The 218,535-nt window shown below is 54.1% G+C and carries 192 protein-coding genes, 1 tRNA gene, 3 rRNA genes, 1 other RNA gene, 3 pseudogenes and 1 riboswitch; of the genes and pseudogenes, 109 read left to right on the top strand and 91 right to left on the bottom strand.

Going from position 1 to position 218,535, the window contains the following annotated elements:
* The 8 genes from ACRDCA_RS02380 to aceK all read left to right on the top strand — a co-directional run.
* Positions 1–131: ribosomal RNA gene (locus tag ACRDCA_RS02380) — 23S ribosomal RNA — on the top strand; the annotation flags it as partial.
* A gap of 107 nt (positions 132–238) precedes the next feature.
* Positions 239–354, top strand: a 5S ribosomal RNA gene (gene rrf / locus ACRDCA_RS02385).
* Between the two features lie 13 nt (positions 355–367).
* A tRNA-Thr gene (locus ACRDCA_RS02390) sits at positions 368–443 on the top strand.
* A gap of 53 nt (positions 444–496) precedes the next feature.
* Positions 497–612 (top strand): 5S ribosomal RNA (gene rrf / locus ACRDCA_RS02395).
* A 381-nt stretch (positions 613–993) separates the two neighbouring features.
* Positions 994–1,923 carry a homoserine O-succinyltransferase MetA gene (metA, locus tag ACRDCA_RS02400; protein ID WP_438688146.1) on the top strand — a complete coding sequence of 310 codons (930 nt, stop codon included), beginning with the start codon at positions 994–996 and terminating at the stop codon, positions 1,921–1,923.
* A gap of 375 nt (positions 1,924–2,298) precedes the next feature.
* Entirely contained in the window at positions 2,299–3,897 is a 1,599-nt protein-coding gene (gene aceB / locus ACRDCA_RS02405) for a malate synthase A (RefSeq protein WP_438688147.1), read from the top strand.
* A gap of 46 nt (positions 3,898–3,943) precedes the next feature.
* On the top strand, positions 3,944–5,251 hold the full coding sequence (gene aceA, locus ACRDCA_RS02410; protein ID WP_025119560.1) for an isocitrate lyase: 1,308 nt from the start codon (positions 3,944–3,946) through the stop codon (positions 5,249–5,251).
* A gap of 62 nt (positions 5,252–5,313) precedes the next feature.
* The gene (gene aceK / locus ACRDCA_RS02415; RefSeq protein ID WP_438688296.1) at positions 5,314–7,062 is read left to right on the top strand and encodes a bifunctional isocitrate dehydrogenase kinase/phosphatase; all 1,749 of its coding nucleotides are present in this window, start codon (positions 5,314–5,316) and stop codon (positions 7,060–7,062) included.
* Positions 7,063–7,109: 47 nt separating this feature from the next.
* Here aceK and ACRDCA_RS02420 read toward each other — a convergent pair whose 3' ends face one another.
* From ACRDCA_RS02420 to iclR, 9 genes are all read right to left on the bottom strand, one after another.
* Positions 7,110–8,294 (bottom strand): acetyl-CoA C-acetyltransferase, encoded by a 1,185-nt coding sequence (locus ACRDCA_RS02420; RefSeq protein ID WP_438688148.1) that lies wholly within the window; start codon positions 8,292–8,294, stop codon positions 7,110–7,112.
* A 24-nt stretch (positions 8,295–8,318) separates the two neighbouring features.
* Positions 8,319–9,641: a TIGR00366 family protein gene (locus ACRDCA_RS02425; protein WP_438688149.1), complete on the bottom strand. Its 1,323-nt coding sequence runs from the start codon at positions 9,639–9,641 to the stop codon at positions 8,319–8,321.
* The gene (locus ACRDCA_RS02430; protein WP_438688150.1) at positions 9,638–10,303 is read right to left on the bottom strand and encodes a CoA transferase subunit B; all 666 of its coding nucleotides are present in this window, start codon (positions 10,301–10,303) and stop codon (positions 9,638–9,640) included. The genes ACRDCA_RS02425 and ACRDCA_RS02430 overlap by 4 nt, the downstream gene beginning before the upstream one ends.
* Positions 10,303–10,965, bottom strand: coding sequence for an acetate CoA-transferase subunit alpha (gene atoD, locus ACRDCA_RS02435; protein WP_438688151.1), 663 nt, complete (start codon positions 10,963–10,965; stop codon positions 10,303–10,305). The genes ACRDCA_RS02430 and atoD overlap by 1 nt, the downstream gene beginning before the upstream one ends.
* Before the next feature lie 299 nt (positions 10,966–11,264).
* On the bottom strand, positions 11,265–12,674 hold the full coding sequence (atoC, locus tag ACRDCA_RS02440; RefSeq protein WP_438688152.1) for an acetoacetate metabolism transcriptional regulator AtoC: 1,410 nt from the start codon (positions 12,672–12,674) through the stop codon (positions 11,265–11,267).
* On the bottom strand, positions 12,674–14,521 hold the full coding sequence (gene atoS / locus ACRDCA_RS02445; protein WP_438688153.1) for a two-component system sensor histidine kinase AtoS: 1,848 nt from the start codon (positions 14,519–14,521) through the stop codon (positions 12,674–12,676). The genes atoC and atoS overlap by 1 nt, the downstream gene beginning before the upstream one ends.
* A gap of 213 nt (positions 14,522–14,734) precedes the next feature.
* Positions 14,735–16,549: a phosphogluconate dehydratase gene (edd, locus tag ACRDCA_RS02450; RefSeq protein ID WP_438688154.1), complete on the bottom strand. Its 1,815-nt coding sequence runs from the start codon at positions 16,547–16,549 to the stop codon at positions 14,735–14,737.
* A gap of 12 nt (positions 16,550–16,561) precedes the next feature.
* Positions 16,562–17,101 carry a gluconokinase gene (gene gntK / locus ACRDCA_RS02455; protein ID WP_438688155.1) on the bottom strand — a complete coding sequence of 180 codons (540 nt, stop codon included), beginning with the start codon at positions 17,099–17,101 and terminating at the stop codon, positions 16,562–16,564.
* Positions 17,102–17,351: 250 nt separating this feature from the next.
* Positions 17,352–18,182: a glyoxylate bypass operon transcriptional repressor IclR gene (iclR, locus tag ACRDCA_RS02460; protein WP_179250609.1), complete on the bottom strand. Its 831-nt coding sequence runs from the start codon at positions 18,180–18,182 to the stop codon at positions 17,352–17,354.
* Positions 18,183–18,456: 274 nt separating this feature from the next.
* Here iclR and metH point away from each other — a divergent pair, with 274 nt between their 5' ends.
* Complete coding sequence (gene metH / locus ACRDCA_RS02465; RefSeq protein ID WP_438688156.1) at positions 18,457–22,137, top strand: methionine synthase; 3,681 nt, start codon at positions 18,457–18,459, stop codon at positions 22,135–22,137.
* A 37-nt stretch (positions 22,138–22,174) separates the two neighbouring features.
* Positions 22,175–22,741 (top strand): glycerol-3-phosphate responsive antiterminator, encoded by a 567-nt coding sequence (locus ACRDCA_RS02470; protein ID WP_438688157.1) that lies wholly within the window; start codon positions 22,175–22,177, stop codon positions 22,739–22,741.
* A gap of 37 nt (positions 22,742–22,778) precedes the next feature.
* Here the strand turns inward: ACRDCA_RS02470 and ACRDCA_RS02475 are convergent, their stop codons facing one another.
* Entirely contained in the window at positions 22,779–24,227 is a 1,449-nt protein-coding gene (locus ACRDCA_RS02475; RefSeq protein ID WP_438688158.1) for an FGGY-family carbohydrate kinase, read from the bottom strand.
* A gap of 20 nt (positions 24,228–24,247) precedes the next feature.
* Positions 24,248–25,528, bottom strand: coding sequence for an MFS transporter (locus ACRDCA_RS02480; RefSeq protein WP_438688159.1), 1,281 nt, complete (start codon positions 25,526–25,528; stop codon positions 24,248–24,250).
* A gap of 455 nt (positions 25,529–25,983) precedes the next feature.
* On the opposite strand from ACRDCA_RS02480, the gene ACRDCA_RS02485 reads away from it, so the two are divergent.
* The 5 genes from ACRDCA_RS02485 to ACRDCA_RS02505 all read left to right on the top strand — a co-directional run bounded on the left by ACRDCA_RS02485 (position 25,984) and on the right by ACRDCA_RS02505 (position 31,612).
* Positions 25,984–26,769 (top strand): SDR family oxidoreductase, encoded by a 786-nt coding sequence (locus tag ACRDCA_RS02485; RefSeq protein WP_438688160.1) that lies wholly within the window; start codon positions 25,984–25,986, stop codon positions 26,767–26,769.
* A 70-nt stretch (positions 26,770–26,839) separates the two neighbouring features.
* Complete coding sequence (locus ACRDCA_RS02490) at positions 26,840–28,294, top strand: FAD-binding oxidoreductase (RefSeq protein ID WP_438688161.1); 1,455 nt, start codon at positions 26,840–26,842, stop codon at positions 28,292–28,294.
* 232 nt (positions 28,295–28,526) lie between these two features.
* Positions 28,527–29,861 (top strand): MFS transporter, encoded by a 1,335-nt coding sequence (locus tag ACRDCA_RS02495; RefSeq protein WP_438688162.1) that lies wholly within the window; start codon positions 28,527–28,529, stop codon positions 29,859–29,861.
* A gap of 12 nt (positions 29,862–29,873) precedes the next feature.
* The gene (locus ACRDCA_RS02500; RefSeq protein ID WP_438688163.1) at positions 29,874–30,677 is read left to right on the top strand and encodes an electron transfer flavoprotein subunit beta/FixA family protein; all 804 of its coding nucleotides are present in this window, start codon (positions 29,874–29,876) and stop codon (positions 30,675–30,677) included.
* Positions 30,674–31,612, top strand: a complete 939-nt coding sequence (locus ACRDCA_RS02505) for an electron transfer flavoprotein subunit alpha/FixB family protein (RefSeq protein ID WP_438688164.1) — start codon at positions 30,674–30,676, stop codon at positions 31,610–31,612. The genes ACRDCA_RS02500 and ACRDCA_RS02505 overlap by 4 nt, the downstream gene beginning before the upstream one ends.
* On the opposite strand, the gene ACRDCA_RS02510 is transcribed toward ACRDCA_RS02505, so the two are convergent.
* Together ACRDCA_RS02510 and ACRDCA_RS02515 are read right to left on the bottom strand one after the other, a co-directional pair.
* A complete protein-coding gene (locus tag ACRDCA_RS02510; protein WP_438688165.1) occupies positions 31,609–31,881 on the bottom strand; it encodes a ferredoxin family protein in 273 nt (90 codons plus the stop codon). The genes ACRDCA_RS02505 and ACRDCA_RS02510 overlap by 4 nt on opposite strands.
* Positions 31,878–33,131 (bottom strand): FAD-dependent oxidoreductase, encoded by a 1,254-nt coding sequence (locus ACRDCA_RS02515; RefSeq protein ID WP_438688166.1) that lies wholly within the window; start codon positions 33,129–33,131, stop codon positions 31,878–31,880. Before ACRDCA_RS02515 ends, ACRDCA_RS02510 begins: the two co-directional genes overlap by 4 nt.
* Before the next feature lie 311 nt (positions 33,132–33,442).
* Between ACRDCA_RS02515 and ACRDCA_RS02520 the strand changes: the two genes are divergently transcribed.
* Entirely contained in the window at positions 33,443–35,092 is a 1,650-nt protein-coding gene (locus ACRDCA_RS02520) for a Na/Pi cotransporter family protein (RefSeq protein WP_438688167.1), read from the top strand.
* Between the two features lie 52 nt (positions 35,093–35,144).
* On the opposite strand, the gene panS is transcribed toward ACRDCA_RS02520, so the two are convergent.
* Positions 35,145–36,065: a ketopantoate/pantoate/pantothenate transporter PanS gene (gene panS, locus ACRDCA_RS02525; RefSeq protein WP_438688168.1), complete on the bottom strand. Its 921-nt coding sequence runs from the start codon at positions 36,063–36,065 to the stop codon at positions 35,145–35,147.
* A 258-nt stretch (positions 36,066–36,323) separates the two neighbouring features.
* Positions 36,324–37,691 (bottom strand): lysine-sensitive aspartokinase 3, encoded by a 1,368-nt coding sequence (gene lysC / locus ACRDCA_RS02530; RefSeq protein ID WP_438688169.1) that lies wholly within the window; start codon positions 37,689–37,691, stop codon positions 36,324–36,326.
* 110 nt (positions 37,692–37,801) lie between these two features.
* Positions 37,802–37,993: riboswitch (Lysine riboswitch) on the bottom strand.
* A gap of 337 nt (positions 37,994–38,330) precedes the next feature.
* Between lysC and pgi the strand changes: the two genes are divergently transcribed.
* A complete protein-coding gene (gene pgi / locus ACRDCA_RS02535) occupies positions 38,331–39,977 on the top strand; it encodes a glucose-6-phosphate isomerase (RefSeq protein ID WP_438688170.1) in 1,647 nt (548 codons plus the stop codon).
* Positions 39,978–40,039: 62 nt separating this feature from the next.
* Here the strand turns inward: pgi and ACRDCA_RS02540 are convergent, their stop codons facing one another.
* A complete protein-coding gene (locus tag ACRDCA_RS02540) occupies positions 40,040–41,476 on the bottom strand; it encodes a capsule assembly Wzi family protein (protein ID WP_438688171.1) in 1,437 nt (478 codons plus the stop codon).
* 224 nt (positions 41,477–41,700) lie between these two features.
* On the opposite strand from ACRDCA_RS02540, the gene psiE reads away from it, so the two are divergent.
* Positions 41,701–42,108 (top strand): phosphate-starvation-inducible protein PsiE, encoded by a 408-nt coding sequence (psiE, locus tag ACRDCA_RS02545; RefSeq protein ID WP_438688172.1) that lies wholly within the window; start codon positions 41,701–41,703, stop codon positions 42,106–42,108.
* Positions 42,109–42,245: 137 nt separating this feature from the next.
* Here psiE and malG read toward each other — a convergent pair whose 3' ends face one another.
* The 3 genes from malG to malE all read right to left on the bottom strand — a co-directional run bounded on the left by malG (position 42,246) and on the right by malE (position 46,016).
* Positions 42,246–43,136, bottom strand: a complete 891-nt coding sequence (gene malG, locus ACRDCA_RS02550) for a maltose ABC transporter permease MalG (RefSeq protein WP_438688173.1) — start codon at positions 43,134–43,136, stop codon at positions 42,246–42,248.
* Between the two features lie 12 nt (positions 43,137–43,148).
* Positions 43,149–44,726 carry a maltose ABC transporter permease MalF gene (malF, locus tag ACRDCA_RS02555; protein ID WP_438688174.1) on the bottom strand — a complete coding sequence of 526 codons (1,578 nt, stop codon included), beginning with the start codon at positions 44,724–44,726 and terminating at the stop codon, positions 43,149–43,151.
* A 93-nt stretch (positions 44,727–44,819) separates the two neighbouring features.
* Positions 44,820–46,016, bottom strand: a complete 1,197-nt coding sequence (gene malE / locus ACRDCA_RS02560) for a maltose/maltodextrin ABC transporter substrate-binding protein MalE (RefSeq protein ID WP_438688175.1) — start codon at positions 46,014–46,016, stop codon at positions 44,820–44,822.
* Between the two features lie 354 nt (positions 46,017–46,370).
* Here malE and ACRDCA_RS02565 point away from each other — a divergent pair, with 354 nt between their 5' ends.
* From ACRDCA_RS02565 to ubiA, 6 genes are all read left to right on the top strand, one after another.
* Positions 46,371–47,345: an alpha-amylase family glycosyl hydrolase gene (locus ACRDCA_RS02565; RefSeq protein WP_438688176.1), complete on the top strand. Its 975-nt coding sequence runs from the start codon at positions 46,371–46,373 to the stop codon at positions 47,343–47,345.
* Positions 47,338–48,453, top strand: coding sequence for a maltose/maltodextrin ABC transporter ATP-binding protein MalK (malK, locus tag ACRDCA_RS02570; RefSeq protein ID WP_438688177.1), 1,116 nt, complete (start codon positions 47,338–47,340; stop codon positions 48,451–48,453). Before ACRDCA_RS02565 ends, malK begins: the two co-directional genes overlap by 8 nt.
* Positions 48,454–48,482: 29 nt before the next feature.
* Positions 48,483–49,778: a maltoporin gene (locus ACRDCA_RS02575; protein ID WP_438688178.1), complete on the top strand. Its 1,296-nt coding sequence runs from the start codon at positions 48,483–48,485 to the stop codon at positions 49,776–49,778.
* 112 nt (positions 49,779–49,890) lie between these two features.
* The gene (gene malM / locus ACRDCA_RS02580; protein WP_438688179.1) at positions 49,891–50,793 is read left to right on the top strand and encodes a maltose operon protein MalM; all 903 of its coding nucleotides are present in this window, start codon (positions 49,891–49,893) and stop codon (positions 50,791–50,793) included.
* A gap of 261 nt (positions 50,794–51,054) precedes the next feature.
* Positions 51,055–51,576: a chorismate lyase gene (ubiC, locus tag ACRDCA_RS02585; RefSeq protein WP_438688180.1), complete on the top strand. Its 522-nt coding sequence runs from the start codon at positions 51,055–51,057 to the stop codon at positions 51,574–51,576.
* A gap of 17 nt (positions 51,577–51,593) precedes the next feature.
* Positions 51,594–52,460: a 4-hydroxybenzoate octaprenyltransferase gene (gene ubiA, locus ACRDCA_RS02590; protein WP_438688181.1), complete on the top strand. Its 867-nt coding sequence runs from the start codon at positions 51,594–51,596 to the stop codon at positions 52,458–52,460.
* Positions 52,461–52,676: 216 nt separating this feature from the next.
* On the opposite strand, the gene plsB is transcribed toward ubiA, so the two are convergent.
* A complete protein-coding gene (plsB, locus tag ACRDCA_RS02595) occupies positions 52,677–55,142 on the bottom strand; it encodes a glycerol-3-phosphate 1-O-acyltransferase PlsB (protein ID WP_438688182.1) in 2,466 nt (821 codons plus the stop codon).
* Between the two features lie 279 nt (positions 55,143–55,421).
* Between plsB and ACRDCA_RS02600 the strand changes: the two genes are divergently transcribed.
* The 4 genes from ACRDCA_RS02600 to ACRDCA_RS02615 all read left to right on the top strand — a co-directional run bounded on the left by ACRDCA_RS02600 (position 55,422) and on the right by ACRDCA_RS02615 (position 58,502).
* Positions 55,422–55,790: a diacylglycerol kinase gene (locus ACRDCA_RS02600; RefSeq protein WP_438688183.1), complete on the top strand. Its 369-nt coding sequence runs from the start codon at positions 55,422–55,424 to the stop codon at positions 55,788–55,790.
* A 123-nt stretch (positions 55,791–55,913) separates the two neighbouring features.
* Entirely contained in the window at positions 55,914–56,522 is a 609-nt protein-coding gene (lexA, locus tag ACRDCA_RS02605) for a transcriptional repressor LexA (RefSeq protein ID WP_021180815.1), read from the top strand.
* 111 nt (positions 56,523–56,633) lie between these two features.
* Entirely contained in the window at positions 56,634–57,983 is a 1,350-nt protein-coding gene (gene dinF, locus ACRDCA_RS02610; RefSeq protein WP_438688184.1) for an MATE family efflux transporter DinF, read from the top strand.
* Between the two features lie 309 nt (positions 57,984–58,292).
* The gene (locus tag ACRDCA_RS02615) at positions 58,293–58,502 is read left to right on the top strand and encodes a CsbD family protein (protein ID WP_024483982.1); all 210 of its coding nucleotides are present in this window, start codon (positions 58,293–58,295) and stop codon (positions 58,500–58,502) included.
* Positions 58,503–58,617: 115 nt separating this feature from the next.
* Here ACRDCA_RS02615 and zur read toward each other — a convergent pair whose 3' ends face one another.
* Positions 58,618–59,127, bottom strand: a complete 510-nt coding sequence (gene zur, locus ACRDCA_RS02620; protein ID WP_438688185.1) for a zinc uptake transcriptional repressor Zur — start codon at positions 59,125–59,127, stop codon at positions 58,618–58,620.
* 237 nt (positions 59,128–59,364) lie between these two features.
* Positions 59,365–59,646, bottom strand: a complete 282-nt coding sequence (locus tag ACRDCA_RS02625) for a DUF5339 family protein (RefSeq protein WP_438688186.1) — start codon at positions 59,644–59,646, stop codon at positions 59,365–59,367.
* Between the two features lie 297 nt (positions 59,647–59,943).
* Between ACRDCA_RS02625 and dusA the strand changes: the two genes are divergently transcribed.
* Positions 59,944–60,984: a tRNA dihydrouridine(20/20a) synthase DusA gene (gene dusA / locus ACRDCA_RS02630; RefSeq protein ID WP_438688187.1), complete on the top strand. Its 1,041-nt coding sequence runs from the start codon at positions 59,944–59,946 to the stop codon at positions 60,982–60,984.
* 156 nt (positions 60,985–61,140) lie between these two features.
* Entirely contained in the window at positions 61,141–61,359 is a 219-nt protein-coding gene (pspG, locus tag ACRDCA_RS02635) for an envelope stress response protein PspG (protein ID WP_021180810.1), read from the top strand.
* A gap of 296 nt (positions 61,360–61,655) precedes the next feature.
* Here the strand turns inward: pspG and ACRDCA_RS02640 are convergent, their stop codons facing one another.
* A complete protein-coding gene (locus tag ACRDCA_RS02640; RefSeq protein ID WP_438688188.1) occupies positions 61,656–62,645 on the bottom strand; it encodes a quinone oxidoreductase in 990 nt (329 codons plus the stop codon).
* 163 nt (positions 62,646–62,808) lie between these two features.
* Between ACRDCA_RS02640 and dnaB the strand changes: the two genes are divergently transcribed.
* The gene (gene dnaB / locus ACRDCA_RS02645) at positions 62,809–64,221 is read left to right on the top strand and encodes a replicative DNA helicase (protein WP_024483977.1); all 1,413 of its coding nucleotides are present in this window, start codon (positions 62,809–62,811) and stop codon (positions 64,219–64,221) included.
* 17 nt (positions 64,222–64,238) lie between these two features.
* The gene (gene alr / locus ACRDCA_RS02650; RefSeq protein ID WP_438688189.1) at positions 64,239–65,318 is read left to right on the top strand and encodes an alanine racemase; all 1,080 of its coding nucleotides are present in this window, start codon (positions 64,239–64,241) and stop codon (positions 65,316–65,318) included.
* Positions 65,319–65,503: 185 nt separating this feature from the next.
* Here alr and ACRDCA_RS02655 read toward each other — a convergent pair whose 3' ends face one another.
* Positions 65,504–66,271 carry a transporter substrate-binding domain-containing protein gene (locus tag ACRDCA_RS02655; protein ID WP_438688190.1) on the bottom strand — a complete coding sequence of 256 codons (768 nt, stop codon included), beginning with the start codon at positions 66,269–66,271 and terminating at the stop codon, positions 65,504–65,506.
* A 224-nt stretch (positions 66,272–66,495) separates the two neighbouring features.
* On the opposite strand from ACRDCA_RS02655, the gene ACRDCA_RS02660 reads away from it, so the two are divergent.
* The 4 genes from ACRDCA_RS02660 to maa all read left to right on the top strand — a co-directional run bounded on the left by ACRDCA_RS02660 (position 66,496) and on the right by maa (position 69,518).
* A complete protein-coding gene (locus ACRDCA_RS02660; protein WP_438688191.1) occupies positions 66,496–66,963 on the top strand; it encodes an Lrp/AsnC family transcriptional regulator in 468 nt (155 codons plus the stop codon).
* Positions 66,964–67,037: 74 nt separating this feature from the next.
* Entirely contained in the window at positions 67,038–68,231 is a 1,194-nt protein-coding gene (locus ACRDCA_RS02665) for an amino acid aminotransferase (RefSeq protein ID WP_438688192.1), read from the top strand.
* A gap of 244 nt (positions 68,232–68,475) precedes the next feature.
* Entirely contained in the window at positions 68,476–68,829 is a 354-nt protein-coding gene (locus ACRDCA_RS02670; RefSeq protein ID WP_438688193.1) for an MmcQ/YjbR family DNA-binding protein, read from the top strand.
* A 131-nt stretch (positions 68,830–68,960) separates the two neighbouring features.
* Complete coding sequence (gene maa, locus ACRDCA_RS02675; protein ID WP_438688194.1) at positions 68,961–69,518, top strand: maltose O-acetyltransferase; 558 nt, start codon at positions 68,961–68,963, stop codon at positions 69,516–69,518.
* Positions 69,519–69,551: 33 nt separating this feature from the next.
* Here the strand turns inward: maa and uvrA are convergent, their stop codons facing one another.
* On the bottom strand, positions 69,552–72,380 hold the full coding sequence (gene uvrA, locus ACRDCA_RS02680; protein ID WP_438688195.1) for an excinuclease ABC subunit UvrA: 2,829 nt from the start codon (positions 72,378–72,380) through the stop codon (positions 69,552–69,554).
* Between the two features lie 287 nt (positions 72,381–72,667).
* Here uvrA and ssb1 point away from each other — a divergent pair, with 287 nt between their 5' ends.
* The 3 genes from ssb1 to ACRDCA_RS02695 all read left to right on the top strand — a co-directional run bounded on the left by ssb1 (position 72,668) and on the right by ACRDCA_RS02695 (position 75,318).
* Positions 72,668–73,210 (top strand): single-stranded DNA-binding protein SSB1, encoded by a 543-nt coding sequence (gene ssb1, locus ACRDCA_RS02685; protein ID WP_025119606.1) that lies wholly within the window; start codon positions 72,668–72,670, stop codon positions 73,208–73,210.
* Positions 73,211–73,345: 135 nt separating this feature from the next.
* Positions 73,346–74,578 carry an AAA family ATPase gene (locus ACRDCA_RS02690; protein WP_438688196.1) on the top strand — a complete coding sequence of 411 codons (1,233 nt, stop codon included), beginning with the start codon at positions 73,346–73,348 and terminating at the stop codon, positions 74,576–74,578.
* On the top strand, positions 74,578–75,318 hold the full coding sequence (locus ACRDCA_RS02695; protein ID WP_438688197.1) for a hypothetical protein: 741 nt from the start codon (positions 74,578–74,580) through the stop codon (positions 75,316–75,318). The genes ACRDCA_RS02690 and ACRDCA_RS02695 overlap by 1 nt, the downstream gene beginning before the upstream one ends.
* Positions 75,319–75,387: 69 nt before the next feature.
* Here ACRDCA_RS02695 and ACRDCA_RS02700 read toward each other — a convergent pair whose 3' ends face one another.
* Both ACRDCA_RS02700 and bhsA read right to left on the bottom strand, forming a co-directional pair.
* On the bottom strand, positions 75,388–76,137 hold the full coding sequence (locus ACRDCA_RS02700; protein WP_438688198.1) for a 3-oxoacyl-ACP reductase family protein: 750 nt from the start codon (positions 76,135–76,137) through the stop codon (positions 75,388–75,390).
* 184 nt (positions 76,138–76,321) lie between these two features.
* Positions 76,322–76,582 (bottom strand): multiple stress resistance protein BhsA, encoded by a 261-nt coding sequence (gene bhsA, locus ACRDCA_RS02705; RefSeq protein ID WP_438688199.1) that lies wholly within the window; start codon positions 76,580–76,582, stop codon positions 76,322–76,324.
* A gap of 192 nt (positions 76,583–76,774) precedes the next feature.
* Between bhsA and ACRDCA_RS02710 the strand changes: the two genes are divergently transcribed.
* The 5 genes from ACRDCA_RS02710 (at position 76,775) to ACRDCA_RS02730 (ending at position 81,927) form a co-directional block, all read left to right on the top strand.
* Positions 76,775–77,230, top strand: coding sequence for a lipocalin-like domain-containing protein (locus tag ACRDCA_RS02710; protein ID WP_438688200.1), 456 nt, complete (start codon positions 76,775–76,777; stop codon positions 77,228–77,230).
* On the top strand, positions 77,227–77,895 hold the full coding sequence (locus tag ACRDCA_RS02715) for a glutathione S-transferase family protein (protein WP_438688201.1): 669 nt from the start codon (positions 77,227–77,229) through the stop codon (positions 77,893–77,895). Before ACRDCA_RS02710 ends, ACRDCA_RS02715 begins: the two co-directional genes overlap by 4 nt.
* Before the next feature lie 45 nt (positions 77,896–77,940).
* On the top strand, positions 77,941–78,345 hold the full coding sequence (locus ACRDCA_RS02720) for a VOC family protein (RefSeq protein ID WP_438688202.1): 405 nt from the start codon (positions 77,941–77,943) through the stop codon (positions 78,343–78,345).
* Positions 78,346–78,732: 387 nt separating this feature from the next.
* Positions 78,733–80,094: an NCS2 family permease gene (locus ACRDCA_RS02725; RefSeq protein ID WP_024527991.1), complete on the top strand. Its 1,362-nt coding sequence runs from the start codon at positions 78,733–78,735 to the stop codon at positions 80,092–80,094.
* A 183-nt stretch (positions 80,095–80,277) separates the two neighbouring features.
* Positions 80,278–81,927, top strand: a complete 1,650-nt coding sequence (locus ACRDCA_RS02730) for a Na+/H+ antiporter (protein WP_438688203.1) — start codon at positions 80,278–80,280, stop codon at positions 81,925–81,927.
* Between the two features lie 40 nt (positions 81,928–81,967).
* On the opposite strand, the gene ACRDCA_RS02735 is transcribed toward ACRDCA_RS02730, so the two are convergent.
* A complete protein-coding gene (locus tag ACRDCA_RS02735) occupies positions 81,968–83,671 on the bottom strand; it encodes a SulP family inorganic anion transporter (RefSeq protein ID WP_438688204.1) in 1,704 nt (567 codons plus the stop codon).
* 275 nt (positions 83,672–83,946) lie between these two features.
* Positions 83,947–84,825 carry a LysR family transcriptional regulator gene (locus ACRDCA_RS02740; protein WP_438688205.1) on the bottom strand — a complete coding sequence of 293 codons (879 nt, stop codon included), beginning with the start codon at positions 84,823–84,825 and terminating at the stop codon, positions 83,947–83,949.
* 134 nt (positions 84,826–84,959) lie between these two features.
* Here ACRDCA_RS02740 and ACRDCA_RS02745 point away from each other — a divergent pair, with 134 nt between their 5' ends.
* Together ACRDCA_RS02745 and ACRDCA_RS02750 are read left to right on the top strand one after the other, a co-directional pair.
* Positions 84,960–85,382: a CidA/LrgA family protein gene (locus ACRDCA_RS02745; RefSeq protein ID WP_438688206.1), complete on the top strand. Its 423-nt coding sequence runs from the start codon at positions 84,960–84,962 to the stop codon at positions 85,380–85,382.
* Positions 85,375–86,064 (top strand): LrgB family protein, encoded by a 690-nt coding sequence (locus tag ACRDCA_RS02750; RefSeq protein ID WP_438688207.1) that lies wholly within the window; start codon positions 85,375–85,377, stop codon positions 86,062–86,064. The genes ACRDCA_RS02745 and ACRDCA_RS02750 overlap by 8 nt, the downstream gene beginning before the upstream one ends.
* A gap of 30 nt (positions 86,065–86,094) precedes the next feature.
* On the opposite strand, the gene ACRDCA_RS02755 is transcribed toward ACRDCA_RS02750, so the two are convergent.
* Together ACRDCA_RS02755 and lpxP are read right to left on the bottom strand one after the other, a co-directional pair.
* Entirely contained in the window at positions 86,095–86,787 is a 693-nt protein-coding gene (locus ACRDCA_RS02755; protein WP_438688208.1) for a CTP synthase C-terminal region-related (seleno)protein, read from the bottom strand.
* Between the two features lie 123 nt (positions 86,788–86,910).
* A complete protein-coding gene (gene lpxP / locus ACRDCA_RS02760; RefSeq protein WP_438688209.1) occupies positions 86,911–87,831 on the bottom strand; it encodes a kdo(2)-lipid IV(A) palmitoleoyltransferase in 921 nt (306 codons plus the stop codon).
* A gap of 560 nt (positions 87,832–88,391) precedes the next feature.
* Here lpxP and ACRDCA_RS02765 point away from each other — a divergent pair.
* On the top strand, positions 88,392–91,691 hold the full coding sequence (locus ACRDCA_RS02765) for an autotransporter outer membrane beta-barrel domain-containing protein (RefSeq protein WP_438688210.1): 3,300 nt from the start codon (positions 88,392–88,394) through the stop codon (positions 91,689–91,691).
* Between the two features lie 69 nt (positions 91,692–91,760).
* On the opposite strand, the gene fis is transcribed toward ACRDCA_RS02765, so the two are convergent.
* The 8 genes from fis to ACRDCA_RS02805 all read right to left on the bottom strand — a co-directional run bounded on the left by fis (position 91,761) and on the right by ACRDCA_RS02805 (position 99,052).
* Positions 91,761–92,057, bottom strand: a complete 297-nt coding sequence (gene fis, locus ACRDCA_RS02770) for a DNA-binding transcriptional regulator Fis (RefSeq protein WP_000462905.1) — start codon at positions 92,055–92,057, stop codon at positions 91,761–91,763.
* Positions 92,039–93,043 carry a tRNA dihydrouridine synthase DusB gene (dusB, locus tag ACRDCA_RS02775; RefSeq protein WP_438688297.1) on the bottom strand — a complete coding sequence of 335 codons (1,005 nt, stop codon included), beginning with the start codon at positions 93,041–93,043 and terminating at the stop codon, positions 92,039–92,041. The genes fis and dusB overlap by 19 nt, the downstream gene beginning before the upstream one ends.
* Positions 93,044–93,383: 340 nt before the next feature.
* Positions 93,384–94,118, bottom strand: coding sequence for a carbonic anhydrase (locus ACRDCA_RS02780; protein WP_438688211.1), 735 nt, complete (start codon positions 94,116–94,118; stop codon positions 93,384–93,386).
* A 190-nt stretch (positions 94,119–94,308) separates the two neighbouring features.
* On the bottom strand, positions 94,309–95,190 hold the full coding sequence (gene prmA / locus ACRDCA_RS02785; RefSeq protein WP_438688212.1) for a 50S ribosomal protein L11 methyltransferase: 882 nt from the start codon (positions 95,188–95,190) through the stop codon (positions 94,309–94,311).
* Between the two features lie 10 nt (positions 95,191–95,200).
* Positions 95,201–96,646, bottom strand: coding sequence for a sodium/pantothenate symporter (panF, locus tag ACRDCA_RS02790; RefSeq protein ID WP_438688213.1), 1,446 nt, complete (start codon positions 96,644–96,646; stop codon positions 95,201–95,203).
* Positions 96,636–96,878, bottom strand: a complete 243-nt coding sequence (locus ACRDCA_RS02795) for a YhdT family protein (protein WP_025119626.1) — start codon at positions 96,876–96,878, stop codon at positions 96,636–96,638. Before ACRDCA_RS02795 ends, panF begins: the two co-directional genes overlap by 11 nt.
* A gap of 373 nt (positions 96,879–97,251) precedes the next feature.
* Entirely contained in the window at positions 97,252–98,211 is a 960-nt protein-coding gene (locus tag ACRDCA_RS02800; RefSeq protein ID WP_438688214.1) for a sugar kinase, read from the bottom strand.
* 10 nt (positions 98,212–98,221) lie between these two features.
* Complete coding sequence (locus ACRDCA_RS02805; protein ID WP_438688215.1) at positions 98,222–99,052, bottom strand: DeoR/GlpR family DNA-binding transcription regulator; 831 nt, start codon at positions 99,050–99,052, stop codon at positions 98,222–98,224.
* A 390-nt stretch (positions 99,053–99,442) separates the two neighbouring features.
* Between ACRDCA_RS02805 and ACRDCA_RS02810 the strand changes: the two genes are divergently transcribed.
* The 6 genes from ACRDCA_RS02810 to gatZ all read left to right on the top strand — a co-directional run bounded on the left by ACRDCA_RS02810 (position 99,443) and on the right by gatZ (position 106,226).
* Complete coding sequence (locus ACRDCA_RS02810; RefSeq protein WP_438688216.1) at positions 99,443–100,297, top strand: tagatose bisphosphate family class II aldolase; 855 nt, start codon at positions 99,443–99,445, stop codon at positions 100,295–100,297.
* 63 nt (positions 100,298–100,360) lie between these two features.
* Positions 100,361–101,251 (top strand): substrate-binding domain-containing protein, encoded by an 891-nt coding sequence (locus ACRDCA_RS02815; RefSeq protein ID WP_438688217.1) that lies wholly within the window; start codon positions 100,361–100,363, stop codon positions 101,249–101,251.
* Positions 101,252–101,435: 184 nt separating this feature from the next.
* The gene (locus ACRDCA_RS02820; protein ID WP_438688218.1) at positions 101,436–102,929 is read left to right on the top strand and encodes a sugar ABC transporter ATP-binding protein; all 1,494 of its coding nucleotides are present in this window, start codon (positions 101,436–101,438) and stop codon (positions 102,927–102,929) included.
* A complete protein-coding gene (locus ACRDCA_RS02825; RefSeq protein ID WP_438688219.1) occupies positions 102,929–103,918 on the top strand; it encodes an ABC transporter permease in 990 nt (329 codons plus the stop codon). Before ACRDCA_RS02820 ends, ACRDCA_RS02825 begins: the two co-directional genes overlap by 1 nt.
* A gap of 22 nt (positions 103,919–103,940) precedes the next feature.
* Positions 103,941–104,897: a tagatose kinase gene (locus ACRDCA_RS02830; RefSeq protein WP_438688298.1), complete on the top strand. Its 957-nt coding sequence runs from the start codon at positions 103,941–103,943 to the stop codon at positions 104,895–104,897.
* Between the two features lie 33 nt (positions 104,898–104,930).
* Positions 104,931–106,226, top strand: a complete 1,296-nt coding sequence (gene gatZ / locus ACRDCA_RS02835; RefSeq protein WP_438688220.1) for a tagatose-bisphosphate aldolase subunit GatZ — start codon at positions 104,931–104,933, stop codon at positions 106,224–106,226.
* 227 nt (positions 106,227–106,453) lie between these two features.
* Here the strand turns inward: gatZ and accC are convergent, their stop codons facing one another.
* From accC to acuI, 6 genes are all read right to left on the bottom strand, one after another.
* The gene (accC, locus tag ACRDCA_RS02840; RefSeq protein ID WP_021180772.1) at positions 106,454–107,803 is read right to left on the bottom strand and encodes an acetyl-CoA carboxylase biotin carboxylase subunit; all 1,350 of its coding nucleotides are present in this window, start codon (positions 107,801–107,803) and stop codon (positions 106,454–106,456) included.
* 11 nt (positions 107,804–107,814) lie between these two features.
* Positions 107,815–108,276: an acetyl-CoA carboxylase biotin carboxyl carrier protein gene (gene accB / locus ACRDCA_RS02845; protein ID WP_025122733.1), complete on the bottom strand. Its 462-nt coding sequence runs from the start codon at positions 108,274–108,276 to the stop codon at positions 107,815–107,817.
* A 32-nt stretch (positions 108,277–108,308) separates the two neighbouring features.
* Positions 108,309–108,761, bottom strand: a complete 453-nt coding sequence (gene aroQ / locus ACRDCA_RS02850; protein ID WP_438688221.1) for a type II 3-dehydroquinate dehydratase — start codon at positions 108,759–108,761, stop codon at positions 108,309–108,311.
* Between the two features lie 276 nt (positions 108,762–109,037).
* Entirely contained in the window at positions 109,038–109,646 is a 609-nt protein-coding gene (gene msrQ, locus ACRDCA_RS02855; protein ID WP_438688222.1) for a protein-methionine-sulfoxide reductase heme-binding subunit MsrQ, read from the bottom strand.
* Positions 109,647–110,648 (bottom strand): protein-methionine-sulfoxide reductase catalytic subunit MsrP, encoded by a 1,002-nt coding sequence (msrP, locus tag ACRDCA_RS02860; RefSeq protein WP_438688223.1) that lies wholly within the window; start codon positions 110,646–110,648, stop codon positions 109,647–109,649.
* Between the two features lie 130 nt (positions 110,649–110,778).
* The gene (acuI, locus tag ACRDCA_RS02865) at positions 110,779–111,756 is read right to left on the bottom strand and encodes an acrylyl-CoA reductase (NADPH) (protein WP_438688224.1); all 978 of its coding nucleotides are present in this window, start codon (positions 111,754–111,756) and stop codon (positions 110,779–110,781) included.
* A 295-nt stretch (positions 111,757–112,051) separates the two neighbouring features.
* Here acuI and csrD point away from each other — a divergent pair, with 295 nt between their 5' ends.
* From csrD to tldD, 9 genes are all read left to right on the top strand, one after another.
* Complete coding sequence (gene csrD, locus ACRDCA_RS02870) at positions 112,052–113,983, top strand: RNase E specificity factor CsrD (RefSeq protein WP_438688225.1); 1,932 nt, start codon at positions 112,052–112,054, stop codon at positions 113,981–113,983.
* 321 nt (positions 113,984–114,304) lie between these two features.
* Positions 114,305–115,348 carry a rod shape-determining protein MreB gene (gene mreB / locus ACRDCA_RS02875; RefSeq protein ID WP_021180765.1) on the top strand — a complete coding sequence of 348 codons (1,044 nt, stop codon included), beginning with the start codon at positions 114,305–114,307 and terminating at the stop codon, positions 115,346–115,348.
* A 96-nt stretch (positions 115,349–115,444) separates the two neighbouring features.
* Entirely contained in the window at positions 115,445–116,434 is a 990-nt protein-coding gene (mreC, locus tag ACRDCA_RS02880; protein ID WP_025122727.1) for a rod shape-determining protein MreC, read from the top strand.
* Positions 116,431–116,919, top strand: a complete 489-nt coding sequence (gene mreD, locus ACRDCA_RS02885; RefSeq protein ID WP_025122726.1) for a rod shape-determining protein MreD — start codon at positions 116,431–116,433, stop codon at positions 116,917–116,919. The genes mreC and mreD overlap by 4 nt, the downstream gene beginning before the upstream one ends.
* Positions 116,920–116,929: 10 nt before the next feature.
* Positions 116,930–117,514, top strand: a complete 585-nt coding sequence (locus ACRDCA_RS02890; protein WP_438688226.1) for a Maf family protein — start codon at positions 116,930–116,932, stop codon at positions 117,512–117,514.
* Between the two features lie 75 nt (positions 117,515–117,589).
* Positions 117,590–119,059, top strand: a complete 1,470-nt coding sequence (gene rng / locus ACRDCA_RS02895; RefSeq protein ID WP_438688227.1) for a ribonuclease G — start codon at positions 117,590–117,592, stop codon at positions 119,057–119,059.
* A 52-nt stretch (positions 119,060–119,111) separates the two neighbouring features.
* Positions 119,112–122,924, top strand: a complete 3,813-nt coding sequence (gene yhdP / locus ACRDCA_RS02900; protein WP_438688228.1) for an AsmA2 domain-containing protein YhdP — start codon at positions 119,112–119,114, stop codon at positions 122,922–122,924.
* A complete protein-coding gene (nit1, locus tag ACRDCA_RS02905; RefSeq protein ID WP_438688229.1) occupies positions 122,921–123,778 on the top strand; it encodes a deaminated glutathione amidase in 858 nt (285 codons plus the stop codon). Before yhdP ends, nit1 begins: the two co-directional genes overlap by 4 nt.
* A gap of 7 nt (positions 123,779–123,785) precedes the next feature.
* Entirely contained in the window at positions 123,786–125,231 is a 1,446-nt protein-coding gene (tldD, locus tag ACRDCA_RS02910; RefSeq protein WP_438688230.1) for a metalloprotease TldD, read from the top strand.
* 79 nt (positions 125,232–125,310) lie between these two features.
* On the opposite strand, the gene ACRDCA_RS02915 is transcribed toward tldD, so the two are convergent.
* From ACRDCA_RS02915 to ACRDCA_RS02940, 6 genes are all read right to left on the bottom strand, one after another.
* Entirely contained in the window at positions 125,311–126,468 is a 1,158-nt protein-coding gene (locus ACRDCA_RS02915; protein WP_438688231.1) for a CdaR family transcriptional regulator, read from the bottom strand.
* Positions 126,469–126,659: 191 nt separating this feature from the next.
* Positions 126,660–127,844, bottom strand: coding sequence for a thiolase family protein (locus ACRDCA_RS02920; protein WP_438688232.1), 1,185 nt, complete (start codon positions 127,842–127,844; stop codon positions 126,660–126,662).
* Positions 127,845–127,854: 10 nt separating this feature from the next.
* Positions 127,855–128,592 (bottom strand): 3-oxoacyl-ACP reductase FabG, encoded by a 738-nt coding sequence (gene fabG, locus ACRDCA_RS02925; RefSeq protein ID WP_438688233.1) that lies wholly within the window; start codon positions 128,590–128,592, stop codon positions 127,855–127,857.
* 77 nt (positions 128,593–128,669) lie between these two features.
* Positions 128,670–130,247: an acyl CoA:acetate/3-ketoacid CoA transferase gene (locus ACRDCA_RS02930; RefSeq protein ID WP_438688234.1), complete on the bottom strand. Its 1,578-nt coding sequence runs from the start codon at positions 130,245–130,247 to the stop codon at positions 128,670–128,672.
* Positions 130,248–130,299: 52 nt separating this feature from the next.
* Positions 130,300–131,655, bottom strand: a complete 1,356-nt coding sequence (locus ACRDCA_RS02935) for an MFS transporter (RefSeq protein ID WP_438688235.1) — start codon at positions 131,653–131,655, stop codon at positions 130,300–130,302.
* 138 nt (positions 131,656–131,793) lie between these two features.
* Positions 131,794–133,335, bottom strand: coding sequence for a class I adenylate-forming enzyme family protein (locus ACRDCA_RS02940; RefSeq protein WP_438688236.1), 1,542 nt, complete (start codon positions 133,333–133,335; stop codon positions 131,794–131,796).
* A 358-nt stretch (positions 133,336–133,693) separates the two neighbouring features.
* Between ACRDCA_RS02940 and ACRDCA_RS02945 the strand changes: the two genes are divergently transcribed.
* Entirely contained in the window at positions 133,694–134,392 is a 699-nt protein-coding gene (locus ACRDCA_RS02945; protein WP_438688237.1) for an RluA family pseudouridine synthase, read from the top strand.
* 644 nt (positions 134,393–135,036) lie between these two features.
* Here ACRDCA_RS02945 and ACRDCA_RS02950 read toward each other — a convergent pair.
* From ACRDCA_RS02950 to ACRDCA_RS02965, 4 genes are all read right to left on the bottom strand, one after another.
* Positions 135,037–135,546 (bottom strand): GrpB family protein, encoded by a 510-nt coding sequence (locus tag ACRDCA_RS02950; protein WP_438688238.1) that lies wholly within the window; start codon positions 135,544–135,546, stop codon positions 135,037–135,039.
* A 116-nt stretch (positions 135,547–135,662) separates the two neighbouring features.
* The gene (gene uriH / locus ACRDCA_RS02955) at positions 135,663–136,607 is read right to left on the bottom strand and encodes a uridine-preferring nucleoside hydrolase UriH (protein WP_438688239.1); all 945 of its coding nucleotides are present in this window, start codon (positions 136,605–136,607) and stop codon (positions 135,663–135,665) included.
* A 327-nt stretch (positions 136,608–136,934) separates the two neighbouring features.
* Positions 136,935–138,278 carry an APC family permease gene (locus tag ACRDCA_RS02960; protein ID WP_438688240.1) on the bottom strand — a complete coding sequence of 448 codons (1,344 nt, stop codon included), beginning with the start codon at positions 138,276–138,278 and terminating at the stop codon, positions 136,935–136,937.
* A 10-nt stretch (positions 138,279–138,288) separates the two neighbouring features.
* Positions 138,289–139,191, bottom strand: a complete 903-nt coding sequence (locus ACRDCA_RS02965; protein WP_438688241.1) for an acetamidase/formamidase family protein — start codon at positions 139,189–139,191, stop codon at positions 138,289–138,291.
* A gap of 501 nt (positions 139,192–139,692) precedes the next feature.
* Here ACRDCA_RS02965 and ACRDCA_RS02970 point away from each other — a divergent pair.
* Positions 139,693–139,827 (top strand): hypothetical protein, encoded by a 135-nt coding sequence (locus tag ACRDCA_RS02970; RefSeq protein ID WP_438688301.1) that lies wholly within the window; start codon positions 139,693–139,695, stop codon positions 139,825–139,827.
* Positions 139,828–139,829: 2 nt separating this feature from the next.
* A complete protein-coding gene (locus tag ACRDCA_RS02975; protein ID WP_438688299.1) occupies positions 139,830–139,964 on the top strand; it encodes a double zinc ribbon domain-containing protein in 135 nt (44 codons plus the stop codon).
* 3 nt (positions 139,965–139,967) lie between these two features.
* Here the strand turns inward: ACRDCA_RS02975 and aaeR are convergent, their stop codons facing one another.
* On the bottom strand, positions 139,968–140,879 hold the full coding sequence (gene aaeR, locus ACRDCA_RS02980) for an HTH-type transcriptional activator AaeR (RefSeq protein WP_438688242.1): 912 nt from the start codon (positions 140,877–140,879) through the stop codon (positions 139,968–139,970).
* Positions 140,880–141,206: 327 nt separating this feature from the next.
* On the opposite strand from aaeR, the gene aaeX reads away from it, so the two are divergent.
* From aaeX to ACRDCA_RS03005, 5 genes are all read left to right on the top strand, one after another.
* Positions 141,207–141,410, top strand: a complete 204-nt coding sequence (gene aaeX / locus ACRDCA_RS02985; protein ID WP_438688243.1) for a p-hydroxybenzoic acid efflux pump operon protein AaeX — start codon at positions 141,207–141,209, stop codon at positions 141,408–141,410.
* Between the two features lie 7 nt (positions 141,411–141,417).
* Complete coding sequence (gene aaeA, locus ACRDCA_RS02990; RefSeq protein ID WP_438688244.1) at positions 141,418–142,353, top strand: p-hydroxybenzoic acid efflux pump subunit AaeA; 936 nt, start codon at positions 141,418–141,420, stop codon at positions 142,351–142,353.
* Positions 142,353–144,320 carry a p-hydroxybenzoic acid efflux pump subunit AaeB gene (gene aaeB / locus ACRDCA_RS02995; RefSeq protein ID WP_438688245.1) on the top strand — a complete coding sequence of 656 codons (1,968 nt, stop codon included), beginning with the start codon at positions 142,353–142,355 and terminating at the stop codon, positions 144,318–144,320. Before aaeA ends, aaeB begins: the two co-directional genes overlap by 1 nt.
* Before the next feature lie 163 nt (positions 144,321–144,483).
* Positions 144,484–144,939, top strand: a complete 456-nt coding sequence (locus tag ACRDCA_RS03000) for a ribonuclease (protein ID WP_438688246.1) — start codon at positions 144,484–144,486, stop codon at positions 144,937–144,939.
* A 4-nt stretch (positions 144,940–144,943) separates the two neighbouring features.
* Complete coding sequence (locus ACRDCA_RS03005) at positions 144,944–145,243, top strand: barstar family protein (RefSeq protein ID WP_438688247.1); 300 nt, start codon at positions 144,944–144,946, stop codon at positions 145,241–145,243.
* A 12-nt stretch (positions 145,244–145,255) separates the two neighbouring features.
* Here the strand turns inward: ACRDCA_RS03005 and yjgA are convergent, their stop codons facing one another.
* Positions 145,256–145,804, bottom strand: coding sequence for a ribosome biogenesis factor YjgA (gene yjgA / locus ACRDCA_RS03010; protein WP_248945495.1), 549 nt, complete (start codon positions 145,802–145,804; stop codon positions 145,256–145,258).
* A 200-nt stretch (positions 145,805–146,004) separates the two neighbouring features.
* On the opposite strand from yjgA, the gene pmbA reads away from it, so the two are divergent.
* Complete coding sequence (gene pmbA, locus ACRDCA_RS03015) at positions 146,005–147,345, top strand: metalloprotease PmbA (RefSeq protein ID WP_438688248.1); 1,341 nt, start codon at positions 146,005–146,007, stop codon at positions 147,343–147,345.
* Positions 147,346–147,608: 263 nt separating this feature from the next.
* Positions 147,609–147,995, top strand: a complete 387-nt coding sequence (cybC, locus tag ACRDCA_RS03020; RefSeq protein ID WP_438688249.1) for a cytochrome b562 — start codon at positions 147,609–147,611, stop codon at positions 147,993–147,995.
* Positions 147,996–148,062: 67 nt separating this feature from the next.
* On the opposite strand, the gene rnk is transcribed toward cybC, so the two are convergent.
* On the bottom strand, positions 148,063–148,473 hold the full coding sequence (gene rnk / locus ACRDCA_RS03025) for a nucleoside diphosphate kinase regulator (protein ID WP_025122699.1): 411 nt from the start codon (positions 148,471–148,473) through the stop codon (positions 148,063–148,065).
* A 406-nt stretch (positions 148,474–148,879) separates the two neighbouring features.
* Here rnk and ACRDCA_RS03030 point away from each other — a divergent pair, with 406 nt between their 5' ends.
* From ACRDCA_RS03030 to ACRDCA_RS03075, 10 genes are all read left to right on the top strand, one after another.
* Entirely contained in the window at positions 148,880–149,227 is a 348-nt protein-coding gene (locus tag ACRDCA_RS03030) for a glycine dehydrogenase (RefSeq protein ID WP_438688250.1), read from the top strand.
* Positions 149,228–149,264: 37 nt separating this feature from the next.
* Complete coding sequence (locus tag ACRDCA_RS03035) at positions 149,265–149,630, top strand: glycine-rich SFCGS family protein (RefSeq protein WP_025122697.1); 366 nt, start codon at positions 149,265–149,267, stop codon at positions 149,628–149,630.
* Complete coding sequence (locus ACRDCA_RS03040) at positions 149,630–149,926, top strand: DUF4312 family protein (RefSeq protein ID WP_025122696.1); 297 nt, start codon at positions 149,630–149,632, stop codon at positions 149,924–149,926. The genes ACRDCA_RS03035 and ACRDCA_RS03040 overlap by 1 nt, the downstream gene beginning before the upstream one ends.
* 85 nt (positions 149,927–150,011) lie before the next feature.
* Positions 150,012–150,788 (top strand): DUF4311 domain-containing protein, encoded by a 777-nt coding sequence (locus ACRDCA_RS03045; RefSeq protein WP_438688251.1) that lies wholly within the window; start codon positions 150,012–150,014, stop codon positions 150,786–150,788.
* An 11-nt stretch (positions 150,789–150,799) separates the two neighbouring features.
* Positions 150,800–151,450, top strand: a complete 651-nt coding sequence (locus tag ACRDCA_RS03050) for a DUF4310 family protein (RefSeq protein WP_025122695.1) — start codon at positions 150,800–150,802, stop codon at positions 151,448–151,450.
* A 55-nt stretch (positions 151,451–151,505) separates the two neighbouring features.
* The gene (locus ACRDCA_RS03055) at positions 151,506–152,645 is read left to right on the top strand and encodes an amidohydrolase/deacetylase family metallohydrolase (protein WP_438688252.1); all 1,140 of its coding nucleotides are present in this window, start codon (positions 151,506–151,508) and stop codon (positions 152,643–152,645) included.
* Complete coding sequence (locus ACRDCA_RS03060; protein ID WP_438688253.1) at positions 152,629–153,747, top strand: DgaE family pyridoxal phosphate-dependent ammonia lyase; 1,119 nt, start codon at positions 152,629–152,631, stop codon at positions 153,745–153,747. The genes ACRDCA_RS03055 and ACRDCA_RS03060 overlap by 17 nt, the downstream gene beginning before the upstream one ends.
* Positions 153,744–154,484 (top strand): 2-dehydro-3-deoxy-phosphogluconate aldolase, encoded by a 741-nt coding sequence (gene dagF / locus ACRDCA_RS03065; RefSeq protein ID WP_438688254.1) that lies wholly within the window; start codon positions 153,744–153,746, stop codon positions 154,482–154,484. The genes ACRDCA_RS03060 and dagF overlap by 4 nt, the downstream gene beginning before the upstream one ends.
* Positions 154,485–154,806: 322 nt before the next feature.
* Positions 154,807–156,036 (top strand): lactonase family protein, encoded by a 1,230-nt coding sequence (locus ACRDCA_RS03070; RefSeq protein ID WP_438688255.1) that lies wholly within the window; start codon positions 154,807–154,809, stop codon positions 156,034–156,036.
* Between the two features lie 51 nt (positions 156,037–156,087).
* The gene (locus ACRDCA_RS03075; RefSeq protein ID WP_438688256.1) at positions 156,088–158,004 is read left to right on the top strand and encodes a BglG family transcription antiterminator; all 1,917 of its coding nucleotides are present in this window, start codon (positions 156,088–156,090) and stop codon (positions 158,002–158,004) included.
* A 168-nt stretch (positions 158,005–158,172) separates the two neighbouring features.
* Here the strand turns inward: ACRDCA_RS03075 and ACRDCA_RS03080 are convergent, their stop codons facing one another.
* Positions 158,173–159,300, bottom strand: coding sequence for an iron-containing alcohol dehydrogenase (locus ACRDCA_RS03080; RefSeq protein WP_438688257.1), 1,128 nt, complete (start codon positions 159,298–159,300; stop codon positions 158,173–158,175).
* A gap of 286 nt (positions 159,301–159,586) precedes the next feature.
* Between ACRDCA_RS03080 and ACRDCA_RS03085 the strand changes: the two genes are divergently transcribed.
* The 4 genes from ACRDCA_RS03085 to ACRDCA_RS03100 all read left to right on the top strand — a co-directional run bounded on the left by ACRDCA_RS03085 (position 159,587) and on the right by ACRDCA_RS03100 (position 163,889).
* A complete protein-coding gene (locus tag ACRDCA_RS03085) occupies positions 159,587–160,354 on the top strand; it encodes a helix-turn-helix transcriptional regulator (protein WP_438688258.1) in 768 nt (255 codons plus the stop codon).
* A 97-nt stretch (positions 160,355–160,451) separates the two neighbouring features.
* The gene (locus tag ACRDCA_RS03090; protein ID WP_438688259.1) at positions 160,452–161,753 is read left to right on the top strand and encodes an NAD(P)/FAD-dependent oxidoreductase; all 1,302 of its coding nucleotides are present in this window, start codon (positions 160,452–160,454) and stop codon (positions 161,751–161,753) included.
* Positions 161,754–162,009: 256 nt separating this feature from the next.
* Positions 162,010–162,375, top strand: a complete 366-nt coding sequence (locus ACRDCA_RS03095) for a cupin domain-containing protein (RefSeq protein WP_025122686.1) — start codon at positions 162,010–162,012, stop codon at positions 162,373–162,375.
* A gap of 20 nt (positions 162,376–162,395) precedes the next feature.
* The gene (locus tag ACRDCA_RS03100) at positions 162,396–163,889 is read left to right on the top strand and encodes an aldehyde dehydrogenase family protein (protein ID WP_438688260.1); all 1,494 of its coding nucleotides are present in this window, start codon (positions 162,396–162,398) and stop codon (positions 163,887–163,889) included.
* 33 nt (positions 163,890–163,922) lie between these two features.
* Here ACRDCA_RS03100 and npr read toward each other — a convergent pair whose 3' ends face one another.
* From npr to ACRDCA_RS03155, 11 genes are all read right to left on the bottom strand, one after another.
* Complete coding sequence (npr, locus tag ACRDCA_RS03105) at positions 163,923–164,195, bottom strand: PTS phosphocarrier protein NPr (protein WP_142016712.1); 273 nt, start codon at positions 164,193–164,195, stop codon at positions 163,923–163,925.
* Positions 164,192–165,049 (bottom strand): RNase adapter RapZ, encoded by an 858-nt coding sequence (gene rapZ / locus ACRDCA_RS03110; RefSeq protein WP_021180704.1) that lies wholly within the window; start codon positions 165,047–165,049, stop codon positions 164,192–164,194. The genes npr and rapZ overlap by 4 nt, the downstream gene beginning before the upstream one ends.
* A 129-nt stretch (positions 165,050–165,178) precedes the next feature.
* Entirely contained in the window at positions 165,179–165,640 is a 462-nt protein-coding gene (ptsN, locus tag ACRDCA_RS03115; protein ID WP_025122682.1) for a PTS IIA-like nitrogen regulatory protein PtsN, read from the bottom strand.
* A gap of 194 nt (positions 165,641–165,834) precedes the next feature.
* Positions 165,835–166,122, bottom strand: coding sequence for a ribosome hibernation promoting factor (gene hpf / locus ACRDCA_RS03120; RefSeq protein ID WP_025122681.1), 288 nt, complete (start codon positions 166,120–166,122; stop codon positions 165,835–165,837).
* A gap of 23 nt (positions 166,123–166,145) precedes the next feature.
* The gene (rpoN, locus tag ACRDCA_RS03125) at positions 166,146–167,582 is read right to left on the bottom strand and encodes an RNA polymerase factor sigma-54 (RefSeq protein WP_438688261.1); all 1,437 of its coding nucleotides are present in this window, start codon (positions 167,580–167,582) and stop codon (positions 166,146–166,148) included.
* 50 nt (positions 167,583–167,632) lie between these two features.
* Complete coding sequence (lptB, locus tag ACRDCA_RS03130; RefSeq protein WP_248945512.1) at positions 167,633–168,358, bottom strand: LPS export ABC transporter ATP-binding protein; 726 nt, start codon at positions 168,356–168,358, stop codon at positions 167,633–167,635.
* A 6-nt stretch (positions 168,359–168,364) separates the two neighbouring features.
* Positions 168,365–168,904: a lipopolysaccharide ABC transporter substrate-binding protein LptA gene (gene lptA, locus ACRDCA_RS03135; RefSeq protein WP_438688262.1), complete on the bottom strand. Its 540-nt coding sequence runs from the start codon at positions 168,902–168,904 to the stop codon at positions 168,365–168,367.
* Positions 168,873–169,451, bottom strand: coding sequence for an LPS export ABC transporter periplasmic protein LptC (lptC, locus tag ACRDCA_RS03140; RefSeq protein WP_438688263.1), 579 nt, complete (start codon positions 169,449–169,451; stop codon positions 168,873–168,875). The genes lptA and lptC overlap by 32 nt, the downstream gene beginning before the upstream one ends.
* Positions 169,448–170,002: a 3-deoxy-manno-octulosonate-8-phosphatase KdsC gene (gene kdsC / locus ACRDCA_RS03145; RefSeq protein ID WP_438688264.1), complete on the bottom strand. Its 555-nt coding sequence runs from the start codon at positions 170,000–170,002 to the stop codon at positions 169,448–169,450. The genes lptC and kdsC overlap by 4 nt, the downstream gene beginning before the upstream one ends.
* A gap of 18 nt (positions 170,003–170,020) precedes the next feature.
* A complete protein-coding gene (kdsD, locus tag ACRDCA_RS03150) occupies positions 170,021–170,992 on the bottom strand; it encodes an arabinose-5-phosphate isomerase KdsD (protein ID WP_438688265.1) in 972 nt (323 codons plus the stop codon).
* Positions 170,993–171,007: 15 nt separating this feature from the next.
* Complete coding sequence (locus tag ACRDCA_RS03155; RefSeq protein WP_438688266.1) at positions 171,008–171,985, bottom strand: calcium/sodium antiporter; 978 nt, start codon at positions 171,983–171,985, stop codon at positions 171,008–171,010.
* 301 nt (positions 171,986–172,286) lie between these two features.
* Here ACRDCA_RS03155 and mlaF point away from each other — a divergent pair, with 301 nt between their 5' ends.
* From mlaF to murA, 7 genes are all read left to right on the top strand, one after another.
* Positions 172,287–173,102: a phospholipid ABC transporter ATP-binding protein MlaF gene (gene mlaF, locus ACRDCA_RS03160; RefSeq protein ID WP_025122672.1), complete on the top strand. Its 816-nt coding sequence runs from the start codon at positions 172,287–172,289 to the stop codon at positions 173,100–173,102.
* 4 nt (positions 173,103–173,106) lie between these two features.
* Positions 173,107–173,889 (top strand): lipid asymmetry maintenance ABC transporter permease subunit MlaE, encoded by a 783-nt coding sequence (gene mlaE, locus ACRDCA_RS03165; RefSeq protein WP_021180693.1) that lies wholly within the window; start codon positions 173,107–173,109, stop codon positions 173,887–173,889.
* A gap of 4 nt (positions 173,890–173,893) precedes the next feature.
* Complete coding sequence (gene mlaD, locus ACRDCA_RS03170; RefSeq protein ID WP_438688267.1) at positions 173,894–174,439, top strand: outer membrane lipid asymmetry maintenance protein MlaD; 546 nt, start codon at positions 173,894–173,896, stop codon at positions 174,437–174,439.
* Between the two features lie 14 nt (positions 174,440–174,453).
* The gene (gene mlaC / locus ACRDCA_RS03175) at positions 174,454–175,083 is read left to right on the top strand and encodes a phospholipid-binding protein MlaC (RefSeq protein ID WP_438688268.1); all 630 of its coding nucleotides are present in this window, start codon (positions 174,454–174,456) and stop codon (positions 175,081–175,083) included.
* Positions 175,083–175,385: a lipid asymmetry maintenance protein MlaB gene (mlaB, locus tag ACRDCA_RS03180; RefSeq protein ID WP_438688269.1), complete on the top strand. Its 303-nt coding sequence runs from the start codon at positions 175,083–175,085 to the stop codon at positions 175,383–175,385. Before mlaC ends, mlaB begins: the two co-directional genes overlap by 1 nt.
* Before the next feature lie 155 nt (positions 175,386–175,540).
* Positions 175,541–175,795 (top strand): BolA family iron metabolism protein IbaG, encoded by a 255-nt coding sequence (gene ibaG, locus ACRDCA_RS03185; protein ID WP_021180689.1) that lies wholly within the window; start codon positions 175,541–175,543, stop codon positions 175,793–175,795.
* A gap of 53 nt (positions 175,796–175,848) precedes the next feature.
* Positions 175,849–177,108 carry a UDP-N-acetylglucosamine 1-carboxyvinyltransferase gene (gene murA / locus ACRDCA_RS03190; RefSeq protein WP_438688270.1) on the top strand — a complete coding sequence of 420 codons (1,260 nt, stop codon included), beginning with the start codon at positions 175,849–175,851 and terminating at the stop codon, positions 177,106–177,108.
* 738 nt (positions 177,109–177,846) lie between these two features.
* On the opposite strand, the gene ACRDCA_RS03195 is transcribed toward murA, so the two are convergent.
* The 13 genes and pseudogenes from ACRDCA_RS03195 to zapG form a co-directional block, all read right to left on the bottom strand.
* Positions 177,847–178,062, bottom strand: a complete 216-nt coding sequence (locus tag ACRDCA_RS03195; RefSeq protein ID WP_438688271.1) for a hypothetical protein — start codon at positions 178,060–178,062, stop codon at positions 177,847–177,849.
* A gap of 785 nt (positions 178,063–178,847) precedes the next feature.
* Positions 178,848–179,321, bottom strand: coding sequence for a hypothetical protein (locus tag ACRDCA_RS03200; RefSeq protein WP_438688272.1), 474 nt, complete (start codon positions 179,319–179,321; stop codon positions 178,848–178,850).
* Positions 179,305–180,111, bottom strand: a complete 807-nt coding sequence (locus ACRDCA_RS03205; RefSeq protein ID WP_438688273.1) for a winged helix-turn-helix domain-containing protein — start codon at positions 180,109–180,111, stop codon at positions 179,305–179,307. Before ACRDCA_RS03205 ends, ACRDCA_RS03200 begins: the two co-directional genes overlap by 17 nt.
* Positions 180,112–180,533: 422 nt before the next feature.
* On the bottom strand, positions 180,534–181,550 hold the full coding sequence (locus ACRDCA_RS03210; protein ID WP_438688274.1) for a fimbrial protein: 1,017 nt from the start codon (positions 181,548–181,550) through the stop codon (positions 180,534–180,536).
* Positions 181,551–181,625: 75 nt separating this feature from the next.
* Positions 181,626–182,138 carry a fimbrial protein gene (locus ACRDCA_RS03215; RefSeq protein WP_438688275.1) on the bottom strand — a complete coding sequence of 171 codons (513 nt, stop codon included), beginning with the start codon at positions 182,136–182,138 and terminating at the stop codon, positions 181,626–181,628.
* Entirely contained in the window at positions 182,138–184,741 is a 2,604-nt protein-coding gene (locus tag ACRDCA_RS03220; protein ID WP_438688276.1) for a fimbria/pilus outer membrane usher protein, read from the bottom strand. The genes ACRDCA_RS03215 and ACRDCA_RS03220 overlap by 1 nt, the downstream gene beginning before the upstream one ends.
* A gap of 47 nt (positions 184,742–184,788) precedes the next feature.
* Positions 184,789–185,478, bottom strand: coding sequence for a fimbria/pilus periplasmic chaperone (locus ACRDCA_RS03225; protein ID WP_438688277.1), 690 nt, complete (start codon positions 185,476–185,478; stop codon positions 184,789–184,791).
* A gap of 139 nt (positions 185,479–185,617) precedes the next feature.
* Positions 185,618–186,154, bottom strand: coding sequence for a fimbrial protein (locus ACRDCA_RS03230; RefSeq protein ID WP_438688278.1), 537 nt, complete (start codon positions 186,152–186,154; stop codon positions 185,618–185,620).
* 705 nt (positions 186,155–186,859) lie between these two features.
* Positions 186,860–187,058, bottom strand: a pseudogene (locus ACRDCA_RS03235) (transposase); the annotation flags it as partial.
* Positions 187,059–187,076: 18 nt separating this feature from the next.
* Positions 187,077–187,211, bottom strand: a complete 135-nt coding sequence (locus ACRDCA_RS03240) for a hypothetical protein (RefSeq protein WP_438688279.1) — start codon at positions 187,209–187,211, stop codon at positions 187,077–187,079.
* 68 nt (positions 187,212–187,279) lie between these two features.
* Positions 187,280–188,338 (bottom strand): outer membrane-stress sensor serine endopeptidase DegS, encoded by a 1,059-nt coding sequence (degS, locus tag ACRDCA_RS03245; RefSeq protein ID WP_438688280.1) that lies wholly within the window; start codon positions 188,336–188,338, stop codon positions 187,280–187,282.
* Between the two features lie 89 nt (positions 188,339–188,427).
* The gene (gene degQ / locus ACRDCA_RS03250) at positions 188,428–189,801 is read right to left on the bottom strand and encodes a serine endoprotease DegQ (RefSeq protein WP_438688281.1); all 1,374 of its coding nucleotides are present in this window, start codon (positions 189,799–189,801) and stop codon (positions 188,428–188,430) included.
* A 198-nt stretch (positions 189,802–189,999) separates the two neighbouring features.
* Complete coding sequence (gene zapG, locus ACRDCA_RS03255) at positions 190,000–190,398, bottom strand: Z-ring associated protein ZapG (protein ID WP_025122663.1); 399 nt, start codon at positions 190,396–190,398, stop codon at positions 190,000–190,002.
* A 230-nt stretch (positions 190,399–190,628) separates the two neighbouring features.
* Between zapG and zapE the strand changes: the two genes are divergently transcribed.
* The 5 genes from zapE to sspB all read left to right on the top strand — a co-directional run bounded on the left by zapE (position 190,629) and on the right by sspB (position 194,430).
* The gene (gene zapE / locus ACRDCA_RS03260; RefSeq protein WP_438688282.1) at positions 190,629–191,759 is read left to right on the top strand and encodes a cell division protein ZapE; all 1,131 of its coding nucleotides are present in this window, start codon (positions 190,629–190,631) and stop codon (positions 191,757–191,759) included.
* Positions 191,760–192,055: 296 nt separating this feature from the next.
* Positions 192,056–192,484 (top strand): 50S ribosomal protein L13, encoded by a 429-nt coding sequence (gene rplM / locus ACRDCA_RS03265; protein ID WP_021180678.1) that lies wholly within the window; start codon positions 192,056–192,058, stop codon positions 192,482–192,484.
* 15 nt (positions 192,485–192,499) lie between these two features.
* Positions 192,500–192,892, top strand: a complete 393-nt coding sequence (rpsI, locus tag ACRDCA_RS03270; protein WP_025122661.1) for a 30S ribosomal protein S9 — start codon at positions 192,500–192,502, stop codon at positions 192,890–192,892.
* Between the two features lie 387 nt (positions 192,893–193,279).
* A complete protein-coding gene (gene sspA, locus ACRDCA_RS03275; RefSeq protein ID WP_024483694.1) occupies positions 193,280–193,921 on the top strand; it encodes a stringent starvation protein SspA in 642 nt (213 codons plus the stop codon).
* A gap of 5 nt (positions 193,922–193,926) precedes the next feature.
* A complete protein-coding gene (gene sspB, locus ACRDCA_RS03280) occupies positions 193,927–194,430 on the top strand; it encodes a ClpXP protease specificity-enhancing factor (RefSeq protein ID WP_438688283.1) in 504 nt (167 codons plus the stop codon).
* Positions 194,431–194,720: 290 nt separating this feature from the next.
* On the opposite strand, the gene ACRDCA_RS03285 is transcribed toward sspB, so the two are convergent.
* Positions 194,721–196,139, bottom strand: a complete 1,419-nt coding sequence (locus ACRDCA_RS03285) for a glutamate synthase small subunit (RefSeq protein WP_025120040.1) — start codon at positions 196,137–196,139, stop codon at positions 194,721–194,723.
* Positions 196,140–196,150: 11 nt separating this feature from the next.
* Positions 196,151–200,611, bottom strand: a complete 4,461-nt coding sequence (gene gltB / locus ACRDCA_RS03290; RefSeq protein ID WP_438688284.1) for a glutamate synthase large subunit — start codon at positions 200,609–200,611, stop codon at positions 196,151–196,153.
* Positions 200,612–201,430: 819 nt separating this feature from the next.
* Between gltB and ACRDCA_RS03295 the strand changes: the two genes are divergently transcribed.
* From ACRDCA_RS03295 to mtgA, 4 genes are all read left to right on the top strand, one after another.
* Positions 201,431–202,357 carry a TIGR01212 family radical SAM protein gene (locus ACRDCA_RS03295; RefSeq protein ID WP_438688285.1) on the top strand — a complete coding sequence of 309 codons (927 nt, stop codon included), beginning with the start codon at positions 201,431–201,433 and terminating at the stop codon, positions 202,355–202,357.
* A gap of 116 nt (positions 202,358–202,473) precedes the next feature.
* On the top strand, positions 202,474–204,813 hold the full coding sequence (gene arcB / locus ACRDCA_RS03300; RefSeq protein ID WP_438688286.1) for an aerobic respiration two-component sensor histidine kinase ArcB: 2,340 nt from the start codon (positions 202,474–202,476) through the stop codon (positions 204,811–204,813).
* Positions 204,814–205,050: 237 nt separating this feature from the next.
* Positions 205,051–205,704 carry an isoprenoid biosynthesis glyoxalase ElbB gene (gene elbB / locus ACRDCA_RS03305; protein WP_438688287.1) on the top strand — a complete coding sequence of 218 codons (654 nt, stop codon included), beginning with the start codon at positions 205,051–205,053 and terminating at the stop codon, positions 205,702–205,704.
* Complete coding sequence (gene mtgA, locus ACRDCA_RS03310; RefSeq protein ID WP_438688288.1) at positions 205,701–206,432, top strand: monofunctional biosynthetic peptidoglycan transglycosylase; 732 nt, start codon at positions 205,701–205,703, stop codon at positions 206,430–206,432. Before elbB ends, mtgA begins: the two co-directional genes overlap by 4 nt.
* A gap of 269 nt (positions 206,433–206,701) precedes the next feature.
* On the opposite strand, the gene dolP is transcribed toward mtgA, so the two are convergent.
* Genes dolP through ACRDCA_RS03330 form a run of 4 tightly spaced genes read right to left on the bottom strand, consistent with a single transcriptional unit; the run spans position 206,702 to position 210,286 of the window.
* The gene (dolP, locus tag ACRDCA_RS03315; RefSeq protein ID WP_025120034.1) at positions 206,702–207,277 is read right to left on the bottom strand and encodes a division/outer membrane stress-associated lipid-binding lipoprotein; all 576 of its coding nucleotides are present in this window, start codon (positions 207,275–207,277) and stop codon (positions 206,702–206,704) included.
* A gap of 10 nt (positions 207,278–207,287) precedes the next feature.
* Positions 207,288–207,878: a DnaA initiator-associating protein DiaA gene (diaA, locus tag ACRDCA_RS03320; RefSeq protein WP_025120033.1), complete on the bottom strand. Its 591-nt coding sequence runs from the start codon at positions 207,876–207,878 to the stop codon at positions 207,288–207,290.
* A gap of 51 nt (positions 207,879–207,929) precedes the next feature.
* Positions 207,930–208,283, bottom strand: coding sequence for a YraN family protein (locus ACRDCA_RS03325; protein WP_438688300.1), 354 nt, complete (start codon positions 208,281–208,283; stop codon positions 207,930–207,932).
* Positions 208,280–210,286, bottom strand: coding sequence for a penicillin-binding protein activator (locus ACRDCA_RS03330; RefSeq protein WP_438688289.1), 2,007 nt, complete (start codon positions 210,284–210,286; stop codon positions 208,280–208,282). The genes ACRDCA_RS03325 and ACRDCA_RS03330 overlap by 4 nt, the downstream gene beginning before the upstream one ends.
* 62 nt (positions 210,287–210,348) lie before the next feature.
* Between ACRDCA_RS03330 and rsmI the strand changes: the two genes are divergently transcribed.
* The gene (gene rsmI / locus ACRDCA_RS03335; protein ID WP_438688290.1) at positions 210,349–211,218 is read left to right on the top strand and encodes a 16S rRNA (cytidine(1402)-2'-O)-methyltransferase; all 870 of its coding nucleotides are present in this window, start codon (positions 210,349–210,351) and stop codon (positions 211,216–211,218) included.
* A gap of 16 nt (positions 211,219–211,234) precedes the next feature.
* Here the strand turns inward: rsmI and ACRDCA_RS03340 are convergent, their stop codons facing one another.
* Complete coding sequence (locus ACRDCA_RS03340) at positions 211,235–211,738, bottom strand: AAA family ATPase (RefSeq protein WP_438688291.1); 504 nt, start codon at positions 211,736–211,738, stop codon at positions 211,235–211,237.
* A 236-nt stretch (positions 211,739–211,974) separates the two neighbouring features.
* On the opposite strand from ACRDCA_RS03340, the gene rnpB reads away from it, so the two are divergent.
* An RNA gene (gene rnpB / locus ACRDCA_RS03345) (RNase P RNA component class A) lies at positions 211,975–212,353 on the top strand.
* Between the two features lie 49 nt (positions 212,354–212,402).
* Here the strand turns inward: rnpB and ACRDCA_RS03350 are convergent.
* Complete coding sequence (locus tag ACRDCA_RS03350; protein ID WP_438688292.1) at positions 212,403–213,104, bottom strand: pirin family protein; 702 nt, start codon at positions 213,102–213,104, stop codon at positions 212,403–212,405.
* 107 nt (positions 213,105–213,211) lie between these two features.
* Here ACRDCA_RS03350 and ACRDCA_RS03355 point away from each other — a divergent pair, with 107 nt between their 5' ends.
* From ACRDCA_RS03355 to ACRDCA_RS03375, 5 genes and pseudogenes are all read left to right on the top strand, one after another.
* On the top strand, positions 213,212–214,117 hold the full coding sequence (locus tag ACRDCA_RS03355) for a LysR family transcriptional regulator (protein ID WP_438688293.1): 906 nt from the start codon (positions 213,212–213,214) through the stop codon (positions 214,115–214,117).
* 267 nt (positions 214,118–214,384) lie between these two features.
* A pseudogene (locus ACRDCA_RS03360) lies at positions 214,385–214,429 on the top strand (hypothetical protein); the annotation flags it as partial.
* A 56-nt stretch (positions 214,430–214,485) separates the two neighbouring features.
* A pseudogene (gene tnpB / locus ACRDCA_RS03365) lies at positions 214,486–214,621 on the top strand (IS66 family insertion sequence element accessory protein TnpB); the annotation flags it as partial.
* Positions 214,622–215,205: 584 nt separating this feature from the next.
* Positions 215,206–216,156, top strand: coding sequence for an OmpA family protein (locus ACRDCA_RS03370; RefSeq protein ID WP_438688294.1), 951 nt, complete (start codon positions 215,206–215,208; stop codon positions 216,154–216,156).
* Between the two features lie 79 nt (positions 216,157–216,235).
* On the top strand, positions 216,236–218,535 hold a 2,300-nt coding region (locus tag ACRDCA_RS03375), incomplete at its 3' end, for an Ig-like domain-containing protein (RefSeq protein ID WP_438688295.1).

The raw sequence follows: 218,535 nt of genomic DNA on the forward strand, positions 1-218,535 counted from the left end.
CGAGATGAGTCTTCCCTGGGCCTTTAAGGCCCCTGAAGGAACGTTTAAGACTAAGACGTTGATAGGCTGGGTGTGTAAGTGCAGCGATGCATTGAGCTAACCAGTACTAATGATCCGTGAGGCTTAACCTTACAACACCGAAGGTGTTTTAGTAGAGATTGTAGAGATTTTCAGCGATGTTCCGAGATTGGTTCTGATGGCGACACGTAAGTGAAGCGGTTGGAATGAAACAGATTTGCCTGGCGGCAATAGCGCGGTGGTCCCACCTGACCCCATGCCGAACTCAGAAGTGAAACGCCGTAGCGCCGATGGTAGTGTGGGGTCTCCCCATGCGAGAGTAGGACACTGCCAGGCATCAAATTAGTGTGCTGATATGGCTCAGTTGGTAGAGCGCACCCTTGGTAAGGGTGAGGTCCCCAGTTCGACTCTGGGTATCAGCACCACTTTATTCGAAGTGGTTTAGAAGTTCGGCAGAAAAAGAATTAGAAAGAATTTGCTTGGCGGCAATAGCGCGGTGGTCCCACCTGACCCCATGCCGAACTCAGAAGTGAAACGCCGTAGCGCCGATGGTAGTGTGGGGTCTCCCCATGCGAGAGTAGGACACTGCCAAGCATCAATTAAGCCGAGAGGCCATCCGTAAGGATGGCCTTTTTGCTATGCGCCGAAAACAGAAATCCCCTCATCCCAACCCTCTCCCACCGGTGGATCGAGAGCACCATAAGCACCTGTTTGAGGGAGACGGTCCGGTGTCGTGGTTAAGCCTATGCTGCCTCGGAAAGTATGGGGAGTTTCAGCGGACTCAGTCGGTCCCCTCTCCCTGTGGGAGAGGGTTAGGGTGAGGGGCTATCCCAATTTAGAGTTTTAAACGACCTTCCCTGCCTGGCGATGAAACATTTTCACCTTCCCGCTGAATCCTCGACATGACACGAAAAAGACGCTATCGTCAGGCATCTAGAAGTCTAAACGTATAAACGGATGTGTGAGGGAAAAGCAATGCCGATTCGTGTGCCTGATGAGTTACCTGCGGTCAATTTCTTGCGTAATGAGAATGTGTTTGTCATGACATCCTCACGCGCAAAAACACAGGAAATCAGGCCGTTAAAGGTGCTTATCCTCAACCTGATGCCGAAAAAGATCGAAACGGAAAACCAGTTTCTGCGTTTGCTTTCCAACTCGCCACTACAGATCGATATCCAACTGCTGCGTATCGATAGCCGCGAATCGAAGAACACGCCGACAGAGCACCTGAATAATTTCTACTGCAACTTTGAGGATATCCAGGATGAGAATTTTGACGGGCTGATCGTCACCGGGGCTCCGTTGGGCCTGGTAGACTTCTGTGATGTCGCCTACTGGCCGCAGATCGAGCGGGTGATCGAATGGGCCAAGGATCATGTGACCTCAACCCTGTTCGTCTGCTGGGCTGTGCAGGCTGCGCTAAACATCCTGTATGACATTCCAAAGAAGACGCGGGAGGTGAAGCTCTCTGGGGTGTACCAGCATCGTACGCTGCATCAGCATGCCTTGCTGACCCGAGGTTTTGATGAAACCTTCCTGGCGCCGCATTCCCGCTATGCCGATTTCCCAACCGAGATCCTGCGGCAGTACACCGATCTGGATATTTTGGCGGAGTCGGAGCTGGCGGGTGCCTACTTGTTCGCTACCAAGGATAAGCGCATGGCCTTTGTCACTGGTCATCCGGAATACGACACCCTGACGTTAGCGGGCGAGTATTGTCGCGATAATGATGCAGGCCTCAACCCGACCGTACCACTAAATTATTTCCCCGATGATAACCCCGAACTGACCCCCGCAGCCTCATGGCGTAGCCATGGCCACCTGCTGTTTTCCAACTGGTTAAACTACTACGTCTACCAGATCACGCCATACGATCTGCGTCATATGAACCCAACCCTCGAGTAACATTTTTCTCTGCACGAGGTGGCTGAATCGAGGCCGCCTCCACTTACCCCACCGTTTTTCCTGTCAAATCTGCAACGTTTCAGCATCAATAATTCCTTTTAAAACAATAGATTGTTTGGTCTCCGTTATCTTAATGGAACCGGTTTCCTTGTTTGTTGCCAATGATAAATATTCTAATTAATTGATAATAAAAGGTTAATAAAATATTTATTAAAAAAATGGAAATCGTTTTTGATTTTTAAATTTTGTTGGTTATTCTAGGATCCTGACGGGATGACATCTGACCAGTTGGCGGCTGTTTTTTACCCGATTTCCGACAACAATGCTTCGCCTGGCCAGCAATGGCGGCGTGGAATGATGGCAAGGATCAAGACAATGACGCAACAGATGGTAGGTACGGAATTAGCATTCACACAGGCCTTTGGCGCAGCAGAGCGGCAGATACTGACTGATGATGCGGTCGAGTTCCTGGCGGAACTGGTGGGGAAATTCACGCCACAACGCAACAAGCTGTTGGCAGCCCGCGCCAGCTGGCAAGAGAAAATCGATGGTGGTGAGTTACCTGGGTTTATTTCGGAAACGAATTCCATTCGGCAAAGTGACTGGCAGATCCGTGGCGTTCCTGGTGATTTACGCGACCGTCGGGTAGAGATCACCGGTCCGGTTGAGCGCAAAATGGTGATCAATGCCCTGAACGCCAACGTCAAAGTGTTTATGGCAGACTTTGAGGACTCATTGGCCCCAAGCTGGGACAAGGTGATCGATGGGCAGATCAACCTGCATGATGCGGTTAATGGCACCATCTCTTACACCAACGAAGCCGGTAAGGTTTACCAACTCAATGCCAACCCGGCGGTATTGATTGCTCGCGTGCGCGGCCTGCATCTGCCGGAAAAGCACGTGCAGTGGCAGGGCGAAGCTATCCCCGGTGGGCTGTTCGATTTCGCCCTGTATTTCTTCCATAACTATCGTCAGTTGCTGGCAAAAGGCAGTGGCCCGTATTTCTACCTGCCGAAAACCCAATCCTGGCAAGAGGCGGCCTGGTGGAGCGAGGTGTTCAGCTTTACCGAGGATCGCTTTGAGCTGCCACGCGGCACCATCAAGGCCACCGTGCTGATTGAAACGCTGCCAGCGGTATTCCAGATGGACGAGATCCTGTATCACCTGCGCGATCATATCGTCGGGCTGAACTGTGGCCGCTGGGATTATATTTTCAGCTATATCAAAACGTTGAAGAATCATGGCGATCGCGTGTTGCCGGATCGTCAGTCCGTCACCATGACCCAGCCTTTCCTCAGTGCCTATTCACGCTTGCTGATCAAGACCTGTCACAAGCGCGGCGCTTTCGCGATGGGGGGTATGGCCGCATTTATCCCAAGCAAAGACGCTGAGCAAAATGCGGTGGTATTGGGCAAGGTGCGTGCGGATAAAGAACTGGAAGCGACCAACGGCCATGACGGTACCTGGGTGGCACACCCAGGGCTGGCAGATACGGTGATGGAAGTATTTAACCGCATCCTTGGTGAGCGACAGAACCAGCTGGAAGTGCTGCGTGAGAATGATGCTCCTATCACGGCGGCGCAGCTGTTGGAGCCGTGTGACGGTGAACGTACCGAAACCGGTATGCGTGCCAACATTCGCGTGGCGGTGCAATACATCGAAGCCTGGATTTCCGGCAATGGCTGCGTACCGATTTACGGCCTGATGGAAGATGCCGCCACCGCCGAGATTTCACGTACCTCCATCTGGCAATGGATCCACCATGAGAAGAGCCTCAGTAATGGCCAACAGGTGACCAAAGCGCTGTTCCGGCAGATGCTGCAGGAAGAAATGCTGGTTGTCCGTAAAGAATTGGGCGAGGCGCGTTATCACGCGGGCCGTTTTGATGAGGCGGCACAGCTGATGGAGCGCATTACCACGCAAGACCAATTAATCGATTTCCTGACCTTACCCGGCTACGAATTACTGGCCTGAAACCGTTCCTGACCTTTAACCCTACCGTATTGAAAAGGATAAAATTATGACGACCTCTCGTACCCAACAGATCCAACAGCTGGAACAGGAATGGAAATCGGCACGCTGGGAAGGCATCACCCGCCCCTACAGCGCTGAAGACGTGATTAACCTGCGTGGATCGGTCAACCCGGTTTGTACGCTGGCGCAGAACGGCGCGGCCAAGCTGTGGGAGCTGCTGCACGGTAAATCCCGCAAAGGGTACGTGAACAGCCTTGGGGCGTTGACCGGTGGCCAGGCGCTGCAACAGGCGAAGGCGGGTGTAGAAGCGATCTACCTGTCCGGCTGGCAGGTCGCGGCCGATGCCAACACTGCTTCCGCCATGTATCCCGATCAATCACTGTACCCGGTAGACTCCGTCCCGACGGTGGTTGAACGCATCAATAATACCTTCCGTCGTGCGGATCAGATCCAATGGGCGAACCAGGTTGAGCCGGGCAGCAAAGGCTATACCGATTACTTCCTGCCGATCGTGGCGGATGCGGAGGCCGGTTTTGGTGGCGTACTGAACGCTTTTGAACTGATGAAGGCGATGATCGAAGCGGGTGCGGCCGGGGTACACTTTGAAGACCAACTGGCGGCGGTCAAGAAGTGCGGTCATATGGGCGGCAAGGTCTTGGTGCCGACTCAGGAAGCGATTCAAAAACTGGTTGCGGCGCGTTTGGCGGCTGACGTACTCGGTGTACCAACCTTGCTGATCGCCCGTACCGATGCCGATGCGGCAGATCTGCTGACCTCTGATTGCGATCCGTATGACAGCGCCTTCGTGTCTGGCGAACGTACCGCCGAAGGTTTCTATCGCACCCATGCCGGCATTGAGCAGGCTATCAGCCGTGGTTTGGCCTATGCCCCTTATGCCGATCTGGTGTGGTGCGAAACTTCTACGCCGGACCTGGAAGCGGCCCAGCGCTTTGCTGACGCGATCCATGCCCAATTCCCTGGCAAGCTGTTGGCTTATAACTGCTCACCATCATTCAACTGGAAAAAGAATCTGGACGATCAGACTATCGCCCGCTTCCAGGACGCGCTGTCCGCCATGGGTTACAAGTACCAGTTCATCACGCTGGCCGGTATCCATAGCATGTGGTTCAACATGTTCGATCTGGCACACGCTTACGCACGCGGCGAAGGCATGAAGCACTATGTGGAAAAAGTGCAGCAGCCAGAGTTTGCAGCGGTTGAGCGTGGTTATACCTTTGCTTCGCATCAGCAGGAAGTGGGGACCGGCTACTTCGATAAGGTCACAACCATTATTCAAGGTGGTGCTTCCTCGGTAACGGCTCTGACGGGTTCTACCGAAGAACAGCAGTTCTGATCCCTCAAGGAGCCTGGCTCGGTGTCAGGCTCTGGTTTCATTCCTGAATGGCAGAGGCAAAGATGGCGGAAAAACTGGAGCTGTTGATTGCACAAACGATCCTGCAGGGCTTTGATGCGCAATATGGCCGCTTTCTTGAGGTGACGGCCGGGGCACAGCAGCGTTTTGAGCAGGCAGACTGGCCCGCCGTGCAGCAGGCAATGAAACGACGTATCCATCTTTACGACCACCACGTCGGTCTGGTGGTCGAGCAACTGAAATGTATCACCGGGCAGAAATATTACGACGCGGACTTCCCCAATCGGGTGAAAGCAGTTTATACCGAGCTGTTACCGGACTATCCGCGTTTTGAGATTGCCGAAAGCTTCTTCAACTCGGTGTACTGCCGGCTGTTTAAACACCGGGACTTAACCCCAGATAAACTGTTCGTCTTCAGTTCGCAGCCCGAAAGGCGCTTTCGTGATATCCCCAGACCATTAGCCCGTAATTTTACCCCCAACGGTGATTTGGCTGCCATGTTGCACAGCCTGCTGACCGACCTGCCTCTGCGCCTGCCGTGGGAAGATCTGCCGCGCGATATCCGCTATATCACCCAAGCTTTACTGCAAACGTTCAGCTCACAGCAACTGGCTGGGGCGACGTTCCAAATCGGTAACGAACTGTTCTACCGTAACAAAGCGGCCTGGTTGGTCGGGAAACTGCGGTTGGCCGACGGGGTCTACCCGTTTCTGCTGCCAATCCACCACAGCGAGTCTGGTGCATTATTTATTGATACCTGCCTGACCAGCAAGGCAGAGGCCAGCATCGTGTTTGGCTTCGCACGTTCCTATTTTATGGTGTATGCCCCATTGCCCGCGGCGATGGTCGAGTGGTTGCGGGAGATCCTGCCGGGCAAGACCACCGCCGAACTGTATATGGCGATTGGCTGCCAGAAGCATGGTAAAACCGAGTGCTACCGCGAATACCTGACCTTTATGGCCCAGTCGCAGGATCAATTCATCATTGCGCCGGGTGTCAAAGGCATGGTGATGTTGGTATTTACGCTGCCGTCTTTTGATCGGGTGTTCAAAGTGATCAAAGATGAATTTGCCCCACAGAAAGAGGTCACGCAGGCACAGGTGATGGCCTGCTACCAACTGGTTAAAGAGCACGATCGTGTCGGGCGGATGGCCGATACTCAGGAATATGAGAATTTCGTGGTGGATAAAGCGCGCATCAGCCCGGAATTGTTGGCGGAATTACAGCGCGAAGTGCCGGAAAAATTGGAAGATCTTGGTGACCGGGTGGTCATCAAGCACCTGTATATGGAACGGCGAATGACGCCACTGAACCTGTATCTGGAGCAGGCCGACGAGCGGCAGATGCACGATGCCATCGAAGAATATGGCAATGCGATCAAGCAACTGGCCGCCGCCAATATCTTCCCCGGCGATATGCTGTTCAAAAACTTCGGTGTGACACGGCATGGCCGCGTGGTGTTTTACGACTACGACGAGATTTGCTACATGACCGAGGTGAACTTTCGCAATATTCCGCCGCCGCGCTACCCGGAAGATGAGCTGGCCAGCGAACCCTGGTACAGCATTTCACCCAACGATGTTTTCCCCGAAGAGTTCCGCCATTTCCTATGTGGCGACCAGCGCATTCGCAAGGTGTTTGAGGAGATGCACAGCGATCTGTTCGAAGCGGACTATTGGCGAGGGTTGCAGCAGCGCATCAAGGAGGGGCATGTCGAAGATGTGTTTGCCTACCGTAAAAAGCGGCGCTTCAGCCAGCGGACTTTACCTCCCGCCATGCCTAAATCAGCTTGATAGCAAGGAGCGGCGTTGCCAAGCCCGCTCCTCAGGTGGGGCAATAGTTAGCTCAGGCGTTCAATAATCATCGCCGTGCCTTGGCCACCGCCGATGCACAGCGTTGCCAGCCCCAGGGTTTTATCTCTGGCTTGCAAGGCGTGTAGCAGGGTGACCAGAATACGTGCACCGCTGGCACCTATCGGGTGGCCCAGTGCGATAGCACCGCCGTTGACGTTAACCTTCTCCTCAGCGAATCCCAGCGTTTTACCCACCGCCAAAAATTGCGCGGCGAAAGCTTCATTGGCCTCAATCAAATCGATATCCGTCAGTGCCAAACCGGTTTTCTTCAGCGCATTAAGGGTTGCCGGTACCGGGCCCATTCCCATCAGCGCCGGAGCCACGCCACCGCTGGCATAGCCGCGGATACGCGCCAGAGGGGTCAAGCCCAGCTGGCGGGCATGGTTTTCCGCCATCACCACCAAGGCGGCGGCGCCATCATTAATCCCGGAAGCATTACCGGCGGTGACGCTGCCGTCTTTGCTAAAGGCCGGGCGTAACTTGGCCAAACCTTCCGCCGTGGTAGCCGCTTTAGGGAACTCGTCGGTATCAACGACAATATCGCCCTTCCTGTGCTTCACCGTGACGGGCACGATTTCTTTCGCAAAAGCGCCGCTGGAGATGGCGGCGACCGCCTTCTGCTGCGATGCCAGCGCCAGCGCGTCTTGTGCTTCGCGAGTAATGCCATATTCCTTGGCGACATTCTCTGCGGTGATGCCCATGTGGTAATCATGCATGGCACACATCAAGCCGTCTTTCAGGATCACGTCAAACAGTTGACCATCCCCGAGTCGATAGCCCCAACGCGCTTTGCTATCCATCAGGTAGGGCGCCTGGCTCATATTTTCCATACCGCCAGCGATAATGGTTTGTGCATCTCCGGCTAAAATGGCCTGCGCGGCCAAGGCCACGCTTTTCAAACCGGAACCACAGACTTTGTTGACGGTATAAGCGCTGACGGTGTCGGGTATGCCACTTTTCAACAGCGCCTGCCGTGCCGGGTTCTGGCCTAATCCAGCCTGGAGCACATTGCCTAGAATCACTTCATCAACCTGCTCGCCGCCGATACCGGCACGAGTCATGGCTTCACGCAGGACCAACGAACCTAAATCTGTTGCGCCAACGGGAGCCAACGCGCCATTGAAGCTACCAATTGCCGTGCGTACGGCGCTGACGATAACGATACTCTCCATACGGTAATTCCTTATGTGACAACGCTAGAATAGGGTGAGGCCGATCACGAAAATGACGCCGGAGAACAGCAGGGCGGTGACGCAGTAACCCATGATGTCGCGGACCCCCAGACCGGCAATAGCCAGGGCGGGGAGCGCCCAGAATGGTTGCGCCATGTTCATCCACTGCTCGCCATAGGCGATAGCCATCACCGACTTACCTAAATCGGCCCCTAAGGCCTGAGCGGCAGGAATAACGAACGGCCCCTGGATCACCCAGTGACCGCCGCCTGATGGCACGGCAAAGTTAATCAGCGCCGAGCTGAAGAAGGTCATGATGGGGAAGGTGTCTTTATTGGCCACGTTGATGAAGAACTCGGTGATCAGGCCGCCGAGGCCGGAGTGTTCCATCATCAGTTGGATCCCGGCATAGAACGGGAACTGCACCAAAATCCCTGCCGTACTCTTGGCGGCCGCAGAGATGGCGCGCATATAGGCCATTGGGGTTTTGTGCAGCAGGATCCCGGCAATCATAAACATCATGTTTACCGTATTAATCGTGATGTTGAAGCCCTTTTCCCAGAAGTTCATCCCTAAATAGGCGATACCCAGCGCGCCGATGATGAAGGCAATAATGCGGCTTTCTTCCATTTTTTCGGCAATCGGCGCATCAGCAGACAGCTTTTTCTGGAAGCTAGGTTCTTCTGCCAACAACGCGGGATCGACACTCACCACTTCGTGTGGTTTCGGCATCATCATGCGGGTGACAAAAGGCATCACCAGGATCAGACCTAAAGTAATAAACAGGTTATAGCCAGTGAACATGGTGTCGGAAACCGGGATCAAACCGGCGATATGCTCCACCGGGTTGCCTGGCGTGGCAGCTAACAGCGGCATCGAGCCAGAGAAACCGCCGCCCCAGGTCAGGAAACCGATGTAGGCACAGGCAATTAACAGCGGATAATCCGAGCCGGGAATGCGGCGTGCAACTTCGCGGGCAAACATCGCGCCGACCACCAGGCCAAACCCCCAGTTGATGACGCAGGCCACCGAACCGAGGAAGGTTACCAACATCACCCCTTGAGCTGGGGTTTTAGCGACCGAAGCGGTGAGCGTCAGGATGCGTTTGACCGGTGCAGAGGTTGCCAGAGCATGGCCGGTGACGATAATCAGCGCCATCTGCATGCCGAATGCCAGCAGATTCCAGAAGCCATTACCCCACATATTCACCATTTCGATCGGTGTATGCGGCGTGAGTGCCAGTGCGATACCAAAGGTCAGCATCGTCAGCAGCATGGCAAAAATCAGCGGATCGGGCAGATAGCGGCTCACGAAACCGGTTAAAAAGCGCGAGATGCGGCCAATCATACGGCACCTTCCTCTAGCGCAATCGGCATGACTGTGAAGCCCGGAGACACGGAGAATTTAGCCGCTGTTTTAGCCTGAATGGTGTCCAATGTGACACCCGGTGCATGTTCCTTCAGTACCAGTCGGCCTTGTTCGAAGCTGAAAACGGCCAGCTCGGTCACTACCATGCTGACCTTGTTTTTCGCGGTCAGCGGCAGTGTGCAATGCTCAAGGATTTTGGAGGAGCCATCTTTGGCGCAATGCTCCATCGCAATGATCACCCGCCGTGCCCCGGTAACCAGATCCATCGCTCCGCCCATGCCAGGGACCATTTTCCCCGGCACCATCCAGTTGGCGAGGTTGGCCTGCTGATCGACCTGTAGGCCGCCAAGCACGCTGACATCAACATGGCCGCCACGGATCAAGGCAAAGGAAAATGCGCTGTCGAAGGCCGCTCCGCCTGGCAAGATACCGCAGGGCTGCCCACCGGCATTGACCAGATTGGGATGTGCCTCGGTAACCGGTGCCAAACCAAGAAAGCCATTTTCAGATTGCAGGGTGATATGAATATCGGTGGGTAAAAAATTAACCACCTGAGTGGGCAACCCGATACCCAGATTGACGATGTCCCCATCGTGCAGTTCAAGGGCCACGCGGCGGGCGATAAGTTCTTTGGCGTTCATTATTGGTTCTCCTGCGGGCAGACAATGTGATCAATTAACGCGGCGGGGGTGATGACGCAGTCAGGGGTAATGCTGCCGATATCCACCACGGACTCCGGTTCGGCGATCACAATGTCTGCGGCCAATGCCATCAGTGGGTTGAAATTGCGGGCGCTGAGTTGGTAGGTCAGGTTGCCCTGATAGTCGCTAAGGTGAGCGCGTACCAAGGCCAGATCGGCGCGCAAAGGCAGTTCCAGCAGATAGTCGATATCGTTCAGCGTAATTTTTTGTTTGCCTTCTTCGACCACGGTGCCAACACCGGTGGGCGTCAGAAAACCGCCCAGACCGGCACCACCACAGCGGATACGTTCGGCCAGCGTGCCCTGCGGAACTAACTCAACCTCCATCTCGCCCGAGATCATGCGACGGCCGGTTTCGGGGTTGGTGCCGATATGGGAGGCGATCAGCTTTTTCACTCTGCCGCTGGCGACCAAGGGGCCGACGCCGGTATCGACGAAGGCGGTATCGGTCGTGATTAAGGTCAGATCTTTTACGTTCGCCGCCAGCAGGGCTGAAATAAGACGGGGTGGGGCACCCACGCCCATAAATCCCCCAATCATGATGGTCATGCCATCACGAAAATAGGCCGTTGCCTGCTCAATATCGATGAGTTTTCTTTTCATGGTTATCCCTTATATTTGACGCTAAAAAAGAGTTTCAATTAAGGAATTGCAACCTTCATGCCAATTGAGCTTGATTGCTAAAAAACCATTAACGGCCTGATATTCACAGGGATCGCTGGGTTGTTATTTAATTGTTTAATAAGATGTCGAGTTAATTAACAATGAGGTGTGCAATTTCTTGCACAGGGGGTGCACATTTTGTTACTCAGAATAAAAATAAGCGGTGACGCCTGACGATCAAAGTAATGTGATCTCAGGCGCTATTTCGGGGAGGGGTAAATCGCACAGTTAATATTTGTTTATATATTATCTGGTGGTGTGGAGGACTGAGAGTCGATGCGATATTCTTGTAATTTATACATCAATGCTCTGCGGCTAATACCTAACGCGCGTGCGGTTTTAACCCGATTGTCCTGATTATCTGCGAGCGCAGAGCAGATCAGCTCGCGTTCGTAAGCTTTAATATTTTCTTTTAAGTTTAAACCCGGTTCGGCAAACAGAGGGCGCTGACTATTGGATTGGACGGGGGGGGATTGTTGTAAATGTTCCGGTAAATCCTCCGGGAAGAGGATAAAGCCGGTACTCATAATCACGGCTCGCTCAATCGCATTGGAAAGTTCCCGGATGTTACCCGGCCACGAATAAGCATCAAGAATGGCCTGTGCGCTGGGGTCTATCTCAATGATCTCTTTGCCATTTTCGGCATTGAACTTCTGCAGGAAATGCCGGGCCAACAACGGCACGTCTTCCGGCCTTTCGCGCAGTGGCAGCGGGGAAAGATGGATCACGTTCAGGCGGTAAAACAGATCCTGGCGGAACTCGCCTTGCTCTACCATGGCCGCCAGATTGCGATTGGTCGCGGCAATTAGCCGAATATCGGTTTTAATGGTTTTGCTGCCGCCGAGTCGCTCGAACTCTTTCTCCTGTAGCACCCGTAGCAATTTAACCTGCAGATTGTGCGGCATTTCGCCGACCTCATCCAGCAGCAATGTCCCAAGATTGGCCCGTTCAAACAGGCCCTGACGCTGCATATGTGCGCCGGTAAAGGCTCCTTTCTCGTGGCCGAAGAGTTCACTCTCCAGCAAGGACTCCGGTAGTGCGCCGCAGTTGATCTTGATAAATGGCCCTTTGGCTCGCGGGCTGTTGTAGTGGATCGCTTTAGCGATCAACTCCTTGCCGGTGCCGCTTTCACCGGTTATCAGCACGCTGGCGTGGCTCATGGCGATTTTTGCCGTATCGCGGCAAAGCTCCATCATTTTGGCGCTGTTGGTGAGCAATCGGCCCCATTGATAACTGTCCGACAAGGCACGGTGCAGGCGATTGATCTCCAGCTTCATCTCCTGCAACTGCATGGCACGGCTGATAATGATTTTCAGCTCATCCAGATCGAAGGGTTTAATCACATAATCAAAGGCACCCAGGCGCAGTGCCTCAACCGCTGTCTCTACGGCGGCATAGGCGGTCATGAGGATCACCGGTGTTTCTTGTCGTGTCTGGCGCATGACTTGCAGGGCCTCAAGGCCGCTGATTTTTGGCATGCGGATATCCATCAACACAATATCCGGGGCCTGTTGCTTAAATTGTTCCAGCGCTTGCTCGCCGTCAGCGGCACAGATAGGCTGGTGGCCATCAAGGCTAAACACGGTGGTTAACATGCGGCGAACGTTTTCTTCATCATCCACGATCAGAATACGGTATGACTTTTTCATCAGAGATCCCCTGCGTCATGCTTGACTGGCAAGATAATAATAAATGTGGTTCCTTGATGCTGCTGGCTTTCTAGTTTTATTTCGCCATCGTGAGAGGTAATAATACGCTGACTGATAGACAAGCCTAATCCGGTGCCAGAAGGCTTGGTGGTGTAAAACGGATCAAATACTTTCGACTTAATCTCATCGGCAATGCCACAGCCGTTATCCTGAATGGTGACCTGCTGCCGGTTTTCATCCATCGCTTGGGTGGTAATGGTAATTTCCCCTCTGGCAGCAATCGACTGGACGGCATTAATCAGAATATTAAGCAGCACCTGTTTTAATAATTCACCGTCGGCCTCAATATCACTCAATCCTTCATCCCAATGAACATGAAAATCAACCCTGGCCTCTACGCCTTTGGTTTTCACCAGGATCAGGCTTTCCCGCAGGATTTGATTTAAATTGACCTGATGATAGCGGCCAATGCGCGGGCGAGAGAAATCGAGCAACTGCTGGATCACCCGATTAATCGACTGTACTTCTTTCAAAATGATGTGGGTATATTCGAGCCGCTGCGGATCTTGTTCACTGTCTTTGAGGATTTGCACAAAACCGCTGATGGCCGTTAATGGATTGCGAACTTCATGGGCGACCCCAGCCATCAGCTCACCAAGCGTTGCCAGGCGTTCGGCTTGCTCAATGCGGCGCTGGACTTCCTTTTTGGCGGTTAAATCGGTGAAGATGGCCAGCGCCCCCAGCGTTGCTCCTTGGGCATTACGCAGTTGGCTGGTACTGATGCTGAGTTGTATGGTGCGAGTTTTACCTGGGTAATCAATTTCTAACGCGACATGCTCGATGCCACGGAACAGGGTGTCCAATACCGGGCTATTAAAGTCGACCTTTTCAAACACGTCCGCATAAGGTTTCCCCATCAGTTCTTTACGGCTGTAGCCGGTGATGAGCTCTCCTGCGGGGTTGATCATGGTGACGCAGCCATTGATATCCACCGAAATAACTCCGTCGGCGGCGCTCTCGAGAATTAATTCATTGAGCGTTTTGGTTTCCCGCAATGCGCGGGATAAGGCATTAACGCTGGCAGATATTTCCCCCATTTCACCCTTCATCGCCGGAAGGTCGCTATTCAGGTTTAGCGATAAATTGGTCAGGCTGGATTTGATCACGTCAATATCCGAGGCGAAGCGGCGTGAAAAGGCCACGATCAATCCTAAGCTCAATAGCAGGCCGATGCCGATCACCAGCATAATTTTGATATCCATCGACAGCGCCTGACGATCGATATCGTTCGACAGTTCGTTGGCCCAGATATAGCCGAGGATCTGGTTATCGCGTTTGATGGGGATCATAGCGTTCATAATGTTGCCACGCACCTGCGAACCACTGCTTACCTGCGGTTTGCCGCTGGCCATCACTTCATGGCCGGGGTGATCGGGATTAATCGAAATACCGACCGCATTGCCATATTGCCGCTGTGGGGCGTAGGTAATAATAGCGTCCAGTTCCTGATTATAATAACCCGCCCCAACGCCGGAAAATGCACGGGTGATCTCATCGGTAACCGGGGCCAGATGCTGGTTCAGTGCCTTGATGCGCTGTTCTCTGGGCAGCTCACGATATAGCGTAAAGCTGTCGCCCAGCGCAGTATCCAGCAAGGTGGTGACGGCAAACAGCTTGGCCTTCTTCTCTTGCAACAGGGCTTCGCGCCCTTCGTTTTCAACCAGATAGCCGATGATTAAGGTGGGTAGCGAAACCATGATGATGGCCAGGACGATCATTTTGCTGCGCAGGGTGTGAGGGAGTCGTTGTTGGATGAAGGCGTGTAAACCTGGCAAAAATGAATTCATCAGACTATATCCTGGCGTTATCGTCTGTCGGTCAGGGCAAGGTCATCAGTAAACAGCGCCAGATGCACTTTCAGGCTGGCCGAACCGGAACGGGTGGGTTGAGTGTACGCATGTCCTCTTTTTAAGCAATAGTTGTACCAGTTGTTCGTGAGGCACGTAGTAAACCGGTGGGAAGATCGTGGGTAAGGCCCAGTTTACTGGGCCCTGGCAGGATTAAAACGTGATGCAGCAAGCCCCCTGCTCAGCACCGGAAAGCTGGCTGCGTAATGCCCCAAACAGCTCACGACCACAGCCGTGCCTTTCACTACTCAGGTCTGGTTGGCATGGGGAACGCTTGGCCAGCTCAGCCTCATCGACCAGCAACTGCAGCTCGCCGGTAAGGCCATTCACGCGGATCAGATCGCCGCTTTGTACTTTGGCCAACAGGCCGCCGGTGTAGGCCTCCGGGGTGACATGAATAGCCGACGGGACCTTACCGGAAGCACCCGACAGGCGGCCATCGGTCACCAACGCCACCTTGAAACCGCGATCCATTAATACGCCAAGCGGCGGCATCAGTTTATGCAGTTCAGGCATACCGTTGGCTTGCGGGCCCTGGAAACGCACCACTACCACACAGTCCCGATCCAGCTTACCCGCTTCGAAGGCGGGGACGATATCGTGCTGGCTTTCAAAGACGATCGCCGGAGCTTCGATAATCTGATTATCGACGGGCACCGCCGACGTCTTCATCACCGCGCGGCCCAGATTGCCAGCCAGCACTTTGGTGCCGCCATGATGTTCAAACGGCTTGGCGACGCTGGCTATCACGTTGGCGTCCAGCGAGCTTTCCGCCCCGTCGCGCCAGGCCAGTTGGCCATTGTCCAGCCAAGGTTCCTGGGTATAGCGTTCAAGGCCGAAACCGGCGACGGTATGCACATCCTGATGCAACAGCCCGTGGTTCAGCAGCTCGCGCACCACTAATTGTACGCCGCCTGCGGCCTGGAACTGGTTGATATCCGCCGGGCCGTTGGGGTAAATACGGCATAACAGCGGTACGGCGTCGGAAAGCTCGGAGAAGTCATCCCAGTTGATGATGATGCCCGCTGCCCGAGCCATGGCCACCATATGCATGGTCAGGTTGGTCGAGCCTCCGGTCGCCAGCAGCGATACGATGCCGTTGACGATCGCTTTTTCATCAACCAACTGACCAATTGGCAGGTAATTACCGGCGGTTTCTGTCAGGCGGGTTATCTGGCGAGCGGCGGCATCATTCAGTGCATCGCGCAGTGGCGTGTCTGGATGCACGAAAGAGGCTCCAGGCAGATGCAGGCCCATCACTTCCATCACCATCTGGTTGGTATTGGCGGTGCCGTAGAAGGTGCAGGTGCCAATGCCATGATAAGAGGCAGCCTCGGCCTCCAACAGTGCATGACGATCGGCTTTGCCTTCGGCATACAGTTGGCGCACTCGCACTTTCTCTTTATTCGGCAGGCCGCTGCTCATCGGCCCGGCCGGCACGAATATGGCGGGCAAATGGCCAAAGGAGAGGGCAGACATCACTAATCCCGGCACAATCTTGTCGCAGATCCCCAGGAACAGCGCGCCGTCGAACATATTGTGAGACAGGCCAATGGCGGCAGACATGGCAATCACGTCGCGGCTCATCAACGAAAGCTCCATGCCGTCCTGCCCTTGCGTCACGCCGTCGCACATGGCCGGCACGCCACCGGCAACCTGGCCTACGGCCCCCACGCTGTGCAGCGCCTGCTTGAGCCGTTGTGGGTAGTTTTCATAAGGCTGGTGGGCGGAGAGCATATCGTTGTAGGCGGTGATGATGGCGATATCGCTGCGCACCATGTTTTTCAGGGCGGCCTTATCGTCGGGCTGGCAGGCGGCAAAGCCATGGGCCAGATTGCCACAGGCTAGCTGAGAACGGTGTACCGTCTGCGTGCGGGCCTGACTAATGCGTGCCAGATAGGCGGCTCGGCTCTCTTTGGAGCGTTCAATGATGCGTTGTGTTACGCGGTCCAAGGTGTTGTTCATCATGGCGTCCTCTCTTTATGCGCAGGCAACCTGTGGCTGGAAGCTCTGGATATGCCGTACGGTGTCGGCAATGACCCCATCCAACGGCTGATCGATGTCGATATCTTTGACGTCGCTTTCATCTTTGCCCGGCTGTTCCAGCGTGGCGAACTGGGTGACCAGCATTTGGGGTTTGAAAAAATGCCCCTTGCGGGCGGCCAGCCGTGCCTCGATCACTGGGAAATCACCGTGCAGATAGATGAAAGACAGGTTGTCGTTACCGGCACGCAGCCGATCGCGATAATGCTTTTTCAGCGCAGAGCAGACGATAATCGAGACCGCATTGGTACGCTGCATGGCAAAGGCGGCATCATTCAGGGCAGCCAACCACGGCGCGCGATCGTCGTCATTGAGCGGTTCACCCGCGGCCATCTTCTGGATATTACGGCGCGGGTGGAGAAAATCACCGTCCAGGAAGTTGGCGGAAAGCTGTTGGGCAACGGCATTGGCTACGGCAGACTTGCCGCTGCCGGAAACGCCCATAATGACGTAAACACGATTCTGACTATTGGCCATGGTTTGGTTTCCCCTCTCTGCGAGCCATATGACTTTGTTACCGGTAACATGTTATCGGTAACAATATCGGGGGAAGTGCGAAAGGTTGCAATCGGCTTCGGTTGCCAAGATCGCTAACTGTGATCGATTTCATACTTTTCGCGGGTAGGTAAACAAACTCTCTACAGGGCGATACAGAAATATAACAGGGGAAGGTCGGACTCTCTTTTCAAGCTATGACGTAGGGGCGCCGCATGCCGCGCCCGCCAGGTTAACGTACGCCGCCATACTCCAGGCTGATCTCTTTTGCCGCGTGGATCACCAGCGCGCCTAACTCAGTCACGCGATCGTCGGTAATGCGCGACACCGGGCCGGAGATGGAGATAGCCGCAAAGGCTTCGCGGTGCTCGTCAAAGATGCAGGCGGCCAGGCAGCGCAGGCCGAGGGCATGTTCTTCATCGTCAAACGAGAACCCTTGTTTACGGATCACTGCCAGCCCTTCTTTCAGGTTATGCGGCGTCAGCGTGTGCGGGGTATAGGTATGCATGCCTTTTTTATGCAGCAACCGGGTCACCTCATCATCCTGCATACTGGCCAGAAAGGCTTTGCCCGCACCAGAGGCGTGCATCGGCAGTTTGCCGCCAATCGGGGCCGACATCCGCATCAGCGCGGTACATTGCACCTGATCGATAATCACCGCCTGATCTTCGGCTTTGTCCATCACCGCCAGGTTGACCGTTTCACCGGATTCTTCCATCAGGCGGCGTAGCGTTGGATGCACCATCGCCAGCAGGTTACGGCTTTGCAGGAAGCTGCTGCCCACCACAAACGCATGAGCCCCCATCGTCCACAGGCCCAAATCGCCCACCTGACGCACAAAACCCTGCTGTTGCATGGTTGTCAGTAGACGATGGGTGGTGGAGTTGGGCAACCCGGCCTGCTGAGCGAGATCGGTCAACGCAACATTGCCCTGGGCTTCGGCAATATATTCCAATAATTTCAGACCACGGGTCAGTGATTGGACCTGGCCGGTCGCCGTACTGGCGGCGGGCGCGGCAGCGCGAGGTTTTTTGCCGCGCTTGGCGGGAACGGGAGTGGCCATGATTCACCTTCTGCTTTCCGTATGATGGAATTCATTTTCGTTTTTTGCGGATGAATTGCAAGTTGCTTCTCCGCTCATCGGATCTGTTGGTTCACGAACCTGAAAAACTCTCAATACCCGCTCGCAACTTTGCCGCCATAACCTGTGCTAGGATGTCAGACCCTCCATCTTTCAAGTTGCAGGATGCATGACGGGCGCAGCGTGCCGCGCCGCAACAACATTGGGATGTGGGGTAATAGTCGTCGGGCGGATAATCGGGTGTGAAGGGGCTACAGTGATAAATCGAGAGGAACAACTGCGTCAGCAGTTAGCGCAGCGAATTTTAGTGTTGGATGGCGGTATGGGCACCATGATCCAGAGCTATCGGCTGGAAGAGGCAGACTACCGTGGTGAGCGTTTTGCCGATTGGCAAAGCGATCTCAAAGGCAATAACGACCTGCTGGTGCTGAGCAAGCCAGAGGTGATCGTCGCGATCCACAACGGTTACCTGGAAGCGGGGGCCGATATCCTCGAAACCAACACCTTCAACTCGACTACCATCGCGATGGCCGACTACCATATGGAGTCACTGTCCGCCGAGATTAACTATCAGGCCGCCTTGCTGGCTCGCGCCTGTGCTGATGAGTGGACCGCACGTACCCCGGAAAAACCACGTTACGTGGCTGGCGTGCTTGGCCCAACCAACCGCACCGCCTCCATTTCCCCAGACGTTAACGATCCGGCCTTCCGTAATGTTTCCTTTGACCAACTGGTTGAGGCATACCGCGAATCGACCCGTGCGCTGGTGGAGGGGGGCGTCGATCTGATCATGATCGAAACCATCTTCGATACCCTGAATGCCAAAGCGGCGGCCTTTGCGGTCGAAACCGAATTTGAAGCGCTGGGCGTAAACCTGCCGATCATGATTTCCGGCACCATCACCGACGCTTCTGGCCGTACCCTTTCCGGCCAGACTACGGAGGCGTTCTACAACTCGCTGCGTCATGTTAAACCGCTGACCTTTGGCCTGAACTGTGCGCTCGGGCCGGATGAGCTACGCCAATACGTGGCGGAGTTGTCCCGCATCTCTGAAAGCTATGTCACCGCCCACCCGAACGCCGGTTTGCCCAACGCTTTTGGTGAATACGACCTTGATGCCGAAGAGATGGCGAAACAGGTGGGTGAATGGGCGCATGCCGGCTTCCTGAATATTATCGGTGGTTGCTGTGGCACCACTCCGGCGCATATCGCTGCGATGGTCAAAGCGGTAGAGGGCGTGCCGCCACGGCAGTTGCCAGAGTTACCGGTAGCCTGCCGCTTGTCAGGCCTTGAGCCGTTGAATATCGATGCCAAATCGCTGTTCGTCAACGTGGGGGAGCGTACCAACGTCACCGGTTCGGCTCGGTTCAAGCGATTAATTAAAGAAGAAAAATACAATGAAGCGCTGGCCGTGGCCCGCCAACAGGTGGAAAGCGGTGCCCAGATCATCGACATCAACATGGATGAAGGGATGCTCGACGCCGAAGCGGCGATGGTGCGTTTCCTCAGCCTGATCGCCGGTGAGCCGGATATTGCCCGCGTGCCGATCATGATCGACTCCTCCAAGTGGAGCGTGATTGAACAGGGTCTGAAATGTATCCAGGGCAAAGGCATCGTCAACTCAATCTCGATGAAAGAGGGCGAAGAGGCCTTTATCCACCATGCCAAACTGGTACGCCGCTACGGGGCTGCCGTGGTCGTGATGGCCTTCGATGAAGTTGGCCAGGCGGATACCCGTCAGCGCAAATTCGAGATTTGCCGCCGGGCATACCAGATCCTGACCGAGCGTGTGGGTTTCCCGCCGGAAGATATCATTTTTGACCCGAACATTTTTGCCGTCGCGACCGGTATCGAAGAGCATAACAACTATGCCGTCGACTTTATCGAAGCCTGCGCCGACATCAAAACCCATCTGCCGCACGCGATGATTTCTGGTGGTGTGTCCAACGTCTCCTTCTCGTTCCGTGGCAACGATCCGGTGCGTGAAGCGATCCATGCGGTATTCCTGTATCACGCTATTCGCAACGGCATGGATATGGGGATCGTCAACGCCGGGCAGTTGGCGATCTATGACGATCTCAGCACTGAACTGCGCGAAGCCGTGGAGGATGTGGTGCTCAACCGCCGTCAGGACGGCACCGAGCGTCTGCTGGAGCTGGCGGAGAAATACCGGGGCAGCAAAGACAACGAAGTGGCGGTGCAGCAGGCCGAATGGCGCGGCTGGCCGGTAGTGAAGCGCCTGGAGTATTCGCTGGTCAAAGGCATTACCGAATTCATTGAGTTAGACACCGAAGAAGCGCGCCAGCAGGCAGATCGTCCGATCGAAGTGATCGAAGGGCCGCTGATGGCCGGGATGAACGTGGTGGGCGATCTGTTCGGCGAGGGCAAAATGTTCCTGCCGCAGGTAGTAAAATCGGCCCGCGTGATGAAGCAGGCGGTGGCCTACCTCGAACCATACATTGAGGCCAGCAAACAGAAAGGGACCACCGCCGGGAAAATTCTGCTGGCGACGGTGAAGGGCGACGTACACGACATCGGCAAAAACATCGTTGGCGTGGTGCTGCAATGTAACAACTACGAAATTATCGATCTGGGCGTGATGGTACCGACGGACAAGATCCTGAAAACCGCCCGCGAGCAGAAGGTGGACATTATCGGCCTGTCTGGCCTGATCACCCCGTCGCTGGACGAAATGGTCAACGTGGCTAAAGAGATGGAGCGCCAGGGCTTTACCCTGCCGCTGCTGATTGGCGGCGCGACGACCTCCAAAGCGCATACGGCGGTGAAGATTGAGCAGAACTACAGCGGCTCGACCACCTACGTGCAGAACGCCTCGCGTACCGTTGGCGTGGTTGCGGCACTGCTGTCCGACACCCAGCGCGACGAGTTTGTCGCCCGCACCCGCAAAGAGTACGAAACCGTACGTATCCAGCACGGGCGTAAAAAACCGCGCACGCCACCGGTTAGCCTGCAACAGGCGCGCGACAACGCCATGGTGCTGGATTGGGAAAACTATCAGCCACCAGTGCCGAACCAATTGGGGGTGTTCCCGGTTGAGGCCAGCATTGACACCTTGCGCCACTATATCGACTGGACACCGTTCTTTATGACCTGGTCGCTGGCGGGCAAGTATCCACGCATTCTGGAAGATGAAGTGGTGGGGGAAGAGGCCAAACGCCTGTTCCAGGACGCCAACGAGATGCTGGATATGCTGGCCGCTAACGGTAGCCTCAACCCGCGTGGCGTCTACGGCCTGTTCCCGGCCAACCGCGTCGGGGATGATGTAGAAGTCTACCGCGATGAAAGTCGAGATGAGGTGCTGGTGGTCAGCCGTCACCTGCGTCAGCAAACGGAAAAAACCGACTTTCCGAACTACTGTCTGGCCGACTTTGTGGCACCGAAAAGCAGCGGTAAAGCCGACTACTTTGGCGCGTTCGCGGTTACGGGCGGGCTGGAAGAAGATGAACTGGCGGCGGCTTATGATGCCAAGCATGATGATTACAACAAGATCATGGTCAAGGCGTTATCCGATCGTCTGGCAGAGGCCTTTGCCGAATACCTGCACGAGCAGGTGCGCAAGCTGCATTGGGGCTTCGCCACCGATGAAAATCTGAGTAACGAAGAGCTGATCCGTGAGAATTATCAAGGCATTCGCCCGGCACCCGGCTATCCTGCTTGCCCGGAGCATACCGAAAAAGCGGAGATCTGGCAGCTGCTGGACGTTAACCGCCATACCGGTATGGAGCTGACAGAATCCTTCGCCATGTGGCCTGGGGCAGCGGTATCCGGCTGGTATTTCAGCCATCCGCAGAGCAAGTACTTTGCCGTGGCGCAGATCCAGCGCGATCAGGTAGAAGACTACGCGCAGCGTAAAGGGATGAAGATCGGCGACGTAGAGCGCTGGCTAGCCCCGAATCTGGGATACGATGCAGATTGATTTGCAGCCGGCAGGCTGAAAGAGACAGGGGAACAACGTGTCTATCGACGAACTGTTAAAGCTGCATCCGGTGATCGCAGCGGTAAAAGATAATGAAAGCCTACAGGTTGCGGTGAAGTCGGACTGCCAGATCATCTCGGTGCTGTACGGCAACATCTGCAATATTGGCCGTATTGTGCAGCAGGTGAAAGAGGCGGGTAAGTATGCCTTTGTGCACGTTGATTTGCTGGAGGGCAGCTCCAACAAGGAGATCGTGATTAATTTTCTGAAGATTGTCACGGCGGCGGACGGCATTATCAGCACTAAGGCTTCAATGGTGAAGGCGGCGCGTCAGCAAGGCTTCTACACAATTCACCGGCTGTTTATCATGGATTCGATCTCTTTCCACAATATCGACAAGCAGGTCGCGCAATCGACGCCGGACTGCATCGAAATCCTGCCGGGTTGTATGCCTAAGGTGCTCGGTTGGGTGGCAGAAAAGATCGACCTGCCGATCATTGCCGGCGGTCTGGTGTGCGATGAGGATGATGCACAAACTGCGCTGAATGCCGGGGCCATCGCCGTCGCCACCACTAATCACCAAGTGTGGAAGCTGAAGCTGTAATCGTGAGAAGGGCACCGCGACGGGTGCCCTCACCTGCTTAATCGACCAATGGACTGAGCGCCTGTAACAGTGGATCCAGATGTTTATTCACCTGCTGATACACCTGTTGGTTGAGCTGACTGTAGAACCGATGGTTTTTCATATTCGGTTCGAAACTGTCCCCCATTCGTACCAGCTTCTGCGCGGCCTGCTCGTAATCAGTAAAGACGTTCACGGCCATCCCGGCATTGATGGCGCAGCCAACCGCCGCCGACCCTTTCATCACGTTACGGCTGGTAGGGATGCCAAACACATCGGCAAAGATCTGCATAAACAGATCGCTGTTGGCCCCGCCGCCAGAAATGATCAGGTGCTTGAACGGGGTTTTCAGCTCCAGCGCCATTTTGTCCATATGGTTCTTCATGGTGAAGGCAATGCCCTCCAGCACCGAGCGGTACATATGGGCGCGGGTGTGGCGGCCATCGAAGCCAATCATGGCTCCTTTACGGAACTCCGCTTCTGATGGTGGTGCCCAGTCGTGTACGGTGATGAGTCCTTCACAACCCGCAGGAACGCGTTCTGCCTCCTGATTCAGTAACTCCTCAATGCTGGTTCCGGCATCATGGGCATCCGACAGGGCAGCCGCGCCAAACTGATCGCGGAACCAACTGATGGTCCACATACCGCGCCGCACGCCCATGCATTCATACAGGTAACGGCCAGGGATCGAGGCCTGGAATGGCCAGAAGTTTTGGGCATCTTTCACGTTGGCATGGCCGTGAACCATGGCACCAATATAGGTTCCGAGGGAAATCAGCGCCACGCCTTCATCCAGTGAACCGGCGCCCAGTGCTTCCACCGCTTTGTCATGCGCGGTAGCAACCACAGGAATACCTGCGGGGATGCCAAGCTGCTGAGCGACTTGCTGAGTGATATGACCGAGGATGTCACCTGGCTTCACTACGTCCAGCACCATGTCGCGCGTCAGGTTGCAGCTTTGCCAGGCGGCGGGATCGGTACTCCAATCGAGGCTGTCGTTGTCCATCGGCCACCAACCGATGTAGTTGGCGCAGGTGTCTTTGAACTCGCCGGTCAGGCGATGGGTGATGTAACCCGACGTGGTCGTCACATAACGCACGCCTTGATAGGCATCGATATATTCGTAAGGTTTGTTCAGGCGCTTATCCATCCAGTTGATCACCGGATAGGCCAGTTCACCATTTTCCTGCAACAGTACCCGGCAGCAGCGCACGATACAGATGCCCATCGCCAGAATGTCCTGCGGTTTACCACCCCGTTCGTCGAAACGTTGCATAGCACGGCGGAAGGCGACCTTCAGTGAGTCCCACAGGTCATCATCTGGATGTTCTGCCAGCAGCGGTGCCGGGATATCCATCTTGCGTAGCTGCTGTTTCCCTTCGCAAATTGCGTTGCCGTCCAGATCAAAAATCACCACTTTGGCGCTTTGGGTGCCCACGTCCACGCCCATCAGATACTTGCTCTTCATATCGCAACTCCTTGAAATAATTATTCGGTGACCGGCTGTGTCGCTGTGTTCTTGGCGCCAGCGCGCTTGATGTTGTTAGACAGCAGGAAGGTGAACACGACTACCAGGCTGGTGGCACCCAATCCCATCAACCACATGTTGTGATAGGCCTCGGCGGCGGGCAGGGTGTCTTGCCAATGGCCGATAATCGGATAAACAAACACATCAGGCAGGAAGCCGATTACCGAGCAGATCCCCACGGTGGTGCCCATAATGTATTTTGGCGTTCTGGCTTCGCCGATGCAGGCGAAATACAGCCCGCGTGAGGCGTAGCAGGTGAAGGCCAGCAACAGGATCAGGCCAATACCCACGGCTACCGAAGTCGGGTTCTGATTGGTGATCAGCAATACCACCAGGGTGGCAATGCTCACTAATGCCAGCAACTGGATGGCCCGCGTCGGCGATTTCAGCCGGGTATAAGTCGTGATGATCCCACCGAGTGGCCCGCACATGGCCCGGAAGATCTTGTTGATCACGATCCCCATATAACTGGCGGCGACCAGGGTCATACCGTACATTTCGGTCAGGTAGTTGGTGGAGTAGCTGAGGATGGCGTAGATGGTATAGACGCCAAAGATGATCATGCTGCAATACCAGGTGGTGCTGATTTTGAGCACCGAGAGAATATCGCCCAGGCTGAATTTATGGGGTTTCTCGGTTTCGTCACTGCTGACAAAGCCGTCGGTGACAAAGAACCAGCAGAGAATGCCCAACAGGATATACACGCCGCTGTAGATCAGGATCACCGCTTTCAGGCTATTAGGGTTTTCCGGCGCGAACAGCGAGAAAATCCACATGGTGAATACCGCCAGCGCCATCACGCCAACGCCGCGTAGCCCTTCCATCCAGCCCATGATTTTGCCCTGTTCTTCATGGTTGCCGAGCAGCGAAGCGGCTTTGATCGAGACTGACCACAACAGAAGGATGGTGGTGATTGCGAAGGCGACCTGGATCAGGATCATTACCAAGAATGGCGGGTAGACCGCCATCAGCAGCCCCAACAGGCCGGTGGCGATCATCGCGAAGGTCATCATCTTGCGATGAGAGAACTTATCGGCAATGATCCCGCTAGGGGCGTAGAGAATAATCGCGGTGATACCAAAGGTGCTCATAATCAAGCCGATTTCGGTATTGGAGAATCCCATAAACTTGGCCATCGGGATTTGATAAATATAACGCAGATAGGCGAGATCGAAACTTACTCCGCCGCTGATACTTATTATTGCCAGCGTTAACCAACGGTGGGAATTATTTTTTTCCATGGTAAAGTTCCGCATAAATATACCCATTAATTGTTAATTTAACCGTTATTGGGTACATCGCGTTAAACAAAAAAAGAGAAAAGCAAGCTTCCCGCAGTGCAGGAAGTTACTTTTCTCTTCGTCTCTTTCAGTAACTGCGTTAATAAATAACACGGCAGGCTGTATTTCATCTGTGAGAGTTATCACAAAACCGAGGTGGGACCATTTGGTTAGATCCTAATCGTGCAGTAATTCACCGTATTAAACGGGGGTAAATAAGTGACGTCAGTAATTAATCTTAATCCTGCTCGCCAAGAAATGAATTTGTGATTGGCATCACGGAATAGTCGGGATCGAATGTGTTACTTTTTTTGCCAGTTACTAGAGACGATGAGAAAAGTAACTTCTCTGCCAAGCGCAGGGGAGGTTGCTTTTCTCTTTTTTTTTGCGTTTTTTCCGGACCAAGGGGCAAAATCATGTCAACAAACGCGTTAAATGAGTTCTCATTAGATTTCTTCTCGCTAAAAGGCAAAACCGCCATTGTCACCGGTGGTAACAGTGGTCTGGGGCAGGCATTTGCCATGGCGTTGGCCAAGGCCGGTGCTAATCTGTTCATTCCAAGCTTTATCATGGATAAGGGCCAAACCCGCGAAATGATTGAGCAGCAAGGGGTTAAGGTTGAGTTCATGCAGGTAGATATCACGGAAAAAGGTGCGCCTGCCAGAGTGATTGGCCAGTGCCTGGAGACCTTTGGTTCAGTGGATATTCTGGTGAACAACGCCGGTATCTGTAAGCTGAATAAGGTATTGGATTTCGGCCGTGAAGACTGGGATCCGATGATCGACATCAACCTGACCGCGGCCTTTGAATTGAGCTATGAAGCGGCAAAAATCATGATCCCGAAAAAACAGGGGAAAATAATCAATATCTGTTCCCTGTTCTCTTATCTGGGCGGCCAGTGGTCACCGGCTTATTCGGCCACTAAACATGCGTTGGCGGGTTTCACCAAAGCTTATTGCGACGAATTGGGGCAATATAATATTCAGGTGAATGGTATTGCTCCGGGCTATTATGCGACAGACATTACGCTAGAAACACGTAAAAATCCTGAAACCAATAAGCGCGTACTTGACCATATTCCAGCCAATCGCTGGGGTGAAACACAAGACTTGATGGGCGCAATGGTATTTTTAGCTAGTCGTGCCTCAGATTATGTTAATGGTCATTTGTTGGTAGTCGATGGGGGTTATTTGGTTCGCTAAATTAATGGGTGGTTCCTTTTAATTTTACTTAAGCTCATTTTATCTATTCTTAAATTAGGAAGGGTTGGTTATGTCTCTATCCCGTGAAGAAATTGTCGTTCAGTTAAAAGAAATGGTTGGCCCTGAGCGGATTATTACCGATGAAAAAGTGCTGCAAAAAAATAGCGTAGACCGTTTCCGCAAATATGCCGATATTCACGGCGTGTTTACTCAACCGCTGCCTGCGGCCGTGGTGAAGTTGGCCGATACCCAACAGGTTTCCGACGTGCTGGCGTTTATGAATCAGCACGGCATTACTGGCGTACCGCGCACCGGGGCTTCGGCCACTGAAGGCGGGTTGGAAACGGTGGTGAAGAATTCCGTAGTGCTGGATGGCTCCGGGATGAACAAGGTCATCAACATCGATATCCGTAATATGCAGGCGACGGCGCAGTGCGGCGTACCGTTAGAAGTGCTGGAAAATCAATTGCGCGCCCAGGGTTACACTACCGGCCACTCCCCGCAGTCCAAACCGCTGGCCCAGATGGGCGGCCTGGTCGCGACGCGCAGTATCGGCCAGTTCTCCACGCTGTACGGGGCGATCGAAGACATGGTGGTTGGGCTGGAAGCCGTGTTCCCGAATGGCAATATCACCCGCATTAAAAACGTGCCGCGCCGTGCCGCTGGCCCGGATATCCGCCACGTGATTATCGGTAACGAAGGCGCGCTGTGCTTTATCACCGAAGTGACGGTGAAAATCTTTAAATATATGCCGGAAAACAACCTGTTCTACGGTTATATCCTCGATAACATGCCAACCGGTTTCGACATCCTGCGTGAAGTGATGGTCGAAGGCTATCGTCCTTCCATTGCCCGTTTGTATGATGCAGAAGACGGCACCCAGCACTTTACCCACTTCGCCGAAGGTAAATGTGTGCTGATCTTTATGGCCGAAGGGGCCAAAGGGATTGCCCAGGCGACCGGCGCGGGGATTGATGAAATTGTCAAACGCTATCCGGAATGTAACAAGGTCGACAGCAAGCTGATTGAAGCCTGGTTCAACAATCTGAACTGGGGCCCGGAAAAAGTGGCGGCAGAACGCGTGCAGATTATGAAGACCAACAACATGGGCTTCACCACCGAAGTTTCTGGCGATTGGGGCTGCATCAATGCGATTTACGAGAATGTGATCCGCCGCATCCGCGATGAGTTCCCACATGCCAGTGATATCACTATGCTGGGCGGCCACTCGTCACACAGCTATATCAACGGCACCAATATGTACTTCGTGTACGACTACAACGTGGTGGACTGCAAGCCGGAAGAAGAGATCGACAAGTATCACAACCCACTGAATAAAATCATTGTGGAAGAGACCATCAAGCAGGGCGGTTCGATGGTGCATCACCATGGCATTGGTAAGCACCGCGTGCACTGGACCAAGGATGAACACGGCAGTGCCTACTACATCCTCAAGGCGCTGAAAGAGGTGTACGACCCGAATGGCATCATGAATACCGGCACCATTTATCCGATTGAAAAATAAAGGCACTCTCACCCCGTCCCTCTCCCAAAAGGAGAGGAATGGGGTGCGGAGTTGCTGTTGAGGCGGGGGAAGTCTCCGGCTTATCAGTCCAGAGTTGCGGATAAACGCAGAAGTTGAGTTGTGGCTCGTTCGGTCCCCTCTTCCTTTGGGAGAGGGTTAGAGTGAGGGGGAACATAGCCGTAACTAACCCCCCTTATGTCATGGTTTTTTAGCGCAGTAATTGGGGGTAACGATGACATCACGGCTGCCTCGGCAAGTGCGCATGGATGATATTCCGCTTAACGCTTTTCATTTTAAAATGGCGGGGCTGACCTTTGGCGCACACCTGACCGACGGCTATGTGCTGGGGGTGATTGGTTTTGCGCTGGCCCAGCTCAAGCCGCAAATGGGCCTGACGCCATTTTGGGAAGGGATGATCGGCAGTTCGGCGCTGATTGGCCTGTTCCTGGGTAGCCTGGTATTGGGTTGGGTCTCCGACCATATTGGCCGCCAGAAAATTTTCAGCTTCAGTTTTGTCATCATCACGTTGGCTTCCGTGATGCAGTTTTTCGCCACCACGCCGGAACAGCTGTTCTGGCTACGGGTACTGGTAGGGATCGGGCTAGGGGGCGATTATGCCGTCGGCCATACCATGCTGGCCGAGTTCGCTCCGCGTAAGCATCGTGGCATCCTGCTGGGATCTTTTAGCGTGATTTGGACGTTAGGCTACGTCGCGGCCGGGTTTTCCGGTCATTTTATGGCCGATCTGGGGCCAGAGTCCTGGCGTTGGCTGCTGGCTTCAAGCGCCGTGCCTGCGCTGTTGATTATGCTATTACGCATCGGCACGCCGGAGTCGCCACGTTGGCTGATGCGCAAGGGGCGGATCGCCGAGGCGCATCTGGTCGTGCTGCGCTGTTTTGGTCCGCAGGTGATCCTCAATGACGAAATCCCGGTAGAAACCGCACGCCATATGCACACCTTGTTTTCGCCGCGTTACTGGCGGCGCACCGCCTTCAACAGCCTGTTCTTTGTCTGTCTGGTGATCCCTTACTTCGCCATCTATACCTTCCTGCCCTCGATCCTGACCACATTAGGGCAAAGCCAAAGCTTTGCTACCGACCTGCTGCTCAATGGTTTGCTGATGGTGGGGGCGGTGATGGGGATTGCCTTGACCCAATGGTTACCGCGCCGTCGCTTCCTGATTGGCGCGTTCTGGGTTTTGGCCGCCAGCCTGGGGGCATTGGCCTTTGTACCGCCAGGGCAGGGGGCGATGTTGCTGCTGTTTGCCATCTTTACGCTGACGATTTCGGCGGTCAGCAATCTGGTCGGGGTGTTCCCGGCGGAAAGTTTCCCGACCGATATTCGTTCATTGGGCGTCGGTTTTGCCACTTCGATGAGTCGGCTCGGATCGGCTATTGGTACCGCCTTATTGCCGCTGTCGATGCTTTCGTTGGGTCTGCAAGGCACCATGCTGATCCTGACCGGCGTGTTGGTGCTGGGGGCGGTAGTCTCAATCTTGTGGGCACCGGAAACCAAGGATATGACGCTGGTGGGCGCCTCCTCGGTAAAGCCGTTAATCGCCCACTGACAGGAGAAACGGATGAACCTGCTGTTGGCGATTAAGGTCGCACCGGATCTGGGCATGTTGGCACAGAGCGATTGGCAGCCCGATGAAGGGTTACAGATTGACACCCGTTTTGCCCGGTGTCTGTTAAGCGGCTACGACGAAAGCGCGGCGGAGATGGTACTGATGCTGCGTGATGAGATGGACCTTAACCTGAGCGTCTTGACGGTGGCCGATGCGATGGCCGAACCGGCGCTGAAGCAATTGATGGCGCTGGAATATCAGCTGGCAGTACGCATTGAGCCGCCTGCGGATTGGGATTTACGCTTTAATCCCGCAACGGTTGCCGCGTTGGTCGCGGCTTATCAGCAACAGATTGCCCCGCAGCAGGTGATCGTCATGGGCGCACAAAGCCTCGAGGGGCAAAATAGCCAAACTCCTTTGATGTTGGCAGAACGCCTTGGCTGGCCCTGTATCACCGGCGTTTGCCAACTAGCAGCGGCCGAACAGGTGGGGGCGCTACGGGTTACCCGGCAAACCGCTTATGGTCAGGAGGTGTTGACTGTGATGCCTCCTTTGGTAGTGGTGGTGGGGAACTCGCCACAGGCGAGTGCGTTACGCGTTCCCACGTTGCGGCAGAAGCTGGCAGCGGGTAAACGGCAGATCCAACGTTTATCACCTACCGATCTGGCGATGACGGAACAGCCTGCCGGTGATGTGCATCTGCGCGGCTTAACGTATGTAGAACATCGACGTACCGGGGTCGTGATTGAGGGGGACAGCGTGGAGCAGAAAGTGCAGCAGCTGTGCCAGGCTTATCTTGGTGAACGGTGGTCATGATGGATATTGCGTTGATATTGGATGCGGATGCTCCCGGTTTTCATACCCAGGCAAGCCAGATCAATCAGTTCCTGCAACTGAGCCAGCTTACCGCAGAGCGCCTGGAACTGTGGCTTTTCAGCGATGAAGCGCCGCAAAACCTGCCACGCCTGGGCGGTGAAGTGGCGCATATACGTTGGGTCAGCACTCCCCGGTTGGCAGAAGTGCGGATAGCGGTATTGGAGCAGATGCGGCACGCCTTCGAACCACGGCTAATGCTGTTTGCAGGCGATGAAGGTGGCGAGTGGGCAACGCGTCTGGCCTATCGGAGTGGCGGTTCTGCCTGTTGTGCCGTGGAGCAGGCTCAGATTAATGGTGCGGAATGCCGGGTCACCAAAGCGGCCTACGGTAATCATCTCACCGCCGAACTGGCGATGACGCGGGAACCTTGGTGCCTGAGTGTGGCCCGCAGCGGTGCGGCAAGCGTGGAGGTAGTGCCCAGCCCTGTTGCAGCCCAACGCTTTGAACCTGCCAATATAGCCGATACAGCGTGGCTATTGGCCTCGATCAGTTCACCGCAACCCGCAGAATCGCCACTAAGTCGGGCACGCTATGTATTGGCTATCGGAGAAGGGGTTGGCAGTGCCGAACAGGTAGCCAATGTACAGTATTTGGCCGCCCGCATGGGGGCGGAGGTAGCAGCCAGCAGGCCGGTGGTGATGAACGCCTGGTGTGAGATGGATCGCTTGTTGGGCATGTCCGGCGCCATCATTGCTCCCGAAGTGTGTATCGCCGCCGGAGTCTCCGGCGCTCCGGCGTTCGCCATCGGTATCCGCCACAGCAAGTTTATTGTGGCGATCAACCAGGATCCGCAGTCAGCTATTTTTGCCCAGGCTGACGTGGGGATTGTGGGCGATATGCATGAGGTGCTGGCGGCATTGTCGAAAGCCCTTTAACCGAAGCGGAATTCAATCCCGTTACCCGCCTGTGGATAGCGCCAACGGGTGATGGTTTCTTCCCCACACAGCAGGCGACAGGTGCCGCATTCCAGACAGCCCTGCACGTCGAAACGCAGGCTGCCGTCCGGCTGGAATTGATATAATCCGGCCGGGCAGGCGAGCACCAAACGCATCAACATCATCCGATCCTGTGCATCGGCCAGAATGATGTGTGGGTTAGCGTGATCCACCTGATAATGGTTGTGGCTGAGATCGGGCTGGTTCATAAACTGCGCATTCCATTGACGGTATCTTTCAGTAATTGCTTCAGGCCGATGCGGCGCGCATGGCGCCACAGTAGCTTACGCAACGGTGTAGGGGAATTTCCATTAACCTCAAACATCTCTTGCAGCACGTCCGCTGCCAACTGTGGGTAGCGGTTAAACCAGTGCGGCGATTGCAGCATCATTTCCGGCAGGCGGCGATACTGCTGGATCAGCGCCCAGAGCGAGCCTTGTTGCAGCCGCAAAGGATAATGCCGCAGCTCCTGCCCGGCAATCAAGGTTTCCGCTGCGGCCTGTGCCGATAGCATTGCCAGATCCATGCCCCGCACGGTATGCCCGGTATTGATACACAACCGGGCGGCATCGCCAACCAACAGGTAGCCGGGGCCGTAAAGTGGTGGCATGCTTGCCATCCCCCCCTCGGGGATCAGGTGGGCGCTGTACTCGCGCAGCTCGGCGTTTTTCAGCAAAGGTCGCACGGCAGGGTGCTGTTTGAACTGTTGCAGCATCTGCGGCAGGGCCACCTGGCTATCGGTAAGGCTGGAGAGATTGCACACCACGCCGAGCGACAGGCTATCGCGGTTGGTATACAGGAAGCCACCGCCGACTTTGCCCTGCGTGGGCTGACCAGCGAAGAGCCAGGCGCAACCTTGATGATCTTCCAGTGCGAAACGCTCTTCCAACCGTTCGCGCGGCAGTGCCAGCACCTCCTTCACGCCAATCGCCATCGTTGAGGCTGGTGGCTTCGGTTGTAATCCAGTACGCTCGCTCAGCAACGTGTTGGCCCCTTCCGCCAGGATCACCGTGTTGGCGTATAACGCTTCTCCTGCCGCCATAACGCCAACAACCCGGCCTTGCTGCACGATCAGTTCATCGACCAGCGCGCCAGTCAGGCATTGCGCACCAGCGGCTTGCGCCTGCGCCAACAGCCAAGGATCGAAACGAGCGCGCAGCAGGCTGTAGGAACAGGGCAAGGTGTGGCGAAAATCCAGCGTCACCGCACTATCGCCGCTCAGCACCGAAAGCCTTTCCTGGGTGATATGGCGTTCCAGCGGGGCGGAGGCGGCAAAATCCGGCAACAGTCCTGCCAAGGCGTGAGTGTACAGCCTGCCACCACTGACGTTTTTACTGCCCGCCTGAGTACCCCGCTCCAATAACAAGGTATTGATGCCAGCGCGTGCCAAAAGCAGTGCCGCCGTGCAGCCCGCAACGCCACCGCCAACGATAATGGCCTCAAAACCTGGGTGTTCCATCAGCATTGTTTACCAAGGGTTGAAGTGTAACGGTTAGAATAACATTCGTGCTTTAGAGTTCATTGATTCTGCACAGTTTTTACACACCCGAGGCCGATTCCCACCCGAGGGCAGCCAAATTGGGCTACAATTACAAACTGTTAGTTTTCGGGTAGTTGCATGATTTCGCTGTCGCACCGTTTGATCATTGCATGGTGAGCTCTCCCTCTCTCTAGATAGAACGACATGATTTGCCGCTGTCCTGCTTAACTGGCGCCTGGCAGGCGGGATAGCCTGTGGTGCCTGCCGGGCGTCAATGGAGCGAGCCTTCCGTGTTGACCCTTCTTAATCTGCTTTCCGCTATTGCCATGCTGGTATGGGGGACCCACATCGTCCGCACCGGCATTATGCGAGTCTATGGTGCCAATCTGCGCCAGGTTCTGAGCAGCAGCATAGAGAAAAAACCCTTGGCGTTTGTGGCAGGTATCGGTGTCACCGCGTTGGTGCAAAGCAGTAATGCGACGGCGTTGCTGGTTTCTTCCTTTGTCGCACAAGGGCTGGTGGGGCTTGGGCCTGCGCTGGTGATTATGCTCGGGGCCGATGTTGGCACAGCGATCATGGCGCGCGTGCTGACCTTCAACCTCTCCTGGCTTTCGCCACTGCTGATTTTTGTCGGCGTGATTTTATTCCTCAGCCGCAAGCAAACCCGTGTCGGCCAGATGGGACGCGTCGCCATTGGCCTTGGCCTGATTGTGTTGGCGTTGGAACTGATTGTGGCAGCCGCGACGCCGATCACTCAGGGCTATGGCGTTAAAGTCATCTTCTCGTCGCTGACCGGCGATGTGATGCTCGATGCATTGATCGGTGCTCTGTTTGCCATTATCAGCTATTCGAGCCTGGCGGCGGTGCTGTTGACCGCGACGTTGACCGCCTCGGGCGTGATCTCTCTACAGGTAGCGCTGTGTCTGGTGATCGGGGCCAACCTGGGCAGCGGCCTGTTGGTGATGCTTAACACCAGCGGCCAGAATGCCGCAGGCCGGCGCGTGGCGTTGGGTAGCCTGCTGTTCAAATTGCTGGGTAGCGCGCTGGTATTGCCGTTTGTATCGCTGATTGCGCACGGTATGGAGCGGCTGCCTGGTAATACAGAAGAGTTGGTGATCTATTTCCACATGTTCTACAACCTGGTGCGTTGTCTGCTACAGGTACCGCTGTCCGGGCCGATGGCGCGTCTGTGCGAAACGTGGATCGTCGATGCGCCCTCGGAAGATCCCCGTTTGCGGCCACGCCATCTCGATGTCAGTGCACTGGATACGCCAAGCCTGGCACTGGCCAACGCGGCGCGGGAAACCCTGCGGATGGGGGATGTGGTTGAGCATATGATGATCCTGCACCATGAGGTGTTGCACGGTAAGCGCATCCAGGCCAAAGAAGTTCGCCGCCTGGACGATGATGTTCACGTGTTGTACACCGCCATCAAGCTTTATCTGGCACAGATCCAGAGAGAAGATCTGGGGGAGGAGGATTCGCGCCGCTGGGCGGAGATCATCGAAATGGCCCTCAACCTGGAACAGGCTGGCGATATCATCGAACGTATGGCCAGCGATGTCGCGGATCAATCGCATGGGGTGCGTAGTTCATTCTCGTCTGAAGGCTTGGCCGAACTCGATCAGTTACATGAAAAACTGACCGATAACTTACGCCTGAGCCTGTCGGTGTTTCTCTCCGGGGATATCACCAGCGCCAAGCGGTTACGCCGTGCCAAGCACCGTTTCCGTATCCTGGATCGTCGCTATGCCCATGCGCACGTCGATCGCCTGCATCAGCAAAACGTACAAAGTATCGAAACCAGTTCGCTGCATCTGGCGCTACTGGGGGATATGAAACGGCTCAACTCGCTGTTTTGTGCGGTGGCCTATAACGCGCTCGATCAGGATGAGAAAGATGACGACCGTGACTGGGAAGAAAACCCTAGAACGCCGTAAAGGATGCTGGAAAATCGGGGGCGCAGCATGGGCATGCTGCGCCCGCTGGTTATTAATCCAGTTTCTTGATTGGGCGACCTGACCAGTAGCCTGCCAGCAGTGAGCCAGACAGGTTGTGCCACACAGAGAACAGCGCACCCGGCAATGCGGCCAGCGGTGAGAAGTAAATCTTGCCCAGCGTTGCCGCCAGCCCGGAGTTTTGCATACCGACCTCAATGGCCAGCGTACGGCAGGTGGATTCGTCGAACCCGAGCATTTTTCCGCCCCAGTAGCCCCCTAGCAGACCGATGCCGTTATGCAGGATCACCGCGATAATCACCACAAAGCCGACCGAGGCAATATGGCTCTGGCTACCAGCCACCACCGCACTGATGATTGCCACAATACAGACCATCGACAGGGCTGGCAGATAAGGCTCAACCCGTTTGACGGTTTTGGTGAAGCTGTGATGGACGATCAGGCCCAGCCCAATCGGGATCACCACGATCTGCAGAATGCTTAATAACATTCCCATGATATCCACGCTGATCTCGGCATCGACATACAGGCGTGTCAGCAGCGGAGTGGCAAAAACGCCAACCAGCGTAGAAACGGCCGAAATGGTCACCGATAGCGCGACATCACCTTTCGCCAAATAGATCATCACGTTGGAGGCGGTGCCGCTGGCTACGCTGCCCACCAGCACCATACCGGCGGAGAGATCGGGTGGCATACGGAACAGCATTGCCAGCAGCCAGGCGGCCAACGGCATAATCAGGTAATGCAGGAAAATCCCCGCCGCTACCGGGCCGGGGCGCGACAGCACGCGTTTGAAGTCGTCCAGGCGCAGGGTGACGCCCATGGCAAACATGATCAACATCAGCAGTATGCTGACGTAGGGGCTGAGACCGGTAAAGGTTGACGGGCTGTAGTAGGCCGCAATGGAGAGCAGCACGGCCCATAAGGGGAATAAACGAGTGATTTTTGCCAGCATGAGAGAGGTTATCCTTTGCCAATATTGAACGGGAGGTAGTGGTGTGTGTTGTAGCGGGCTCAGTGCGCTGAGCCTCTGTAGATTCAGTTAAGGCCAATCAATCTCCCATCACCCCGGCCCTCTCCCGATATGGCGTCCAAGGATGCCCTGCGTACTGTGGTGGTGAGAGGGGGCGAGTCCGGAGCTACAGGTAAGTGCAGATATTAACCTGTGGCACGTTCTGTCCCCTCTCCCTGGGAGAGGGTTAGGGTGAGGGGCTTACTCAAACAGATTGTGATGCAGCGTTTGTACCACGCGTTCCGCATCATCGCCCGGCACCAGGAAGCACAGGTTATAGCTGCTGGCTCCGTAACAGATCATGCGGATATTGAACGGATCCAGTACGCCGAACACCTCTTTACCGACGCCGCAAGCCTGTGACAGCTTGTTGCCGATCAGGGCGACCAACGCCAGATTCTCTTCCACTTCTACCCGGCACAGTGATGACAATTCGGTGAGTAGGGAGGTCGTCAACAGGCTGCCGCCGGTGGTGGTGGATCCGGTGGTATCCATGGTCAATGCTACGCTGACTTCCGAGGTGGTGATCAGATCGACCGAGATATTGTGCCGGGCCAGGATGTTGAACACTTCGGCCAGGAAGCCGCGTGCGTGCAACATGTTCAGGCTGTGCAGCGTCAGCAGGGTTTGCTTACGGCGCAAGGCCAGCGCGCGGAACAGCGGCGGGTTTTCCGTGGTATTGCACACCAGCGTGCCGCCAGCGGCAGGATCTTTGCTCGAGCCGACGAAGACGGGGATGTCGCTGCGTACGGCGGGCAGCAGGGTAGCCGGGTGCAACACTTTGGCACCGAAGGTCGCCATTTCCGCCGCTTCTTCAAAGGCAATTTTATCGATACGCTTGGCGGCAGGCACCACGCGTGGGTCGGTGGTATAGATGCCTGGAACATCGGTCCAGATATCCACGCGGCTAACTCCCAGCGCTTCGCCCAACAGGGCCGCGGTGTAGTCACTGCCGCCACGGCCTAGCGTGGTGGTGCGGCCTTTCGGTTCGCAGCCGATAAAGCCCTGGGTGATCACCAATGCCTGTTGCAGGCGCGGTTTTAACAGGGTTTGAGCTAATTCGGTTAGCGCAGCTGCGTCTGGCACAGCACGGCCGAAATGGTCGTCGGTGCGCATCACTTTACGCACGTCGAACCATTCAGCCTGCACTTTACGGCCACGCAGAATTTCCACAAACAGCAGGGTAGACATCAGTTCGCCATGGCTGACCAGCTCGTCAGTCAGCGCGGCAGAGGTCGCCAGCGCAGCGGCTTCCGACAGCGTGGTGATATTTTCCAGCATACGGTCGATTTCTTCGCGCACCACCACCGGGTTATCGAGGCGTTCAAGGATGGCGTATTGAATGCGGCGGATCTCTGCTAGCTGCTCATGGCGCTTTTCAGCTTCGCAACCGTCGGCCAGAGCGACCAACAGGTTGGTGACACCGGCAGAGGCGGAAAGCACCACCAAACGGACATCGGGATTGGAGAGTACTACGTCGGCGCTGCGGTTCATCGCCTCGAAATCGGCCACGCTGGTGCCGCCGAATTTGGCTACTACGGTTGCGTTTTGGGGTGCTGCTTGAGTCATGTAAAACCTCGTGTCAGGGACGCCATTCAAATTGGCATTTTATTTCCATAAGCCTTGGCACAAGGGAAGAGCGGTAAACAGGGAGCAGGCGTAGAGGTTGAGGCTACGATACACCCAGAAGCGCCCCACCTTGCTGACTGCCGTTCGGGCAGCCCATGGTGACAACTCAGGGGATTCAGCCCCTGTAGCCGACGTGATGATTGCCGCAAGCATCTCGCCTCGGCGTCGCTCCCCCTCCTGTGTCGTCATCGGATACGGGCTCCTCTGACACTCTACCTGGGCGACGCGCCTCTTCTGGCTTGCACAACGGATGTGCAAGTAGGTGATTAGGAATAACGGGTTTGAGCGCTGCTGTCAACGGGCAGACGTTGAGGGATTTTCATCTGCGGGCTGGAGGGGGCAGGGCGACCGAATAACGCGGACCGAGCATGAAGAGAAAAGCGTGGCCAGAGGTCCGTTTCAGCGTAGTGATAACAGGCTGTTAGCTGAAATATCAGCAGATTGTTGTGGAAAGGTAAAAATGGCGCGTGGCGAACTGACAGTTAACGCCTATCGCAAGAAAAGAGATCATAATCACAGACGAACAGGCTACAATCGGTCAATCACCTCAAATTCATTCTCAAGCATAAGAGCGCCGCTATGAAAAATATCGATCCTAGTCAAACCGCTGCTTGGCAAGCCCTGCAGCAACATTTTGAACAAATGAAAGACGTCCAGATCCGTGACCTGTTTGCTCAGGATAGTGAGCGTTTCTCCAAGTTCTCTGCCACCTTTAACGATCAGATGCTGGTGGATTATTCCAAAAACCGCATCACCGCAGAAACCCTGGAGAAGCTGCAGGCACTGGCGAAAGAAACCGATCTGCAAAGCGCGATCAAATCGATGTTTGCCGGTGAGAAAATCAACCGCACGGAAGATCGTGCCGTGTTGCACGTTGCGCTGCGCAACCGCAGCAATACGCCAATCATCGTCGATGGCAAGGACGTGATGCCGGAAGTCAATGCGGTGCTGGCGAAGATGAAACAGTTCTGCGACCGGGTGATCGGCGGCGACTGGAAAGGTTACACCGGCAAACCGATTACCGATGTAGTCAACATCGGCATCGGTGGTTCAGACCTCGGCCCTTATATGGCGACCGAGGCGCTACGTCCGTATAAAAACCATCTGAACATGCACTTTGTTTCCAACGTAGACGGCACCCATATCGCCGAAACGTTAAAACCGCTGGACCCGGCGACTACGCTGTTCCTGGTGGCGTCTAAAACCTTCACGACTCAAGAAACCATGACCAACGCCCTCAGCGCGCGCGACTGGTTCCTGAGCACCGCAGGCAATCAACAGCACGTTGCCAAACACTTCGCCGCGCTGTCTACCAACGGTAAAGCGGTGGCCGAGTTCGGTATCGACACCGACAATATGTTCGAATTCTGGGACTGGGTGGGGGGGCGTTACTCTCTGTGGTCCGCCATCGGCCTGTCTATCGCGCTGTCTCTGGGCTTTGAAAACTTCGAGCAACTGCTGAGCGGTGCGCATGAGATGGACAAGCACTTTGCCCAAACGCCTGCCGAGCAAAACCTGCCGGTGCTGTTGGCACTGATCGGCATCTGGTACAACAATTTCTTCGGCGCAGAAACCGAAGCGATCTTGCCGTATGACCAGTATATGCACCGTTTTGCCGCATACTTCCAACAGGGCAACATGGAATCTAACGGCAAGTACGTTGATCGTAACGGCAATCCGGTAGATTACCAGACTGGCCCGATTATCTGGGGTGAGCCAGGCACCAACGGCCAGCATGCGTTCTATCAACTGATCCATCAGGGTACCAAGCTGGTTCCTTGTGACTTTATTGCGCCAGCCATCAGCCACAATCCATTGAGCGACCACCACGCCAAACTGCTGTCGAACTTCTTCGCACAGACAGAGGCGCTGGCGTTTGGTAAATCACTGGACGTGGTCGAGGAAGAGTTCGCCGCACAGGGTAAAAAGCCGCAAGAGGTTAAGCACGTTGCCCCATTCAAAGTGTTTGAAGGCAACCGCCCAACCAACTCCATCCTGCTGCGTGAAATCACTCCGTTCAGTCTGGGCAGCCTGATTGCCTTGTATGAACACAAGATCTTCACCCAAGGCGCAATCCTCAACATCTTCACCTTCGATCAGTGGGGCGTAGAGTTGGGCAAACAGCTGGCTAACCGTATTCTGCCGGAACTGGCAGGCAAAGAAGCGGTAACCAGCCACGATACCTCAACCAACGGCTTGATCAATCGCTTTAAAGCCTGGCGTTAAGTGGTTCTGAATTGCAGCCAATAAAAAACCCGCCTCGGCGGGTTTTTTGACGTCTGTAGGGATCACAGATTGATCGGTACTGCCATGCTGACACCGGCACCCACGTCATCGGCGGTGCTGTTGTTGTTATCGGTGTACCACAGGCTGGTATCAAACTTCACCTGGTGAGGGAAGGTATAGCCCCAACCCAACTGAATGCCTTTCAGCGTGTCGGATTTCGGGAATGCCTGGTTGATGCTCTGGTTCATCGGGTTCACCTTGGCGTACACCAGGCGGGTGCTCCAGCGTTGGCCATCTTCCAGTACCAGCTCTACCCGGCCGGACAGCATTTGACCGTCACCGCCCATGGCGTGGCCCAGCGGGTAACCTTGCTGGTAGTAACCGTCTTTATAGGTATGGTGCGTATAGACATAATTCTTACGGCTCATATCGGCGCGGGTATCCGCCCCTTCAATATGCCAGTTGATCACGGTAGGGCCCCACTCTGGGTGGCCTTCCAGACCAAGCAGGTAGGTGTTTTGTGATGGCAGGAAGCCAGCTTCATCTTCCCCTACCAACTGACCGTACAGGCTGACCGGCATACCGATCAACGGCTGCATTTTCAGCTTGAAGTCGAAACCGGCAAGCTGGTTGCCCGGATCGTTACCCTGGCCGGAGTCGTCGTTATCACGGCCGGTAAAACCATCCCAGAATGAGCTGAAGGATTGCGTACGACCTTCGCCGCCCCACTGCATAATACGTGAGGCACCCAGTTCCAGGAAGTCGGTTGGCATCATGGTCAGACGGCCACCGATCAGCTTGGTGTCAGGAACAGCGGTGTATTGTGACAGTTGGCCTGCGGTGATCTGGTACTGCCAACGACCGATCCAGGACAGCCAAGGTGTTTCAAACGGAGATTGATCGGCACGTTGCAGCATAAAGCCAGCGACCGGGCGAGCCGCGTCGGAACGGATCAGGCTGCCGTCATAGCCTGGGCCCCACCATTGAGAGACTTCGCCAAATGACAGCCATTGGTTCCATACTTTGATGGCACCGTAAGAACCGTTCATATTGAATTTGGAACCATCAGAGACGCGCTGATCGCCTTCAACTGCCCCTTGCAGGCGCACATCCCAGAACTCACCGTTGGCACCAGCGCCGATGGTCAGGCTGCTGTCGGCATAATGACTCTGACCGAAGCCCTGCGGCGTGCCCGGTTTGTCGGTGGAGGTGTAGCCGGTGACGGTAATGTTGGCTTTCAAGTCACCCACGCGGCGCTGTACGCGGTCGATGACGTTTTTCTCGGTGTTGGTCACCGGTTTGGCTTGCGCCAGCACCGAATTGATCTCTTCCTGGCTCAGTGGCCAGGTAGACAGGCTGACGTTAATCACACCGCGATCGGATAACCAGGCGAGGTCATTGCGCAGATCGTTATCAGGAGTCACCAGTCCACCAGCGTAGCTGGCAAACGAACAGGTGAAAAGGCCCGCCGCGACCAGTGCGTGAAGTTTAGCTCGCATGAAAGTTCCTTTCTTAATTACTGGAATTTATAGGCATAATGCCTAAGGCTATGCCCATGATAGAGGACATTTCAATTTGCTACAAATATATACAAGCGTAATGAATTCACGCAACTGATTGAAAATAGGTTAATTGGTTTGGAAGTAAACAATCAGCGCAACTTTAGGAAAAAGCCCATAAGGCATTTTCGACACTCATGAATGACAGAAGGACGGGAGAAGTCATGGCAAAAACATCGCGCTCATTGATGATAGCAAAAGGGTTACAGCGGGTTTTGAACGTGGGATTGCTACTATTGGCAGCGATTTTGGTGGTTTTTTTGGTCAAAGAAACCTTTCATTTGGCGAAAGTATTATTTGTTGATAATGAGAAATCCTCATCGTATCAATTGATCGAAGGCATCGTGATTTACTTCTTGTATTTTGAGTTTATCGCCTTGATTGTTAAATACTTTGAGTCGGGTTATCACTTCCCGCTACGTTACTTTATCTATATTGGCATTACCGCGATTATTCGCCTGATCATCGTTGATCATGAGAACCCTTTCGATACGCTGATTTATTCCGGAGCAATATTAGTATTGGTAGTGACCCTGTACTTGGCCAATACCGATCGGCTGAAGCGGGAGTAGCCGATAAAAATGGCGGCCCGCGCAGGCCGCCAAAGACACAGAGACTTTTCAGAGAGAAACCAAGTACATCAAACGTATTGCAGTGGCCTAAACGCAAAATCTCACCATGACTGGGCCCAACCGAGCCCGGCACATCATTAACCTTTCACCCCACCCGCCGTCAGGCCACCGACCAACCAGCGTTGTGCCAGCAGGAATACGGCGGTGATCGGAATGGCGGACAGCACCGCTGCGGCGGCAAAGTCACCCCACAGGTAGTTCTGCGGATTGAGGTATTGCTGCATGCCTACGGCCAGCGTGTAACTGTTCACATCACGTAACAGTAGTGAAGCCACCGGCACTTCGGTGATCGCCGCGATAAACGACAGAATAAATACCACCGCCAGGATCGGAACTGACAGGGGCAGCAGCACCAGGCGGAACGCTTGCCAAGGTGTGGCACCGTCCAGAGCGGCGGCCTCTTCCAACGAGTTATCGATGGTTTCGAAGTAGCCTTTGATGGTCCAGACGTGCAGCGCAATGCCGCCCATATAGGCAAATATCACGCCACCATGGGTGTTGAGGCCGATAAACGGAATGTACTGCCCCAGACGATCGAACAGGGCGTACAGTGCGACCAAAGACAGTACCGCCGGGAACATCTGGAAGATCAGCATGCTTTTCAGCAGGGTGCTTTTGCCACGAAAACGCATGCGGGCAAAGGCATAGGCACAGGTGGTAGAGAGTGTCACGATCCCCACCGCGGTGATTGCCGCGACCTTAACCGAGTTCCACAGCCACAGCAGCACCGGGAAAGGTGGAGGGGTCACGCTGCCATCCGCCTGGGTGACGCTCATCCCCAGCGCCAACCGCCAGTGATCCCAGGAGATTTGCTCCGGGATCAGGCTGCCGGTAGCAAAGTTACCGGAGCGTAGCGAAATCGCTACCACCATCAGCAACGGGAACATGATCAGGGCAATAAAGCTCAGCATCAGAATATGGGTGATCCACAGGCGTACGCGCTGGGATTTGGGTTGCACCATGGCCATTGTCGTTCTCCCTTAGTCAAAGTTCATCTTGCTGGCTTTCAGGTTCAGGATTGCCAGTGCGCCAACCAACAGGAAGATCAGCGTGGCAATGGCCGCCGCCAGCCCGAAGTCCTGACCCCCACCGCCTTCAAACGCGATGCGATAGGTATAGCTCACCAACAGATCGGTATAGCCGGCCGGTGTCGTGGTGCCGATCATGTCCGGCCCGCCACGGGTCAGCAGTTGGATCAGCACGAAGTTGTTAAAGTTGAAGGCAAAGCTGGCAATCATCAGCGGCGTCAGCGGCTTGATCAGCAGCGGCAGGGTGATGCGGAAGAAGTTTTGCATCGGGCTGGCGCCGTCCATTGCCGAGGCTTCATACAGATCGTCGGGAATGGCTTTCAGCAGGCCCATGCACAGGATCATCATGTACGGATAACCCAGCCAGGTGTTGACCACCAGGATCATGCTTTTGGCGGTGAGCGGATCGGTGAACCAGGCCGGCTTGATGCCGAACAGCGCGTTGAGCATCAGGTTGATTTCACCGAAGCTCTGGTTAAACAACCCTTTGAAAATCAAAATAGAGATAAACGAAGGCACCGCGTAGGGCAGGATCAGCAGTACCCGATATACCGCTTTGCCTTTCAGCGCTTCCCACTGCACCACGCAGGCCAGCACCATGCCAACGGCAACGGTGAAGATCACGGTCAACACCGAGAAGATAATGGTCCAGACAAAGATGGAGATAAACGGCTTCTGGATCCCTTCATCATTGAGCACCCGTAAGAAGTTTTTCCAGCCGATCGTGACGGTATAACCCGGGCTGAGCGTATCGGTAGCCCAATTGCCCTCGGCGTTGATAGCCTGATAAAAACCGATTTCCGGGTTAGGGCGATAGTGTACCTGGGTCTGATTATTGGTCAGCGTGCTGCCGTCTTTGGCTAGCGTATACAGCGGGCTGGTGCCAGAGAACTGACGCAGGGAACTCATGCGTAGTTCACCGCCCTCCGGCAGGATGGCGACAAGCTGGCTCAAGGTCTGGCGATTCTGAGTGATCACGCGCAACGTAGCGCGTTCACCGGCAGGCTCAGCGCTTTCTACCGCCAGTTTCAGCGTTTGCGGCTCAGTGCCGGTGAGGCTGAATGGCTCGGAAATCAGCAACTGGCCGTTATCTGGATGAGTTAACTGCAAACGCCACTGTTGGTTATCTGCCGGATACAGTCCAAAGGTGAAGGTCTTACCGGTCTGGAACTGGCGCTGCATCAGCACCGACTGGGCGCGTTCAAAGGTCAGCTGGTTGGTGCTGCTGTAGTTGGTAAAGGCGATGGCGATGGTACAGATCAGCGGGAACAGAACGAAAAGCCCCATCCCGGCGACGCCTGGATACACATAGCGCCAGGCGTAGGCGCGGCGGTTGGCGAACACGTAGAGCCCGGCACTGACCAACACCAGCGTCAGGATGGCGAACAGATATTCTCCCTGTGCATACATCACCACAATCAGATAGCAGGTCACCAGGCTGAACAGGCCGACAATCAGCCATTTCAGCAGGTCACTCTGCCACCACTTCGATTTTTTTCGCGCAGGTGTGCCGGCGTGAGTTAGTTGCATAGGGCTTTCCTTTCAGGTGTTACCGCGAGAGACCGACTGCCTCCCGCACAGCAGGGCAAAGGCGGGCATCACGGCCCGCCAATGGCCAGGGTATTACTTGGTGATACGGGTATGAGCATCTTCCAGTGCCGCTTTCACCGTCTGGCGGCCGGTGATGGCGTTGATCACGGCACTACGCATCGCGTACCAGAAGGTACTCATCTGCGGGATGTTTGGCATGATTTCACCGTTTTGCGAGTTCTGCATGGTGGCGGCAATCTTCGGATCCTTCGCCAACTGCTCCTGGAACGATTTCAGCGCCACGGCACCCAATGGTTTGTCTTTGTTAACGTCAGCCAGACCTTGATCGGTGATCAGGTAGTTCTCCAGGAACTCGGTCGCCAATTCCTTGTTCGGGCTGGCGGCGTTGATACCGGCGGTCAGCACGCCCACGAACGGCTTGGACGGCTTGCCCTGGAAGGTTGGCAGCAACGTCACACCATAGTTGATTTTGCTTTGTTCGATGTTGGTCCAGGCCCATGGCCCGTTGATGGTCATTGCCGTCTGGCCCTTGTTGAAGGCCGCTTCGGCAATGGAGTAGTCGGTATCGGCGTTGATATGTTTGTTCTTCACCAGATCGACGATAAATTGCAGGCCAGCCTGTGAACCGGCGTTGGCTACGCCCACGTCCTTGATATTGTATTTGCCGTCTTCAAACTTGAAGGCGTAACCGCCATCGGCGGCAATGATTGGCCAGGTGAAGTAGGGTTCTTGCAGGTTCCACATGATGGCGCTTTTGCCTTTGGCGCGCAGCTCTTTATCCAGCGCCGGGATCTCTTCCCAGGTTTTTGGCGCGTCTTTGATCAGGTCTTTGTTATAAATCAGCGACAGGGCTTCCACCGCGATCGGGTAGCCGATCAGCTTGCCGTCAAAGCGCACGGCATCCCAGGTGAACGGATAGATTTTTTCCTGGAAGGCTTTGGAAGGATGGATCTCTGCCAACAGGCCCGACTGCGCGTAACCCCCGAAACGGTCGTGAGCCCAGAAGATGATGTCCGGGCCGTCACCGGTAGCGGCAACCTGCGGGAACTTCTCTTCCAGTTTGTCCGGGTGTTCGATGGTCACTTTGATGCCGGTGTCTTTCTCAAACTTTTTACCCACCTCGGCCAGGCCGTTATAGCCTTTATCGCCGTTGATCCAGATAACCAGTTTGCCTTCTTCAATCTTGGCGAACGCGGAGGAGGAGAGCACCAGCGTCGTTAATGCCGAAAGCGCCAGCGTGCGTACGGTTGTTGTCATTGTGCGATTCATAAATCCAATCCTTCTGTGGGGACTGCGGTAAGGAGAGCGGTTACGCGTTAATAGTGGGTCACAACCCGCTGTGTTCTCATCCTCCCCCCGTCTACGCCCCATGGCTGAGTAGTGTGATCCAGCTAGCAAACCGCTCTATTCTGTGGTGTCGGACACTAAAAGGGAGGGCTATTTTTGCAGGGGCGATCACAGATTTGCCTTATGCCGGGAACTTTAGCCGTCCATCGTCGTTCTCTCATCCTCCCATCTCCTCCCCCATGAAAAATCCTGTTACGGATGATTACCCCCCCTTGCCATTCCCTCACTATTGGCAACATTGATTTTCACCGCCCAACGCCGCAGGAACCAGGACCTATGTCACCAATGCGTACCGTCACTCACCCCACGTTGTACCGGATCCATCCGGTCAGTTTCCGCGATGGAAACGGCGATGGTGTGGGCGATGTGCACGGCATGATGACGGCGTTGCCCTATCTGAAGGCGCTGGCGGTGGACGGGCTGTTATTACCGCAGGCGTTATCGCCAGAGGCGGGTGCACAGGTCGCTGGGCACGGGTTGGCACTGTGGCACAGCGAAGGCACTCAGCGGATCTGCCGTAGCGCCGCTCCCGAACAGCACTATGCACGCAGTGCGCTGGCGCTGGAGGTGGTGCCGTTCAGCTGCGAAAAGCTGGTGGAGGTATTGCATACCCAGCGCCATCGGCTGGGCGAGAAGGTCTGGAGCACCGGTGAAATCGATCAGCCGCGGGTGGTCAGCCATTGGGGGCAAGGCGATCTGCGTTCCGCGCAGGCATTCCTGACCCTGTTGGCCTTGCTGCCCGCTCCAATCTGTTTGTATCAGGGTGAAGAACTGGGCCTGCCACACGCGGCGGATCTGCAAGAACCGCAAGGGGCACAAACCCCAATGCCTTGGCATGAAGCTCCGGAACAGGTCACCGCAGGAGAGATCCACTGGTATCAACAGGTGGCGATAGAACACCGTGCGCTGGCCATCAGCCGCCAGCAACACGACAGTCAGTCAACCTTACGTTACTGCCAGGCTCTGTTGGCACTGCGTCAACATCCGGTGATCCAGTGCGGGGTGCTGAACCAGGTCAGCCAGGAGAATGGCGTCATTCGTTTACTTATTACCCATCAGGATCAATGTCTTGAAGCGCTGATCAACCTACAGCCTTATACTCAGCCGGCCGCACCGGCTGAGGCGACCAAGCCTATGGCATGGCAGTACGGTGCGCAGCAAGAGGGTCATCAATGGGTCTTGGCGGGCTTCGGTTCCGCCATCTTTACACAAAATATTAACTGCGAAAGCAGGGGAGTAACGCATGGCTAGCGTCACACTGCGCAGCGTTTATAAGGCCTTCGGTGAGGTCGTGATTTCCAAGGACGTCAATCTGACCATCGATGACGGCGAGTTTGTGGTGTTTGTCGGGCCATCTGGCTGTGGTAAGTCGACGTTGCTGCGCATGATCGCCGGGCTTGAGGATATTACCTCTGGCGATCTGTTCATCGGTGAAAAACGGATGAATGAGGTGCCGCCTTCCGAGCGTGGCATCGGCATGGTGTTCCAGTCTTACGCGCTGTACCCGCATTTGTCCGTGGCCGACAACATGTCATTTGGTCTGAAGCTGGCCGGGGCCAAAAAAGCGGAAATTGCCCAGCGGGTTAACCAGGTTTCAGAGGTGCTGCAACTGGCGCATTTGCTGGATCGCCGTCCAAAAGCCCTGTCTGGTGGGCAACGTCAGCGTGTCGCGATTGGCCGTACGCTGGTGGCTGAACCCGACGTATTCCTGCTGGACGAACCGCTTTCCAACCTGGATGCCGCACTGCGGGTACAGATGCGCATCGAAATCTCACGTCTGCACAAGCGCTTGCAGCGCACCATGATTTACGTCACCCACGATCAGGTCGAAGCGATGACGCTGGCCGACAAAATCGTAGTGCTGGATGCCGGGCGTGTGGCCCAGATCGGCAAGCCGCTGGAGCTTTATCACTATCCGGCCAACCGCTTTGTCGCCGGCTTTATCGGCTCGCCAAAAATGAATTTCCTGCCGGTGAAAGTGACCGGTGTGGAAGCGCAGCGGGTGCAGATCGAACTGCCGATGCCCAACCGCCAATTGGTGTGGCTGCCGGTTGAAGGGCAGGGCATTGAGGTTGGAGCCAACCTCTCGTTGGGCATCCGCCCTGAGCATCTGTTACCGAGTTCTGAGTCTGAAGTGACATTGATGGGTGAAGTACAGGTGGTAGAGCAGCTCGGCAACGAGACGCAAATCCATATCCAAATTCCGGCAATTCGTCAAAACCTGGTTTACCGCCAGAACGACGTGGTGCTGGTAGAAGAAGGTGCAACATTCGCTATCGGCCTGCCGCCGCACCGCTGTCACCTGTTCCGCGAGGACGGAACGGCGTGTAAACGGCTGCATCAGGAACCGGGTGTTTAAAGCATCAAGGTCTGTATAACAGGAGAATAATGATGACTACTCTGCGCAAACTTCCTCTGACGCTGGCTGTCGCCGCTGGTGTCTTGTCTTCACAAGCGATGGCGGTGGATTTTCACGGCTATGCGCGTTCCGGTATCGGTTGGACCGGGAGCGGCGGTGAGCAACAGTGTTTCCAGACAACCGGTGCCAGCAGCAAGTACCGTCTTGGTAACGAATGTGAAACCTATGCGGAACTGAAACTGGGCCAGGAAGTGTGGAAAGAGGGCGACAAGAGCTTCTACTTCGACACCAACGTTGCCTATTCCGTATCGCAACAGTCTGACTGGGAATCCACCAGCCCGGCCTTCCGTGAAGTGAACGTGCAGGGTAAAAACCTGATTGACGCGTTGCCAGGTGCCAACATGTGGGCCGGTAAGCGCTTCTATCAGCGTCATGACGTCCATATGATCGACTTCTACTACTGGGACATCTCCGGTCCTGGTGCCGGTCTGGAAAATATCGATCTGGGCTTCGGCAAGCTGTCTGCTGCCGTGACCCGTAACACCGAATCCGGTGGTTCTTTAGGTTATATCGACAATCAACGTGACGAGCGTCCAACCGTCAACGATACCTACGACCTGCGTTTGGCTGGCCTTGAGCTGAATCCGGGCGGTACGTTGGAACTGGGTGTGGATTATGGCCGTGCCAATACGCAAGACGGTTATCACCTGGCCGATGGGGCAAGTAAAGACGGTTGGCTGTTTACTGCGGAACATACCCAGAGCATCCAGGGTGGCTACAACAAGTTCACCGTGCAGTACGCCACCGACTCCATGACTGCGCAGAATAACGGCCGCAGCCAAGGGGCAGCGATTGATGACAATGGCAAGATGATCCGCGTGCTGGATCACGGTGCCATCGATTTCAACGATGATTGGGCAATGATGTACGTTGCCATGTATCAGGACATCAACCGCGACAACGATAACGGCACCACCTGGTACACCGTGGGCGTGCGCCCGATGTACAAATGGACGCCAATCATGAGCACCCTGATGGAAGTTGGCTACGACAACGTGAAGTCTCAACGTACTGGCGATCGTAACGGCCAATATAAAGTCACCCTGGCACAACAATGGCAAGCGGGTAACAGCATCTGGTCACGTCCGGCGATCCGTGTCTTCGCGACCTATGCCAACTGGGACGAGAAGTGGGGCTACGCCAACAACGATTCCGGCGCAGGTTATAACGCAGGTACCGCCTATAACGATACCAGCATGCACACCTTCAGCCGTGGTAAAGACAGCGAAGTCACCTTCGGTGCCCAGATGGAAATCTGGTGGTAATACTGGCTTGACGGGAGGGCGCCTGCACGCCCTCCTTCTTACTGTTTGACCGGCAGTTGTGCGCTTGCCTGCCCGCTGCCGGGATGCACGCTCAAAGCGAGAGGGTATAACAATGAAAAAAAATCTACTGTCACTCTGCCTGTCTCTGGCACTGACCGTCGGCGCACCGCTGGCGACCTATGCCGATACCCCGGCCAACGTTTCCGTTGCACCGGCCATCAGTGCCACCACGCTGCAAAGCTTGCCTTGGCAGCCGTTGGTACCGCCGGTAACCCAGGATGTCCAACTCAATAACGTCAGTCCACAGATCAATCAGGGCCAGATCCAGGGGGCCGTGGCCGCATTTACGTTGCCAGCCGATCGTGGATCGCTGGAAATCCAACTGAGTAGCCTGGCCGGCAAGGATTCGATCTATTCTCCTAGCGTATTGGTGCTCGATGAGCATATGCGCCCGGCGGCCTATTATCCGAGCAGCTATTTCGCTTACCAGCCACCGGGGGTGATGTCCACCGATCGGCTGGAAGGCACCTTGAAACTGACCCCGGCACTGGGGCAAAAACAGATTTATATGCTGGTGTACACCACGCAACAGGATCTGGCTAAAACCACCACGCTGACTGACCCGGCCAAAGCCTATGCCAAAGGGGTCGGTAATGCGGTGCCGGATATTCCGGATCCGATCGCCAGCCACAGCACCAGCGGTACGCTGAAGCTGAAGGTGAGCGCAGAGCAAGGGGCAAGCAACATCATGATTGGTATGTTGCAGTCGGCTCCGGCAACGCCACCGGTTGTGGTGGGTGCCACCGCTCCTGCCGCTGCTGCGCCAGCACCGGTTGCCGTAGCTCCGGCAGAGCCGATGCTTAATGACACTGAGGCCTACTTCAATAACGGTATCAAACAGGCGATCAAGGCTGGGGATATCGATAAAGCGTTGAAGCTGATGAATGAGGCTGAAAAACTGGGTTCCACCACCGCACGAGAAACGTTTATTAGTAGTGTGAAAGGCAAGGGGTAATCCCCCACGCTACCGATGCTGGCTTGATGATTGGTGCGCTTCGGCGCACCTTTTTTCATCTGTGGGCCAGCATCTTGCCAGTCAGATCCACGCTTGCCCCTTACCGCACCTCTAAAAGAGTTTTCCCCTGATAAACGGCGATGCGATACGCCACGAATCTGCCTGCCGCTTTTGCATTTCTGCGTTACAATGGCTTTCTGTTAACAGTTTGTATGGTTTGGCGCGGCACGCAGGGCGTAGCCTCCGGCCTGGAGTAGCAACATGTCTGGCACTAGGGAACCCATCCTGCCGCCGATTGAGTGGCTGTCTGAACATTCCTCAATACCTGCCGCCGTTAGCGATTGGCTGATGGAGCCAGGTTCCATGACCCGCCGTTTTGAGCGCCACTGTGGCCGCGTGCAGGTAGAACCACAGCGTGAATGCTTTATCACTCGCGACCAGCTTGCCGAAGAGGCGGTTCATCTGCCCTACAGCGAGCGCTATTGGCTGCGTGAGATCGTGTTACTGGGTGATGGCGAGCCTTGGCTGTTGGGACGTACGGTGATCCCGCAAGAAACCCTGACCGGGCCGGATTTGGCACTGGTCGATCTGGGAACGCTGCCGCTGGGCCGCTATCTGTTCAGCAGCGAAAGTTTAACGCGCGATTATATCCATGTTGGCCAGCAGAAGGATCTGTGGGCGCGGCGTTCTCGCCTCCGTCTGGCGGGAAAACCATTATTACTGACGGAACTGTTTCTACCGGCCTCTCCACTGTATGCGGTGGAACAGGACACTCCGGCATAATTAGGGGAGAAAGCACTTTGGAAGGGAGCGTGATTCAAAGCAAATGGCAGGCCTATAGCCATCTGATGCGTATCGATAAGCCGATTGGCACGCTGTTGTTGCTGTGGCCTACCTTGTGGGCATTGTGGTTGGCAGGTGGCGGTGTTCCTTCGCTGTCGGTATTGCTGGTGTTTGTGCTGGGCGTGTTCCTGATGCGCGCCGCTGGCTGCGTGGTGAATGACTATGCCGATCGTGCATTTGATGGCCATGTAAAACGCACCGCAGGCCGCCCGATGCCGAGTGGTCGCGTGAGCGAAAAAGAGGCCAAGATCCTGTTTGTCTCGCTGGTGCTGGTTTCCTTTGCGCTGGTACTGACGTTGAACGCCATGACCATCTGGCTGTCGCTGGCGGCTCTGGCGCTGGCTTGGGTGTATCCGTTTATGAAGCGGGTGACCAATTTGCCGCAGGTGGTGCTGGGGGCCGCGTTTGGTTGGTCGATCCCGATGGCCTATGCCGCCGTAAGCGAGTCGCTGCCACTGAGTTGCTGGCTACTGTTTCTGGCCAACATCTGCTGGACGGTGGCTTACGACACCCTGTACGCCATGGTCGATCGCGATGACGATCTGAAGATTGGCATCAAATCCACTGCGGTGCTGTTTGGCCGCCATGACAAACTGATCGTCGGGTTGTTGCAGTTTGCTACGCTGTTGCTGATGCTGTGGGTAGGTTATCTGATGCAGCTTGGGGGAGCGTTCTACTGGTCGCTGTTGCTGGCTGGTGCGTTGTTTATCCATCAGCAAAAGCAGGTGGCTGGCCGCGATCGCGATGCCTGTTTCCGTGCCTTCCTGAATAACAACTATGTTGGTCTGGTGCTGTTTATCGGTATTGCGCTTAGCTACGTTTGATTTTCCCCTCTCCCACAGGGAGAGGGAGCGGTTAGTCCCTGCTCTTTTGGCAGCAAAGCGCTAATTTCAGCAAACTCGAACACCCCCTCATCTGGGGTATATTACCCAATTCTCAGATCTACTCGATCGGTCCCTCATTCAAGGTGCGTCATTAAGTTTTCAGAGCTACTCGATCGGTCCCCTCTCCCAGTGGGAGAGGGTTAGGGTGAGGGGCTGTTACTCGGCTTCTTTTTCCACTTCTGCGGTCAACGCTGGGGTATTGGTTTCCTCCGGCATGCTGACGCTTTCGATGGTCAACTTGATTTCCGGGGTGATCAGATCGCTCAACATGGTGTAAACCTCCATGGTGTGCTCGCGGATCGCATCGCCAATATCGTTGATAAAGCCTTCTTCACGCAGCGTTGCCACCAGGGTGGAGAACACCGCTTTGTCGAAGAATTCCGGCGCGTTGATGCCGTGCAGCACCGACAGACGCTGGGCCATAATGCGGCTTTCTTTCTCCAGCGCCCCCCGGTTGATACTTGGGTTGGCGCTGAGGATCGACATAGTGATGGCATAACGTTGCAGGGTTTCACGCACCCCGGCGGCCAGCAATTGCAACGGACGGATGCGTGCAGGGTTCAGCACCAGCTCATCGCCTTTGCTACAAATCAACTGCTGGCGTATCAACTCCTCAATCAGCGGTTGCAGCACTTCTGCCAGCTGTTCTTTGTCGTAACGCAGGAACAGCTCGGCCTTCAGCATCGGGTAGATCAGGCTGACCTGACGCAACAGCTCAACGCGTGACACGCGGCGGTGATGCATCACGATAGAGGCGATCAGCGAAGGCAGTACCAGCATATGATGGATGTTGTTGCGATAATACGTCATCAGCACCGCTTGCTCGCGCGGCAGAATGATGATGTCGCCGATGTTGTCTTTCTCTACTTCAAACTTGTTCATGTTTAAAGCGTGATCCAGCAACTGGTCTGGCGTGTGCGTGGGTACGGTAGCGTCGGGCGCGTAAGGCACGTTACGCATCAGCTGTAGGTAACACTCCAACTGCTCAAGCAACTGCTCACGGGTTAGTGAACGTTGGCGCGAGGCCAGCAGCGCGGTTGAACACAGGTTCATGGCGTTGGCGGCAGCGGCGTTGTTGATGCGCACCATGATCTGAGCGGCCAGATCGTTGACCGAAGGCGTCAGCCAGCTTGGGCGCTGTGCTTCGATCGGATCGATTGACTCGCGCCATTGCGGCACATTCTGGTTCAGGTAGGTGGTCAACGGCAGTGGTTCGCCAAAGTTCACGTAACCCTGGCCGAGGTTGCGCAGCTTACGCAAGCCGCGCACCATTTGCAGCAGGCTCTCTTTCTCTTTGGTCGCACCACGCAGTTCTTTGGCGTAGGTGCCCACTTCCATCACGTGCTCGTAACCGATATAAATCGGCACCAGGGTGATCGGACGGGTACCACCGCGCAACATGGCCTGAATGGTCATCGACAGGGTGCCGGTTTTCGGTTCCAGCAGGCGGCCGGTACGGGAACGCCCACCTTCCACAAAGTATTCCACCGAATAACCACGGGTGAACAGTTCACCGAGGTATTCACGAAACACGGTTGAATAGAGTTTGTTGCCCTTGAAGGTACGGCGGATAAAGAACGCGCCCAGACGACGGAAAATCGGCCCGGCAGGCCAGAAGTTCAGGTTAATGCCCGCCGCGATGTGTGGTGGCACCAGCCCTTGATGGTAGAGCACGTAGGACAACAGCAGATAGTCCATGTGGCTGCGGTGACACGGCACATAGACGATCTCGTGGCCATCCTGCGCCAACTGACGCACGCGTTCGGCGTTGGTGACGTTGATGCCCTGATACAGGCGGTTCCAGGTCCAGCTCAGGACGCGGTCGGAAAGGCGCACCGTTTCATAGGAGAAATCGGCGGCAATCTCTTCCATCAGCGCGATTGCGTTCTGCTGGGCCTTTTCATGGGAAATCTTTTTGCTGCGCGCTTCGTCTTCGACCGCTTTCTCAATCGCCTTGGAAGCCAGCAACTTGTTGAACAGATCCTGACGGGCAGGCAGGCTTGGACCAACGGCAGCCAGGCGCTGGCGAGCAAAGTGCATGCGTGCGACACGGGCCAGTTTTTGCGCGATGGTCTTATCGGTGCCGTGCTCGGTTGCCATGCGGCGCAGTGACACGGTGTTGGAGAAACGGACAAAGCTGTCGCGTCCCAGCCACAGTACCGCGAAGAACTTCTGTACACCGTTCAGCAGACGCAGATGTGGCGTGCCGTGGCCTTCGCGCCCAGGGGAGCGGCCAAACATTACCGAAACCGGCAACATCTGAATATCGAGATCCGGGTTGCTGCGGTGCAGATCCAGATAATCGTGGAACAGTTTTACCGATTCTTCTTTGGGGGTGTAATAACGGAAAACGCGCGGGCCATCGTGGATAAACACGTAGCTTGGCAGCACGGTGCCATCGATTTCCAACGGGTTAAGGGGGTCGGGCAGATCTTGCGCCAGGCACTGGGTGCGCAAGGTGAGTAAATCCGCCTTGGAATTGTAAGGTAAAACATACAAAATCGGTCGTGAGGGATCCAACCCTAACTCCGTGACCGGATCTGTTGGGATAACCTTACTTCTTACCAGCATTTTTAGCGGTAAGTTCAATATCTTATAATAGATTTTACGCCAACCTGACATAACAACGTGAAGCCTCTTGTTAGCAATGCGCCGCAAGCATACCAGAAACCCGGTAGCAGATCTGTGGCGTTGGGAAATCCAGCGCCTTGACGGCAATGGAAGTACATAGCGTAATTATACCCGATGGCTTGCAAGATGTAGCTAGGCAGCAAAGGTATTCCTGGCTTGTTGTATACTGCGCTGCGATAAAATGTGACTGGGCTGGCAAATCTGTCTGGAACGTTGCGGCTGGCAACACCGCGAGTACATGACTCATTTTGGAGAAAGGCATTCTTAACTATGGCAAATCAAGCAACGGGCCTGACACGCATCTTCAAAGCGGCAGGCTATTCCTATAAAGGTCTCATCGCGGCCTGGCAAAACGAAGCCGCATTTCGTCAGGAACTGGTGGCGACCGTGGTGGCCATTATCGTGGCGGTTTGGCTGGATGTGGGGGTGATAGCGCGCATCTTGTTGATTGGCTCGGTGCTGCTGGTGATGATTGTCGAAATCCTCAACAGCGCGATTGAGGCCATCGTCGATCGGGTGGGAACGGAATATCATGAGCTTTCTGGACGGGCCAAGGATATGGGGTCGGCGGCCGTCTCGTTGGCCATCATTTTGGCGTTGTTCGTTTGGGCTTCGGTGCTTTGGCAACATCTGGCGTGAAAACCGGCAGGCAACGTTGCGATCCCGCTCGCTACCTGCTGATTTTTATTTATTCTTCGGTTCCCAATCCTCACTTAGCTGTATATACTCACAGCAAGACTGTATAAACAAACAGGGGGCGGAATGAAAGCACTAACAACCAGACAGCAAGAGGTCTATGACCTGATTCGCGATCATATTTCGCAAACGGGCATGCCACCGACGCGTGCCGAGATCGCAATGCGTCTGGGGTTCCGCTCACCTAATGCCGCAGAAGAGCACTTGAAGGCGCTAGCCCGCAAAGGTGTGATCGAGATTATATCCGGTGCATCACGTGGTATCCGCCTGTTGATGGAAGATGAAGAGGGGTTACCTCTGGTGGGCCGTGTGGCTGCCGGTGAACCTTTGTTGGCTCAGCAGCACATTGAAGGGCACTACAAGGTGGATCCTTCTCTGTTCAAGCCTAATGCCGATTTCCTGCTGCGCGTTAGCGGCATGTCGATGCGTGACATCGGCATTCTGGATGGCGATCTGCTGGCGGTGCACAAGACTCAGGACGTACGTAACGGCCAGGTTGTGGTTGCCCGCATTGAAGATGAAGTTACGGTCAAACGCTTGAAGAAACACGGTAACGTCGTTGAGCTGCTGCCGGAAAACAGCGAATTCCAACCGATAGTGGTCGATCTGCGCCAGCAGAACTTCACCATCGAAGGCCTGGCGGTGGGTGTGATCCGCAACGGCGACTGGATCTAACCGTTCAACCTCCTCGTATTGCTACCCTTTAAAACGGGTAACGTCGCCCCAATTCTGGGGCGATGTCGTTTCTGAGTAACTCTCAATTTTTTGCCACGGGAACATATCGCTATGCGCCTGCTTTCTGCCTTTACCAGTGACACCGACAAAGCTTTGTGGCGCCTGGCATTACCGATGATCTTTTCCAATATTACCGTCCCTTTACTTGGCCTGGTGGATACAGCCGTTATCGGCCACCTCGATAGCCCTAGCTACCTTGGCGGGGTCGCGGTTGGGTCAATGGCCACCAGCTTCCTGTTTATGCTGCTGTTGTTCCTGCGTATGAGCACTACCGGGCTGACGGCACAGGCGTTAGGTGCGCAAGATCCCTACCGGCTGGCTCGGGCCTTCATGCAGCCGTTATTGTTGGCACTGGTTGCTGGGTTGGCCATAGTGTTGTTACGAACCCCGCTCATCGACCTGGCGTTGAAAATTGTGGGGGGCGATCGGGAAGTGTTGGTGCAAGCCAGGCTGTTTTTGGAGATCCGTTGGCTAAGTGCCCCGGCGGCATTGGCCAACATGGTGCTGCTCGGCTGGCTGTTGGGAGTGCAGTACGTGCGTGCGCCGGTGATCCTGCTGATTGTCGGCAATCTGCTGAATATTGTGCTGGATATCTGGCTGGTGATGGGGCTGGGCTGGAACGTGCAGGGGGCCGCTACTGCCACGGTGATTGCAGAGTACGCCACGTTGCTGCTGGGGCTGTGGTTAGCCTGGCGGGTTCTGCACTTACGCGGTATTTCGTTGGCGATGCTGCGTACCGCCTGGCGCGGGGATCTGCGCCGCCTGCTGGCGCTTAACCGCGACATCATGCTGCGCTCATTATTGCTGCAATTGTGCTTTGCCTCGTTGACCATTCTGGGAGCCCGGATGGGCGGGGAAGTGGTCGCGGTGAATGCGGTACTGATGAACCTGCTGACCTTTACCGCCTATGCTCTGGACGGTTTTGCCTATGCGGTGGAGGCCCATTCCGGCCATGCTTATGGGGCAAGAGATGGGCGGCAATTGCGTAAAGTATGGCGTGCCGCCTGTCGGCAGGCGTGTCTGGTTGCCTGTGGCTTTGCGGTGATTTATCTGTTTGCCGGGCAACAGATTGTGGCGGCTTTAACCTCACTGCCGGAGCTGCGAGCGCTGGCTAATCATTATCTGCCCTGGCAGGTGGTGCTGCCTCTGGTGGGGGTTTGGTGCTACCTGTTGGACGGCATGTTTATCGGCGCCACCCGCGGTGCAGAAATGCGTAACAGCATGGCGATAGCCGCAGCGGGCTACGGACTGACGTTATTTACCCTACCGGTATTGGGCAACCACGGATTATGGTTGGCTCTGGCGGTCTTCCTGGCATTACGTGGGGCCGCACTGGGTTGGGTATGGCACCGTCATCGTGTACAAGGCACCTGGTTTTCATCAGCGGTGAGTGGTAGCTAATGTTCGGCAGATAGAGCGGATTTATTGATGCTTAAGGCTGATTATTTACAAATTGTAACATGTCTCACGCTGGTTATGGTTCGCTTGCTTACTGTTTTAACAGCGTTTTTTGCTATTAAGATTTTTCTCATCCAGATTTCATGCTGATTTGCAGGCGCTTTTCATGATGGCTGACTATAGTTATTCACGTGGCTGGCGAATTAAGCCGACGCTTAATTGGCAAAGGATGTATTAGATAGACTTAAATTTAACTCAGTTAAGTCCAGCCAGATTTATCTAAAACTGACAACCAAGAGTAACGGAGAGATTATGAACAAAGATCAAGCCGACGGTAACTGGAAGCAGTTTAAAGGTAAAGTGAAGGAAAAATGGGGCAAGCTAACCGATGACGATATCACCGTTATCGAAGGGAAACGCGAACAGCTGGTCGGTAAAATCCAGGAACGCTATGGCTACCAGAAAGAGGCAGCCGAAAAAGAAGTCAAAGCCTGGGAAGAGCACAGCAAGTATCGTTGGTAGCACGATGAGCCGCTGAGTATCGCGGCGCTACGGTACCATCCGGTCTGGCAGATTTTCCCCCTGCCATGGCCACGGGAACAAGGACGTACCCGCTCCCCTCTGCAATACAATCCGCTTATTTTTTTTTCACCACAATGCTGTGGTCATGATCGCAATCGTGTTTGTTCTCACAACTTTCTACTACCACACAGGCAGAACACAGGCCATGGGCTTCAACTACGCTGTGACGCAGGACAAATCCTGATTCCTGGGCCAGTTTCTGCAAGGTTTCTTCCACCCCTTCGGTGGTGCGTTCAGTGACCTGGCCACAACGATCGCAGATAAACAGGGCTGAGGTATGCATCGGTTGTTCGAAGTGATGGCACAGCACATAGCTGTTGGCCGATTCGACACGATGGATAAACCCCTGTTCGAGCAAGAAATCCAGTGCACGATAGACCGTGGGCGGTTTAGCCTGCGGTTCCGCGACACGCAGTAAATCCAGTAAATCGTATGCGCTGATGGCTCCGGGTTGCTCAGCCATCAGGCGTAACACTTCCAGCCGTTGCGGGGTCAGTCGCACGTTGCGTTGCTGACAGAGTTGTTCAGCCTGCGCGAGCAGCTTTTCCTGGTTGGTTGAGTTCATGGCAATCATCCGGCTACGCAAAGAAGCCGATTTTATCATGTTTCAGCGCAATCGCCGAGAGTTGCCCCAATTTCCCCGGATAACGTGGCACAACGGGCGATTTTCTGGAGCTATGCTGATAAGAATGAGAGGCTGGTCACGATTTGCCGTTTTGGGTAGGGCTGGCTAAACACTTTTCGAATACGGGCCTGGATGAGACCCGTAAGGACTACTGGCGTAGACTTATTTGACAGCTATTTATTTCAAACCCATCGAGGCTTTCATCTTGCCCATCATCTCAATCCCTTGCTGACAAGCGGGATCTTGCTGTTCAGCTGGCATGGCAGCCATCTGCTGTTTGGCTTGATCCATCTGGGCTTTTAACGCATCCATCTGAGGTTTGGCGGCTTCATTTTTAGAGGCTTCAACAATTAAATCGTCAACTTCGCCAACATATTTTTTACAGGTATCGGTTAATTCACCGGCAAAAGCGGAAGATGACATGGCTAACATACTGAAGATAAATACAAACTTTTTCATAAAGCATCCTGCTATTTATAGTCCATCCCAATGATGGTGATAGGATTATCTTTAAACCCAAGCGGTAAAACAAGCGACGGAATAAAAATAGGATAATGTTTAAGCTACCGTTTTTTTTCATGGTGTAGATAACCTAAAGCTCATTTTTAGTAGCGGTTTTATCCCCCCGGCCGGCCGTCGGACTTCGTCCATTGCTCTATGATATAGTATGCTATGCCTCTCCTACCCCCAACGATCTGGCTTTCTAACCAGTTGGCAGATGGACGGAGAACGAAAAAATACACAGAACGAGCGAACATGAACCAGGACCACGAAAAAGCCACTCCTGCTAAATCAGCACACCAGCCAGGCAAGTATGCCGCCAATCGCTTCTCCATTGCCCCTATGCTGGACTGGACCGATCGCCATTGCCGTTACTTCCACCGTCTGCTGAGCAAGGAGACGCTGCTGTACACCGAAATGGTCACCACCGGTGCGATTATCCACGGTAAAGGCGACTACCTGGCTTACAGCGAGGAAGAACATCCTGTGGCGTTGCAGTTAGGTGGCAGCGATCCCGCTGCATTGGCGCACTGCGCCAAACTGGCGGAGCAGCGTGGCTATGACGAGATCAACCTCAACGTAGGTTGCCCGTCCGATCGGGTGCAGAACGGTATGTTTGGGGCTTGCCTGATGGGGCAGGCGACGTTGGTGGCCGACTGTATCAAGGCAATGCGCGACGCGGTGTCGATCCCGGTGACGGTCAAAACCCGTATTGGCATCGATGACCAGGACAGCTATGAATTCCTGTGCGATTTTATTTCTACCGTCGCTGGGCGCGGGGAATGCGATATGTTCACCATTCACGCCCGTAAAGCCTGGCTTTCCGGCCTGAGTCCGAAAGAAAACCGTGAAGTCCCGCCGTTGGACTATCCGCGCGTTTATCAGCTGAAACGTGATTTTCCAGCGTTGACTATCGCGATCAACGGCGGAGTGAAAACGCTGGAAGAAGCCAAACAGCACCTGCAACATCTCGACGGCGTGATGATGGGGCGCGAGGCGTACCAAAACCCGGGTATTCTGGCGCGGGTGGACAGCGAGATTTTCGGCCGTCAGAGCGAGGTGATGGACAGCGTAGCGATTATCGAATCGCTGTATCCTTACATTGAGCGTGAATTGGCGAACGGCACCTATCTGGGCCACATCACCCGCCATATTCTTGGCCTGTTCCAGGGTATTCCTGGGGCGCGGCAGTGGCGTCGTCATCTGAGTGAAAATGCCCATAAGCCAGGAGCCGATGTGCGCACCGTCGAACAGGCGTTGGCTTTGGTACGTTCACCACGCACCGAAATGGCGTAATCTGTAAAAAATTGACTAAAAGTTGGTTTTTTTGACCAATGGCATCACCAGCTGTGATGCCATTTTTGCATTATTTCAATGAGTTAACACATCTTCTAAATTGGCACGTTTCTTGTAATAAACAATACAGACCTATTGTTTGCCAAGGAGCAACCCATGTTAGAACTCTTCTTCCTGATCGGCTTTGTCGCCATGCTGCTGGTAACCGGGATTTCACTGCTGGGCGTGATGGCTGCGTTATTCGTGGCTGCGGCCTTTATGCTGTTGGGTGGGCTGTTTGCCATGGTGTTCAAACTGCTGCCGTGGCTGATCCTGGCGGTGGTTGGCGTGTGGATCTACCGCTCGATGCAGAAACCACAGATACGCCGCTATTAAGATTTTTTGCCTAGATATCAGTCAGTCACGCTGAAATAGGCTATGCAGATTGCTTGCTAGTGTGGCAGGGATCACAGCTTGATGTTTTAAATGCGAATGCGGCACATTAAACATATTTTTTACTTATGGGGGCTGCTAGGATGGCATCCGCAGCAGTGATGCTAACCATTTTCATCACCGCAAGAGCTGACAAGAGTGTTGCATAAAGCAACCCCCATCTCTGGCGGACTCTGCTCTACCCCTACAAAATGCAGTAAACAAGAAAGGGCTCCTTACGGGGCCCTTTTCTTTTGTTGCTACAGGCCTGGGATTAACAGACTGGAACCACTGGTCTGGCGGCTTTCCAGTATTTGATGTGCCTTCTGGGCATCGGCCAGTGCAAACTTTTGCTCCTCTTTTACGTCAACTTTGATCGCACCGCTGCCAATCAGTGAAAACAGCTCATTGCTGGCAAACTGCAATTCCTGGCGGTTGGTGATGTAACCATTGAGCGAAGGGCGGGTAACGTACAGAGAGCCTTTCTGATTGAGCAACGACAGATCGACGCCGGTCACCGGACCGGAGGCATTGCCAAAGCTCACCATCAGCCCACGATGTTTCAGGCTGTTCAATGAGTCTTGCCAGGTACTTTGCCCCACGGAGTCGTAGACCACGTTGACCTTCTCGCCGTTGGTCAGTTCGGCGACGCGCTGGGCGATGTTTTCTTTGTGATAATTGATAGTGGCCCAGGCTCCGGCGCGCTGCGCCAGTTCGGCCTTCTCATCAGAGCCTACGCTGCCGATCAACCTGGCCCCCAACGCTTTGGCCCACTGGCAGGCGATCAATCCAACGCCCCCGGCTGCGGCATGGAACAGGAACACTTCACCCGGTTTGACCTCATAGGTCTGACGCAGCAGATAATGCACGGTCAAGCCTTTGAGGAACGAGGCGGCACCCTGTTCGAAACTGAGGTTATCCGGCAGGATCGCCAGCTTTTCCAACGGGACGTTGTGGATCTCGCTGTAGGCACCCAGAGCGGACTGGGCATACACCACGCGATCGCCCGGTTTGACCGCGCTGACGCCAGCCCCGACCTTGATGACCACGCCAGCGGCTTCGGTGCCCAACCCACTTGGGAAGTTTGCCGGTGGGTACAGGCCGCTACGGATATAGGTATCGATATAGTTGATACCGATCGCTTTGTTCTCGACCTGAACTTCGCCCGCTGCGGGATCGACAGGAATAAAATCAACATACTGCAGCACTTCCGGGCCGCCGATGGCGGAGAACTGGATGCGTTTTGACATGTTGCTACCTCGTTTAAATGGCTATTTTTACCCTACGCTTTTCAGCCTCGACTATCCAGCCTGTCGCGCAGCGATTAATATTTTTGCACAGGATTGTCGCGGGAAATCACGTATACTCTCGCGTCATGCTCCTCCATTCGCAACTGAATAAAGAATAGGCTTCATGGCAGGCAAAAAACCAACCAACAAGACAAACACGTACGAACCTAGAGACCGCCAGATGGAAGGGCTGAAGATGCCGCCACATTCGTTGGAGGCGGAGCAGTCCGTGTTGGGCGGTTTGATGCTGGATAACGAACGCTGGGATAACGTGGCGGAACGCGTGGTCGCCAACGACTTCTTCAGCCGCCCACACCGCCTGATCTTTACCGAGATGCAGCGTCTGCTGGAGATGAGCCGGCCAATTGACCTGATCACCCTGTCCGAATCGTTGGAGCAACGGGGCGATCTGGAAACGGTGGGCGGTTTTGCCTATCTGGCCGAATTATCGAAAAACACGCCAAGCGCGGCCAACATCGGTGCTTATGCCGATATCGTCCGTGAACGTGCGGTAGTCCGTGAAATGATCTCCGTTGCCAACGAAATCGCCGATGCGGGTTACGATCCACAAGGGCGCAGCAGCGAAGATCTGCTCGATCTGGCCGAATCCCGCGTATTCCAAATTGCGGAAAACCGTGCCAGTAAGGATGAAGGCCCTAAAGGCATCGAACGTATTCTGGAAGACACCGTCGCCCGTATTGAGCAGCTCTATCAGCAGCCGCACGATGGTGTCACTGGCGTAGACACTGGCTATCACGATCTCAATAAAAAAACCGCCGGTCTGCAAAAGTCTGACCTGATCATCGTCGCTGCCCGTCCAGCCATGGGTAAAACCACCTTCGCGATGAACCTGTGCGAACACGCCGCGATGACGCAGGACAAACCAGTGCTGATCTTCAGCCTGGAGATGCCCTGTAACCAGATCATGATGCGTATGCTGGCCTCGCTGTCGCGCGTGGATCAGACCCGTATCCGTACCGGCCAACTGGACGACGAAGATTGGGCGCGGATCTCAAGCACCATGGGGATCCTGCTGGAGAAGCGCAATATGTATATTGACGACTCCTCTGGCCTGACGCCAACCGAAGTGCGCTCCCGCGCGCGGCGTATTTTCCGTGAACATGACGGGATCAGCCTGATCATGATCGACTACCTGCAGTTGATGCGCGTGCCGTCGCTTTCCGACAACCGAACGTTGGAAATTGCTGAAATCTCCCGCTCGCTCAAAGCCCTGGCGAAAGAGCTGCAGGTGCCGGTGGTAGCGCTGTCGCAGTTGAACCGCAGCCTGGAGCAGCGCGCCGATAAACGCCCGGTTAACTCCGACCTGCGTGAATCCGGCTCGATTGAACAGGATGCCGACCTGATTATGTTCATCTACCGTGATGAGGTTTATCACGAGAACAGCGATCTGAAAGGGATTGCCGAAATTATTCTGGGTAAGCAGCGTAACGGCCCGATCGGTACCGTACGCCTGACCTTTAACGGCCAGTGGTCGCGCTTCGATAACTACGCGGGGCCACAGTATGATGATGAATAATCAGCTAAGGAATTGAAATGAAAGCGGCAACTGCTGTAATCGATCGCCGTGCCCTGCGCCATAACCTGCAACAGGTGCGCCGCCTGGCACCGCAAAGCCGCCTGATTGCCGTGGTGAAAGCCAACGCCTATGGACATGGCCTGTTGGAGACGGCTCACACCTTGCAAGATGCCGATTGTTACGGCGTGGCGCGTATCGGCGAAGCTCTCATGCTGCGTGCCGGTGGCATCGTCAAACCGATCCTGCTGCTGGAAGGTTTTTTCTGTGCCGAAGATCTGCCCGCGCTGGTGGCGAATAATATCGAAACCGCCGTGCACAGCATGGAACAGCTCGAGGCACTGGAGCAGATTGAACTGGCGCGCCCGATCTCGGTATGGATGAAGCTGGATAGCGGTATGCACCGTCTGGGCGTGCGCCCTGAACAGGCGGAGGCGTTTTACCAGCGTTTGAGCGCCTGTCGCAACGTGGTGCAACCGGTCAATATCATGAGCCACTTCAGCCGTGCCGACGAACCGCTGGTGGATGCGACCGAAAAGCAAATCAGCTGCTTTGAGCATTTCGCCAACGCCAAGCCGGGCTTGAAGTCGATCGCGGCTTCCGGTGGGATTTTGCTCTGGCCGCAGGCTCATCATGACTGGGTACGCCCGGGGATTATCCTGTATGGGGTTTCCCCGCTGGAAACGCCTTACGCCGATCACTTTGGGCTACAGCCTGCCATGACGCTTAAATCCAGCCTGATTGCGGTGCGTGAGCATCGAGCCGGGGAACCGGTAGGTTACGGTGGGCTGTGGGTGAGTGAGCGAGATACTCGTCTGGGCGTAGTGGCAATGGGCTATGGCGACGGCTATCCACGCAGTGCACCTTCTGGCACGCCGGTGTGGCTGAACGGCCGTGAGGTACCGATTGCTGGCCGCGTTTCCATGGATATGATTTCCGTCGATCTGGGGCCGGATGCTACGGATAAAGTGGGTGATGAAGTGGTGCTGTGGGGCAAAGCGCTGCCAGTTGAGCGTGTAGCGGCCTTCAGCGGTATCAGTGCCTATGAGTTGATCACCAAGCTGACCCAGCGGGTAGCGATGGAATATATCGGCGAGTAATTTCCCCCTCACCCCAACCCTCTGCCACAGGGAGAGGGAGCTGGAACGGTGTTGTAGTTAGGTACAATGATCGATCCGTTGCCCTACGTAAAATGAAGTTGATTTGATGCTATGGTTAGGTAAGTTTCTAGCTGAAAGCGAACTCGATCGGTCCCCTCTCCTGTGGGGTTAGGGTGAGGGCAGGCTTACTTCTTCACCGCCAGCCACTGGCCGATAATCTTCTGATACTCCCCGCTGGCCTTGCTCAAGTGCAGCCACTGATCGACATACAGCTTCCAACTCATATCATCGCGCGGCAGCATATAAGCCTTTTCGCCGTATTGCAGCGGCTTGTCCGGGTTCACGGCGCACAGCTTGGGATAACGCTTCTGCTGGTACAGCGCTTCGGAAGCGTCGGTGATCATCACGTCGGCCTTGCGGTCTACCAACTGTTGGAAAATGCCCATATTGTCGTGGGACAGCGTCAGATTGGTCTTGGGGAGATGAGCGCGGACAAAGGCTTCATTGGTGCCACCGGCAGGCTCGATCAGCCGCACCGCAGGTTTATTGATCTGCTCGACGGTGCGGTATTTTTTCACGTCGGTACAACGCACCAGCGGGATCTTGCCGTCGGTATCGAGCCGCTCGGCAAAAAATACCTGCCTTTGGCGCTCCAGCGTCACTGAAATCCCGCCCATGGCGATATCACATTTCCCGGCCACAAAGTCAGGCATCAGGGTTTTCCAGCTGGTTTTTACCCATTTAACCTTGGCCCCCAGACTGCTGGCCAGTGACTCGGCCATGGCGATATCGATGCCTTCATAGCTGCCATCCTCTTTCAGGAAGGTATAAGGCTTGTAATCACCGGTAGTGCAGACCGTCAGCGTTTTTTGCTGCAATACCTTGTCCAGATTAGATTGCGCGCTGGCGCTCCCGGCGGCAACCAGCAAGGCGAGAGGAAGTAGTTTTTTCATCAAATTTCCTTTTTATGTCGGCAAATACTTTTGTGGTTTTATGCGCGGCTTTGCCGCTAATTGTTGTTGGTTTGCATGATTTAGCCGTTTTTTATGCCATTTCTGAGTGGAGAAGCTGGCTTTGCTGCTGCGTCTCTCACAACCCGTAAGCCCGGATGGTTGCAAGGCTAAAAAAGCTGCTAGTCTGTAACGTCAACATTTATTAACACACTTTACAGGTGGCTATGTACAACATTGACGATTTTGATATGAAAATCCTGACGCTGTTACAGGCCAACGGTCGTCTGACCAATCAGGAACTGAGCGAACTGGTCGGGCTTTCGGCCTCGCAATGCTCGCGCCGTCGTATCAGCCTGGAGCAGGCCCATTTGATCAAAGGGTATCATGCCCGGCTGGCACCGGAGGCGGTAGGATTGGGGCTGGTGGGTTTGATCGAGGTGAGCCTGCTGACCCATACCCAAGAGCAGATCGACAGCTTCCATCAGATGCTGGCGGAGGTAGATGCCATTGTTGATGCCTACAAAACCACTGGCGATGCTGACTACCTGCTGAAAGTGGCGGTAGCAGACCTGCCCGCGTTAAGTGACTTCATCAGCCAGACGCTGTCGCGCCATAAAAGCGTGGGGCATATCAAAACGGCGGTGGTACTTGAACGGATCAAAGAAAACGGTTTGCTGCCGGTGACGCGATAAAGGTGAAACCCAACAGCGATTTGTGGCTATATTAGTGGCAGTGCCCGAACAACCCAAATCAGGAGAATCAACCCGTGTTCCAGAATGTTGAAGCCTATGCAGGTGACCCGATCCTGTCGCTGATGGAAAAATTCAAAAAAGATCCCCGTGCGCACAAGGTGAACCTGAGTATCGGCCTTTACTACAACGAGCAAGGCATCATCCCACAGATGAAGGCCGTTGCTGCTGCTGAAGCCCAGCTTAACAGCGTTGAGCAGGGGGCTTCGGTGTACCTGCCGATGGAAGGTCTACAACCTTACCGTAGCGCGATCCAGCAACTGTTGTTTGGTGCTGAACACCCTATGCTGCAACAGGGGCGCATCGCCACCATTCAAACCGTCGGCGGCTCCGGCGCGTTGAAAGTGGGTGCCGACTTTCTGAAAAGCTATTTCCCGGATTCGCAGGTTTGGGTCAGCGATCCTACCTGGGAAAACCACGTGGCTATCTTCGGCGGCGCGGGCTTCAAAGTGAATACCTATCCCTACTTCGACGGTGAAAAGCTGGGGGTGAAATTTGATGCCATGTTGAGCACGCTGCAACAGTTGCCGGCCAAGAGCATTGCGCTGCTGCATCCTTGTTGCCACAACCCGACCGGTTCCGATCTCACCAATGCCCAGTGGGACCAAGTGGTGAAAGTGATTGCTGAACGCGAACTGATCCCGTTCCTCGATATCGCCTATCAAGGCTTTGGCGGCGGAATGGAGCAGGATGCTTACGCCATTCGCGCCATCGCGGCTGCCGGTTTACCGTGCCTGGTGAGCAACTCATTCTCGAAAATCTTCTCGCTGTACGGCGAGCGCGTGGGTGGGCTCTCGGTGGTGTGTGAAAGCAGTGAAGCCGCCGAGCGTGTGTTAGGTCAGTTGAAAGCCACCGTACGCCGTAACTATTCCAGCCCACCGAACTTCGGTGCGCAGGTGGTGGCAAAAGTGCTGAACGATGCGCAGTTAAAGGCGCAATGGTTGGCCGAAGTGGAATCTATGCGCACCCGTATTCTGGAGATGCGTAAAGCGTTGGTCGAAACGCTCAAAGGCGCACTGCCGCAACGTAATTTCGATTATCTGCTGGAGCAGCGCGGCATGTTCAGCTACACCGGTTTCAGCGCGGCTCAGGTTGACCGGCTGCGTGAAGAGTTTGGTGTCTATCTGATCCACAGCGGTCGTATGTGTGTGGCTGGATTGAACCACAATAACGTCCATCAGGTCGCCGAGGCGTTCGCAGCGGTGCAGTAATTGCCTGAATGCAGCGATCAAGGGGCGATAGCAATATTGCCCCTTGTTGTTTCTGCGTGCTGGCGGTTGCTGCCAACGGGATAAAGAATATACTGACTGAGGGCGCTCAGACTTTTCGTATGCGCCATCAAGCCTTGCTTACAGATAGTGGGCGCGGTTTTCAAGCTAACCGGCGAGGCATCTGGCTGACGACAGCATATTCACAGTGGTTCGCGCCGCATTGTGCCTGATCGGGAAAAGACCAATGAATAACTCAGCACTGCTGGAATACTGCATGGCGAAACCTGGCGCACACCAAAGCGATCAAAACCAATGGCAGGCTAGCCAGATCAAGGTGGGTGATGTCATGTTCGCTATGGTGTGTGAAGTACAAGGACGCCCGGCATTGGCGATCAAAAGCAGCCCGGAGCTGGCGGAAAGCCTGCGTGAGCAGCACCCGGAAATCGTACCCTGCGAACATCTGAACAAAGCCCACTGGAACGCGGTATTCCTCGATGGCAACCTGCCCAATTCGCAGTTTTATCACCTGATCGACAGCTCGTACCAATTGGTGTTGGCTGGGCTACCTGAACAGGTGCGCCAGACGCTACAAGCATAAACCTCCCAGAGCTGTATTGAACCTTGTCTACAAATTTGTGATGTCTATCGCTGATTGGGAACGTTCCCGTTTTGTTTTAGCGCCACAGGCACTAGGCTGATAATACATAGAGTCACTAAAAGGGCGCGAGGATGGGCATAAGTGAAGAGAAACGCAAAATGATCGCGGGTGAGTTGTACGACGCAGGTGATGAGCTGTTGCGAAGCGAACGCCAACGAGCCCGCCAGCTGGTTCATCGTTACAACCATTCCTCCCCGGATGAAGGAGCCTTGCGTAAGCAGTGGTTAGGGGAACTGTTGGGGCAATATCAGGGCGGCACCATTGAACCTAACTTCCGCTGTGACTACGGTTATAACATCTACCTTGGCAAGAATTTTTACGCCAACTTTGATTGCGTGATCCTGGACGTTTGTGAAGTCCATATCGGTGACAACTGCCTGCTGGCACCGGGGGTTCATCTGTATACGGCAACACATCCGCTCGATGCGCAGACCCGTCTCGGTGGTGCCGAATTCGGCAAACCGATCAGGATAGGTGATAACGTCTGGATTGGTGGCCGAGCAGTGATCAACCCAGGCGTGACGCTAGGCGACAACGTGGTGGTAGCCTCAGGTGCGGTAGTGACAAAGGACGTACCGGCAAATTGCGTCGTGGGAGGCAACCCGGCACGGATCATTAAACAGCTATAAAACGGGCCGTGAACCGGCCCGCTGAATTGGGGATTATCTGGCCAGCATTGGCTTGAGGAACCGCGCGGTATGGGACTCTTTGCAGTTCGCCACGGTCTCTGGCGTGCCAGATACCAGGATCTCACCGCCGCCGCTGCCGCCTTCCGGCCCCAGATCGACGATCCAGTCCGCCGTCTTGATGACATCCAGGTTGTGTTCAATCACCACGATGGTGTTGCCCTGATCGCGTAACTGATGCAGCACTGCCAGCAACTGTTGGATATCGGCGAAGTGCAGGCCGGTGGTTGGCTCATCAAGGATATACAGCGTTTGGCCGGTACCGCGTTTCGAGAGCTCACGCGCCAGTTTCACACGTTGTGCTTCACCGCCGGAAAGGGTGGTTGCCGACTGCCCCAGACGGATATAGGAAAGCCCTACCTCCATCAGCGTTTGCAGCTTGCGTGCCAAGGCTGGTACGGCATCGAAGAAATCACGGGCTTCTTCAATGGTCATTTCCAGCACTTCGTGGATGCTTTTGCCCTTGTACTTCACTTCCAGCGTTTCGCGGTTATAGCGTTTGCCTCTGCACTGATCGCAAGGTACGTAGATATCCGGCAGGAAGTGCATCTCTACCTTGATCACGCCGTCGCCTTGGCAGGCCTCGCAGCGGCCACCCTTCACGTTAAAGCTGAAGCGGCCCGGCGTATAGCCACGGGTACGGGATTCAGGCACCCCGGCAAACAGTTCACGCACCGGGGTGAAGATCCCGGTATAGGTGGCCGGGTTTGAACGTGGTGTACGGCCAATCGGGCTTTGATCGATATCGATCACCTTGTCGAAATGCTCCATGCCGGTGACTTCACGGTAAGGGGCCGGTTCGGCAATGGTCGCACCGTTGAGCTGGCGTTGGGCGATCGGGAACAGCGTATCGTTGATTAGCGTTGATTTACCGGAGCCGGAAACCCCGGTCACGCAGGTAAACAGCCCAACGGGCAGCGTGAGCGTCACGTCTTTCAGGTTGTTGCCGCGCGCGCCGCTGAGTTTCAGCACCTTGGTGGGATCCGCAGGCACGCGTTCGGCCGGAAGGGCGATAGAACGCTTACCGCTAAGGAACTGGCCGGTCAGAGAATCTGGCTGTGCCATGATGTCTTCAACGGTTCCTTCCGCTACTACCTGACCGCCGTGGACACCAGCACCCGGGCCGATATCGATCACGTGGTCAGCCGCGCGGATCGCGTCTTCGTCGTGTTCTACCACGATCACCGTATTACCCAGGTTACGCAGATGGATCAGGGTTTCCAGCAGGCGTTCGTTATCGCGCTGGTGCAGGCCAATGGAAGGCTCATCCAGCACGTACATCACGCCGACCAGCCCGGCACCGATCTGGCTGGCCAGGCGGATACGCTGGGCTTCACCACCGGACAGCGTTTCCGCAGAGCGTGACAGGGAGAGATAGTTCAGCCCGACGTTAACCAGAAATTTCAGCCGATCGCCAATCTCTTTCAACACTTTCTCGGCGATTTGGGCACGTTGACCGCTCAGCTTCATATTCTGGAAGAAGGTCATGGCATGGCCGATGCTCAGCTCGGAGATTTCCGGCAGCGTCGTATCTTCCACGAATACGTTACGGGCTTCTTCACGCAGGCGGGTTCCTTTGCATGATGCGCAAGGGCGGTTGCTGATAAATTTGGCCAGCTCTTCGCGTACCGCACTGGATTCGGTTTCTTTGTAGCGGCGCTCCATATTATGCAGCACGCCTTCAAACGGATGGCGGCGCACGGTGGTGTCACCGCGGTCATTGATGTATTTGAATTCGATCGACTCTTTGCCCGAACCGCTCAGCACTGCCTTCTGCACGTTGGCGTCCAGGCTGCTGAATGGCGCTTCCACATCAAAGCCATAGTGTTCCGCCAGCGAGCGCAGCATCTGGAAATAATAGAAGTTGCGGCGATCCCAACCACGGATAGCGCCACCGGCCAGGGAAAGCTCCGGATTTTGCACGACACGCTCAGGGTCGAAGAACTGCTGCACGCCCAAGCCATCACAGGTTGGGCAAGCACCGGCCGGGTTGTTGAACGAGAACAGGCGAGGCTCCAGTTCGCGCATGCTGTAGCCACAGATCGGGCAGGCAAAGTTGGCGGAGAACAGCAGCTCATCGGCTTTTTCGTCGTCCATATCGGCGACGACGGCGGTACCGCCGGACAGTTCCAATGCGGTTTCAAACGACTCGGCCAGGCGTTGTGCCAGATCGTCACGCACTTTGAAACGATCCACCACCACTTCAATGGTGTGCTTCTTTTGTAGTTCCAGTTTTGGTGGATCGGACAGATCGCACACTTCACCGTCGATGCGTGCGCGGATATAGCCCTGGGTTGCCAGGTTTTCCAACGTCTTGGTGTGTTCACCTTTACGATCTTTGACCACCGGTGCCAGCAGCATCAGGCGCTTGCCTTCCGGCTGGTTGAGCACGTTATCCACCATCTGGCTGACGGTTTGTGCCGCCAATGGAACGTGGTGATCCGGGCAGCGCGGTTCGCCGACGCGGGCAAACAGCAGACGCAGGTAATCGTGGATCTCGGTGATGGTCCCGACCGTAGAGCGCGGGTTATGCGAAGTCGATTTCTGCTCGATGGAGATTGCCGGTGACAGACCTTCGATATGGTCGACGTCCGGTTTTTCCATCAGTGAAAGAAACTGGCGAGCGTAGGCAGAGAGCGACTCGACGTAGCGCCGCTGCCCTTCGGCATACAGTGTATCAAAAGCCAGTGAGGACTTGCCTGAACCCGACAGGCCGGTGACGACGATCAGCTTGTCGCGCGGGATAATCAGGTTGATGTTTTTCAGATTGTGGGTTCGAGCACCACGAACTTCGATATTGTCCATTTACACTTCCCGTCTTGATGATACACCGCGCCTGTCTGCGTTCTTTTGTGGGCGATTATGTGATCTATTGCGCAAAAAAACGGCTCGGCCAGTACGAAACGCATAATTATGGCACAAAAAAACCTGAATGAATATCCAGTATACGAATGCAACAAGGTCGATTGCCGAGACATTTTTGGAAGGCACTTCGCAGGTATAATCTAAGCAGGTGGCATGCTACAATTTGTGGTTTAGACTATCCAAAATGTGGTCTGAATCCACTTTAATGACTCATCGGGAGATCGAACATGGCCAGCAGAGGCGTAAACAAAGTAATTTTGGTCGGGAACCTGGGCCAAGACCCAGAGGTCCGTTACATGCCTAATGGCGGCGCAGTTGCCAACATTACCCTGGCGACCTCCGAAAGCTGGCGTGACAAGGCTACTGGCGAGCAGAAAGAAAAAACGGAATGGCACCGCGTGGTGCTGTTCGGCAAGCTGGCAGAAGTGGCGGGTGAATACCTGCGTAAAGGTTCCCAGGTTTACATTGAGGGCGCATTGCAGACCCGTAAATGGACCGATCAGGCTGGCGTAGAAAAATACACCACCGAAATCGTGGTCAACGTGGGTGGCACCATGCAGATGTTGGGTGGCCGCCAGGGCGGTGGTGCACCAGCAGGCGGCGGCGCTCCAGCGGGTGGCCAGCAGGGCGGTTGGGGTCAACCTCAGCAGCCACAGGGCGGCAACCAGTTCAGCGGTGGCCAGCAGCAGCAGGCTCGCCCAGCGCAAAACAGCGCACCAGCAACCAGCAATGAACCGCCAATGGACTTTGACGACGATATTCCGTTCTGATATCTGGCTGCTTAAAGCTGTTTGCTAAGATGAAACCCAGCCAATCCTTTGACTGGGTTTTGTTTTTTTGAGGCCAAGGGGCAGTGAGTCGGGTATTTTGTTGGTTATATGTTGTCAGGCACTACGGAGGTTGGGGTGATTGAAAAAATAACGATAAAAAATTTTAAGTCACTAGTTGATGTGAAGATTGAACTCGGCCAGTTCAACTGCTTTGTGGGTATGAATGGTGCGGGTAAAAGCACGTTACTACAAGCTTTGGATTTCATTTCCCAACAGATGCACGGTTTCTTGTATAGCTGGCTTGATTCCCGTGGCTGGACAAGCAAAGATCTCTACTCTCGAACTGGCGGTCTACGCGCAGCCCATCAAGGGATCTCTCTGGCGGTGCATTATCGTCTTCAAGATGGCAGTGGGTTAATTTGGGGAGGGAATTTTAATCGAACCTCGATGCGGTTGACTCGTGAGTTTATTTTGTTGGGAGATAAAGATAGTCAGGAAACGGTTCTGGAAGTTATAGACGGCAAATGTAAATTGCCAGACCAACAGTTTCCTATTCCTTTCGAGTACCAGGGTTCTGTGCTATCCCAACTCAAAGACAGTGTGTTACCTGCATCCGTGCGTGAGTTTCGGGATGCGATCAGAAATATTCGCTCTTTGGAACTACTGTCACCGCATTTGCTGCGCAAGCGTTCCCGCACCCAAGATAAAGATATTGGTGCGGGGGGTGAAAAGCTTTCCGGTTTTCTTGGCCAATTAAACGCGGCAGAAAAAGAACGGCTGTTAAGCCTGTTGCAAAAATTTTACCCGCGGCTGCAAAATTTTCGAGTAGCCACGGTAAAAGGAGGATGGAAGCGCCTTGCTGTATCCGAATCTTATAATATGACAGATGGACTATTTCCCGGAAAGGAAACAACTTTTGAAACGGAGGCCAGCCAGCTTAATGATGGTCTGCTGCGCATCCTGGCTATTTTGGCGCAAGCTGCATCACAAAGTTCCAGCCTATTGTTATTGGATGAAGTTGAGAACGGCATTAATCCCGAAATTATTGAGAAGCTGGTCGACACATTGGTGCAAAGCCCAATGCAGGTCATTGTCACAACGCATAGCCCAATGATTTTGAATTATCTTGAGGATGATATCGCTCGTAAGGCGGTTCAATTCGTTTATAAATCTCCTGAAGGGCACTCTCAGGTTCGTCGATTCTTTGATATCCCCCGTATTAACGACAAGCTCAGTTACATGGGGCCCGGGGAAGCTTTTGTCGATACTAATCTGCAAGAGCTAAGTGATGAGTGTGTTTCTTTGGATATACAGAAAGCAGTAGAAAAATCTAACAGTGGGAAAATAGCTAAATCTATGGGGGCCTGATGATAGTTGTTTTAAGTGGCGAGGGAGCGTCCGATTTGGGGCAATGCAGCAATATGCAAGGTATCTGTCAGATACCTGAATTTGTTTTCGGACCAATGGCTATGCTAATAGATAAGGAAATCGAGTCCGTTTATCATTACTCGGTGTTAGATTCTGCTCCTCAAAGTTATGTGTACATTAGTGAAGTCCGGCTAAAGGAGTTGGAGGTTCAGCGTAAAAATCAGCGCCGCCAAGTATCGTTAGTAGGCAAAAAAAAGGAGCAGGAGATGGGGTATTTTTCCATCAATGCCTGGATGCTAGGGGAAGAAGCATTAAGGATTGAGGAGCGATGCCAGGATCGTGCTATTGCCGTTATGTTTCGTGATTGTGATGGTTCTCGTTCTGCTGCGCGGGGCCTCTGGCAGTCTAAATGGGACTCGATGAAATCCGGTTTTGATCGTTCAGAGCTGGGTGTGCGTGGAGTCCCAATGATACCCAAACCGAAGTCTGAATCCTGGATGCTTTGCGCTATCAAAAACAACTATCAACATTGCGCAGCGTTAGAAAGCTTATCCGGTAATGATGATGCCCCAAATTCGGCGAAAGCACGGTTAACTGATGCAATGCATGGGCAATCGTCAACACAAGAGCAGCTTAATTGGTTGCAAGATAACGGTTTTGATTCGGTTGCTGTCGCAGCGCAAATGCCAAGTTATCAGAGTTTCAAAAGTGCCATGCAAAGTGCACTGGCTGCGATTTAGTTGATTGAGTCGTGGCGATTTAAAACATCGATACGCCGTGATCACGTATCGATGTTGTACAACGTTTGTTTACGCCGAGAAGCCGCCGTCAATCGTCAGGCTGGCACCGGTGATATATCCCGCTTCTGGCCCCGCCAGATAAGCCACAAAGCTGGCAATCTCTTCATCCTTGCCATAGCGGCCAATGGGCAGCATGGTCTTCATCAGTTCGGCAAAGTCGCCATCTGCCGGGTTCATATCGGTATCCACCGGGCCAGGCTGAACGTTATTGACAGTAATGCCACGTGAGCCCAGATCGCGAGCCATGCCTTTGGTTAAGCCGACCAGCGCCGACTTGCTCATGGCGTAGATCGCCCCGCCGGCAAACGGCATGCGTTCAGCGTTGGTGCTGCCGATGTTGATAATGCGGCCGTTGTCGTTCATGTGGCGTGCGGCCTCCTGGCTGGCAATGAATACGCTGCGCACGTTAATGGCCAGCGTGCGATCCAGATCCGCCAATGACAACTCCTCCAACTGACCCATTGCCAGCACGCCCGCGTTATTCACCAGAATGTCCAGCTTGCCAAAGCTGTTTACCGTCTGACGTACCGCCTGTTGCAAAGCCTCTGCGTCGGCGCTGTCTGCCTGAATGGCGATAGCTTGACCTCCCGCCGCGGTAATGGCCTCGACCACTTCATCGGCTCTATCGGGGGAGGAAACATAGGTAAAAGCGACGATGGCGCCTTCACGTGCCAGACGTTTAACGATGGCAGCACCGATACCGCGTGAACCACCTTGGACAAAAGCCACTCGACCTGACAGAAGCTGAGTTATCGACATGATATATCTCCAAAAGTCGTGAAGGTTATGAGTAGAAAAAGCAGTGTCGGGAAATAACGGACTAGGGATTGCCAGAGCATGGCTCTGTCTGGAAAGTGCCGGTTGGCTGGTAAATTATAGAGCAGTTTGGTTTTACTACCGGTCAAAACGCGAAAAGCCCCTTGCGGGGCTCGTAATCTGGCGATTAGTTGAAGATTTCTGCCGTGCCGTACAGTTTGTTCTGACCACCGGCTGAAACGATGCGATAAGAGTTGGCACCGGATGCGGCGGCTTTGCTGGCCAGTTCGGCTTCCAGGGCGCTCAGGTTGCTGGCACCGCTGACTGAAACCACACCGATTTTTTGTGAGTCGGCGCTTGCTTGGCTGGTGACCTGGTCAGCGGCAATGCTGGCGAAAGAAGCGGAAGTTAACAGTACAGCGGTAGCAAAAATTTTGATGCTTTTCATGGTTGATTCCTCAGAGATTTTGTTAGGTGAGAGGCCGTTGTCTCTCGATGTGTTAAATGATAGGCCACGGCTCCGGATTAGAAAATCGGAGAGTTTTGAGTATCTACTTCAAATAAACTGAAATAAGCGTAGGGTTGGCGATCGTTGAATTCACAACTACCTTTTAACCAGGGCTGTTAGGGAGTGGGTGTGATGACAACGAATCCGTTTATTGGCAGCTGGGCGCTGGTTTCTTCCGTATTTAAAGGGGAGGATGGTGCGATACATCATCCTTTGGGTGAGCAAGTGTTGGGGCGGATCAACTACGAAACCAACGGCACCATGGCGGCGCAGCTCTATAGCGCAACGCGGCCAAGGTTTGCCTCGGAGGATTTGGCGCAGGGCAGCGATCGGGAGATCCGCACCGCCTTTGTTAACATGCTTTGCTACTTTGGCCGCTACCGGATTGATGAAGATAAACACTGTGTCATTCATCAGGTCGAGGGGTGTTCGTTTCCCAACTGGCTGGGTAGCCAGCAGATCCGTTTCTACAGTTTCACCGACGATATGCTGACATTACGCACCGTACCGTTGCAGTTAGGCAACAGCGTGCAGATTGGCGAGTTGGTATGGCAACGGCTTCAGGCCGCCGAGGGAGAAAAAGCATGATTATCGTGCATCATCTGAATAACTCGCGTTCACAGCGCATCTTGTGGTTCCTGGAAGAATTGGGCGTTCCCTATCAGGTGGTGCGCTATCAACGCGACAAGACCACCATGCTGGCTCCGCCCGAATTGAAAAAAATCCATCCATTAGGGAAATCACCGATCGTGGTTGATGGCGATCTGACGCTGGCAGAATCGGGAGCCATTATCGAGTACCTGCAAGAAGCCTATGACGCACAAGGGTTATTTACACCTACTGATTTCCACGCTCGCCAGGAGTATCGCTATTGGCTGCACTATGCAGAAGGATCGTTGATGCCGTTAATGGTGATGAAACTGGTGTTCAGTCGTTTGGGGCATCCACCGATCCCGTGGGTCATGCGTCCGATTGCCGGGGCGATAGGTAAAGGCGTGCAGAGGGAATATCTGGATAAACAGATAGCGACGCATCGCGACTATCTTGAGCAGCACCTGAATAAAAGCACCTGGTTTGTAGGCAACGAATTCAGCGCGGCGGATATCCAGATGAGCTTCCCGGTGGAAGCACTGGCAGGCCGGGGTGGGCTGGAAGGTTGCCCGAAACTGCAAGACTATCTGCAACGTATTCATGCACGCCCTGCCTATCAACGTGCGCTGGAACAGGGTGGGCCGTTTAACATAGTGGGTTGAGGCATGAACTATACTCGATAGGGTCACTTTCATAGGAGGTAGCCCATGGCTACGCAAATTTTTATTAACCTGCCCGTTGGCAATTTGCCCGCTTCTATCGAGTTTTTTCGCCAACTGGGGTTTATCTTCAATCCGCAGTTTACCGATGACACCGCCGCCTGCATGGTCGTGAGTGACAGCATTTACGTGATGTTGCTGACCCACGAGAAATTCCAACTGTTTACCCCCAACCCCGTCAGCGATGCCAACAAAGCGACGGAGGTACTGATTTGCCTATCGCAACCCAGCCGTGCTGCCGTGGATGCATTGGTGCGTAAAGCCATTGCCGCCGGGGGGAACACTTATAATCAGCCACAGGATCACTGCAATATGTATGGCCATGGCTTCCAGGATTTGGATGGTCATATCTGGGAACTGATGTACATGGACGAGCATGCACTGCAGGCGTGATAATCTTTTCTGCCCCAGATCATCGGGGCATTCTTCTTCCCAAGCTGTAATGTGATAAACCTCACAGTTGCAACCCTGACGCTCCCCAATGCACTTTTGCATAAAATGTCGCGATCTTTAGTTGATCCGACGGCATAGAAGGCTAGATAATCGTTTGCCTTAAAAACCCTGCCTAGTAACGTTTGGGGTTTTCGAGGGCAAGACCACCATAAATCACCCGCTGCATGCGATGAGAGTTAAACGTTTGCCTGTTACACGGCGTCTTTTTGCCGCGTTCCTGAAGGGTAAGGAAGCGAACGTGACGGAAACGGTTTCGTAATGACCATGCATCAGTGGGATAACAAGCCTTTTCATCCAGGCTGGCAATGAAAAACAGGGGACAGCAACATGTCGAATTCTCAAGCAAATAACGCCGTAACACCCAAAGGCGGGCTTGATGCGTATTTTAAACTTACAGCACGGGGTACCAACGTGCGTCAGGAAGTGGTGGCAGGGTTAACCACCTTCCTGGCGATGGTCTACTCGGTGATCGTGGTTCCCAGCATGCTGGGTAAGGCCGGTTTCCCACCGACTGCAGTATTTGTTGCCACCTGCCTGGTTGCCGGTTTGGGTTCGTTGCTGATGGGGCTGTGGGCCAACCTGCCGATGGCGATTGGCTGCGCCATTTCACTGACCGCATTTACCGCCTTCAGTCTGGTACTGGGCCAGCACATCAGCATTCCCGTGGCGCTGGGTGCGGTATTCCTGATGGGGATCCTGTTTACCATCATCTCGATTACCGGCATTCGCTCCTGGATCTTGCGTAACCTGCCGATGGGGGTCGCGCATGGTACCGGTATTGGTATCGGTCTGTTCCTGCTGCTGATTGCGGCTAACGGTGTCGGCCTGGTGGTGAAAAACCCGCTGGATGGCTTGCCGGTGGCGCTGGGGGCATTTACTTCATTCCCGGTGGTGATGACGTTAATCGGGCTGGCGGTGATCTTCGGTCTGGAAAAACTGCGCGTGCCTGGTGGGATCTTGCTGGTCATTATTGCCATTTCGGTTATCGGCCTGATTTTCGACCCGGCGGTGAAATACCAAGGGCTGTTCGCCATGCCTAGCCTGGCGGGGCCAGACGGTAAATCGCTGATCTTCAGCCTGGATATCATGGGGGCTTTACAACCGGTCGTGCTGCCAAGCGTGTTGGCATTGGTGATGACGGCGGTGTTCGATGCCACGGGTACCATCCGTGCGGTTGCCGGGCAGGCTAACCTGTTGGATAAAGATGGTCAGATTATTAACGGTGGCAAAGCGCTGACCTCTGACTCACTGAGCAGCATCTTCTCCGGGCTGGTTGGGGCAGCACCAGCGGCGGTTTATATCGAATCTGCTGCGGGTACGGCGGCGGGCGGCAAAACCGGCCTGACGGCTACTGTAGTTGGGTTGTTGTTCCTGCTGATCCTGTTCCTGTCGCCATTGTCTTATCTGGTGCCAGTGTATGCTACCGCTCCGGCGCTGATGTATGTTGGCCTGCTGATGCTGAGCAACGTCACCAAGCTGGACTTCGACGACTTTGTTGATGCCATGGCCGGTTTGCTGTGTGCGGTGTTTATCGTGCTGACCTGTAATATCGTGACTGGCATCATGCTGGGCTTCAGCTCGCTGGTGATTGGCCGCGTGTTCTCTGGTGAATGGCGCAGGCTGAACATCGGTACCGTGTTGATCGCCGTGGCTCTGGTTGCGTTTTATGCGGGTGGCTGGGCAATTTAAGCTTCCTTTCAACGGGGCCGCCCTTCGGCTCCGTTGTTTAACTCCTTAGGACTATTCTCCTTATTTTCTGCGATGTGTTTTTAAAGGCACAACAAGCTTTATCCGTACTAAAAAAAGTGATCTACTATTCGGATACATTTACCCGCACGCTTGGTGATCTGAACTTAAGAGTCTAAGGAAAGCATGGAAATCTTTTTTACAATCCTCATTTTGATCCTGGTGGTCTCCCTGTCTGGGGTGGTAACGCGCATGTTGCCGTTCCAGATCCCGCTACCTTTAATGCAGATAGCCATTGGGGCCCTGCTGGCCTGGCCGAATTTCGGGCTGCACGTTGATTTTGACCCCGAGCTGTTTTTAGTGCTGTTTATTCCGCCGCTGCTGTTTGCTGACGGTTGGAAGACACCGACACGCGAATTCCTCCACCACGGGCGTGAAATCCTGGGGCTGGCATTGGTGCTGGTGTTGATCACCGTGGTCGGAGTGGGTTATCTCATTTACCTGATGGTGCCGGGTATTCCGTTGGTTGCTGCGTTTGCGCTGGCGGCGGTGCTGTCACCGACGGATGCGGTGGCACTGGGCGGCATTGTCGGCAAAGGGCGCATCCCCAGAAGTATCATGGGCGTGCTGGAAGGTGAGGCGTTGATGAATGACGCTTCCGGCCTGGTATCGTTGAAGTTTGCCATCGCGGTAGCGATGGGCACCATGGTATTTACCGTCGGTGGTGCCTCCATGGAGTTCCTGAAGGTGGCGATCGGTGGTCTGCTCGCCGGCGTAGCGGTGACCTGGACATACAGTAAATCACTGCGCGTAATGAGCCGTTGGAGCGGGGACGATCCGGCCACGCAGATTGTATTGTTGCTGCTGTTACCTTTTGCCTCTTACCTGATTGCCGAACATATCGGCGTGTCTGGCATCCTGGCTGCCGTTGCGGCGGGGATGACCATCAGCCAGTCCGGTGTGATCCGTAATGCCCCGCTGGCCATGCGTTTGCGTGCCAACAGCGTCTGGGCGATGCTGGAATTTGTGTTCAACGGTATGGTGTTCATCCTGTTGGGGCTGCAATTGCCGGGGATCCTGGAAACCTCGATTTTGCAGGCTGAACTGGATCCGACTATCGAGACCTGGTACCTGTTCACCGACGTGGCGATTATCTACGCCGCACTGCTGGTGCTGCGTTTCAGCTGGTTGTGGCTGATGAAAAAGGCCAGTAATCGCTTTATGAAAAAACGCCCACTGCAATTTGGCGAGTACAGCATGCGTGAGCTGTGGGTTGCTTCTTTCGCTGGCGTGCGTGGGGCGATTACCCTGGCTGGTGTGCTCTCCATCCCGCTGTTACTCAGCGACGGCACCGCCTTCCCGGCGCGTTACCAACTGGTGTTCATCGCCACCGGCGTGATCTTGCTGTCGTTGATTGTTGGCGTACTGGCCTTGCCGTTATTGCTACGCGGTGTGCATGTGGCGGACAAGAGCGTCAGCAAGACCGAAGAGCGCATGGCGATTGCCATGGCGGCCGAAGTGGCGATCGAAAGCATCAACAAGATGGAAGAACGGCTGGTGGCAGACACCGAGGAAAACTTCGATCCGCAGGTGCTGAAAGAGGTGAGCTCCCGGGTGATCGGTATGCTGCGACGGCGCATAGCCAGCAAAGATGATATCGAAAACGCCTTGGCGCTGGAAAACCTTGAGCGGCGTTTCCGGTTAACCGCGTTGCGGGCGGAGCGTGGTGAGCTTTATCACCTGCGTGCCACGCAGAAAATCAGCAACGAGACGCTGCAAAAACTGCTGCACGATCTCGACCTGCTGGAAGCCTTGCTGGTTGAGCGAGAAGGCTGACCCTCTCCTTAAGGGCCGCTCAGCGGCCCTTTTGTTATTCTTACGAGGCTTCCGCCTTGCTCTCTTTACTCTGAATCAGCTTCAATGCCAGATACAGGTCAGGCACCAGGATCAGGCTGCGATCTTTACCGCTGGCGCGATCGACGCGAAACCAGCGTGTCAGTTCAGTACGCCGGCCTGCCAGCACCAGGCTTATTCCCCGCTGTTGCAGATCCCGCTTCAATTCCTCGATAGCGGCCAGCACGCTGATATCCGCGTGGGTAAAGCTGGCCACCGCATCAATCACCACCCAACGTGGCTGGAGGGGCGAGCCATCCACCAGGCTGGCGATCCGCCGCTTGAAATAGGCCACGTTAAAGTAGGTCAACGGCGAATTGAAGCGGTACATAATCACGCCGTCGACCGGCTTTATCTCGTTGCTCTTACCTATCGAATGGATCATACCGTCGGCGTTGACGCCGAGTAGCTGTTCGGTAGGCCGGAAAACCGTTTGTAGAAACTGCAACAGGCCCAGCAGCACTGCCAGCCCGATACCGGGAATGATCCCTACCAGCAGCACGCTCAAGAAGGTAAACAGTGCCAGATAGAACGCGGAACGATTGCGCTTACGCAGCCGGAAAATGCTGCGCATATCCAGCAACGACCAAGAGGCGTAAATCAGCACCACGCCGAGAACTGCGATGGGAATAAACTGCAAAGGCTCGCTAAAAAACGCGACCACTACCGCGATCGCCAATGCGGCAATGATCGAAACCAGCTGGCTCTTGCCCCCGTTGGCATCATTAACGGCGGTACGGGAGTTGGCACCGCTGATGGCAAATCCCTGTGAAAGCCCGGAGACGATATTGACCAGCCCCAGTGCGCGAAACTCGCTGTCGGCGTCCACCTCATAACCATTTTTGGCCGCAAAGCTGCGGGTGGTCAGCATCATACTGACGAAGCTGACGACCGCCAGGTTGAGCGCCGGGATCACCAGATCGCGCAGCAGTCCCGGTTTAAAATCCGGCCATGTCACCATCGGCAAACTGCCGCCGGTATAGCCGCCGACCGTCTCAATGCCAAAGTGCGGTAAATTCGCTGCCCAGGTCAACGCCGTCGTCAACACCACGGCGAATAGCGGTGCGGGCCAGTTAGGCCGGGCGTAGTGGACGCCGAGCAGGATCAGCAACGTCATCAGCGAGATAGCCATCGTCGGCCAGTGGCTGTTGAGTAAATTGGTCGGCAGCGCGTAAATGCGTTCAATCAATTCGCTGGAGGGCGAGGGATAGCCAAACACCTTACTGATCTGGTTGACGATAATTGTCAGCGCCACGCCGTTAAGCAAGCCATTCAGGATGGGGCGTGACAGCAGGTCCGCAATCGCCCCGAGCTTGAAGCGGCTGGCAATCAGGCACCAGGTTCCCATCATCAGCGTCATCACGATGGTCAATTGCCAATGCAGTTCGGTATGGCCAGCCGCTAGCGGCGTGACCACGGCGGCGATCACCGCACAGGTTGCCGCATCGGGCCCGACGATCAACTGCCGCGATGAGCCAAAAATGGCGTAGGCGATCATCGGCAGAATGCAGGAATACAGCCCGACAATGGCGCTCACGCCCGCCAACTCGGCATAGGCAATCGCCACCGGTAATGCCACTGCCGCCACCGAGAGGCCAGCGCGGATATCAGGTTTCAGCCAACTGCGCTCGTAAGCGAGCAGATTCATCAGGCCAGGAGCGATACTCTGGAGGGATTTCCGCGGCATATTCTTCCATCCGGCTTAGTCATGGGCATGCTGTCTCTTTCGTTAGCCGGAAGAGTAATTCAGCGGTTGTGGTGAATTTTAGCGCGTATTAGCCGAAGTATAGCAGGCGATTGTGACCTGAATTTGGCAGCCGAAGAATGGGGAAAAGGGAGTGAAAGTGCTACAGATTAATTCCAGTACCTGACTGTGGCTCAGGACTAACCCCCTCTCCCTGCAACGAGTATTAAAAACGTCCTCGGTTTATATTTTGGGAGAGGGTTGGGGTGAGGGGCTGGCTACGGCCAATACTCGCGGCAGCAGGCAATCCAGGCCTGGGCGCTGTGGGAAAGATAGTTGCCCTGACGCCAGATCAGCCCTACCTGCCACTCCATCCGTGGTTCTAACGGTAGCCAAAGCAGGCTTTCTTTATCCAACCATTGGCAGACCGGCTCCGGTAAAGTAGCAATACCGACTCCGGCCTGCACCATCGCCGCCAAAAAGTCCCACTGGCCGCTGCGTACGGCAATCTTGGGTTCGAAACCTGCCTGCTGAAAGGCCGCCATCAGCATTTTGTATAGCGTGAAATCTTCGTTATATATCAGGATTGGCCATTCGGCTAACTCACTGATAGCAATGCTGGTTCGATTGAGCCAGTGCGGAGATTTTGGCACTACCACACACATCGGATGGCTTAACAAGGGTAAAAAGGTCAACGGCTGGTCAGAGACGGCGGGCAGTATCGTCATTGCCAGATCCAGCTCCCCGGTTAACACCGCCTGCTCAACCGACTGGCCACCCAGCTCGGAAATCCTCAGCTCGATCCCTGGATAGGTCTGACGGAACTGGCGGATCAAACCGGCGATCTGTCTGCCCACCATGGGGGGAATACCCAGCCGCAGCACACCCTTTTTCACCGAGCTGATATCTTCCAGTTCGGCTTCCAACTGGCGGAACTCGTCCAAAATGGCCAGACCGCGTTGATAGACCGCCTGCCCGCTGTCGGTGAGGTGTAGCTTGCGTCCTTCGCGCACCAGCAGCGTACACTCCAGCTCGTCTTCCAGATGGCGCAGCATCTTGCTGATGGTGGGTTGGGTGACAAACAGCTTCTCGGCCGCGCGGGTGAAGCTTTGCTGACGAACCACTTCCACAAAGTAACGCAGGGTGCGGACATCCACGTTGGACTCTCCTGATGGCGATACCGCCGGGAAAGTATTCCCATACGGCATGATATTGATGATTTTAATTCATTTCAGGCAGGGTTTCCCGGCTGCGTATACTGTGAGCCGTGATTATTTCCGAGGTTATTTCCATGTCTCTGGCGTTACGCCGTGCCGCGCCTGCTGTTCTGACCCGCCTACAGGTGCCGATCCAGGTGGTGCTGTATGCCTTGTTATTCCTGCTGGCCGATCGGCTGGTGCAACAATTTCATCTGCCGTTACCCGCGAACATCGTCGGTATGTTGCTGCTGTTGGCGCTGATCCTGTTGCGTATTTTACCGCTCAACTGGGTGAAGGCCGGGTCACGCTGGCTGCTGGCTGAAATGCTGCTGTTTTTTGTGCCAGCGGTGGTGGCGGTGGTGAACTATGCCCAGTTGCTGATGGTGGAAGGCTGGAAGATTTTTCTGGTGATTGCCATCAGTACCATGTTGACGCTGGGCGTGACCGGGCTGGTGGTAGATCGTGTTTACCGGTTTGAGATTTGGCTGCAACGGCGGAAAACGCATCATGAATGACCTTATCCTCAGCGTGACCTGCTTGGTGGTGACGCTGGTGCTTTATTTTGCCAATAAAAGGCTTTATCGCCGCCGCCGTAGCCTGTTGTTGATGCCGTTGGTGCTGACGCCGATGGTGTTGGTATTGCTGCTGGTGGTGACGCATATCTCGTATCAGAGCTATATCGGTGAAACGCACTGGCTGCTATGGCTGCTTGGCCCGGCAACTATCGCCTTCGCCGTGCCGGTATATGAAAACCTGCATATTATCCGCCGTCATTGGCTATCCCTTAGCGCCGGGGTGCTCACCGCAGTGGTGGTCGCCGTTTACAGTTCGGTGTGGCTGGCTCGTTGGCTGACGCTGCCGGATGAAGTGCAGCGCAGCTTGGCGGTGCGTTCCATCACGACGCCGTTCGCGTTGGAAGCGGCCAAGCAGATGGGCGGCCAGCCGGACTTGGTGGCACTGTTTGTGGTGATCACCGGCGTGTTTGGCATGGCGGTGGGCGATATTCTGTTCCTGCGCCTGTCGGTGCGTAGTGGTTTGGCGAAAGGGGCGGGATTTGGGGCTTCTTCGCACGGAGCCGGAACGGCCAGAGCCTACGAGATTGGCCAACAGGAAGGCGTGGTGTCCAGCCTGGTGATGATGCTGGCAGGGATTATCACGGTGATCGGTGCACCCTTGATTGGCCGTTTGATGTGGTAATTGGGGGCAGGAATTAGCCCCCAGAAATACTCAGCGAGCAGCTTGGATCAGGGCCACAATCAGCGGAGAAAGCTCACCACGTAACGCCGCACGTTCGGATTGGAACAGAGTGGCGGCGTAAAAACGGTGCCCCGGCAGCTCCACCGAACGGACATCCCCTTCAGTATCATGCCCGCTGATAATCAGCGGATGCTGTTCCAGATCGGCGACAAATTCAGGATTCACCCCAAAGTTGCAGTGGTAGCCCTCATGAGTTTCCAACTTGCCATAGGCACGGGCGATCATGGTGTTCGGCTGGAACAGGATGTTGCCGGTTTTCTCGACCAGTGAACAACTCAACGGAGCGATCACCAGGCGGCCACCGTTATCGGTCTCCGCGTGACCAGCATCGTGCCAACCCATCACATTACGAGCATATTCCACCACGGCATATTGAAACCCACCGCAGGATCCCAGGAAGGGGATGTTCTGCTCGCGGGCATGGCGGATGGTCATAAAGACGCCGTCATCATTGCGATAGGGGCTGCCAGGTACTACCCAGATAGCATCGTAGCTCTGTAGGGCAGAGATATCGGTCAAGGTTTCTGTGGGAAGCCACTGAGATTGGATATCAATATCCAGGTGTGAGGCGGTGAGTTGCAGAGCGACGGGGATGGCTTGGTGGGCAACGGCTTCGCTGCGGTAATCGCCGACCAGAGCAAGACGAACCTGCGTTTTCAACATTTCCATTTTCCTGTGCGGGTAAAAAAGGATGTTACAGCAGAGTTAAATTTTGATCTGTGAGTTTTTCTGGGCAGAGCACGAAATGCGTGGGGTCACCAGAGCTGGCACCCCAAGAAAGTGAGTTTAATACAGTGACGGCGAACCGGCCGGGCGCGTTTTGAAGCGGCGATGCAGCCACAGATACTGTTCTGGGGCGCGCATGATTTCTTTCTCTACCACTTTGTTCATGTAGGCGGCTGCGGCGACCTCATCGTCGAGTGGGTAGCCCTCCAGTGCCGGCTGGATCAGCAGATCGTAACCACAGCCTTTCGGGCGGCGGATCAACACAACAGGCACCAATGCCGGTTTGGCCATGCGGGCCAGCATAAAGGTACCGCTGGTGGTGGCAGCCTGATCGACGGCAAACAGTGGGGCAAACACGCTGCCACGTGGGCCGTAATCCTGATCCGGCGCAAACCAGACGGCTTCGCCGCGTTTTAAGGCTTGTACCATACCGCGCAGGTCTTTGCGATCCAGCATGGCTTTGTTGGAGCGCATACGGCCTTTAGTCTGCGCCCACTCCATAGCTTTGTTGTTGTGCGGGCGATACATCGCCATCATCGGCTGACACAGGCCCATCGCCCTGCCACCCAGTTCCAACGACATGAAGTGCACACCAATCACCAATACACCACGGCCATCCTGCTGGGCCTGTTTCAGGTGGTTGATACCGGTCACGTTGAACCAGCGTCTCACGCGCTTATCTGACCAGAACCAGGCCATGCCGGTTTCCAGCAGGCCCATGCCGAGGGATTCGAAGTTACCGATAATTTTGCGTTCACGCTGGGCTTCATCCATCTCCGGGAAGCACAGTTCAAGATTGCGGCGGGTGATTGACACGCGGCGTTTCAGGAAGCGCATTGAGGTGCGGCCCATCCACCCGCCGAGCTTGTGCAGCACGGGATAGGGTAGTTGAACCAGCAGGAACAGAACGCCCAGGCCAAACCAGGTCAGCCAGTAGCGTGGGTGCAGTAATGCACGTTTGAAAGTCTGTGGACGCTTCATATTAACTCTATATGCGAAATGGGGTAGAAACCTGTAGCGCATAAAGAAGCGACTCGATAGCGATACAATACTCAGACACCCGGTCATGGTGATCGTTTAGCCATTGACTAAACCTTTACATTCGAAGGGCGGTTCGCACTGCTATCAGGCTTCGGAACAACGGCTGCTTGCCAGCGAAGGAGGCTCTCGTAAGCGGTATGATACCACACAAAACGTGGGTGTGAGAGCGGGGGGGAATGCGAAGATTCTTATTTGACTGACTGCCTGGTTTGGCCGCGTGCCAGGTGGGAATTGCTGCAGTGCCGCTCAGATTTTTGCATAAGGCTGAGCAGAACAGGGAAAGACCGCCATTATTGGCCAGATCCCAACGGGCATGTTTTAAGGGTTGGCTAGCGGCACGACCCGCATCAAATAATTTAATTAATCATATGGCGGGTTAATGGTCTGGTAGCGATAGGATTTATATTGATATGTATTAAAATTGCAGGCAATTTATTCATGACTCTCTATACAATAATGGAAGAATCGCTCATTTCTCTTCTGGTTCAAGGATGGTTGGTATGAAAAGGCTCATTATAACGGCGGCATTAACCAGTTTATTACCTGGTTACAGTACCTACGCCGAAGAAAGTTATCTGGTCTATAACCCAAAGAATACTGCGGTATTTCAGGTGCGTTTCTTTGATGTCGGTGATGGTCCTTTTATGGGCGATGCCACGCAGCCGTATGAGTCGACCTGGGATTTGAATCGGCAGCAGAAAGCAAAAATACTGGATGCCATGCATTATTGGGCCGAAATTATTACCCCCAAACCAGGACAATTACCTGCGGTCGTCAATGTGGGCACGTTTGATATGGCTAACGCAGCAGGTTCCAGCGATTCCGTAACCGATGGAGTCACCAGCATTACGCAATTGCAGGGGGCGCTAAACGGTGTTGATACTGGTGAGTTAACCTTTGGCTCTCATGCCCAATTTGTCATGGGAAAATTGGATTTTGATAATATTCCCTATGTTCCGGCGCAATTACCCCGCTCTGGCAAGACAGATCTGGTCAGCGTTGCTGTCCATGAGTTAGCTCACGGGTTGGGTATTTCCAATATGGCCTCTGACCAGCAGGGAACTGAGACATTCACCCCGGCTTTTGACAATCAGCCTTTTGGTTCGTGGACCGAGCACCTGCGTGATGACAATGGAAACCCAGCCCGGCCCGGTCAGGTCATATTATGCGAGGGATGTAAGAACCCATGGGATCCGCATGGCTTTGATGTACGCCTCGATAAGGGGTATTTCGCAGGTAAAAACGTGGATCAAGTGCTGGCGGGGGCCATGCCCGGAGTTCCGGTGAGAATGTTGGCTGATGATGGCTCGGTTGATGATAACTATATGAGCCATATCGAGCTGAAAAACAGCATGATGAGCCACCAGAATTACCGCAACTATACTACGTTTATGGAAGCTGAGTTGGCGTTATTGCAGGATATGGATTATCAGATCGATCGGCGTAATTTTTTCGGTTTTTCGCTCTACGGTGATGGGCAGACGCTGGTTAATCGGCATGGCTACTTCTTACGTAATGAGCAGGGCAATAGCTACGTAGTGGGGCAATATAATACCGCAACATTGGGCGTTGGCTTGCATGTTTACGGCAGCAATAACCACATCTTTCAGCAAGCGGATCTGCTAACTGAGGGAACTGGTGGGGCTGGTGTTCGCATCGACGGGCAAAGCAACACTTTGAACGTGGAGCCTGGGACTCGCATTTATGCGGATGGGGTCAATGGTCGTGCGGTGATGTTTGCCTATGGCAAGGATCATAACCTTATTCATCGTGGTGATATTCAGGCGTCAGGCATCAATGGTCTGGCCCTTAGTTTTGATTTTGGTAATAACCTGCTGGGCAACGATGTAGATTACCGGGGGTCCTGGATACACTATGTTGGCGAATATTCTGCCAAATTATTACCTGAGCTGGAGGGAGGGTTGGTGGATCGCGCCGACATTAGCGGACGGGTTGCCGGTAAAGGCGCGGCTATTTATATCTCGCCAAACGCGCTGGTCAACAATATTAATATATTGAACGGTGCGCGGCTGGAGGGTGATATCTACGCTGCGTATAATCAGTTGGATAATGATGGGCATCAGCGCCTTACCCAGTTAACCTTTGGGCGCATGGCCAATTCGCAAGGGCAGGCAACCGATCAACCCGATCCCAATTTCAGGTTTGACTACCAGAGCAATATTTATGGTATCTACAACCTGGCGCTAAGCACTCGTGGTGGGATCACGTCGCTGAATGGTGAGCATTATATTTACAGCCTGTTTATCGCACCGGGTTCTACGCTGGCAGGCAACAGCGATTATACCCTGAACCCGGCGGGTAGCTTGGTGAATGACGGTATTCTCGCCCCGGGTAATTCGCTAGGGCAAATCGGGATTACCGGCCTTTATCAACAGGGAGAGAATGGGCAATTGTTGTTGGAGGTTGATGGGCGCGGTGGGCACGATACGCTGGTGGTTAACGGTCATGCTGAACTCAACGGTCAGTTGACGTTGGCACCGCAGCCAGACTGGTACGCGCCAGACTGGCGGCAAGACTCGGGCGAGATGCTGAAAGCAACCTCGTACAGCGGTGAATTCCGTAAGGTGAACGCTTTGCTCAGTTCGCCCACGTTGACCTTGCAGGCAACACCGCAAGGAGAGAATCATTGGCAGCTTGCGATGCTGCGTGCTGACAACGCCTACAGCCAATATGCTCAGGACGGCAACGCGCGGCAGGTCGGTCAGGCGCTGGATCGCATGGTTGCGCTCGTGGGTACCGATATCCAACCATTGTATCAAACGTTGGACTTTTCAGCCGCCGATGGCAGCAGCGTGAGCAGTGCCTTGCAGCAACTTTCCCCCGCAGCTTACAGTGCGATGTTCGCCAGCTCGCTCAATCGTGAACAACAGATTACGCGGATCGTTAGCGGCACCACGACGCCAGAACCGCAGGTTGCCGGAGAGTGGCACAGTTTTGCCATCCCGTTTGGCGGCGGTTTCTGGCAGCAACGGCAAAGCGATCGGGTTGGCTATGATGCCAGCAGCTATGGCGTCGTGTTTGGTGCCGAAAAGCAGAGCGAGCAGCAGCGTAATTGGGTGTATGGGTTCCACGGTGCGGTCAGTGGTCAATCGGTAACGGTAAAATCACCGGAAAACGCGACCGGTAAAACCACGGCTTTCGATCTGGGGATTCAGGCCCGTTACGCCGTCGATCGGCAGGCTGGAATGTATCTGTTCGGCAGTGGTCGCTTTGGTATTGAAGATAGCCGCGTGGATCGCAGCATCAGTGTAGAGGCTTATCAGGCGAAACAGCAGGCCAGTTGGACCGGCTTGGCTGGGTCTGTTGCCGCCGGTGGTGGCTATCGTTGGGCATTGAACGACCATCTGAGTGCTGGGCCGGTGGCCGCCTTGAATTACACCACCTTGCATCGCCCAGGCGTGAAGGAAACGGGCAGCGACGGCAGTCGCCTGGCGTTAAACTCGAGCACCTTTGATTCTCTCCGCTCCAGCATTGGGGTAAACGGCAGTTGGGATGTGCCACTCACTTCAGGCGCTGCGATAGCCGCCGATCTGCAACTCACCTGGGATCATGAGTTGCTGGATACCGATGTGTCGCAAGAGGCCTATTTCGCCAACTACCCTACGCAGAGCTTTAGCAACAACAGTCAGGTGGCCGGGCGTGACGCAATGGGAGTAAAGGCCGGGGCTCGTTATCAAATCAATAAGGATGTGGAGCTGGGAGTGGGGGTTGAGAGCGAACTGTTTCGTCCAGGCTTTGACTCCGTAGCGGGCAATCTGTCAGCCGTCTGGCGTTTCTGACAGGTAAAGAAAAAGGCGCTTATCAAATGAGATAAAAGCGCCTTTTTTCAACATGTTAACTGATTGTTATCAGTTCATGCCGTATTTTTTCAATTTCTTACGCAGTGTACCGCGGTTGATCCCCATCATCAGGGCAGCGCGGGTCTGGTTGCCACGGGTGTACTGCATCACCATGTCCAACAGTGGCTGTTCAACTTCAGCCAGTACCAGCTCATACAGATCGTTAACGTCTTGACCATTCAGTTGAGCAAAATAGTTCTTCAGTGCTTGCTTAACCGAGTCACGCAGAGGCTTTTGAGTCACTTGGTCCTGTGAGTTCACGGTTGAAACGGTCAGTACGTCAGAATTTACGCGTTGTTCGAACATAGTTCTGTCAGCTCTTTTTTTACGCTAAGATTTTCGAAATATGCCTCCAACGCCTCCAGCTGTTCGCTGGCATCCTCTATGGCGTTGAATGTGCGCCGAAACTGGTCATTAGGGGCATGCTCCTGTAAGTACCAAGAGACGTGCTTTCGAGCAATCCGGAATCCCTTGCCTTGGCCATAAAAGCCGTGCAATTCCCGAATATGCTCTATTAACAAGCGCTTCACTTCGCCAAGTGGCATCGGTGGCAGCAGCTCCCCAGTGTCCAGATAATGCTGGATTTCCCGGAAGATCCAGGGTCTCCCCTGAGCAGCACGGCCTATCATCAGGGCATCAGCCCCAGTGTAGTCGAGCACTGCTCTGGCTTTATGCGGGTCAGTAATGTCGCCATTCGCGATAATCGGAATGGAAACATTCTGCTTAACTGCCCGAATGCTGTCGTACTCCGCGTTGCCGTTGAACAGGCAGGCACGGGTTCGGCCATGAATCGTCAGGGCCTGTATACCACAATCTTCGGCCAGTTGGGCAATTTCTACACAGTTACGGTTCTCTGGATCCCAGCCGGTGCGGATCTTAAGTGTTACCGGCACATCCACCGCGTTAACTACCGCGAGGAGGATCTGCTTAACCAGATCCGGGTACTGCAGTAACGCAGACCCTGCAAGCTTCCGGTTCACTTTTTTGGCTGGGCACCCCATATTGATGTCGATGATCTGTGCACCGCTGGCCACATTAATGCGCGCCGCGGCAGCCATATCATCAGGATCACATCCGGCAATCTGCACGGAACGGATCCCGGGTTCATCACTATGTACCATACGCAGACGTGACTTATCCGTGCGCCACACCTCCGGATTGGAGGAGAGCATTTCGGATACAGCCATCCCAGCACCCATTGCATGACATAAGGTTCTGAATGGGCGATCTGTGATGCCGGCCATCGGGGCCGCAATCAGGCAATTTGTTAACTGGTGATGTCCAATGCGCATAGACAAAGACTGACCATACTGTGTCCGCAAGGGCGCGTATATTACGCATTTTTTCATTCAGATGAAAGGCCAAACTTTGACCAATTGATGATTATTGAGTAATAAAAGTCCGGTTCATTATGCAGCGTGAAAATATAATGGTTATTTAACAATGTGTTGGGTGGATATGCTTGATTTTAGTGCGCTAAAATATTCCACAATTGGCAGGATTTTATCTTTACGCCTTGGCAATAACAGATCGTAACATCAGGTAAATTGTAACATTGTCAGGTTAATACTTTGACAAATCGGCAAGAAGGGTGTTGGGAGTTACCGCACCCCTCTTGTGGTCACTGCGCAATTAATCGACGATGACGCGGCCGTTCAGCGGCTGTACCGGACGATTGTTGGCATGGTGGACTACCGAGTGGAATTGGCTGATTTGCTCGGCAGAAGCGCTTACAGGCTTATCCAGCACCAACCAACTGACCCCTTCAGAGCAGGGTGGTGTGGTCAGCGAACCGCTGAAGCGGTAGAAGTTAAACTGTTTCGGCAGCAGCGCCTTGATATCTAGCGGTTGGTTCAGCGTCGCGGTTTGATCAACCGCTGCGGGCATTTGCTGCCAGGCCTGTGCCAGTTGCGGATTGGCTTTACCTTCCTGGAACATCAGCGCCAGCACCGCCAGAGCCCCCTCTTTGTCCTTGTAGACAAAATGCGCCTCCAGTGGGAACTGCTTACCGTCGATCTCGTTTTCGCTTGGGGCGTGGAAGTGGAACTGCTGTAGCGTGAAGGTATCGTTATCCAACCGCAGGGTGTTGCCTTCGCTGACGTTAACCTGGATGGTGTGGCCGTTATTGACGATTTGCTGTTTGCCCGGCTTGAAAGCCAGTTCAAGCTTGCCGTGCTGAGTTTTCAGCGCGCCCTGGATATTCACCGGGGATTGGTTTTTACCGGTTTCACACAGCGAAAAATCGGGCGATAGCTTGCCCCAATGCGCCGGATCTTCCTGGCCTTCATAACCCCAATGAGCATGTTCTGCGGCACTGATTGAGAAGCTGGCGGCCAGCAGGGCAGCAAGCAACATTTTTCCTTTCATTTCCTGATCCTTGTCCAAAGAAAAACCCATTATCCTGAGTGGGCGGCTCATGTGTTGCGGGCCACCGTCACTGCGCGCAGGAGAATACGCCCGGCTGGCGTGGGGATAAATGGGGATATTCCTAGGAAAACAAAAAAACCACCGAAAACATTTGAATTTTCGATGGTTTTTTTGATGGTGGGAAATGTAACTAGTTGCGTTGACCGGTGATGCGGCACCACTCTTCGCGCTCGGCAACTGGGTCAAGCGTGAACTTGTCCTGATAAGCTTCGGCAACGCTGGAGGCCTGGGTTGCCAATACGCCCGAGAGGCCCAGATAGCCGCCGGGCTTCGGCAGGTCGCTGATCAACGGAGCCAGTTCACGCAGTGGGCCAGCGAGAATGTTCGCCACCACCACGTCGGCCAGCAGGTCAGCAGGCTGGTCTTTTGGCAGATACAGCTCCAGACGCTCTGAAACGCCGTTACGCTGCGCGTTATCACGGCTGGCCTGAATGGCCTGGGGATCGATGTCGATGCCAATGGCGCGGGCTGCACCGAGCTTTAATGCGGCGATCGCCAGGATGCCGGAGCCACAACCGAAGTCGATAATGGTTTTACCGGCCAGATCCAGACCATCCAGCCATTGCAGGCACAGCGCGGTCGTTGGGTGGGTACCGGTGCCAAACGCCAGACCTGGGTCGAGCATGACATTCACCGCATCTGGATCCGGCACGTCGCGCCAGCTTGGGCAAATCCACAGGCGCTCACCGAAACGCATCGGGTGGAAGTTATCCATCCACTCGCGCTCCCAGTCCTTATCTTCCAACTGCTCGATTTTATGGCGGAAACCGGCACCCAGCAGCGGATGTTGCTCCAGTATGGCGACCACCTCGGCCATATCGGTTTCAGCATCATACAGGCCGATCACATCGGTATCGCCCCACAGCAGGGTTTCGCCCGGCAGCGGTTCAAATACCGGGTTGTCGTGGGTGTCCTGAAAGGTGACCGACACCGCGCCGCTTTCAACCAGCGCGTCGCTCAGGTCTTCTGCCTGGCTGCCGGTGGTGTTCAGTTTTAGTTGGATCCAAGGCATAACAATTCTCTCAAGAAGGTAAGGACGACGCCAACTGGCGCTTTTCGCCGTAGACGTTACCGAAATAAAACGCCAACAGGCTGATTAACAGCGAGGGCACAATAGGGTGCAACCCGGCCAGATGCAGGTCGAAGCTGGCTAATAGCGTATAGCATACCGCACCGGTGACCATTGAGCTAAGGGCACCCTGCGCGTTGGCGCGTTCCCAGTACAAGCCCAGCACCAGCGGCCATAGGAATACCGCTTCCAGCCCGCCGAACGCCAGCAGGTTCAGCCAGATGATCATTTCCGGTGGACGCCAGGCGGCCAGCAGCACCAGCAACCCGAGGATCAGCGTGGTCAGGCTGGAGAAGCGTTTGATCATCTTCTCATTGTTCATCTGCTGCGGGCGTACGCCCAGATACAGGTCTTTGATGATGGTGGCGGAAGATTGCAATAGCTGCGCGTTGATGGTCGACATGATCGCCGCCATCGGCGCGGCCAGGAAGATCCCGGCGGCGAACGGCGGCAGCACGGTGATCATCAGCGTTGGGATCACCTGATCGGGGATCTTCAGATCTGGCAGCACCGCACGGCCCAGAGCACCAGCCAGATGCATACCAAACATCAGAATCGCCACCACGATGGTGCCGAGGATAATGCCACGGTGCACGGCCTTGCTGTCTTTATACGAGATACAGCGCACGGCAGTATGCGGCAGGCCAATCACGCCAAAGCACACCAGGATCCAGAACGAAGCCATAAACGGCAGGCTGAGGATCTGATCGCCGCCCTGCGGTGAAACCAATGCTGGATCAATCTGTTGCAGCTTATCTACCGCGCTGTGCAAGCCACCCGCCGCGTGGACTACCGCCACCAGCAGCAATATCGTGCCGATCAGCATCACCAGCCCTTGCATGGCATCGTTCAGCACGCTGGCACGGAAGCCGCCAAACGCGGTGTACAGCGCAATACTGATACCAAATATCAGCAGGCCGGTGTCGTAAGGGATCCCCGCCGCGGTCTCCAGCAGGCGGGCACCGCCGATAAACTGTACCGTCATCGCCCCAAGGAAGGCCACCAACAGGCTCAGGCTGGCCAGCCAGACCAGCAAGCGGCTCTGATAGCGGGCGAACAGCATGTCATTAAGCGTAATGGCGTTGTAGCGCCGCGCCAGAATGGCAAACTTTTTCCCCAGCACACCGAGTGAAAGCCACACGGCGGGTAGCTGGATCATCGCCAGCAGCACCCAGCCCAGGCCGTACTTATAGGCGGCCCCCGGCCCGCCAATAAACGAACTGGCGCTGATATAGGTCGCGGTCAACGTCATGGCCAGCACAAAGCCGCCCATCGAACGATTGCCGAGGAAGTATTCACTCAGGAAGTTACCACTCTGGCGACGGGTATAGGCATAGACCGACAGGCCAAACACCAGCAGCAGATAGGCGATCAGCGGCAGAATGACCTCAGTTTGCATCGCTATCCTCCAGGGAGATATCGCGGAAGATGCCGCGCACCATCAGCCAGCACAGGCCGATAAACAGCAGTGGTACCAGCAGGCAGGCCATTTCGAACCAGTGTGGCAGGCCAGTAATACCGGCGGTGCTGTCTGGCAGGTAAGCTGCCAATGACCAGGCCAGCAGGTAAAGCAGCGTCAGGCCAAATGCCCAGCGTGCTTCGCGGTTAGCTTGAACAAAGCGTTGTTCCATCCGTGCCTCCAGGGGGTTTACGGTTATGGATTGGCAAAGGAGGGGATTTTACGACAAGGGACGGTTTTGCCAAGCCGTTATGTGAGCTACGGGGATAAAAAAACCGGCCATGGGTAAATGCTGGTCAGTTAGTAACGCAATACGCTGGCTAGCGTGCCGTGGCCCCCTCACCCTAATCCTCTCCTACAGGGAGAGGGGATCGAATGTGCCACAGATTATCTCCTTTACCTGACTGCGGCTCCGAGTTAGCCCCCTCCCTCATGCAAGTGTTCATGACGCTCTCAGCCGGTACCCTGGGAGAGGGCTGGGGTGAGGGGAAACCGCTAATCTTAGCTGACCAGCATTAGACCAAGGGCTGGCCGGTTGATGAGGATTATGCCTGTTGCTCGATAAAATGCTCGATCTGCGCCAGGCTGGATAAGCCTTCCATCGGCCCCTTATGGGAAACCGCCAGTGCGCCGCTGGCATTGGCATACTGCAACGCCTTTTCTGCGCTGAAGCCGGACAGGAACAGGCTGACAAACGTAGCGCCAAAGCAGTCGCCTGCGCCGGTCGGATCGACCATTTTGCTGGTGTAGCCTGGGGTGTGTCGCTCCTGGGTCTGACCGTTTTGCTGTTGATAATGGCTGGCCCCTTTCTGGCCACGCTTGATCACGATATGGCTTACGCCGCTGGCCAGCAGTTCCTGCACGATATCCGCTTCCTGCTGATTTTTGCTGCTGGCAAAGTGGTGTACCTCGCCCTCACTTGGCAGGAAAATATCGGTATATTCGAGGATGTAATCGAAAGCCTGGCTCATCTCGGGGATATTGAGCATCTCTTTGCGAATATTGGGATCGAACGACACCGTCCCTTTGTTGGCTTTGACGATCTGGATCGCCCGGCGCATGGCGTCGATGATGCGGAATGAAAACAGCGACGATCCCATGATGTGGAAATGCTGGCACTGGTTCAGCAACGCCAGATCGATATGGTCGGCGGTAAAGAAGCCACAGGCGCTGTTGGGGATGTTGAAGATAAAATCGCGCTCAACGGGATTGCGATAGCTGACAAATGCCGTGCCGGTTGGGGCTTTGTCGATCACGCTGATGCCGTCGGTGATCACGCCTTCCAGACGCAGGCGTTCGATATTCAGCCGGCCAAAATCATCGTTGCCCACGCAGCCAAACAGCGTAGAACCAAAGCCAAGTCGTGCCACCTGAGCGGCGTAGATAGCCGGTGCCCCGCTGGGGAACGGCCCTAGAAACTCGCCTGGTTGAGTGAATCCCTGATTATAATTTTTTGAAAGGAATTCAACCAGTAACTCACCCATCGTGCAGATGTTAACTGACATAAGTGCCCCTTTATTCCCCGATCGTTTCCCGGTTGGCCCAGGTAAAACATTCGTTATTGGTGTAGCGGATGCTGAAGTCGGATTCGAATAATTGCTGCTGATAATGTTCATTCACGCCACGGTTGGTCACCAGATTATCCACCTGGCTGAGATGGCCGATAGTGCCGATAGCGCTGGCCTGGAGCGGCAAATGGGTAATGATGGCGGTTTTATTCTGTGCCTTGTCCAGACAACGTTGGTAGTGGGACGCCAGCAGTGGTTGATCGATATTCAGGATACCCGAGCTGTCTGTAATGCTGGCCTCCAGAATACAGTGGTTGATGGTGAACTGTTGGAATACGGTATCCAGCGCTTTACCGCTCAGAACGGTGTGTGAGCGGATCAACTCCCCGCCCGCGACGATAATCTCCCCATCCAGAAACTGATCGGCCAGGATCGCATGCTGCAGGTCATTGACGATCAGCCGCAGCTTTTTCAGGCCGCTGAGGAAAGGAATGATCCGGCGGCAAATGTCGCCGTGGCCGAGAAACAGCGTATCGCGATCGGCAATCATCCTGGCGCAATGGCGGGCGATTTCCAACTGATTCGCCAGCGTGAGCGGCGGCAAGGCTAGCCCTGGCTCGATCGGTACCGCCAACGGCTGCGTTGGGGTTGCAATGGCACCGCCAAAGGATCGTTTGAGGTAGCCTTGCTGTTCCAGGTAGCTGAGATCGCCACGGATCGTCACGCCGGAAACTCCCAGTTGGGCAGAAAGATCTTCGACCTTGATCTCCCCTTGCTGGCCGACGATTTCGGCAATTTTCAATCTGCGTTTCAGCAGGTTAGATGACTTTCTGGGCACATTCGCCCCCATCGTTAAACGGTGATGAGGGCTACTATATCCTTCATACTTTCTAATTGAAAGTAATACCCACGCAGGCTTTCATTATTTTGAAAGTCAGGATGAGATCGCCAATTTTACTGATATTTTTATTATTATTCATGGTGTTATTGATTATTTTGACTGTCGTTATGCCAGTGCCATCGCCAGACAAAGCGGGTTGTTGTCACTATATTGGCTTATGTTTGGTAATCTCTGCATGGTTAGTTTACGTTTTGAAAGTTATTTAATGTTCTTAGATCCCTGTCACGCTTTTTTGCCCACTTTATCTCTATATTCGGTTTCACTTGGAAAGTTTGAGTCATCAAGTTTTCATTTTGTAATCATCAGGTGTGGGATCAAGGAGAATCGATGTACATCATTTCAAGCAAAAACATGCTGCAGAAAGCGCAGCAGCAAGGGTACGCGGTGCCGGCATTCAACATTCACAATCTGGAAACCTTGCAGGTGGTGGTTGAGACCGCTGCGCAGTATCGCTCGCCGGTTATTCTGGCGGGAACCACCGGTACTTACCGTTACGGCGGGCTGGAAAATATCATCATGATCGTTAAAGCGCTGGCCCACGAGTATCAGATCCCGCTGGCACTGCATTTGGATCATCACGAAGAACCCGCCGATATCTTTCATAAGATCAACGCAGGGATCCGTTCGGTGATGATCGACGGCTCTCATTTTCCTTTTGAAGAGAACGTGGCGCTGGTCAAACAAATCGTTGAATACAGCCATCGTTACGACGCCAGCGTCGAGGCCGAGCTAGGTCGCCTGGGAGGCCAGGAAGATGACCTGATCGTGGAAGGGAAAGACGCAATCTACACCTCCCCTGAAGCGGCGGTGGAATTTGTTGCCCGCACCGGGATCGATTCGCTGGCGGTGGCGATTGGTACCGCCCACGGCCTGTATCAGTCCGAACCCAAGCTGGATTTTGCCCGTCTGGAACAGATCCGCGATCGCGTAGCAGTGCCGCTGGTGTTGCACGGCGCTTCCGGCCTGAGCGACAGCGATATCCGCCGCTGTATCAGTTTAGGCATCTGCAAGGTCAACGTCGCCACCGAGTTGAAAATCGCCTTCTCGGATGCCCTGAAAGCGTATTTCCAGCAGCATCCCGATGCCAATGACCCGCGCCATTATATGCAGCCAGCGAAAAGCGCCATGCAGCGCGTGGTGGAAAAGGTGATTGGCGTGTGTGGCTGTGAAGGCCAGTTATAAACAGTAATACCCTACAAAGCAGCAAACCAAACAAGCAGAAATAATAAAAACTGAGGATAGAACATGCATAAATTAAAGGTATTAGGTTCGGTGCTGGCCATCGGACTGGCAATTTTCTCGCAGGCAACGTTGGCCAAAGAGTATAAAATTGGCGCATCGCTGCTAACGCAACAACACCCATTCTATATTGAACTGGCCGACGCCATGAAAACGGAAGCCAAGAAAGACGATGTGGTGTTGAATATTTCGATCGCCAATCAGGATCTGAATAAGCAGTTGTCCGATGTGGAAGACTTTATTACCAAGAAGGTCGACGCGATTATTATTTCCCCGGTGGATTCCAAAGGGGTGCAGGCGGCGATTATCAAAGCGGAAAAAGCGGGTATTCCGGTTATTACCGTCGACGTGGCCGCCGAGGGTGTGCCAGTGGTCACTCACGTGGCTACCGACAACTACGCCGGTGGGGTCGAAGCGGGCAAGCTGATGGGCAAACTGCTCAATGGTAAAGGCAAGGTGGCGATCATCGATTACCCGGCGCTGCAATCGGTAGTGGCCCGTGTGGAAGGCTTCAAGAAAGGGCTGGCCGATACGCCAGACGTGAAGGTTGTGGCGATCCAAACCGGCATTACCCGGGCGGAAGCGTTGACCGTCGCTCAAAATATGATGCAGGCGCATCCGGATCTGAACGGCCTGTTTGGTTTTGGTGATGATGCCGCGCTGGCTGCGGTGATCGCCGCCAAATCGGCACGCAACGACAATATCAAAATCATTGGTTTCGACGGTATGAAAGAAGCTCGTGACGCCGTCGACAGCGGTAAAACCTTCGTGGCCGTTATCCGCCAATACCCTGATCAGATGGGAGCCAAGGCCATTGATGCTGCCGTTGACCATCTGAATGGTAAACCGGTGGCGAAAACCATCCCGGTCGCACCTGGCGTTTATACCGGCAAATAAGTCCCTCACCCCAACCCTCTCCCACAGGGAGAGGGCGCTGTCCGGAGTGCGCAGTTAGCCCGTGTAACTTCGGAAAGCGGGAGTCAGAGAGGCAGGGTATTACCCAGAGAAACCAACGAACTCGATCGGTCCCCGCCCTGTGGGAGAGTGTTAGAGTGAGGGGTAACCGTGAGCGGAGGAAATAATGACGGATACGGTGCTGGCGGTAACGGAAATAGCCAAAAGTTTCGGCCACGTTAACGCGCTAAAGAATGTCAGCCTGAAAATACGCAAAGGTAAAGTCCATACGTTGTTGGGCGAAAATGGTGCCGGTAAATCCACGTTGATGAAAATTCTGGCCGGTATTTATCCGCCGAGCAAAGGGGAGATCGTCCTTAAAGGACAGCACATTACCATCAATAATCCACAGCATTCCAGAAGCCTGGGTATCGCCATTATTTTTCAGGAACTCAGCCTGAGCAATAATATGAGCGTAGCGGAAAATATTTACGCCAATAATGAACCTACCCGCTTTGGTTTTATTAACGATAGTCAGATGGTGAATGATTGCCAACGCTTGCTGGCAGATTTGGCCATTCCGCTCGATCCACAGCAGATTGTCGGCACTATGTCGATGGCGCAGCGCCAACTGGTGGAGATTGCCAAAGCGCTGAGCTACCCGGCGGACGTGGTGATCATGGACGAGCCAACGTCTTCACTGAGTGATAATGAAGCCGACATCCTGTTTGGCATTATCGACAAGCTGAAACAGCGCGGCTGCGCGGTGATTTATATCTCGCACCGGATGGACGAAATCATGCGGGTATCTGACGATATCTCGGTGCTGCGCGACGGCGAGTTCATCGCTACCCATGACAAACACCAAACCGATATTCACCGGCTGATTGCCCAGATGGTTGGCCGTGAAATGACCAATATCTACCCACCACGCATCGGTGAACCTCCGTCGGCAGATCAGGTGCCGGTGTTGGAAGTCCGGCAATTGTCGCAGGACAAACTATTTCACGATATCCACTTCTCGCTGCGTGCTGGCGAAGTGTTGGGCTTTTTTGGGCTGGTGGGGTCGGGGCGTTCAGACGTGATGAAGGCCATTTTTGGCCTGACCGGCTATCAGGGGGAAGTCCGCATCGACGAGGCAGTCGTCACCATTCGCAACCCAAAACAGGCGATCGAGCATGGCATTGCCTTCGTGACGGAAAACCGCAAGGAAGAGGGATTGGTGCTGATGCATGACGTGAGCATGAACACCCATCACGTGGCCTTTCAGTATGCGGGTTCCAGCCTGATCAACCATAAGCAGGAAGAGGCGAAAACCCAGCAGGCGATCCGGCGGATGAACATCAAGGTCAGCTCGCCACATCAGCTGGTCAGCACCTTGAGCGGGGGCAATCAGCAAAAGATCGTGCTGTCGAAATGGTTGGAAAAGGTGCCGCGCATCTTAATCCTCGACGAGCCAACGCGCGGCGTGGATGTCGGTGCCAAGTTCGAGATCTACAACGTCATACGCCAACTGGCCGCCCAGGGAACCGCCATCATCCTGATTTCTTCCGAACTGCCGGAAGTGATGGCGCTCAGCGATCGGCTGGTGGTGATGCGCGCCAAGCAGATTGCCGAAATCTTTGCCACCGATGGACTTACGCAAACCCAGGTTATGACCGCAGCAACAGGAGTTAACTAATGAGCGACAAAGTGCTGGCCGCCGAGAATCATTCGGCGTTCAACGGGCCAGGGAAACTGGCAAAGGCCGCCAAGCAGTACGGCGGCATACTGGCGGGCCTGGTGGCCTTGGTGATCCTGTTCAGCGTGATCAACGACAGCTTCCTGAGCGTGAATAATATTACCAATATTATTTTGCAGGTCTCGATCATTGCCATTACCGCCTATGGCATGACCTATGTGCTGCTGCTGGGGGATATCGATCTTTCGGTGGGCTCCACCATTGCCTTGGTGGGAACCTTTGCGGCGCTCGGCCTGTCGTTTGGTATCCCATTTATTCTGGTGGTTCCGTTGTCGATTATGGCTGCGATGGTGCTGGGGTTGGTCAATGGTAGCCTGACCGCGCTGGCCGGTATTCCGTCGTTTATTGTTACCGTCGCGACGATGGGGATCTTCCGGGGTATTGCCTATATCGTCACCGACGGCACGCCGGTCATGATCCAAAGCGAGGCGTTTCTGGCGCTGGGCAACGGCGAGTTCCTCTATATCCCCATCCCAATCTGGATCCTGTTGGTATTGCTGATCGTCAACCACTTCATCCTGTCGAAAACTACCTTTGGCCGCAAAATTTATATCACCGGCGGCAACAAAGAAGCGGCTGTTTATTCAGGCATCAACGTTTCCGCATTGAAAATAAAGGTCTTTATGATCACCGCCGTGATGGCGGGCATCAGCGGCATGATCCTGGCCTCACGCCTGTATTCCGGCCAGCCTAACGCGGCGCTGAGCTATGAGCTGGATGCGATTGCCGCCGCGGTGCTGGGGGGCACCAGCCTCAATGGCGGCTATGGCACGGTGATTGGCACTATGATTGGTGCGCTGACCATCGGGGTAATCAATAACGGTATGAACTTAATGAACGTGCCTTACTTCTATCAGATGGTGGTAAAGGGATTGGTGATCCTGATCGCGGTGTATGTCGACGTCAGAAACAAGAAGAAACGTGGCTAACGATCACAAAAGGAACAAGATGATGAGAAAAATTTATACCATCGGCGAGATCCTGGTTGAGATCATGGCCGATCAGGTTGGCCAATCCTTTACCCATCCGGGCTTATGGAATGGTCCTTTCCCCAGCGGTGCTCCGGCGATCTTCATTGACCAGGTGACCAAACTGGGCGGGCAGTGCGGCATTATCAGCTGCGTGGGTAATGACGGTTTTGGGATGTTGAATATTGAGCGCTTAAAGGCCGATGGGGTGGATACGCGTGGTATTCGCGTACTGCCGCATGAGACGACCGGCAGTGCCTTTGTCACGTACCACTCTAACGGCGAACGTGATTTTATCTTCAATATCAAGAACGCGGCCTGCGGAAAATTATCGGCGGAGCATGTAAACGCCGAGCTGCTACAGGACTGCCAGCATTTCCACATTATGGGTTCGTCGCTGTTTTCCTTCCATATGGTGGATGCGGTGAAGAAGGCGGCGGGCATTGTCAAAGCCAACGGCGGCACCTTGTCTTTCGACCCGAATATCCGCAAGGAAATGCTCAATATCCCCGAGATGCGCGATGCGCTGCACTATGTGCTGGAACTGACCGATATCTTTATGCCGAGCGAAGGCGAAGTGATGCTGCTGTCTTCACAAACCACGTTGGATGAGGCGATTGCCCGTTACCTGAAAGACGGTATTAAAGAAGTGGTGGTGAAACGCGGCAGCCAAGGGGCGAGCTATTACTCGGCGGATGAAACCCTGCATATCGACAGCTATGCCGTAGACGAGGTCGATCCTACCGGTGCGGGCGACTGCTTTGGTGGTGCTTACATTGCCTGCCGGTTGCAGGGGCACAGCGTTGCCCAGGCGCTGCGCTATGCCAATGCCTGCGGCGCGCTGGCGGTGACCCGGCGTGGGCCGATGGAAGGCACCTCCACCTTTGCCGAGATCGACGCATTCTTGCAGCAACAAGCCACTTTGGTCAGTGCGCTGTAAATATCATTTTCGCCGTCTTGAGAGGCTATTTGCATGAAATCTATTATTAAGCAGCATAAAAGCGGCAAGCCTATTGGCATCTGTTCAGTTTGCTCGGCACATCCATTAGTGATCGAGGCCACGCTGCGTTTTGACCTGGCTAGCCAGCGTAAGGTATTGATTGAGGCCACCTCCAATCAGGTGAACCAGTTTGGCGGCTACACCGGGATGAAACCGGCAGATTTCCGCGAGTTTGTGTATGCCATTGCCGCCAAGGTTGGCTTCCCACAGTCACGGCTGATATTAGGGGGCGACCACCTTGGACCGAACTGCTGGCAGAATGAACCCGCAGAGCAGGCAATGGAGAAAGCTGAACGCCTGATTGCCGACTACGTTCAGGCCGGGTTCAGTAAAATTCATCTGGATGCGTCCATGTCCTGTGCAGATGATCCGGTTCCTTTGCCGCCAACGGTCGTGGCCGAGCGTGCGGCGCGGCTGTGTGCTGTGGCAGAGGCAGCAGCCACCCCAGAGCAACGGCAGGCATTGAGCTATGTGATAGGGACCGAGGTGCCTGTACCAGGCGGGGAAAGCCACGCTATCGCTCAGGTACACGTCACGCGGCCACAGGACGCTGCAGAAACTATCGAGACCCATCGGCAGGCATTTGCCCGGCTTGGCCTGGAACAGGCGATGGAGCGGGTGGTTGGGCTGGTGGTACAGCCGGGGGTAGAATTCGACCATTCTACGGTGTTCCATTATCAGCCGGAGCAGGCGCGCGAGCTTTCCAGCATGATTGAGTCGACGCCGTTGGTGTTTGAGGCTCATTCGACGGATTATCAAACCCCGAAAGCGTTCCGCCAACTGGTGCGCGATCACTTTGCGATCCTGAAAGTCGGGCCTGCACTGACCTTCGCCCTGCGTGAGGCGATCTTCAGCCTGGCGTTGATCGAGAAGGAACTGATCGCCGCAGAGCACCAGAGCCATGTACTGGCGGTGATCGACAGTGTGATGCAGGACGACCCCAAGTATTGGAAGAAGTATTACGATCCGCGTCATTCGAAGGCGATGATCGATCTGCACTACAGCCTGTCCGATCGGATCCGCTATTACTGGCCCGAACCACGTATCAGCGCGGCTATCGACAAACTGGTGGCAAACCTGGGCGGGGCCGTTATTCCCCTTGGTATGCTCAGCCAATATTTCCCACAGCAATTCCCACGCCTGATGGCTGGTGAATGTGGTGCCGATCCGCACAGCCTGATTATCGACAAGATCCAGGAAGTGCTACGGGCCTATGCCTATGGATGCGATACCCCTCACTCCAACTTAGGCACAAAAGTCACTACGTAGGGGCGCTGCATGCTGCGCCCGAGATGCAGAAGTCAGGTACGGAAATCAATCTGTAACAGGGTTTGATGTCGAGGTGGCATAGCGTAATTAAATGGTAGTACGGACGGTCCCCTCGCCCTTTGGGAGAGGGTTAGGGTGAGGGGAAACTTCCTCTCCAATACCCAAAAAAAACACCGCAGAAGCATTCATGCGGTGTTTTTTATTAACCCATCATCGTGAACCGATAATCAGGTTTCTTGCAGACCCAGCTTCTTCTCCAGATAGTGGATATTGGTGCCACCATGCTGGAAGTTTTCGTCGGTCATGATCTTCTGCTGCAGTTCAACGTTGGTTTTGATGCCATCGATGATCAGCTCAGCCAAGGCGTTCTTCATGCGTGCAATCGCCACGTCACGGTTTTCACCGTAGGTGATCAGTTTGCCGATCATGGAATCGTAGTACGGTGGCACGGTATAGCCAGCGTAGATATGCGATTCCCAACGCACGCCGAAACCACCAGGAGCGTGGAAGCGGGTGATCTTGCCTGGGCTTGGCAGGAAGGTGTTCGGGTCTTCGGCGTTGATACGGCATTCCACCGCATGGCCTTGTACCTTCACTTCGTCCTGTTTGATCGACAGTGGCTGACCGGCAGCGATACGCAGCTGCTCTTTGATCAGATCCACGCCGGTGATCATTTCGGTAACCGGGTGTTCTACCTGGATACGGGTGTTCATTTCAATGAAATAGAACTCGCCGTTCTCATACAGGAACTCAAAGGTACCCGCACCGCGGTAGCCGATTTCCACACAGGCTTTTGAACAGCGTTCGCCGATGTAGCGGCGCAGCTCAGGGGTGATCCCCGGTGCTGGTGCCTCTTCGACCACTTTCTGGTGGCGGCGCTGCATGGAGCAGTCACGTTCAGCCAGATAGATGGCGTTGCCCTGGCCGTCTGCCAACACCTGAATTTCGATGTGGCGTGGGTTTTCCAGGTACTTCTCCATGTAGACCATGTCGTTATTGAAAGCCGCTTTGGCTTCCGCTTTGGTCATGGAGATGGACTGTTCGAGATCTTTGTCGCCGCGCACAACGCGCATGCCGCGACCGCCGCCGCCGCCGGAGGCCTTGATGATCACCGGATAACCGATGCGCTTGGCGAAGGCACGGTTTTTGTCCATGTCATCGGTCAGCGGGCCGTCGGAGCCTGGTACGCAAGGTACGCCAGCTTTTTTCATCGCGCTGATGGCAGAAACCTTGTCGCCCATCAGGCGAATAGTTTCGGCACGTGGGCCGATGAAGATAAAGCCTGAACGCTCTACCTGCTCGGCGAAATCGGCGTTTTCTGACAGGAAGCCATAGCCCGGGTGGATCGCCACGGCGCCGGTAATTTCGGCGGCGGAGATAATCGCCGGGATGTTCAGATAGCTTTTAACCGAAGGTGCAGGACCGATACAAACGGTCTCGTCCGCCAGCAGAACGTGTTTCAGATCGCGGTCGGCGCTTGAGTGAACGGCAACGGTTTTGATGCCCAGTTCTTTACAAGCGCGCAGGATACGCAATGCGATCTCGCCACGGTTGGCGATAACAATTTTATCAAGCATGGTGCGCCTCGTTATTCGATGACGACCAATGGCTCGTCAAATTCAACCGGTTGGCCGTTTTCTACCAGGATTGCTTTAACCACACCGGATTTGTCCGCTTCGATCTGGTTCATCATTTTCATTGCTTCAACGATGCACAGAGTATCACCCGCGTTCACTTTCTGGCCCACTTCAACGAAGGATTTCGCGTCTGGGCTAGGCGTGCGGTAGAAGGTCCCTACCATTGGTGAACGAACGATATGGCCACTCATGGCCGCTGGTGCTGCTGGAGTTTCTGCGGCAGCAGGGGCAACGGCGGCGGCCAGAGCAGGCTGCTGCTGGGCTGGCATTGCGTACTGTTGCATCATTGGGTAAGCCTGCACCGGTGCGGCACGGCTGATGCGAACCGACTCTTCGCCTTCAGAGATTTCCAGTTCAGAAATGCCTGATTCTTCAACCAGTTCGATCAGTTTCTTGATTTTACGAATATCCATGAGTGTGATTCCGTACTCTTTTTGTGTAGCAATTAGTGGGTTTTTGACAAACGGCGAACCGCTGCCTGTAAAGCAAATGTGTAGCCATCCGCGCCGAGACCACAGATCACACCTACCGCGATATCAGCCAGGTAGGAGTGATGGCGGAAAGGCTCACGAGCATACACGTTGGACAGGTGGATCTCGATAAACGGGATCTGCACTGCCAACAGTGCATCGCGCAGCGCCACGCTGGTGTGCGTGAACGCGGCGGCGTTAATCAGGATAAAATCCGTCTTGCCGCGTGCCTGATGGATGCGATCGATTAGCGCATGCTCGGCGTTGGACTGCAGATGGCTCAGGGTGACATCTAGCGCGAGCGCCTGGTTTTCCAATCCGTTAACAATCTCTGCCAACGTGGCGCTGCCGTACTTTTCCGGCTCACGCGTCCCCAGCAGATTCAGATTGGGGCCGTTCAGAAGCAAAATGTGAAACTTATCCGCCATTGTGCTGGTATCTCCGGCAATAAAACCATCATCGTAGAAAATAACCCGATGTCACCGATTTGTCACCTGTTACGCGCAGATTTTGCCGCAGTGACAGGGACAAGGTCGGGCATTATAACGATATCGTGGCAATTCGCAGCTAAATACTGGTCTTATCAGCGAAGATATTCAACCCTAAATCAGCAAACACCAAGTGCCGCTATTGGATTATGAGGGGTAGAACACAGAAAAGTTCCGCGCCACCGTGGAGGTTTTTTACCGTCAATCATGCCGGTTTTAGCGCGGTTTACGCCACCACGAGCGGAATTTCTTGTAACGCAGTGCTAACAACAGCAACGCCAACGACGCGTAAATAAAAGGCTGTGGCGAATACGTTTTAACCGACCACAGATAGTGGATCGGTGCCAGGATCGCCACCAGATAGACGAAGTTATGCAACTTCTGCCAGTTGGCCCCCAATTTGCGCTGTGCCCACAGTGTTGAGGTAGCCGCCAAAGCCAGCAGGATCAGCCAACTGAGGATACCCAGGGTCAGATAAGGGCGGGTTATCAACTCACGCCCCAACAGGCCTATGTTGCTCAGCCCCAGTTCCAGCGTCGAGTAGCTTACCAGATGCAGGGTTCCCCAGGCAAAACACCACAAACCCAGCAGGCGACGGCAACGGATCAGTAACGGTTGGCGAGTGTAGCGGGCCAATGGCGTGACGAGCAGGGTGGCCAGCAGCAATTTTAGCGTCATCCTGCCGGTAAAATGCTGGATATCCTTGGCCGGATCGGCGCTGAACCAGCCTTGATCAACCGCCAGTACCAACCACAAAAAGGGCAGGAACGCCGCCAGGTAGATAGCTACTTTTAGCCAGGTGATCTGCTTGGGGGTTACGCGCACTCAGAAGTTCTCCCGCAAATCGAGGCCGTGATACAGCGAGGCCACCTGCTCGGCATAACCGTTGAACAATAGCGTCGGCTGGCGCTTCACATCCAGAATGCCGCCGGAACCGATAAAGCGTTCGCTCGCCTGCGACCAGCGCGGATGATCGACATGAGGATTCACGTTGGCATAAAAACCGTATTCGTTGGGAGCGGACAGGTTCCAGGTGGTGGGGGGCTGTTCACGGGTCAGGGTGATTTGCACGATGGACTTGATGCCCTTGAAACCGTACTTCCACGGGGTGATCAGGCGGATCGGAGCACCGTTTTGCGCAGGCAGCATTTTGCCATATACCCCAACGGTCAACAGGGCCAACGGATGCATGGCCTCATCCAGGCGCAAACCTTCAACATAGGGATATTGCAGGCCACCGCCGATAAAGCGATCTTTCTGGCCGGGCATCTGTTCGGGATCGTACAGCGTTTTAAACGCCACATAACGCGCGTTGCTGTTGGGTTCGGCCAGTTTCAGCAGCTTGCCCAGTTCAAAGCCGATCCACGGCACCGCCATCGACCAGGCTTCAACGCAGCGCATGCGATATATGCGTTGCTCCAGCGGGAATCGTTTGAGCAAGTCGTCGATATCCAGCGTCATCGGTTTGCCGACTTCGCCGTCGATTTTCACCTGCCAACCTTCGGTCTTCAGATCGCCCGCGTTGGCCGCCGGATCGGCTTTATCCAGGCCAAATTCGTAGAAATTATTGTACCCCATGACTTTTTCTGCGGGGGTCAGCTCCAGCTTGGCTTGCCAGATTTCGGGCTTGCTGAAATCCAGCGGTTTGCCTGCGGGGGCAGGGGGCCGATCGTTACCTTTGAACCAGGACAGTAAATCGGCCTGTGCCTGGGTGGGCAAAGCCAGCGAGGCGGCGGTGATCCCTAGCGCCTGGAGCACCTTACGCCGCTGGTAGAACACGCTTTCCGGCGTGACATCGGCTTCGGTCAGTTTTCGCTGTTGTTTCATTTTTTGGTTCTCCGCAAGTCATGTTCTAAGCATGGCGTGAAAGCCAACTTTCTGCGAGAGGATGGATGTAAAGAGAGGTAAACAAGAGGGTATTTGCTGTGGGGCGCAGCCAGCGCCCCACAGCAAATGATTAACGGACTTTCACCAAGGTACGGCCCGTGATTTGATTGTTCATCAGCGCGGTGGCCGCAGCAGGGACGTCTTCCAGTGGAATTTCCCGTGTGGCTTGCTCGTAGAAGCTTTCAGGCAGTATACCCACCAGACGCTCCCAGGCGGTCTGGCGACGGTGCAGCGGTGTCAGCACCGAATCAACGCCTTGCAGACGCACGTTACGCAAAATAAACGGCATTACGGTCGTCGGTAACTGGTAGCCTCCCGCCAGGCCGCAGGCGGCAACGGTGCCGTTGTAATTCATCTGCGCCAGTACCCGAGCCAGCAGCTTGTCGCCGACGGTGTCGATGGCACCAGCCCACTGCTGCTTCTCCAGTGGACGTGGGGTTTCAATGTAATCACTACGAGGCAGGACGGTTTTGGCACCCAGGGATTTCAGATAGTCGGTATTGCTGTCGCGCCCGCTGATTGCGGTGACGCTATAGCCCAGCGCGGATAATAGGGCGACCGCCGTGCTGCCCACGCCACCGCTGGCTCCGGTGACCAGAACGTCGCCGTCTTCCGGTTTTACACCGCCTTCTTCCAGCGCCATCACGCAGAGCATGGCGGTAAAACCGGCGGTGCCGAGGATCATCGCTTTGCGTTCACACAGCCCTTTTGGCAACGGCACCAGCCATTCGCCGCTGACGCGAGCCTGTTCGCCCAATCCGCCCCAGTGATTTTCACCGACGCCCCAGCCGGTGAGCACCACGCTCTGGCCTGGTTTAAAACGCGGATCTTTGCTGCTGTGGACCTGGCCGGCAAAATCGATACCAGGCACCATCGGGAAATGACGGATGATTTTCCCCGTGCCGGTGATCGCCAGGGCATCCTTATAGTTAAGGCTGGACCAGTTGACGTCGACCGTCACATCCCCTTCTGGCAGCTGGTCGCTATCAATATCCTTGACTTGTGCCAGGGTTTGATCGCCAACTTGTTCCAACAATAATACACGCATGTCATTGCTCCCCTGTTTTTCATATATTATATGAATGTATGGTTCGGTATTGCCTGACTATATGCATAATAAAAAAGCCTGTCCTGATAAAGGACAAAAAAATAGTGCTTAATGGTTTTCTTCGTCGACGAGGCTTGATAGCTTGTTAATGCTAACCTGATGCCGGGCAAAGAAATTGAAATCGTTTCATCATTTTTAATATCAGGGTATTGCGTTGTTTTCAATCGAGCAGGAACGGGGCCTTTGCACATCAAAAGGTGACTCTTCATTTTATCATCGCGCAGAAGGCACAGGGATGAGATTTACCACCAAACTCTCTGCTCTAATCACCCTGCTCGTCGCATTGGCTATGTTCTTGATGCTGATGGGGTGTTCATACAGTTTCTTTTACGTGACACAGGAGCGCCTGGAGCGCCGTTTTGAAGCGCTGGCCACCTCCATCGATCAGGCGATGTTGCTTGAACCGCTACAGGCTCAGGATAACTGGTTACCGCTGGTGATGCGGCCGCTAGGCATCGTTGCCATTCACGTAGATACCGAAACCAGCAACCTTTTCTCCTACAGCCTGCCGACTCTCAAGACCCCCTGGGCATCATTGACCGGCTACCGACAAACTTCGTTGACCATGATGCATCACCCCGGTACCCGGGTTAATGTCACCTACCTTGATCCCTTCGCCAGTGACGTGCGTTCATTACAGTCCACGGCGGCGGTAACGGTATCGATCGTCATCATGGTGGTGATCCTGCTGTTCAGCTTACGCTGGCTTCGCGAGCAGGCTGTAGGTGAAGATCGCCTGGAGCGCCGGGCAAGGCGCATTCTCAACGGTGAGCGCGAACAGGTGCTGAAGGGCGATGTCCGTGAATGGCCCGCCAGCGTCAGCGGTGCACTAGACCGCCTGTTGGCCGATCTGGCCGAAGCGCGTGAGGAGCGCAGCAGGGTGGATACCCTGATCCGTGCCTTTGCCGCTCAGGATGCCAAAACCGGCCTCAATAACCGCCTGTTCTTTGATAACCAGCTCACCACTCAGTTGGAGGATCAAGGCTCACACGGCATCGTCATGATGGTGCGCCTGCCGGACTTCGATACCTTGCGTGACGTTCATGGTAACGCGGCGGTGCAGGAGCTGATGTATTCGCTGGTCAACCTGCTGTCCACCTTTGTCATGCGTTACCCTGCCGCCTTACTGGCCCGCTATTTCCACAGCGATTTTACCGTTCTGCTACCGCACCGCACGCTGAAAGAGGCGGACGGCATTGCGGCACAGCTGGTCAACGCGATCGATTCATTACCCTCAACGGCGCTGATCGACCGTGAGGCGTTCCTGCATATCGGCATTGTTGCCTACCGCAGCGGCCAGACCACGGAAGAAATTATCGATTACGCCGAACAGGCAACCCGCCATGCCGTGCTGCAAGGCGAAAACGGCTGGTACGTCTATGATAGCGATGTGCCGGAGAAAGGGCGCGGCAGTGTCAAATGGCGTACGCTGCTTGAGCAGGTGCTGGCGCGGGGTGGCCCTCGCCTGTACCAAAAACCGGCGGTGACGGTAGAGGGAGATGTGCATCACCGCGAAATCATGAGCCGGATTTATGACGGCGCGCAGGAACTGCTGCCTGCCGAGTATATGCCACTGATCAATCAGCTTGGGTTGGCGGAAAGTTATGACCGCCAGCAGATGAATCGGATTATTCCTTTATTGGCGCTGTGGCCGGAAGAGACGCTGGCGTTTCCGCTATGCGTTGATTCATTATTGCAGCGCAGTTTCCAACGTTGGCTGCGCGATACCCTGTTACAGTGTGAAAAAAGTCACCGTCGGCGAATTCTGATTGAACTTGCAGAGGCAGATGTGTGTCAACATATCGACCGTTTGCGTCCGGTGCTGCGATTGCTGACCGGAGTAGGCTGTCGTCTGGCGGTTTCTCAGGCCGGATTGACCGTGGTCAGTACCTCTTATATCAAGTCGTTACCGGTGGAGATCGTCAAGCTTCACCCAGGCCTGGTGCGGAGTATTGACCGGCGGGATGAGAATCAGCTGTTCGTTCAGAGCCTGACCGGTGCCTGTGAAGGCACTCATGCGAAGGTTTTTGCCGCCAGCGTGCGTACGCGCAACGAATGGCAGACGCTGAAAGAGCGCGGGATCCTCGGTGGGCAGGGTGACTTTTTTGCCTCGCCAGAGCCGATCGACATGGGTCGCAAAAAATATTCGCGTCGATATCGTGTTTAACCTGATGACCGGGCAAAAATTAACGTAGAATGGCCCGTCTTTTCCTGTGGGCGTCAGTAGGTGCTTACCACCGGTGACAATCAGGAAAAATGTTAGATTTTATGAGCTGTGTTACGCCGTATGGTACGTTGATTTGGTGGCTAGCTGAGCCTTTGTTGAGGGATATCAGGCCCCATTCGCCTTCCGTGCATTCGGTCACAAACAACGCAGACTATTTTTCACCGAAGTAGGACGTTTTTGCGCCTTGTCGCTGCTTCGTGTGGTTGGTAAAGTAGGCGGATTTTATTTTTCGCCCCCAGCTTGCAGGATTATCCTTTCGTTATGTTTAAGAAATTTCGTGGCATGTTTTCTAATGACTTGTCCATCGACTTGGGTACCGCCAATACCCTGATTTATGTTAAAGGACAAGGCATTGTACTGAATGAACCGTCGGTGGTTGCCATTCGCCAGGATCGTGCCGGTTCACCTAAGAGCGTTGCGGCCGTGGGCCATGACGCCAAACAGATGCTGGGGCGTACGCCTGGCAATATCGCGGCTATTCGTCCAATGAAAGACGGCGTGATCGCCGACTTCTTTGTCACCGAAAAGATGCTGCAGCATTTCATCAAGCAGGTTCACAGCAACAGCTTTATGCGCCCAAGCCCGCGCGTACTGGTTTGCGTCCCTGTTGGTGCTACCCAGGTTGAACGCCGTGCGATCCGTGAGTCCGCTCAGGGTGCTGGTGCGCGTGAAGTCTTCCTGATTGAAGAGCCTATGGCGGCGGCGATCGGTGCGGGTCTGCCTGTATCGGAAGCGACCGGCTCCATGGTGGTTGATATCGGTGGTGGTACCACTGAAGTGGCGGTGATCTCGCTCAACGGCGTGGTGTACTCCTCTTCCGTGCGCATCGGCGGCGACCGTTTTGACGAAGCCATCATTAATTATGTGCGTCGTAACTACGGTTCACTGATCGGTGAAGCGACCGCAGAACGTATCAAGCACGGCATCGGCTCGGCTTACCCGGATGACGAAGTGCGTGAAATTGAAGTGCGTGGCCGTAACCTGGCTGAAGGCGTGCCGCGTGGTTTCACCATGAACTCCAATGAAATTCTCGAAGCTTTGCAAGAACCTCTGACCGGTATCGTCAGCGCGGTGATGGTTGCGCTGGAACAGTGCCCGCCGGAACTGGCTTCCGACATCTCCGAACGCGGCATGGTACTGACCGGTGGTGGCGCATTGCTGCGTAACCTCGATCGCCTGCTGATGGAAGAGACCGGTATCCCGGTCGTGGTGGCAGAAGATCCGCTTACCTGCGTGGCTCGCGGTGGTGGCAAGGCGTTGGAAATGATCGACATGCATGGCGGCGATTTGTTCAGCGAAGAATAGTGAGCAGCCCCAGAACGGTGGGATCGTAGCGGATGACGGCATTAGCCTGCCATCTGGTGCGTTCCCCTTTCTGTTGTCGAGGAACGTGCATAATTTATGAAGCCGATTTTTAGCAGGGGGCCTTCCCTGCAACTACGACTTTTCCTGGCAGTGATCGTGGCCATTGTGCTGATCGTTGCCGACAGCCGGCTCGGTACGTTCGTTAAAATACGAAACTACATGGATACCGCCGTCAGCCCTTTTTACTTTCTGGCTAACGGGCCGCGCAAAGTTTTGGACAGCGTTTCGGAAACGCTGGCTACCCGCCAACAGTTGGAGCTGGAAAATCGAGCTCTGCGGCAGGAACTGTTACTCAAAAACAGCGATATTCTTCTTCTTGGCCAATTCAAACAGGAAAATGCCCGTTTGCGTGAGCTGCTAGGCTCGCCGTTGCGCCAGGACGAACACAAGATGGTCACTCAGGTGATCTCGACCGGTTCAGATCCGTATAGCGATCAGGTAGTGATTGATAAAGGGTCGGACAACGGGGTATATGAAGGCCAGCCGGTGATCAGTGATAAAGGCGTGGTCGGGCAGGTGGTGGCGGTGGCTAAAATGACCAGCCGCGTACTGCTGATCTGTGATGCTTCTCATGCGCTGCCGATCCAGGTATTGCGCAATGATATTCGGGTGATTGCCGCAGGCAGTGGCTGCACGGACGACCTGCAATTGGAACATCTGCCGGGTAATACCGATATTCGCGTCGGGGATGTGCTGGTCACCTCCGGTTTGGGCGGGCGCTTCCCGGAAGGCTATCCGGTCGGTGTGGTGTCCTCGGTCAAAGTGGATAACCAACGTGCCTATACGGTGATCCAGGCTCGCCCTACGGCTGGCTTGCAACGCCTGCGTTACCTGCTGTTACTGTGGGGCGCCGATCGCAACGGCACTATGCCGCTGCCGCCGGAAGAAGTTCACCGTGTCGCCAATGAACGCCTGATGCAGATGATGCCGCAGGTATTGCCACCGGCCGATGCCATGGGGCCACCGGCTCCGCTGCCAGCGCCGGCTACCGGCACCGTTCAGCCAGCGGCGGGGACAGCGCGATGAACCGCTATCGCAGCAACGGGCGCTGGATCATCTGGCTATCATTCCTGGTAGCCTTGGTGCTGCAAATTATGCCGTGGCCGGAACAAATCTATATGTTCCGGCCATCCTGGCTGCTGCTGATCCTCACTTACTGGGTGATGGCGTTGCCCCATCGGGTTAACGTCGGCACCGGGTTTATCCTGGGGCTGATCATGGATCTGATCCTGGGTTCCACGCTTGGTGTGCGTGCGCTGGCCATGGGCATCATCGCCTATCTCGTCGCGTTTAAATTCCAATTATTCCGCAATATGGCCCTGTGGCAGCAGGCGCTGATCGTCGTGCTGCTATCATTGGCTATGGACGTGGTGGTGTTCTGGGCGGAGTTTTTAGTCATTAACGTTTCTTTCCGCCCTGAAGTGTTCTGGAGTAGTGTGATCAACGGCGTGCTCTGGCCGTGGTTATTCCTGCTGATGCGTAAGATCCGCCGCCAGTTTGCCGTACAATGAGGTCATAACGATGTTTTCGCTCTATCTTGCTTCCGGTTCTCCCCGTCGTCATGAACTGCTGACTCTGCTCGGCGTACCGTTTGAAGTCATTCTGACGCATACTGAAGAGCAGCGACAGGAAGGGGAAGCGGCGGAGAATTATGTTCGTCGGCTGGCGCAGGATAAAGCCAGAGCGGGCGTGCAACTGGCGCAAAAAGACTGGCCCGTGCTGGGCGCAGATACTATCGTAGTGCTGAACGGTCAGGTGTTGGAAAAACCACAGGATGAAGAGCATGCGGCGCAGATGCTGGCAGCCTTGTCCGGGAAACAGCATCAGGTGATGACCGCCGTGGCGATCGCCGATAAACAGGGCGTGTTATGCCAGTTGGTTGTCACCGACGTGACGTTCCGCAATCTGTCAGCGCAGGATATCTGCGACTATATCGCCACGGGCGAGCCGATGGATAAAGCGGGCGCCTACGGAATTCAAGGCAAGGGTGGTTGTTTCGTCAGAACGATAACCGGAAGTTATCACGCGGTGATGGGGTTGCCGCTGGTCGAAACACATGAGCTGCTCAGTCATTTTGTCGCATTACGAGAGGTTAGAACCGGTTGAGGTCGCCATTAGATTTCCTGTCGTGAGTACAGGAAGGATAAGGGGCAGGCGCTATACCGGCTCTGAGGAGAAAGTATGACAGCTGAGCTACTGGTAAATATCACGCCGTCTGAAACGCGGGTTGCCTATATTGACGGCGGCATTCTGCAAGAGATCCATATCGAACGCGAAGCCAAGCGTGGCATCGTGGGCAATATCTACAAAGGGCGTGTCAGCCGCGTGTTACCCGGCATGCAGGCGGCCTTTGTCGATATTGGCCTGGATAAAGCGGCCTTCCTGCACGCCTCCGATATCATGCCGCACACCGAATGTGTTGCCGGCGATGAACAAAAGAATTTTTCCGTGCGCGATATCGCCGAGCTGGTACGCCAGGGGCAGGACCTGATGGTTCAGGTGGTGAAAGATCCGCTTGGCACCAAGGGCGCACGCCTCACCACCGATATTACGTTGCCTTCGCGCTACCTGGTGTTTATGCCGGGCGCTTCGCACGTGGGGGTTTCCCAACGTATTGAAAGTGAAGCCGAACGCGAGCGTCTCAAACGCGCCGTGGCGGCCTATTGCGACGATCTGGGAGGCTTTATCATCCGTACCGCGGCGGAAGGGATCGGCGAAGAAGAGCTGGCACAGGATGCCGCCTTCCTCAAACGTTTGTGGACCAAGGTCATGGAGCGCAAAAAGCGTAACCAGACCAAGTACAAGCTGTATGGCGAGCTGGCGTTGGCGCACCGTATTCTGCGTGACTTTGCCGGTGCGGCGCTGGATCGTATCCGCGTCGACTCGCGCCTGACGCACGACCAGCTGGTGGAGTTTACCGGCGAATATATCCCGGATATCACCAATAAGCTGGAACTGTATACCGGCAGCCAGCCGATCTTCGATCTGTATGACGTCGAGAACGAGATCCAGCGTGCGCTGGAGCGCAAGGTGGAGCTGAAATCCGGCGGCTACCTGATCATCGATCAAACCGAAGCCATGACCACCGTGGATATCAACACCGGTGCCTTCGTCGGCCACCGCAATCTTGATGAAACCATCTTCAATACCAATATCGAAGCGACGCAGGCCATCGCCCGCCAGCTGCGGCTGCGCAACCTGGGCGGCATCATCATCATTGATTTCATCGATATGAACAATGACGAGCACCGTCGCCGGGTATTGCACTCGTTGGAGCTGGCGCTGAGTAAAGATCGGGTAAAAACCACAATCAACGGTTTCTCTCAACTAGGATTAGTGGAGATGACGCGTAAACGCACGCGTGAGAGCATTGAGCATGTGCTGTGTAACGACTGCCCAACCTGTCAGGGCCGCGGGACGGTGAAAACGGTGGAAACGGTCTGCTATGAGATTATGCGTGAGATCGTGCGCGTACATCATGCTTACGATTCTGACCGCTTCCTGGTCTATGCTTCTGCTGCCGTGGGTGAGGCGCTGAAGGGTGAAGAGTCACACGCGCTGGCAGAAGTGGAGATCTTCGTTGGCAAACAGGTCAAGGTGCAGATCGAACCTTTATACAGCCAGGAACAGTTTGACGTGGTGATGATGTAATCCTGAGGAGTACCAGCGTTAGGCTATATTTTTGGATATTAAGGAGAAATGCGTGAGGCGACTGCCCAGGATCCTGTTAGCCACAGGCGCCATTTTAATCGTTGTTGTGGCGTTGCTGATCAGCGGGTTGCGTCTGGTACTGCCTGAGCTTAACCACTATCGTCCACTGTTGCTGGAGAAGGTACAGGCGATCGCCGGGGTACCCGTCGAGGCCGATTTTATCCAGGGCAGTTGGGAAACCTTTGGCCCGACGCTGGAAGCCCGCAACATCCATGTGGCCCTGCCAAACAGTACTATCCAGATCGAGCGGGTCACGCTGGCGCTGGATGTGTGGCAATCCCTGCTGCATTGGCGCTGGCAGTTTCGCGATCTCACCTTCTATCAATTGCAGTTCGATCTTGACGCGACGCTCGGTGGTGAAGGTAGTAATGGCAATGGCCTTACCCCAAACAGCGTCAGCGATCTGTTCTTATATCAGTTGGATCACTTTGATCTGCGTAACAGCCGTCTCTCTTTCCTGACCCCTTCAGGCTCACGCGCTGAATTCCATATCCCGCAAATGACCTGGCTCAATAGCCATAACCGCCATCGTGCGGAAGGCCAGATCAGCCTGACCAGTCTGAACGGCCAGCATGGTGCGCTACAGTTACGCCTGGATCTGCGGGATGAGCAGGGGTTACTGAATACCGGCACCATCTATATGCAGGCCGATGAGATCGACATGAAGCCCTGGTTCAGCCGCTGGCTGCAAACCAACACCGGCCTGGAAAGCGCCGACTTCAGTCTGGCGGCCTGGCTCAATATCAAGAACGGCGCCATCTATAGCGGTAATGCCCTGATCAATAAAGGCACCGCCAGTTGGTCGGTGGGCAACGATCAGCATCGGTTGGACGTGGATAACCTGGCGATGGCGCTAAGCCGCGAGGGAAACGGCTGGCAGGTGCATGTACCTGCACTGAACCTGAAAACCGATGGCCAGGCTTGGGCTCCGGGGACACTGACCGGCCTATGGTTGCCGGAAAATAACCAATTTATCGGGCCAAACCACAGCGAAGAGCTACGTATTCGTGCCACCGGCATTCAGTTGGAACGGTTGGGAGCGTTGCTGCCCACCTTCTCGTTCCTCAGCCCCGAAGTGCTGGAGCATTGGAAAGACTTGCAGCCGCGCGGCGATCTCAGGGCGCTGGCGTTGGATATCCCACTGAAGCAGCCGGAAAAGACCCGTTTTCAGGCGTGGTGGCAGGATCTGAGTTGGCAACACTGGAAAATGTTGCCGGGCGTCGATCACTTTTCCGGCGCGTTAACCGGTGGGGTGGAAAATGGCCGCCTGACGCTGGGGCTGAACAACAGCACGCTGCCTTATGGCGATATGTTCCGGGCACCGTTGGAAATCAGCCGCGCCAGCGGGGCATTAACCTGGCAAAACAACGATCAAGGCTGGCAATTGGCAAGTAAGGGTCTGGATGTCCAGGCCAAATCCCTGTGGGTTAACGGTGATTTCCGCTATCAGCAACCGGCCAAGGGCGAACCTTGGCTGGATATTCTGGCCGGTATTCGTCTGTACGATGGCGCTGATGCCTGGCGTTACTTCCCAGAGCCGCTGATGGGTAAGCATTTGGTGGATTATCTCAGCGGGGCGATCCAGGGCGGGCAGGTTGATAATGCTTCCCTGATCTATGCCGGCGATCCGCAACACTTCCCGTACGAGAAGAACGAAGGGCAGTTTCAGGTGTTTGTCCCATTACGCCACGCTACCTTCCAGTTCCAGCCGGAATGGCCAGCGCTGAACGATCTGGCGATTGACCTCGATTTCGCCAATAGCGGCCTGTGGATGAATGCGCCACAAACCCGGTTGGGCAATGCGGTGGGCAGGAACATTACCGCCGTCATTCCAGACTATCGCAAAGAACGCCTGCTGATTGATTCACAGGTATCGGGCGACGGGCAAGCTATTCATGACTATTTCATGCAGACCCCACTCGATGATTCGGTTGGGGCGGCGCTGGATGAGTTGCAGGTCGGTGGCAATGTAAGTGGGCGCTTACACCTAAATATCCCGTTGGATGGCGAACTGGTTAACGCCAGCGGTGAGGTTACGCTGAACAACAACTCGCTGCTGATCAAACCGCTGGAAAGCCAGTTGGAGAGAGTCAGCGGCAAATTCCGTTTCAACAACGGCAACCTGCAAAGTGACACCCTGACGGCTAACTGGTTTGGACAGCCGCTGGCGGTCAACTTCGATACGCTGGAAGGCAAACAGGATTATAAGGTTAACGTTGGGCTGAAAGGTGATTGGCAACCGGCGAAGGTGGAAGGCTTGCCGCCAGAGTTTGCCAAAATGCTGGCAGGCAGCGCCGCCTGGCTGGGTAAGGTGGCGATCAACCTACCGCATAAAGGCGAGCCGAGTTATGAAATAGGTGTCAATGCGGACCTGAAAAAAGTGAGCAGTCACTTACCTTCTCCCCTCACTAAATCCGCGGGGGAAGCGCTGCCGGTCAGCGTAAAAGTGCACGGTGGCCTGCATGGATTTATGCTCAATGGCAGTGCGGGCAAGCAGAACCACTTCAACAGCGAATGGCTGCTGGCCAAACAGCAGGTGATACTGGCACGTGCCGCCTGGAAGACGGGTGGCTCCGCTACTCCGCCGTTACCCAAAGATAAATCCCTGCTGCTCAATCTGCCCGCGCTGGATGGTGAACAATGGCTGGGGCTATTGGCTCCGGCGATGAAGCAGAGCAGCGGCGCAGGCAAGGTGGGCAATTTCGTCTTCCCAACCAGCGTCACGCTAGAAACCCCACAGTTAACGCTGGGCGGACAGGCGTGGCATAACCTACAGCTTGCAGTAGAGCAGCAACTGGCTGGCACCAAGGTGATCGCCAAGGGCAAAGAGATCGATGGCAGCCTGACTATGCCGGATAACGGCATGTGGCGCGCCGATCTCGGCTATCTTTATTACAACCCGCAGTTTGCCAAAGGCGATGGCAGCGGTGAAAGCACTAACCCGCTGGATGCGGCTGAGCGTATTTCCTTCCGGGACTGGCCTTCACTGATGTTGCGCTGTAAATCCTGTTGGATGATGGGGCAGAACCTTGGCACGGTAGAGGCCGATATTAAGCACGACGGTGATTCGCTGGTGCTTAGCCACGGTCTGGTGGATACCGGCTATGGCCGTATGAGCGCGACTGGCCTGTGGAAACAGAACGCTCAGGAAGAGCGCAGTGCGTTAAAGGGCAAACTGCTGGGCAGCAAAATCGATCGCACTGCCAGCTTCTTTGGCGTGATCATCCCGTTAAAAGACTCACCTTTCGATATCGATTTTGATCTGCACTGGCATGGGCAACCGTGGACACCGCAGATCAACACGCTGAACGGCACCATGAAGGTCGATCTTGGCAAAGGCGAGATCGACAACGTTGGCGGTGGCCGGGCCGGGCAACTGTTACGGCTGGTCAGCTTTGATGCCTTGCTGCGTAAATTGCAGTTCGATTTCCGCGATACCTTCGGTAATGGATTTTACTTTGACTCCATACGCGGCACTATCTGGGCGAAAGATGGCATAATGCATACAGATAACTTATTGGTGGACGGGCTGGCGGCGGATATCGCCATGAGCGGCCAGATCGACCTGGTAAAACGCCAGATTGATATGCAGGCCGTGATCGCGCCAGAGATTTCGGCGACGGTAGGTGTGGCGACCGCGTTTGTGATTAACCCGATTGTGGGGGCCGCGGTGTTTGCAGCTTCCAAGGCACTGGCTCCGTTGTGGAACAAGATCTCGCTGATCCGCTACAACATTACCGGCAGCCTGGACCACCCGAGTATTAATGAGGTATTGCGTAAGCCAAAAGAGGATAAGTCACCATGAAAAATGCTAACGTTGCGTTATTACAGCTGTGTAGCGGTGAGCAGGTACGGGACAACCTGGCCCAGATTGAGCAGCAGATCAAGCAGCTCAATCCCGGGATAAAGCTGGTGATGACTCCGGAAAACGCCTTACTGTTTGCCAACTCGGCCGCCTACCGCGAACATGCGGAATCAGAAGGCAATGGCCCATTGCAGCAGGCGGTGCGTGAGATGGCTCGCCGTTATGGCGTATGGTTGCTGGTTGGCTCGATGCCCTTGATCAGCCGCGAAGATCCAACACGTATCACCACCAGCAGCCTGCTGTTTGACGATCAGGGCGAAATCCGTGGCCGTTACGACAAACTGCACATGTTCGACGTGGATATCAATGATATGCACGCCCATTACCGCGAGTCGGATACCTATCAGCATGGCCAGCAACTCACGGTGGTCGATACGCCGGTGGGCCGCCTGGGGATGACGATTTGTTACGACCTGCGCTTCCCTGGTCTGTTTCAGGCGTTGCGTGCGCAAGGTGCGGAACTGATCTCGGTACCCGCCGCCTTTACCCGCGTGACCGGTGAAGCCCACTGGGAGATTTTGCTGCGCGCCCGCGCGATAGAGAACCAGTGTGTGATCCTGGCTCCCGCGCAGGTTGGCCGCCACGGAGCCACCCGCCGTACCTGGGGGCATTCCATGGTGGTAGACAGTTGGGGCAATGTGCTGGCAGAAAACCCCGATGCGGTCTCCGCGCTGAAAGTGCGCGTGGATACCGGCAAGCTGCATACCGTACGCAAGCAGATGCCGGTGATGCAGCACAACCGATTCCAGCCGACGCTGATTGCGCCGGTTGAAAACTCCGCCAATAAAGAGTGAAAAAATTATGAGCCTGTCGTTTGTCAGTGAGCAGTTACTCGCTGTGAATAAGCTGAGTCATCAAGACCTGTTCTCCGTATTGGGTCAACTGGCCGAACGCCGCCTCGATTACGCCGACCTCTATTTTCAGTCCAGCTACCACGAAGCCTGGGTGCTTGAAGACGGCATCATCAAGGATGGCTCGTACAATATCGATCAGGGCGTTGGCGTGCGTGCGGTCAGCGGTGAAAAGACCGGCTTTGCCTATGCGGACCAAATCACCCTGAACGCCCTGAACCAAAGTGCCCAGGCCGCTCGCAACATTGTGCGTGACAGCGGCAATGGCAAAGTCCATACGCTGGGTGAGATCGGCTATCAGGCGCTGTATCCGCTGCTCGATCCGCTGCAAAGCCTGCCGCGGGAAGAGAAGATTGCGCTGTTGCACCGGGTAGACAAGATTGCACGTGCCGAAGACAAGCGCGTACAGGAAGTCACCGCCAGCATCACCGGCGTGTACGAGCAGATACTGGTCGCGGCAACGGATGGCACTCTGGCGGCAGACGTTCGCCCGCTGGTGCGTTTCTCCGTCAGCGTGCTGGTGGAAGAAGATGGCAAACGTGAGCGCGGAGCCAGCGGTGGCGGTGGCCGTTGCGGCTATGACTACTTCCTGGAAATCGTGGACGGCGAAGTGCGTGCCGATGCTTTTGCCAAGGAAGCGGTGCGTATGGCGCTGGTTAACCTCTCTGCCGTAGCAGCCCCAGCCGGAACCATGCCTGTGGTTCTTGGCGCGGGTTGGCCGGGTGTGTTGCTGCATGAAGCGGTCGGCCACGGTTTAGAAGGTGACTTCAACCGCCGTGGCACTTCGGTGTTCAGCGGCCAGATGGGCAAGCTGGTGGCTTCCGAGCTGTGCACCGTAGTGGATGACGGCACCATTCAAGGTCGCCGTGGTTCACTGGCTATCGATGACGAAGGCGTACCAGGCCAGTACAACGTGCTGATCGAGAACGGCATTCTGAAAGGTTACATGCAGGATAAACTCAACGCACGGCTGATGGGCGTTGCGCCTACCGGTAACGGCCGCCGCGAGTCTTATGCGCACCTGCCGATGCCGCGTATGACCAACACCTACATGCTGGCGGGCAAGTCGACGCCAGAAGATATTATCGCCAGCGTGGAGTATGGCCTGTATGCGCCGAACTTTGGCGGTGGTCAGGTTGATATCACCTCCGGGAAGTTTGTGTTCTCCACTTCCGAGGCCTATCTGATCGAAAATGGCCGCGTCACCAAACCGGTGAAGGGCGCTACGCTGATTGGTTCAGGTATTGAGGCGATGCAGCAGATCTCGATGGTCGGTAACGATCTGGTGCTGGATAAGGGCGTGGGCGTTTGCGGTAAGGAAGGGCAGAGTCTGCCGGTGGGCGTTGGCCAACCGACGTTGAAACTGGACTCGCTTACCGTGGGCGGCACGGCTTAAAGACTTAATCTATCCGACCCTGACGCTCATTGGTCAGGGTCAACATTGGGATCATCAAGCTGGCCTCGCGGCAAGCAGGTTAATATTCTTGGTTTTCGCCTGCCGCAGGGGGTTGCTGTATTCCCTGATGATAGTAAAGCGAAATCATCAATTGGCTGAGATCCTTAAAATTGAACGGATCTAACGAGGTCGCTTCCTTGATCTGGTTAAGCCGGTAGGTAAGTGTGTTGCGATGCACCCCAAGCTCCCGCGCAGCGTTAGCCAGCTCGGCATTGTGTGCGATATAGGTACTCAAGGTGTTGAGCAACATTTGGCCAGTGCTCAGCATCAGTAATTTATCGATCCTCTGTTTGAAATACAGGGTAAATGAGCTGCTTCTGGCTTCATGCAACAGCCCGCTGAATGCAAATTGCTGGCCGTTAATCACCCGTGGTTGCGTTAAAGACTCCCGGCCATGTTGTATCATCTCTTTGATCATAAATACCGATTGGCGGAAAATCGCGGCAGATCCAGACTCCACGCCTATGCCGATGGTGTAATGACTCAGCTGCGTTTCCATAAATTGATTAATATCTTTAACCGTTGTTTCGGTCCGTTCGATCTCGGTAATAATTAACAGAATCTCATCATTGCTGAGTAATATTACCCGTTGGGATTTTAAAATATGTGAGAGTTTATTCAGGATATGATCGATGGTTTGTCCTAATAAATGCCCCCCGGTTTCAATATTAATCAATACCGGCAACAGGGGGTGTGACAGGTCGATCTCTTGCTGTACCAATTGGTGAAGTATTTCTTTACCCTTCTCGGTATCGCCAACTTCCAGATACTGTTTTAGTAACAGATCTCGGATACGGTATTGCCAGTTCATTTCCCGGATAGCTAAAGACTGCTTAATCAATAACTCTGCTGCCAGAATGGCCAGCTCGGCGTAGCGTGCAATCGCGGCGGGATTACCACTGATGCCTATCACCATAACTACCTGATCGTCCACGATAATTGGATGATTAATGCCGGGTTGAACATTTTTATACTGGGCAGCCTGCTGAGCATTTTCTATTGTCATCCGCTGGCGGTTCTTTATCACCTCAAATGCCACCTCATGCCGTTCACCGACCCGATGAGGTTCGCCGGAAGCAATAATTACCCCCTGATGGTCAATAACATTAACGTTATAGTGGATAATACTCATCGCTCGTTTCACAATGGTATTCGCCAGCTCTAAGGTGATCAGCATACTCATACCTTTATGATATAAACCTCTATTATAGTGAGGGCGATTAAATATGATAGCGGATGTTGCTTGCCAATTTCACGTTAACCTGATGGGCCAATAAAGCAGAGCTGCTTATTAAAGCTAAAACAGTTGATATCACTCAATATATAAGCCTCTTGCCCCTCTCCCTGATAGAGGGGCAAGTAGTCAGGTTACCTTTCCCGTTCAAACAGCATAGAAATCCCTTGCCCACCACCGATACACATAGTGGCTAAACCGGTATTGACGCCACGGCGCTCCATCTCATACATCAGTTTTACCGCGATGATGGCCCCACTGGCGCCAACCGGATGCCCCAGCGCTATTGCCCCTCCATTGACGTTCACCTTGGCCGGATCAAGCTCCAGATCGTTAATCACCGCCAATGATTGGGCGGCAAAGGCCTCATTAAGCTCGATAAGATCGATGTCATGCACTGACATGTTCAGTTTTTGCATGAGCTTACGAGTCGCCGGAGCTGGGCCGAAGCCCATGATTTCTGCCTCGCAACCCGCCACCGCCCAGCCCCGGATCACCATCCTGATAGGTAAATCCAGCTTTTCAGCGTTGGTTCGCGTGGTGATGACCAGCGCGGCGGCCCCATCATTGATACCGGATGACGTCGCCGCCGTGACGGTGCCGTCCTTTTTAAACGCCGGTTTCAACTGCGCATATTTCTCTTTCGGTGTATCTCTTGGGTGTTCATCAATGGCAAACAGGCGGCTGTTCTTGCCTTCACGAACCTCCAGCGGCAGGATTTGCGAGGTAAAATGCCCCTCTTTGATGGCTGCCAAGGCCTTTTGCTGGCTGCCCCAGGCAAACTCGTCCATCGCCTCACGGCTGATGTTAAAACGCTCCGCAACGAACTCGGCAGTCATACCGTTGTGATAAGGGCCTTCCGGCCAGGTTAAAATGGAGACGATGCCGTCTTCCAGCTCTCCGTGGCCAAGGCGATAACCATAGCGAGCCTTGCGAATATAGTGGGGCAGTTGGGTCATATTCTCCGTCCCACAGGCGACGGTGATCTCGGCATTACCGGTTTGCAGTTCCAGCATGCAATCGACAATCGCTTGCAGACCCGAGCCGCATTGACGGTTCACCGAATAGGATGTCGTTTCGTTCGGTAACCCGGCGCGCAGTTGGCAAATGCGGGCGATAAAACCGCTCTCCGCGATTTGCCCTACGTTGCCTACCACCACCTCATCAATCTGTGCAGGTTGCAGCCCAGCACGGGCCACCGCTTCACGGATCACCGCAGCGCCCAAATCATGTTGATGTGTATCTTTAAAACTACCGCCCATGGTTCCAATCGCCGTGCGTACACCGCTGACGACCACAATGTCATTTGCATTTTTCATTCGGTTCTCCTTACAGCACCATGCCGCCGCCAACGTTGATCACTTCGCCATTGATATAGCGTGCCTCGTCGGAGGCCAGGAAGGCGACGCAGTGGCCGACATCAACCGGATCGCCAGCGAAGCCAGCGGGAATTTTGCCGATCATGATGTCCCATACTTTTTCCGGTACCCCGCGAGTCATATCGGTTTCGATAAATCCTGGGCAGATGGCGTTAACGGTCACTCCTTTTTTTGCCAGCTCGCGGCAGGCCGTTTTGGTCAGGCCGATCACCCCGGCTTTTGAAGCGGCATAGTTGGCTTGCCCTACATTGCCCAACCAACTGGCCGATGAGATATTGATGATCCGCCCGCTGGCACGCTCACGCATCCGCACGGCGGCTTCCTGCATGCAATGGAAAGTTCCTTTCAGGTTGATATCCATTACCAGATCCCAGTTCTCTTCGGTTAGTTTGTGCAACATGGCATCACGGTTAATTCCTGCATTATTGACCAGAATATCTACCGGCCCCAGTTGCTGCTCGGTCGCGATAAATAACCGGTTTACCTCTTCGCGGTTGGCGATATTACAGGGGATGAAAATGGCTTTATGGCCCGCGTTCACCAGTTCGGTGGCGGTTTTATTGCCACCTTCCTGATCGACATCGCAAATCACTATGGCGGCCCCTTTTTCAGCTAATACCTGGGCAATGCCTCGCCCAAGGCCACGGCTGGCCCCGGTGACGATAGCCACTTTATTCGTTAAAGACATAGGGTACTCCTTATCATGATAAATTCTGACCACGCCGAGTTAGCGCAGAGATAGCAAATACGTTGCCTCGCACATTTTTATGCTCTGGCCAGCATTTCCTTCAGGCCAAAAGGGGCATCACAAAATAGTGCCGCATCCATCTGTGTTAATGTGGGGGAAATAAGCGGCATGAATTCCATTTGCTGAAGGATGTCCCGATCAAGATCGATGCCAGGGGCGATTTCTATCAACATTGGACCCTGAGCCGTCAATTCAAATACCGCGCGCTCGGTCACCAAGTGCATTTTTTGTTTTTTCTGGCGGGCTATTTCACCGTTATAGGAAATCTGGTTGATCGACTTCACCAGTTTTTTAACCGTGCCTTCCTGCAGAATATTTAATTGCCCATGCTGGAATGCCACTTCCAGCCCTTTGGCGGTAAAGGTGGAGCAAAAGACGACATGGTGGGCGTTTTGGGTAATATCGATAAATCCGCCAGCCCCGGTACAACGGTCTCCCATACGGGTGGCATTGATATGTCCGTTGGCGTCCATCTCGCCCGCGCCCATATAGGTAATATCGACACCGGCCCCGTTGTAATACAGCATCTGCTCCTGATGGTTAATCATGGCGGTCAGATTCTTGCCAATGCCAAAATCAATCCCACCGGCCTGCACGCCGCCGTAGATCCCCGACTCAACCGTGATGGTGACTTCTTCACTCACTCCTTCTTCATGAATGATGGTGCCAATAACATCGTTGGGAATGCCGGTACCCAGATTGATCACACAGTCGGGGGAGAGGAATTGGCAAGCACGGCGGCCAATCACCTTGCGGATGTTGAGCGGCAGCGTTTCCACTTCACTGACGGGGGCAATCAGGTTGCCGCAATAGGCCGGATCATAGAACCAGGAGGAGGTCTGGCGATGGTCTTGCTCGGGGTTGTCACACACCACGATGGCATCAATAAAATTCCCCGGCACCACGATCTGCTTCGGATGCAGGCTGCCCCTCTCCGCCAGGTTTTTAACCTGGGCGATCACCTTGCCGCCAAAGCGTTTCGCCGCCAGCACCGCTTGCAGGATCTCCAGCTTCATGGCTTCTTCCTCACAGGTGAGGTTGCCAGCGGTATCCGCCGTGGTGCCACGAATGATCACCGTGTCCAGCGGCAGCGCCGGATAGAACAGATATTCCTCCCCGCGCAGGCTGACCACTTCCACCAGATCTGGCAGGGAGCGGGTCAACGTATTCATTTTGCCGCCTTCCAGGCGGGGGTCGATAAAGGTCCCCAAGCCGACTTTGGACACATATCCGGCCTGACCGGCTGCCATGGCCGTATACAGGTGGACAATTTGCCCTTGCGGTAAACAAAAGGCTTCGACCTCGTTAGCGGCAATCTTTTCCATCCACTTGGGGGCCAGCCCCCAGTGCGAGCCGATAATGCGTTTTACCATCCCTGAAGGAGTAAAATGCTGATTGCCTAGCTCACGATTTGACTGCCCCGCAGAGTGAATATAGGTCAGCCCATGCGGTGCTCCGGTTGCCAGAAAGCGCTGTTCCAGCGCCTTCAAGATCGACTCCGCAGCCCCGATCAGCGTCATGCCGATGGTGCACAGCGTCGAACCGCTATTGACTAACTCTGCGGCTTGCTGGGCCGAAATCACTTTATTTCTCATCGTTTCCTACCTTACTTCTGTGCGGCGGTGCACATGGCACCGCGTTTAGGCTCTATTTCTCAATCACGCTATTCATGGCTGCTGACGGGCCTGGATTGGCTGATTTATCTTTGCTGCCTGCCGGTTGTTTCACCAGCGCGGCCCCGATGATGGCAAGCGCTTGCAACGTGATGGCAAACCACAGCCCTGCGCTAGGTGACCCTGTTCTATCCTCCAGCAGACCGAACACGTAAGGCCCGAAGAACCCACCGGTAATGCCCAGGCAAGCCAATAATCCGAGCCCGCCAGCCAGCATGGGGCCGCTCATCAGCGTTGCCGGGTAGGTAAAGATGATGGACTGCACGACGAAGAACATCGAAGCACCGATACAAAAGCCGATCAGCCCCAATACCGGGCCACCCATGGCCCCAATCAGGAAGCCGATGGCCATCGACGCAAAGCCGGATACCAGCATGATGCGCGAGCGAGAGGCGGTATTGGCGTATTTGGGCAGGAAGAAGCCGCCCAGAGCGGCTGCAATCCACGGGATGGCGGTTAACAGGCCGAGCGTCAGGGTGCTCATTTTGCCGTAGCTGTTGATAATGCTTGGCAGGAAATAGGTCAGGCTGTAGACCGAAATCTGATGGGTGAAATAGATCGCCACGATCAGCATGAAGGTTTTGTTGGTAAATGCCGTTTTAAAGGAAAACTTCTGGTTCTTATCCACCCCGACCGGTTGCTCGGCGGCCAGCTTGTTTTCAATATACTCAATGTCGGTTTTGGTCAGCCATTTGGCGTCGCGTGGTTTATTGGGCAGCACGGCATACACATAAAACGCCAGCAACACCGCTGGTAGCCCCTCGACGATAAACATCCATTGCCAGCCGTGCAGTCCGCCTAACCCATCTAACATGAGCAATGCGCCGCCTACCGGTGCCCCGATAATGTTGGCGATACAGACACCGAGCAGAAACATGCCGACGGCTCTGGCGCGATCTTCACGACCAAACCAATAGGTAAGGTACAGGATGATACCCGGGTACAACCCCGCTTCTGCCGCGCCTAACAGCAGGCGCATGACATAGAAAGAGGTAGGGCCGGTGACGAAGGCCATACCGGCAGAAATCACCCCCCAGGTGAACATGATACGGGTGATCCAGAACCGGGCCCCGACTCGCGCCATAATCAGGTTGCTGGGGATCTCCATGGTGGAATAGGTCAGGAAGAACAGACCGGCTCCCAACCCGTAGGCGGTGGCGGAAAGCCCAAGATCGATAGACATCGAGGCGCGGGCAATGCCGATATTGGTTCTGTCGATAAAGCTGATGATATAAACAACGATCAGTAACGGCATCAGGTGTTTATATATTTTTGCATTCGTTATAGCCGCCTGGCTTTTCGATGCAATATCTAACGGCCGATTTGACATGATAAGGCTCCTCCTCGTAATGAGGCGATTAAACGGAGTAGAGCTTTCTGTATTATTATTAGAGGTACAGGTGCTCTATTGTTTTAATGGTTGCGCTTCACGTTTCCTGATGTTGGCGCACTTATTGGACACGGCTTGCTATATTGGCGGTGTCAATTTTTTTCGTAATGCCAACTTGTCGGTTTTACCATTGGCATTCTTGGGTAATTCTGCGGTAAAGACGATTTTTGACGGTATTTTAAATTTGGCGATCTTATTCGAGAGCCAGTGGATAATATTGTCGCTCACTAAAGGTTTGTTCCGATGTGCCACGATAAAAGCCACGGCTTCTTCACCGTAGATTTCACTGCTGCTGGGAACAATGGCAATTTCCTTGACGCCAGGGTAATTCGAAATCAGGTTTTCCACTTCTATGCAGTATATTTTTTCGCCGCCACGGTTAATCATGTCCTTGCTGCGATCTTTGATATACAGATAGTTATCCTGATCGAGGCAGGCAATATCGCCGGTGTAAAACCAGCCATCGTGGAAATACTGCTGATTTGCCTGCGGGTTCTTCCAATATTGGCTGACGACCACCGGGCCTTTCAGCCACAGATGGCCAATTTCACCGGCGGCAAGCACCCGTTGATGATCGTCACGGATTTGACAGCTCAGGCCTGGGATAGGCAAACCAGAACTGCCTATCTTGTCACTGCTGCGAACATCGGTTGGGAAGATGCTGGCCGGTGAGGACGTTTCCGTCAGTCCATAGATCGGCCTGATTTCCGTCGCCGGGAACAGTTGCGCCAACCTTTCGATAATCCCTACGTTCAAATGCCCGGCACCACAGGCGATCATCCGAAGGCTGCTGTAATCTCCCACCTGCGGATGCTTTTCCGCTTCTTGCAGCAGCAGAATAAACACCGTAGGCGAACCATGCAGGAAGGTAATGTGATGGCTGCTGACGGTTTTCAGGATCTCTTCCGCACTGAATCTTTGCTGCAAATGCAGCGTGCCGCCAAGATGAATAAACAGGCAGAGCAGGGCGGACAGGCCGGTAATATGGCAAATAGGGATAGGGAGAATGGCACTGTCCTGCTCGGTGAGCTGAAGAGCCTGTTGGTAGGCCGTGATAGCCGCAATAAAGTTGCCATGGGTGAGCGCCGCCCCTTTGGGGGAACCCGTGGTACCGGAGGTATAAATAATCGCGGCAATATCATTCGCTTCGATTGCCGCTGGCTTCACCGGTGGGATGGTCTTTTGGTCATCTGCATTACTGAGCATCAGCTGCCATTCGGCCAACGATACCAGATGGCTGTGCTGTCCGGTTTCCAGCTTAGGCATCCATGGCTGGCTATTGGGATCGTAGAACACCGCTTTGGCGTTCACGCTGGCCAGGATGATCTGGCTGTCTTGCGATTTTAACTTGGTGCTTAATGGCACCACGATAATCCCCAGCGCCATCGCGGCATAAAACAGCGAGCAGAATTCTGGTCGGTTACCCAGCGCCAGAACGATCACATCACCTTTAGCGAGATTAAAGCTTTCTTTCAGGCAGGCGGCGCTTAAATTAACATTGTGATCCAACTGGTTATAGCTGTATTTATGGCCTTCAAAGAACAGGGCGGTATGGTCAGCCCGGCGGTTAACGCTCAGCTGTAAACTCTGATAGAGGTGTGTGATTTTGACCTGCTGCATAGCTTGCCTCTGCACCGACATTTACTGATGTTGGTGAGTATAGGGAAAGGCAACGGGGCAAGAATGCGCAAAATTTCACATCTTGCTACGGCAAACGGGGCTGGCGCTTTGTGTAAAACGCCAACCCGGAGGCGGCAAAAAAATCGATGTTATGACGTGCTGGTTAGTAAATGTTATCAAAAATGATAAAAATTATGATGAGAAAGGTGATTTGTGGCTTTTGCTTTTATGCAGATGCCTAAAAGAAGGAGATTGGGGGTAGCGCTAAAGCTAACTGGTGCCCTCGGTCGAACAGCCAGATTCGTCAGTCGGCGGAAAATTCGTTATTATCCGCCCTCACTCCCCATTCGGCAGCCCGATGTCTACGATCCTTGATACCTTTATTGCCCCGCTGTGCCATGACGAGATAGAGCTCCTCTATCAGGACGATCATCTGGTGCTGATCAACAAACCTGCCGGACTGCTCAGCCTCTCGGGGAAGAATCCGCAAAATCTCGATTCGGTGCATCATCGGCTGGTGAAGCTATTCCCCGGCTGTACTCTGGTCCATCGCCTTGATTTTGGTACTTCCGGGCTGATGGTGGTTGCCCGCAATAAGGCGATCAATGCCGCTCTCTGCCAGCAGTTCAGCCAGCGCACGGTGAACAAGGTCTACAGCGCTCTGCTTTGCGGACATTTGGACGAGGACGAAGGGGTGATAGATGCGGCGATTGCCAAAGACCCGGCGCTATTCCCGCTGATGTCGATTTGCTCAATCCACGGCAAGCCCGCCCGTTCCCGCTATCAGGCCGTTGAGCGCTTTTATCGCGAGTTGGAAGACGGGACGTTACTGCCGTTAACGCGGGTACAGTTAACCCCGGAAACCGGGCGCACCCATCAACTACGCATTCACTGCCAGCAGTTGGGGCATCCTATTTTGGGTTGTGACCTGTATGGTGGTCTCCTACTGCCAGGGACCGAACGGACTCCGCGACTGATGCTGCATGCCAGTGAGTTGGATTTTGTTCATCCTGTTAGTGGTGAGTTGATCGAAGCTCGTAGTACGTGCTCGTTTTGAAAGTAGAAGCATCTAAAGATGCTGTGATCTGCTCATCGGTGATTAGTACATTGTGGAGTTAACAGTGCTCGTTTCATGTATATGAGTGCTCAGATAACTTCTAATTATTTATAAAGTGAAAAATGATAATTTTTTAACTTTCGCTTCAGGATTGGCCTGTTTTACTGCGGCCAAAAAACCGGCAAAGTCATAATTAAAAAAAGTTAAATTATGAAAGAACTATACTTGTCTCTTCTGGCCATTTTTACGATATGTCACAGACCAGTTTCGCCTGTTGTTTATTTTTGTATAGCTAGGTCTAATCTCAATTATTTCCGATAAGTGAATTTTGTTAGTGATATTATCTTTGATTTGATATAGGTGGCAGCCATCGTAATAATACTCTTGATAAGAGGACCTGCTAAGAATTGAGGGGTTACATGATATTTTTTTCATTCCACCCTTTTCTGAAATGGTGAGTTTAGGGTGGCGAAGCGTGTTGAAGAACAACTTCATCAGAATGAAAAACAGAATAATGGGTAAGGACCCTAATAAAGCATAATAGATTTCCCGCATATCCTGTCCTTGATTTTAGCTAGTTATTTTTAGATGAGAATTTAAAGCGATCAACCATAACATTCGGGCGAGAACCCGCTTTATCTCTATCATTTTAGCTCGATCAGTGCCAACCGAAGATGATGCTCAATGAAGCCCGCCTTAAAGGCTCTATAGCGATGAATATCGTTTTCACTTGCTAGCACCGCAGCACGTTTTATCTCGGCATACTGTTCTGCTGCTTTCTTATTCTTTATCAAATAATCACGGAATGCCAGATGTTTTACGATTTGCGCATCGCCTACGGTGAAAGCATGAACTTGGTGACTACGTTGGTCCCCGCCCTTGGTGAAATACCTGCGATTTGAAATACCATTCTCTCCACGCGCGGTATATCCGGCATGTTCCATTGCTACGTTTAAGTTGTCCAACTCATTCAAATCAACAACCTCTAACAATATGTCAATGACAGGTTTTGCTGCCAAACCTGGTACCGATGTGCTACCAACGTGGTGAATCTGTGAGATTACCTTGCCAAGTGTTAACTGCAACAGCCAGCTTTCAGCTTTAAATAGACTAGGCCACTGCTCGTCATAGGCAACAATAGTCACTTTTCGCATATTCGTTCTCACCATTTTCTCTGCGGACTTAACATAACATCAGTTGCACTTACCGTCTTTCCGACAGTCAGGTTTTGTGTCTGATATTGGCCACGAGTAGCCTGTCAGAACCCCCCTCACACCTCAACCTCCCCAATCCGTTCCAGCGCATCCACAATCAAATCCCAAAAAGCCTTTTCATCAAGCTTCACCGCCACCTGAGTATGGCAATCCGCCGTAGCAGGGAAGCGGAAGTCCGCGACCGTCATGCCAAGCGTCAGAGTACCTGTCAGCTCTATATCAATCGGCACCTTACGCACCGTCATCACGTTGGGATTGATCACATAGGCGACCGCACAAGGATCGTGCACCGGCGGTGAAGTGAACCCTTGTGCTTGCTTATACATATGGCCAAAGAACTCGAGCAACTCGACCACAAACTTGGCCGGTCCGGTACCGATGGCAGCGATGCGTGCGCTCACTTCTGGCGTAGCCAATGCCTGATGCGTCAGATCCAGTCCAACCATGGTTAACGGCCAAGGTTCGTTGAACACGATATGCGCGGCTTCGGGGTCGATTTTGATATTGAATTCAGCCACCGCGCTCCAGTTACCCACGTGGTAACCGCCGCCCATCAACACCACTTCTTTCACGCGTGCGGCGATGCGTGGCTCTTTGCGTACCGCCATGGCGATGTTGGTCAGGCCAGCGGTGGGCACCAGCGTTACGGTGCCTGGCGGGTGCGCCATGATGGTATCAATGATCAGATCGACGGCGTGGATATCGGCCAGTTGCAGAGTGGGCTCTGGTAAGACTGGGCCATCGAGTCCCGATTCGCCGTGAATGTCTGGGGCGACTTCAATCTGACGTACCAAAGGGCGCGAGCAGCCAGCGGCAAAAGGTACGCCAGTGATGTTGGCGATGCGCGCGACGGCTAGCGCATTGCGTGTGACCTTCTCCAGCGTTTGGTTGCCGACAACGGTGGTTACGGCCAGCAGCTCAATCTCCGGGTTGCCCCAGGCCAGCAGCAGCGCGATCGCATCGTCATGCCCCGGGTCGCAATCCAGTATGATTTTTTTCATTAGTTTTCCTGATGCGTGGGAGTTTTTTCGAGCATAACTTAGCGGCGGGGGGAGGGATATGATTGGTGGGTCGTTTTGTTAACATCATCAAAGTATTGGGGAAATCAGGCCCCTCACCCTGATCCTCTCCCACAGGTAGAGGGGACCAAATGTGCTACATATTGAGTAACGTATCTGACATTGGCACCGTCTAAATGTGCCACCAGTTGATTGCCGAACCCGACATCGGCTGCGGACTCGCTCCCTCTCCCCCAAACAAGTGTTTATGTTGCCCCCGCCCGTACATTGGGAGAGGGCAGGGGTGAGGGGCGTCAATAGCTTATGGGTCTAGTCTTCCAGCTTCAGCACCGGCTCTCTCTTCAGCACTACGCGCAGTACAAAGTAATACACGATGCCCACCGCCAGCCAGCTAAGGCCGAGGATCTTGGCTTCGATATCCATTTCGTACAGCACAAAAGCGATGATCGCCAGGCCGACCAGCGGGAACAGCAGATGTTGCACCCAGGCCTTGGATTTCTGGCGGATGATGTAGTGGTTAATCACCGACAGATGCAGGATCAAAAAGCCCATCAGCGCCCCGAAGTTGACCAACCGGCTCAGGTTGTCGATGCTGCCGTTGAAGTACAGCCCGGAACCGAGGGAGATCACCGCCACCAGCAGGGTGCTGACGTAAGGGGTTTTAAAGCGTGGATGCACTTTGGCCAGGATCTTCGGCAGCTGGCGGTCACGCCCCATCGCAAACAGAATACGCGAGATGGCGGCCTGTGCGACTAACGCATTGGCAATCCCCCAGGAGAGTGCCGTCGCCCAGATGGTGGCCTGTTTTAGCCAGGAGCCGCCCGCCAGATTGGCGGTGTCATAGAACGCGGTATCCAGGTTGGTGAAGTTATGGCCTGCAGCCAAATCAGCAGCGATCCAGGTTTGCAGAATAAACAGCGTTCCCACCAGCAACAGCGCATACAGCGAGGCTTTCCCCACGGCATCGGCGCCGCCTTTACTCTCTTCGGACAGCGTCGAAATACCGTCAAAACCCAGGAACGACAGCACCGCGATCGAGACTGCGCCCATCACCAGCGGCAGGCTGAATTTCTCGGCATTGTAGAGTGGATTCAGCGTCAGGCCACCGGCTCCTTCGCCGGAATAAAGCGCCGTCAGGCCCATCACAACGAAGATGGTCAGGATCACGATCTCCGCCACCAGAATGTAGCGGTTGGCCTTGGCGGTAAACTGGATCCCCACCAGGTTGATCGCACTGTTAATTACAATAAAGGTGACGATCCACAGCCAGGCCGGAACCTCGGGCAGGATCGGGCCGAGCGCCGCTGCGCTGACAATATACAGCAGCGAAGGCACCAGAATGTAATCGAGCAGGATCAGCCAGCCGGCAAAAAAGCCGACGGTTTCGTGGATACCACGCTGGGCGTAAGCGTAGACCGAACCGGAAACCGGGAAAGCGCGAGACATCGACCAGTAACTCATGGCGGTAAAGAACATCGCCACCATACCGATCAGATAGGCCAGCGCCACCATGCCCTGCGCGCCTTCCCAGACGTAGCCAAACACGCCAAAGGGCGCGATCGGCACCATAAAGATCATGCCGTAAATCACCAGATCTTTCAGGGTAAGGGTTCGGTGCAGCTCTTGTTTATAACCAAATTGTTCAACAGACATGGTGTGGCCCTTAATCCAGCTGGATGTTTAACTGCTTGGCAACGCTGCGTGGCAGCGCGAAGCGGCAGGTTTTCAGCGGATCGACCACCTGGCAGATTTGCAGATCGCCGGTGATGCTCAGCAGGTTGATGGCGTCGGCCAGCGAGACGGTGCTGTAATCGGCCACGAAGTGCGCCATGTTGCGTGTTGCCAGCTCGGCCGCTTCGTCCAGCGTCTTGGCCGAGGCCAGGGTGTACAGCGCATCGGCGGTGCTCATCATCGGGGTTGGCAGCGCGCGGTTTTTTACCACGGTCAGGTTGACCACCACTTCGCCAGGGATCTCCAGCCCGCAAACGGAGACTTCACCATCGCCCATGGCGGCGTGCAGATCGCCAAGCGCAAACAGCGCGCCGGGAACGTTAACCGGCAGCCACAGCGTACAGCCTTCGGTGATGATTTTGCAGTCCATGTTGCCGCCGTGGGCATCTGGAGTGCCACAGGAGATCGGATCTTCGGCCGGGGCGACGCCAATCACGCCAATCATCGGCTTTAACGGCCAACGTACGCCGCCCGGCAGCAGCGCGAAACCGTCTTCCAGCGGCACGGTACGGATCTGCGGCTGTTGTAGTTCATCGCCGATCACACCCAGGCCCGGTGCGGTGACCATGACGGCCTGATGGCTGGTTGGGGTAATGCGTTTAATCTCGACCCGTAATACGTCGCCGGGGATCGCGTCCTGCACGTAAACCGGCCCGGTAGCCGGGTTGATGCGGCTCCAATCCAGTTCGGTGAAGGCAGCCTGTTCGGAGGCGATTTGGTCTTCGAAGCAGTCGCAGGTTTCAAAACAAACGTCGCTGCCGCTGGCAACGGTGGCCACAGGGGCGTTATCGCGCGACATGGCATATACCACGTGCTTGCGTGAGATCTTTTCCATGGTGATTCCTATAATGAATTATGAAGCCGTGTTTTTATTATGTATGGCGGTTATTTCAATTTGGCGCTCCGGCGCCAATCATCAATAAATCACACCCGTCGGGGCGGAAGCAAGCATGCGAACGTGGTCGCAGAATGGGCATTTCTACCCTATTGGCAGGATATGCTTAAAATAATTATCGCGGCGGTTTAATCCCTTTATCTATGGCGGATATTTCCGCACAACCGATCGGAAAGTGAGAAAAAATACAGCAGAGTCACCAGCAGAGAATTATAATCATTCGAAAGTAAATGCTTTCGATAATTGGTGTAAAGTTGCTGAGCAATCGGTTTGATAGATTGAAATGCACTATTTGCATAGTGAGGAATAATCACGCTGAGTAATTAAATGTAAACTCTCTGGTTGGCGCTTTACCTTGGAGTTTACTCCAAGGTTTATAGTATCTCTCAGGCATTTAGCATGAGGATATAAAGATGGGTATATTTAACAAGTTATTGGGGAATGCCAACTTCGGTAGTTCCCATGGGGATCGGGGTGGCCATCGTGGCGGACATGACCGGGGGCAGCGTGGTGGTCATGATGATCGAGGGCCACAGAATGGGGGCGGTATTGTTTGCCCGCAATGTCGTGAAATAAACCTGCCCGGAACACGTTTTTGCCAGAGTTGTGGTCAGTCTTTAGTGATACAGATATCACAGTGTAGCCAATGCGCCACGCCGCTGTCGGCAGGTAGCCGATTCTGCTCACAATGTGGCAAGGCAGCGGCAGACTGAGTCTCAGCGGTAGCCCTGATACACTTGCGCCACGCGTTTAAAGTATTCCGTCAGATAATTGATACACACCTGCACCTTGAGGGGCAGCTTGTCCTTCTCGGTGTACAGTGCGTAAACCGGGCGGGGTTCCGAGTGGTAGCGCTTGAACAGGATCTCAATCTCACCGCGTTTAATCTCTTCGATTACCCACATCAGCGGCGCATAGGCAATCCCGGCACCCGCTTTTAGCCAGCGGATCATGGTTTGTGAATCGTTGGTCACGAAGCGCCCCTGCGGGGAAATGCGCGTACTGATGCCTTCGGGGGCCATCAGTTCAAACTCACTGTCGGGCCGCACGCTGTACTCCAGCCAGGAAAAATTCACCATGTCTGACGGTTTTTGCGGTGTACCGTGTTGCGCCAGGTAGCTTTTGGCAGCGCAGACCACCATCGGCATCGAGCCCAGGCGTTTGGAAAACAGGCTGGAATCCTGTAGTGCGCCGGTGCGGATCACCACGTCCAGGCCGTCGGCAATCAGGTCAGGGGCAGGTATGCCGGTCACCAGATTGACCGTTAAGCCTGGATACTCTTGCAGCATGTCGGCGGTCATGGTCGCCAGGACGTTTTGCGCCATGGTGGAAGAACTGCCGATACGCAGCGTGCCGATGGGCGTATTGTTCAGCGCATAAAGTTGCTCATGCACTTCGGCGGCCTCCTGCAGCATGCGGCGGCAGCCCTGATAGTAGATTTTACCGGCTTCGGTCAGGCCGATGCTGCGCGTGCTGCGGTTCAGCAGCTTCACCTGTAGATCATTTTCCAGTTTGGACACTGTCTGGCTGATGGATGAAACGCTCAGATCGAGCTGGCGTGCCGCGGCGGTAAATGACCCGCATTCAACAACTTTGGCAAACACGGACATCCGTTTTAGTCTTTCCATTGTTCACTCTGGCTTAAAAGTGATTTAGATCACAGATTGTAGATTAGTTGATAGTAAGCAGGCTAATATAACGCGTCGGGTGTAAAGATCTTCTGAACGCTTGAGCGTGGTCCGCTATGCCGCGGTATACTGCCGTGGCCGCACGATCCCTCCGGTCATCCCTACATTCCCTCTCGCGGAAGCCTGCTCTTAGCTTAACCCTTTTTTCAGGTTTGTGACCTGGCCAACTGCCAGATCATAACGTTTGGTGTCCGTGCGCTAGAATGTAAATGATATGTGAAATCAGGAGTGAAAGTCCCGGTGTAGTAAACAATTAAGGAAAAAGTGATGAGTTTGCTTCCGGTTATGGTTGTTTTTGGACTGTCGTTCCCACCGGTATTTTTTGAGCTGTTAGCGTCGTTGGCCCTGTTCTTCGTCATACGCCGCCTGTTGCAGCCGACCGGGATTTACGATTTTGTCTGGCATCCGGCGTTGTTCAATACCGCGCTGTATTGCTGTTTGTTTTATCTGATTTCGTGTCTTTTCGTTTGAGGCTGCTGTGAAAACTCTATCATTAAAAATACTTCGCATCGCGATCACCTTGCTGCTGGTCCTGTTGGCAGCCATCGCCGTGTTCAAGGCCTGGGCGTTTTACACCGAGTCACCGTGGACGCGTGATGCCAAATTCACCGCCGACGTGGTGGCAATAGCCCCGGACGTCAGCGGTTTGCTGACCGACGTACCGGTCACCGATAACCAACTGGTGAAGCAAGGCCAGATCCTGATGGTGATCGACCAGCCGCGCTACCAGCAGGCACTGGCGGAAGCCAACGCCGATGTGGCTTATTACCAGACCCTGGCGGCGGAGAAGAAGCGTGAAGCGGGCCGCCGTGTGCGCCTGGGGATCCAGGCGATGTCACAAGAAGAGATCGACCAATCCAATAACGTACTGCAAACCGTGCAACATCAGTTGGCCAAGGCTATCGCCGTGCGCGATCTGGCGCAGTTGGATCTGGAACGCACCACGGTACGTGCGCCCGCAGACGGCTGGGTCACCAACCTCAACGTCCATACGGGGGAATTTATCACCCGTGGCTCCACGGCGGTGGCGCTGGTGAAGAAAAACAGTTTCTACGTCATCGCCTATCTGGAAGAAACCAAGCTGGAAGGGCTGAACAAAGGCGACCGCGCCGAGATCACCCCGCTGGGCAGTAACCGCATCCTGCACGGCACCGTCGATAGTCTTGCTGCGGCGGTGAATAACAGCAGCAGTACCCCGAACAGCAAAGGGCTGGCGTCGATCGACAGCAATCTGGAGTGGGTGCGTCTGGCACAGCGCGTGCCGGTGAAAATCATACTGGATGAGAAAGACCAGCAACACTCTTACCCGGCAGGGACCACCGCGACTGTGGTTATTACCGGCAAGAACGATCGTAACGTCGACAGCGGCTCACCCTTTATCCGGTTGATGCATCGGTTACGTGAGTTCGGCTAATGAACAGCCCAACCTTTTTGCGGCTCCGGTTTGCCTGCAAGCTCAGCTTTGCGATTGTCTTCGCGCTGTTTGTCGGCTTTCACCTTAATCTGGAAACCCCGCGCTGGTCGGTGCTGACGGCGGCCATTGTGGCTGCTGGCCCGGCCTTTGCAGCCGGGGGCGAACCTTTCTCCGGCGCCATTCGCTACCGTGGCTGGCTGCGTATTATCGGCACCTTCATCGGCTGCTTTGTCGGTTTGTTGATTATCGTCACCTGCGCGCGCGCACCGGTGGTGATGCTGATGCTTTGCTGTGTCTGGCTCGGTGTTTGTACCTGGATCTCCTCGCTGGTGAAGGTCGAAAACTCCTACGCCTGGGGGTTGGCTGGCTACACGGCGCTGATTATCATCGTCACCTCGGCAACCACTACCACTTCGCTGTTGGCCGCGCCACAGTTCGCCGTAGAGCGCTGTAGCGAGATCGTGCTCGGTATTCTCAGTGCAATACTGGCCGATTTGCTGTTTTCCCCGCGTTCAATCAAGCAGGATATCGATCGCGCGGTGGATCAGTTGCTGGTGGGGCAGTACCGGCTGATGCAGATGTGTATCAGCGATGCGGGTAAAGAGGATATCGACCGCGCCTGGAGCGATCTGGTCAAAAGCACCACCGCCATCAACGGGATGCGCAGCAACCTGATGTTGGAGTCTTCACGTTGGCAGCGGGTCAATCGCCGGCTGAATGCGTTGCATACGCTTTCGCTGACGCTGATCACGCAAGCCTGTGAAACCTACCTGATATTGCTCAATCACCCGGATGCGGTGAAGGAAAACATCCGTGAACTGCTGATGGTGCCAGCGGAAACCGCGCAGGAAGTCCATAAACGCCTGAAGCTGGTGCGTCAGGTGCTGGCGACCAACCGTAGCGATGAGCATCTGCCAACGGTCACCGGCTGGGTGGGCGCGGCGACCCGCTATCTGTTAGTGGCAAAAGGCGTGCATACCAACAGCGGTATCAATACGATAGAAAACGAGATCCTGGCCGAAGAGGTGGTGGTGAAAAGGCCGTCGGCGGAGGGCCACCATGCGCTGATTAACGGGCTGCGAGCCTGGGCGGCAACCTCAATCGGCTGCCTGTTCTGGCTGTGGACCGGCTGGACCTCCGGCAGCGGCTGCATGGTGATGATCGCCGTAGTCACCGCACTGGCAATGCGTACACCAAATCCAAAAATGATGGCGCTCGATTTCCTGCTGGGGGTGCTGGTGGCGTTGCCGCTGGGGGCGCTGTTTTATATGTTTATCCTGCCGGAAACCCAGCAAAGCATGTTTTTGCTGTGCCTGAGCCTGGGCATCATGGCCTTTGTCATCGGCATCGAAGTGCAGAAGCGCCGTTTGGGATCGCTGGGTACCCTGGCGAGTACCATTAACATCATCGTGTTGAGTAACCCGATGACCTTCCATGTCTCGTCGTTTATTGATAGCGCCATCGGCCAGATTATCGGCTGTTTTGTGGCGATGATCGTGCTGTTCCTGATCCGTGATACTTCACGTGAACGCACTGGCCGGACGTTGATGAATCAACTGGTCAGCAGCGCCGTTTCAGCCTTGACCACCAAGGCGGCGCGCCGTAAGGAGAACCATCTGCCAGCGCTGTATCAGCGCCTGAACCAACTGCTGATGATGTTCCCGAACGACATTGCCAAATATCGCCTGGCGCTTAACCTGATTATTGCCCACCAGCGGATGCAGATGACCGAGATCCCGGAACGGGAAGAGCTTTCGGTGTTCCACAAGCAGATCCGCAGCACCGCCGACCACGTGGTCACCGCCAAGAACGATATTAAGCGGGCTTACTACTACGATCGGTTACTCAAAGAGATGAATGAATATCAACAAAAGCTGGTGGATAACCTCGCTCCGCTCAGCGTGACCGGGCCGGTAAAACGCCTGGCAGATATGCTGCATCGCTACCGTCACGCGCTGATTGATTGATATCTTCAGCGCCCCGCCAAGGTCTATACTGAGCATGGTTTACGCCCCCGGCCACGGGGGCTAAAATGCTCCTGGGGGCGTATCAGTGTCCCCTTTGCAAGAGAAATGGTTACATCTTGGTCATCTTTGATTCATTAATTTTTGCTATAGATGCAGGGACGGTATGAATAAACGTACGCTTATTGCGATGTTGATTGCTTTGGTGGTGGCAGGTTTCAGTGCGCTGCATGGGGAGGGCGATCGGGCGATCACCAACGTGCCTACTCCGGCGGCAGAGAGTACCAGCATTGAACAACTGACGGAGCAGAAGAGGGTGGTCAGCTACGTGCAGCAGCACCAGCGGCTCCCTGACTACTACATCACCAAAAAACAGGCACGTGAGCAGGGTTGGGATGCGAGCGACGGTAACCTGTGCAAGGTATTGCCGGGCAAGGCCATTGGCGGCGATCGTTTTTCCAACCGTGAAGGGCAATTACCAGCCGCCAACAACCGGGTATGGCGTGAAGCAGATATCAACTACCGATGTGGCCGACGCGGTGCCGATCGACTGTTGTATTCCAGTGACGGTCTGATTTACGTCACGCACGACCATTATAAGAACTTCATGCGGATGGAGTGAGCCGATGGGAAAAGTAGAGTTCGATTTTAACCAGATACCAGACATTCCCGCGTTCTATCGCCACTTTGCCGAACGGTTCGCACTGGGTGAAGAGTTTGGTGCCAACCTGGACGCGCTGTGGGACGTTGTGACCGGCGACATCAGCCTACCGGTCGAGATTGAATTTCTCAATCTCAACGTCCGCAGAAAACGCCGCTTTGGTGCCATAATTCTGCTGTTTGAAGAGGCGGAGGAAGAGCTGGAAGGCAACCTGCGGTTCAATATCCGTGAAACGAGCGGCATGGCAGCGGTTCACCCGCGCTGATGCCGCAGGCGTTTACTGTTGCGCCTCGGCCAGTTCGCGCAGGTACTGGAAGATTTGGCGGAATGATTTTGGCGGCTTGTTAGCGGCCTGCTCTTTCTGCGCGTTACGGATCAGGGCACGCAACTGTTGGCGATCGGCCTCTGGATACAGATCCAGCACGGACGGGATCGCGTCATCACCTTCTGCAACCAGACGATCGCGCAGCGCTTCCAGCTTGTGGAACAGCGAAACCTGTTGGTTATGGCGGTTCTTTAGCTTGTCGAGTGCGGTCTGGATCGGTTCGACATCACGAGCGCGCAGCATTTTGCCGATCAACTGGATCTGGCGGCGGCGGCCTTCTTTCTTGATCTTCTGCGCCAGTTCGATGGCGGCACGCAGATCTTCATCCAGCGGGATGCGTTCCAAGGCGTTTTTACCCAGTTCAACCAGTTCGGTTCCCAGGTCTTTCAGCGCTTCGGCATCACGTTTGATTTCACTTTTACTGACCCAGATAATCTCGTCATCGTCCTCGTTTTCGTTCTCCGGGACATCGTCGAGCCAGTCTTCAGGCTGTTTGTTCATGGTAGGCTCCGTTAAAAAGAGGCTAATCCTAACAGGTTGCCGGCTTTATGCGAAATTCCACGCGGTTCCTGTTAGACTCAAAAGTAGATCGGGCTGTGGCCAGCGGGTGCAGCCGAAATTATTTTGGCGCGTTATCACGCGCAAAACCATGCCGACACGGCACTTTTTTCAACGATTCTCTGATTAAGTATGGCAGATTGATGAAAGTAGTCACCCAAGTTGCAGAGCAGCGCAAAGCGCTGGAACAAGCCGTTTCACAGGCGCTGGAGCTGGCACGCGCCGGTTCCGATGCGGCAGAAGTTGCCGTGAGCAAAACCACCGGTATCAGCGTCAGCACCCGCTTCGGCGAAGTGGAGAACGTCGAGTTCAACAGCGACGGCGCGTTGGGCATTACCGTCTATTATCAAAACCGCAAAGGCAGTGCCTCTTCCACCGATCTGAATCCGGATGCCATTGCCCGCACCGTGCAGGCGGCGCTGGATATCGCTCGCTATACTTCGCCCGATCCCCACGCTGGCCCGGCAGAAAAAGATCTGCTGGCGTTTGATGCGCCGGATCTCGACCTGTTCCATCCTACCGAGCTGGATGCCGAACGCGGTATCGAATTGGCTGCCCGTGCCGAGCAGGCTTCGCTGGCGGCGGACAAGCGTATTACCAATACCGAAGGCGGCAGTTTCAACAGCCATTACGGTATCAAGGTGTTCGGCAACAGCCATGGCATGCTGCAAAGCTATTGCTCCAGCCGCCATTCGCTCTCCAGCTGTGTGATCGCCGAGCATGATGGCGATATGGAGCGGGATTACGCCTACACCATTGGCCGTGCGATGGGCGATATGGCCAGCCCTGAGTGGGTCGGCCAGGAATGTGCCCGCCGCACGCTGGCGCGTCTCTCCCCACGTAAGCTGTCGACCATGAAGGCTCCGGTGCTGTTCGCTTCGGAAGTGGCAACCGGTCTGTTTGGCCACCTGGTTGGCGCTATCAGCGGTAGCAGCGTTTATCGCAAGTCCACCTACCTGCTGGATTCGTTGGGTAAGCAGATCCTGCCGGAGTGGATGACCATTGAAGAACATCCGCACTTGCTGAAAGGGCTGGCGTCTACGCCGTTCGACAGCGAAGGCGTACGTACCCAGCGCCGCGACATCGTCAAAGACGGCGTGCTGGAAACCTGGCTGCTGACCAGCTATGCCGCGCGTAAGTTGGGGCTGCACAGTACCGGTCACGCTGGTGGCATCCACAACTGGCGCATTGCCGGCCAGGGCGATGACTTTGCCGGTATGCTCAAGCAGTTGGGCACCGGTTTGGTGGTTACCGAGCTGATGGGGCAGGGTGTCAGCGGCATTACCGGTGATTACTCACGCGGGGCTTCAGGTTTCTGGGTGGAAAACGGTGAGATCCAGTATCCGGTGAGCGAGATCACCATTGCCGGTAACCTGAAAGATATGCTGCGTAATATCGTCAGCATCGGCAGCGATATCGAACTGCGCAGCAATATCCAGTGCGGTTCCGTGCTGCTGCCGGAAATGAAGATCGCCGGGCAGTAATATCCCCCTTATCCCAACCCTCTCCCACAAGGAGAGGGAGCTGTCAGTCCGTGCTATTGTGGTCATCTCAGCAAACTTGAGCTCCTCCTCATCCAAAGTGAACCACTACACTTTCAATAAACTCGATCGGTCCCCTCACCCTTTGGGAGAGGGTCAGGGTGAGGGGCTCACTTCAACCTTCCTTACAAATATTAAGTATCGGTTTTGCCGTTCTATGCCTATGTTAATAACGAGTTAATTAAAACAATAATGGGAAGGTGAGCATGAAGAAGACATTGAAAGTGTTGGCAGCACTGACGCTGCTGGGAGCCAGTTCATGGGCGATGGCGGCCGATCTGGCCGATGACATGGATACCCTGGCCGCCAATTACAAAATCGTACTGAAAACCGACTCCACCGATACTTTCAAGCAGAGCCTGCAAAATATGCGCGCTGCAGCCACGGATGCCCAGAAAGGCACGCCGCCGAAGTTGGAAAGCAAAGCGCCAAACGGCCCGGAGATGACGGAATTTCGTCAAGGGCTGGCGACGCTGATTGGACAGATCGATCGGTCGCTGGCGTTAGCGAATCAGGGGAAATTGGAGGAAGCGCGTAAGGTCGCGCAGGACTTCAAGCAAACCCGCGATGCCAACCACAAAAAATTCCGCTAAACGTGGTTGTGGTACTTAACATAGCGTGAACAAAAAGGGCGGCTGAATGGCCGCCCGGAAACCTGGCTTAACGGTGATACTCGCCCGCTGCTTCAGGTTGATACAGCAATTCCAGCACTTCAATCCGCGCTTCTTCGCCATTGGGTAACTTCCAGCTAATCTGGTTACCCACGTGCATGCCCAGCAGTGCCGCACCCAGAGGTGCCATCACCGACAGCTGTTCAGCACTGTCTTTGAGCGAGGCAGGGTAAACCAGCGTGCGCACATGTTCTTCTGAAGTATGCAGATCGCGAAAGCGTACGCGGCTGTTCATGGTGACGACGTGTGCAGGGATCTGCGATGGCGGCACAATGTCAGCGCGATCCAGCTCGGCGTTCAGCGCGGCGGCGACGTCAGTATTGGCAAAGGCTGGCTGTGCCAGTAGCGCATCCAGGCGTTCCGCATCCAGCTCATTAATGGTAATGGTTGGTTTGGTCATTCCACTCTCCAGTCCAATCAAAGGGCGCCCTTTCTGCGCCATAAATTCGGAAAACAACACAAAAGCAACACCCCCGCACCGTTGGGAGCGGGGGTGTGAAAGAATGTCGGTTTGTCCTATTGATAGTAGGCTGTTAGGGCGGGAAAAGAAAGAGATCTCGATCACGAAGTTTTTGGCGTCGCGACGCCAACTGGCAACTTTGCGTTGCAAACTCTTTTTGTAATCTCATTGCCTTAGCGTAAAAAGCCGGGTTTTGCGAAATGGATCCCCCGGCGTCACTCAATTTCCAGTTCGAACTGGAAAAAAACGCGCTACACAAGCAATGCCCCTGGGGTTAGGGTAAAGGCATCAAAGAAAGCGGATTATACGGCGACAGATTAATGTCCGATCCAGAGGTGACTGCAAAGTGAATGACGGAACAGTTTCGGTAAGTAACATGGCACAGGCTGATATCGATGAGGCCGCAGCGATAACCACACAACTGCTGGCGGATATTACTACCATGTTGGGTGAAGAGAATATCTACACCAATGCGGTACAACAGCAAATGTTGGAGTCCCATATCCGCGCAATGGTGTTGCGCTCAATTACGGGTGAACCCTTGCCGGAAGTGGATAAATCACTGTTTGATGAAATTTCTGCCGGCTCGATGCAACTGGCAGAGCGAGTGGTAAATAAGTTTGCCACGTTACCGATTGAAGAGGCCTATCTGCTTTCGGTCCATTTTGAAGTAGCTAAAGATAACAACCAATAGCGTTAAACCCATTACAATTATTCAGGAGAAGAACCCCATGGGACAAATAACCGTAGTGATCGGCGATCGGCTGGGTAAAGGCCAGAAAGTAGGGCAAGGCATTGAGAATGCAGGTGCCAAGGCGATTGTCATCCCTGGCATGGCCGCGGATATGAAGCTGGGCGACGTGATGAAGGCAGAGAATGCACAACTGGGCATTTCCTTCTGTGGCAGCGGCGGTGCCGGTGCTATTACTGCGCAAACCAAATATGGTTATAAATCCAGATATGGTATGCGTTCTATCGAAGAAGGCGTAACGGCAATTAACGAAGGCTGCACGGTATTAGGCTTTGGCTTTATGGATAAAGAAGAATTAGGCCAGCGGCTAGTGGAAGCGTATGTCAAAAAATACGGCAATCCTTAATGAAAGAGACTTATACCACCTCGGTTAACGTGGAAGGCAAAGGCGATACTAAAGCTAAAGCCTTTGCCGGTGCATTAGCGAATGTGCAGGGCGTGATTTTAAAATCCACCAATAATGTTCTGCTGCGTATCGAACCGCAGGACGTCAAAATATTAAAGGCGGAAGAGAGAACCACCAAAGAAAAATTTCTTTTCTTCTTCCTGCCACGCGAAAGAAAAAGCTTTGCCGTTTCCTTGGAAATAACCGTGAACGTGACGATCATCAATACCGAAAAGGTGGTCTTCACCCAGAAATAAAAACGTTATATCCGTCGTGTTTCAAGCCACAGCGCTATGGCTGCGTCTTGGGATCCACTGGGCATGACATAAGAAGGATATTCTGATGTTTTTAATCATCTTATTTAAGTCGATTATTATCGGCGGGCTGGTTGGCGTCGGTGTAGGGGCTGGCGCCGCACGTATGTTCCACGCACCGACGACACAGGGCATGGGTGCGTTCCGTACCTTGGGCGAGCTGAACTCCTGCGAAGGCGATCCGGCTTCACATTTCTCATTTGGTCTGGGCTTCTTCTTCAACGCCTGGGCGTCTTCTGTGGCGGCGGGGGCCTTCACGCAGGACGTTGACCATCGCATCATCCCTAACTGGGGTGCGGCAGCCTTGATGATCAAAAACCGCAACGTCGCGGAAACGATGCACGATCCCAAAAAGATGGCCATCGCGTGCGGCATCATCGGCATTTTGGTCGTTGCCTTCCTTAACACCACCGCTTCGGCAGTGCCTGCGGCCTTGCAGGTTACGGCGATCAAAGTGCTGGTTCCAGCAGCCAACCTGTTGGTGAACACCGTGATGCCGGTGATCTTCTGGCTGGCAGCGATCGAAGCGGGTAAACGTTCTGGCTTCTGGGGCACCATCTTCGGTGGTCTGGCGCAACTGATCATGGGTAACGCCGTGCCGGGTCTGGTTCTGGGGATCCTGATTGGCAAGGGCGTTGAAGAGAGCGGCTGGAACAAAGTCACCAAGATCATGATGGTGGCGATTGTGCTGCTGTTCGTGTTGAGCGGCTTCTTCCGCGGCTTTGATATGAAAGTTCTCGAATCCTTCAGCCTGGGCGTGCCTGGCTGGCTGGATACCATTCATAACACCCTGAGCGGAAAATAAGGAGCTGAATGATGGAAGCACAAGCAGATAAAGGCTTCTGGTATGCCGACTGGTCGTTCCCGATTTTTGTTGGCCTGCTCTCATCCGGCGTGTTCGCCGGGACACACATGTATTACCTGTATGGCATTGGCGCATTTAACGAAGTCGCTTTCGTTTCCATGCTGCGTGCCGGGATGGACACCGGAGTTTACGGTGCAGTGGCGGCGTTCGGTGCCAGCTTCCTGTTCGCCCGTATTATCGAAGGTTCTCTGGTTGGGATCCTGGATATTGGCGGGGCGATCCAGACCGGGGTTGGCCTGGGTGTTCCGGCGTTGCTGCTGGGCGCGGGGATTGTTTTCCCGGTTGCCAACTTTGCCGCCTCGTTAGCCACTGGCCTGGTCATTGGTCTGGCGATTGGTTATCTGATTATTCTGGCGCGTAAATTCACCATCAACCAGAGCAACTCGACCTACGGGGCGGATGTGATGATGGGGGCGGGTAACTCCTCAGGGCGTTTCCTCGGGCCGTTGATCATCCTGTCCGCCATGGCCGCTTCGATTCCGATCGGTCTGGGTTCCCTGCTGGGTGCGCTGCTGTTCTATGTCTGGGGCAAGCCAATTACCGGTGGTGCGATCCTGGGGGCGATGATCTTGGGGGCATTCTTCCCGGTAGCCATTTCTTAATCAAGATGCCAGGCCCTGGGTTAATCATCCGGGGTTTGGCAAGGAGTAGCGAAGCATGTATGACCTAATCATCCGGCGCGCCAGACTGGTGGATGACACTCTGGCCGATGTGGCTATCGAGGCGGGCAAGATTGCCGTCGTCGGGCAGTTGGCGGCAGATGCCAGCGCCCACAAGCAACTGGATCTGGCGGGGAACTACCGCCTGAGCGCTGGCTGGATCGACTCCCACGTACACTGTTATCCCTCTTCACCGATTTATCACGACGACCCGGATCTGGTGGGTGTCAGCAGCGGCGTCACTTCGGTGGTGGATGCTGGCAGCACCGGTACCGACGATATCGATGAATTCTATGCCCTGACGCGCAGTGCCAAAACCAATGTCTTTGCCTTCCTCAATATCTCGCGCATCGGTCTGTTAAGGCAGAATGAGCTGGCCGATATGGCGGATATCAACAAGCAGCGGGTCAAGCAGGCCATCGACGGCAAACCGGGATTCATTATCGGCATCAAGGCGCGCATGAGCAGCAGCGTGGTCGGCCAGAACGGCACCAGGCCGCTGGTATTGGCTAAAGAGATCCAACAGGAAAACCAGCAGTTGCCGCTGATGGTGCACATCGGTAACAACCCGCCGGATCTGGACGAGATCGCCGATCTGCTGACCCAGGGTGACATCATTACCCACTGCTACAACGGCAAACCGAATCGTATTCTGACCCCAGCCGGTACGCTGCGCGAGTCCATCCAACGTGCGTTAAAACGCGGCGTGCTGCTCGACGTGGGCCACGGCTCGGCCAGCTTCAGCTTTGAAGTTGCCCGGCAGGCCATTGCGCTGGGGATCTTCCCGCACACCATCAGTTCCGATATCTACTGCCGCAACCGCCTGGCTGGCCCGGTGCATAGCCTGGCGACGGTGATGTCCAAATTCTTTACCGTCGGGTTGTCTCTGGCGCAGGTCATTGGCTGCGTAACGGAAAATGCCGCTGCGGCGCTGCGCCTGACCACCAAGGGGCAGTTGAAACCCGGCTTCGATGCCGACCTGACCATTTTTGATCTCCGCCAAGGGCCGCAGGTGTTTGCCGACTCCGAAGGGGAGTCCGTCAATGGCGAACAGCTGTTGGTGCCGCTGGCTGCCGTAGTAGCCGGGGAAATCCTATTAACCGATCAAGGAAAAGCCGCTCATGTCTTCGCTCTATGAAAAATATAACTTAAAGCAGGTGATCAACACTTCCGGCCGTATGACCGCCCTTGGCGTTTCTACACCGCGCCAGGAGGTGGTGGATGTGGTGAATTATGGTCTCAACCATTACTTTGAAATCAAGGATCTGGTCAACAAGACGGGAGCCTATATCGCCGATCTGCTGAATGTGGAAGACGCGGTGGTGGTTTCTTGTGCCTCCGCGGGTATTGCCCAGTCGGTGGCGGCGGTGATCGTCAAGGACAACGCCAACCTGCTGGTCAATCTGCATTCCGCTGCGGTGAATGAGCCCCGCGAGATCGTGTTGCCGCGTGGCCACAACGTCAACTTTGGCGCTCCGGTGGATACCATGGTCGCCCTCGGTGGCGGCAAAGTGGTGGAAGCAGGTTATGCCAACGAATGTTCCCCTGAGCAGCTCGAAGCCTGCATCACCCCGCAGACGGCCGCCATCCTGTACATCAAATCTCACCACTGCGTGCAGAAAAGCATTCTCTCCGTTGAGCAGGCGGTGGTGGTAGCGCGTAAGCATAACTTGCCGCTGATCGTCGATGCGGCCGCCGAAGAAGATCTGCTGTGTTACTACCAAATGGGGGCCGACGTGGTGATCTACAGCGGTGCCAAGGCCATCGAAGGGCCAACCAGCGGGCTGGTGATCGGCAAGAAGCAGTACGTGGAATGGGTGAAACTTCAGTCCTCCGGGATTGGACGGGCGATGAAGGTGGGCAAAGAGGGCATCCTCGGCCTGACGCAGGCGATTGAAAGCTACCTGACCTCAGAGAAAACCACCGGGGCGCAAATGGTAGAGCGCATGACGCCGTTTATCAGCCAACTGAATACCCTCAATGGCATCAGCGCCAAAACCGTCTGGGACAGCGCAGGGCGCGATATTGCCCGGGTTGAAATCACCTTTGATGAAGCGGTGCTGGGGATGTCGACCGTCGATATCGTGCAGCGGCTGAAAACCGGTGATATCGCCATTTACTTCCGCGGCTACAAGGCCAACGAAGGCAAGATTGAAGTGGATGTGCGCAGCGTGAATGAACAGCAACTGATGACCGTGTTTACCTGTATTAAAAATCTGTTTACGGAGACCCAAGCATGAAGCTGAAGCCTAATTACTACCAGGATCGTGTCTGCCTCAACGTGCTGGCTGGCTCAAAAGCCAACGCGCAGGAAATCTATGACGCGGCACAGGGGCACGTGCTGGTGGGGGTTCTTTCCAAAAATTACCCTGATGTGGAGAGTGCTATCACGGATATGGCGCGTTACGCGCGTCTGATCGAGAACGCGCTTTCCGTTGGTCTGGGAGCGGGCGATCCACGACAGTCGAATATGGTCAGCCTGATCTCTGAGCGCGTCCAACCGCAGCACGTGAACCAGGTGTTCACCGGCGTTGGGGCCAGCCGTGCACTGCTGAGACAAAACGAAACTGTGGTGAACGGTCTGGTATCACCCACAGGTCGCGTGGGTTGGGTGAAGATTTCCACCGGGCCGCTGAGTGCGCAGGCAGCAGACGGTATCGTGCCGGTAGAAACCGCCATTGCCTTGCTGAAAGACATGGGCGGCAGCTCGATTAAATATTTCCCGATGGGCGGCCTGAAGCATCAGGAAGAATACGAGTATGTGGCGCAAGCCTGTGCCGAGCATGACTTTATGCTGGAGCCGACCGGCGGCATCGATCTGGAGAACTTCGAGCCGATCCTGGAGATTGCCTTGAAAGCGGGTGTGAAGCAGGTGATCCCGCATATCTACAGCTCCATCATTGATTCCGCCAGCGGCAACACGCGTCCGCAAGACGTCAAAAAGCTGTTGGAGATCACCAAGCGGCTGGTGGGTTAAGTCTGGCATCCCCTCACCCCAACCCTCTCCCACAGGGAGAGGGAGCTGGTACGGAGACGTTGCCAGGTGCAGTAGACAATCTGTCTGGTATGGAGCTGTGGCTAGGTGCCAGAGTCGAGTTGTGGCACGCTCGGTCCCCTCTCCCACAGGGAAAGGCGGCTGGTACGGAGACGTTGTCAGGTGCAGTAGACAGTCTGTTTGGTATGGAGTTGTGGCTAGGTGCCAGAGTCGAGTTGTGGCACGTTCGGTCCCCTCTCCCTGTGGGAGAGGGCTAGGGTGAGGGGGATCATGTAACTCCTATCTATCGGTTAACAGGATAACTATGCGAAACTGGCAGACATCGAATTTACCCATCGTTCCGCTGTGGAGCGCGCTGTCCCTGGCGTTGTTGGCTATCGCCAGCCCGGCGTTATATGCTGAGGAAGCAATGAAACCCACGTCGTCTCATTTTGCCTATATTGGTACCTATAACCCGAACGGTGAAGGCGTTTACCGCCTGCAGGTGGATGCGAAAACGGGGGCGTTGAGCGGTAAAACGCTGGTCAGCAGCCTGCCGAATCCAGCCCAACTGGTCAGCGATGCCAAAGGGCAGACGCTCTATGTCGCCAGCGAGGTAGCCGATTTTAATGGCACCCAGCACGGCGGTATTGTCGCCTATCGCGTCAACCCGCATGACGGCAGTCTGACGGAACTTAATCGGGTGGATTCGCAAGGCGCTGGGCCGGTGTACCTGTCTCTGACGCCGGATGGTCGCCATCTGCTGGTGGCCAACTATGTCAGCGGCAGCGTTGCGGCATTCCCGGTCGACAGCGAAGGCAAGCTGGGGCCAGCCAGTTCCGTGCAGCAAGATACGGGCCCTGCGGGGGCGGCCAAACCCGCTGCAGCTGTAGAAGGCAGCTTTGCCATCAGCGATCACAATGGCCCGCATGCGCATATGATCGCCAGCGATCCGAGCGGCAAGTTTGTCTTCTCCACCGATCTGGGGTTGGATCGCATCTATCAGTGGCGGTTCGATGCCGCGAGCGGCAAGTTGACACCGAACGACCCGCCGTGGATCGCCGCCTCTTCAGCCGGTGCTGGTCCGCGCCACTTCATCTTCCATCCCAATGGAAAAATTGTCCTACTAATCAATGAAGAAGCGTCTACACTTACCAGTTACCGCTTTGATAGCCAACATGGGACACTGACACAGTTGCATGCCGTTTCAACCCTGCCTGCCGACTATAAGGGCACCAGCTTTGCCGCTGGCATGGCCCTGTCAGCGGAGGGTAACAACCTGTACGTGACCAACCGCCTGCACAACAGCATCGCGCAGTTCAGCGTTAGCGGCGAGGGCGAACTGAAACCGGTCGCGGAAACCTGGACGCGAGGCGATTACCCACGCACCATCACCCTGGATCCGAGTGGCCGCTATCTGTATGCCATGAACCAGCGCAGCGATAACGTAACGCGCTTTAGCGTAGACAAGCTCAGCGGCAAGCTCAGTTTTGTGGAAGGCTATACCCCGGTGGGCAGCCCTTCACAGATGGTGTTTTTGCCCGCAGTGAAGTAACCCGTTGCCCGCCCGGTACCTTCGGGCGAGCACGTTAATAATGGAAAGAGAATGGTGAGATTTCCCTACCCACGTTTGGCCTATCTGTTCGACGCTTTGCAGTCCGAAACGTTGCCGCAGGACGAACTGGCGAAGCGTTTTGCCGTGTCTACCCGCACGGTTCGCGCCGATATCACCGCGCTGAACGATATTCTGGAAAGCTATGGTGCGCAGTTTGTCCATAGCCGTGGGGCCGGATATCGTCTGCAGGTTGATGATGAGGCCCGCTTTAGTGCGCTGCAGCATCGGGAGCGTAAACAGCACGCTACGCCGCGCAGCGCGCAGGAGCGGGTGCATTATCTGTTGATTCGCTTTTTGACCTCAGCCTTCTCAATGAAGCTGGAAGATCTGGCCGATGAATGGTTTGTCAGCCGGGGTACGCTGCAAAACGACATGGCTGAGGTGAGGGAGCGCCTGGCGCATTACCAGTTAACCATTGAGACCAAGCCACGCTACGGGATGAAACTGTTTGGTGCGGAAATGGCGATCCGCTCCTGCCTGACCGATCTGCTGTTTCAACTGCATCTGGCGGATGCGGAAAACCCCTTGTTGAACAATGATATTCTCCATCAGCCGCAGGTGTTGACCTTTGCCGGGCTGCTGCATCCACTGCTATCGCAGTACGCCATTCGTCTGACCGATGAAGGGGAGCAATACCTGATCTTCTACTGCGCCGTGGCGCTGCGGCGTATCACCGACGGCTATCCGTTACAGGATTTTGACGTGGAAGACGGCGATGACGCAGTGCGCAAAGCCTCAACCTGGTTGGCCGGTGAACTGAGCAAGGCGACAGGTAAAGAGATTGCGGCAGCGGAAGAAGCCTATTTGCGGGTCAACATCGCTGCCAGAAGGGTGCAGGAGGTACAGCCGACCAAAATCAACGCCGATGACGAAGAGGCGCTGGTGGATTACATCCTGTCCTATATCAACTCGCACTATAACTACAATTTGCAGAACGACAAGCAGCTGCGGGCCGATCTGCTCACCCATATCAAGACCATGATCACCCGGGTGAAGTACCAGATCAATATTCCGAACCCGCTGTTGGCCAACATCAAACAGCATTATCCGATGGCCTATGATGTGACGCTGGCGGCGGTCTCAAGCTGGGGTAAACACACGCCTTATACCCTGAGTGAGAACGAAATCGGCTACCTGGTGCTGCACATCGGCGTGGGTCTGGAGCGGCACTACAACATTGGCTATGAGCGCCATCCGCAGGTGATGCTGGTGTGCGATACCGGTAATTCCACGGTGCGGATGATCCAGGCACAGATTGCGCGCAAGTATCCGCAACTGGTGGTGACGCGCATCGTTTCGCTGCGTGATTACGAAATTCTCCCCAGTATCGAAGAAGATTTTGTTATTTCCAACGCACGCATCAGCGAGAAGAACAAACCGATCGTGGTGATGTCGCCGTTCCCTACGGAGTATCAGTTGGAGCAATTGGGCAAGCTGGTGCTGGTGGACCGCACCAAGCCATACATGCTGGAAAAATTCTTCGATGCCAGCCACTTTATGATCGTCAATGAACCGCTGACGCAGGAGCAGCTGTTTCACAAAGTCTGTGTCCAACTGGAGCAGGAAGGCTATGTAGGCAGTGATTTCTACCCTTCGGTCGTTGAGCGTGAAGCTATCGTTTCTACCTTGCTGGGGGAGGGGATCGCTCTGCCGCATTCACTTGGGCTGCTGGCGAAAAAAACCGTGGTGGTGACGCTGCTGGCCCCGCAGGGTATTCCGTGGGGCGAAGGCGAGATGGCGCACGTCATTTTCCTGCTGGCGATCAGCAAAACGGATTACGAGGAAGCGATGGCGATCTACGATCTGTTCGTCACCTTTGTGCGCGAACGTTCGATGACCCGCCTGCTGGGCAGTGACAATTTCGACAGCTTTAAAGCGGTGGCACTGGACTGCCTGAGCCGCATTTAACGGTTTCCCCCTCTGCACCCAGAGGGGGATCACCGAATTATTGGTCTTTCTTCTTACCGAATATCTTCATCAATGCGCCGACGATCAGCCCCAGGGCGATGCCGCCTAAAATCCAGTCAACCAAGCTCATTGTTGTTCCCCCTCGAAGCTATAATCCTGATGATATTATCATTCAATCATGAACGCCCCATCGATCATTAATCTGCGTTGCTCGCTGGTGTAGTTGAGCCAGGCGTTCTTGCTGTTGGATTTCTCCAGCACCGTGGCCAGCTCTGCCTGGTTTAGGGAGAGTTCGTCCTGCCAGAACGGGGCGATGGCGTGGCGGGTGATAAAGTCGATCAAAAAGCGTGCTGGCGTGTCCTGCTCTTGAGGGAATAGCCGCAGGGCCAGCTCGGTCATCAGCGTACGCTGCTGCGGCTGCTCGCTTTCATCCAGCAGCTCCAGGAACGGCAGCAGCAGGCGGCCACAGACCTGGCCGTGGTGGTAATCACGTAATGCACCAACCTCACCTGCAATGCCGTGGATCACGCCCAGGCCCGCCATGCTCAACGTCAGTCCGCCCAGGTAGGAAGCCTGCATAATCGCTTCGCGGGCCTCATCGCTGTGCTTCAGTGACGGCCAGGCAGTGAGGAAGTGGTGAATGCCGGCCAACGACATTTCCCGCGACAGGCTGCTGGCGGTCTTGGAAAGATAGGCTTCAAACAGGTGAGTAAAGGCATCGATGGCGCAATAGGCCAGTACGCTATCTGGTGCTCCCTTCAGCAGCTCGGGGTCGAGGATTGCCACCTGCGGCACAAAGTTATTATGCCGCAAAGAGGCTTTCACCTTGGTGACCTGGGTATCGGTGATTACCGCATTTTGAGTTACTTCGCTGCCGGTGCCTGCGGTGGTGGGGATGGCAATCAGCGGCAGCGTTGCGCCACTGACTTTGCTGTCACCCACTTTTTCCATATAGCGCAGGGTCGGCAGCGGGTGTTCGATCAGGGCAGCAAACGCCTTGGCGGCATCCAACACGCTACCCCCGCCAATCGCCACCACTCTTTGCACCTGACCCCGCCAGTGTGCCACCCATTGGTCGATTTCCTGTGGGGAGGCTTCATGGGCGACTATTTCTCTGCCCATCAGCAACGGCGTCAGCGCCGGGGCTAGCTCAGCATAGAGGGGACCGTTAAGGAACGATCGGCAGGTGAACAGCAGCGTGGCCTGTGGCTCGGCCTGGAGCAGTGGGATCAACTGCTGGATGCTGCCCTTGCCAAACCAGGCTTGCCGGTTGGCGATCATCAGACTAGTGGTCATGCTCTCTCCTTGGCGTATCTGGTCATCGAAGCCCCAGCATAATTCAGCCTGGCTGGGCGAACCAACGCTTTTCCGTCGCTTAACCCGAAATTGTTAAGATATTAACCAGCTCAGATTGTACGGGTAATCGTTGTCAGGGCCGAAGTTGTGATTTGATTAACATGTAAACAGTTGCGCCCTTGCATTCTGGCCGATTGAGTGCTTTTTATAGCCTGTCAGCCCAAAGTGGGTCGCTGGAACGCTGGGAAAAATTAATTGTTAATTTGTTAATGATTGCGGGGGCGAAATGAATATTCAGGTCGAAAGATTATCGGCGGTGATTGACGCAGTGGCGACCCGCCAATTCTATGCCAGCCTGCTGGGCTATCTGGAGGGCTTCTTTGCCTTCGATAATGCCATCGTCTACGCCTTCGAATATGGTCAGGCACCACGCTGCCTGATGAAAACCGAGAAAGAAAACAGTGATGCGGTCAACCAGATCTACCAGCAAGGCGCGTACCTCGACGATCCCTTCTATCAGGCGCTGAACGGTGGCGGCCATGGCGATGTATTTACGCTGCGGCAACTGGCCCCCTGCGGTTTTTATCAGACGGATTACTACCGTAACTTTTACCGTAAAACCGGCTGGCACGACGAGGCTGGCGTACTTCTGCAACTGACGCCGGAGCGGGGGCTGGGCATCTTTTTTGGTTCGGCCCGGCAAACAGTGGGCGTGCGTTATCCCCAGTTGGCTGACCTGCGCGGCGCATTGACGCTGGTAAAAAGCGTGGCGCGGCTGCATGGGGAAGTGGTGGTCGCGGCTAATGTGCCAACCGCTTCGGCCCCGTTGGCCGATAGCGCCGCCCAGGCGCGCTATGCGTTAAGCCCGCGTGAACGTGAGATCGTCGATCTGATCCTGAGCGGCAACGGATCGCAGCAGATCGCCGAACGGCTGTTTATCAGCCTGGGCACGGTCAAAAATCATCGTAAGAACATTTACGGCAAGTTGAATATTGGCTCTCAGGCCGAGCTGTTCAGCCTGTTTTTAACTTCCCCCCTGCGTCGTACCGCATAATGTTAAAAAAGTGTTGCGAATATCCCTAAAGGGACATAGCCGCTCGCCCACGCTCTACTGATAATCCAGGCTAAGGCAATGGGTAAGGAGTGCGGCAATGAATAATGAAATCGAATCGTTAACCTACTACGCGGCGACCAAGAAATACGATCTGCGCTTCCCCACGCTGGAAGAGGATCTGGATGTTGATGTGGTGATCATCGGCGGTGGCTTCTCCGGCATTAACACGGCGCTGGAACTGGCGGAAAAAGGCATCACCAATATCGCTATTCTGGAAGGCCGCCATCTGGGCTACGGCGGAACGGGCCGCAACGGCGGGCAGGTGATGGCCGGGATCGGCCACGATCTGGAGAAGATCAAACGCCACGTTGGTCCGGCCGGGTTAGAAACCATCTTCAAGATCAGTAACCTTGGGGCCGGGATTATCCGCGAGCGCATTAAAAAGTACGCCATCGATGCCGATTTCTGCTTCGGCTATGGCTATCTGGGCAGCAACGCCAGGCAGGAAAAGACCCTGCGCAGCTGGCTCAAAGAATTCAAGGCGGTCTCGCCGAATGAGGAGATCGAACTCTATACCGGCTCTGAAGTGAAGCAGGTGGTGGGATCCGATGCTTATACCTGCGCACTGAAGCATATGGGCGGTGGCCACGTTCACTCGCTCAACCTGCTGTTGGGGGAGGCGCAGGCGCTGAGCGGTTACGGGGTGAAAATCTTCGAAAACAGTAACGTGCTGAATGTGGAATACGGCCAGCGCATTACCGTGCGCACCGCCATGGGATCGGTACGCGCTAATAAGATGCTGTGGGCGTGCAACGGTTTCCTCAACGGCATGGATCCCTTTATCTACAAAAAGACCATCAATACCTATGCCTTCCAACTGGCGACCGAGCCGCTGTCAGACGAACTGATCCGCCAGATCAGCCCGATCCGTGGGGCTTACAGCGATATCCGGCCGGTGATCGACTATTACCGCGTCACCAATGAAAACCGCCTGTTGTTCGGCAGTGCTACCCGGCTGATCGAATATATCCCGTCGGATCTGAAAGCCTGGAACCGCAATCTGATGCTGAAAATCTTCCCGTATCTGAAGGACGTGAAGATCGACCTGGCCTGGGGCGGGCCGCTGTGTTGCAGCGCCAACCTGTTCCCGCAGATCGGCACTTTGCCACAGCACGATAACGTGTTTTACGTGCAGGGTTATTCCGGCTTTGGCGTTACGCCGAGCCATATCGTTTGCAAGGTGCTGGCCGAGGGGATGAGTGAGGGATCCGATCGCTACGATCTGATGAGTTCGATCCCACACGTCGATATTTTCGGCAAAGACAAACTGCGCCGCGTGATGACCACGGTGGGCAAGGTCTGGCACCAGACTTCCGGCTACTGGAAGGGTCGCCGCTAGTTTACTAGAAATGTCGGTTATCTGGCCCCTCACCCCAGCCCTCTCCCAAAGGGAGAGGGAGCCAGCGCGGTGCCGTGGTCAGATGCCGGAGCTAATTTGTTGCACATTCGATCCCCTCTCCCACAAGGAGAGGGAGCCAGCGCGGTGCTGTGGTCAGATGCCGGAGCTAATTTGTTGCACATTCGGTACCCTCTCCCTTTGGGAGAGGGTTAGGGTGAGGGGAAAACCCTTATCACTACGCTAAAAGGAAAAAACCATGAAACCATTACTACTCAAGCAAGCATTACCAGAACTGCAAGACATTGGCAGCGTCAGCAACCTGGGGGCCACGGTGGTCGCCGGTGAACCCAACGTTGGCGTAGCGATGATTTTCGGCGCTCCGACGGACAACCTGAACTGCGGCGTCTTCAGCTGTACCCGTGGCACCTTTGTGATGGAATACCCGTTTGCGGAGCACGCCACGGTATGGGAAGGCACGGCGACGCTCACCAATGAGAACACCGGCGAATCGGCCCAGTATCAGGCCGGGGACTCCTGGTTTGTTGAGAAGGGCACTCCGGTGCGCTGGGAAATTACCTCCGATCGCTTCGTGAAGCACTATCTGGCGATTGTCGAAGGCTAACCCGCAAGGAGGGTGATGCGATGACGGATATTACACTGTTGCCACAGGTGACGGCCTTTCTGGAGCGCCAGCAGGGCCATTACATTAGCGGCCTGGCCGTAGCTGGGGCTGGTGAAGAACGCTTTGCAGTGGTTAACCCGGCAACCGGGCAGACCATCTCGCAGGTGAATGAAGGTGGGCAGGCAGAGGTCGATGCGGCGATGCAGGCGGCCTTTGGCGCTTTCCACGGTAGTTGGGCACAGGTTTCGCCGTTGGAGCGCGGCAACTGCCTGACGCGGCTGGCCGACTTGCTGCAAACCCATCGCGAGGAACTGGCGCAGCTCGAAAGCCTGTGTTCCGGCAAAACCATTCAACTGTCTCGCGGGCTGGAAATTGATATGGCCTCGCAGTTCCTGCGTTATTTTGCCGGTTGGTCGAGCAAAATCAGTGGGGAGACGCTGAACGTTTCATTGCCTTCCTTCCAGGGCGAGCAATACACCGCCTTCACTCGGCGCGAGCCGTTGGGCGTGGTGGTCGGCATCATTCCGTGGAACTTCTCGATCATGATCGCCATCTGGAAGCTGGCTGCGGCGCTGACCTGTGGCTGTACGGTGGTGCTCAAGCCGAGTGAATACACGCCGCTAACCATGTTGCGGGTGGCCGAACTGGCAACAGAAGCGGGCATCCCGGCTGGCGCACTTAACGTGATTAACGGTTCAGGTGCACGCCTTGGCCCGGCACTGATCGCCCATCCGCGTTGTGCCAAAGTGACCTTCACCGGCTCGGTTCCTACCGGGATCGCAGTGGGGAAAGCCGCAATGGAACAAGGGATTGTGCGCACCACGTTGGAACTGGGTGGCAAGAATGCTGCCGCGTTTCTGGCGGATGTCTCGGTCGACAAGATGGTCGACGGCATTATCGAGGCGGGCTACCTGAATCAGGGCCAGATCTGCGCCGCAGCGGAACGTTTCTACCTGCCCGCCAGTCATATCGATGAGGTACTGGTAAAGCTGACGCAGCGCCTGGCAGCCATGAAGATAGGCTCACCGCTGGATGAGAGCACGGAAGTGGGGCCATTGGCCAACGAGGCACATTACCGCAAGGTCATGGCCCTGTTCGACAAAGCGCGGGCCGAGGGTAGTCAGATTGTTTGTGGCGGTGAGGCGTTGGCCGGGCCGGGCTTCTTTGTGGTACCGACGGCGATCCGCGCCAACGGGCCGCATGATGCTTTAATGCGTGAGGAGACCTTTGGTCCGGTGGGCACTTTCCTGGCCTATGAGGATGAAGAGCAGATGATCGCCATGATCAACGATTCGCCTTACGGCCTGGCCGCCAGCCTGTGGACCAACGATCTCAGCAAAGCGATGCGCATGATCCCACGCATTGAAGTGGGAACGCTGTGGATCAATATGCACACCTTCCTCGATCCGGCGTTGCCGTTCGGTGGGGTGAAATCGTCGGGAATGGGCAGAGAGTTCGGCAGCGCGTTTATCGAGCACTATACCGAACTGAAATCGGTGATGGTCAGATACTGATTGCCATTTTTTAGGGGCGGGGATCCGCTCCCATTAATCTTCGTCGAAGCCGGAATTAAACAGTTCAATCACCGCTGCCAGCGCCTGCACTTCCTGCGGCCCGGTGGCTTCAATTTCGATCTGGCGGCCCTGGGCGGAATCCAGCATCAGCAGCGCGATCACGCTGCTGGCTTCCGCTTCGGTGCCGCTGTCATTACGCAGCAGCACTTCGGCGTCAAAACTCTGTACCAGCTCAAACAGCTTCATCGCCGGGCGTGCGTGCATGCCCAGCTTGTTCTTGATTTCAACCGTCTGCTTGACCGTCATTGTTGTTTACGCTTTTCCAGTGTGCGGTGACGTGATTGCACGTTCTTGCCGCGTGAACGGAAATAATCCGCCAACTGCTCAGCTACGTACACCGAACGGTGCTTACCGCCGGTACAGCCAATGGCAACGGTCAGATAGCTGCGGTTGTTGGTTTCCAGCATCGGCAGCCACTGTTCCAGATAGCTACGCGTCTGGTAGATGAAGTTGTGCACTTCGGTGTGACGATCGAGGAACGAGGCCACGGGCTTATCCAGACCCGTCATCGGACGCAGTTTGGGATCCCAATGCGGGTTGGGCAGGAAACGCACGTCGAACACGTAATCGGCATCGATAGGAATGCCGTGCTTGAAGCCGAAGGATTCAAACACCATCGTCAACTCGCGCTCGCGTTTACCCAGCAGGCGGGTACGCAGCATTTCTGCCAGCTCATGCACCGACATTTCCGAGGTGTCGATGATCAGATCGGCACGGGAACGCAGCGGCTCCAGCAGATCGCTTTCTTCATCGATGGCGCTTTCCAGCGACAGATTTTTAGCAGAGAGAGGATGCAGGCGACGGGTGTCGCTGTAACGACGGATCAGGGTGTTGCGATCGGCATCAAGGAACAACAGCTGCGGCGTAAAGCTCTCCGGCAACTGGGTCATTGCATATTCAAACACTTCCGGCGATTCCGGCATGTTACGGACGTCGATGCTTACCGCTGCGGAGCTATTGCGTTCGGCCAGCGTCTGGGCCAGCTGTGGCAACAACACCACCGGCAGGTTATCAACGCAGTAAAAACCCATGTCTTCCAGCGCCCGCAAGGCGACGGATTTCCCTGAACCGGAACGGCCGCTGACAATCATCAGCACCATGTGGTAACTCCCCTGGCATCTCAATGGCGCTCATCGCCACCGTTAGGATCTATTATCCGGGCCATGACCCGGATATATCATAAGTAAAACAGTAGCGTTTTCATGGCTGAAAGTCACGCCAGCCGATGTTTACTCGGTGATGATCTGGTAGAGCTCTTCGTCGCTAAGCGCTGAGCGCAGGCGGCGGCAGACGGTTTTGTCGGCCAGCCGTTTGGCGACCAGCGACAGCGTATGCAAATGAGTTTTACATTGATCGGCCGGTACCAGCAATGCGAAAAGCAGATCGACCGGTTGATTATCAATGGCATCAAAGGCGATAGGTTGCTCAAGGCGGATAAACACGCCAACGGCTCGCAAAGTGTCCTCCTCCAGTTTACCGTGTGGGATCGCGATACCGTTGCCGATACCGGTGCTGCCCATACGTTCCCGGGTGAGCACTGCGTCAAACACCACCTGCGAAGGCAGGTTAAGCTGTTTGGCCGCCAGCTCGCTGATAATTTCCAAAGCCCGTTTCTTGCTGGTGCAGTGTACCGAGCTTCTGGTGCACTCGATGTTTAACACCGAGCTTAATTGCATTATTTCGTTGTTCATCTCATCTTCACTTAAAACCGCGTCCTGTTGCTTCCCGGCCAGCTTGCGCTGAGAACCTGCAAAATACGGTTTTTCGCCTGTTTAACCCTGATGGCTGATCGGCGCATACCGATACAGGTGACGCGCCGAGGGTTGCCGTGTAGCCAAGTCGACTACGATGTGGGCCATTACATGTGGCATAACGGCCCAGAGTGTCAGTGTTGCTTTAGTTTGTCTTTATGTTTGTTCAACTGACGTGCCAGTTTGTCGATCAGGCAGTCAATTGCGGCATACATATCTTCTTTTTCCGAGGTGGCGTGCAACTCGCCGCCATTCACATGCACCGTTGCTTCCGCAATTTGCTGCACTTTTTCCACACTAAGTACGACATACACCTGGTTAATGCGGTCAAAATACTGTTCGAGCTTGGCAAACTTGGTGTTGACGAACTCACGCAATGGTTCGGTGATTTCGATGTGGTGTCCGGTAATGTTGAGCTGCATAATGTCTTCCTTCTCTATTGAGGTCAAACCAACTGTTTACGCTGGTTCGACGGCGGGATGGACAAAGACTCTCGGTACTTGGCGACGGTGCGCCGCGCCACCATGATCCCCTGATCGGAAAGCATCGTGGCCAGCTTGCTGTCGCTAAGCGGTTTGGCGGGGTTTTCCGCCGCGATCAATTTCTTCACCAAGGCCCGGATCGCCGTTGAGGAGGCTTCGCCACCGCTGTCGGTATTCACATGGCTGGAGAAGAAATACTTCAATTCGAAAATGCCACGCGGGCTGTGCAGGAACTTCTGCGTCGTCACGCGCGAGATAGTCGATTCATGCATTTCCACGGCCTGGGCGATATCCGCCAGCACCATGGGCTTCATAAATTCAGCACCCTGTTCAAAGAAGGCCTCCTGCTGTTCGACAATACAGCGGGTAACCTTGAGCAGCGTGTCGTTACGGCTTTCCAGACTCTTGATCAGCCACTTCGCTTCCTGCAAATTGCTGCGGATATACTGGCCGTCGGCATCGTTGCGCGCCGTGTTGCCGAGCGCCGCATATTGCTGGTTGATTTTCAGCCTTGGGATGCTGTCTGAGTTAAGCTCCACCACCCACTTGTCCTGCACCTTGCGCACCAGCACGTCCGGGATCACATACTCGGATTCACCGGTATTGATCGACTGTCCAGGACGCGGATCGAGCGAGTGGATCAACTGCATCGCTTCTTTCAGTGTATCTTCTTTTAAGCGAGTTGTTCGCATCAGGCTGCGAAAGTCGTGATTAGCCAGCAGATCCAGATGATCGCTGACGATCAGGCGGGCTTCAGCCAGATAGGGCGTGTCTTTGGCGTACTGGGAGAGCTGGATCAACAGGCAGTCACGCAGATCGCGCGCCGCGACGCCAACCGGATCAAAACGCTGTACGCGCTTTAATACCGCTTCGACCTCATCCATCGTCACGTTCTCGTTGCCCATACTCTCCAGAATATCTTCCAGCGGTACGGTGAGATAGCCGGTGTCATCGACGGCGTCGACGATCGAGGTGGCGATGGCGGCGTCGGTGTCAGAGAACGGCGTCAGATCCACTTGCCACATCAGGTAGTCTTGCAGCGTCTGGGTGGTTTCGCCCTGATAGACAGGCAGCTCGTCATCGCCATAGTCGGTACCGGTGCCGGAAGGTGTGCCAGCGGTGTAGATTTCATCCCAGGTGGCATCCAGAGGCAGCTCTTCGGGCATGTCCTTCTGTTCCAGCGCTTCGCGGGTATCCAGCCCTTCGGTCTCGACGCTTTCCTTGGCGTCGATCTCTTCGTGCTGGTCTTCGGTCTGTTCAAGCAGCGGGTTGCTCTCTAGCGCCAGTTGGATCTCCTGCTGGAGCTCAAGCGTGGACAGCTGCAACAGGCGGATCGCCTGCTGGAGTTGTGGGGTCATGGCCAGTTGCTGGCTGAGCCTGAGTTGCAAACCTTGCTTCATAATCTTCTGCTACTTCCGTTAACGGCGGCCAGTGGGCCTGCCGCTGGAACCTAAAGGCGGAACTCTTCGCCCAGATAAACGCGTTTCACCTGCTCATCGGCCAAGATAGCGTCCGGCGTGCCGTGGGCAATCAGCTTGCCCTGGCTGACGATATAGGCGCGCTCACATACGTCCAGTGTCTCGCGCACGTTATGATCGGTGATCAGCACGCCCAGGCCGCTGTCACGCAGGTGCTCGATGATTTTCTTGATATCGATAACGGAAATCGGGTCAACCCCGGCGAAAGGCTCATCCAGCAGGATAAATTTCGGGTTGGCGGCCAGCGCACGGGCAATTTCCACACGGCGGCGTTCACCACCGGACAGCGACTGGCCGAGGTTGTCGCGCAGGTGGCTGATATGAAACTCTTCCATCAGCTCGATGGCCCGATCGTTACGCTGCTCGCTGGTGAGATCGTTGCGGATCTCCAGCACGGCCATCAGGTTGTCGTACACGCTCAGCCGACGGAAGATCGACGCTTCCTGCGGCAGGTAGCCGATACCGCGGCGGGCACGGGCGTGCAGCGGCAGGATACTGATGTCCTCGTCATCGATCACGATGCGCCCGGCGTCGCGCTGTACGATGCCGACCACCATGTAGAACGTGGTGGTCTTGCCGGCACCGTTTGGCCCCAGCAGGCCGACGATCTCGCCAGATTTCACTTTCAGGCTCACGTCTTCAACGACTTTGCGGCCTTTATAGGCTTTCGCCAGGTTTTCTGCGATGAGTGTTGCCATAAGTAATTAGTTACTCTTCTTTTGACCGTTTTTGTCTTGCAACTGTGAAGGCACCAAAACCGTGGTCACGCGTTTGCCTTTATCGCTGAACGCCTGCATCTGCTGCTGTGGCACCAGATAGGTAATACGGTCGCCCTTCACGTTGCTGTCGAGCTGTTCCAGATAGGCATTGCCGGTAAGGGTGATCAGCTGCGTCGCTACATCGTAATGGACTTTCTGCGCGTGGCCTTTCACCGGCTTGCCGCTGTCCTGCATCTGGTAGAAGGTTACCGGATTGCCGAACGCTTCAATATAGGTTTTGTTCTGATCTCCACCCGGGCGCGTGACCACGACCTTGTCGGCCTTGATCTCGATGGTGCCCTGCTTGATCACCACGTTGTCGGTAAAGGTGCTGACGTTGCTCTGCATATCCAGCGACTGTTTCAGCGAGTCGATACTTACCGGTTGGTCAGAGTCGGATTTCAACGCCAATGCGGGAGAGCTGGCGGTCAAAACGAGGCTGACGATCAACAGATTACGGAGTTGGCTTTTGGTTCTGAATTTCATAGTTGGTCTTGACCTTATCAATCAGCTCAGCGGTTTTGTTCCGCAGATTGCCACGCATTTTCATGCCGTTAGAAGTGAAATTCGTCCCGAACAGGGTCACTTCATCATCGGAAGAGACGTCCTGGGTGACCAGATTAATCTGGGCATTATCGGTCTTGATTTTTTCCAGCTGTGAGGTGGTTGTCAAACTGTTCACCTCTACGTGGCCGTACAGATACAGCATGCGGTTCTTGGTCAGCTTGGCGCGATCGGCGCGTATCGTCCAGGTGGCCACGGCATTTTCATCAAACAGCGTCATCACCGGCTGGGTAAACCAGCTTAACTCATCGGCGGTGTAATATTTAACCTCTTCTGCCACCAGCTTGTAGCTTAGCTGCCCGGCCGGATTGTACACCACGGTCACGGTATGCTGGCTTTGATAGGTCGGGTCTTCGTTGTTGACCGGCACCGCACTGCCATCATCGCTGAAATCGGCCATGTTCCAGCCAATCAGCGCCAGCGCGAGCACGGTCAGCAAGATGGTGATCCAAAGTTTGGTTTTACTCATATTGACAGCCCTTTGGCGTCCTCCAGCTTGTTTTGCGCCAGCAGGATCAGGTCGCACAGCTCGCGTACCGCACCACGGCCACCGTTGATACGGGTGACATAGTGGGCGCGAGGTAACAATATCGGATGTGCATCGGCTACCGCTACGGCCAGACCCACTTCGGCCATGACCGGCCAGTCGATCAGATCGTCACCGATGTAGGCGATTTCATCTGGCATCAGTGACAGTTTATCCAACAGTTCACGGAAGGCCAAAAGCTTATCGGACTGACCCTGATACAGGTGGGTGATATCCAGGGTTTTTGCCCGGTCTTCCAACAGTTTGGCCGAACGTCCGGTAATGATCGCCACCTCGATACCCGAGGTTTTCAGGCAGCGGATGCCGTAGCCATCACGGACGTTGAAGGCTTTCAGCTCTTCGCCATTGTTGCCCATGTAGATCAGGCCGTCTGACAGCACGCCGTCGACATCACAAATCAGCAGGCGGATTTTCCCGGCTCGGGCGATTACGTCTTCAGCTACCGGCCCGTAACAGGTTTCAACCAGACTCATGCAGTGGGTTTCCTTTCATTAAACGACGCCAGCGCGCAGCATGTCATGCATATGTACCACACCCAGCAATTGGTCGCCATCGGCAACCAGCACGGCGGTGATATGCCGTTGCTGCATCAGATTGAGCGCATCGACCGCCAGCAGGTTCGGGCGCACCCGGATACCGCCCAGCGTCATGACGTCGGTGATTTTGGCATGATTGAGATCGATGCCCATATCGAACACCCGGCGTAAGTCACCGTCGGTAAAAATACCGGCGATTTTCATCAGATCGTCGCAGATCACCGTCATGCCCAGGTTCTTGCGGGTGATCTCCAGCAGCGCGTCGCGCAGCGAGGCATCGGCGCTGACGTGGGGAATTTCGTCGCCGCTGTGCATGATATCGCTAACGCGCAGCAACAGGCGACGGCCCAATGCCCCACCGGGGTGAGACAGGGCGAAATCTTCCGGGGTAAAGCCCCGGGCCTTCAGCAGCGCGACGGCTAACGCATCGCCCATCACCAGGGTGGCGGTGGTGCTGGTGGTCGGGGCCAGCCCCAGCGGGCAGGCTTCCTGCGGCACCTTGATGCAAAGATGCACCTCTGCCGCCTTGCCCATCGAGCTTTCCGGGTTGTTGGTCATGCAAATCAGCGGGATTTGCTGGCGCTTCAATACCGGGATCAGTGCCAGAATTTCGTTCGACTCGCCGGAGTTGGAGATTGCCAGCACGATATCTTGCTTAGACACCATGCCCAGATCGCCGTGGCTGGCCTCTGCCGGGTGTACGAAGAACGCCGGGGTGCCGGTACTGGCCAGCGTGGCGGCAATTTTGCAGCCGATATGACCGGATTTGCCCATGCCCATGACCACCACTTTACCGCAGCATTCTTTGATCGCTTCACAAGCTCGGACGAAATCGGCGTTGATGTACTGATCGAGCTGGGCCAGGCCATCACGCTCAATCTGTAGCACTTCTTTGCCTGCCTGCTGATAGTCAAAAATAGACGACATACACATTCCCAACGGTTAGCCGAACGTACTGAAAGGGTTAAAGAACAACACTGCAAGATACGCAATAAAGCCACATAATAACAGAGCTCCCGCCAGATGACCGATACGATGTTTGCGGCCAATGCACAGGGCGGCAAGCAGGATACTGGCCGCCAGCATCACCCAGTAATCGCGCTGGAAGGCGGCAGGATCGATACTGCCCGGTGAGAGCAGGGCGGGGATGCCCAGTACGATCACCGTGTTAAAAATCGTCGAGCCGATGATATTCCCTACCGCCATATCATCTTCGCCTTTTAGTGCTCCGGCGATCGAGGTGGCCAGTTCGGGCAGGCTGGTACCGATGGCGATAATCGTCAGGCCAACCACCAGTTCGCTCAGGCCAAAGTAGTGGGCAATCACCGACGCGTTATCGATGATCATCTTTGATGACAGCGGCAGAATAATGAAGGCCAGCACCAGCCACAGAATGGCCACGGTGTTGCTGCTGTCCTGCGGCAGCTCGGCGAGTTGCTCCACCGTCAGACTGTCGTTGCCTTCGCGTTGTGCCAGCCTGGCAATTTTCAGCATCAGCAGGATAAATCCGGTGGCGGCCAGCAGGAGCAGCATGCCGTCGAACCGGCTCAGGGTGTTGTCCATCAACACATAACCGCATAACAGAGTGACCCCCAACATCAGCGGTAGTTCACGCCGTAACACCTCGGAACGTACCGACAGCGGATGGATCAGCGCTGCCACCCCCAGGATCAGTAAAATATTGGTGATGTTGGAGCCAATCACGTTGCCCACCGCCAGGTTGGTCTGCCCATTGAGGGCGGCGGTGACCGACACGATCAACTCTGGCAACGACGTGCCGATCCCGACTATCGTCATGCCGATAATCAACGGGGGAACCCCCAGCGAACGGCTAATCACCGCCGCGCCATAAACCAGTCTGTCAGCCCCATACACCAGTAAAAATAAACCAACGATCAACAGCATTATTGCGAGAAACATTCAGGGTCCTATTTTTGGGTATAATCCCGGTTCGTTGGTCAAACGCCGTTATCGGCCAGCTTGCTTACCCCACGTTGCATCAGTGATGTCACTGCAACGAATTTTCCCGGTCAAAAGTGGAACATCTTTATTTTTTTGCGTTATTTCCTAATTTTGACCGTCTGGAGCCTAAAAGTAAAACCTATGGCATCATTGGTAACGAATTGACGGTAATCTTCGGTAAAAATAGGACGTATTGCCCCTATTGCTTTACCATCACGGATGATTTGGCACAAAAACAGCCTGTACAGGATCAATAAACATGCACCAGAAGGCAGATAATCTGGTCGAAGTGCGCGGCATGAACTTTTCTCGCGGCGATCGGCTGATATTCGAAGACATCAACCTGACGGTTCCCCGTGGCAAGGTAACGGCGATCATGGGGCCGTCCGGCATTGGTAAAACCACGCTGTTGCGCCTGATTGGTGGCCAGTTGAGCCCGGACTGCGGTGAGATTTGGTTTGATGGCGACAACATTCCGGCGTTGTCGCGTCATCAGCTGTATGAGTCACGTAAGAAGATGAGCATGCTGTTTCAGTCGGGGGCACTGTTCACCGATCTGACGGTATTTGAGAACGTGGCCTACCCGCTGCGAGAACACAGCCGCCTGCCGGAAGAGATCCTGCGCAGTACGGTGCTGATGAAGCTGGAAGCCGTAGGATTGCGGGGCGCGGCAGATCTGATGCCGAACGAACTGTCTGGCGGTATGGCCCGGCGTGCAGCTTTGGCGCGTGCCATTGCGCTGGATCCGACGCTGATCATGTTCGACGAACCCTTCGTCGGCCAGGATCCGATCACCATGGGCGTACTGGTCAAGCTGATCGATGAGCTGAACCACGCGCTCGGGATCACCTGCATCGTGGTTTCTCATGATGTGCCAGAGGTCTTGAGTATCGCGGATTACGCCTATATTGTGGCGGATCACCATGTCATTGCCGAAGGCTCGGCCATGCAGTTACAGAACAATCCTGATGCGCGAGTGCGTCAATTTCTGGATGGTATTGCCGATGGGCCGGTACCGTTCCGTTACCCTGCTGGTGATTATCAGACAGAGCTTTTAGGGGAAGGGAGTAAATAACCTCATGTTTTTAAAGGCGTTAGCGTCGTTAGGACGCCGTGGCATCAACACCAGCGCAGCCTTTGGACGCGCCGGGCTGATGCTGTTCCACGCGCTGATCGGGCGCCCGGAACCGCGCAAACAGTGGCCGCTGTTGTTAAAGCAGCTGCACAGCGTGGGCGTGCAGTCGCTGTTGATCATCATGGTGTCCGGCTTGTTTATCGGCATGGTGTTGGGGCTACAAGGTTACATCGTCCTTACCACCTACAGCGCCGAGGCCAGCCTGGGCATGATGGTGGCATTGTCATTACTGCGGGAGTTGGGGCCGGTAGTGACCGCTCTGCTGTTCGCTGGCCGTGCCGGTTCGGCGCTGACCGCTGAAATCGGTCTGATGAAGGCCACCGAGCAAATCTCCAGCCTGGAAATGATGGCGATCGATCCGCTGCGGCGTATCGTGGCCCCCCGTTTCTGGGCAGGCCTGATCAGCATGCCGTTGCTGACGATTATTTTCGTCGCTATCGGTATCTGGGGCGGTGCGATTGTTGGCGTGGACTGGAAAGGGATCGACAGCGGTTTCTTCTGGTCGGCGATGCAAGGGGCCGTAGAATGGCGTCAGGATTTACTGAACTGCCTGATCAAGAGCGTGGTTTTTGCCATTACCGTTAGCTGGATTGCGATCTTCAATGGTTACGATGCCGTACCAACCTCTGAAGGGATTAGTCAGGCAACGACAAGGACCGTGGTACATTCGTCACTGGCGGTGTTGGGATTGGATTTCGTGCTGACTGCACTGATGTTTGGGAATTGATTCGATGCAAACGAAGAAAAGTGAAATCTGGGTTGGGGCGTTTATGCTGATTGCGCTGTGCGCCATCATCTTCCTCTGCCTCCAGGTGGCCAATATTAAATCGATCGGTAACGAGCCGACTTACCGTATCTATGCCACCTTCGATAATATCGGTGGTTTGAAAGCGCGCTCACCGGTGAAAATCGGCGGGGTGATGATTGGCCGTGTTGCGGCTATCTCGCTCGATCCGAAGACCTACACGCCACGCGTAGCGCTGGATATTCAGCAACAGTACAACCAACTGCCAGACACCAGTTCGCTGGCAATTCGCACCTCCGGCCTGCTGGGGGAGCAATACCTGGCATTGAACGTCGGTTTTGAAGATCCCGAGATGGGCACTGCTATCCTTAAGGATGGCGGTACCATTCAGGACACCAAGTCTGCCATGGTGCTGGAAGATTTGATCGGCCAGTTCCTGTACAAGAGTGGGGGGCAGGATAGCTCTAACTCACCAGACGCTGCCGCAGCACCTGCACCGGATGCCGCTGCGCATTCCGCTACAAGTCATTAATCGAGGAAACCTGCATGTTGAAACGTTTTTTAATGGTTGCCCTGCTGGTGGTTGCGCCGCTAGCTAATGCGGTGGATCAGACTAACCCCTACAGCCTGATGCAAGACGCTGCGCAGAAAACCTTTACCCGCCTGAAAAGCGAGCAGCCGAAAATCAAGCAGGATCCCAACTACCTGCGCACCATCGTGCATGAAGAACTGATGCCGTTCGTGCAGGTGAAATATGCCGGGGCACTGGTGCTGGGCCGTTACTACAAAGATGCCACGCCAGCACAGCGTGAAGCCTACTTTGCTGCGTTCCAGTCCTATCTGGAGCAGGCGTATGGTCAGGCGTTGGCAATGTACCAGGGCCAGACCTATCAGATCGAACCGGAACAGCCGCTGGGTACTGCCGATATCGTGGCGATCCGTGTGACCATAGTGGATAAAGGTGGCCGCCCGCCGGTGCGTCTGGACTTCCAATGGCGCAAGAACAGCAAAACCGGCAACTGGCAGGCGTATGACATGATCGCCGAGGGCGTCAGCATGATCACCACCAAGCAGAACGAGTGGGCCTCCACCCTGCGTCTTAAAGGCGTTGAAGGTTTGACCCAGCAGCTGCAAGCGGCCGCCAAACAGCCGATCACTCTGGATCAGAAAAACTGATGGCCGCAGCGCTGAGCTGGGTATCACAACAGCAAACGCTGGTGCTGAGCGGCGAGCTGGACCGTGAGACGTTATTGCCGCTCTGGCAGCAACGTGAGATGTTGTTGGCGGATAAAACCGTGATCGATGTTGCTCAACTGCAGCGCGTGGACTCCGCCGGGTTGGCACTGCTGCTGCATTTACGTGAGCAACGGCGTCAGCAGGGAATTGAGATAAAAATTTCCGGCATCACCGAACGGTTGCAAACGCTGATCACGCTCTACAATTTGTCAGCAATAATGCCTGTCGAAACCGCAAGTTAGCCACATATTTGGCGGCTTGACCGGGAAAAATCAGCTAAAGGCCCCTGTTGCTCAGGGGCTTTTTCTTTGGTTTAAGAAAGCGGCGGATTCTACTAAGATAGGCGCCAAGCAGTCGCCCCGAGTGACTATGATCCTTCGATGCAGAACTGGATACTATGGAAAATAGCGAAATTAAAGACGTGCTGATGAAAGCGTTGGCACTGGAAGAAGCGCACGTGACCGGCGATGGCAGCCATTTTCAGGTGATCGCCGTGGGTGAACTGTTCGCCACTATGAGCCGTGTCAAGAAACAGCAAGCCGTCTATGCGCCGCTGATGGAATACATCGCGGACAACCGTATTCATGCTTTGTCGATCAAGGCATATACCCCAGAAGAGTGGCAGCGGGATCGCAAACTCAACGGATTTTAAGGCTGTTTGCCCGGCGGGCAGGCAGCTCAGAACAGATAACAGAGAGTAGTCAAATGGATAAATTTCGTGTGCAGGGCCGGACCCGTCTGAGCGGTGAAGTGACCATTTCCGGGGCGAAAAACGCCGCCCTGCCGATCCTGTTTGCCGCCTTGCTGGCGGAAGAGCCTGTCGAACTGCAAAACGTCCCTAAGCTGAAGGACATTGATACCACCATCAAGCTGCTCAACCAGTTGGGCACCAAGATCGAGCGTAATGGCTCGGTATTTGTTGATGCCAGCGGTGTGAACGAGTTTTGCGCTCCCTACGATCTGGTGAAAACCATGCGTGCCTCCATCTGGGCATTGGGGCCGTTGGTGGCTCGTTTTGGCCGTGGCCAGGTATCGCTGCCAGGCGGCTGTGCCATTGGTGCGCGTCCGGTTGATTTGCACATTACCGGCCTGGAACAACTGGGTGCAGAAATCAAACTGGAAGAGGGTTACGTCAAGGCTTCCGTGGAAGGGCGCTTGAAGGGCGCGCATATCGTGATGGACAAGGTTAGCGTGGGCGCGACCGTGACCATCATGAGTGCCGCAACGCTGGCTACGGGCACCACCATCATCGAGAACGCGGCGCGTGAGCCGGAAATCGTCGATACCGCCAACTTCCTCAATACGCTGGGTGCCAAAATCAGCGGCGCGGGCACGGACAAGATCACCATCGAAGGCGTTGAGCGTCTGGGTGGCGGGGTTTACCGTGTGCTGCCAGACCGTATCGAAACCGGTACCTTCCTGGTTGCCGCTGCCGTTTCCGGTGGCAAAGTGATGTGCCGCAATACCCGTCCGGATACGCTGGACGCGGTGTTGGCCAAACTGCGTGAAGCCGGTGCCGATGTTGAAGTCGGTGAAGACTGGATCAGCCTGGACATGCATGGCAAACGCCCGAAAGCGGTTAGCCTGCGCACGGCGCCACATCCTGGTTTCCCAACCGATATGCAGGCGCAGTTCAGCCTGTTGAACCTGGTAGCGGAAGGCACCGGCGTGATCACCGAAACAATCTTCGAAAACCGCTTCATGCACGTGCCTGAGTTGGTCCGTATGGGCGCACACGCGGAAATTGAGAGCAACACCTTGATTTGCCACGGCGTAGAGCAGCTTTCTGGTGCACAGGTGATGGCGACCGATTTGCGTGCCTCTGCCAGCCTGGTATTGGCGGGTTGTATTGCCGATGGCGTCACGGTGGTGGATCGTATTTATCACATCGACCGTGGCTACGAGCGCATTGAAGACAAACTGCGCGCGCTGGGTGCCAATATCGAACGTGTGAAAGGCGAGTAATCGCAACAGTTAATAACCTATGCCCCTGCTGCGGGGCGTAGGTACTTCAATATCGTGGTTCCTCTCCCCAATCCTTCCTTGATTACCCGACCCAAATTATTGGTTAGATTAATAATCATAAGATTATTGATCACCTTTACAGTGAGCAGGGACCGTCGCTGTGGCTTGACCGTTCACACCACAATAAATTTGCATTGCGGCGACAGCCACAACCCCATGAGGCGATATCCAAACCGTATTTGGGGCATAGATTTGTCTCTGGCGCGTTGTTTGACGGGCGTGGGTTACGCCAGCAGACAGTGACCGATCTCTATTTACGAATGCCTGGGGAGCTGCGTTCAACAGCAGTCACAGGGATGCTTACAGCGTAGCTTTATCACAATGAGTGAAATCGACAACGCCTCTGCATTTGCTGGTGAATGCTGATAATTGGATTTACGAACGGGTATCAGGATTGATTTTTCACGGCCAGAAACACCGGCGAACAATGCCATGATGGGGCCTTTTAACGGCAGGAGTACTTGAACAAGCACGCGTTCATGCCTCCGGAAGATGTCCGGTACAAAATCGAGGCTTAGCATATGCACTATAATCAGCGTTGTTCTCATTGTGCGCTGGGCTGGATGATCCCTTCGAACTCACCGATAAATCTGCTGGTTGCCAGTATATGTAACCAACCTGGCGCCGATTATTTCTGATTATGACCGGATTATATTAGGGGTAGGGCCAACAGTTCTCTCACATGGTCGCAAGTAAAAAGTCCATTGTGTTATCGAATCTTAATTTGCTAAAAATACGCTTTCTTTGTGTATAAAGCGTCTTTACTGAACGCATTTTCTTCAGGGCAAGGATTGGAAGCGGTGTTCCGCTTAACATATCAAAGAGTAATTCCTTTTCCTTTAATGATAATGATAGTCCATGATCATGACTTTTTCCCTCCCAAAGGATATCCATGATGGTTGACTCCTTAAGTTTAGATGCTGAAATTAACCGTATCTTATTTATGGAATTATGGAGGTGGCGCCCTAGAGGGGAAAGGTGGCGGTCAGCAACCAATAAGTACATATCGTAATCTCTAAAACCATCCTTTTTAAGGTAACTATTAAAGAGATAAAGGTGTGATATAGTGAAATTCACTATAAGGATCCTTTTACAAAACTGTTTGCTATTCTGCATCTTTCCTTCATTTAGTAATAATGGCTCATTACCAAGTAACGCCTCCATGCCTCTAAAAAAGAAATAGGATTTTGGTGACCAAACGTCGATTACATTATGCATTACGAATAAGTACCTCGCGAGGCTATAACATTGCTCTCGCATTAAGAAGTAATTGATGGGGCTAATGTAGCGCATTCGGTTTTTTTTTCAACATGGTTTCGATATTGGATGTTTTTAATAAATACAGCTAATTCTTATTAAAGATAGGATAGTTCCTATGCGTGATTGCCCATCAGGAAAACGAGCGAGACTAGAGAATATAAACTATCTTCATACTGTATTTAAGAAATTATCTCATACCCCAGATAGCCATAAGTAAATGAAAAATTGATGTAGATCAATTTTTCATTTGGCGACTGATACTGTAATATGCGTGTTAATTTTTGAAGATAAATCTCATAAGGGCCAAAGGTGACAGGAATGTATGTCAATAGCATAACTAATTGTAGTTTATTGTTTGTTTGTAATGCCTAAACAATCTAAGAAATTCTACATTAGGATTTTTTATGATTATGTTAATGCTACTGCCGAATCTTGCAAAGGAAAATAGGTAGTTGGTCGGTAACAAAAAGATAATCCCCTGAGGGTTGTTTGATTATTTCTAATTTATAACTACGATCACGGAAAAGGTAAAAGTCCGGAATAACAGGCCTTAAAACCTTGATAACTTCAGCATAATCAATGGATTGCTGTGAAATCAAAATGTATTGATTCTGATTTTTTATATAAGTAAAAGGAAATTCACGATTTATCTTTAACTTGAGATGACCATTTTCAAATAATTCCCCGTTTGCTTCGACGAACCCTTTGGTATCATTAAAAGTATAAGAAATATTTAAGGTAAGTTGACTGTTATCTTTATTGACAATCAAATCAGCCTCACAGCTGAAGTCATTGTTGTGGACGCGGTTAAATGTTATGTAAATCAATAGAATAGATGTACATAGCATAGCAATGATAACAACGTTCTTGATATGTTTATTCTTGATTATCATATTTAACTTCATAAGTTGAAACACAATGATGGTTGAGGTGATTGACTGAGGGATAGCAAGCTATGTCTGAAACCATAAAACCAGACCTGGATATGCTCAGGTAGTGTACCTGTTCCTCTTGGCATTTGGAGGTTGCTCTCGCAATGTAGGCATCGTATCTACTTTGGTAACCAATTGAATTATCTGCATAATATTTGCACTTATTTTTCTCGGAGATTAGGCTGTAATTGGCGAAATAATCCTTTGGTGGTAATTCAGATAGCCAAAGCAAGCCGCAAATTAATATGATTGGAAATGATGTATAGATGGCTATGCTGCGGATGGAACGTGGCTCTCGACACTTTGCGTTGGTAACGCTTGCTGAGCTTCCCTTAATACCATTATCAATGATGGATTCTTGTATTAAAGGGGGTTGAGTTTTGGTTTCCAATGGCTCATCGTTGTAACTATCTGATTTTAAAATTACATTTAATGCTCTCCCGAGCCTTATACCTTTTCCCGGTACCGTTTCCACCCAACCTGGCTCGAGTCCTACGGCTTTAAAACCCTTTCTAATCAATGAGATGTTTTGATAGAAGGTATTTGCCGTAACATAATTTCCTTTTTCGTGCCAAACGGTCTTATAAAACTCTTCCTTTCCAACGATTTCCCCCCTTCTTTGAAGGAGTAAGACTAGGCACGCTGCAGCCGGGGTATTCAGAACAAAATCTGTTTCCTGTTTGCCTTGGATGGAAAGCGTACAGGTTTCAGGGGTAAACCGTGCCGTGCGATTTATGAGATACCACTCCATGCAGAATGCTCCAACAATCGATGCTCTACATGATTATAAATGATTTTAAAACACTTACTCATCTTTCTTAATAAGGAGGGAATGTTGAAAAAGCATGATTTAAGAAGTTAAGATCCTAGCTATCAACACATTGATTTTTAAGGTAAATAAGGGTAACTTACAATAATTAAGATCCATATTCAGCAATAGAAATAGAAAGTGGGTTAACTTGCCTGCAAAACGCACCACAAGAGTCGTCCACAGAGGAACAATCAGCCGTGGTATCTGGTGATGCAGCTGATGAACAACAAGCTACCGTTTGATTTTAGGTGTTGGTAGGTGGCCCGCATTGCAGGATATCGCTCTTTTCATTCCTATATGCAAGATAATTACCGGGTAAAAAGTCATTACCTTGCAACTTGATTTGAAATTTGATGTGGCGATCATTGATATGAGAAAGTTAAGCTGGCTATTGCATTTGCACTACCTGGCGTAATCTCTCCTGTTTGGACATATTTGGCGGTCAGTGGGAGGGTGATGATAGAATTATTTTGTTGCGTTGTACTTAGTTGGATTTGACCAGTAGTTCCCTTTAACGAACTATCCGGTCCTAAAGACATCAACTGTTGACCGTGAGCAAAAAACTGAACGCCGACTCCACGGGCCTCCGAAGCAGGTGTTAGCCCAATAGTGCTACTGGTATTTGATGTATCTGACTGATCGGTGAGTACCACCGCAACGGTGACGTTAGCATCGCAGTGCAAACTAGCCGTAGCGGTCACGCCTTCAGACAGACTACCAACGCCATTAAATACTTTTTCACTAATTTCCCCCATCGGAAAGTTCAGTGCTGACTGGTCGACAGTGCAACCATTGACAAAGGTAGTGACCGTCATTGGGTTGATAATTATCTGAGATTGAGCCTGCGCCCCCCAAGTATCATAGCCTGTTAATATTGCTGCGGTTATTTGTGGTGTAGTAATGCTCCCCGTAACCAGGCGATTGCCTGTCTTGATGAAATGTACTTGCGTGTCAAACCCCATTTGAGGAGCTGAACCTCTCCATGTTTCGTTTTCTGCATCTGTCAATGGAATGTACGTTGAGGCATTGTGATCCTTGACGCCAATAATAAAACCTATGCCTGGCACACCGGTTTCATAAACACCATACGTGATCCCCGCTACAGTCGCAGTTATCCCTGAAGGAACTATGCTGCTATCAAGCCGGACTGTAGCTCTATTACAGTTAGAAAAAATCGTGCATCCAAACACAAGCGAAGTTCTGGTTGTGGTCGGCCCCGACATTGGCTCACCAAAGACGACAGAATCGGCATTTCCGGTAAATGAAATATTTGCAGGGGAAAGAATAAGCTTAGAAGTTGAGCTATTGATAGCCATTGCCGGTAAACTAATAATAAAACCTAACGCCATTGCTAAAGGAACAGTATGTATTTTGATCATTACAAAAACTCCATTATCTTCTCATGTATCGGACAGCTATCCTTCAGACACATGTCGCATACTAGTAAAAAAGCATTAAGGAAAAGAAACAGTATATGTTGCGATTGCATTTGCTTCACCAACTGTAATTGGCTCCCCTGTCGCAACATATTGTGCATAAAAATCCAACTCTATAGCATTAGCACCGTTGATGACGTAACTCTTGGAAGCTTCATTCATCGGTATGAGATTTTTATCTTCATCCAGTATTTTTATCGCTATGCCATTAGTTCCGCCAGAGTTCAGGGCCAATAGCTGTGTATTTTCCGAATCAACCGCACCCGAGAAACTGACCGTTGCCCCTGTCACTGAAGCTGCGCAATCCAACAGCTTTATTTTAAAAGGGATCTCAGGCAGTTGGCTGCCAACAACATTAAATTGCCTTCTATTAATCTCTTTCATATCAACGACAAGAGATTCAGACTCATTTTCCAAGGTGCAACCAGTGGCAATAATAGTCCCCGAAACATTGAGCAATATATCATAGCTCCAGGAATAGTTGCATTCACCAATGATAAGAAAAAATAACAATGCCTTTATGCTATTCATTATTTGCACCTAATCGATGTAGTATGGATCCCCGTAATTTCATTACGCTTTACGTTGCTTATGTCATAATTGGCTATACAGCTTTGATTGGCTAATTTCCCCCATTGAACCTTTAACTGACCAGAGAGGGAGAGACCACTCAAATAAACGATGCCATTATCACCAACGATACCGCTGCTAATGCTTTCTTCATCCGTATTGACTATTGAACCGAAAGGTAGCGGTTGACCGTCATACGTAATATTAAACATTGCTTTGTAACCTACGTGGGTATTGAATGTAGCCCTAACAAGCGCTCCTTCAGTCGGTATTACCGTTTTTATAGCCTCATCCAACTCAACATCTTGCCCTAAAGTTTCCACATCCAACTGTACTCTATTTTCACGATATGCGGTGGCGTAAGGGATGATAGCGTAACCGCGACTGTCAGTTTTAATACCTGTATTGTTTGCGATGGTGATATCAGGTGCTCCTTCCGCTTTCACTAATATGTTGGTATTGCTCAATTGCTGTCCTAATGTGATACCACCTTCATGTAACACTACGCCACCACTTATACCGTACTTAGCAAACTGACTATCACTGGTATAGCTATAACCTAAATCTGCAATGCCATAACGGCCTTTATAATTCAATGATGCATTACCACCGTTGGCCGCATTGTTACGATAATGCTGATAAACACTGTAATTTAGTTTGTTGTCTTGCAGCGCACTACCACTCAAACCCACACTTTGCATGCTGGTGCCATTGTTTTCATGCATCGTTGAAACATTTAGCCTGGCCGAGTTAGATGTATTTAGACGAGATCCTGGTAACAGGTCTGCTAACGGCAGAGACAATGCAAAATTGGCTATTTTATCTGTTTCACCTGTCCATGGCGTTCTGTTCTGTGAATATGATAAGGTGTAAGAGATACTACCGACATTCCCGGAATATCCTATTTGTGTGTTTGAAGAGGCTTTTTCTGTATTCCAGTAATTTTGGCGGTTAAATGAAAAATACATTGAACCATAATCTTTCAAACTTTGCGAAACTAAAATCTGCGACATAGCTTTTTTTGCATAGCGCAAATTATAGGTATTTATCGTGTTTTGAATTATCCTTCCATTTTCATCTGTTATGTCTTCCTTCTGTTCTCCACTCATACTCTGGTAGGTTGTATCACTTAAGGAGTAAAAGCTATCCGTTGAATAACGATAGGCTGCGAAGTTCAGGTTGGTACCGAAGTCAGTAATAGATTTGGCATAGCGAAGTAACAAAGAGTTTCCGTGGTATTGCTTTCCATCAGCCAATTCACTTTGGGCATGGGTAATGTCAGCAGATAATGCTCCCCAGCCTCCCATATTTCGAGCAACACCTATTGCTGCGGAACGATATTTCTGTGAAATTTGTGTGCCACCATACAAAGTCCAGCCATCACTGACCCCAAAAAATAGAGAGCCTTGAAAAAACAGAGGATTATTTTGCATTGCATTATAGCCAGAACGGTACTCGCCCACACTGGCGGCATACTTTACCCTACCTTCTCTGAGCAGATTTTGTACGCTGGAATAAGGCATTGAATAACGTGTGATTTGACCATTTTCCTCTTCAATCTCTACCTGCAGATTGCCACTGGTGGGAGTTGCATAAAGGTCATCAATCAAAAAGGCACCAGGCGCGACAAATGTTTGATAAATCACATTACCGTTTTGTCGGATAGAAACCCTAGCATTGCTTTTGGCAATCCCACGGACAACCGGGGCAAAACCTTGCAGACTATCAGGTAACATTGAATCCTTGGATTCAATCTGTATTCCACGGAGACCGATAGAATCAAAAATATTAAGTGATGTGTTGGTATCACCTAGCGTTAACTGACTTTTTAAGAAACGAATCTCTCGCTGCAGGTAACTTTTTATGTGGCTCCACTCGCCACCACTTGGGCTACTATAGTTCCAGTTCTGCTGACTTCTTAAGCGCCATTCCCCAATATTCATCCCTCCGTTCAAACTAAGGAAATAGCTTTGACGATCGGACGAATTTTCACCATGGTATCGATAGTCTGCACCTGAAAATGTATAGTTGATCATGGCCGTTGGTAAGCCACTATCCCACCTTTCGGAGGGAATATATCCTCTGGCATTTTTATCCAGTAAAGTCTGTGGGATGGAAAAATAAACTTTTAATGCTTGCTGATCAAACTCAACGTTAAAGTCTGGCAGGCTTTTTAGAAGATCGATACACTCATTGTTGATTGAGGGGTTTAACGAATCAAAAACTGACCTTTTAACTCCGAGAGTTAATAGTTCAGGGCCTGAAATACAGGGAGTTAAAATCGAATTAGTTTTGTTTTTTTTAATTTCAAATGTCAAATTATCTGTGCGAAGATATTCTTTGTTTACATAAATATCAACATTGTGAGTTCCTGGTTGTAACTCCAAGCCTTGCTCAAACGATGACAAGTCTGCAACGGTTAGGTTGCTATCATTAATAAATTCAGGGTTGAACTTGTAAGTTGAAGCCTCACTTTTATTGATGATAAAAATGATTAGCAACGTCATTTTAGTTAAACAAAAAATTGATTTGCATGATTTTCTAGAAAAACGCTCAACTTCCATATCGATTTATTCCCAATATTATTCCCCATCTAATAATTCCATGGGAATTAATAGCTTAATGTCATTTCCTTAGTTTTCGCACCATAATCGTTGATGGTCTTGAATTTAAGGACGCCATGGCCTGGTTTGTTTAATTTTAAAGTGGTGCTGTTTTTAGGTGGCACCATGACTGCGTCAAAATATTGGCCATTGGCATTTAAATTAACCATGGTGACATGATATTCTGATGCATTTGACAATACTATATTCTGCTCCTGGATTTTTGCCGTCAATAATTCCGGAGCATCCTGAGGGGGAGTTGTTAAGCTTGTTGGGCGGTAAAAGATCTTTATTCTATTCGCTGATGCTAATTGTAGTACATTCTTATTGTTAGCTGTCTCATGTTGTGGAGGAACAGCTTTAACTGTTAACCAAAAAAGTGTTTCTTTATCTTGCGCTAATGATGGGCCAGTATAAACTATACGCAATAGGTTCTCTTGCTTAGGTTTAAGTACCGACAATGGAGGCGTCACCAGGAAGTCATTGCTTTTTTCTCCATTTTTATCCTCAATCCAAGGTTGAATTAAAAATGCTTGGTTTTCATCTGTATTTCGTACAGAAATAGATATTTGCTTTGTATCCGAAGGATAGATTAAGCGAGTGGCACCTAGACCGACTCCGCCAGCGTTTGCTGTGCCGACCATAGTCATACCAAAAAATAAATAAGCAGCGGTGGTTTTAATCCATTGGTTAAACATTGGTTGCTTCCTGGAGTTAAAGCTATTAATACCTGAAGGGTTCATAACTGATATAATCATAAGGGCATGAATATGCCCTTGGTTATAGGTTTACATGGCTCGTTAAGTCGTATTAAAAAGCCCTATACTACAAATGTGATTATGGGTAAACCATGGTGAATGTGCTGGTTGCACTCGCATCACCTGCGGTTGCTGCTCCGAGAGCGTAATATTTGGCAAAGAAGTGCAAGGTATTATCACCATTAGCCAGATCTACCGCAGACGAAGCTACACCCAAATCGATTTCTGCATTCTGGTTGTCGTAAAATTTAATGCCTACATTCTGTGCTGCAGCGCTACCACGACCGGCAGCCAGAACGGTAGTATCACCTGCAGGAGAAGTACCACTGAAAATCACCGCGGCTGTTGCTGCTACCGTTGTGTCACAATCCTCTAAAGCGATAGTTACATCTGTGGCGTTAGAGGTATCACCCAAAGCTGCTAAAGCAGTCGTACGCACTTGCCCCATTTCAATACTCTGGTCAATACTCCCTGCGGCAACGGCACAACCAGCATCAACAACTTTACCCGTAAAGTTGATAGTGCCACTGGCAACTAAAGTTTCAGCGGAAGAAACTGATGCGCCAACCAACAGAGAAGATACCATCAACACTTGGAGAACTGATTTTTTAAACATACAGATAATTCCTTTTTAGAACAATATTAATATTTCCATACTGTTTTATTGTCCGCCATCGCTTAATCATGCACTATTTGCGTTGGGCAAACTCCATCAAAACAGTTCTTTTTTATAGAGGAGAAATACTCCTGCTATAAATATGATGCTCTGCTGCTAGAACATACAGATAACATTGGGTATAATTAATGAATTTAACTTATAGCTTTATTTCTGCATATTACTCAGAAGATAAATAACATTAAATCTAATTAACTGTAATTTTGTTTGAGATGGTAAGTACCTCGAGGTCATTGTTAAAACCATGCAATACATATTACTTTTCGACAATACCCTCTCTGTATGTTGAGTTCATAGTATATTGGATATTCAGTAATTAAAATGAGAGAAATAGACAAAATAATAAAATTATAGGGAATAATCCTAGCTTATTAATCAAAAAGCATTGAAAAACTTTGATTTTTGCATAAAAAACCATGTTAAAAGATATTGCAGGGTTTTAAACTATCTGAAAAATAGACAATAATCGAATAAAGTCTATTGTTCAAGGTTCATTGCTGTAGTCGTTCCATTCTTTCACTTAACTCATTATATGGAGTGGGCTGGGACCCCGGCAAATCACCGTTCGCGCTGTTTCCAGGTTAAGCATAGAACGGGACCAGTGATCCCAAAACAAAGAACACGGCTTTGTTAATTACGCAGCTACTCCATGATCTGCTCTTTTAGCGCATCGGTGACTTTGGATATCAGCGTTGACGTCACATTGGCGTCGTAAATTTCTTTAAACTTGGCGACGGCGTCTCGTGTGGTCATCCATCTCTTTGGCGTACGGGGATAAAATCTGGCTATTCATCTGTGTAATACGAGTTTGATTTTTCTTGATTAACTGCGGTTCAAAGGTATTTTTGCGGGGGAGGGGGACTCAGCCTAATCTCACAATGAGTGCTATACCAACGGTAAGCTTGATCAGCATACGGGAAAACTGGTTGAGATTGGCTTCAGCTTTAAGGCCATTGGCCCGTTCAGTCGCAAGGGCCTTGAGATTCTTTTCGTCCATAATCTGCCTGTCTCCATCCTCAGGAAGAAGATATTAAAAACAGGTGGCTACACAATTTTGCTAGCTGCTTAACTATTATCCTCCGGGAACTCACCCACCGCCATATGCAGCGTAATGCGTTGCCCATCGCGCAGCACCACCACCGGGATCTTCGTGCCAGGGCGGATCTCCGCCACCTGATCCATCGTTTCCAATACCGATATCGCCGGTTTGTTATCAACGTTAATGATGATGTCATTAATACGGAACCCTGCATTGGCGGCCGGGCCGTTCGGCGTGATCTCGGTAACGATGATCCCTTGCAGACGGTCGATGCCGGTTGCGGAGGTGCGCATCGGGATAATCTCTTTACCCTGGATGCCAAAGTAACCGCGGATAACCCGGCCATCACGGATCAGCTTATCCATGATCTTGGTCGCCAACTCTACCGGGATGGCAAAGCCTAACCCCTCTGGCGTTTCCCCATCGGTGATCTTGTCGTAGGTCAGCGTGTTGATGCCCATCAGTTCACCCAGGGAGTTGATCAGAGCACCGCCGGAGTTACCACGGTTGATCGAGGCATCGGTTTGCAGGAAGGTTTGCCGCCCGGTGGTGCTCAGGCTGATACGCCCGGTGGCACTGATAATGCCTTGGGTCACGGTCTGCCCAAGGTTGTACGGGTTGCCGATCGCCAGCGCCACATCACCGATGCGGGCAGGGCGTGCGGTATTGATTGGGATCACCGGTAGATTGCCCGGATCGATTTTCAGCACGGCCAGGTCGGTCAGGCTATCGGAGCCGACCAGTAACGCCTCATAGCGGCGGCCATCTTGCAGTACGGCGGTGATTTGCTGGGCGTCTTTGATTACGTGGCGGTTGGTAATGATGTAGCCGCGATCGTTCATGATCACCCCGGAACCCAGAGAGAGCACGTTGGTCGCGCCGCTGATGTTGCGGTTGTAGATGTTGACTACGGCAGGAGCAGCCCGGCGTACGCCGGTATTGTAACTGAGCGGGGTTTCGCCGCTGGTATTCTCGGATTTGCTGGCGAATATGTTATTGGCGGAACGCAACATGGGCAGGGCGGCCAGCAGTATACCGGCGACCACCAAACCAATAACAATAGAACGCAAGAGCTTAGCAAACATGGAGTTTTAGTTAGTGTTGGAAAAGATTGATGGAGGATAGCACGAGTTAACCGGGCGCAGTATGCTGGCGCGCCCGGTTTCGCAACAAATTAACGCAGTAACAGATAAATGTTTTCGTCGCCGCGTACGATGTTCAGCGCCATCACCGGAGGTTTTGCCTCTAGCAGTTTGCGCAGTGCGGTGATGTTCTCAACGCGCTGACGGTTGACGCCGATAATCACATCCCCTTTCTGCAGGCCAAACTGCGCCGCCGGGGTACCTTTATCCACCTTGTCGATCTTAACGCCTTTATCGCCGTTTGGCAGTGCACCGTTGGTGAGGGCAGCACCTTGCAGCGCAGGCGACAGGGTTTCGGCGTTGGTAGAGACGCTTTCGCTGTTATCCAGAGTGACGGCAACATCCATTGGTTTGCCTTCACGCAGCAGGCCCACTTTAACGGTGGTACCCGGTGCGGTGGTGCCTACTTTGGCACGCAGTTCGGCAAAGCTGCTGATCGGCTTACCGTCCAGTGAGACCAGAATGTCACCGGCTTTGATGCCAGCTTTGGCGGCGGCCGATTTTGGCATTACTTCACTGACGAAGGCCCCGCGTTGGGCATCCGTATTGAAGGCTTTCGCCATATCGGCGGTCATTTCACTGCCTTTGATGCCCAGCAGGCCGCGCTTCACTTCACCAAACTCAATTAACTGCTTGCTCAGGCTTTGTGCCATGTTGCTTGGGATGGCAAAGCCGATACCGATGTTGCCGCCGCCCGGAGCCAGGATCGCGGTGTTGATACCGATCAGCTCACCGTTCAGGTTCACCAGTGCGCCGCCGGAGTTGCCACGGTTGATGGAGGCATCGGTCTGGATGAAGTTTTCCAGCCCTTCCAGGCTCAGGCCACTACGGCCCAGTGCGGAGATGATACCGGATGTCGCCGTTTGGCCAAGGCCGAACGGGTTACCAACGGCCACGGCGAAATCACCCACGCGCAGTTTGTCAGAGTCCGCGATTTTTACCGCCGTCAGGTTTTTGACATCAGTGACCTGGAGCAGAGCAATGTCGGACTGCTCGTCGCGGCCAATCAGCTTGGCGTCATACTCGCGGCCATCATTGAGCTGCACGCTGATCTTGTCGGCGTTATTGATGACGTGGTTGTTGGTAAGAATGTAACCCTTCTCCGCGTCGATAATCACACCGGAACCCAACCCTTCAAACGGGCGTGAGCTTTCTTTCGGTGCAGGCATATTCGGGCCAAAGAAGAATTTAAACTGCTCCGGCAGCTGCGGCTGGCGCTGTACCTGGGTGCCTTCAACACGCACGCTTACCACGGCGGGCAGCACTTTTTCCAGCATCGGTGCCAGGCTTGGCAAGGTCTGGCCCGCGACTGCGGCAGGCATGGCTGCATTTGCAGCCGGAACGGAGGCGAACGCCAGGCTAATACTCATTGCTAATGCATTAAGAATCAAAGTTCTTTTCTTCATTGGTTATAGCTCTCTCAAAACCTGTCGGTGAAATTTTTTACGATACTGCCGTGGCAATATCCTTGTGAAGTCTAGGACAATGAATTTACGCGAAAAGTTCACTTGATCGCCAGGGTTAAGCACAGTGCAGGGCGGGGAACGGGGGCGAACGAAGTGAACAACCCGTGGGAGAGCCCCACGGGTCAGTATAGCGGGGAATTAATTACTGCGTGGTGCGCCGCGCAGCAGGCCAGATGCCCCTTCGGAATAGTCACGAGGCATTTCCACTGGAGCCTGATCGTTATCCGCTTCCGATTCGGACAGACGGTAGCGGAACGGGTTGTCCTGCATCGGTAGATCCGGCAGCAGGTTATTGGAGCTTTTCGCCATATGTTGATACAGCTGGCGATAGTCGCGCGCCATGTTATCTAACAGCTCGGCACTGCGGGCGAAATGGCCCACCAGCTCCTGACGATATTCTTCAAGTTCGGTTTTGCTCTTATCCAGTTCGTTTTGCAGCGCCTGTTGCTGACGCAGTTTACTGTTACCAAAACGCATCGCTACCGCACCGATTACGATACCGACCACCAAACCAATCAGCGCATACTCCCAGGTCATGATGACTCCTATTGTGACTTCGTTGTTCCGCAGGGATTTTTCACTTAATAATATCCACTATAACCGTTAACCTTGTCCGAGTGGAATCCTGATAAGCCAATACCCGCCATTTTCAGAGGGTTTATTGGGGCGCGACGCCGATAAATGTGGCGATCAGGGTGCGAAGCGGCTGCCATCCGCCGCGAAAAGTGGATAAATAAATTCTCAGCGTTGTTAGGGATTGCGAATACATGCAGGCACAGTCACCGTTATCACGCTACCAGCAGGCGCTGGATGCGGGGGAATATCAGGCCGATGCGGTTCAGCGCCAGGCTGTCACGCAGTTGGATCATATCTATCAGGCGTTGCAGCAGCTCCCGGCTCCGGCCGCCGCTAATGCTGGCAAGCGCCGTAATCTGCTTAGCCGCTGGTTAGGCAAGAATGAGGAAACCACCACGCAGCGGCCGGTGCAGGGGCTGTATATGTGGGGCGGCGTTGGCCGGGGCAAGACCTGGCTGATGGATCTGTTTTTCCACAGTCTGCCGGGCGATCGCAAACTGCGGCTGCACTTTCACCGCTTTATGCTGCGGGTGCATGAAGAGCTGACGGAGTTACAAGGGCAGGAAAACCCGCTGGAGATCGTCGCCGACGGTTTCAAGGCGCAAACGGACGTACTGTGCTTTGACGAGTTCTTTGTCTCCGATATCACCGATGCCATGTTGCTGGCAACGCTGTTGCAGGCGTTGTTCGCTCGCGGTATTACGTTGGTGGCCACCTCCAATATCATACCGGACAACCTGTATCGCAACGGGCTGCAACGCGCACGTTTCTTACCGGCGATCGATCTGATCAACGAGTATTGCGACGTGATGAACGTGGATGCGGGCATCGATTACCGGTTGCGCACCCTGACGCAGGCCCATCTGTATCTGACCCCGCTCAATCAGCAGACGCAGGACACGATGGATCACATCTTCCTCAAGCTGGCGGGTCACGCCGGAGAAGAGGCTCCGGTGCTGCAAATCAATCATCGGCCAATGCCCACCTTGCGCGCCGTGGAAGGGGTATTGGCGATCGATTTTCATACCCTGTGCGAAGAACCGCGCAGCCAACTGGACTACATCGCCCTGTCACGCCTTTATCACAGCGTAATGCTGTATAACGTGCACGTCATGGGGCCGCTGACGGAAAACACCGCCCGGCGTTTCCTGGCGCTGGTGGACGAATTCTACGAGCGCCACGTCAAGCTGGTGATCGCCGCCGAAGCCTCGATGTTCGAGATCTACCAGGGCGAACAACTGAAGTTCGAGTTTCAGCGCTGCCTGTCTCGCCTGCAAGAGATGCAGAGCGAGGAGTATCTGAAGCTGCCTCATCTGCCATAAACGGCGTTCGGGCCTGGCTTCCAGGCCCATTTCCATCCCCGGTTACCGCCGCCAAACCGTCCCTCTGCGCTAAATACTTTTTACAGGCAAAAACAGGTCGACCTTTGTGAGCGACTTCTCTATAATCTTGCGACCCCACGTTACAACAGAGTTTTTTTCCCAAAACTTTGTATAGTGCCGGCAATGGCTATTCGAAGGGGTAGGTTTGCTGGACTTGTATGGTCGTGTGAGCCTCAACTGTTTTCGAGCGTTGGGTGAACACCTACGTGTAACTAAATTATTGGGTAAGCTTTCTAATGAAAACTTTTACAGCTAAACCAGAAACCGTAAAACGTGACTGGTACGTTGTTGATGCAGACGGTAAAACTTTAGGCCGTCTCGCTACTGAACTGGCTCGTCGTCTGCGCGGCAAGCATAAAGCGGAATACACCCCGCACGTTGATACCGGTGACTACATCATCGTTCTGAACGCAGAAAAAGTTGCTGTAACCGGCAACAAGCGTACTGACAAAGTGTATTACCACCACACCGGCCACATCGGTGGTATCAAGCAAGCGACCTTTGAAGAGATGATTGCCCGCCGTCCTGAGCGCGTGATTGAAATCGCGGTTAAAGGCATGCTGCCAAAGGGTCCGTTGGGTCGTGCAATGTTCCGTAAACTGAAAGTTTACGCGGGCACCGAGCACACTCATGCGGCACAGCAACCGCAAGTTCTTGACATCTAATCGGGATTATAGGCAATGGCTGAAAATCAATACTACGGCACTGGTCGCCGCAAAAGCTCCGCCGCTCGCGTTTTTATCAAGCCGGGCAGTGGTAACATCGTTATTAACCAGCGCACCCTGGAACAGTACTTCGGTCGCGAAACTGCCCGCATGGTAGTTCGTCAACCGCTGGAACTGGTCGACATGGTGGGTAAACTGGATCTGTACATCACCGTTAAAGGTGGTGGCATCTCTGGTCAAGCTGGCGCTATCCGTCACGGTATCACCCGTGCACTGATGGAGTACGACGAGACTCTGCGTGCTGAACTGCGTAAAGCTGGCTTCGTCACTCGTGACGCGCGTAAAGTTGAGCGTAAGAAAGTCGGTCTGCGTAAAGCACGTCGCCGTCCGCAGTTCTCCAAGCGTTAATTTCTACTGCCTCGGCAGTGCGATTTACGCGAAAAACCCGCCTCTTCGGCGGGTTTTTTTATGTCTGTAATCAGCTTAAACTTCATTAAAATCCGTGGCCTAAGTGATAAATCCACGCATAGCCCCCACAAAACAGTCAAAATCTGGTAAACTATCACCCACTTTTGCGCCTGTTCGCCGTGCAGTGCTGTCAGTCTACCTCCGAGGCCGTTTTCCAGACCTAAGGTTTATCTGTGAGCTGCGGGCTTGCGGTCACGATTATTCAGGATAGCAGCCTGATTTACCCAATCATTTCACGTCGCAGCCAGGTGGCAACAACGCAATGGCTCGCGTAGTGATGGGTATTTTGGCTATTCGCCGTATTTTCTAGATAACTTGGAGGTTTTCATGGCTGTCGCTGCCAACAAACGTTCGGTAATGACGCTGTTCTCTGGCCCGACCGACATCTTTAGCCATCAAGTACGTATCGTACTGGCGGAAAAAGGCGTCAGCGTCGAGATCGAGCAGGTAGAACCCGATAATCTGCCGCAGGATCTGATCGACCTCAACCCATACCAAACAGTACCGACGCTGGTCGATCGCGAGCTGACGCTGTATGAATCCCGTATCATCATGGAATACCTTGATGAGCGTTTCCCTCACCCGCCATTAATGCCGGTGTACCCGGTGGCACGTGGTGAAAGCCGTCTGATGATGCTGCGTATCGAGAGAAACTGGTACACGCTGATGTACAAAATCGAGCAGAGCAACGGCCAGGAAGCTGAATCAGCACGCCGTCAACTGCGCGAAGAGCTGCTGGCGATTGCGCCAATCTTCGGCCAGACCCCGTATTTCATGAGCGAAGAATTCAGCCTGGTAGACTGCTACCTGGCCCCGCTGCTGTGGCGTTTGCCGCAACTGGGTATCGAACTGAGCGGTGCCGGCTCCAAAGAGCTGAAAGGCTACATGACCCGCGTATTTGAGCGTGATGCATTCCTGGCCTCTTTAACCGAAGCCGAGCGCGAAATGCGCCTGCAGACTCGGGGCTAAGCATCATGGATATGTCTCAGATGACCCCGCGCCGTCCTTATCTGTTGCGGGCATTCTATGACTGGCTGTTGGATAACCAACTGACCCCGCATCTGGTCGTGGACGTTATGCGCCCGGATGTGCAGGTGCCGATGGAGTTTGCACGCGATGGTCAGATTGTGCTGAACATTGCTCCGCGCGCCGTCGGTAATCTGCAGTTGGGTGACGACGAAGTGACCTTCAACGCACGCTTTGGTGGCGTACCTCGTCAGGTGCTGGTGCCAATGGCGGCCGTACTGGCGATTTATGCGCGGGAAAATGGGGCAGGTACCCTGTTTGAACCGGAAGCCAAGTACGAAGACGAGGGGGCCTTCGAAGGCTTGGACGACGTGTCCAGCCCAACAGGGAGCCTGATGTCAGTGGTTGATAGCGATCCTCAGGATAGCGTTGAAGACGATAACGGCCCCGATGATGAACCGCCACAGCCGCCACGCGGTGGTGGCCGCCCGGCGTTGCGTGTCGTGAAGTAAGCGACGGCAGGCAGGATCAAGAAAGGTACAACCTCGGTTGTGCCTTTTTTATTGTCTGTCGAACGTGGGGGGAGTTGCTGTTTCCCCTCACCCCAACCCTCCCAAAGGGCGAGGGAGCTGTCCGGAGCGCTTGGTTGGCCCGTGAGGCTTCGGTAAGTGTGGAGGGTATTACGCAGAAAGATCAGCGAACTCGATCGGTCCCCTCTCCCTGTTGGAGAGGGTTAGGGTGAGGGGCATCATTGGAGCATGACGCCACCTCTTGCCCTCAACCGAACGGTGTCAGTTGTAAATCATACTTCCAGATAGCTCATGATGCCTTCGGCAGCCTTGCGCCCTTCGGCAATCGCGGTTACCACCAGATCGGAACCACGAACCGCATCGCCACCGGCGAAGATTTTCGGGTTGCTGGTCTGGAAAGCGTTATCGACCGCTTCAGGTGCCAGGATGCGCCCCTGCTTGTCCAACTGTACGTCGTGCGCGGCCAGCCAGTCCATCTGGTGCGGGCGGAAGCCAAAGGCCATCACCACCGCATCGGCGTCGATCACGTGCTCGGAACCTGGTACCTGCTCGGCAACTTGGCGGCCGTTGGCATCCGGGGCACCCAACTGAGTGCGCACCATCTTGACGCCAGCAACGCGCCCCGCGCCGTTAAGCTCAATGCTCAGCGGTTGCAGGTTGAACTGGAACTCGACCCCTTCCTCACGTGCGTTCTTCACTTCGCGTTTGGAGCCCGGCATGTTCGCTTCATCCCGGCGATAGGCACAGATGACCTGAGTCGCACCCTGACGAACGGAGGTACGTACACAGTCCATTGCGGTGTCACCACCGCCCAGCACCACCACACGCTTGCCTTCCATACTGACATACGGCTCGTGCTGTTCCGGCTGGTAGCCCATCAGCTGTTTGGTGTTGGCGATCAGGAACGGCAGCGCATCGTACACGCCTGGCGCCTCTTCGTTATCCAACCCGCCACGCATCGACTGATAGGTGCCAACGCCAAGGAACACCGCATCGTATTCGCTCAACAGCGCATCCATGGTGATGTCTTTACCGACTTCGGTATTGAGTTGGAACTCGATACCCATCTCGCTAAAGATGCCACGGCGCTTGATCATCACCTCTTTTTCCAGCTTAAAGGCCGGAATGCCGAAGGTCAGCAGGCCGCCGATCTCTGGATGGCGATCGTAAACCACCGCCTTGACGCCGTTACGGGTCAATACGTCGGCACAGGCCAAACCTGCCGGGCCAGCGCCAATCACGGCCACCCGCTTACCGGTAGGATGGACGTGCGACATATCCGGTTTCCAACCCATCTCGATGGCTTTATCGCTGATATAGCGCTCGATATTGCCGATGGTCACTGCACCAAACTCGTCGTTCAGGGTGCAGGAACCTTCGCACAGGCGATCCTGCGGACAAACGCGGCCACACACTTCCGGCAGGCTGTTGGTCTGGTGTGCCAGATCCGCCGCCTCCATGATACGTCCTTCGTTCGCCAGCTTCAGCCAGTTCGGAATATAGTTGTGAACCGGACATTTCCATTCACAATAGGGGTTGCCGCAGGACAGGCAACGGTCTGCCTGTGATTTCGCCTGGGTTTCCGAAAAGGGCTCATAGATCTCTACAAACTCGATTTTGCGGATCTTCAGCGGTTTCTTTGGCGGATCAACGCGCTGCAGGTCGATAAATTGATAAACGTTCTGACTCATTCAATGACCCCTTACTGCGCCTGAACCCGCAGCTCGGCGGCGCTTCGACTACGGTGACCCAACAATGCTTTGACATCACTGGACTTCGGCTTGACCAGCGCAAACTTCGGCGCCCATAGCGGCCAGTTAGCCAAGATCTCTTCTGCCCGTGATGAACCGGTCAACTGCACATGCTCGGTGATCAGACCGCGCAGATGCTCTTCATGGATCGCCAGTTGATCGACCTCCAGCACTTCCACCAGTTCCGGGTTAACGCGTTTGCGGAACTCGCCGTCTTCGTCCAGTACATAGGCGAAGCCGCCGGTCATGCCCGCTCCAAAGTTGATACCGGTTTTACCCAGGACGCACACGATGCCACCGGTCATGTACTCACAACCGTTATCACCAATACCTTCAACGACGGTGATAGCCCCGGAGTTACGCACGGCGAAACGCTCACCGGCACGGCCCGCGGCGAACAGCTTGCCACCGGTTGCGCCGTACAGGCAGGTGTTGCCGATGATGCTGGCTTCATGGCTACGGAAGGCAGAGCCTACCGGAGGGCGCACGGCGATACGGCCACCGGCCATCCCTTTACCCACGTAGTCGTTGGCATCGCCGGTCAGGGTCAGCTCAACGCCACCGGCATTCCACACGCCGAAGCTCTGGCCTGCGGTACCGGAGAAGTGTGCCTTGATCGGATCGGCAGCCATCCCTTGGTCGCCATGCAGCGTAGCAATGGCCCCGGACAGGGTCGCGCCAACGGAGCGATCGGTGTTACGGATATCGAAGTAGAAGGTCTTGCTGTGCTTCGCTTCGATATGAGGCTGTGCCTGTGCCATCAGTTCCTTGTTCAGCACGCCCTGATCGAACGGCGGGTTGCTGCTTTCGGTGCAGTGCAGAGCTTTGCCCACGTGTGGCGTAGCTGTTTTCAGCAACGGTGACAGATCCAGCTTGTTCTGCTTGGCGGAGATCCCGTCCAGTTCGGTCAGGAACTCGGTGCGGCCAATCAGATCGACCAACTGGCTGACGCCCAACGAAGCCATGATCTCGCGAGTTTCCCGAGCGATAAACTGGAAGTAGTTAGTCACGCGCTCTGGCAGGCCGTGGTAGTGATCGCGGCGCAGTTTTTCATCTTGGGTTGCCACACCGGTCGCGCAGTTGTTCAAGTGGCAGATACGCAGGTATTTACAACCCAGTGCCACCATTGGGCCGGTACCGAAACCGAAGCTTTCAGCGCCCAGAATGGCTGCTTTAACAATATCGACGCCGGTTTTCAGGCCGCCATCCACCTGGAGGCGGATTTTGTGGCGCAGGCCGTTGGCAACCAGCGCTTGCTGAGTTTCCACCAGGCCCAGTTCCCACGGGCAGCCAGCATATTTAACTGAAGATAGCGGGCTGGCACCGGTGCCGCCGTCGTAACCAGCAATGGTGATCAGATCGGCATAGGCTTTCGCCACGCCGGTGGCAATGGTGCCCACGCCCGGCTCGGAAACCAGCTTCACCGAAATCATCGCCTTCGGGTTCACCTGCTTCAGGTCGAAAATCAGCTGTGCCAAATCTTCAATCGAATAAATGTCGTGATGCGGCGGAGGCGAGATCAGGGTAACGCCCGGTACCGAATAACGCAGCTTGGCGATATACGGCGTCACCTTATCTCCTGGCAATTGGCCGCCTTCACCTGGCTTGGCACCCTGCGCGACCTTAATCTGGATCACGTCGGCGTTAACCAGATAGGCTGGCGTCACGCCAAAGCGGCCAGAGGCCACCTGCTTGATACGGGAAACCTTGTTGCTGCCGTAGCGTGCGGGATCTTCACCCCCTTCACCGGAGTTGGAGAAACCGCCCAGGCTGTTCATGGCAATCGCCAGCGACTCATGAGCCTCTGGGCTGAGTGCCCCGATGGACATGGCAGCGGTATCGAAGCGTTTGAACAGCGACTCGGCGGGTTCAACCTGATCGACCGGGATCGGCGTGCCTTGCGGGGTGATGGCCAGCAAATCGCGCAGTGTCGCAATCGGGCGCTCGTTCACCAGCTTGGCATAAGTCTGGTAATCGCTGTATTCGCCGCTGTGCACCGCTTTTTGCAGTGAATTCACCACGTCCGGGTTGTACGCATGGTACTCACCGTTATGAACGAATTTCAGCAGGCCGCCCTGATCCAAAGGCTTGCGTTTCAGCCAGGCGCGTTTGGACAGGTTTTGCAGATCTTGCTGGAAGTCGCTGAAGCTGGCACCGCCGATACGGCTGACCACGCCCTGGAAGCACAGATTGGACAGGTCACGGTGCAGGCCGACGGCTTCAAACAGTTTGGAGCAGCGGTAAGAGGCAATAGTCGAGATGCCCATTTTGGACATGATCTTGTACAGCCCTTTATTGATGCCGTTACGGTAGTTCAGCATCACGTCGCGGTATTTCTTGTCAATGGCCTGGCTGTCGACCAGCTTGGCCAGCGTTTCGTAGGCCAGGTACGGGTAGACGGCGGTGGCACCAAAGCCCAGCAGCACGGCGAAGTGGTGGGGATCGCGGGCGCTGGCGGTTTCGACGATGATGTTGGCATCGCAGCGCAGGTTTTTGTCTACCAGGCGGGTCTGGATTGCCCCAACTGCCATCGGAGCCGGTACGGGGAGGCGCTGGTTGCTGATGGCACGGTCAGACAGCACCAGCAGCACCGCGCCGTCACGGACTTTACGTTCCGCTTCGTCGCACAGGGCATGGATGGTCTGTTCCAGATCCTGCACGGCGGGATCGAAGGTCAGATCGAGCGTGTCGGCGCGATAATATTCACCTTCCAGCGTGGTGAGCTGTTTGAAATCCGAATACAGCAGGATCGGCGATTTGAAGCTCAGGCGGTGGGCCTGGCCTTCGGCTTCGCAGAAGACGTTCATCTCGCGGCCGATGCTGGTGGCCAGCGACATCACGTGGGCTTCACGCAGCGGATCGATCGGCGGGTTGGTAACCTGCGCGAACTGCTGACGGAAGTAGTCATAAATGATGCGTGGGCGGCTGGAAAGCACGGCGAACGGGGTATCATCACCCATCGAGCCGGTGGCCTCCTGGCCGATCTCGCCCAGTACGCGGATCACCTGATCTAATTCTTCGCTGCTGTAGCCGAACTGCTTCTGGTAGGTTTCCAGCGTCGCGTCATCCAGCTCGCGGCTGCCCACCTGATCTTCTGGCAGGTCTTCAAACGGCACCAGACGCTTAACGTTCTTCTCCATCCATTCTTTATACGGATGGCGGCTTTTCAGGTCGTTGTCGGTTTCGGCGGAGTGCAGGATCTTGCCGCTGCGGGTGTCGATCACCATCAGCTCGCCTGGCCCAACGCGGCCTTTTTCGATCACTTCATCCGGCTGGTAATCCCAGATGCCGACTTCTGACGCGCAGGTGATCAGCTTGTCTTTGGTGATGACGTAGCGCGCCGGACGCAGACCGTTACGGTCCAGGTTACAGGCTGCGTAGCGGCCATCGGACATCACGATGCCTGCCGGGCCGTCCCACGGCTCCATGTGCATCGAGTTGAAGTCGAAGAAGGCGCGCAGGTCGGTATCCATATCCGGGTTGTTCTGCCAGGCCGGTGGCACCAGCAAACGCATGGCACGGATCAGATCCATCCCGCCTGCCAGCAACAGCTCCAGCATATTGTCCAGCGAGCTGGAGTCGGAACCGGTTTCGTTGACGAACGGCGCAGCGGATTGCAAATCCGGGATCAGCGGAGTCTGGAACTTGTAGGTACGTGCACGTGCCCACTGGCGGTTACCGGTGATGGTGTTGATCTCACCGTTGTGTGCCAGATAGCGGAACGGCTGTGCCAATGGCCAGCGCGGCACGGTATTGGTCGAGAAGCGCTGGTGGAACAGGCAGATGGCCGATTCCAGCCGCAGGTCTGCCAGATCCAGATAGAAACGTGGCAGGTCGGCTGGCATGCACAGACCTTTGTAGATGGTCACCAGGTTGGAGAAGCTGCACACATAGAAGCTGTCGTCCTGGACGCGCTTCTCGATACGGCGGCGTGCCACAAACAGGCGGCGCTCCATATCACGTGGACGCCAGCCCGCAGGGGCATTCACGAAAATCTGTTCGATACGTGGCAGAGAAGAGAGGGCAATTTCACCCAATACGTCCGGGTTGGTAGGAACTTCGCGCCAGCCGACGATCGACAGCGTTTCATTCTGCAGCTCTTCTTCAACAATGCGGCGGCTGGCACGGGCTTCCTCTTCGTTCTGGCTGAGGAACATCATGCCAACGGCGTAGTTCTTGGCTAAACGCCAGCCGCGCTCTTGCGCTACCATGCGGAAAAAGCGATCGGGCTTTTGCAATAACAGGCCGCAACCGTCGCCAGTCTTGCCATCAGCAAGAATTGCACCACGGTGTTGCATGCGGGCCAGTGCGTGAATAGCGGTCCTCACCACTTTGTGGCTAGGTTCGCCTTCTATATGGGCGATCAGGCCGAAACCACAGTTGTCCCTCTCATGGGATTTATCGTACAACATATCAGTGAACCTCCCCAGGCTCTGCGTGACTCTTACAACCCACTGCGAGGGGCCTGCTCAATTTCAGGCAGAAGTCCAATCAGCAAGGTTAATATCGCCAATCTGCTTTTCCGCCCTCCATCAATGGCCTCTCGTGACGGTTCTCACAAGTGGTAAATGACTTGTTTTAAGAGGGAGTCTTAAATTACTGCATAATTATGACGAGCAGTTTGCTCGTCCAGAAAGCTTCCAGCGGACATCCAACTTAGCGAGAAAGAATACGCAGGTCAAATATGGGCCTAACAGGGATTTTGATGGCTCTGACAAGGTTTATGATGATGAAAAATAAGTTTTTTCAGACCTTTTAAGCGCGATGGATAGCTGAGGGAAGGGCCGTAAAAATGTGAGCTGTCTCACTATAGTGCAATGCCTGAATCTCTGCACCATGCTAGTGCTGGCGGCAATGCCAGAGTTTTATCCTGGTAAATATCTATTTGTTGTTGTTTATAACTATTTTTCATCGCCTTGTCATAAAGCGGTTAACGGTGCGCTGAAGATTAGAAATTTTCATCGAGATAAAAATGATTTTATTTGCACTAATAATGAATAGTTATGCCTAGAGCGGCCTTTGGGGAAAAGCGTTGATCCCTGTCATCGCGGGAAAAGCCTTTTAATTATACCCTATGGAGTTCAAGTTGCAGCTAGGCGGCAAGCTTGCTCATCCCCAGGAGCTTACTTTTGGGTAAGTGACTGGGGTGTGCAAGTGCAGTCAACAACGCTGCAGCTTGAAATACGACGGGTATACATAACGGACTTTGGACACAGAGAGATTCCAAGATTATGCAGTTGCCGCAATTAGTCAATATGTTTGGTAGCGATCTTCAGCGCCGTTATGGGGAGAAGATCCACAAACTCACGCTGCACGGTGGGTTTAGCTGCCCAAACCGCGACGGCACGCTGGGGCGCGGCGGCTGCACTTTCTGCAACGTGGCTTCTTTTGCCGATGAGCAGATGCAGCAGCAAAGCATAGCGCAACAGCTGGCTATTCAGGCGCAGAAGGTTAACCGGGCCAAGCGCTATCTGGCCTATTTCCAGGCCTATACCAGCACCTATGCCGAAGTGGAACTGCTGGCCAACATGTACCAACAGGCGCTGACGCAGGCCGAGATGGTGGGCATCTGTGTTGGTACCCGGCCAGACTGCGTGCCGGAAGCGGCACTCGATCTGTTGGCTGGCTACCGCGAACAGGGCTTTGAGGTGTGGCTGGAGCTGGGGCTGCAAACCGCACACGATAAAACGCTCAAGCGCATCAACCGGGGTCACGACTTTTCCTGTTACCAGCAGACCAGCCGCCTGGCTCGTGAGCGCGGCCTGAAGGTGTGCAGCCACCTGATCGTTGGCCTGCCGGGGGAAACCCATCAACACCATCTGGCCACGTTACAAGCAGTGGCAGACAGCGGTGTTGACGGCATCAAACTGCACCCGCTGCATATCGTCACCGGGAGCACCATGGCACGGGCCTGGCAGGCGGGGCGTTTGCCTGAGCTGTCGTTGGCGGATTACGCCTTCAGCGCCGGGGAAATGATCCGCCATACGCCGAAAGCGATTATCTACCACCGCATTTCGGCCAGCGCCCGGCGGCCAACTCTGCTTGCCCCTTTATGGTGCGAAAACCGCTGGAACGGTATGCAGGCCGTTGGCGGCTATCTTCAGCAGCATGGCGGCCAGGGTTCGGCTTTGGCGGCAGACCAGCATTACCATCCTTAAAATCCCCCGTTTTTAACTGGCGATTTGCAATCCTTCCCACAGTTCACAGTAAGGTTTCTTATCTCTGCGCCTTTTTACGGTATGATTTGAGAGATTATGTCTGTAGGGAATAGCTCATGAAGCAAATCCGGGTGTTAGCCCAGTACTACGTTGATTTGATGGTAAAACTGGGGCTGGTGCGCTTTTCACTGTTGCTCGCTTCAGCGCTGGTGATACTGGCGATGGTGGTGCAGATGGCGGTCACCATGCTGCTGCGTGGTGAAGTGGAAAGCATCGATGTGGTGCGCTCCATCTTCTTCGGTTTACTGATCACCCCGTGGGCGGTTTACTTCCTTTCGGTGGTGGTAGAGCAACTGGAAGAGTCGCGCCAGCGCCTGGCCCGGCTGGTGGATAAGCTTGAGGAGATGCGTAATCGCGATCTCGCGCTGAACCAGCAGATGCAGGAGAATATCAGCCAGCTCAATCAGGAAATTGCCGACCGTATCAAGGCGGAACAAGAGCGCCAACAGGTCATGGATAAACTGACCGAAGAGATGGAGCAGCGCGAACTGGCGCAGGTGGAACTGGGCCAACAGTCGGCGTTACTGCGCTCCTTCCTCGATGCCTCCCCCGATTTGGTTTACTACCGCAACGAAGAAAAAGAGTTCTCCGGCTGCAACCGGGCGATGGAACTGCTGACTGGCAAGAGCGAAAAACAGCTGATCGGCCTGACCCCCTTTGATGTCTACAGCCAAGACATCGCCGAAAAAGTCATCGAAACCGATGAGAAAGTGTTCCGCCACAACGTCTCCCTGACCTATGAACAATGGCTGGTGTACCCGGATGGGCGCAAAGCCTGTTTTGAGCTGCGCAAGGTGCCGTTTTACGACCGCGTGGGTAAACGTCACGGGCTGATGGGTTTTGGCCGCGATATAACCGAGCGTAAGCGCTACCAGGACGCGCTGGAGAACGCCAGCAGGGACAAGACCACCTTTATCTCAACGATCAGCCACGAGCTTCGTACGCCGCTTAATGGCATTGTCGGCCTGAGCCGCATTCTGCTCGATACCGAACTGAACGACGAACAACTGAAGTATTTGAAAACCATCCACGTCAGCGCCATCACGCTGGGTAATATTTTCAACGACATCATCGAGATGGATAAACTCGAACGGCGCAAGGTCCAGTTGGACAATCAGCCGGTCGACTTTACCGGCTTCCTGGCGGATCTGGAAAACCTCTCCGGCCTGCTGGTGCAGCCGAAAGGGTTACAGTTCGTAATGGAGCCCGAGCTACCGCTGCCGCAGAAAATCATCACGGACGGGACGCGGCTGCGCCAGATCCTGTGGAACCTGATCGGCAACGCGGTGAAATTCACCCAGCAAGGCCAGATTGTGGTGCGAGTCAGGCGAGAAGGGCAGGACCAGATCGTGTTTGAGGTGGAAGACTCAGGCATGGGGATCCCGCAGGATGAGCAAGACAAGATTTTTGCCATGTATTATCAGGTCAAGGACCAGAACGGCGGGCGTCCGGCGACCGGCACCGGCATCGGTCTGGCGGTTTCCAAACGTTTGGCGCAGAGCATGGGGGGAGATATCGCTGTAAACAGCGCACAAGGGCACGGTTCTTGCTTCACTTTAACCATCAAGGCTCCGGCAGTGGAGGAAGTGGTGGATGAGGTTGAAACGGTGGAAGAAATGCCGCTACCTGCGCTGCATATCCTGCTGGTGGAAGATATCGAACTGAACGTGATTGTGGCCCGTTCGGTGCTGGAGAAGCTGGGCAACAGCGTTGCGGTGGCAATGAATGGCCGTGATGCGCTAGACATGTTCGACCCGGATGAATTCGATCTGGCCCTGTTGGACATCCAACTGCCGGATATGAGCGGGCTGGATATCGCCCGTGAACTGCGCGAGCGTTATGCTGGCCGCTCACTGCCGCCATTGATTGCGCTGACGGCTAATGTCCTGAAGGACAAGAAAGAGTACCTTGAAGCAGGCATGGACGATGTACTGAGCAAGCCGCTGTCGGTACCGGCCTTGACCAATATGATCAAACATTACTGGGATCACCAACCCCAACATACCACAAAGAAAACGGAGCAAAAGTCGATGCAGATTAATGAATCGTTGTTGGATACCGCAATGCTGGAGCAGTACATGGATCTGGTGGGGCCGCAGTTGATCCATCAGAGCCTGGCGATGTTTGAACAGGTGATGCCGGGCTATCTGGCGGTGCTGGATTCCAACATGACGGCGAAGGACGAGAAAGGGATCACCGAAGAAGGGCACAAAATCAAAGGTGCTGCTGGTTCTGTAGGGTTAAAACATCTGCAACAACTGGCTCAGCAAATCCAGACGCCAACGTTACCGGCCTGGCAAGACAACGTACAAGAGTGGGTTGATGAGTTGAAACAAGAGTGGCGCAATGATGTGGCCGTGCTGCGTGCCTGGGTTGAGAACGCTGAAAAAAAATGACCCCAGCCGAGGCCGGGGTGCGCGAATATTGCGCCAACACCAGGGAAATCATTAACCTGCGTATTGGTTTTTAGCGTTCTGGTAGAGCAGGTGTTACTAAATTCGTATACATCATACAGCGAACAACATACCAAATGTAAGCGCTCTTGTTAGAAGAATCATTAAAATATGTGATGTAGTTAGTATTTGTCGCCTCTGGGCCTGCCTTTGCTGGCGGTCCTGGCCGGGAGAATAACGATGAAACAGGTAGCTGTAGTGCTGAGTGGTTGTGGTGTTTATGACGGTGCAGAAATCCATGAGGCGGTTCTCACCTTGCTGGCTCTGGACCGTGCCGGTGCGCAAGCGGTGTGTTTTGCGCCGGATAAGTCACAACTGCATGTAATTAATCACTTATCTGGCGAAGAAATGCCAGAAAGCCGTAACATTTTGCTGGAGTCGGCCCGTATCACTCGTGGCAACATTCGGCCGCTTTCGCAGGCCGATGCCGGGCAACTCGATGCCCTGATTGTGCCAGGTGGATTTGGCGCTGCGAAGAATCTGAGCAGTTTTGCCACGCAAGGTGCTGAATGTTCAGTCGATCCAGAGCTGTCTAAGCTTATTCGAGAAATGCATAAGCTAAACAAACCAATAGGGTTTATGTGCATTGCTCCCGCCCTGTTGCCGAAAGTGATCGATCAACCGTTGCGTTTGACCATTGGTAACGATCCCGATCTGGGTGAAGTGATCGATGCCATGGGCGGTGAGCCGGTGATTTGCCCGGTGGATGACATCGTGGTGGATATTGAAAACAAGGTCGTCACGACCCCGGCCTACATGTTGGCCCAGTCGATCGGCGAGGCGGCGCGGGGCATTGATAAGCTGGTTTCACGGGTGCTGGATTTGGTGGAATGATAAGGTTTTCACGTAAATCGTGGATGGGTCGCCTGTGGTGCTGGTTTAAACGTGGCGTGATTGCGGTTGTTGGCTTGTGGCTGATGGGCATCATCCTGTTCGCTTTTCTGCCGGTGCCGTTTTCTGCCGTGATGGTAGAGCGGCAAATCGGTGCCTGGCTGAGCGGTGATTTCGGCTACGTGGCGCATTCCGACTGGGTGGCGATGGATGATATAGCCCCTTCGATGGCCCTGGCGGTGATGGCGGCAGAAGATCAGAAATTTCCCGATCACTGGGGATTCGATATTGCGGCCATTGAAAAGGCGCTCAGCCATAATGAAAAGCGGCCAACGCGCATTCGCGGTGCTTCTACGCTTTCCCAGCAAACGGCCAAGAATCTGTTTTTGTGGGATGGGCGCAGTTGGCTGCGTAAAGGATTTGAAGCCGGGCTGACGGCGGGGATTGAGCTGGTGTGGACCAAACGGCGGATTTTGACGGTGTACCTGAATATCGTCGAATTCGGTGACGGTATCTTCGGCGTGGAAGCGGCTGCCCAACATTTTTTCCACAAGCCGGCAAGCCGCCTGACGGCGTCTGAAGCGGCCCTGCTGGCGGCGGTGCTGCCTAATCCACATCGTTACAAGGCCGGTGCCCCTTCGGGATACGTGGTTCAACGCCAACAATGGATTATGCGCCAGATGCGCCAGTTGGGTGGGGACGGTTTTCTTAAGGCTAATGGGTTGGATTGATGGTTTTCCTCTCCCACAGGGCGAGGGAGCTGAACTGCTAGCAAATCTGTGCAACTTCGGAAGTTAGGAAATAGCGCAGAACAATCAATGAACTCGATCGTTCCCCTCTCCAACAGGGCGAGGGAGCTGAACTGCTAGCAGATCTGTGCGACTTCGGAAGTTAGGAAATAACGCAGAACAATCAACGAACTCGATCGGTCCCCTCTCCCTGTGGGAGAGGGTTAGGGTGAGGGCACCAGACAGCGCCGATCCCACCCATACTTCAGAGATTATTTAACGTAGGTAAACGCCGTCGTCACGTGCTTCACGCCGCTAACCTGGCTGGCGATCTGCGCCGCAGACTGGCCTTCCTGCTGAGTCACCAGACCTAACAAGAACACCTCGCCATTTTCGGTCGTCACTTTTACGTTGGAAGATTTGACCGTATCGCTGGTCAGGATCTGTGAACGTACCTTGGTGGTGATCCAGGTATCGGAAGAAGCCGTACCCAGGCTAACCGGCGTGCCTTGGCGGATCTCGTTATACACCTCAACGGCCCCATCGACGCCAAGCGCGATCTGTTTCGCCCGGCTGGCGAGTTCGGTGCTAGGCGCCTGGCCGGTCAGCAGCACTTTGCCCTGATAGGCCGTTGCCACAACACGGGCTTCTTTCTTCAATTGCTGATCTTTGCCAATGGCATTTTCAACCCGGGCTTCCAGGGTGCCGTCGTCGACCTGTGTTCCTACGGTACGTGGATCGGTCGCCGTCTTGGTGGCAACGGCGGCGCTGCCAACGACAACGCCCGCGACGCAGCCTTGTAACAGTAGGGCGCTGAACAGCACTGCAAATGTGGCTCTTAGCTTCATCTCAGTTCCTTTAATCATCCTGGTGGGGGAACAATGTGTTATCAATCAGGTCGCATAGGCAATTGACGGTAAGCATATGCATCTCCTGAATGCGTGCACTGCGGTGAGAGGGAATACGTATCTCCACATCCTGCTGGCCGAGTAAACCCGCCAGCTCTCCGCCATCGTAGCCGGTAAGCGCAACAATGGTCATATCACGCGTTACCGCAGCTTCGACCGCTTTCACAATATCACGGCTATTGCCGCGGGTGGAAATTGCCAGCAGCACGTCACCGGCATGGCCGAGCGCCCGCACCTGTTTGGCATACATTTCATCATGCAGGCGATCGTTGCCGATGGCGGTCAGTACCACGTTATCGGCGTTCAGCGCGATCGCGGGCAGGCTGGGGCGTTCGGTTTCAAAACGGTTGATCATACAGGCGGCAAAATGCTGGGCATTGGCCGCCGAGGTGCCGTTACCACAGCAGAGGATCTTGTTGCCGTTCAATAACGATTGAACCAGGGTCATCGCGGCACGGGATATCGCGTCAGGTAAGGCTTCCGCCGCCGCAATCTGGGTTTGGATACTCTCGGTAAAACAGACTTTGATTCTATCCAGCACGTTGTTTTAATCCACTAGGTCAAAGGGCCGGTATAGACCGGTAAACAGGGTTTAATCCGCATTGAAGGCATTGGGTATCCATTCTAACTGGCTACCGGTAATGGCTAAAACATCAAAACGGCAAGATGATGTGTCAAAACTGGCTCCTCGCCCCGCCAGCCAAACGGCGGCGGCATGCAGCAATCGCCGTTGCTTGCGGTAAGTTACACTGGCCGCTGCGTCACCAAAGGTGGCATTGCGGCGGTAACGGACCTCGACGAACACCCAGGTTTGACCATCACGCATGATGAGATCGAGCTCACCTCCACGTACCGCCACGTTGGCGGCGGTGAAGGTAAGCCCGGCGCGCTCGAGGTATTGGCGGGCCAGGTTCTCATAGCCCGCTCCCTTGGCGCGTTGGCTCAGGAGACCGGAACGACCGAGCCCTGGCGGTATTGCAGCCAAGTCAGTTTCCTGGTGATCACACAGTTAGGTGATGATGTCAGCAAGCCGGTGGTTCCTGAAACCTGGAATCCTGGCAACTGGCGCATTTGAGCAAAGTGATTGGCCAATGTCCAGGCATCCATCCCCATGGCGTAGAGACGCACCAGGGAATAGTCGTTGCGGAATTTGGCGGTGGCTTGCTGTTGCAACTGTGGATTGGCCCCTGCCAGCAGAGGAATATCGCTGAATTGCAGGCCTTCCATTTCCAGACGGAAGTCCGGGCCGGCACCGGCCTGATAGCTGCGTGAGCTGGCAAACATGGCGGGTTTGCTACGAGAACTGGTGGTCATGTCGATCATCGGCTTGATTAGCGTCAGTTGGGCCTGCGTGGCGACGATATACACCGAGTCCACACTGCCACCGGTAGCCGCTGGAATATCGCTTGGTGGCGCAGGGATCGTCAAACCCGCAATAGTCACCGACTGTTGCGCTGGAGCCTGTGAGGCCACCGGAGTGCCGCTCATGCGGATCCCACCGCTGTTGACCATCTGGCGTAATTCACCGGCAGAACCAATACCTTGTTGCAATACGGTCTGGCCACCCAGTTTCTGCCACTCTTCGGTGAAGGCTTTGGCAATGCGATCGCCAAACGCGCCGCGTGGCAGCAGCAGTAACGGCTGGCGCTTTTGCTGTTCCCAGATATGGCGGGCGGCATCGCGGGCTTCGTCTTCTGGCGACAGGGCGAAGTAACAGATATTCGGGCTGTCCTTCGGCTGCTCAGGCTGGTTGAGTGCCAGCACGTTCAGCGTGGTGGACGTGCTGGCCAGTTGATCGACTTCGGCCTTCAAGAGCGGGCCGACGATCAGGGTTGCGCCATCCTGCTGGGCCTGAGCCAACAGCGCTGGCAGAGGTTGGCTGGTGGTATCGTACACTTTCACTTGCCCACCGGTTGCCGGGGCTGGAGTCACCGGCGCTGGAGCCGCTGGCTGCACCGCGACGGCCTCAGTCGCATCCGCCACAGGTGCCGAAGTGCTGACGGCGCCGTTAGCATTGTCTGGCGATGCCGCAATACTCTGGTCTGGATTACTGACGGGTTGCTGTGCCGGAACCGGCGCGGCGATGGCTATGCCACTCTGTGCCGCGTTAAAGCCCTGCTGGATCGCATCGGCAAACACCTTGGCCTGGCCGTTCAGCGGCAGCAACAGGGCGATATGCGAGGTCGACGCCTGGGTGAAGTTCAGCACCTGATTCAACTGGGTTGGCAGGCTTTTTGCCGCCGGATTCTGCGGATAGCGGTTCTGCCAGTCTTTGATCCCGGCTTTCAGCAGCTCGGGATCCTGACGGTTGTCCTGATAGACACGGAGCAGATCCAGCCAGCCTTGCAACACGTTTTCGTTGGCGTTAATCACCAGGCTGTTCATGTCGGCCGGTTTCAGGCCAAGCAGCGTCTGCCAGGTTTTGTCCAGGTTATCCTGATGAGCCTGGGCGCTAAGCAACGGCTCCTGGGCGATATAGGCACGGATCAGTGGCAGAGAGGCTTGGCCCTGGTTAGCCGCGATCTGTGCCTGATACAGGCGAACCAGCTGATTAGGTGACAGCGCGCCGCTGTCTATTTTGTTCAGCGCATCACGGGCTGCGCCTAAATTCTTGTTGGCCACCTGCAGTTCAGCGCTCAATAGTTGGCGCTCTTGCTGTTGTGTCCCCGTCAGGTCTTGCGGCAGCGAACTCAGTTGCTCGGCGGCCTGCGGCAGCTTGCCTTCGCGAGTTAATGCGCGAATAGCAAGTAATTGCCAGTCAGCCTTGTTATTATCGCTGCTTTGCTGCAACTGCTGCAGATAGTAATCAGAGTTGGCACTGGCTTCGTCCTGGATATTTGAGGGCGGAGTCTGCGTAACCTGACTTGGACAACCAGCTAACAACAGGGCTGCCAGTACAACAGGCACTAATCGCCCTGCTTTGGTACGAAGGAATGTTGAGGAAAGCATACTGTATCCAGTGATGTTTTTTTCAAGATGCTCAATATTAAATCGGCAATCCGGATGAAACAATGAATCAACACCAACAATCAGTTATTTCTGCATCAACGCTGTACGTGGTGCCCACCCCCATCGGCAACCTGGGGGACATGACGCATCGGGCAATAGAGGTACTGAAGAGCGTGGATCTGATTGCGGCGGAAGATACGCGCCATACCGGGTTGCTGCTGCAACACTTTGCTATTAGCGCGCGGTTGTTTGCGCTGCACGACCATAACGAACAGCAGAAGGCGGACCAACTGCTGGCAAAACTGCAGGAAGGCCAGAGCATAGCATTGGTCAGTGACGCAGGCACGCCACTGATTAACGATCCGGGTTACCACCTGGTGCGCCGTTGCCGTGAAGCGGGGATCCGCGTCGTGCCGCTGCCGGGCGCCTGTGCTGCCACCACCGCGCTGTGTGCCGCCGGTGTGGCTTCCGACCGTTTTTGCTACGAAGGCTTCCTGCCAGCAAAAACCAAAGGCCGTAAGGATACCCTGCTGGCGCTGGCAGAGGAACCGCGAACGCTGATTTTCTATGAATCTACCCACCGTTTGTTGGAAAGTTTGCAGGACATGGTCACCGTATGGGGGCCGCAGCGCTATGTGGTGCTGGCGCGTGAGCTGACCAAAACCTGGGAATCGATTCACGGTGCCCCGGTCGGAGAACTGCTGGCATGGGTACTGGAGGATGAAATGCGCCGCAGGGGGGAGATGGTGCTGATTGTGGAAGGGCACAAGGCGCAGGAAGACGATTTACCGCTCGAAGCGTTGCGCACCCTGGCCCTGCTGCAAAAAGAGCTGCCGCTGAAAAAGGCGGCGGCGTTAACCGCAGAGATCCACGGCGTAAAGAAAAATGCACTGTATAAACATGCGCTGGAGCAGCAGGAGTTGGCAGACTGAACCCCAGCGCGATGGCTTAACCATAGCGAATGATGTTGAAGCCTTCCTGAGCGGTCGGTTTGACAAAATGTTGGGTGATGAGATCAAACTGCGCATCGGTCGCGGCAAAGTCATGAGTGCCCGACTGGTTGCGGGCATGTAGCCTGGCCTTGCAGACCTCGTCGGGCACGTCGAGATAATGCAGTTGGTGCTGGGTTCCCGACTCGCGGATGATGTCCATCATCCATGCACGGTTGGCTACGGTGTTAGCCGGGAAATCCAGGATCAGAGTCACTCCGGCTTTAAGCAGCGCGACCACATGGGGCTGGATGGCATTTTTCAGCTTGGCAGAGCAACGAACGTAGTCGGCAACCGACTGCATCTCGTTGGCGTAGAGCCGAGCAAGCCACTGGTCTTCCGCGATGGCTACACTGCCTGGTTGGTTTGCCAGCTTGGCTGAAAGGGTCGATTTTCCTGACGCGATCTTTCCGCATAACAGATGCAGGGTGGGTTTTGCTGTTTCATGGGGCGAACTGGACATGATTAACCTCACTGGAGTGATACCGGTAAGGCCCGCCTTACCGGCGGGAACAAACTGACGAGCGTCATCCCACCTGGGTTGGCAAGCGGTAAATAATAATCTCGTCGCAAATCAGAGCTAAAGGTCCTGGAGTCATGTAGCCAAGCTAGCATATCTGTTGGCCGCCCCCATAGATCTGTTTTCCATTCCCCCTAAAACGGTTGACCTACTGCAACCACAACGCTACTATCCGCGCCGGAGTTGACCAGACAGTCGCCGCTTCATTGCCGTCCTCTTCGGGGGAGACAGATGGAGGGGAGGAAAGTCCGGGCTCCATAGGGCAGGGTGCCAGGTAACGCCTGGGAGGCGCAAGCCTACGACTAGTGCAACAGAGAGCAAACCGCCGATGGCCCGCGCAAGCGGGATCAGGTAAGGGTGAAAGGGTGCGGTAAGAGCGCACCGCGCGACTGGCAACAGTTCGTGGCACGGTAAACTCCACCCGGAGCAAGGCCAAATAGGGGTTCGCATGGTACGGCCCGTACTGAACCCGGGTAGGCTGCTTGAGCCAGTGAGCGATTGCTGGCCTAGAGGAATGACTGTCCACGACAGAACCCGGCTTACCGGTCAGCTCCCTCTATACAGATAACCCCGCGTGACGAGAGTCGCGCGGGGTTTTTCTTTTTTGTCAGATCGGCAAATCAATCAGCAATGCACGTAACGGCGCTTTGGCCTGGATGGTGAGGCGGTTTTCTTCGCGGATAAACGCACCGTCACCACAGGTCAGGCGTTGGCTGTCATTATGTTCGCCATTCACTTCGACGGTGCCGTGGATCGATTGCAGGTAGGCGCGTGGCCCGTGCAGGTTCAGCGTCTGCTGTGCACCTGCAGGCAAGTTCAAATGATGGATCCAGACCTGCTGGCGCAGTTGCAGGCTGCCCTGGCTACCATCTGGCGAAGCCAGCAGCGTATAGGGCTGTTCTGCCAGGCTCAGGCGCTGCACGCGCTCGTTACTGCGCTCTGGGCAGGCATCCAGCCACAGCTGCATCCGTGTTAGTGGCGTGGTGCTGCTGACGTTCTGTTCGCTATAGCTTAGCCCCGTCTGCGTAGCCAGCAACAGCGCTTCCCCAGCCGCTGCGCGCACGGTGTTGCCGTCGCTGTCCCGGTATTCGGCTTCGCCCTGCAAGATCAGATTCAGGATATCCACGTTGGGATAGGCGCGTGGCTGGAAGGCGGCACCCGGTGCCAATACCTCCTGATTGAGCACCCGCAACGAGGCGTAGCCCATCAGCTTGGGATCAAAATAGTGGCCAAAGGAAAAGGTATAACGAGCCTGTAGCCAACCAAAGTCAGCTTGCCCGCATTGTTGTGCTGTTCTGCATGTGATCATGGCAATCGGCTCTCAAAATTCATTATCCTGATGGTAAGCATCTGGACGCCGGATTGTTAGCCAGTTAATCTGGTCGGAATATTCAAATTTCCTGAAAGAGAGTTTCGATGGCCAGAGATCGGGCGTTAACGCTTGAAGCGCTTAGGGTAATGGATGCGATCGACCGCCGTGGCAGCTTTGCCGCCGCCGCCGATGAGCTGGGGCGAGTGCCTTCGGCGCTCAGCTACACCATGCAAAAATTGGAAGAAGAACTGGATGTGGTGTTGTTTGACCGCTCCGGGCATCGCACCAAATTCACCAACGTGGGACGCATGCTGCTTGAGCGTGGCCGCGTACTGCTCGAGGCAGCGGACAAGCTGACGACCGATGCAGAGGCATTGGCGCGGGGATGGGAAACCCATCTCACCATCGTCAGCGAAGCGCTATCCCCTGCCTACAAGCTGTTTCCGCTGGTCGATAAACTGGCGTTGAAGGCCAATACCCAGGTGTCGATCTTTACCGAGGTGTTGGCCGGGGCGTGGGAGCGCCTGGAGCAGGGCCGGGCCGACATCGTGATTGCGCCGGATATGCACTTTCGTGCCTCTTCTGAAATCAATACCCGTAAGCTGTACAAGGTGATGAGCGTGTACGTTGCCGCGCCGGAGCATCCGATCCATCTGGAACCGGAGCCGCTGTCTGAACTGACCCGGGTTAAATACCGTGGGATTGCGGTGGCGGACACCGCGCGTGAGCGGCCGGTGTTGACGGTACAACTGCTGGATAAACAGCAACGTCTGACGGTGAGTACCATTGAGGACAAGCGCCGTGCTTTGCTGGCCGGGCTAGGGGTGGCCACCATGCCTTATCAGATGGTGGAGAAGGATATCGAGCAGGGGCGTTTGCGCGTAGTGGGGCCGGAATACAGCCGTGAGGCGGACATTATCATGGCCTGGCGGCGCGACAGCATGGGCGAGGCCAAGTCCTGGTTCCTGCGCGAGATCCCGCGTCTGTTTGCACGCCAGGAAAATCAGTAACTGCCCCCTAACCCTCTCCCACAGGGAGAGGAGACCGATCGAGTTCGCTATTGATTGCTGAAGTTTGCCTGTGCACAGTGCCATTTTGTTGTCGATTACGGCACCGTTGCAGCTCCTTCACCTTTTGGGAGAAGGTTGGGATGAGGGGAAACAGCGATTGCAGCCCTTCAGACGTACTACAAAATCGTAAGCGTTCGATGATCTCATCTTGTTAGCGAAACATTGCTATTGCATGCTGACCTCAGTCAATACAACCAATGAGGTGAAATATGGCAACGCCATCTCGACGCCTGGCAACAGAGCGGATTAATTAAAAAGTGCTATTGTCAGCAACACGATTTAAACCCGGCCACCTGCACCAAACTTGGCAGGGGGGAAGCCGCTTTTGTCTTCTGCAACAAGGCATGCTCGCGCATCAAACTCCTGCGCTGGGACAAGCACGGCGTTTGGCTGTGTCTTCGTCGTCTTCATCAGGGCCACTTTATCTGGCCCAGGCAAGGTGATGTCGCCTAGCTTTATCAGCAGTCCGAGCTGCTTTTAAGAATATTCTTTATTTTTTTGCTTAACTATCCAGTCACAAGAGTCCGTTTTTTGACCTTTCCAATTTTATAATGTTCTTATCGTTCTCCTGCTTAAATTCTTTTATTTTTTAATTGAATAGTGATTTTATCATGTAGTGGTTCCGTCTGCGCTGGTTTAAATTTCTTGAGATTCTTCTTATTGATAATGAACAGTAATCCCATTAAATAAACTTACTCATTATTTATATCCTGTTGACAATAATTTTGGCCTTTAATAAATTCGATGCGAAATGGGTATTGGTCATTTTTTTTAGCGTGAAGTGAAGGGGGGCTGGATGTGATTAATTATTTTTGTAAAGAGTTTGTTGTTATCCGAACCGTTGCAGATGCGGAGGTTTAATTATTGAGAAGCATTCTGTGAGTAGGGGGGAAGGTAAAATATAACTTTGATTGCAAAGTAAATTTAGTTCGCGGATTTGTTTAGAACTTTCACCTGTAAAGATAAAGAAACATTACGGTGATAGGACGAGTGGTAGCTTATATAAACTTCAACTAAAGGATTAGTGTATGATTTTATCGAAAACGAAACAATTAACTATATTAATCATATTCTTATTTGTTGCGTGCTCAGTACTTTTAGGCTTTTTCCCTGTATACGCTAATGGAACAAAAACGACGTGGATCATGGATGTCCCGGCTACTCAAAATCAATGGGAGCCAGAGAGCGCGAGCGCGCGCGTAGTGGTTTTTCGCCTGCAAAGAGAAAATGATAAAACTCAGCCGATAAATATATTTGTGAATAAACAATACCATGCGAGTTTGCTTTCGGAGCACCAAGCCGCCGGATTTTCTGTTTGTCCTGGTAACATTTCGTTACTCGCCCTTCTAGGTGACCAGAAAAATTTTGCAGTTGCCTATGAACGGAATGACATAATCAATTCTCCTGATTTGCAGGCAGGGAATGTCTATTTTTACCAGGTAGTGATTGACGATGATAATCAAGTCTTGGGGCGTTGGGTTGATGCTGAACAAGCAATGAAATATGTAAAAAATATTAAGGTTCAGTATCACACGGTTTCTCGTTTAACAAGCAAGATGAATTGTCCTTCGAGTGTTTATAATATTAGTGCCTCTACGCTATTTAAACTTGACCGTTCTGATGAAAAAGGATTACTACCTGGCGCTGCCGCTAACCTGAAATCTCTGGCTACGCAAATCTCATTTGATTTTGAAACCATTAACGAAATTGTTGTGAATGGTTACGCGGATCCAATGGGTAACGCGAGTCATAACATGATGTTATCTGAACAAAGGGCCAGCACCGTTGTTAATCAACTGCTCTCAACTGGGTTACCGGTAGACACCATTCGTTTCCAGGGGCTTGGGAGCTCAAAACCAGTGGTTGCTGATTGTAAAGGAAAATTCAGCAACCGTGCAGACATTATTGAGTGTAATCAGCCAAATAGACGCGTTGAGGTAGAAGTCTATGGAATTAAAAGAAGTCATAAAGGGAAGTAACAAAGGTTAATTAAATAGCCGTCACTGGTTAATAAGCTGTTTACACATAATAATGTTGTGAGTACGTAAGGAACAAAAAATGGAAACCATAGTAAAAGTAAATGTTAGAGGGGTGAAGGGAATTCTATCTTCTCATGAGGTAGATACGGCTAATGCCGTCACCACGATAAAAGTTCCTTCGAATGGTGAGTTTAATATTGAGTTATTAGATATAAATACCGGTCGCGCACCGCAAGTGGTGATGACCAAAAGAGTTGGTAAGAACTTGGTTCTTATCTTCGATGAGGATGAAAATAAGTCTGCGGACATCATCCTTGAGGGTTATTATGAAAATGAAGACGTTCATTTAATCGGCCTGGCTGAAAATGGGCAATATTTTGAATATGTTCCCACCACGGGTGATGTGAACGATTATACGCCTCTTCTTGCTGACGGTAACGTCAGCGAAGTTGTTTTAGGGGGAGAGGGGTCAGCAATTGCTGATCCAGTCGCTAACAGCAATAATTTTGCCTGGTTGCCCTTCTTGTTATTTGGGGCGGGTGCTGTTGGCGTCGCTGGCGCTGCTTATGCTTTAAGCAATGAAAATGAAGACAGTCGATCTCCAGATCCTGCATTGAAAGTAGTGATCCATCCTGTCATGGATGCTGATAAAGATGGGCGCCCGGAAATTTCAGGTACTTCATCCAGCCCTGATTCAAAAGTGCTTATCACTTTGCCTGATGGTTCAACTATTATTACCCAGACTGATGCGAATGGTAATTGGTCTATTGAAGCACCATCCTCACAACCAAACGGAACGATTACCGTTACGGTGACGGATCCCAATGGTAATTCTGGTACTGCAGTAGAGAATTTTAAAGATTCCACGGCACCAGATGCGCCAAGCGTGACGGTGAATGATGATAATCGTCTGGCTGGTAGCGCTGAACCCGGCTCAACGATCAGCGTTACCGATCCCAAAACGGGAGATACAACGACTGTTATCACAGATAACAACGGTAACTGGAGCATCGAACCAAACCCTGTAGAAGAAGGGGGTAACGATGTTTCCATTGTTGCAAAAGATCCTGCGGGCAATGTTTCTCCCCCAACCTACATTAATCGTCCTGATACTACCGCACCTGATAACTCTGCATCAGGCGTTATTGCTGGTTCTATCTCCTTGACTGACGATGTTGAGCCAGGCACTGGGATCATTAAAGATGGCAGTATCACTAACGATACACGTCCTACCTATGCTGGCAAGGCCACAGCGGATATCGATCATGTCAATATCTACGATAATGGGGTTCTGATTGGTCGCGCCCCGGTAAACGGTGATGGCACTTGGAGCTACACGCCAACAACCAGCTTTAACGAAGGCTCCAGCCATCAGTACACGGTGGCAGCGGTAGACAAAGCCGGTAACGAAGGTCCGCAGATAAGTGGCACGGATGATGCCGGTTGGAATTTTACAGTTGACAGTACTGCTCCTGATAATAAAACCTCCGGCATTGTGAGTGACAGTATCAGCCTGACCGACGATCTCGCCCCGGTAACTGGCATGATCCCCGATAATGGGACAACGGATGATGCCCGTCCCACCTATGCAGGCCGGGCCACAGCGGATATCGATCATGTGAATATCTACGATAACGGGGTTCAGATCGCTAGCGCTCTGGTAAACGGTGATGGCACTTGGAGCTACACGCCAACAACCAGCTTTAATGAAGGCTCCAGCCATCAGTACACGGTGGCAGCGGTAGACAAAGCCGGTAACGAAGGTCCGCAGATAAGTGGTACGGATGATGCCGGTTGGAATTTTACGATTGATGCTACCGTTCCAGACAACCTCACCTCCGGTATCGTGGGCGGCAGCCTCAGCCTGATGGACGATGTCGGCCCGGTCACCGGGCTGATCGGTGACGGCAGCAGCACCAATGACAGCCGGCCCACCTATGCCGGCCAGGCCACGGCAGATATCGCCTACGTCAACATCTACGACAACGGCACGCTGGTCGGCAGTGCCGCCGTGGCGGCCGATGGCCGCTGGTCCTACACCCCGGACAGCGAGCTGGCAGAAGGCTCAAGCCACGAATACAGCGTGGCGGCGGTGGACGGCGCCGGTAACGAAGGGCCGCAGGTGAGCGGGACCGCCGATGCGGGCTGGAGCTTCACCGTGGACAGCACTGCCCCGGGCACGGCAGTGTTTGAACCGGGCAGCATCACGCTGATCGACGATATCGGGCCGGTTCAGGGCGCGATCGCCGACGGCGGTATCACAGACGACGCGCAGCCGACGTATACCGGGCGGATCAACGCTGACGGCCTGGCCGAGGGGGTGGTCAGCGTCAACGTCTACAACAACGGCACCCTGATGGGCAGTACTGCGGTGGATCA

This window comes from Serratia sp. (in: enterobacteria) (genome assembly GCF_051654945.1).
GTDB lineage: Bacteria > Pseudomonadota > Gammaproteobacteria > Enterobacterales > Enterobacteriaceae > Chania.

Coding starts and splice junctions, on each gene's coding strand:
- rnk (WP_025122699.1), bottom strand. CDS start 148,473: ATGACCAAACCAACCATTACCATTAATGAGCTGGATGCGGAACGCCTG.
- ACRDCA_RS02510 (WP_438688165.1), bottom strand. CDS start 31,881: ATGAACCAGCCCGATCTCAGCCACAACCATTATCAGGTGGATCACGCT.
- acuI (WP_438688224.1), bottom strand. CDS start 111,756: ATGCGTGTATTATTGTTGGAACAAGTTGGCGATCAAACCCTGGCACAA.
- gltB (WP_438688284.1), bottom strand. CDS start 200,611: ATGTTGTACGATAAATCCCATGAGAGGGACAACTGTGGTTTCGGCCTG.
- mlaC (WP_438688268.1), top strand. CDS start 174,454: ATGTTGAAACGTTTTTTAATGGTTGCCCTGCTGGTGGTTGCGCCGCTA.
- sspB (WP_438688283.1), top strand. CDS start 193,927: ATGGATATGTCTCAGATGACCCCGCGCCGTCCTTATCTGTTGCGGGCA.
- degQ (WP_438688281.1), bottom strand. CDS start 189,801: ATGAAGAAAAGAACTTTGATTCTTAATGCATTAGCAATGAGTATTAGC.
- ACRDCA_RS02735 (WP_438688204.1), bottom strand. CDS start 83,671: ATGCCGCGGAAATCCCTCCAGAGTATCGCTCCTGGCCTGATGAATCTG.
- ptsN (WP_025122682.1), bottom strand. CDS start 165,640: ATGAACAACGAAATAATGCAATTAAGCTCGGTGTTAAACATCGAGTGC.
- ACRDCA_RS02810 (WP_438688216.1), top strand. CDS start 99,443: ATGTACATCATTTCAAGCAAAAACATGCTGCAGAAAGCGCAGCAGCAA.
- csrD (WP_438688225.1), top strand. CDS start 112,052: ATGAGATTTACCACCAAACTCTCTGCTCTAATCACCCTGCTCGTCGCA.
- ACRDCA_RS03240 (WP_438688279.1), bottom strand. CDS start 187,211: ATGGACGAAAAGAATCTCAAGGCCCTTGCGACTGAACGGGCCAATGGC.
- yjgA (WP_248945495.1), bottom strand. CDS start 145,804: ATGAACAAACAGCCTGAAGACTGGCTCGACGATGTCCCGGAGAACGAA.
- ACRDCA_RS02480 (WP_438688159.1), bottom strand. CDS start 25,528: ATGGAAAAAAATAATTCCCACCGTTGGTTAACGCTGGCAATAATAAGT.
- ubiC (WP_438688180.1), top strand. CDS start 51,055: ATGTCTGGCACTAGGGAACCCATCCTGCCGCCGATTGAGTGGCTGTCT.
- psiE (WP_438688172.1), top strand. CDS start 41,701: ATGGCAAAAACATCGCGCTCATTGATGATAGCAAAAGGGTTACAGCGG.
- atoD (WP_438688151.1), bottom strand. CDS start 10,965: ATGAAAAGAAAACTCATCGATATTGAGCAGGCAACGGCCTATTTTCGT.
- ACRDCA_RS02600 (WP_438688183.1), top strand. CDS start 55,422: ATGGCAAATCAAGCAACGGGCCTGACACGCATCTTCAAAGCGGCAGGC.
- ACRDCA_RS03350 (WP_438688292.1), bottom strand. CDS start 213,104: ATGATCACATGCAGAACAGCACAACAATGCGGGCAAGCTGACTTTGGT.
- lptA (WP_438688262.1), bottom strand. CDS start 168,904: ATGAAATTCAGAACCAAAAGCCAACTCCGTAATCTGTTGATCGTCAGC.
- ACRDCA_RS03340 (WP_438688291.1), bottom strand. CDS start 211,738: ATGTCCAGTTCGCCCCATGAAACAGCAAAACCCACCCTGCATCTGTTA.
- zapE (WP_438688282.1), top strand. CDS start 190,629: ATGCAGGCACAGTCACCGTTATCACGCTACCAGCAGGCGCTGGATGCG.
- ACRDCA_RS02660 (WP_438688191.1), top strand. CDS start 66,496: ATGTACAACATTGACGATTTTGATATGAAAATCCTGACGCTGTTACAG.
- ACRDCA_RS02795 (WP_025119626.1), bottom strand. CDS start 96,878: ATGGAACAACGCTTTGTTCAAGCTAACCGCGAAGCACGCTGGGCATTT.
- atoS (WP_438688153.1), bottom strand. CDS start 14,521: ATGAATTCATTTTTGCCAGGTTTACACGCCTTCATCCAACAACGACTC.
- ACRDCA_RS02720 (WP_438688202.1), top strand. CDS start 77,941: ATGGCTACGCAAATTTTTATTAACCTGCCCGTTGGCAATTTGCCCGCT.
- iclR (WP_179250609.1), bottom strand. CDS start 18,182: ATGGCCACTCCCGTTCCCGCCAAGCGCGGCAAAAAACCTCGCGCTGCC.
- ACRDCA_RS02965 (WP_438688241.1), bottom strand. CDS start 139,191: ATGGAAAAGATCTCACGCAAGCACGTGGTATATGCCATGTCGCGCGAT.
- ACRDCA_RS03355 (WP_438688293.1), top strand. CDS start 213,212: ATGGCCAGAGATCGGGCGTTAACGCTTGAAGCGCTTAGGGTAATGGAT.
- ACRDCA_RS03200 (WP_438688272.1), bottom strand. CDS start 179,321: ATGATAATCAAGAATAAACATATCAAGAACGTTGTTATCATTGCTATG.
- dusB (WP_438688297.1), bottom strand. CDS start 93,043: ATGCGCATTGGACATCACCAGTTAACAAATTGCCTGATTGCGGCCCCG.
- pgi (WP_438688170.1), top strand. CDS start 38,331: ATGAAAAATATCGATCCTAGTCAAACCGCTGCTTGGCAAGCCCTGCAG.
- maa (WP_438688194.1), top strand. CDS start 68,961: ATGGGCATAAGTGAAGAGAAACGCAAAATGATCGCGGGTGAGTTGTAC.
- ACRDCA_RS02695 (WP_438688197.1), top strand. CDS start 74,578: ATGATAGTTGTTTTAAGTGGCGAGGGAGCGTCCGATTTGGGGCAATGC.
- ACRDCA_RS03215 (WP_438688275.1), bottom strand. CDS start 182,138: ATGAATAGCATAAAGGCATTGTTATTTTTTCTTATCATTGGTGAATGC.
- metA (WP_438688146.1), top strand. CDS start 994: ATGCCGATTCGTGTGCCTGATGAGTTACCTGCGGTCAATTTCTTGCGT.
- lysC (WP_438688169.1), bottom strand. CDS start 37,691: ATGACTCAAGCAGCACCCCAAAACGCAACCGTAGTAGCCAAATTCGGC.
- ACRDCA_RS02960 (WP_438688240.1), bottom strand. CDS start 138,278: ATGTCTGTTGAACAATTTGGTTATAAACAAGAGCTGCACCGAACCCTT.
- malF (WP_438688174.1), bottom strand. CDS start 44,726: ATGCAACTAACTCACGCCGGCACACCTGCGCGAAAAAAATCGAAGTGG.
- ACRDCA_RS02710 (WP_438688200.1), top strand. CDS start 76,775: ATGACAACGAATCCGTTTATTGGCAGCTGGGCGCTGGTTTCTTCCGTA.
- mlaE (WP_021180693.1), top strand. CDS start 173,107: ATGTTTTTAAAGGCGTTAGCGTCGTTAGGACGCCGTGGCATCAACACC.
- cybC (WP_438688249.1), top strand. CDS start 147,609: ATGAAGAAGACATTGAAAGTGTTGGCAGCACTGACGCTGCTGGGAGCC.
- dinF (WP_438688184.1), top strand. CDS start 56,634: ATGCGCCTGCTTTCTGCCTTTACCAGTGACACCGACAAAGCTTTGTGG.
- dagF (WP_438688254.1), top strand. CDS start 153,744: ATGAAGCTGAAGCCTAATTACTACCAGGATCGTGTCTGCCTCAACGTG.
- ACRDCA_RS02575 (WP_438688178.1), top strand. CDS start 48,483: ATGATGACTACTCTGCGCAAACTTCCTCTGACGCTGGCTGTCGCCGCT.
- rplM (WP_021180678.1), top strand. CDS start 192,056: ATGAAAACTTTTACAGCTAAACCAGAAACCGTAAAACGTGACTGGTAC.
- ACRDCA_RS02625 (WP_438688186.1), bottom strand. CDS start 59,646: ATGAAAAAGTTTGTATTTATCTTCAGTATGTTAGCCATGTCATCTTCC.
- ACRDCA_RS02495 (WP_438688162.1), top strand. CDS start 28,527: ATGACATCACGGCTGCCTCGGCAAGTGCGCATGGATGATATTCCGCTT.
- ACRDCA_RS02920 (WP_438688232.1), bottom strand. CDS start 127,844: ATGAAAAATGCAAATGACATTGTGGTCGTCAGCGGTGTACGCACGGCG.
- aaeR (WP_438688242.1), bottom strand. CDS start 140,879: ATGGAAAGACTAAAACGGATGTCCGTGTTTGCCAAAGTTGTTGAATGC.
- ACRDCA_RS02670 (WP_438688193.1), top strand. CDS start 68,476: ATGAATAACTCAGCACTGCTGGAATACTGCATGGCGAAACCTGGCGCA.
- rsmI (WP_438688290.1), top strand. CDS start 210,349: ATGAATCAACACCAACAATCAGTTATTTCTGCATCAACGCTGTACGTG.
- ACRDCA_RS02780 (WP_438688211.1), bottom strand. CDS start 94,118: ATGAAAGGAAAAATGTTGCTTGCTGCCCTGCTGGCCGCCAGCTTCTCA.
- panF (WP_438688213.1), bottom strand. CDS start 96,646: ATGCAAACTGAGGTCATTCTGCCGCTGATCGCCTATCTGCTGCTGGTG.
- ACRDCA_RS03000 (WP_438688246.1), top strand. CDS start 144,484: ATGAATAAACGTACGCTTATTGCGATGTTGATTGCTTTGGTGGTGGCA.
- ACRDCA_RS03210 (WP_438688274.1), bottom strand. CDS start 181,550: ATGATCAAAATACATACTGTTCCTTTAGCAATGGCGTTAGGTTTTATT.
- npr (WP_142016712.1), bottom strand. CDS start 164,195: ATGACGGTCAAGCAGACGGTTGAAATCAAGAACAAGCTGGGCATGCAC.
- mreD (WP_025122726.1), top strand. CDS start 116,431: ATGAACCGCTATCGCAGCAACGGGCGCTGGATCATCTGGCTATCATTC.
- ACRDCA_RS03085 (WP_438688258.1), top strand. CDS start 159,587: ATGAATATTCAGGTCGAAAGATTATCGGCGGTGATTGACGCAGTGGCG.
- dolP (WP_025120034.1), bottom strand. CDS start 207,277: ATGAAGCTAAGAGCCACATTTGCAGTGCTGTTCAGCGCCCTACTGTTA.
- ACRDCA_RS03055 (WP_438688252.1), top strand. CDS start 151,506: ATGTATGACCTAATCATCCGGCGCGCCAGACTGGTGGATGACACTCTG.
- degS (WP_438688280.1), bottom strand. CDS start 188,338: ATGTTTGCTAAGCTCTTGCGTTCTATTGTTATTGGTTTGGTGGTCGCC.
- ibaG (WP_021180689.1), top strand. CDS start 175,541: ATGGAAAATAGCGAAATTAAAGACGTGCTGATGAAAGCGTTGGCACTG.
- mlaF (WP_025122672.1), top strand. CDS start 172,287: ATGCACCAGAAGGCAGATAATCTGGTCGAAGTGCGCGGCATGAACTTT.
- kdsC (WP_438688264.1), bottom strand. CDS start 170,002: ATGAGTCTGGTTGAAACCTGTTACGGGCCGGTAGCTGAAGACGTAATC.
- atoC (WP_438688152.1), bottom strand. CDS start 12,674: ATGAAAAAGTCATACCGTATTCTGATCGTGGATGATGAAGAAAACGTT.
- alr (WP_438688189.1), top strand. CDS start 64,239: ATGAAAGCGGCAACTGCTGTAATCGATCGCCGTGCCCTGCGCCATAAC.
- zapG (WP_025122663.1), bottom strand. CDS start 190,398: ATGACCTGGGAGTATGCGCTGATTGGTTTGGTGGTCGGTATCGTAATC.
- prmA (WP_438688212.1), bottom strand. CDS start 95,190: ATGCCTTGGATCCAACTAAAACTGAACACCACCGGCAGCCAGGCAGAA.
- ACRDCA_RS03370 (WP_438688294.1), top strand. CDS start 215,206: ATGATTTTATCGAAAACGAAACAATTAACTATATTAATCATATTCTTA.
- rapZ (WP_021180704.1), bottom strand. CDS start 165,049: ATGGTGCTGATGATTGTCAGCGGCCGTTCCGGTTCAGGGAAATCCGTC.
- bhsA (WP_438688199.1), bottom strand. CDS start 76,582: ATGAAAAGCATCAAAATTTTTGCTACCGCTGTACTGTTAACTTCCGCT.
- ACRDCA_RS03040 (WP_025122696.1), top strand. CDS start 149,630: ATGAAAGAGACTTATACCACCTCGGTTAACGTGGAAGGCAAAGGCGAT.
- ACRDCA_RS03155 (WP_438688266.1), bottom strand. CDS start 171,985: ATGTTTCTCGCAATAATGCTGTTGATCGTTGGTTTATTTTTACTGGTG.
- aaeX (WP_438688243.1), top strand. CDS start 141,207: ATGAGTTTGCTTCCGGTTATGGTTGTTTTTGGACTGTCGTTCCCACCG.
- msrP (WP_438688223.1), bottom strand. CDS start 110,648: ATGAAACAACAGCGAAAACTGACCGAAGCCGATGTCACGCCGGAAAGC.
- rpsI (WP_025122661.1), top strand. CDS start 192,500: ATGGCTGAAAATCAATACTACGGCACTGGTCGCCGCAAAAGCTCCGCC.
- ACRDCA_RS02640 (WP_438688188.1), bottom strand. CDS start 62,645: ATGTCAAAACGCATCCAGTTCTCCGCCATCGGCGGCCCGGAAGTGCTG.
- ACRDCA_RS03050 (WP_025122695.1), top strand. CDS start 150,800: ATGGAAGCACAAGCAGATAAAGGCTTCTGGTATGCCGACTGGTCGTTC.
- ACRDCA_RS02830 (WP_438688298.1), top strand. CDS start 103,941: ATGAGAAAAATTTATACCATCGGCGAGATCCTGGTTGAGATCATGGCC.
- ACRDCA_RS02505 (WP_438688164.1), top strand. CDS start 30,674: ATGATGGATATTGCGTTGATATTGGATGCGGATGCTCCCGGTTTTCAT.
- aceK (WP_438688296.1), top strand. CDS start 5,314: ATGGCGGAAAAACTGGAGCTGTTGATTGCACAAACGATCCTGCAGGGC.
- ACRDCA_RS02750 (WP_438688207.1), top strand. CDS start 85,375: ATGAATGACCTTATCCTCAGCGTGACCTGCTTGGTGGTGACGCTGGTG.
- ACRDCA_RS02475 (WP_438688158.1), bottom strand. CDS start 24,227: ATGAAGAGCAAGTATCTGATGGGCGTGGACGTGGGCACCCAAAGCGCC.
- ACRDCA_RS02715 (WP_438688201.1), top strand. CDS start 77,227: ATGATTATCGTGCATCATCTGAATAACTCGCGTTCACAGCGCATCTTG.
- ACRDCA_RS02935 (WP_438688235.1), bottom strand. CDS start 131,655: ATGTCAAATCGGCCGTTAGATATTGCATCGAAAAGCCAGGCGGCTATA.
- ACRDCA_RS02430 (WP_438688150.1), bottom strand. CDS start 10,303: ATGAACGCCAAAGAACTTATCGCCCGCCGCGTGGCCCTTGAACTGCAC.
- ACRDCA_RS02815 (WP_438688217.1), top strand. CDS start 100,361: ATGCATAAATTAAAGGTATTAGGTTCGGTGCTGGCCATCGGACTGGCA.
- ACRDCA_RS02765 (WP_438688210.1), top strand. CDS start 88,392: ATGAAAAGGCTCATTATAACGGCGGCATTAACCAGTTTATTACCTGGT.
- edd (WP_438688154.1), bottom strand. CDS start 16,549: ATGATGAACAACACCTTGGACCGCGTAACACAACGCATCATTGAACGC.
- uvrA (WP_438688195.1), bottom strand. CDS start 72,380: ATGGACAATATCGAAGTTCGTGGTGCTCGAACCCACAATCTGAAAAAC.
- ACRDCA_RS03090 (WP_438688259.1), top strand. CDS start 160,452: ATGAATAATGAAATCGAATCGTTAACCTACTACGCGGCGACCAAGAAA.
- ACRDCA_RS02800 (WP_438688214.1), bottom strand. CDS start 98,211: ATGTCAGTTAACATCTGCACGATGGGTGAGTTACTGGTTGAATTCCTT.
- ACRDCA_RS02615 (WP_024483982.1), top strand. CDS start 58,293: ATGAACAAAGATCAAGCCGACGGTAACTGGAAGCAGTTTAAAGGTAAA.
- panS (WP_438688168.1), bottom strand. CDS start 36,065: ATGCTGGCAAAAATCACTCGTTTATTCCCCTTATGGGCCGTGCTGCTC.
- zur (WP_438688185.1), bottom strand. CDS start 59,127: ATGAACTCAACCAACCAGGAAAAGCTGCTCGCGCAGGCTGAACAACTC.
- ACRDCA_RS03070 (WP_438688255.1), top strand. CDS start 154,807: ATGCGAAACTGGCAGACATCGAATTTACCCATCGTTCCGCTGTGGAGC.
- mlaB (WP_438688269.1), top strand. CDS start 175,083: ATGGCCGCAGCGCTGAGCTGGGTATCACAACAGCAAACGCTGGTGCTG.
- ACRDCA_RS02565 (WP_438688176.1), top strand. CDS start 46,371: ATGTCACCAATGCGTACCGTCACTCACCCCACGTTGTACCGGATCCAT.
- malG (WP_438688173.1), bottom strand. CDS start 43,136: ATGGCCATGGTGCAACCCAAATCCCAGCGCGTACGCCTGTGGATCACC.
- ACRDCA_RS02725 (WP_024527991.1), top strand. CDS start 78,733: ATGTCGAATTCTCAAGCAAATAACGCCGTAACACCCAAAGGCGGGCTT.
- mreB (WP_021180765.1), top strand. CDS start 114,305: ATGTTTAAGAAATTTCGTGGCATGTTTTCTAATGACTTGTCCATCGAC.
- mlaD (WP_438688267.1), top strand. CDS start 173,894: ATGCAAACGAAGAAAAGTGAAATCTGGGTTGGGGCGTTTATGCTGATT.
- ACRDCA_RS03195 (WP_438688271.1), bottom strand. CDS start 178,062: ATGGATATCCTTTGGGAGGGAAAAAGTCATGATCATGGACTATCATTA.
- ACRDCA_RS03060 (WP_438688253.1), top strand. CDS start 152,629: ATGTCTTCGCTCTATGAAAAATATAACTTAAAGCAGGTGATCAACACT.
- ACRDCA_RS02825 (WP_438688219.1), top strand. CDS start 102,929: ATGAGCGACAAAGTGCTGGCCGCCGAGAATCATTCGGCGTTCAACGGG.
- ACRDCA_RS03230 (WP_438688278.1), bottom strand. CDS start 186,154: ATGTTTAAAAAATCAGTTCTCCAAGTGTTGATGGTATCTTCTCTGTTG.
- lpxP (WP_438688209.1), bottom strand. CDS start 87,831: ATGAAGCGTCCACAGACTTTCAAACGTGCATTACTGCACCCACGCTAC.
- rng (WP_438688227.1), top strand. CDS start 117,590: ATGACAGCTGAGCTACTGGTAAATATCACGCCGTCTGAAACGCGGGTT.
- ACRDCA_RS03285 (WP_025120040.1), bottom strand. CDS start 196,139: ATGAGTCAGAACGTTTATCAATTTATCGACCTGCAGCGCGTTGATCCG.
- ACRDCA_RS02420 (WP_438688148.1), bottom strand. CDS start 8,294: ATGGAGAGTATCGTTATCGTCAGCGCCGTACGCACGGCAATTGGTAGC.
- ACRDCA_RS03095 (WP_025122686.1), top strand. CDS start 162,010: ATGAAACCATTACTACTCAAGCAAGCATTACCAGAACTGCAAGACATT.
- malE (WP_438688175.1), bottom strand. CDS start 46,016: ATGAATCGCACAATGACAACAACCGTACGCACGCTGGCGCTTTCGGCA.
- lptC (WP_438688263.1), bottom strand. CDS start 169,451: ATGAGTAAAACCAAACTTTGGATCACCATCTTGCTGACCGTGCTCGCG.
- plsB (WP_438688182.1), bottom strand. CDS start 55,142: ATGTCAGGTTGGCGTAAAATCTATTATAAGATATTGAACTTACCGCTA.
- ACRDCA_RS02820 (WP_438688218.1), top strand. CDS start 101,436: ATGACGGATACGGTGCTGGCGGTAACGGAAATAGCCAAAAGTTTCGGC.
- ACRDCA_RS02945 (WP_438688237.1), top strand. CDS start 133,694: ATGTCTACGATCCTTGATACCTTTATTGCCCCGCTGTGCCATGACGAG.
- uriH (WP_438688239.1), bottom strand. CDS start 136,607: ATGAAAAAAATCATACTGGATTGCGACCCGGGGCATGACGATGCGATC.
- fis (WP_000462905.1), bottom strand. CDS start 92,057: ATGTTCGAACAACGCGTAAATTCTGACGTACTGACCGTTTCAACCGTG.
- murA (WP_438688270.1), top strand. CDS start 175,849: ATGGATAAATTTCGTGTGCAGGGCCGGACCCGTCTGAGCGGTGAAGTG.
- ACRDCA_RS03100 (WP_438688260.1), top strand. CDS start 162,396: ATGACGGATATTACACTGTTGCCACAGGTGACGGCCTTTCTGGAGCGC.
- ACRDCA_RS02745 (WP_438688206.1), top strand. CDS start 84,960: ATGTCTCTGGCGTTACGCCGTGCCGCGCCTGCTGTTCTGACCCGCCTA.
- aaeB (WP_438688245.1), top strand. CDS start 142,353: ATGAACAGCCCAACCTTTTTGCGGCTCCGGTTTGCCTGCAAGCTCAGC.
- ACRDCA_RS03005 (WP_438688247.1), top strand. CDS start 144,944: ATGGGAAAAGTAGAGTTCGATTTTAACCAGATACCAGACATTCCCGCG.
- kdsD (WP_438688265.1), bottom strand. CDS start 170,992: ATGTCGTCTATTTTTGACTATCAGCAGGCAGGCAAAGAAGTGCTACAG.
- accB (WP_025122733.1), bottom strand. CDS start 108,276: ATGGATATTCGTAAAATCAAGAAACTGATCGAACTGGTTGAAGAATCA.
- accC (WP_021180772.1), bottom strand. CDS start 107,803: ATGCTTGATAAAATTGTTATCGCCAACCGTGGCGAGATCGCATTGCGT.
- ACRDCA_RS02915 (WP_438688231.1), bottom strand. CDS start 126,468: ATGCTGATCACCTTAGAGCTGGCGAATACCATTGTGAAACGAGCGATG.
- ACRDCA_RS03205 (WP_438688273.1), bottom strand. CDS start 180,111: ATGGAGTGGTATCTCATAAATCGCACGGCACGGTTTACCCCTGAAACC.
- ACRDCA_RS02940 (WP_438688236.1), bottom strand. CDS start 133,335: ATGCAGCAGGTCAAAATCACACACCTCTATCAGAGTTTACAGCTGAGC.
- lptB (WP_248945512.1), bottom strand. CDS start 168,358: ATGGCAACACTCATCGCAGAAAACCTGGCGAAAGCCTATAAAGGCCGC.
- ACRDCA_RS03330 (WP_438688289.1), bottom strand. CDS start 210,286: ATGCTTTCCTCAACATTCCTTCGTACCAAAGCAGGGCGATTAGTGCCT.
- ACRDCA_RS02890 (WP_438688226.1), top strand. CDS start 116,930: ATGTTTTCGCTCTATCTTGCTTCCGGTTCTCCCCGTCGTCATGAACTG.
- gntK (WP_438688155.1), bottom strand. CDS start 17,101: ATGGCCAATAGTCAGAATCGTGTTTACGTCATTATGGGCGTTTCCGGC.
- arcB (WP_438688286.1), top strand. CDS start 202,474: ATGAAGCAAATCCGGGTGTTAGCCCAGTACTACGTTGATTTGATGGTA.
- ACRDCA_RS03220 (WP_438688276.1), bottom strand. CDS start 184,741: ATGGAAGTTGAGCGTTTTTCTAGAAAATCATGCAAATCAATTTTTTGT.
- ACRDCA_RS03045 (WP_438688251.1), top strand. CDS start 150,012: ATGTTTTTAATCATCTTATTTAAGTCGATTATTATCGGCGGGCTGGTT.
- dusA (WP_438688187.1), top strand. CDS start 59,944: ATGAACCAGGACCACGAAAAAGCCACTCCTGCTAAATCAGCACACCAG.
- ACRDCA_RS03295 (WP_438688285.1), top strand. CDS start 201,431: ATGCAGTTGCCGCAATTAGTCAATATGTTTGGTAGCGATCTTCAGCGC.
- ACRDCA_RS02970 (WP_438688301.1), top strand. CDS start 139,693: ATGCCAACTTCGGTAGTTCCCATGGGGATCGGGGTGGCCATCGTGGCG.
- ACRDCA_RS03080 (WP_438688257.1), bottom strand. CDS start 159,300: ATGACCACTAGTCTGATGATCGCCAACCGGCAAGCCTGGTTTGGCAAG.
- sspA (WP_024483694.1), top strand. CDS start 193,280: ATGGCTGTCGCTGCCAACAAACGTTCGGTAATGACGCTGTTCTCTGGC.
- ssb1 (WP_025119606.1), top strand. CDS start 72,668: ATGGCCAGCAGAGGCGTAAACAAAGTAATTTTGGTCGGGAACCTGGGC.
- ACRDCA_RS02730 (WP_438688203.1), top strand. CDS start 80,278: ATGGAAATCTTTTTTACAATCCTCATTTTGATCCTGGTGGTCTCCCTG.
- malK (WP_438688177.1), top strand. CDS start 47,338: ATGGCTAGCGTCACACTGCGCAGCGTTTATAAGGCCTTCGGTGAGGTC.
- aceB (WP_438688147.1), top strand. CDS start 2,299: ATGACGCAACAGATGGTAGGTACGGAATTAGCATTCACACAGGCCTTT.
- aroQ (WP_438688221.1), bottom strand. CDS start 108,761: ATGGCGGATAAGTTTCACATTTTGCTTCTGAACGGCCCCAATCTGAAT.
- nit1 (WP_438688229.1), top strand. CDS start 122,921: ATGAAAAATGCTAACGTTGCGTTATTACAGCTGTGTAGCGGTGAGCAG.
- lexA (WP_021180815.1), top strand. CDS start 55,914: ATGAAAGCACTAACAACCAGACAGCAAGAGGTCTATGACCTGATTCGC.
- ACRDCA_RS02425 (WP_438688149.1), bottom strand. CDS start 9,641: ATGATTGGCCGCATCTCGCGCTTTTTAACCGGTTTCGTGAGCCGCTAT.
- ACRDCA_RS02490 (WP_438688161.1), top strand. CDS start 26,840: ATGTCTCTATCCCGTGAAGAAATTGTCGTTCAGTTAAAAGAAATGGTT.
- tldD (WP_438688230.1), top strand. CDS start 123,786: ATGAGCCTGTCGTTTGTCAGTGAGCAGTTACTCGCTGTGAATAAGCTG.
- ACRDCA_RS02755 (WP_438688208.1), bottom strand. CDS start 86,787: ATGTTGAAAACGCAGGTTCGTCTTGCTCTGGTCGGCGATTACCGCAGC.
- ACRDCA_RS02930 (WP_438688234.1), bottom strand. CDS start 130,247: ATGAGAAATAAAGTGATTTCGGCCCAGCAAGCCGCAGAGTTAGTCAAT.
- mreC (WP_025122727.1), top strand. CDS start 115,445: ATGAAGCCGATTTTTAGCAGGGGGCCTTCCCTGCAACTACGACTTTTC.
- pmbA (WP_438688248.1), top strand. CDS start 146,005: ATGAAAGTAGTCACCCAAGTTGCAGAGCAGCGCAAAGCGCTGGAACAA.
- ACRDCA_RS02540 (WP_438688171.1), bottom strand. CDS start 41,476: ATGCGAGCTAAACTTCACGCACTGGTCGCGGCGGGCCTTTTCACCTGT.
- hpf (WP_025122681.1), bottom strand. CDS start 166,122: ATGCAGCTCAACATTACCGGACACCACATCGAAATCACCGAACCATTG.
- ACRDCA_RS02485 (WP_438688160.1), top strand. CDS start 25,984: ATGTCAACAAACGCGTTAAATGAGTTCTCATTAGATTTCTTCTCGCTA.
- ACRDCA_RS03035 (WP_025122697.1), top strand. CDS start 149,265: ATGGGACAAATAACCGTAGTGATCGGCGATCGGCTGGGTAAAGGCCAG.
- pspG (WP_021180810.1), top strand. CDS start 61,141: ATGTTAGAACTCTTCTTCCTGATCGGCTTTGTCGCCATGCTGCTGGTA.
- ACRDCA_RS02700 (WP_438688198.1), bottom strand. CDS start 76,137: ATGTCGATAACTCAGCTTCTGTCAGGTCGAGTGGCTTTTGTCCAAGGT.
- ACRDCA_RS02655 (WP_438688190.1), bottom strand. CDS start 66,271: ATGAAAAAACTACTTCCTCTCGCCTTGCTGGTTGCCGCCGGGAGCGCC.
- gatZ (WP_438688220.1), top strand. CDS start 104,931: ATGAAATCTATTATTAAGCAGCATAAAAGCGGCAAGCCTATTGGCATC.
- malM (WP_438688179.1), top strand. CDS start 49,891: ATGAAAAAAAATCTACTGTCACTCTGCCTGTCTCTGGCACTGACCGTC.
- ACRDCA_RS02515 (WP_438688166.1), bottom strand. CDS start 33,131: ATGGAACACCCAGGTTTTGAGGCCATTATCGTTGGCGGTGGCGTTGCG.
- fabG (WP_438688233.1), bottom strand. CDS start 128,592: ATGTCTTTAACGAATAAAGTGGCTATCGTCACCGGGGCCAGCCGTGGC.
- ACRDCA_RS02500 (WP_438688163.1), top strand. CDS start 29,874: ATGAACCTGCTGTTGGCGATTAAGGTCGCACCGGATCTGGGCATGTTG.
- aceA (WP_025119560.1), top strand. CDS start 3,944: ATGACGACCTCTCGTACCCAACAGATCCAACAGCTGGAACAGGAATGG.
- ACRDCA_RS03225 (WP_438688277.1), bottom strand. CDS start 185,478: ATGTTTAACCAATGGATTAAAACCACCGCTGCTTATTTATTTTTTGGT.
- rpoN (WP_438688261.1), bottom strand. CDS start 167,582: ATGAAGCAAGGTTTGCAACTCAGGCTCAGCCAGCAACTGGCCATGACC.
- ACRDCA_RS02950 (WP_438688238.1), bottom strand. CDS start 135,546: ATGCGAAAAGTGACTATTGTTGCCTATGACGAGCAGTGGCCTAGTCTA.
- elbB (WP_438688287.1), top strand. CDS start 205,051: ATGAAACAGGTAGCTGTAGTGCTGAGTGGTTGTGGTGTTTATGACGGT.
- ACRDCA_RS03075 (WP_438688256.1), top strand. CDS start 156,088: ATGGTGAGATTTCCCTACCCACGTTTGGCCTATCTGTTCGACGCTTTG.
- mtgA (WP_438688288.1), top strand. CDS start 205,701: ATGATAAGGTTTTCACGTAAATCGTGGATGGGTCGCCTGTGGTGCTGG.
- dnaB (WP_024483977.1), top strand. CDS start 62,809: ATGGCAGGCAAAAAACCAACCAACAAGACAAACACGTACGAACCTAGA.